General features: G+C 72.3%; 210 protein-coding genes, 3 tRNA genes, 1 other RNA gene and 3 pseudogenes (2 of these 217 cut by a window edge). 83 read left to right on the forward strand and 134 right to left on the reverse strand.

The genetic code is table 11. The features are described from left to right. Both lpdA and sucB read left to right on the forward strand, forming a co-directional pair. On the forward strand, positions 1-1291 hold the 3' portion of the coding sequence (lpdA, locus tag B5M43_RS00830) for a dihydrolipoyl dehydrogenase (RefSeq protein ID WP_134746606.1). The gene continues 83 nt to the left of window position 1, outside the view; the window shows 1291 of its 1374 coding nt (coding positions 84-1374); its start codon lies off the left edge, out of view; the stop codon is at positions 1289-1291. A 112-nt stretch (positions 1292-1403) separates the two neighbouring features. Beyond that, a complete protein-coding gene (gene sucB, locus B5M43_RS00835) occupies positions 1404-3164 on the forward strand; it encodes a 2-oxoglutarate dehydrogenase, E2 component, dihydrolipoamide succinyltransferase (RefSeq protein WP_230667480.1) in 1761 nt (586 codons plus the stop codon). A 70-nt stretch (positions 3165-3234) separates the two neighbouring features. On the opposite strand, the gene B5M43_RS00840 is transcribed toward sucB, so the two are convergent. Next, complete coding sequence (locus B5M43_RS00840) at positions 3235-4590, reverse strand: hypothetical protein (protein WP_134744926.1); 1356 nt, start codon at positions 4588-4590, stop codon at positions 3235-3237. A 142-nt stretch (positions 4591-4732) separates the two neighbouring features. Between B5M43_RS00840 and B5M43_RS00845 the strand changes: the two genes are divergently transcribed. Then, positions 4733-5440, forward strand: a complete 708-nt coding sequence (locus B5M43_RS00845; protein WP_055989279.1) for a DUF4191 family protein — start codon at positions 4733-4735, stop codon at positions 5438-5440. A 60-nt stretch (positions 5441-5500) separates the two neighbouring features. On the opposite strand, the gene B5M43_RS00850 is transcribed toward B5M43_RS00845, so the two are convergent. Beyond that, entirely contained in the window at positions 5501-5902 is a 402-nt protein-coding gene (locus B5M43_RS00850) for an RDD family protein (protein ID WP_134744927.1), read from the reverse strand. 159 nt (positions 5903-6061) lie between these two features. Between B5M43_RS00850 and glnA (B5M43_RS00855) the strand changes: the two genes are divergently transcribed. Both glnA (B5M43_RS00855) and B5M43_RS00860 read left to right on the forward strand, forming a co-directional pair. Then, entirely contained in the window at positions 6062-7486 is a 1425-nt protein-coding gene (gene glnA, locus B5M43_RS00855; RefSeq protein ID WP_134744928.1) for a type I glutamate--ammonia ligase, read from the forward strand. 361 nt (positions 7487-7847) lie between these two features. Beyond that, a pseudogene (locus B5M43_RS00860) lies at positions 7848-9518 on the forward strand (IS3 family transposase); the annotation flags it as partial. Between the two features lie 29 nt (positions 9519-9547). On the opposite strand, the pseudogene B5M43_RS00865 reads toward B5M43_RS00860, so the two are convergent. The 5 genes and pseudogenes from B5M43_RS00865 to B5M43_RS00885 all read right to left on the reverse strand — a co-directional run bounded on the left by B5M43_RS00865 (position 9548) and on the right by B5M43_RS00885 (position 14252). Next, positions 9548-9946, reverse strand: a pseudogene (locus tag B5M43_RS00865) (heme-binding protein). Positions 9947-10060: 114 nt separating this feature from the next. After that, positions 10061-10849 carry an HpcH/HpaI aldolase/citrate lyase family protein gene (locus B5M43_RS00870; RefSeq protein WP_134744930.1) on the reverse strand — a complete coding sequence of 263 codons (789 nt, stop codon included), beginning with the start codon at positions 10847-10849 and terminating at the stop codon, positions 10061-10063. Continuing rightward, positions 10842-12170, reverse strand: coding sequence for an MFS transporter (locus tag B5M43_RS00875; protein WP_134744931.1), 1329 nt, complete (start codon positions 12168-12170; stop codon positions 10842-10844). Before B5M43_RS00875 ends, B5M43_RS00870 begins: the two co-directional genes overlap by 8 nt. A 55-nt stretch (positions 12171-12225) precedes the next feature. After that, positions 12226-13305: a zinc-binding dehydrogenase gene (locus tag B5M43_RS00880; RefSeq protein WP_205829435.1), complete on the reverse strand. Its 1080-nt coding sequence runs from the start codon at positions 13303-13305 to the stop codon at positions 12226-12228. A gap of 170 nt (positions 13306-13475) precedes the next feature. Continuing rightward, complete coding sequence (locus tag B5M43_RS00885) at positions 13476-14252, reverse strand: IclR family transcriptional regulator (protein ID WP_134744932.1); 777 nt, start codon at positions 14250-14252, stop codon at positions 13476-13478. Positions 14253-14335: 83 nt separating this feature from the next. Between B5M43_RS00885 and B5M43_RS00890 the strand changes: the two genes are divergently transcribed. Further along, positions 14336-15793, forward strand: a complete 1458-nt coding sequence (locus tag B5M43_RS00890) for an aldehyde dehydrogenase (NADP(+)) (RefSeq protein ID WP_167626735.1) — start codon at positions 14336-14338, stop codon at positions 15791-15793. A gap of 371 nt (positions 15794-16164) precedes the next feature. Here the strand turns inward: B5M43_RS00890 and B5M43_RS00895 are convergent, their stop codons facing one another. From B5M43_RS00895 to B5M43_RS00970, 16 genes and pseudogenes are all read right to left on the reverse strand, one after another. Then, the gene (locus tag B5M43_RS00895; RefSeq protein WP_134744934.1) at positions 16165-16803 is read right to left on the reverse strand and encodes a hypothetical protein; all 639 of its coding nucleotides are present in this window, start codon (positions 16801-16803) and stop codon (positions 16165-16167) included. 19 nt (positions 16804-16822) lie between these two features. Beyond that, positions 16823-17095, reverse strand: coding sequence for a hypothetical protein (locus B5M43_RS00900; RefSeq protein WP_134744935.1), 273 nt, complete (start codon positions 17093-17095; stop codon positions 16823-16825). A 30-nt stretch (positions 17096-17125) separates the two neighbouring features. Continuing rightward, a complete protein-coding gene (locus tag B5M43_RS00905) occupies positions 17126-17494 on the reverse strand; it encodes a hypothetical protein (protein ID WP_167626736.1) in 369 nt (122 codons plus the stop codon). A 511-nt stretch (positions 17495-18005) separates the two neighbouring features. After that, positions 18006-18446, reverse strand: a pseudogene (locus tag B5M43_RS15425) (hypothetical protein); the annotation flags it as partial. Positions 18447-19053: 607 nt separating this feature from the next. Then, positions 19054-22056, reverse strand: coding sequence for a bifunctional [glutamine synthetase] adenylyltransferase/[glutamine synthetase]-adenylyl-L-tyrosine phosphorylase (locus B5M43_RS00915; RefSeq protein ID WP_134744937.1), 3003 nt, complete (start codon positions 22054-22056; stop codon positions 19054-19056). Between the two features lie 10 nt (positions 22057-22066). Then, on the reverse strand, positions 22067-23404 hold the full coding sequence (gene glnA, locus B5M43_RS00920; RefSeq protein WP_055989292.1) for a type I glutamate--ammonia ligase: 1338 nt from the start codon (positions 23402-23404) through the stop codon (positions 22067-22069). Positions 23405-23501: 97 nt separating this feature from the next. Further along, complete coding sequence (locus B5M43_RS00925; protein WP_055989295.1) at positions 23502-23723, reverse strand: hypothetical protein; 222 nt, start codon at positions 23721-23723, stop codon at positions 23502-23504. 70 nt (positions 23724-23793) lie between these two features. Continuing rightward, entirely contained in the window at positions 23794-25443 is a 1650-nt protein-coding gene (lnt, locus tag B5M43_RS00930; RefSeq protein WP_134744938.1) for an apolipoprotein N-acyltransferase, read from the reverse strand. After that, on the reverse strand, positions 25440-27893 hold the full coding sequence (locus tag B5M43_RS00935) for an RNA helicase (protein WP_134744939.1): 2454 nt from the start codon (positions 27891-27893) through the stop codon (positions 25440-25442). Before B5M43_RS00935 ends, lnt begins: the two co-directional genes overlap by 4 nt. Continuing rightward, the gene (gene tatC / locus B5M43_RS00940) at positions 27890-28711 is read right to left on the reverse strand and encodes a twin-arginine translocase subunit TatC (protein ID WP_374198146.1); all 822 of its coding nucleotides are present in this window, start codon (positions 28709-28711) and stop codon (positions 27890-27892) included. The genes B5M43_RS00935 and tatC overlap by 4 nt, the downstream gene beginning before the upstream one ends. Beyond that, positions 28708-28980 carry a twin-arginine translocase TatA/TatE family subunit gene (gene tatA / locus B5M43_RS00945; RefSeq protein WP_082542995.1) on the reverse strand — a complete coding sequence of 91 codons (273 nt, stop codon included), beginning with the start codon at positions 28978-28980 and terminating at the stop codon, positions 28708-28710. Before tatA ends, tatC begins: the two co-directional genes overlap by 4 nt. A gap of 85 nt (positions 28981-29065) precedes the next feature. Next, on the reverse strand, positions 29066-30028 hold the full coding sequence (locus B5M43_RS00950; protein ID WP_134744940.1) for a YafY family protein: 963 nt from the start codon (positions 30026-30028) through the stop codon (positions 29066-29068). Then, positions 30025-31017, reverse strand: coding sequence for a YafY family protein (locus B5M43_RS00955; RefSeq protein WP_230667485.1), 993 nt, complete (start codon positions 31015-31017; stop codon positions 30025-30027). The genes B5M43_RS00950 and B5M43_RS00955 overlap by 4 nt, the downstream gene beginning before the upstream one ends. Positions 31018-31064: 47 nt before the next feature. Beyond that, positions 31065-32054, reverse strand: a complete 990-nt coding sequence (locus tag B5M43_RS00960) for an FKBP-type peptidyl-prolyl cis-trans isomerase (protein ID WP_134744941.1) — start codon at positions 32052-32054, stop codon at positions 31065-31067. A 10-nt stretch (positions 32055-32064) separates the two neighbouring features. After that, positions 32065-33117, reverse strand: coding sequence for a tRNA (adenine-N1)-methyltransferase (locus B5M43_RS00965; RefSeq protein ID WP_134744942.1), 1053 nt, complete (start codon positions 33115-33117; stop codon positions 32065-32067). Then, positions 33114-33833, reverse strand: a complete 720-nt coding sequence (locus tag B5M43_RS00970; RefSeq protein WP_230667487.1) for an HAD family phosphatase — start codon at positions 33831-33833, stop codon at positions 33114-33116. The genes B5M43_RS00965 and B5M43_RS00970 overlap by 4 nt, the downstream gene beginning before the upstream one ends. A gap of 148 nt (positions 33834-33981) precedes the next feature. On the opposite strand from B5M43_RS00970, the gene B5M43_RS00975 reads away from it, so the two are divergent. Further along, positions 33982-34881 (forward strand): PAC2 family protein, encoded by a 900-nt coding sequence (locus B5M43_RS00975; protein ID WP_230667489.1) that lies wholly within the window; start codon positions 33982-33984, stop codon positions 34879-34881. 208 nt (positions 34882-35089) lie between these two features. Here the strand turns inward: B5M43_RS00975 and B5M43_RS00980 are convergent, their stop codons facing one another. Together B5M43_RS00980 and B5M43_RS00985 are read right to left on the reverse strand one after the other, a co-directional pair. Then, the gene (locus B5M43_RS00980; protein ID WP_134744943.1) at positions 35090-35923 is read right to left on the reverse strand and encodes an undecaprenyl-diphosphate phosphatase; all 834 of its coding nucleotides are present in this window, start codon (positions 35921-35923) and stop codon (positions 35090-35092) included. A gap of 85 nt (positions 35924-36008) precedes the next feature. Beyond that, positions 36009-37349, reverse strand: coding sequence for a M20/M25/M40 family metallo-hydrolase (locus B5M43_RS00985; protein WP_055989320.1), 1341 nt, complete (start codon positions 37347-37349; stop codon positions 36009-36011). A 125-nt stretch (positions 37350-37474) separates the two neighbouring features. Between B5M43_RS00985 and B5M43_RS00990 the strand changes: the two genes are divergently transcribed. Continuing rightward, positions 37475-40186 (forward strand): AMP-binding protein, encoded by a 2712-nt coding sequence (locus B5M43_RS00990; RefSeq protein ID WP_134744944.1) that lies wholly within the window; start codon positions 37475-37477, stop codon positions 40184-40186. On the opposite strand, the gene B5M43_RS00995 is transcribed toward B5M43_RS00990, so the two are convergent. From B5M43_RS00995 to B5M43_RS01025, 7 genes are all read right to left on the reverse strand, one after another. Further along, a complete protein-coding gene (locus B5M43_RS00995; RefSeq protein ID WP_134744945.1) occupies positions 40114-41229 on the reverse strand; it encodes an ABC transporter ATP-binding protein in 1116 nt (371 codons plus the stop codon). The genes B5M43_RS00990 and B5M43_RS00995 overlap by 73 nt on opposite strands. Next, positions 41226-42716, reverse strand: a complete 1491-nt coding sequence (locus B5M43_RS01000) for an iron ABC transporter permease (protein WP_230667491.1) — start codon at positions 42714-42716, stop codon at positions 41226-41228. The genes B5M43_RS00995 and B5M43_RS01000 overlap by 4 nt, the downstream gene beginning before the upstream one ends. Before the next feature lie 62 nt (positions 42717-42778). Continuing rightward, entirely contained in the window at positions 42779-43804 is a 1026-nt protein-coding gene (locus tag B5M43_RS01005; RefSeq protein ID WP_134744946.1) for an iron ABC transporter substrate-binding protein, read from the reverse strand. Between the two features lie 161 nt (positions 43805-43965). Continuing rightward, positions 43966-44050, reverse strand: a tRNA-Leu gene (locus tag B5M43_RS01010). 112 nt (positions 44051-44162) lie between these two features. Further along, the gene (locus tag B5M43_RS01015; protein ID WP_134744947.1) at positions 44163-45281 is read right to left on the reverse strand and encodes a VIT1/CCC1 family protein; all 1119 of its coding nucleotides are present in this window, start codon (positions 45279-45281) and stop codon (positions 44163-44165) included. A gap of 112 nt (positions 45282-45393) precedes the next feature. Continuing rightward, a complete protein-coding gene (locus B5M43_RS01020; protein WP_134744948.1) occupies positions 45394-45852 on the reverse strand; it encodes an SRPBCC family protein in 459 nt (152 codons plus the stop codon). 24 nt (positions 45853-45876) lie between these two features. Continuing rightward, positions 45877-47628: a DEAD/DEAH box helicase gene (locus B5M43_RS01025; RefSeq protein WP_134744949.1), complete on the reverse strand. Its 1752-nt coding sequence runs from the start codon at positions 47626-47628 to the stop codon at positions 45877-45879. 130 nt (positions 47629-47758) lie between these two features. On the opposite strand from B5M43_RS01025, the gene B5M43_RS01030 reads away from it, so the two are divergent. Continuing rightward, the gene (locus tag B5M43_RS01030; RefSeq protein ID WP_134744950.1) at positions 47759-48586 is read left to right on the forward strand and encodes an SGNH/GDSL hydrolase family protein; all 828 of its coding nucleotides are present in this window, start codon (positions 47759-47761) and stop codon (positions 48584-48586) included. 3 nt (positions 48587-48589) lie between these two features. Here B5M43_RS01030 and B5M43_RS01035 read toward each other — a convergent pair whose 3' ends face one another. Then, entirely contained in the window at positions 48590-49411 is an 822-nt protein-coding gene (locus B5M43_RS01035; protein WP_055989338.1) for an RNA methyltransferase, read from the reverse strand. A 105-nt stretch (positions 49412-49516) separates the two neighbouring features. Here B5M43_RS01035 and B5M43_RS01040 point away from each other — a divergent pair, with 105 nt between their 5' ends. From B5M43_RS01040 to B5M43_RS01055, 4 genes are all read left to right on the forward strand, one after another. Further along, the gene (locus tag B5M43_RS01040; RefSeq protein ID WP_134744951.1) at positions 49517-50368 is read left to right on the forward strand and encodes a Sir2 family NAD-dependent protein deacetylase; all 852 of its coding nucleotides are present in this window, start codon (positions 49517-49519) and stop codon (positions 50366-50368) included. A gap of 71 nt (positions 50369-50439) precedes the next feature. Then, positions 50440-51027 (forward strand): histidine phosphatase family protein, encoded by a 588-nt coding sequence (locus B5M43_RS01045; RefSeq protein WP_134744952.1) that lies wholly within the window; start codon positions 50440-50442, stop codon positions 51025-51027. An 8-nt stretch (positions 51028-51035) separates the two neighbouring features. After that, positions 51036-52061 carry a DNA topoisomerase IB gene (locus tag B5M43_RS01050; RefSeq protein WP_134744953.1) on the forward strand — a complete coding sequence of 342 codons (1026 nt, stop codon included), beginning with the start codon at positions 51036-51038 and terminating at the stop codon, positions 52059-52061. A gap of 112 nt (positions 52062-52173) precedes the next feature. Continuing rightward, positions 52174-52647, forward strand: a complete 474-nt coding sequence (locus tag B5M43_RS01055) for an Lrp/AsnC family transcriptional regulator (RefSeq protein WP_055989345.1) — start codon at positions 52174-52176, stop codon at positions 52645-52647. A gap of 6 nt (positions 52648-52653) precedes the next feature. Here B5M43_RS01055 and B5M43_RS01060 read toward each other — a convergent pair whose 3' ends face one another. Continuing rightward, complete coding sequence (locus tag B5M43_RS01060; RefSeq protein WP_055989348.1) at positions 52654-53547, reverse strand: alpha/beta fold hydrolase; 894 nt, start codon at positions 53545-53547, stop codon at positions 52654-52656. Positions 53548-53804: 257 nt separating this feature from the next. On the opposite strand from B5M43_RS01060, the gene B5M43_RS01065 reads away from it, so the two are divergent. Then, positions 53805-54584, forward strand: a complete 780-nt coding sequence (locus tag B5M43_RS01065) for a 3'-5' exonuclease (RefSeq protein ID WP_134745015.1) — start codon at positions 53805-53807, stop codon at positions 54582-54584. Between the two features lie 355 nt (positions 54585-54939). Here B5M43_RS01065 and B5M43_RS01070 read toward each other — a convergent pair whose 3' ends face one another. Beyond that, positions 54940-55191, reverse strand: a complete 252-nt coding sequence (locus B5M43_RS01070; RefSeq protein ID WP_055989351.1) for a type B 50S ribosomal protein L31 — start codon at positions 55189-55191, stop codon at positions 54940-54942. A 92-nt stretch (positions 55192-55283) separates the two neighbouring features. Then, positions 55284-56066, reverse strand: coding sequence for an ABC transporter ATP-binding protein (locus B5M43_RS01075; protein WP_134744954.1), 783 nt, complete (start codon positions 56064-56066; stop codon positions 55284-55286). A gap of 92 nt (positions 56067-56158) precedes the next feature. On the opposite strand from B5M43_RS01075, the gene serB reads away from it, so the two are divergent. From serB to B5M43_RS01095, 4 genes are all read left to right on the forward strand, one after another. Next, entirely contained in the window at positions 56159-56794 is a 636-nt protein-coding gene (gene serB / locus B5M43_RS01080) for a phosphoserine phosphatase SerB (RefSeq protein WP_055989357.1), read from the forward strand. A gap of 70 nt (positions 56795-56864) precedes the next feature. Next, complete coding sequence (locus B5M43_RS01085; protein ID WP_134744955.1) at positions 56865-57563, forward strand: alpha/beta fold hydrolase; 699 nt, start codon at positions 56865-56867, stop codon at positions 57561-57563. Between the two features lie 41 nt (positions 57564-57604). After that, positions 57605-58246 carry a trimeric intracellular cation channel family protein gene (locus B5M43_RS01090; RefSeq protein WP_055989360.1) on the forward strand — a complete coding sequence of 214 codons (642 nt, stop codon included), beginning with the start codon at positions 57605-57607 and terminating at the stop codon, positions 58244-58246. Continuing rightward, a complete protein-coding gene (locus B5M43_RS01095) occupies positions 58236-58673 on the forward strand; it encodes an SRPBCC family protein (RefSeq protein ID WP_134744956.1) in 438 nt (145 codons plus the stop codon). The genes B5M43_RS01090 and B5M43_RS01095 overlap by 11 nt, the downstream gene beginning before the upstream one ends. Here B5M43_RS01095 and B5M43_RS01100 read toward each other — a convergent pair. Continuing rightward, on the reverse strand, positions 58667-59377 hold the full coding sequence (locus tag B5M43_RS01100; protein WP_055989363.1) for a beta-ketoacyl-ACP reductase: 711 nt from the start codon (positions 59375-59377) through the stop codon (positions 58667-58669). The two genes, B5M43_RS01095 and B5M43_RS01100, sit on opposite strands and share 7 nt — an antisense overlap. A 166-nt stretch (positions 59378-59543) precedes the next feature. Here B5M43_RS01100 and B5M43_RS01105 point away from each other — a divergent pair, with 166 nt between their 5' ends. The 3 genes from B5M43_RS01105 to B5M43_RS01115 are packed head-to-tail and all read left to right on the forward strand — an operon-like array spanning position 59544 to position 61074. Further along, positions 59544-59990, forward strand: coding sequence for a DUF3099 domain-containing protein (locus B5M43_RS01105; protein ID WP_230667495.1), 447 nt, complete (start codon positions 59544-59546; stop codon positions 59988-59990). Further along, positions 59987-60223: a hypothetical protein gene (locus B5M43_RS01110; RefSeq protein WP_055989366.1), complete on the forward strand. Its 237-nt coding sequence runs from the start codon at positions 59987-59989 to the stop codon at positions 60221-60223. The genes B5M43_RS01105 and B5M43_RS01110 overlap by 4 nt, the downstream gene beginning before the upstream one ends. Next, a complete protein-coding gene (locus tag B5M43_RS01115; RefSeq protein WP_134744957.1) occupies positions 60220-61074 on the forward strand; it encodes an SURF1 family protein in 855 nt (284 codons plus the stop codon). Before B5M43_RS01110 ends, B5M43_RS01115 begins: the two co-directional genes overlap by 4 nt. 12 nt (positions 61075-61086) lie before the next feature. Here the strand turns inward: B5M43_RS01115 and B5M43_RS01120 are convergent, their stop codons facing one another. The 5 genes from B5M43_RS01120 to B5M43_RS01140 form a co-directional block, all read right to left on the reverse strand. Further along, positions 61087-62685, reverse strand: coding sequence for an ABC-F family ATP-binding cassette domain-containing protein (locus B5M43_RS01120; RefSeq protein ID WP_134744958.1), 1599 nt, complete (start codon positions 62683-62685; stop codon positions 61087-61089). A 109-nt stretch (positions 62686-62794) separates the two neighbouring features. Then, positions 62795-63151 (reverse strand): CHY zinc finger protein, encoded by a 357-nt coding sequence (locus B5M43_RS01125; RefSeq protein WP_134744959.1) that lies wholly within the window; start codon positions 63149-63151, stop codon positions 62795-62797. Then, positions 63148-63741, reverse strand: coding sequence for an energy-coupling factor transporter transmembrane protein EcfT (locus tag B5M43_RS01130; RefSeq protein WP_134744960.1), 594 nt, complete (start codon positions 63739-63741; stop codon positions 63148-63150). Before B5M43_RS01130 ends, B5M43_RS01125 begins: the two co-directional genes overlap by 4 nt. Continuing rightward, the gene (locus B5M43_RS01135) at positions 63738-64448 is read right to left on the reverse strand and encodes an energy-coupling factor ABC transporter ATP-binding protein (RefSeq protein WP_134744961.1); all 711 of its coding nucleotides are present in this window, start codon (positions 64446-64448) and stop codon (positions 63738-63740) included. The genes B5M43_RS01130 and B5M43_RS01135 overlap by 4 nt, the downstream gene beginning before the upstream one ends. Beyond that, entirely contained in the window at positions 64441-65028 is a 588-nt protein-coding gene (locus B5M43_RS01140) for a biotin transporter BioY (protein ID WP_055989383.1), read from the reverse strand. Before B5M43_RS01140 ends, B5M43_RS01135 begins: the two co-directional genes overlap by 8 nt. Before the next feature lie 108 nt (positions 65029-65136). Between B5M43_RS01140 and B5M43_RS01145 the strand changes: the two genes are divergently transcribed. Then, the gene (locus B5M43_RS01145) at positions 65137-65745 is read left to right on the forward strand and encodes a TetR family transcriptional regulator (RefSeq protein WP_134744962.1); all 609 of its coding nucleotides are present in this window, start codon (positions 65137-65139) and stop codon (positions 65743-65745) included. An 86-nt stretch (positions 65746-65831) separates the two neighbouring features. Here the strand turns inward: B5M43_RS01145 and B5M43_RS01150 are convergent, their stop codons facing one another. From B5M43_RS01150 to sufB, 12 genes are all read right to left on the reverse strand, one after another. After that, entirely contained in the window at positions 65832-66860 is a 1029-nt protein-coding gene (locus B5M43_RS01150; RefSeq protein WP_134744963.1) for an ABC transporter substrate-binding protein, read from the reverse strand. Positions 66861-66909: 49 nt separating this feature from the next. Continuing rightward, the gene (locus B5M43_RS01155; RefSeq protein WP_167626738.1) at positions 66910-67749 is read right to left on the reverse strand and encodes an ABC transporter ATP-binding protein; all 840 of its coding nucleotides are present in this window, start codon (positions 67747-67749) and stop codon (positions 66910-66912) included. Beyond that, a complete protein-coding gene (locus B5M43_RS01160) occupies positions 67746-68789 on the reverse strand; it encodes an iron chelate uptake ABC transporter family permease subunit (RefSeq protein WP_134744964.1) in 1044 nt (347 codons plus the stop codon). Before B5M43_RS01160 ends, B5M43_RS01155 begins: the two co-directional genes overlap by 4 nt. Next, positions 68786-69784: an iron ABC transporter permease gene (locus B5M43_RS01165; protein ID WP_134744965.1), complete on the reverse strand. Its 999-nt coding sequence runs from the start codon at positions 69782-69784 to the stop codon at positions 68786-68788. Before B5M43_RS01165 ends, B5M43_RS01160 begins: the two co-directional genes overlap by 4 nt. Continuing rightward, positions 69781-70752 carry a siderophore-interacting protein gene (locus tag B5M43_RS15250; protein WP_055989392.1) on the reverse strand — a complete coding sequence of 324 codons (972 nt, stop codon included), beginning with the start codon at positions 70750-70752 and terminating at the stop codon, positions 69781-69783. Before B5M43_RS15250 ends, B5M43_RS01165 begins: the two co-directional genes overlap by 4 nt. Positions 70753-70787: 35 nt before the next feature. Then, positions 70788-72206, reverse strand: coding sequence for an MFS transporter (locus B5M43_RS01175; RefSeq protein WP_134744966.1), 1419 nt, complete (start codon positions 72204-72206; stop codon positions 70788-70790). Next, complete coding sequence (locus tag B5M43_RS01180; protein WP_055989395.1) at positions 72203-73357, reverse strand: MalY/PatB family protein; 1155 nt, start codon at positions 73355-73357, stop codon at positions 72203-72205. Before B5M43_RS01180 ends, B5M43_RS01175 begins: the two co-directional genes overlap by 4 nt. Before the next feature lie 214 nt (positions 73358-73571). Continuing rightward, positions 73572-73901, reverse strand: coding sequence for a metal-sulfur cluster assembly factor (locus tag B5M43_RS01185; protein WP_055989398.1), 330 nt, complete (start codon positions 73899-73901; stop codon positions 73572-73574). Between the two features lie 8 nt (positions 73902-73909). After that, a complete protein-coding gene (gene sufC / locus B5M43_RS01190) occupies positions 73910-74680 on the reverse strand; it encodes a Fe-S cluster assembly ATPase SufC (protein ID WP_055989401.1) in 771 nt (256 codons plus the stop codon). Positions 74681-74682: 2 nt separating this feature from the next. After that, positions 74683-75009 (reverse strand): non-heme iron oxygenase ferredoxin subunit, encoded by a 327-nt coding sequence (locus B5M43_RS01195; protein WP_055989404.1) that lies wholly within the window; start codon positions 75007-75009, stop codon positions 74683-74685. Then, the gene (gene sufD / locus B5M43_RS01200; protein WP_134744967.1) at positions 75006-76220 is read right to left on the reverse strand and encodes a Fe-S cluster assembly protein SufD; all 1215 of its coding nucleotides are present in this window, start codon (positions 76218-76220) and stop codon (positions 75006-75008) included. The genes B5M43_RS01195 and sufD overlap by 4 nt, the downstream gene beginning before the upstream one ends. Beyond that, on the reverse strand, positions 76221-77639 hold the full coding sequence (gene sufB / locus B5M43_RS01205; RefSeq protein WP_055989409.1) for a Fe-S cluster assembly protein SufB: 1419 nt from the start codon (positions 77637-77639) through the stop codon (positions 76221-76223). A gap of 247 nt (positions 77640-77886) precedes the next feature. On the opposite strand from sufB, the gene B5M43_RS01210 reads away from it, so the two are divergent. The 3 genes from B5M43_RS01210 to B5M43_RS01220 all read left to right on the forward strand — a co-directional run bounded on the left by B5M43_RS01210 (position 77887) and on the right by B5M43_RS01220 (position 79833). Then, a complete protein-coding gene (locus B5M43_RS01210; protein ID WP_134744968.1) occupies positions 77887-78822 on the forward strand; it encodes a heme A synthase in 936 nt (311 codons plus the stop codon). A 70-nt stretch (positions 78823-78892) separates the two neighbouring features. Beyond that, positions 78893-79411, forward strand: coding sequence for a hypothetical protein (locus B5M43_RS01215; protein WP_205829438.1), 519 nt, complete (start codon positions 78893-78895; stop codon positions 79409-79411). Further along, entirely contained in the window at positions 79408-79833 is a 426-nt protein-coding gene (locus B5M43_RS01220; protein ID WP_230667497.1) for a phosphodiester glycosidase family protein, read from the forward strand. Before B5M43_RS01215 ends, B5M43_RS01220 begins: the two co-directional genes overlap by 4 nt. A gap of 57 nt (positions 79834-79890) precedes the next feature. Here the strand turns inward: B5M43_RS01220 and B5M43_RS01225 are convergent, their stop codons facing one another. After that, on the reverse strand, positions 79891-80403 hold the full coding sequence (locus B5M43_RS01225; protein WP_134744969.1) for a YbhB/YbcL family Raf kinase inhibitor-like protein: 513 nt from the start codon (positions 80401-80403) through the stop codon (positions 79891-79893). A 126-nt stretch (positions 80404-80529) separates the two neighbouring features. On the opposite strand from B5M43_RS01225, the gene B5M43_RS01230 reads away from it, so the two are divergent. Further along, positions 80530-80946: a dinucleotide-utilizing enzyme gene (locus B5M43_RS01230; RefSeq protein ID WP_134744970.1), complete on the forward strand. Its 417-nt coding sequence runs from the start codon at positions 80530-80532 to the stop codon at positions 80944-80946. Between the two features lie 3 nt (positions 80947-80949). On the opposite strand, the gene B5M43_RS01235 is transcribed toward B5M43_RS01230, so the two are convergent. After that, on the reverse strand, positions 80950-82404 hold the full coding sequence (locus tag B5M43_RS01235; protein ID WP_134744971.1) for an MFS transporter: 1455 nt from the start codon (positions 82402-82404) through the stop codon (positions 80950-80952). 1 nt (position 82405) lies between these two features. After that, positions 82406-83326, reverse strand: a complete 921-nt coding sequence (locus B5M43_RS01240; protein WP_055989424.1) for a heme o synthase — start codon at positions 83324-83326, stop codon at positions 82406-82408. A 349-nt stretch (positions 83327-83675) separates the two neighbouring features. Here B5M43_RS01240 and tkt point away from each other — a divergent pair, with 349 nt between their 5' ends. The 6 genes from tkt to pgl are packed head-to-tail and all read left to right on the forward strand — an operon-like array spanning position 83676 to position 91743. After that, entirely contained in the window at positions 83676-85772 is a 2097-nt protein-coding gene (tkt, locus tag B5M43_RS01245) for a transketolase (RefSeq protein WP_134744972.1), read from the forward strand. Beyond that, the gene (gene tal / locus B5M43_RS01250; RefSeq protein WP_055989431.1) at positions 85769-86890 is read left to right on the forward strand and encodes a transaldolase; all 1122 of its coding nucleotides are present in this window, start codon (positions 85769-85771) and stop codon (positions 86888-86890) included. The genes tkt and tal overlap by 4 nt, the downstream gene beginning before the upstream one ends. Then, positions 86887-88500 (forward strand): glucose-6-phosphate isomerase, encoded by a 1614-nt coding sequence (locus B5M43_RS01255; protein ID WP_134744973.1) that lies wholly within the window; start codon positions 86887-86889, stop codon positions 88498-88500. Before tal ends, B5M43_RS01255 begins: the two co-directional genes overlap by 4 nt. Next, the gene (gene zwf, locus B5M43_RS01260) at positions 88497-90044 is read left to right on the forward strand and encodes a glucose-6-phosphate dehydrogenase (protein ID WP_134744974.1); all 1548 of its coding nucleotides are present in this window, start codon (positions 88497-88499) and stop codon (positions 90042-90044) included. The genes B5M43_RS01255 and zwf overlap by 4 nt, the downstream gene beginning before the upstream one ends. Next, on the forward strand, positions 90041-90979 hold the full coding sequence (locus tag B5M43_RS01265) for a glucose-6-phosphate dehydrogenase assembly protein OpcA (protein WP_134744975.1): 939 nt from the start codon (positions 90041-90043) through the stop codon (positions 90977-90979). Before zwf ends, B5M43_RS01265 begins: the two co-directional genes overlap by 4 nt. Next, complete coding sequence (gene pgl / locus B5M43_RS01270) at positions 90976-91743, forward strand: 6-phosphogluconolactonase (RefSeq protein WP_055989443.1); 768 nt, start codon at positions 90976-90978, stop codon at positions 91741-91743. Before B5M43_RS01265 ends, pgl begins: the two co-directional genes overlap by 4 nt. A gap of 51 nt (positions 91744-91794) precedes the next feature. Here the strand turns inward: pgl and B5M43_RS01275 are convergent, their stop codons facing one another. From B5M43_RS01275 to B5M43_RS01355, 17 genes are all read right to left on the reverse strand, one after another. Further along, complete coding sequence (locus tag B5M43_RS01275; RefSeq protein WP_055989446.1) at positions 91795-92148, reverse strand: RNA polymerase-binding protein RbpA; 354 nt, start codon at positions 92146-92148, stop codon at positions 91795-91797. Between the two features lies 1 nt (position 92149). After that, positions 92150-92398: a preprotein translocase subunit SecG gene (gene secG, locus B5M43_RS01280; protein WP_055989449.1), complete on the reverse strand. Its 249-nt coding sequence runs from the start codon at positions 92396-92398 to the stop codon at positions 92150-92152. A gap of 107 nt (positions 92399-92505) precedes the next feature. Beyond that, positions 92506-93297, reverse strand: coding sequence for a triose-phosphate isomerase (gene tpiA, locus B5M43_RS01285; protein ID WP_134744976.1), 792 nt, complete (start codon positions 93295-93297; stop codon positions 92506-92508). Further along, positions 93288-94502: a phosphoglycerate kinase gene (pgk, locus tag B5M43_RS01290; RefSeq protein ID WP_134744977.1), complete on the reverse strand. Its 1215-nt coding sequence runs from the start codon at positions 94500-94502 to the stop codon at positions 93288-93290. The genes tpiA and pgk overlap by 10 nt, the downstream gene beginning before the upstream one ends. 78 nt (positions 94503-94580) lie before the next feature. Continuing rightward, positions 94581-95588 carry a type I glyceraldehyde-3-phosphate dehydrogenase gene (gene gap, locus B5M43_RS01295; protein WP_055989458.1) on the reverse strand — a complete coding sequence of 336 codons (1008 nt, stop codon included), beginning with the start codon at positions 95586-95588 and terminating at the stop codon, positions 94581-94583. A 96-nt stretch (positions 95589-95684) separates the two neighbouring features. Continuing rightward, positions 95685-96311 (reverse strand): superoxide dismutase, encoded by a 627-nt coding sequence (locus B5M43_RS01300; RefSeq protein WP_134744978.1) that lies wholly within the window; start codon positions 96309-96311, stop codon positions 95685-95687. A gap of 139 nt (positions 96312-96450) precedes the next feature. Continuing rightward, the gene (gene whiA / locus B5M43_RS01305; RefSeq protein ID WP_134744979.1) at positions 96451-97422 is read right to left on the reverse strand and encodes a DNA-binding protein WhiA; all 972 of its coding nucleotides are present in this window, start codon (positions 97420-97422) and stop codon (positions 96451-96453) included. A gap of 126 nt (positions 97423-97548) precedes the next feature. Next, the gene (rapZ, locus tag B5M43_RS01310) at positions 97549-98445 is read right to left on the reverse strand and encodes an RNase adapter RapZ (protein ID WP_055989466.1); all 897 of its coding nucleotides are present in this window, start codon (positions 98443-98445) and stop codon (positions 97549-97551) included. Between the two features lie 10 nt (positions 98446-98455). Beyond that, a complete protein-coding gene (gene uvrC, locus B5M43_RS01315) occupies positions 98456-100411 on the reverse strand; it encodes an excinuclease ABC subunit UvrC (protein WP_134744980.1) in 1956 nt (651 codons plus the stop codon). A gap of 2 nt (positions 100412-100413) precedes the next feature. Then, positions 100414-103302: an excinuclease ABC subunit UvrA gene (gene uvrA / locus B5M43_RS01320; RefSeq protein ID WP_134744981.1), complete on the reverse strand. Its 2889-nt coding sequence runs from the start codon at positions 103300-103302 to the stop codon at positions 100414-100416. Between the two features lie 67 nt (positions 103303-103369). Then, positions 103370-103816 carry a MarR family winged helix-turn-helix transcriptional regulator gene (locus B5M43_RS01325; protein WP_134744982.1) on the reverse strand — a complete coding sequence of 149 codons (447 nt, stop codon included), beginning with the start codon at positions 103814-103816 and terminating at the stop codon, positions 103370-103372. A 334-nt stretch (positions 103817-104150) separates the two neighbouring features. Next, positions 104151-106232: an excinuclease ABC subunit UvrB gene (gene uvrB / locus B5M43_RS01330; protein ID WP_134744983.1), complete on the reverse strand. Its 2082-nt coding sequence runs from the start codon at positions 106230-106232 to the stop codon at positions 104151-104153. A 63-nt stretch (positions 106233-106295) separates the two neighbouring features. Continuing rightward, entirely contained in the window at positions 106296-108047 is a 1752-nt protein-coding gene (locus tag B5M43_RS01335; RefSeq protein WP_230667499.1) for a biotin carboxylase N-terminal domain-containing protein, read from the reverse strand. Further along, positions 108028-109629: an urea amidolyase family protein gene (locus B5M43_RS01340; protein WP_230667501.1), complete on the reverse strand. Its 1602-nt coding sequence runs from the start codon at positions 109627-109629 to the stop codon at positions 108028-108030. Before B5M43_RS01340 ends, B5M43_RS01335 begins: the two co-directional genes overlap by 20 nt. Then, positions 109626-110411: a putative hydro-lyase gene (locus B5M43_RS01345; protein WP_134744984.1), complete on the reverse strand. Its 786-nt coding sequence runs from the start codon at positions 110409-110411 to the stop codon at positions 109626-109628. The genes B5M43_RS01340 and B5M43_RS01345 overlap by 4 nt, the downstream gene beginning before the upstream one ends. Then, positions 110408-111178: a LamB/YcsF family protein gene (locus B5M43_RS01350; RefSeq protein ID WP_134744985.1), complete on the reverse strand. Its 771-nt coding sequence runs from the start codon at positions 111176-111178 to the stop codon at positions 110408-110410. Before B5M43_RS01350 ends, B5M43_RS01345 begins: the two co-directional genes overlap by 4 nt. Before the next feature lie 3 nt (positions 111179-111181). Next, a complete protein-coding gene (locus tag B5M43_RS01355; protein ID WP_055989493.1) occupies positions 111182-112438 on the reverse strand; it encodes an NRAMP family divalent metal transporter in 1257 nt (418 codons plus the stop codon). A gap of 162 nt (positions 112439-112600) precedes the next feature. Here B5M43_RS01355 and B5M43_RS01360 point away from each other — a divergent pair, with 162 nt between their 5' ends. Beyond that, positions 112601-113242, forward strand: coding sequence for a GntR family transcriptional regulator (locus B5M43_RS01360; protein ID WP_055989496.1), 642 nt, complete (start codon positions 112601-112603; stop codon positions 113240-113242). Here B5M43_RS01360 and coaE read toward each other — a convergent pair. Both coaE and B5M43_RS01370 read right to left on the reverse strand, forming a co-directional pair. Continuing rightward, positions 113239-113841, reverse strand: a complete 603-nt coding sequence (coaE, locus tag B5M43_RS01365; RefSeq protein WP_134744986.1) for a dephospho-CoA kinase — start codon at positions 113839-113841, stop codon at positions 113239-113241. The genes B5M43_RS01360 and coaE overlap by 4 nt on opposite strands. 51 nt (positions 113842-113892) lie before the next feature. Further along, a complete protein-coding gene (locus tag B5M43_RS01370) occupies positions 113893-114324 on the reverse strand; it encodes a DUF1761 domain-containing protein (protein WP_055990541.1) in 432 nt (143 codons plus the stop codon). Between the two features lie 134 nt (positions 114325-114458). Here B5M43_RS01370 and B5M43_RS01375 point away from each other — a divergent pair, with 134 nt between their 5' ends. Next, a complete protein-coding gene (locus tag B5M43_RS01375) occupies positions 114459-114815 on the forward strand; it encodes a VOC family protein (RefSeq protein ID WP_055989502.1) in 357 nt (118 codons plus the stop codon). A 67-nt stretch (positions 114816-114882) separates the two neighbouring features. Here the strand turns inward: B5M43_RS01375 and B5M43_RS01380 are convergent, their stop codons facing one another. The 7 genes from B5M43_RS01380 to rpsA all read right to left on the reverse strand — a co-directional run bounded on the left by B5M43_RS01380 (position 114883) and on the right by rpsA (position 123225). Continuing rightward, entirely contained in the window at positions 114883-115425 is a 543-nt protein-coding gene (locus B5M43_RS01380; RefSeq protein ID WP_055989505.1) for a CoA-binding protein, read from the reverse strand. Next, complete coding sequence (locus B5M43_RS01385; RefSeq protein WP_055989508.1) at positions 115422-116759, reverse strand: O-acetylhomoserine aminocarboxypropyltransferase/cysteine synthase family protein; 1338 nt, start codon at positions 116757-116759, stop codon at positions 115422-115424. The genes B5M43_RS01380 and B5M43_RS01385 overlap by 4 nt, the downstream gene beginning before the upstream one ends. Next, positions 116756-118777, reverse strand: coding sequence for an acetate--CoA ligase (acs, locus tag B5M43_RS01390; RefSeq protein WP_134744987.1), 2022 nt, complete (start codon positions 118775-118777; stop codon positions 116756-116758). Before acs ends, B5M43_RS01385 begins: the two co-directional genes overlap by 4 nt. Continuing rightward, complete coding sequence (locus B5M43_RS01395; protein ID WP_055989514.1) at positions 118777-119601, reverse strand: ABC transporter permease; 825 nt, start codon at positions 119599-119601, stop codon at positions 118777-118779. Before B5M43_RS01395 ends, acs begins: the two co-directional genes overlap by 1 nt. Beyond that, a complete protein-coding gene (locus B5M43_RS01400) occupies positions 119598-120629 on the reverse strand; it encodes an aliphatic sulfonate ABC transporter substrate-binding protein (RefSeq protein ID WP_134744988.1) in 1032 nt (343 codons plus the stop codon). The genes B5M43_RS01395 and B5M43_RS01400 overlap by 4 nt, the downstream gene beginning before the upstream one ends. Next, a complete protein-coding gene (locus tag B5M43_RS01405) occupies positions 120626-121609 on the reverse strand; it encodes an ABC transporter ATP-binding protein (protein ID WP_134744989.1) in 984 nt (327 codons plus the stop codon). Before B5M43_RS01405 ends, B5M43_RS01400 begins: the two co-directional genes overlap by 4 nt. A 167-nt stretch (positions 121610-121776) precedes the next feature. Beyond that, complete coding sequence (rpsA, locus tag B5M43_RS01410) at positions 121777-123225, reverse strand: 30S ribosomal protein S1 (RefSeq protein ID WP_134744990.1); 1449 nt, start codon at positions 123223-123225, stop codon at positions 121777-121779. 331 nt (positions 123226-123556) lie between these two features. Between rpsA and B5M43_RS01415 the strand changes: the two genes are divergently transcribed. Genes B5M43_RS01415 through B5M43_RS01425 form a run of 3 tightly spaced genes read left to right on the forward strand, consistent with a single transcriptional unit; the run spans position 123557 to position 125439 of the window. Beyond that, positions 123557-124735, forward strand: coding sequence for a hypothetical protein (locus B5M43_RS01415; RefSeq protein WP_134744991.1), 1179 nt, complete (start codon positions 123557-123559; stop codon positions 124733-124735). Positions 124736-124765: 30 nt separating this feature from the next. Further along, positions 124766-125041: a type II toxin-antitoxin system Phd/YefM family antitoxin gene (locus B5M43_RS01420; RefSeq protein ID WP_055989526.1), complete on the forward strand. Its 276-nt coding sequence runs from the start codon at positions 124766-124768 to the stop codon at positions 125039-125041. A gap of 2 nt (positions 125042-125043) precedes the next feature. Further along, positions 125044-125439, forward strand: a complete 396-nt coding sequence (locus B5M43_RS01425; protein WP_055989529.1) for a type II toxin-antitoxin system VapC family toxin — start codon at positions 125044-125046, stop codon at positions 125437-125439. A 141-nt stretch (positions 125440-125580) separates the two neighbouring features. On the opposite strand, the gene B5M43_RS01430 is transcribed toward B5M43_RS01425, so the two are convergent. From B5M43_RS01430 to B5M43_RS01445, 4 genes are read right to left on the reverse strand one after another with little or no spacing between them, the layout of a single operon-like run. Next, the gene (locus B5M43_RS01430; protein WP_134744992.1) at positions 125581-127497 is read right to left on the reverse strand and encodes a glycogen debranching N-terminal domain-containing protein; all 1917 of its coding nucleotides are present in this window, start codon (positions 127495-127497) and stop codon (positions 125581-125583) included. Further along, positions 127494-128360, reverse strand: a complete 867-nt coding sequence (locus B5M43_RS01435) for a carbohydrate ABC transporter permease (RefSeq protein ID WP_055989536.1) — start codon at positions 128358-128360, stop codon at positions 127494-127496. Before B5M43_RS01435 ends, B5M43_RS01430 begins: the two co-directional genes overlap by 4 nt. Continuing rightward, positions 128357-129475, reverse strand: a complete 1119-nt coding sequence (locus B5M43_RS01440) for a carbohydrate ABC transporter permease (protein ID WP_055989539.1) — start codon at positions 129473-129475, stop codon at positions 128357-128359. The genes B5M43_RS01435 and B5M43_RS01440 overlap by 4 nt, the downstream gene beginning before the upstream one ends. A 12-nt stretch (positions 129476-129487) precedes the next feature. Beyond that, positions 129488-130735 (reverse strand): ABC transporter substrate-binding protein, encoded by a 1248-nt coding sequence (locus B5M43_RS01445; protein ID WP_055989542.1) that lies wholly within the window; start codon positions 130733-130735, stop codon positions 129488-129490. Positions 130736-130908: 173 nt separating this feature from the next. On the opposite strand from B5M43_RS01445, the gene B5M43_RS01450 reads away from it, so the two are divergent. The 3 genes from B5M43_RS01450 (at position 130909) to B5M43_RS01460 (ending at position 133234) form a co-directional block, all read left to right on the forward strand. Next, on the forward strand, positions 130909-131904 hold the full coding sequence (locus tag B5M43_RS01450) for a LacI family DNA-binding transcriptional regulator (RefSeq protein WP_055989545.1): 996 nt from the start codon (positions 130909-130911) through the stop codon (positions 131902-131904). 83 nt (positions 131905-131987) lie between these two features. Then, a complete protein-coding gene (locus B5M43_RS01455) occupies positions 131988-132971 on the forward strand; it encodes a DUF4190 domain-containing protein (RefSeq protein WP_134744993.1) in 984 nt (327 codons plus the stop codon). A gap of 5 nt (positions 132972-132976) precedes the next feature. Next, positions 132977-133234, forward strand: a complete 258-nt coding sequence (locus tag B5M43_RS01460) for a hypothetical protein (RefSeq protein WP_134744994.1) — start codon at positions 132977-132979, stop codon at positions 133232-133234. Between the two features lie 121 nt (positions 133235-133355). On the opposite strand, the gene ilvC is transcribed toward B5M43_RS01460, so the two are convergent. The 6 genes from ilvC to B5M43_RS01490 all read right to left on the reverse strand — a co-directional run bounded on the left by ilvC (position 133356) and on the right by B5M43_RS01490 (position 140892). After that, a complete protein-coding gene (gene ilvC / locus B5M43_RS01465) occupies positions 133356-134384 on the reverse strand; it encodes a ketol-acid reductoisomerase (protein ID WP_134744995.1) in 1029 nt (342 codons plus the stop codon). A gap of 49 nt (positions 134385-134433) precedes the next feature. Further along, the gene (gene ilvN, locus B5M43_RS01470; protein ID WP_055989557.1) at positions 134434-134943 is read right to left on the reverse strand and encodes an acetolactate synthase small subunit; all 510 of its coding nucleotides are present in this window, start codon (positions 134941-134943) and stop codon (positions 134434-134436) included. A 1-nt stretch (position 134944) separates the two neighbouring features. Beyond that, entirely contained in the window at positions 134945-136753 is a 1809-nt protein-coding gene (locus B5M43_RS01475; RefSeq protein ID WP_134744996.1) for an acetolactate synthase large subunit, read from the reverse strand. 57 nt (positions 136754-136810) lie between these two features. Then, entirely contained in the window at positions 136811-138529 is a 1719-nt protein-coding gene (gene ilvD / locus B5M43_RS01480; protein ID WP_134744997.1) for a dihydroxy-acid dehydratase, read from the reverse strand. 75 nt (positions 138530-138604) lie between these two features. Continuing rightward, the gene (gene otsB, locus B5M43_RS01485) at positions 138605-139402 is read right to left on the reverse strand and encodes a trehalose-phosphatase (RefSeq protein WP_134744998.1); all 798 of its coding nucleotides are present in this window, start codon (positions 139400-139402) and stop codon (positions 138605-138607) included. Further along, positions 139399-140892 (reverse strand): trehalose-6-phosphate synthase, encoded by a 1494-nt coding sequence (locus B5M43_RS01490; protein WP_134744999.1) that lies wholly within the window; start codon positions 140890-140892, stop codon positions 139399-139401. Before B5M43_RS01490 ends, otsB begins: the two co-directional genes overlap by 4 nt. A gap of 168 nt (positions 140893-141060) precedes the next feature. On the opposite strand from B5M43_RS01490, the gene B5M43_RS01495 reads away from it, so the two are divergent. Continuing rightward, positions 141061-141348, forward strand: coding sequence for a hypothetical protein (locus tag B5M43_RS01495; protein WP_230667506.1), 288 nt, complete (start codon positions 141061-141063; stop codon positions 141346-141348). A 6-nt stretch (positions 141349-141354) separates the two neighbouring features. On the opposite strand, the gene B5M43_RS01500 is transcribed toward B5M43_RS01495, so the two are convergent. Beyond that, positions 141355-141801 (reverse strand): GNAT family N-acetyltransferase, encoded by a 447-nt coding sequence (locus tag B5M43_RS01500; RefSeq protein WP_134745000.1) that lies wholly within the window; start codon positions 141799-141801, stop codon positions 141355-141357. A 248-nt stretch (positions 141802-142049) separates the two neighbouring features. On the opposite strand from B5M43_RS01500, the gene B5M43_RS15005 reads away from it, so the two are divergent. From B5M43_RS15005 to B5M43_RS01615, 23 genes are all read left to right on the forward strand, one after another. Continuing rightward, entirely contained in the window at positions 142050-142673 is a 624-nt protein-coding gene (locus B5M43_RS15005) for a GntR family transcriptional regulator (RefSeq protein ID WP_205829440.1), read from the forward strand. A 115-nt stretch (positions 142674-142788) separates the two neighbouring features. Then, a tRNA-Lys gene (locus B5M43_RS01510) sits at positions 142789-142864 on the forward strand. A 145-nt stretch (positions 142865-143009) separates the two neighbouring features. Continuing rightward, a complete protein-coding gene (locus tag B5M43_RS01515; protein WP_134745001.1) occupies positions 143010-144701 on the forward strand; it encodes a GspE/PulE family protein in 1692 nt (563 codons plus the stop codon). A 137-nt stretch (positions 144702-144838) separates the two neighbouring features. Next, entirely contained in the window at positions 144839-146017 is a 1179-nt protein-coding gene (locus B5M43_RS01520) for a type IV pilus twitching motility protein PilT (protein WP_308067687.1), read from the forward strand. Continuing rightward, positions 146014-147285: a type II secretion system F family protein gene (locus tag B5M43_RS01525; RefSeq protein ID WP_134745002.1), complete on the forward strand. Its 1272-nt coding sequence runs from the start codon at positions 146014-146016 to the stop codon at positions 147283-147285. Before B5M43_RS01520 ends, B5M43_RS01525 begins: the two co-directional genes overlap by 4 nt. 86 nt (positions 147286-147371) lie before the next feature. After that, positions 147372-147764 (forward strand): prepilin-type N-terminal cleavage/methylation domain-containing protein, encoded by a 393-nt coding sequence (locus tag B5M43_RS15255; protein WP_134745022.1) that lies wholly within the window; start codon positions 147372-147374, stop codon positions 147762-147764. A gap of 71 nt (positions 147765-147835) precedes the next feature. Continuing rightward, a complete protein-coding gene (locus B5M43_RS01535; RefSeq protein ID WP_134745003.1) occupies positions 147836-148246 on the forward strand; it encodes a hypothetical protein in 411 nt (136 codons plus the stop codon). Positions 148247-148254: 8 nt separating this feature from the next. Continuing rightward, positions 148255-148776: a prepilin-type N-terminal cleavage/methylation domain-containing protein gene (locus B5M43_RS01540; RefSeq protein ID WP_167626739.1), complete on the forward strand. Its 522-nt coding sequence runs from the start codon at positions 148255-148257 to the stop codon at positions 148774-148776. Continuing rightward, positions 148767-150233: a hypothetical protein gene (locus tag B5M43_RS01545; protein WP_230667508.1), complete on the forward strand. Its 1467-nt coding sequence runs from the start codon at positions 148767-148769 to the stop codon at positions 150231-150233. The genes B5M43_RS01540 and B5M43_RS01545 overlap by 10 nt, the downstream gene beginning before the upstream one ends. Then, complete coding sequence (locus B5M43_RS01550) at positions 150230-151057, forward strand: A24 family peptidase (protein WP_230667510.1); 828 nt, start codon at positions 150230-150232, stop codon at positions 151055-151057. Before B5M43_RS01545 ends, B5M43_RS01550 begins: the two co-directional genes overlap by 4 nt. Before the next feature lie 43 nt (positions 151058-151100). Next, positions 151101-152120: a type IV pilus biogenesis protein PilM gene (gene pilM, locus B5M43_RS01555; RefSeq protein ID WP_134745005.1), complete on the forward strand. Its 1020-nt coding sequence runs from the start codon at positions 151101-151103 to the stop codon at positions 152118-152120. Next, entirely contained in the window at positions 152117-153016 is a 900-nt protein-coding gene (locus B5M43_RS01560; protein ID WP_055989599.1) for a hypothetical protein, read from the forward strand. Before pilM ends, B5M43_RS01560 begins: the two co-directional genes overlap by 4 nt. Next, complete coding sequence (locus B5M43_RS01565; protein ID WP_134745770.1) at positions 153013-153711, forward strand: hypothetical protein; 699 nt, start codon at positions 153013-153015, stop codon at positions 153709-153711. Before B5M43_RS01560 ends, B5M43_RS01565 begins: the two co-directional genes overlap by 4 nt. 56 nt (positions 153712-153767) lie before the next feature. Continuing rightward, a complete protein-coding gene (locus B5M43_RS01570) occupies positions 153768-154463 on the forward strand; it encodes an NYN domain-containing protein (RefSeq protein ID WP_167626775.1) in 696 nt (231 codons plus the stop codon). Between the two features lie 78 nt (positions 154464-154541). After that, entirely contained in the window at positions 154542-155864 is a 1323-nt protein-coding gene (locus B5M43_RS01575; RefSeq protein WP_167626774.1) for an HNH endonuclease signature motif containing protein, read from the forward strand. Between the two features lie 56 nt (positions 155865-155920). Beyond that, positions 155921-156748 carry an inositol monophosphatase family protein gene (locus tag B5M43_RS01580; protein WP_167626773.1) on the forward strand — a complete coding sequence of 276 codons (828 nt, stop codon included), beginning with the start codon at positions 155921-155923 and terminating at the stop codon, positions 156746-156748. Continuing rightward, positions 156745-157284 (forward strand): hypothetical protein, encoded by a 540-nt coding sequence (locus B5M43_RS01585; protein ID WP_134745767.1) that lies wholly within the window; start codon positions 156745-156747, stop codon positions 157282-157284. The genes B5M43_RS01580 and B5M43_RS01585 overlap by 4 nt, the downstream gene beginning before the upstream one ends. Positions 157285-157443: 159 nt before the next feature. Beyond that, positions 157444-158406 carry a hypothetical protein gene (locus tag B5M43_RS01590; protein ID WP_134745766.1) on the forward strand — a complete coding sequence of 321 codons (963 nt, stop codon included), beginning with the start codon at positions 157444-157446 and terminating at the stop codon, positions 158404-158406. Next, positions 158396-158812, forward strand: a complete 417-nt coding sequence (locus B5M43_RS01595; RefSeq protein ID WP_134745765.1) for a phage holin family protein — start codon at positions 158396-158398, stop codon at positions 158810-158812. The genes B5M43_RS01590 and B5M43_RS01595 overlap by 11 nt, the downstream gene beginning before the upstream one ends. Continuing rightward, positions 158809-159384 (forward strand): DUF3618 domain-containing protein, encoded by a 576-nt coding sequence (locus B5M43_RS01600; RefSeq protein WP_134745764.1) that lies wholly within the window; start codon positions 158809-158811, stop codon positions 159382-159384. The genes B5M43_RS01595 and B5M43_RS01600 overlap by 4 nt, the downstream gene beginning before the upstream one ends. A 70-nt stretch (positions 159385-159454) precedes the next feature. Further along, positions 159455-160519: a YihY/virulence factor BrkB family protein gene (locus tag B5M43_RS01605; RefSeq protein WP_205829483.1), complete on the forward strand. Its 1065-nt coding sequence runs from the start codon at positions 159455-159457 to the stop codon at positions 160517-160519. A gap of 53 nt (positions 160520-160572) precedes the next feature. Next, positions 160573-160752 carry a hypothetical protein gene (locus tag B5M43_RS01610; RefSeq protein ID WP_055989628.1) on the forward strand — a complete coding sequence of 60 codons (180 nt, stop codon included), beginning with the start codon at positions 160573-160575 and terminating at the stop codon, positions 160750-160752. Between the two features lie 36 nt (positions 160753-160788). Beyond that, positions 160789-161064, forward strand: coding sequence for a hypothetical protein (locus B5M43_RS01615; protein ID WP_134745763.1), 276 nt, complete (start codon positions 160789-160791; stop codon positions 161062-161064). 23 nt (positions 161065-161087) lie between these two features. On the opposite strand, the gene B5M43_RS01620 is transcribed toward B5M43_RS01615, so the two are convergent. From B5M43_RS01620 to B5M43_RS01630, 3 genes are all read right to left on the reverse strand, one after another. Continuing rightward, on the reverse strand, positions 161088-161384 hold the full coding sequence (locus tag B5M43_RS01620; protein WP_134745762.1) for a hypothetical protein: 297 nt from the start codon (positions 161382-161384) through the stop codon (positions 161088-161090). Between the two features lie 121 nt (positions 161385-161505). Beyond that, positions 161506-161875, reverse strand: a transfer-messenger RNA (tmRNA) gene (ssrA, locus tag B5M43_RS01625). 156 nt (positions 161876-162031) lie between these two features. Continuing rightward, a complete protein-coding gene (locus B5M43_RS01630; protein ID WP_134745761.1) occupies positions 162032-163261 on the reverse strand; it encodes a CDP-glycerol glycerophosphotransferase family protein in 1230 nt (409 codons plus the stop codon). A 52-nt stretch (positions 163262-163313) separates the two neighbouring features. Between B5M43_RS01630 and B5M43_RS01635 the strand changes: the two genes are divergently transcribed. Further along, entirely contained in the window at positions 163314-164438 is a 1125-nt protein-coding gene (locus B5M43_RS01635; protein ID WP_055989638.1) for a glycosyltransferase family 2 protein, read from the forward strand. 11 nt (positions 164439-164449) lie between these two features. Here B5M43_RS01635 and B5M43_RS01640 read toward each other — a convergent pair whose 3' ends face one another. The 3 genes from B5M43_RS01640 to B5M43_RS01650 all read right to left on the reverse strand — a co-directional run bounded on the left by B5M43_RS01640 (position 164450) and on the right by B5M43_RS01650 (position 168748). Next, on the reverse strand, positions 164450-165901 hold the full coding sequence (locus B5M43_RS01640) for a CDP-glycerol glycerophosphotransferase family protein (protein WP_134745760.1): 1452 nt from the start codon (positions 165899-165901) through the stop codon (positions 164450-164452). Then, entirely contained in the window at positions 165898-167199 is a 1302-nt protein-coding gene (locus B5M43_RS01645; protein WP_134745759.1) for a CDP-glycerol glycerophosphotransferase family protein, read from the reverse strand. Before B5M43_RS01645 ends, B5M43_RS01640 begins: the two co-directional genes overlap by 4 nt. A 70-nt stretch (positions 167200-167269) precedes the next feature. After that, entirely contained in the window at positions 167270-168748 is a 1479-nt protein-coding gene (locus tag B5M43_RS01650) for a S1C family serine protease (RefSeq protein WP_134745758.1), read from the reverse strand. Between the two features lie 161 nt (positions 168749-168909). Here B5M43_RS01650 and B5M43_RS01655 point away from each other — a divergent pair, with 161 nt between their 5' ends. Beyond that, positions 168910-170127, forward strand: a complete 1218-nt coding sequence (locus B5M43_RS01655; protein ID WP_134745757.1) for an aminotransferase class I/II-fold pyridoxal phosphate-dependent enzyme — start codon at positions 168910-168912, stop codon at positions 170125-170127. Positions 170128-170146: 19 nt separating this feature from the next. Here B5M43_RS01655 and B5M43_RS01660 read toward each other — a convergent pair whose 3' ends face one another. Together B5M43_RS01660 and B5M43_RS01665 are read right to left on the reverse strand one after the other, a co-directional pair. Beyond that, positions 170147-170950 carry a carbon-nitrogen hydrolase family protein gene (locus tag B5M43_RS01660; RefSeq protein ID WP_374198144.1) on the reverse strand — a complete coding sequence of 268 codons (804 nt, stop codon included), beginning with the start codon at positions 170948-170950 and terminating at the stop codon, positions 170147-170149. Further along, positions 170947-171444, reverse strand: coding sequence for a DUF6328 family protein (locus B5M43_RS01665; RefSeq protein ID WP_134745756.1), 498 nt, complete (start codon positions 171442-171444; stop codon positions 170947-170949). Before B5M43_RS01665 ends, B5M43_RS01660 begins: the two co-directional genes overlap by 4 nt. A 177-nt stretch (positions 171445-171621) precedes the next feature. Here B5M43_RS01665 and B5M43_RS01670 point away from each other — a divergent pair, with 177 nt between their 5' ends. Further along, positions 171622-171912, forward strand: a complete 291-nt coding sequence (locus B5M43_RS01670) for a hypothetical protein (RefSeq protein ID WP_134745755.1) — start codon at positions 171622-171624, stop codon at positions 171910-171912. A gap of 105 nt (positions 171913-172017) precedes the next feature. Here B5M43_RS01670 and B5M43_RS01675 read toward each other — a convergent pair. From B5M43_RS01675 to B5M43_RS01685, 3 genes are all read right to left on the reverse strand, one after another. Then, positions 172018-172091: transfer RNA gene (locus B5M43_RS01675), tRNA-Met, on the reverse strand. A 185-nt stretch (positions 172092-172276) separates the two neighbouring features. Next, positions 172277-175180: a UPF0182 family protein gene (locus tag B5M43_RS01680; RefSeq protein WP_134745754.1), complete on the reverse strand. Its 2904-nt coding sequence runs from the start codon at positions 175178-175180 to the stop codon at positions 172277-172279. Positions 175181-175247: 67 nt separating this feature from the next. Continuing rightward, complete coding sequence (locus B5M43_RS01685; protein ID WP_134745773.1) at positions 175248-176291, reverse strand: PDZ domain-containing protein; 1044 nt, start codon at positions 176289-176291, stop codon at positions 175248-175250. 189 nt (positions 176292-176480) lie between these two features. Here B5M43_RS01685 and B5M43_RS01690 point away from each other — a divergent pair, with 189 nt between their 5' ends. Next, the gene (locus B5M43_RS01690; RefSeq protein WP_055989656.1) at positions 176481-177947 is read left to right on the forward strand and encodes a zinc-dependent metalloprotease; all 1467 of its coding nucleotides are present in this window, start codon (positions 176481-176483) and stop codon (positions 177945-177947) included. 790 nt (positions 177948-178737) lie between these two features. Here B5M43_RS01690 and B5M43_RS01695 read toward each other — a convergent pair. Continuing rightward, positions 178738-180516, reverse strand: coding sequence for an ATP-dependent helicase (locus B5M43_RS01695; protein WP_134745753.1), 1779 nt, complete (start codon positions 180514-180516; stop codon positions 178738-178740). After that, positions 180513-181424 (reverse strand): NAD(+) diphosphatase, encoded by a 912-nt coding sequence (gene nudC / locus B5M43_RS01700; RefSeq protein ID WP_230667513.1) that lies wholly within the window; start codon positions 181422-181424, stop codon positions 180513-180515. The genes B5M43_RS01695 and nudC overlap by 4 nt, the downstream gene beginning before the upstream one ends. Positions 181425-181553: 129 nt before the next feature. On the opposite strand from nudC, the gene B5M43_RS01705 reads away from it, so the two are divergent. Further along, on the forward strand, positions 181554-182849 hold the full coding sequence (locus B5M43_RS01705; RefSeq protein WP_134745751.1) for a phosphotransferase: 1296 nt from the start codon (positions 181554-181556) through the stop codon (positions 182847-182849). On the opposite strand, the gene B5M43_RS01710 is transcribed toward B5M43_RS01705, so the two are convergent. Genes B5M43_RS01710 through B5M43_RS01720 form a run of 3 tightly spaced genes read right to left on the reverse strand, consistent with a single transcriptional unit; the run spans position 182774 to position 190333 of the window. Then, positions 182774-186295, reverse strand: a complete 3522-nt coding sequence (locus B5M43_RS01710; protein ID WP_134745750.1) for an ATP-dependent DNA helicase — start codon at positions 186293-186295, stop codon at positions 182774-182776. The genes B5M43_RS01705 and B5M43_RS01710 overlap by 76 nt on opposite strands. Further along, positions 186292-189522: an ATP-dependent DNA helicase gene (locus tag B5M43_RS01715; protein ID WP_134745749.1), complete on the reverse strand. Its 3231-nt coding sequence runs from the start codon at positions 189520-189522 to the stop codon at positions 186292-186294. The genes B5M43_RS01710 and B5M43_RS01715 overlap by 4 nt, the downstream gene beginning before the upstream one ends. Positions 189523-189532: 10 nt before the next feature. Continuing rightward, on the reverse strand, positions 189533-190333 hold the full coding sequence (locus B5M43_RS01720; RefSeq protein WP_055989665.1) for a fructosamine kinase family protein: 801 nt from the start codon (positions 190331-190333) through the stop codon (positions 189533-189535). Between the two features lie 128 nt (positions 190334-190461). On the opposite strand from B5M43_RS01720, the gene B5M43_RS01725 reads away from it, so the two are divergent. The 3 genes from B5M43_RS01725 to B5M43_RS01735 are packed head-to-tail and all read left to right on the forward strand — an operon-like array spanning position 190462 to position 191643. Beyond that, the gene (locus B5M43_RS01725) at positions 190462-190683 is read left to right on the forward strand and encodes a DUF3107 domain-containing protein (protein WP_055989668.1); all 222 of its coding nucleotides are present in this window, start codon (positions 190462-190464) and stop codon (positions 190681-190683) included. Between the two features lie 5 nt (positions 190684-190688). Beyond that, positions 190689-190979 (forward strand): hypothetical protein, encoded by a 291-nt coding sequence (locus tag B5M43_RS01730; RefSeq protein ID WP_134745748.1) that lies wholly within the window; start codon positions 190689-190691, stop codon positions 190977-190979. A gap of 1 nt (position 190980) precedes the next feature. Then, entirely contained in the window at positions 190981-191643 is a 663-nt protein-coding gene (locus tag B5M43_RS01735; protein WP_134745747.1) for a DUF6226 family protein, read from the forward strand. Here the strand turns inward: B5M43_RS01735 and B5M43_RS01740 are convergent. Then, on the reverse strand, positions 191640-192356 hold the full coding sequence (locus B5M43_RS01740; RefSeq protein WP_134745746.1) for a ferritin-like fold-containing protein: 717 nt from the start codon (positions 192354-192356) through the stop codon (positions 191640-191642). The genes B5M43_RS01735 and B5M43_RS01740 overlap by 4 nt on opposite strands. A gap of 208 nt (positions 192357-192564) precedes the next feature. Between B5M43_RS01740 and B5M43_RS01745 the strand changes: the two genes are divergently transcribed. After that, positions 192565-193986 (forward strand): DEAD/DEAH box helicase, encoded by a 1422-nt coding sequence (locus B5M43_RS01745; RefSeq protein WP_134745745.1) that lies wholly within the window; start codon positions 192565-192567, stop codon positions 193984-193986. A 198-nt stretch (positions 193987-194184) separates the two neighbouring features. Here B5M43_RS01745 and B5M43_RS01750 read toward each other — a convergent pair whose 3' ends face one another. Further along, complete coding sequence (locus tag B5M43_RS01750) at positions 194185-195075, reverse strand: PHP domain-containing protein (RefSeq protein WP_230667515.1); 891 nt, start codon at positions 195073-195075, stop codon at positions 194185-194187. A 129-nt stretch (positions 195076-195204) separates the two neighbouring features. Here B5M43_RS01750 and B5M43_RS01755 point away from each other — a divergent pair, with 129 nt between their 5' ends. Beyond that, positions 195205-196233 (forward strand): endonuclease/exonuclease/phosphatase family protein, encoded by a 1029-nt coding sequence (locus B5M43_RS01755; protein WP_134745743.1) that lies wholly within the window; start codon positions 195205-195207, stop codon positions 196231-196233. 3 nt (positions 196234-196236) lie between these two features. Here the strand turns inward: B5M43_RS01755 and B5M43_RS01760 are convergent, their stop codons facing one another. After that, complete coding sequence (locus B5M43_RS01760) at positions 196237-196620, reverse strand: DUF3054 domain-containing protein (protein ID WP_230667517.1); 384 nt, start codon at positions 196618-196620, stop codon at positions 196237-196239. 56 nt (positions 196621-196676) lie between these two features. Between B5M43_RS01760 and B5M43_RS01765 the strand changes: the two genes are divergently transcribed. Continuing rightward, entirely contained in the window at positions 196677-198074 is a 1398-nt protein-coding gene (locus B5M43_RS01765; RefSeq protein ID WP_134745742.1) for an aminopeptidase P family protein, read from the forward strand. Positions 198075-198180: 106 nt separating this feature from the next. On the opposite strand, the gene B5M43_RS01770 is transcribed toward B5M43_RS01765, so the two are convergent. Both B5M43_RS01770 and B5M43_RS01775 read right to left on the reverse strand, forming a co-directional pair. Further along, positions 198181-198837 (reverse strand): alpha/beta family hydrolase, encoded by a 657-nt coding sequence (locus B5M43_RS01770; RefSeq protein ID WP_230667519.1) that lies wholly within the window; start codon positions 198835-198837, stop codon positions 198181-198183. Next, positions 198834-199505 carry a general stress protein gene (locus tag B5M43_RS01775; RefSeq protein WP_055989688.1) on the reverse strand — a complete coding sequence of 224 codons (672 nt, stop codon included), beginning with the start codon at positions 199503-199505 and terminating at the stop codon, positions 198834-198836. The genes B5M43_RS01770 and B5M43_RS01775 overlap by 4 nt, the downstream gene beginning before the upstream one ends. Positions 199506-199590: 85 nt before the next feature. Between B5M43_RS01775 and B5M43_RS01780 the strand changes: the two genes are divergently transcribed. The 4 genes from B5M43_RS01780 to B5M43_RS01795 are packed head-to-tail and all read left to right on the forward strand — an operon-like array spanning position 199591 to position 203111. Beyond that, positions 199591-200079, forward strand: a complete 489-nt coding sequence (locus B5M43_RS01780; RefSeq protein WP_134745741.1) for an ASCH domain-containing protein — start codon at positions 199591-199593, stop codon at positions 200077-200079. Positions 200080-200137: 58 nt separating this feature from the next. After that, the gene (locus B5M43_RS01785) at positions 200138-201430 is read left to right on the forward strand and encodes a magnesium transporter MgtE N-terminal domain-containing protein (RefSeq protein WP_055989691.1); all 1293 of its coding nucleotides are present in this window, start codon (positions 200138-200140) and stop codon (positions 201428-201430) included. Beyond that, the gene (locus B5M43_RS01790; protein ID WP_134745740.1) at positions 201430-201966 is read left to right on the forward strand and encodes a DUF1003 domain-containing protein; all 537 of its coding nucleotides are present in this window, start codon (positions 201430-201432) and stop codon (positions 201964-201966) included. Before B5M43_RS01785 ends, B5M43_RS01790 begins: the two co-directional genes overlap by 1 nt. After that, positions 201963-203111, forward strand: a complete 1149-nt coding sequence (locus tag B5M43_RS01795) for an Mrp/NBP35 family ATP-binding protein (RefSeq protein WP_134745739.1) — start codon at positions 201963-201965, stop codon at positions 203109-203111. Before B5M43_RS01790 ends, B5M43_RS01795 begins: the two co-directional genes overlap by 4 nt. Before the next feature lie 3 nt (positions 203112-203114). On the opposite strand, the gene B5M43_RS01800 is transcribed toward B5M43_RS01795, so the two are convergent. Then, the gene (locus tag B5M43_RS01800; protein WP_055989700.1) at positions 203115-203486 is read right to left on the reverse strand and encodes a hypothetical protein; all 372 of its coding nucleotides are present in this window, start codon (positions 203484-203486) and stop codon (positions 203115-203117) included. A gap of 77 nt (positions 203487-203563) precedes the next feature. Between B5M43_RS01800 and B5M43_RS01805 the strand changes: the two genes are divergently transcribed. Continuing rightward, positions 203564-204193, forward strand: a complete 630-nt coding sequence (locus B5M43_RS01805) for an O-methyltransferase (RefSeq protein WP_134745738.1) — start codon at positions 203564-203566, stop codon at positions 204191-204193. Between the two features lie 63 nt (positions 204194-204256). Here the strand turns inward: B5M43_RS01805 and B5M43_RS01810 are convergent, their stop codons facing one another. From B5M43_RS01810 to dapE, 3 genes are all read right to left on the reverse strand, one after another. Continuing rightward, positions 204257-204427: a DUF3117 domain-containing protein gene (locus tag B5M43_RS01810; RefSeq protein ID WP_134745737.1), complete on the reverse strand. Its 171-nt coding sequence runs from the start codon at positions 204425-204427 to the stop codon at positions 204257-204259. Between the two features lie 120 nt (positions 204428-204547). Beyond that, positions 204548-205759 carry a hypothetical protein gene (locus tag B5M43_RS01815; protein WP_230667521.1) on the reverse strand — a complete coding sequence of 404 codons (1212 nt, stop codon included), beginning with the start codon at positions 205757-205759 and terminating at the stop codon, positions 204548-204550. Beyond that, positions 205741-206817, reverse strand: coding sequence for a succinyl-diaminopimelate desuccinylase (dapE, locus tag B5M43_RS01820; RefSeq protein WP_055989710.1), 1077 nt, complete (start codon positions 206815-206817; stop codon positions 205741-205743). Before dapE ends, B5M43_RS01815 begins: the two co-directional genes overlap by 19 nt. Before the next feature lie 23 nt (positions 206818-206840). Here dapE and dapD point away from each other — a divergent pair, with 23 nt between their 5' ends. Further along, positions 206841-207788, forward strand: a complete 948-nt coding sequence (gene dapD / locus B5M43_RS01825; RefSeq protein WP_055989713.1) for a 2,3,4,5-tetrahydropyridine-2,6-dicarboxylate N-succinyltransferase — start codon at positions 206841-206843, stop codon at positions 207786-207788. A 231-nt stretch (positions 207789-208019) separates the two neighbouring features. Here the strand turns inward: dapD and B5M43_RS01830 are convergent, their stop codons facing one another. The 13 genes from B5M43_RS01830 to B5M43_RS01890 form a co-directional block, all read right to left on the reverse strand. Continuing rightward, positions 208020-209318, reverse strand: coding sequence for a citrate synthase (locus B5M43_RS01830; RefSeq protein ID WP_082543012.1), 1299 nt, complete (start codon positions 209316-209318; stop codon positions 208020-208022). 215 nt (positions 209319-209533) lie between these two features. After that, on the reverse strand, positions 209534-210646 hold the full coding sequence (dapC, locus tag B5M43_RS01835) for a succinyldiaminopimelate transaminase (protein WP_134747304.1): 1113 nt from the start codon (positions 210644-210646) through the stop codon (positions 209534-209536). A 10-nt stretch (positions 210647-210656) separates the two neighbouring features. Further along, entirely contained in the window at positions 210657-210983 is a 327-nt protein-coding gene (fdxA, locus tag B5M43_RS01840; RefSeq protein ID WP_230667523.1) for a ferredoxin, read from the reverse strand. A 9-nt stretch (positions 210984-210992) separates the two neighbouring features. Further along, positions 210993-211448 carry a histidinol dehydrogenase gene (locus B5M43_RS01845; protein ID WP_205829462.1) on the reverse strand — a complete coding sequence of 152 codons (456 nt, stop codon included), beginning with the start codon at positions 211446-211448 and terminating at the stop codon, positions 210993-210995. Positions 211449-211488: 40 nt separating this feature from the next. Next, positions 211489-211803, reverse strand: a complete 315-nt coding sequence (locus B5M43_RS01850) for an AzlD domain-containing protein (protein ID WP_134745359.1) — start codon at positions 211801-211803, stop codon at positions 211489-211491. After that, positions 211800-212534 carry an AzlC family ABC transporter permease gene (locus tag B5M43_RS01855; RefSeq protein WP_230667526.1) on the reverse strand — a complete coding sequence of 245 codons (735 nt, stop codon included), beginning with the start codon at positions 212532-212534 and terminating at the stop codon, positions 211800-211802. The genes B5M43_RS01850 and B5M43_RS01855 overlap by 4 nt, the downstream gene beginning before the upstream one ends. Before the next feature lie 33 nt (positions 212535-212567). Next, complete coding sequence (locus B5M43_RS01860; RefSeq protein WP_134745358.1) at positions 212568-213050, reverse strand: NUDIX domain-containing protein; 483 nt, start codon at positions 213048-213050, stop codon at positions 212568-212570. A gap of 16 nt (positions 213051-213066) precedes the next feature. Next, positions 213067-214971 (reverse strand): translational GTPase TypA, encoded by a 1905-nt coding sequence (gene typA, locus B5M43_RS01865; RefSeq protein WP_055989728.1) that lies wholly within the window; start codon positions 214969-214971, stop codon positions 213067-213069. Positions 214972-215067: 96 nt separating this feature from the next. Then, positions 215068-215643 (reverse strand): PH domain-containing protein, encoded by a 576-nt coding sequence (locus tag B5M43_RS01870; RefSeq protein WP_055989731.1) that lies wholly within the window; start codon positions 215641-215643, stop codon positions 215068-215070. A gap of 2 nt (positions 215644-215645) precedes the next feature. Beyond that, positions 215646-217370 (reverse strand): ABC transporter ATP-binding protein, encoded by a 1725-nt coding sequence (locus B5M43_RS01875; RefSeq protein WP_134745357.1) that lies wholly within the window; start codon positions 217368-217370, stop codon positions 215646-215648. Continuing rightward, positions 217367-218308: an ABC transporter permease gene (locus B5M43_RS01880; RefSeq protein ID WP_055989737.1), complete on the reverse strand. Its 942-nt coding sequence runs from the start codon at positions 218306-218308 to the stop codon at positions 217367-217369. Before B5M43_RS01880 ends, B5M43_RS01875 begins: the two co-directional genes overlap by 4 nt. Further along, the gene (locus B5M43_RS01885; RefSeq protein ID WP_055989741.1) at positions 218298-219227 is read right to left on the reverse strand and encodes an ABC transporter permease; all 930 of its coding nucleotides are present in this window, start codon (positions 219225-219227) and stop codon (positions 218298-218300) included. Before B5M43_RS01885 ends, B5M43_RS01880 begins: the two co-directional genes overlap by 11 nt. 205 nt (positions 219228-219432) lie before the next feature. Further along, positions 219433-221061 (reverse strand): ABC transporter substrate-binding protein, encoded by a 1629-nt coding sequence (locus B5M43_RS01890; RefSeq protein ID WP_134745356.1) that lies wholly within the window; start codon positions 221059-221061, stop codon positions 219433-219435. A 177-nt stretch (positions 221062-221238) separates the two neighbouring features. Here B5M43_RS01890 and B5M43_RS01895 point away from each other — a divergent pair, with 177 nt between their 5' ends. Both B5M43_RS01895 and B5M43_RS01900 read left to right on the forward strand, forming a co-directional pair. Next, positions 221239-222057, forward strand: coding sequence for a CPBP family intramembrane glutamic endopeptidase (locus tag B5M43_RS01895; protein WP_134745355.1), 819 nt, complete (start codon positions 221239-221241; stop codon positions 222055-222057). Between the two features lie 135 nt (positions 222058-222192). After that, positions 222193-222771, forward strand: a complete 579-nt coding sequence (locus B5M43_RS01900; protein ID WP_134745354.1) for a hypothetical protein — start codon at positions 222193-222195, stop codon at positions 222769-222771. Positions 222772-222780: 9 nt separating this feature from the next. Here B5M43_RS01900 and B5M43_RS01905 read toward each other — a convergent pair whose 3' ends face one another. After that, positions 222781-223365, reverse strand: coding sequence for a GNAT family N-acetyltransferase (locus B5M43_RS01905; protein ID WP_055989753.1), 585 nt, complete (start codon positions 223363-223365; stop codon positions 222781-222783). A 107-nt stretch (positions 223366-223472) separates the two neighbouring features. Next, a protein-coding gene (gcvP, locus tag B5M43_RS01910; protein ID WP_230667551.1) for an aminomethyl-transferring glycine dehydrogenase crosses the window boundary here: on the reverse strand, positions 223473-226054 show its 3' portion. 229 nt of this gene lie beyond the right edge of the window; 2582 of the gene's 2811 nt are visible here — the last part of the coding sequence; the start codon falls outside the window, past its right edge — the gene reads right to left on this strand; the stop codon is at positions 223473-223475.

Consider the following 226054-nt stretch of genomic DNA (forward strand, 5'->3'; position numbering starts at 1 on the left):
CAAGCGCGTCGCGCTGATCGAGAAGGACCGTCTCGGCGGCACCTGCCTGCACCGCGGCTGCATCCCCACCAAGGCGCTCCTGCATGCCGCGGAGATCGCCGACTCGGTGCGCGAGGCCTCGGCGTACGGCATCACCGCCTCGCTGGGCGGCGTCGACGCCGCGGGCCTGCGCGCCTACCGCGAGGGCATCGTCGCGAAGAAGTTCAAGGGGCTCGAGGGCCTGGTCTCCCGTCGCGGCATCACGGTCGTGGCCGGCGAGGGCCGGCTCGAGCCCGGCCGCGCCGTCCGCGTCGGCGAGGACGTCTACACGGCCGCGGACATCGTGCTCGCGACCGGCTCCTACAGCCGCACGCTCCCCGGCCTGGAGCCCGGCGGCCGGATCCTGACCAGCGAGACCGCGCTCGCCCTCGACGAGGTGCCGTCGCGCGTCGTGATCCTGGGCGGCGGCGTGATCGGCGTGGAGTTCGCGAGCGTGTGGCGCTCGTTCGGCGCCGAGGTGACGATCGTCGAGGCGCTCGAGCACCTCGTGCCGAACGAGGACGTGGCCCTCAGCAAGGGCCTCGAGCGCGCCTACCGCAAGCGCGGCATCCAGGCGCGGCTCGGGGTGCGGTTCGCGTCCGCGACGCAGGACGCGTCGTCCGTAACGGTGACGCTCGAGGACGGGACGGCTCTGGAGGCCGACTACCTGCTCGTGGCCGTGGGGCGCGGGCCGGCGACCGCCGGTCTGGGCCTCGAGGAGGCCGGCGTCGCGCTGGACCGCGGCTTCGTCGTGGTGGACGAGCGCCTGCGCACGGGCGCGGAGGGCGTCTGGGCCGTCGGCGACATCGTGCCGGGCCTGCAGCTGGCGCACCGCGGCTTCCAGCAGGGCGTCTTCGTGGCCGAGGCGATCGCGGGCCTGGATCCCGTGCCCGTGCCGGAGACGCAGATCCCCAAGGTGACGTACTCGCACCCCGAGGTCGCCTCCGTCGGCCTCACCGAGGCGCAGGCCGTGGACGCGCACGGCGCGGCCGGCGTGACCTCGTACGAGTACAACCTCGCGGGCAACGGCAAGAGCGAGATCATCGGCACGGGCGGCCTCGTCAAGGTCGTGCGCCGCGTCGACGGCCCCGTGCTGGGCGTCCACCTGATCGGCGACCGCGTGGGCGAGCTGATCACCGAGGGCCAGCTCGCCGTCGCGTGGGAGGCCCACCCCGAGGACATCGCCCCGCTGATCCACGCCCATCCGACGCAGAGCGAGGCGCTGGGCGAGGCGTTCCTGGCGCTCGCCGGAAAGCCGCTCCACACCATCTGAGCGGCCCCGCCGCCCGCCGCGATCTGGTCGCCGCGCCCGCCCGCGGCGACCAGATCGCCACACCGACTCACTAAGCTGTTCACGTCATCGAAATCCTGAAGGAGACTCCGACATGAGTACTTCCGTGGTCCTCCCCGAGCTCGGCGAGAGCGTCACCGAGGGAACGGTCACCCGCTGGCTGAAGAAGGTCGGCGACACGATCGCCGTCGACGAGGCCCTGCTGGAGATCTCGACCGACAAGGTCGACACCGAGATCCCGTCCCCCGTCGCCGGCGTGATCGAGGAGATCCTCGTTCAGGAAGACGAGACCGTCGAGGTCGGCGCCGTCCTGGCCAAGATCGGCGACGGCTCGGGTGCCGCGCCCGCCGGCGACGCGCCGGCGCAGGAGGCCCCGGCCGCCGAGGCCGCGCCGGCCGAGGCGCCCGCCGCCGAGCAGGCCGCGCCCGCGGCCGAGCCCGCTCCGGCCCCCGCCGCCGAGGCCGCGCCCGCGGCCCCCGCCGGCGACGCCACCGACATCGTGCTCCCGGAGCTCGGCGAGAGCGTCACCGAGGGCACCGTCACGCGCTGGCTGAAGAAGGTCGGCGACGAGATCGCCGTCGACGAGGCGCTGCTGGAGATCTCGACCGACAAGGTCGACACCGAGATCCCGTCGCCGGTCGCCGGCGTCATCCAGGAGATCCTGGTCCAGGAGGACGAGACGGTCGAGGTCGGCTCCGTGCTGGCCCGCGTCGGCAGCGGCGCGCCCGCCGCCGCCCCGGCCCCCGCCGCCGCGCCCGCGGCTCCGGCCGAGCAGCCGGCCCCCGCTCAGGAGGCCCCGGCTCAGGAGGCCCCCGCTCAGGAGGCGCCCGCCCAGGCGGCCCCGGCGCCCGCCCAGCCCGCGGCGCCGACCGAGCCCGTCGCGGCCCCGGCCCCCAGCGCCGAGGCTCCGAAGGCCGAGCCCGCGGCGCCGACGTTCACCCCGCCCGCCGAGGGCGACGACAAGGTCTACGTCACGCCGCTCGTGCGCCGCCTGGCCGCGCAGAACGGCGTCGACCTCGCGACGGTCAGCGGCACCGGCGTCGGCGGTCGCATCCGCAAGGAGGACGTGCTCAAGGCCGCCGCGGCCGGTGCGGCGCCCGCCGCCGGCGCGCCCGCCGCCACCAAGCTCCCCGTGTCGGAACTGCGCGGCACCACGCAGCCGATGACGCGCCTGCGCAAGGTGCTCGCGTCGCGTGCGGTCGAGTCGATGACCTCGACCGCCCAGCTGACCACCGTGGTCGAGGTGGACGTCACGAAGCTGGCCGCGTTCCGCGACCAGGTGAAGGGCGACTTCCAGGCCAAGACCGGCGCCAAGCTGTCGTTCCTGCCGTTCTTCGCCCTGGCCGCCGCGGAGGCGCTGCAGGCGTACCCGATCATCAACTCGACGCTCGACGGCGAGAACATCGTCTACCCGCCGACCGAGAACCTCTCGATCGCGGTCGACACCGAGAAGGGCCTGTACACGCCGGTCCTGCGCGACGCGGCGTCGAAGAACCTCGCCGAGATCGCGGCCGGCATCGCCGACCTCGCTGAGCGCACGCGCAACAGCAAGCTGAAGCCGGACGACCTCGCGGGCGGCACGTTCACGCTGACGAACACGGGCTCGCGCGGCGCGCTGTTCGACACGCCGGTCGTGTTCCTGCCCCAGTCGGCCATCCTCGGCACGGGCATCGTCTTCAAGCGCCCCGGCGTCGTGAAGGTCGACGGCGTCGAGGCGATCGGCATCCGCTCGTACGTCTACCTCGCGCTGTCGTACGACCACCGCACGATCGACGGCGCCGACGCGGCCCGTTACCTGTCGGCCGTCAAGGCGCGCCTGGAGGAGGCGGCCTTCGCCGCCGATCTCGGCATCTGACGCAGACGTCCCCGAGGGGCTCGGCCGCATCCGCGGCCGGGCCCCTCGTCGTTCGGGGCGGCGCCCGTCCTCACCCGGCCGCCATGGGGGTCGCCGTGCGGAGCAGCCAGCGCCCGTCGAGCCGGACGAGCTGCAGCAGCAAGGACCCGCGCTCCCCCGCCGGGTCGTCCGCGCGCAGCACGGCGACGTCGCCGTAGTCGTCGAGCAGTGCGAGCTGCGTCGCACCGGCAGCGGTCTCGAGCGCCTCCGGCGGCAGCGGCTCGGCCCCGGCATCGCGGATGCCCGCGCACAGCGGGTCGCCGTGCGCGACGCATTCGGCCAGCTCGTCGAGCAGCCGCTCGGCGGCCGCGGCGGGATCCTCAGGAGCGGGCGCCCCCGCGACAGGCTCCTCCGAGGACGCCGGCGACGCATCCGGCGAGGGCCCCGGCGCCGCCGCCGGCGATCGCTCCGACGCGCCGCGCGCCGCGGCGGGCTCCGGCTCGGCGGGCCAGAGCAGGCCGCCGCCGAGCACGAGCGCCGCGACGACGCCGCCGGCCAGCAGCGGTGCGCGCCGCCCGCCCGCGAGGCGGGAGCGGAGTGCGGCACGGGTGCGGTCGAGCGCATCCCCCACCGCGTCGGCGATCCCGGCGTCGCCGAAGCGCTCGATGAGCCCCGGGATCCCGGATCCCGCGGGGCGGAGCTCGACAGCCGTCCGAGGCGCCGCCACGCGCGGACCGCCCGCCCTCTCCTCGGCGCGCTCGATCGCGCGCGGGGCGCACGCCTCGAACAGGGCGTCCTCGAGCTGCGGCAGCGCCCTCGCGAGCGCCCTGGGCCGCTGCAGAGCGGACCGCCCCTCCTCCAGGAGCCGGACCAGGACCCGGTCCCGCGTGTGCTCGGCCGCCTGGGCGATCACGGCGTCGGCGGCCGAGGCCACCGGCTCGGCGTCGTCGGATCCGGGCGCGAACAGCGGCCGGCCCCCGTCGTCGATCCACCACGTGCCGCGCGGGCCCTCGGACTCGGGCGCCTGGTCGGCCCAGGCCTCCCGCACGCCCCGCAGCAGGCTGACGACCAGGGTCACGAGCTCACCCCCGGCCAGCGGCGCGCCACCCGCCGCGCGCGCCGCGAGCAGCCGCGCCAGGGGCTCCCGGCACCAGGGCAGCTCGAGGTCGTGCCCGTCCCCGCGCCGGACGACGTCGCACGGCGCGAGCAGGTGCTGCGGCGGGTCGGGCCGCACGCAGAAGACGCGGTCCCGCGCCTCGACCGCGTCCGCGAGCACGACCCGTCGATCGCCCGCGGCGGCCAGCACCCCCGCGACGGGCGAGAGGGGCGGCTCGACGCGGCGGATCGGCCGGTACGCGTCGGTCAGCGCGGGCGCCCGCGATCCGACGGGGGTCGTGCCCGAGGACGCGGGCGGCTGCTCGAGAGGCGCGATCGGCGGGCGGGTCATGGCCTCATCCTGCGCCCGCCCCGCATTCCCTTCGCCCCGCCGGCCACGCCGGGAGGCAACGCGCCCGGATCGACGGCCTGTGGACGAGTCGCGCGCCGCCCTCACGGTCGGCGCACCGCATCCCACTGGGTACTCTTGACGTATGGCAGCACGCACCCCCGAGGCCGAGAAGCGGCCCGGATTCTTCCGACAGATCAGGTCCCTGTTCACCTTCACGCGCGAGGTGTACCCCTGGCTCGGGTGGCTGCTGCTCGGCATCCTCGTCGCGGGCGTCCTCGTCGGCGTCCTGATCGGCGTCCTGCTCCAGCCGACGTGGTGGGGCATCCTGCTGTGGGCCATCGCCGGCCTGATGCTCGGCGCGCTCGCGGCCATGACGACCATGACGCGCATCTCCACGCGCGCGATGTACCGCAAGATCGACGGCATGCCCGGCGCGACCGGCCACGTGCTCTCCACGATGCTCGGCCGCAGCTGGCGCTCGAGCGAGATGCCCGTCGGGGTCAACCCCAAGACGCAGGAGGCCGTGTACCGCGCGGTCGGCCGCGGCGGCGTCGTGATCGTCGGCGAGGGCTCGCGCGGCCGCCTCGCGCGCCTGATGCGCGACGAGCGGATGAAGGTCAGCCGCGTCGCCACCGGCGTGCCGGTGCACGAGCTCTACGTCGGCCACGGCGAGGGCGACGTCCCGATCGCGGACCTCGCCAAGACCATCAAGGCGCTCCCCAAGGCCATCGACCGCGCCACCATGGGCGCCGTCGTCCAGCGCATCGAGTCGGTCTCGCAGTCGCTCGCCTCGCTGCCGATCCCCAAGGGCATCGACCCGACCAAGGCCCGCGCGCCCCGACCGCGCTGACGCCTCCGAGCGAAGAGCCCCCGCCGCCGGCGGGGGCTCTTTCCGTCCCGGAGGTCCGGATCAGGCGCGGACGAGCACCGTGCCGGCGGCCCGGTCGTGCAGCCCGCGCTGATCGCCGTCCCAGATCACGGCGGGGATGACGAGGACCAGCAGCAGCGTCCGGACGATCGGGCGCCAGACGCCGGGCCACCCGCTGCCCTGGAGCTGCAGCCGCATGCCGGCGAGGCGGTGGCCGGGGCTGCCGCCGATCGTCGGGATGAACAGGATCTGGACGACCGCGAACACGAGCATCGTCGCGATCGCGTCGTACTGGAAGAAGGCGATCGAGATCACCACCGCGGCGAGCCAGTCGATCGCGAGGCCCGCGAGCCGGCGCGGCACCCGGGCGACCGAGCCCGACCCCTCTCTCGGCAGCCCGAGGCGCTGCCCGGGATAGGTCTCGTCGGCGGTGGAGGACGTCATCCGTCCAGCCTACGTGCCGCGGAACGACGCGGATCACGGGGCCCGCGTAACATGCCGGAAACATGAGGGACACCCTCGGGCAATGCCGGGCCTATAGGTTCAGGCCGTCACCTGTGTTCCAGGCGATCCCACCCGAAGTCCCACCAATCTGGAGCCGCAATGTTCAACGACTCATCCGAGGTGCTGAAGTTCATCAAGGACGAGGATGTCAAGTTCCTCGACATCCGCTTCACCGACCTTCCCGGCGTGCAGCAGCACTTCAACATCCCGGCGTCCACCGTCGATGAGGACTTCTTCACGATCGGCCAGCTGTTCGACGGCTCCTCGATCCGAGGCTTCGCGAACATCAACGAGTCGGACATGCAGCTGATCCCCGACGTGACCACCGCGTACGTCGACCCCTTCCGCGAGGCCAAGACCCTCGTGATGGTGTTCGACATCTACAACCCGCGCAACGGCGAGATCTACTCGAAGGACCCGCGTCAGGTCGCCAAGAAGGCCGAGAAGTACCTCGCCTCGACCGGCATCGCCGACACCGCGTTCTTCGCGCCCGAGGCCGAGTTCTTCATCTTCGACGACGTGCGCTACGAGGTCTCGCAGGGCAAGAGCTTCTACTCGGTGGACTCCGAGGAGGCCGCGTGGAACACCGGCCGCGAGGAGGAGGGTGGCAACCTCGCCAACAAGACCCCCTACAAGGGCGGCTACTTCCCGGTCTCGCCGGTCGACAAGCAGGCGGACATCCGCGATGACATCGTGCTGAAGCTGATCGAGGTCGGCCTCGAGGTCGAGCGCTCGCACCACGAGGTGGGCACCGCCGGCCAGGCCGAGATCAACTACAAGTTCGACACGATGGTCCACGCCGCGGACGACATCCTGAAGTTCAAGTACATCGTCAAGAACACGGCCGAGCAGTGGGGCAAGACCGCCACGTTCATGCCGAAGCCGCTCTTCGGCGACAACGGCTCGGGCATGCACACCCACCAGTCGCTCTGGTCGGACGGCAAGCCGCTGTTCTACGACGAGAAGGGCTACGCGCAGCTCTCGGACATCGCCCGCTGGTACATCGGCGGCATTCTGAAGCACGCCCCCGCCGTCCTCGCGTTCACGAACCCCACGCTGAACTCGTACCACCGCCTGGTCAAGGGCTTCGAGGCGCCGGTCAACCTGGTCTACTCGGCGGGCAACCGCTCGGCGGCCATCCGCATCCCGATCACGGGCTCGAACCCGAAGGCCAAGCGCATCGAGTTCCGTGCGCCGGACTCGTCGGGCAACCCGTACCTCGCGTTCGCGGCGCAGCTGATGGCCGGCATCGACGGCATCAAGAACCGCATCGAGCCGCACGAGCCGGTCGACAAGGACCTGTACGAGCTGCCGGCCGAGGAGGCGAAGAGCATCCCCCAGGTGCCGAACTCGCTTCTCGACTCGCTCGAGGCCCTCAGCAACGACCGCGAGTTCCTCACCGCAGGCGGCGTCTTCACCGACGAGCTGATCGACACGTGGATCGAGTACAAGTACGAGAACGAGATCCTGCCGATGCAGCAGCGTCCGCACCCGTTCGAGTTCGAGCTGTACTACAGCGTCTGATTCCGAGGGGTCTCGGGGACCGCACTCCCGGTTTCCGAGGCCAGCAATTTACTGAGCCCCAGGCGGAAGGTGCCGTCTGGGGCTCAGTCTATCTCTGGTCGTTTACGGACGGCTACGGGGAATAGACGGACAGGTTCTCGGACGGTGCGGATGACGGCTTCCGCTCACGCGCAACGACGGCGAGAGGAGCCTGACCCGCTTTTCCGGACACCAACTTTGAGGCGATGATCGTCTCGGAAGGAGTCCGTGAGATGCCTGCTGCCCACCCGCCGGAGTTCCGGCGTCGAGCCCTGGATCTTCTCGCCCAGGGAAACCCTGTGGAGATCGAGATCCTCAAGCGCGCGAGCGCGTATTTCGCCAGGGAGAGCGTGCTCCCAAAATAGGGTTCCGGCTGGTCCAGGAGCTCGCCGCGGACGGGATCCCCGTCGCGGTGGCCTGCCGGTCCCTGAACGTCTCGAAGTCTGGCTATTACGAATGGGCCGGTCGGGCGCTCTCGGTGCGTGCGGTCGCGGATGCTGAGCTGACGACCACGATTCGTCGGATCCACGCCGACTCACGCCAGACCTATGGTGCCCCGCGGGTGCTCGCCGAGCTGCGGCTCGGACTTGGCATTCGAGTCGGCCGGAAACGCGTCGCCCGGTTGATGCGGCTGGGCGGGCTGGTGGGCGTTTCGCACCGTCGGAAGCGGCGCGGCTGGAAGCCAGACACTGCCACCCATGAGGACCTCGCGAAGCGGCAGTTCCGCGCTGATGCCCCGAACCGGCTCTGGTTCTGTGACATTACACAGCATCGCGCGAACGACGGGTGGGTCTACTGCGCCGCCGTGATCGACGCGTACTCGCGGCGGATCGTTGGGTGGTCGATCTCCGGCCGGATGACCGCGGAGATCGTCGTCGATGCGCTCGAGATGGCCCGCTGGCGACGACGGCCCGAACCGGGAACCGTGGTCCACGCAGACCGAGGAGCGCAATACACTAGCTGGCTCTTCGGGCACCGGCTCCGCCAAGCGGGGCTCCTCGGATCGATGGGTCGAGTCGCGTCATCCGTCGACAACGCGCTCGTCGAGAGCTTCTGGTCAACGATGCTACGCGAGCTCCTCGACCGGTCGACCTGGACCTCGAAAACGCAACTGGCATCGGCGATGTTCGAGTGGTTGATCCGCTTCCGCTACGCGGGCGATCAGGACTTCCTCGACCCCGACATCGTCGCTCACGCTCCCGGCATCGGCGAAGATGGCGTCGCCCGCTACCGCGACGCCATCGCCAGGCAGGATCTCGGCGACTACGGGCGATACCCGCTGCAGCGCCTCGCGGTGCTCGCCCGCGATGAGCAGGAGATCGTCGTCGCGCACGGAGGCGAACCGGGCAATGCCGCGATGGCGTTCCGCATTGTCGAGGACCTCACCGAGGCCGGGCTGCATGAGGCCGCGCTGCGATACCCGCACATTGGGCTCGCGCTGCCGGTGAACTTCCGCACGTCCCGCCTCGCCGACTTCGTCGTGCAGCACGAGCTCGAGGCGGGCAACACCGAGGCCGCGCGAGAGCTGCGGCGACGTCAACTGACGGTGCAGCCCGGTTCGTTCGCCTTCGATGCGCTGCGCTCCATCGCGAAGGACCTGGGAGTGTGGGATGCGGAGCAAGACCCGGCAGAGGCGGTGTTGCGGGCGCGTCATCCGATCGACTTCCTCGGGCACCTCCTGCACGAGGGTCGCGACGACGAAGCGTGGGGCTTTGCGCTCGCCAACCCCGATGCTGCAACCGGCGGGCAGTGCTGGGGTGAGCTGTGCGCACGACGTGCGCGCACGCATCCGGCCGACACGTTGCCGATCTACCGCGAGCTGGTCACCTCGATGCTCGAAGTGGCCGATCGCCGCAACTTCACGCTCGCCGCGCGCCAACTCGTCGCGATGCGCGAGGCTGCACGCAAGGCGCGCCAGGAGCGGGTGTTCGACGAGTTCTTTGCGGCCACTGCTGAGGCGAACCGGCGCCGCCCGACCTGCGTCCAAGCCTTCGGTGACGCGCAGCTCTCGTAGTCCGGACCGACAGGCCCGAGTCGCTGGGGTCAGAGCGCCGCGGCGCCCGCCTCTGCCACGGCCTGGTCCTGCTCGCCCGAGCCGCCGCTGACGCCGATCGCGCCGACGACCTGGCCGTCGCGGGTCAGTGGGATGCCGCCGGCGAAGATGGCGACCTTGCCGCCGTTGGTGTTCTGGATGCCGAAGAACTGCTGCCCTGGCTGCGAGTTGTCGCCCAGGTCCTACGTCGAGATGTCGAAGGCGCGCGAGGTCCACGCCTTGCTGATGGAGATGTCGACGCTGCCGACCCAGGCGCCGCCCTGCCGCACGTGCGCGACCAGGTTGCCTCCCGCATCCACGACCGCGACGTTCATCGGCTGGCCGATCTCGTCGGCCTTGGCCTCGGCGGCGGCGATCACGCGGCGGGCGTCCTCAAGCTTGACGGTCATGCTGGCTCCTCTCGTCGGTGCGCCGTCAGGCGCGCCTCCACACTCGCAGACGAGCGGATGGGACTACCTGTGTGTCGTCGTGCGTCACGACGAGAGAGTGCGCCTTGTGCAGCGTCAGTAAGCGCGAGCTTCGACGAGCTCAACGCCCGCGCCGCGCGCAGACGAGAGCTGCAGCGCCATGTCAGCGCGCAGTGACGAGATGTCGGTTGCAGCGGTGATGAAGGTGAAGCCCTGCTCGGCACGGCGGGCAGCCTGGGCGCCGTCGGCGCAGTGCACGCCGGCGATCTTCCCGCGCTTGGCTGCGGCCGTCGCGATCCGCTCGAGCTCCGCATCCAGGCGAGGCAGGATCGCGTCCTCGAACGGCACGCGAGCACCCAGCGCCAGCGAGAGGTCGTACGGGCCGACGTACACGCCGTCCACCCCGTCGACGTCCAGGATCGACTCCAGGTGGGCCAGACCATCCGCGGTCTCGATCATGACCAGCACCGTGACTGCCGCATCCGTCTCACTCGGGGTGGTGCCGAAGTGCGAGCCCAGCCGCATGGGCCCGTAGGAGCGCACGCCGCCCGAGGTGGGGTAGCGGGCCGCACGGGCTGCCTCGCCGGCTTCAGCCGCCGAGTTCACGAGGGGCACGATCACGCCGTGCGCGCCGGCGTCGAGCACGCGCCCGATCTCGGCCGCGGAGTTCGTCGAGACCCGCGCGAACGGAGTCGCACCGCCCGCCGAGACCGCGAGCAGCGCACGCACCTGCGCGTCGTAGCCGAGCAGACCGTGCTGCCCGTCCACGCAGACGTAGTCGAAGCCGGATCGAGCGATCTGCTCCGTGCCGACGGGTGAATCCAGGGTGACCCAGGCACCCACGCGGGGTGCCCGGGCCAGCCCGGTGAGCGACTGCTCAGACATCGAGCTCCTCGTTGTGGCGCACCTTGACGAACGACACCGCGATGAACGACACGAGCGCGCAGGCCACCACGAACAGCGCGACGGGGATCCAGCTGCCGCCGAAGCCGGCCAGCAGCGCGGTCGCGATCAGCGGGGCGGGGCCGCCGACGAGGGCCGCACCGATCTGGTAGCCGAGCGAGGCACCCGTGTACCGGATCTCGGGGGCGAAGTTCTCAGCCAGCACCGTGCCGATGAGCGAGCCGTAGATCGGCCAGACGATCGCGAACGAGACGATCAGCGCCGTGCCGGCGAGCCACAGGTTGCCGCTCGAGAGCATCGCCAGGTACGGGAAGATGAAGATCGCCACCGCCACCGAGCCGCCGAGGAACACCTTCTTGCGGCCGATCCTGTCGGAGAGGCCACCGAAGAACAGCATGCCGCCGATGCCGATGATCGAGCCGACGAGCACGAAGCCGAGGATGGCGCCGAAGTCGTAGCCGAGGCCGGTGGCGTACGACAGCGAGAAGGTCGCGAAGATGAAGAACGTGCTCGTCTCGACGAACTTCGCGCCGGTCGAGATCAGCACCTCGCGCCAGTAGTGCTTGAGCACCGTCGCGATCGGCAGCTTCTGCTTCGTGCCTTCCGCCTGCACCTTGCGGAACGACGGGGTCTCGTCGATGCGTGCGCGGATCCACAGGCCCACGACGAGCAGTACGCCCGAGAGCAGGAACGGGATTCGCCAGCCGAACGACTCGAACTGCTCCTCGGGGAAGACGGCGCGCGAGGCAATGGTCACGATGTTGCCGAGCGCGAGGCCGGCGAGGGCACCGATCTGCGGCACCGAGCCGTAGAAGCCGCGCTTGTTCTTCGGCGCGTACTCGACGGCCAGCAGCAGGCCGCCGCCCCACTCGCCGCCGAGCGCGAGGCCCTGGACGAGGCGCAGGAGCGTCAGGAGGATCGGCGCCGCGACACCGATGGCGGCGTAGTCAGGCAGCACACCCATGAGCATCGTCGCGACACCCATGAGGGTCAGCGTGATGACCAGGGTCTTCTTGCGGCCGATGCGGTCACCGACGTGGCTGAAGATGACGCCGCCGAGCGGACGCACCACGAACGCGAGTGCGAACGAGGCGAAGGCGAGCATCGAGCTCACCACCGGGTCCTCGCTCGGGAAGAAGTGCAGGTTGAAGATGGCGGTCGCCATCGTGCCGTACAGGAAGTAGTCGTACCACTCGATGGTGGATCCGACAGCGCTGCCCATGAGGGCCCGGCGGCGATCCTTGGCGCTGACGTCGATGGTCGTCGGCGCCGACGAGGGCTTCTCGTCGATGGTGTCGGTCATGCTGTCTCCTTTGAAAGCAGAGCGGATGCGTTGCGTGCAGCCGCGAGGGTTGGTGTCAGGGAACGAGGATGGGGCGCCCCACGGCGCCGGTGCGGAGGTGCTCGATGGCAGCATTGGCCTCCGAGAGCGGGAAGCGCTGGTCGAGCAGCTGGTCGAGCGGGAGTCGCCCGGCCTTGTAGAGGCGCAGCAGCTCCGGCAGCTGCACTGGCGTGTTCGATGAGCCGTAGAGCGCGCCGACGAGCTTGCGGTCGCCCTGCACGAGCAGGTTGATGGGGATGGACAGCTCCTCGCCGACAGCGCCCAGGCCGACGACGATCTCGGTGCCGCCGGGGCGCAGCGCCTCGAACCCGGCGCGGATGGTCGCCGGACGGCCGATGGCCTCCATCACGTAGTGCGCGCCGCCGTCGGTGAGCTCGAGCACGCGAGCGGTGAAGTCCTCGCTCGATGAGTCGATCGTGTGGGTCGCACCGAGCTCGCGGGCCTTCTCGAGGCGCGAGGCGACGATGTCGGAGACGATGATCTGCGCGGCGCCGACGAGCTTGGCCGCGATCACGGCAGAGAGGCCCACGCCGCCGGCGCCGATGATGGCGACCGTCTTTCCCGTGAGGTCGGGCATGCCGTTAAGCACGGTGCCCATGCCGGTGATGACGGCGCAGCCCATGATGGCGGCGATCTCGGAGGGGATCTCGGGGTCGATCGCGATGACCGACTCGTGCGAGACGACCGCGCGCTCGGCGAACACGGAGTCGCCCATCAGGTGGTGGTAGCGCACGCCGTCCTTGCTCAGGCGCGTGCCGCCGCGCAGCAGCTCGTTGGTCTGGCCGTGCACCTTGCCGAGATCGCAGAGCGCCGGGGTGCCCGTGAGGCAGTACTCGCAGGTGCCGCAGCGGGGGCGCCACATGAGCACGACCTTGTCGCCCGGCGAGACGTTGGTCACGCCGTCGCCGATCTCCTCGACGATGCCCGCGCCTTCGTGGCCGAGCACGATGGGCGTGCGGGCGTTCAGGCCGCCGGTCATGTAGTGCACATCGCTGTGGCAGACGCCGGCCGCCTCGATCCGCACGCGCACCTCACCGTGCCCTGGCTGGTCGAGGTCGAGCTCCTCGAGCACGAGAGGGGAACCCGTCTCATGCATGACCATCGCCTTCATCGCAGGCGCCTCCTCGTTGATCGGTCGTGGTGCCATCCGGATCGTGCGGGACGCAGAGCCCGCAGCGCTCGGCTGCGGGCGATGTCGGATGACGAGCGTCAGCGTAAGACCAGCGTCGGCGCGATCGACAACTACGGTTCCGATGAACGGAACGGTCAGAGCGAGCTGAAGGCAGAGTTCGCGCGGATGCGTCGGCTGAGTCCGAGCGCGGTGATGCGCACGGCGGTGGCGTGCTGGAGCACGTCGATGCGGCCGGCGGGCCCGGTGACGGAGATGGCTGCGATCGGGGTGCCGTCGGCTCGCAGCAGCGGGCTCGCCACGCACTCGACGCCGGGGTTCGATTCCTCGATCTCGTGCGAGTAGCCGGTGGCGCGCACCTGCGCGAGCTGCCTGCGGAATGCCGCCTCGTCCTCGACCGTGCCCGGCCCGAGCTTCTCGAACGCGGCAGGGATGGCCTGCTGCACGATCTCCTCGGTCGAGTGCGCGAGCACGGCCTTGCCACCGGCGGTCGCGTAGGCAGGAACTCGGCCGCCGACGCGCGAGCGGATCACCATGTCGGCGTCGCGCCCGCGCAGGATATCGACGTACACCTGGTCGGCGCCCTTCAAGACGCTGAGCTGCACGGTGATGCCGGTCGCCTGTCGCAGGTCGGCCATCGCGGCGAGCGCAAGCTGTCGCAGCTCCTTCGAGCGCTGCGCCAGCTCACCCAGCTCGAACAGGCGGATGCCGACTCGCACGCCGTTGTCCGCACGCTCCAGGAAGTCGACTGCGACCAGCTCGCTCACGATGCGCGAGGTGACCGACTTCGCGAGGCCCGCCTCCCGAGCGATGTCATTCACGCCGAGCACGGGCCGCTCGCCGCTGAAGACGCCCAGCACGGCCGCCACACGCCCGATCATCGATCGCGGAGTGTTCCGCTCATCGGAACTCATGGCGGCAGTCTACCCCCAGGTGTGGAATCAATGGAGGTGCTGCGGCGATGCTGCCGCACGCCCGAACACTGCAGGAGGACCCGATGACTGAGAACGCGACGCCCACCCTCACGACTGACCAGCTGGTCTCCCGTGTCGCTGCCGCATCCGCCGTCTGGGCTGCCACCCCGTATGCGGAGCGTGCGCGGGTGATCCGCGCGATCGCGGATGCGTTGGATGCCGCGGGTGCCGAGCTGATCGCGATCGCGCAGGAGGAGACGGCGCTGGCCGAGGGCCGACTGCAGGGCGAGCTGAAGCGCACGACATTCCAGCTGCGCATCTTCGCGGACGAAATCGAGCGTGGCGCATGCTTCGACGTGCGTATCGACCGGCCGGACGCGGAGTGGCCGATGGGTGCCCCCCGTCCTGACCTGCGCCGCATGCTGATCCCGATCGGCCCGGTGCTGAACTTCGCAGCCAGCAACTTCCCGTTCGCTTTCTCGGTCGCCGGTGGCGACACCGCGGCGGCGCTCGCTGCGGGCAATGCGGTGCTGGTGAAGGCGCACTCGGGCCACCCGCGACTGTCGGATGCGACGGCACGGGTCGTGCAGGAGGCGGCGGTCGCCGCGGGTGCGCCGGAGGGTCTGCTCGAGGTCGTGCACGGCACCGAGAACGGTGTCGAGGCGCTCAAGCATCCGTTGATCAAGGCGGCGTCGTTCACGGGCTCGATCCCGGCTGGCCGCGCACTGTTCGACATCGCGAACGCGCGGCCGGAGCCGATCCCCTTCTATGGCGAGCTCGGCAGCGTCAACCCGGCGTTCGTCGCGCCGGCTGCTGCGGCGGCCCGTCCGGTGGAGATCGCGGAGGGCTACCTGGCTTCGATCACCGGCAGCCAGGGGCAGCTGTGCACGAAGCCGGGCGTGTTGTTCGTGCCTGAGGGCTCGCCCGTGATCGACGCGCTGCTCGACGCGGCGGTGCCGGGCCCTGCACCGCTGCTGAACGACCGCATCGCGAGCGGCTTCGTCGCCACCCTCGAGTCGGTGGCCGAGCATGGCGCGGTGTCGGTGCTGCGCGAGGGCGCGGCCAGCCGCACGGCCGAGCCCGAGGCGACGCTGCTGCAGACGACGGCGGACGCGGTGCTGGCCGACCCGGAGGGCCTGATCACAGAGGTCTTCGGTCCGGTCGGGCTCGTCGTCACGTACGCCGACCCGGCCGAGCTCGCGCCGATCGCGCGGAGCCTCGAGGGCCAGTTGACTGCGACGATCGTCGCCGACGAGGTGGAGGGCGACCTCGAGCTCGCCCGCACCCTGGTGCCTGCGCTGGCCGACAGGGCCGGCCGCGTGCTCTGGAACCAGTGGCCCACGGGAGTCTCGGTCACCTATGCGCAGCAGCACGGCGGCCCGTACCCGGCCACCACGGCCTCAGGCACGACCGCCGTCGGCACCGCGTCGATCACGCGCTTCCTACGCCCGGTCGCGTTCCAGAACTTCCCCGACGCGCTCCTGCCTGAGGCGCTCCGCGACGGCAACCCGCTGGGCCTGCCGCAGTCGATCGACGGTTGACGAGATCGACGCGCGACTGACGCGACGTGTCATACGGCTCGGAAGCGCTCCTGACCGGCCGCTGTGCGATGACGGTGGTGGTAGCTGAAGGTCGCCGCATGTCGCGCCGTCTGCGCTTGGCGGCCCATCGTTGCCGAATCCTGCCAGCCAACCCGGATGGGTCTGCCGCATCGGTAGGCGACATCTGAGTTGGGTTGCCCGGGAGACATATGTCGCGAGACATCACATTGGTGGACCTGAGGGGACTCGAACCCCTGACCCCCTGATGCCGGTTCAATTCTCGTGATGCGCTAAAGGAGCGGCTGGCGCTTCATTGCCGAGGTCGGCGCGCGCCCGTGTCGGGGAAGCCGCGCCCTCCGCGAGGAGCTCCGTCAGCGGTCATGTCCCACATCGCGCCGACGGTCGTCGCGGCGCAGCTCTATGCGTCCACGAACGAGCTCCCTGTAGACGCTCAGATCGCCGAGACGCCCAGGCACTCCATCTGCCGCCGCAACCTCCATCGGGTTCGAGCGGATCACGCCCTCGCCGACCGCAAAGTCGAGAAGCAACTGGATCGCGTCCCGCGAGGAGGCGGCGGCCTCCTCTGATGCGGCCCGCTGAGCAGCCAAGTGATGTTCGATCCAGTCCGCGGTGATCTCGCCGATCGTCAAATCGCCGAACGCCGGCGTGAGCTGCGTTCGAACCAGCCGTTCACACCGCGCGTATGTAGCCTCGCTCACATCAGAGAGCCACGCGAGGTCGCCGAGCCACATATAGGCGAGTTCGTCGAAGGGGTCGTCGGGAGTGAGATAACGCCAGGCATCGAGCTCCGACAGCCGGAGTCGCTCCGCGATTCGGAGTTCCAGCCGTGCGCGGGCGTCCGTCGCGTTGTCTGCGGTGGCTGTGACTCGGTGGAGTTCTCCATCCCACAGCCGTAGTCGCGCGATGGCGCATGTGCGCCCAGTGCCGACGGAGCGTGTGGTGATCGTGCCGTGTGTGCCGAATTCGAGCGGCGGTCGCCCTGTTCGCATGTTGCACCTTCCCTGCCTGTCAGGATCCGAGAACTTCGTCGAGGATGTCGATCGTGATCGGGTCGACTTCGACGGTGCGGACGACGTAGCTCGCGCGCGTGATCTGCTCGTTCGCGTGGCCGAGCAGCCGCGAAGCGAGTCTGATTCCGGCGGGGCGCTCGACGAATGTCGCCGTCGTGCGTCGATACAGGTGTGTCGTGAAGTCGTCCACATCGACACCCCGGGTGGTGAGAGCCGCAGCGTTGTCGTCGACGAACGTGCGCAGCAGCGGCTCGTAGTTGCTCACAATCATGCGTTGTCAGTTCTCCCTCTTCGCGGCCTTTCATGCGTCAATGCCCGCGAACACCTCATCGAGCGCGTCGGCCGCGATTTCGACAATGAGGTCGGGGCGCTTCGCGTAGTGGCCTTCGGTGATCGCCGCGTCACTTTGCCCGAGCAGATCGCGTGCGACCTCGACGCCGGCCGTGTTCGATACCGCCGCGGCGACGGCCTTGCGGAGGCTGCGGAAGGTGAGGTACTCGGCGTCGACCCCGATAGCCAAGAGTTCCGGCTTGAACTCGCGGCGGAACATCCGTAGCAGCTCGCCGACTGCGCTGGGGTCGCGCGGACGGCCGCGCTCGGTGATGAACAGCACGTCGTCGGGATTCCGTTCGGGATCGGGAACGTGGCTGGCGACGAGCTCGCTCAGCACCTTGGCGGCGAACTTCGGAACGCGAACCCAACTTCTGCCGCTCCGCCTTGGGCGAGTCCTGGCGGAACAGGCCGCGGGACTTCGTGCGAACCATCGTCCCCCCGACCCAGACGAGCGCCTCCATCGTGAGGCTTCCATCCGGCTGCTCCACCGCCTCGAACCGCACGTCCTGGAACCGGATCGCAATCGGCTCCGCTGTTCTCTCGGAAGTGCCGAGCGTGATGAGGATGTAGTCGGCGAGCAGCTTGTAGTTGGGCCGGCGGCCCACCGGATACCGCGCCCGGTGTCGCTCCGGCCACACGTCGCGGATGAGGCGGAGGATGTACTTGACCTGCACCGCGTCAAGTTCGAAGTACACCGTGTTCGGCTCATCCGCTCGCCGGGTCGCACGGATGGGGTTCGCCACGACGACCGCTCCGTACCGTGTCTGCTGGATCGACCCGGCAGCCGAGAAATGTCCCTGCTGGATCGCCCAATCGAACATGAGCGACATCACGTTACGAACCTTGTTCGCGGTCGTCACCGACTTCTCCCGTGCGATGTCCATGAGCAGCCCGTCGGCGCGATCAGCGGTGATGTCGGCGATACGGATGGCTCCGGCGCGCGGGGTGACATGCGCTCGGACCACCGATGCGTAGCCATCGACGGTCTGCTCGCGGCGTTGGCGCAGCACTCGCGGGTCGTCGTCGTGATACGCCGTCTTCAGCCACGCCGTCGCCAACTCCGCGACGGTCATGAGCTGCGTGCGTCGTGCCAGGACTCGACCCACGGCAACATCGGCCGCTTCCTGCAATGCGGCCAGCGCCTCGGCTTCGATCGCTCCGCTGCCGCTCGGACGACGCTCGCGCCCGTTGCCGTCGTGGACGCGTCCTCGTGCGATGACCAGACCGCTCCCTTCAACGGTGTAGGTCACCTTTCCGAGTTCGCCGAGCGCGCGCTTCGGCCGCGCCATCAGTCGGCCGCCCTATCCATCGGAGCCACGATCCGCCCTGCGATGAACGCCTCGATATCCTCATCGCGGTAGCGGACGTTGTGCGCCGAGAGTGCGACGAACGGCAATCCGAGACCTCGGCTGCGCGCGCTCCGTCCGCCAGTCAGCGAGCGTCCTGATGGGGATGCCCGTATAGTCGGCAAGCTCCTGGGCAGTCCAGAGGCGGGGGCGGTCGGCGCTCATATTAAACAGGTAGGCGGCACCTCCCGTGGACCCCCAGGAAGACCCGTAGGACGGCCAAGAATCGGCAAGACGGACAGGTTCTCGGACAGCCGCAGCAGCGACCCACCCCATGCTCAGCATCGCACTTCCCTGAGTTACAAGGGAGTACGATCCTGTGGAACACCCTCCGAATCTCAGATCCTAAAGCCGAGCTGTACTACAGCGTCTGATCCGAGCCGCACGAGGCCCCGTCACCTTCCGAGGTGGCGGGGCCTCCGCCGTCGCGCGGACTGCAACGCCGCGCCGACACAGCGGGTGACCGCAGCGGTCTCAGCGCGGCGTCGCGGTGTCAGCGCGGCGTCGCGGTGTCAGCGCGGCGTCGCGGTGTCAGCGCGGCGTCGCGGTGTCAGCCGTAGAAGAGGCGGTCGAAGACGCGGCGCGCGCGGCGCGCCGTGCCGAGCCAGTCCTGCTCCACCTGCGTGGCGCTGTGCGGCGGGTACTCCAGGATCCGGCCGATGCCGTCGAGCAGGCGACGGTCGGTGGGCAGGACGTCGCTGGTCTGACCCGACAGCAGCGTGTTGGCCGACCGCAGGCGCGCCGCGAGCAGCCACGCGGCGCGCAGGCGGGAGGCGTCCTCCTCCCCCACGAGGTCGGCCTCGACGGCGGCCTGGAGGGCGTCCAGGGTCGACGTGGTGCGCAGCCCCGGCACCGCGTGCGCGTGCTGCAGCTGCAGGAGCTGCACGAGCCACTCGACGTCGCTCAGCCCGCCCGGGCCGAGCTTGAGATGCCGGGTCGGGTCGACGCGGTGCGGCAGCCGCTCGGTCTCCACGCGCGCCTTGATCCGCTTGATCTCGCGCAGGGCCTGCTGCTCGGCGCGCTCCGGGTAGCGCACGTCGTCGGCGAGCTCCGTGAACGCCGCGATCAGCTTCACCGACCCCGCGACGCCCCGCGCACGCAGCAGCGCCTGCGCCTCCCAGGACAGGGACCAGCGCCGGTAGTACGCGGCATAGGCGTCCAGCGACCGGACGATCGGGCCCTTGCGTCCCTCGGGGCGCAGGTCGGCGTCGAGGTCGAGCGGCAGGCGGAAGTCCTCCGACACGCGGCGCACCTCGGCGACGATCTTGAGCGCGAGCGCCTCGGCGCGGTGCGGCTCGACGTCCTCGGGACGGTACACGTACAGCACGTCGGCGTCGGATCCGAAGCCGAGCTCGGCGCCGCCGAACCGGCCCATGCCGATGATCGCGAAGTCCAGGCCCGCGTCCTCGGGCGGCACGATCTCGCGGCGGACCGCGCGGAGGGTCGCCTGCAGCGTCACCTCCGTGATCGTGGTGAGCGCATGGCTCAGCTGGTCGATCGTCGTCACGCCGAGCACGGCGCCCATCGCGGTGCGCAGCATCTCGCGGCGGCGCAGGGCCCGCACCGAGCGCATGGCGTCCTCGATCGTCGCGTGGCGGGTCTGGATGGCGCGCGCCTCCTCCTCGAGGGAGGCGCCCGGTCGCGGCAGCAGCTGATCGTCGCTGTCGAGCCACGCGACCGACTCGGGGATCCACTCCATGAGCTCGCCGACGTACCGCGAGGCCGACAGGAGCCGCGTCAGGCGCTCGGCCGCGCCCGACGAGTCGCGCAGCATCCGGAGGAACCACGGCGTGTCCCCCAGTCGCTCGCTGATCCGGCGGAACGCCACCAGCCCGTAGTCCGGATCCGCGCCGTCCGCGAACATCCGGAGCATGACGGGCATGAGGTGCTTCTGGATGGTCGCCTTGCGGCTGAGGCCGCTGGTCACCGCGCCGATGTGGCGCAGCGCGACGGCGGGCTCGCGGAAGCCGATCGCCGCGAGGCGGTCGCGCGCCTGCTCCGTGGTCAGGCTGCCCTCGTCCTCCGGAAGGCGCGCCACGGCCCCCAGCAGGGGCCGGTAGAACAGGCGCACGTGCACCTCGCGCACCTCGCGCTTGACGTCCTCCCACACCGTCTGGATGCCGTCGGCCGAGTCGGCGAGACCGGTGGCCCGCGCGAGCGCACGCAGGCCCTCCTCCGTGCGCGGCATCAGGTGCGTGCGCGTGAGCCCGGCGAGCTGCAGGCGGTGCTCCAGGAGGCGCAGCGTGCGGTAGTCGCGCGCGAACACGGCGGCCTCGGCGCGGCCGATGTAGCCGCCGGCCTCGAGCGCGTCGATCGCGGGAAGCGTGCCCCGGTGGCGCACCGACTCGTCCGTGCGGCCGTGCACGAGCTGCAGCAGCTGCACCGCGAACTCGATGTCGCGGATGCCGCCCGGGCCGAGCTTGACCTGCAACGGCACGTCGGCTGGCGGGATGTGCTCCATGACGCGCTCGCGCATCCGCTGGACGCTGTCGACGAAGTCCTCCCGGCCGGCGCTCGCCCACACCTTCGGCTGGGTGGCGGCGACGTACGCCTCACCCAGCTCGTGATCGCCCGCGAGCGGGCGCGCCTTGAGGAGCGCCTGGAACTCCCAGCTCTTGGCCCACCGGTCGTAATACGCGATGTGCGACTCCAGCGTGCGCACGAGCGCGCCCTGCTTGCCCTCGGGGCGCAGGTTCGGGTCCACCTCCCACAGCGGCGGCTCGGCCTCGATGCCGTCGATCCCCCGCATGGTCTGGATGGCCAGGCGCGTCGCGATGTCGATCGCGCGCCCCTCGGTGAGCTCGGAGCCGTCCGCGGGCTCGCCCACGAAGATGACGTCGACGTCGCTGACGTAGTTCAGCTCCCGGGCGCCCGACTTGCCCATGCCGATGATCACGAGGCGCGTGCGCGCCACGTCGTCACGCGGGAATCCGCCGCCGAAGCCCCCCGCGGCCGCGGACACCTTGGTGCGCGCGATCGCGAGCGACGCCTCGAGCGCCGCGCCCGCGGCATCCGCCAGCGCCGCCGTCACGACGTCGACCACGCTCACGGGCTCCGGATGCATGAGGTCGTACGCCGCGATGCCCGCCAGCTGCGCGCGGTACGCGACGCGCAGGCTCACCCAGGCTGCGTCGTCGCCCGAGGACGCGAAGCCGTCGTCGTCGGCGCCGACCGCCTCGAGGAGCGCGGAGCGCAGCGCCTCGCGGGAGGGCAGCTGCATGCCCGCCGACGGCAGCTCGGCCAGGCGATCGGGCCGGCGCAGGTAGAAGTCCGCGAAGCCCCGTGAGGCGCCGAGGAGCCGCCACGCGACCTCGCGTCCCCGCGGGTGCGCGAGCACGTCGCGCACGCTCTCCGCCCGCCGGCGGGCGATCCGCACCAGCCCCGCGAGTGCCTCATCCGGATCGGCCGCGCGCGCAGCGTCCGTCAGCAGAGCGTCGCGTTCGAGCCCGACGAGCCCGCCCAGCTCGGCGAGCTGCGTCTCGGCCTCGTCGAGGTGCGCGAAGCCGAGGCGCGCGAGATCCGTGAGGAACGACGTGCGGTCGCGGCTGCTCATGCGCGCCGATTCAGATGATGTCGAGGCTGTGACTCAGCTCGAACTGCGTGACCTGCGCGCGGTACTGCTCGAACTCGCGGCGCTTGTTGCTGAGCACGTAGCTGAAGACCTGCTCGCCGAGCGTCTCGGCGACCAGCTCGCTCTCCTCCATGTGCTCGATCGCGTCGTCGAGGCTGGCCGGCAGCGGCTGGTAGCCGAGCGCACGGCGCTCCCCCGGCGTGAGGGCCCACACGTTGTCCTCGGCCTCGGCGGGCAGCTCGTAGCCCTCCTCGATTCCCTTCAGGCCCGCCGCCAGCATGAGGGCGTAGGCCAGGTACGGGTTGGCGGCGGAGTCGACGCCGCGGTGCTCGATGCGCGCCGACTGGCTCTTGCCCGGCTTGTACAGCGGCACGCGCACGAGCGCCGAGCGGTTGTTGTGACCCCAGGTCACGTAGCTCGGCGCCTCGTCGCCGCCCCACAGGCGCTTGTACGAGTTGACGAACTGGTTGGTGACGGCGGCGATCTCGTTCGCGTGGCGCAGCAGGCCCGCGATGAAGCGACGTCCGGTCTGCGAGAGCTGGTACTGCGCGCCCTCCTCGTAGAAGGCGTTGACGTCGCCCTCGAACAGCGACATGTGCGTGTGCATGCCGCTGCCCGGCTGGCCGGCGAGGGGCTTGGGCATGAACGTGGCGTGCACGCCCTGCTCGATCGCCACCTCCTTGACCACGGTGCGGAAGGTCATGATGTTGTCCGCCATGGTCAGGCCGTCGGCGTAGCGCAGATCGATCTCGTTCTGGCCAGGGCCGCCCTCGTGGTGGCTGTACTCCACCGAGATGCCGAGGTCCTCGAGCATCCGCACCGAGCGGCGGCGGAAGTCGTGCGCCGTGCCGCCGGGGACGTTGTCGAAGTAGCCCGCGTGGTCGACCGGCTCCAGGCCGTCGGGGCCGGGCGTGGACGACTTGAACAGGTAGAACTCGATCTCGGGGTGCGTGTAGAACGTGAAGCCCGCGTCCGCGGCCTTGGCGAGCGTGCGCTTGAGCACGTTGCGCGGATCCGCGACCGCCGGCTGCCCATCGGGGGTGGTGAGGTCGCAGAACATGCGGGCGGTCGGATCGACCTCGCCGCGCCACGGCAGCGTCTGGAAGGTCGTGGGATCCGGGTGGGCGAGCAGGTCGGACTCGTACGTGCGGGTCAGTCCCTCGATCGCGGAGCCGTCGAAGCCGATGCCCTCGCTGAAGGCGCCCTCGACCTCGGCCGGCGCGATCGCGACCGACTTCAGCGTGCCGACCACGTCCGTGAACCACAGACGCACGAACTTGACGCCGCGCTCCTCGATCGTGCGCAGCACGAAGTCCCTCTGCTTGTCCATCGTGTCCCCTCTGGAGGCGATATAGACGGGCGTTCCCGCTCGCCCAGCCTAGTGGTCAGAAGGGACCCGGCCCCGCTCGACACGGCCCCGCCGGGGGTCAGGGCGTGCCCGCGCCCCAGCCGCGCTCGCGCTCCTCGTCCTCGGCCCAGGCCTTGGACCGCGTCTGCAGCAGCTGCGGGGCGTTGCGCGCCTCCTCCGCGGTGTCGAACGGGCCCACGCGATCGATCGCGGGCGACTCGGGCCCGTGCTCGACCTCGCCGGTGCGCATGTTGTACCAGTACTTGCTCTCGATCTCGTCGGGCGTCTCCGAGGTGCTCATGCCCCTGATCCTAGGCACGCGCCCCTCCGCGCCGCAGGGGCTTGCGCTCGAGCGCCCGTGCCGTTCCGGATCAGCGGAACATGGCGCGGACGCGGGCGGCGTCGTCGGCGCGGCGCGCGCGGCGGGCCGCGGGGCGGCGGGGCGTGCGGCGGCTCGAGCCGCCACGGCCGCGAAGGGCGTGCAGCACGCCGACGAGCGCGAGGCCGAGGACGCCTCCCCAGAACAGGAGGGCCTGCACCCACGGCCCGACGACGACGCCCGGCGTGAGGCCCTCGCGGAGCTCGACATCGCCGATCAGGATGCCCGACTGGTCGACGGCCAGCGACGACATCGTCGTTCCGTCGGGCGCGACGATCTGGCTCGTGCCGACCGTCGAGAGGTTGACCACCGACCGTCCGGTCTCGATCGCGCGCATCCGGGCGAACGCCAGCTGCTGCAGGTTCTCGTCGGTGCCGCGGAAGTCGGCGTTGTTGGTCTGGAAGACATACAGCTGGGCGCCCCGGTGAGCGCCCTCGCGGATGATGTCGTCGTAGATCACGTCGAAGCAGATCGCGAGGCCGATGATCGCCTCGCCCACGTCGATCGTCGGCGCGTCCGTGCCGGGCGTGTACTCGCGCCCGATCAGCCCGATGAGATCGGGGACGAGGCCCTCGTAGAACGCGCGGTCCGGCACGTACTCGCCGAACGGCACCGGATGCCACTTGGAGTGCGTCTGCAGCCCGCCCGCGACGTCCGCGCCGTCGGCGGTCCACAGCATGGAGGTGTTGTAGATGAGGTCGTCGCGCACCGAGGCCGCGTTCATCAGGATCGGCGCGTCGAAGGCGCGCGCCGCGGCGGACAGCTCGAGCGCCGTGGTCTGGTCCTGCAGCGGGTCGTACTCGACGCCGCCCTCGGGCCACACGACCACGTCGACCTGCTCCCCGCGCAGCGGCTGGGACGCGTCGAGCTGCGCCTGCAGCACCGAGTACGGCTCGCGGTGGTCGAAGTACGCGGTGGGACCGTCCCCCTGCACGGCGCCGACGGTCAGCGCCCCCGCGCCCGCCGTCTGCCATTGCGGCACCACCAGCAGGACGAGCGCCACGGCCGCGGCCGGGGCGAGCGACGACGGCCGCCACGCGCGCGTGCGCACGATCTCGATCACCGCGGCGCTGAACATCACGATGAGGAACGTCAGCCCGGTCACGCCGATCCACGACGTCACCTGCGCGAGCGGGCTCTCGGACTGGCTCATGCCGATCCGGCCCCAGGCGAACCCGCCGTACGGCCAGGACCCGGTCGCGAGCTCGCGCGCGGTCCACAGCGCCGCGACGAGCGCCGGGAGCCCGACCAGCCGGGCCCACCGGCCCGTCGGGAACCAGCGGTAGGCGAGCGCCATCGGGACGGCGCCGAGGCCCGTGAAGATGGTCTGCAGCCCCGCGAGCGCCACCCAGGGCAGCCAGGCCAGCGGCTGGTCGGCCAGGAACCGCGCCGTCCAGTCGATGTGCGGGAACCAGAACGCGGCGCCGAACGCGAGGCCGGCGAGCAGCGCACCGCCCACGCGACGCCCGATCAGGGACGCGAGAGACAGCGCCACCGCCACCGGGGCGAGCGCCCAGATCCCGAGCGAGGGGAAGGACGCGTCGAGCGCGAGGCCGCCCGCAGCCGCGACGACGAGCGCCGCCCAGAGCGGCAGCGCCGCGCGCCCGTCAGGTCGAGGGCGCCCCCGCTTCGATCGGCTCATACGGAGCTGTACGCCACGATGCCGCGGCGCACCGCGTCGAGCGCGCGACGGGCGGTGCGGGCGAGCTCGCCCTCCGCGACGAGGGACAGCTGGTCGAGCAGATCGATGGTCTGCTTGGCCCAGCGCACGAAGTCGCCCGCGGCCATGTCCGCCTCCACGAGCACGCTGTCGAGCAGCGCGCCGCGCGCCCACATGTGCATGGCAGCCGCGAGCCCCGTCGCGACCGGCTCGGATCCGGGCAGCCGGTGATCCTGCTCCAGGTCGTCGAGACGGGCCCACAGGTCCTCGGTCTCGCTGAGCGCGAGGCGGAAGGCCCCGCGCGGGAGCGACCGCGGGTCGGCCCCGCCGTCGTTTCCGCGCGGCTCGTACACCAGGCAGCAGGCGAGCGCGGCGAGGGACGCCGCGTCGAGGTTCTTCCAGATGCCGGTGCGGAGCGACTCGGCGACCAGCAGGTCGCGCTCGCCGTAGATCCGGCGCATCCGGCGGCCGGCCTCGGTGAGCGTCGCCTCGTCGCCGTCCAGGCGCACGTAGTCGAGCGCGGTGAGCACCTCGATGATGCGGTCGAACACGCGGGCGACCGTGCCCGTGCGGTTCTCGATCTGGCGCCGCGTCTTGTCGGTCTGGCGGCGCAGCTTCCAGTACCGCTCCGCCCAGCGGGCGTGCTGCTCGCGGTCCGGGCAGCGGTGGCAGGGGTGGCGCTGCATGCGCCGGCGCAGCCCGCCGATCTCGCGCTGGCGCTGCTCGCGCGTGCCGCGCGAGGCGCCCGCGTCCTTGCGGTTCAGCTTCTCGAGGTCGCTGAGGTCGCGCCGGATGGCCGAGTACTCGGTGAAGTCGCCGTGCTCGCAGGTCATCGCCTTGGCGTACCCGGCGAGCGACTCCTCGGCGTCCTTCACCTGGCGGGCGAGGCCCACCACCGCCCGGTCGGCCTGGAACTGCGCGAACGACGATTCCAGGATCTGCCGCGCGCGGGCCCGACCGAACTGGTCGATCAGGTTCACGGCCATGTTGTACGTCGGCCGGAAGCTCGAGTTCAGCGGGTAGGTGCGGCGCGAGGCGAGCGCGGCTACGGCCTGCGGGTCCATGCCCTCGGTCCACTGCACGACCGCGTGCCCCTCGACGTCGATGCCGCGCCGGCCCGCGCGCCCCGTGAGCTGCGTGTACTCCCCCGACGTGATCGCGACGCGCGCCTCGCCGTTGAACTTCTCGAGCTTCTCGAGCACGACCGTGCGGGCGGGCATGTTGATGCCCAGCGCGAGCGTCTCGGTCGCGAACACGACCTTCACCAGCTTGCGCTGGAACAGCTCCTCGACGACCTCCTTGAACGCGGGAAGGAGCCCGGCGTGGTGCGCCGCGACGCCGCGCTCGAGGTTCTCGACCCACTCCCAGTAGCCGAGCGCCGCGAGATCCTCGTCCGGGAGCGCCCCGGTGCGCGACGCGACGACGGCACGGATCTCCGCGCGCTCCTCGGCGGTCGTGAGGCGCAGGCCCGACCGGCGCACCTGCTGCACCGCGCCCTCGCACCCGGCACGGCTGAAGATGAAGAAGATCGCCGGCAGCAGGTTCGATCGCTCCAGGAGGTGCACGACCTCCGGGCGGTCGATCCGCTCGAGCCGCCGCGGCGGGCCGGGTCGCTTGAAGCCGGGCTTGGGACGCCTTCCGCCCCCGCCCTTGCGCCGGCCGTCGAAGTAGGCGCTGTTGGCGGCGAAGGCCTGACCGCCGCGGATCCGCATCAGCTCCTGGTTGACCTGCGCGGTCGCCACGCCGGCGCGGTCGTCGAACAGCGGCAGGAGGTCGCCGCGCACCAGCACGTGCTGCTCCAGCGGCACGGGCCGGGTCTCCGACACGATCACCTCGGTGTCGCCCCGCACGGTGTCGAGCCAGTCGCCGAACTCCTCCGCGTTGGACACCGTGGCGCTCAGCGAGACGAGGCGCACGTCGGCGGGGAGGTGGATGATGACCTCCTCCCACACCGCCCCGCGGAAGCGGTCGGCGAGATAGTGGACCTCGTCCATCACGACGTACCGCAGGCCGCGCAGCGCCGGGGAGTCCGCGTACAGCATGTTGCGCAGGACCTCGGTCGTCATCACCAGCACGCGCGCGCCGCCGTTGATGTTGGTGTCGCCCGTGAGGAGGCCGACCTCGTCCTCCCCGTAGACGTCCTGCAGTTCGCGGAACTTCTGGTTCGACAGCGCCTTGATGGGCGTCGTGTAGAACGCCTTCTGGTTCGGCGTCTGCATCGCGAGGTGGACCGCGAACTCGCCCACGATGGTCTTGCCCGCGCCGGTGGGCGCCGCGACGAGCACGCTGCGGCCGTCCTCGAGCGCGTGGCACCCGGCGATCTGGAAGTCGTCGAGCGTGAACCGCTGCGCGTCGGCGAACGCCCGGGTCTGCGGGTGGGCGCGGTCCGCGCGCGCCGCCGCGTAGCGCTCGGCCGGGCTCGGCTCGGTCATGACTCCTCCGCGAGCAGCGCCTTCTCACGCCTGCTCTTGCGGCGGTCGAAGAGCAGCGAGACGCCCGCCGCGGCGAAGTAGAGCACGATCAGCGCGGCCGCGAGCAGCAGCATCGAGGCCACGTCGGCCGCCGGGGTCGCGAGCGCAGCGAAGGCCGTCGCGACGACGATCGCGACGCGCCAGCCCTTGAGGATCTCGCGCGCCGTCAGCACACCCGCGAGGTTCAGCGCGACCAGGAACACGGGCGACACGAACGCGATGCCGATGACCGTCACGGTCTTGAACGCGAAGTCGTAGTACGCGGCGGCCTCGTAGAACTGCGAGGCGAACTGCTGGTCGGGCACGAACGACGACATGAGCAGCAGGATGTGCGGCATGATCAGCACGCCTACATAGCAGCCCGCGAAGAACAGCGGGATCGCGGTGGCCATGAAGCCGATCGTGTACCGCACCTCGCGCCGGGTCAGGCCCGGCATCACGTACGCCCAGATCTGCCACAGCCAGATCGGCGCCGAGAACAGCAGGCCGATCGCGAACGCGATGCGCATGCGCATGTCGAACGCGCTGGACACGCCCGTGTACGTCAGGCGCGTGAAGTCGTCGCCGAGCCGCTCGGCGACCTCCTCGATGGGCCCGAGCAGGAACGCGATGATCGGGTCGGTCACGAAGAACGCGACGACCATGCCGACCACGAGCGCGGCCGCGGCGATCATCAGGCGACGGCGCAGCTCGACCAGGTGCTCCGCGAGCGACATCCGCCGGTCGCGGTACGGCTGGTCGTCCCGCGACGCCGCGGGGTCGATGGCCGTCACCGTCAGGACTTGGGCGGAGTGCCCGGGTCCTCCGCGCCCGGCAGGCGGTCGGTCGGCTCGCCGTTGACGGTGTACCCGCCGGCGGGCCGGTCGGTCGCGGCGCCCGTGGCCTGAGGAGTCTCGTCCTCGGCCTTCATCTGCTTCATCTCGCCCTTGAACACACGGGCAGACTGGCCGATGCTCTTCGCGAGCGCGGGGAGGCGGGCGGCACCGAACAGAAGCAGGATCACGGCGAGCAGGATGAGCAGGTGCCAGCCGTTGAGGTTGCCAAGCATGGGGGATCTCCGTCGTTCGGCGGTACGGGAATGCGGGTTCAGTCTAACCGCGCCCGCCGGGGGGGGCGATCTCAGCCGCGCCGCGTCAGTCGGTCTCGCCGTAGAGCGCGAGCGCCTCGGCCGCCCACTCGGCGGCGGCCCGTCGGGCCGAGGCGGGCTCCAGCACCTCGACGCGGCCGGCGCGGCGCGCGGCGAGCCGCTTCAGGCTGCGCGCGTCCGAGACCCGCAACCGGGCGGTCGTGACCCCGTCGGCCTCGGTCGTCTCGGCGCCCGCGAGGTAGTCGCCCACCAGGGGCGCGAGCGACGACGCGAAGCGCACCACGGCGACCTGGTCGTTCTCGCCCGGCTCGAACAGCCCCGGCACCGGCTCGTGCGCGTGCTCGATCGGGATGTCCGTGAGCGTCGGATCGCGCACGCGCTCCAGCAGGAAGTTCCGCATGGCGCGGCGCAGGTGGCACCACCCCTGCAGGTACCACTGGCCGTCGGTCACGATCACCTTGACCGGGTCCACCGTGCGCGTCGTCGGCTCGGCGTCGGGACGACGGTACGTGAAGGACAGCGCGACCTGCTCGCGCAGCGCCTGCGACACGAGCGTGCGGACCTCATCGACGGGCTCGGGCGCGACGATCACCTCGGCGGGCGTCGACGACGCGCCCCGCGCGAGCTTCGCCAGCAGGCCGGACAGGACCTCGCCCGGCGCGACGCCGGGCAGCGAGCTGGCGAGCCGGAGACCGGCGAGCAGCGCGGCGGCCTCGCGGGCCGTCAGCCGCGGGGCGCGCTCGAGCCCGACGGTCTGGGTGATCTCGATGACGTCGTGCTCGTCGAGCAGGTCCCAGTTGATGTCGAACATCTCGTTCGGCATCTGCAGGTAGTCGCCCTCGCCCGGCATGCCGATGACCGTGAGCTTCTCGACCATCGAGCGCATCGCGTCGGGGGTCACGTCGAACTCGCGCGCCGCTTCGGCGAGCGAGACCTCGCCGCGCTCGATCAGGTACGGCACGAGGGTCAGGAACAGCCGGACCTTGTCCGGCGTGAGCAGGCGGGTCACGCGGCCTCCCCCGGCTCGGGCGTGCGGTGGGCGTCGCGCGCGGCGCGCAGCCGCTCGATCACGACGGTCCGCAGCGACTCCGGCTCCACCACGCGGACCTCGGGCCCGTACGAGGCGAGCTCGTCGGCGAAGATGTGCGCGTCGACGTACGGAACGCGGATGCCCTGCTCGGCGGGCTCGCCGCGGCGCGTCAGCCGCAGCGCGGCCTCGGTCCCGGGGGTGATCTCCACCAGCGCCCGGTTGCGGGCGGCCACGTCCCGCAGCCCCTGCATGGCGCGCTCTCCCGCGCCCTCGCGCAGGGCCGGGTCGAACCCCTCGCCCGTCATCGCCACGTCGCCCACGATGCGCGACAGGAGGAACATCCGCTCGCCGTCGGCGTCGACGTCGTGGGCCGACACGTGCCAGCGGCCCTCGTAGTCGACCAGCGCGAGGGGCCGGACCGTGCGGCGGCGCGGCTTCTCCTCCCCCGGCTTGAGGTAGTCGAAGGAGACCACGCGGCAGGCCTCGATCGCGTCCTGCAGCGGCCCGAACGACGGCTCGCGCACGGTCATCCGGGGCGCGAAGCCGATGATCGGCTCGTCGACCTCGATGCCGAGCGCGCGGATCTTGCGCAGCCCGGTGTGGGCGTCCTTGGACAGCGACCCCTCGCTCCACACCGAGCCCGCGAGGGCCAGGATCGCCAGCTCGGCCGGCGTGAACGCGATGTCGGCGGGCAGGTCGTATTCCGCCTTCGGGATGCGATAGCGCGCCTCGCGCAGGTCCTTGGGGTCAGCGTGGTCGCCGAGCGTCTCGATCGGCACGCCGATCGCGCGCAGGTCGTCCTTGTCGCGCTCGAACATCTTGTCCAGAGCGTCGGCGCGTCCCCCGGACCGCTGCCGGTACCCCGACACGGTCTCGAGGACCTGCTGCTTGGTCAGCCCGATCTCCGTGGCCATGAGGGCCACGATCAGATTGAGCTGGCGCTCTTCCGCCGGGATCTGCTGGGCCACGCACCCATCCTAGGACGGGCCGTCGGCGCCGAGCGCGTGCGCCTCGGCTACTGGGGCGGCGTCTGTCCGGCGGGCAGCGTGCCCAGGATGTCGATCGCGAACACGAGCGTCGAGTTCGCCGGGATGGCGCCCTGCTCCTGGTCGCCGTAGCCCTGGTCCGGCGGGATGACCACGAGCACCTGCGAGCCGACGGTCTGGCCCTTGAGCGCCTCGGCGAAGCCGGGCACGACCTGGTCGGCCGACAGGGCCGCGGGGGCGCCGTTCTCCCAGGTGGAGTCGAACACCTCGCGGTCCGCCCACGTCACGCCGGTGTACTGCACGAGCACGGTCTCGTCCTCGCCCAGGACCGGGCCGTCGCCCTTGATGAGCGTCTGCACGACGGTCTCGGAGGGCGGCGGCGCGTCCGGGACGATGATGCCGGGGCGGCCGTCGGGGGCGCGCACGACCGTGGGCAGGCCCAGGCCGTCGTTGTACTGCGGCGTTCCCGACGCGGCGCGCGGCAGCACCTTGCGCACGTCGACGACCGCGATGAGCGAGCCCTCGGCGGGGAGGCCGGCCTGCGCGTATGCGGCGCGGGTCTCCTCGGTGACGCCGTCCTGCGACATCGCGACGGCGATCCGGGATCCCTCGGTCGCGCACAGCAGGGCGTCCTCGAGCCCGGGGAACTGCTCGGTCCAGCCGGTGAGCGGGCCGACCGCCGAGACGTCGCCGCTGTACGCGGTGCCGATGAGCGCCTGCCCGGTCCGGCCGTCGAACAGCGTGATGTCGAGCACGCCGGGCTGCGCGAGGTCGGTGATGACGGGGCCGTCGCCGCGCTCGATATCGGCGTAGGCGTCCTCGTCGGTCGTGAACGGCGTGAACACGTCCAGCGTGGGCGCCGACTCCAGGGCGCCGGACACCTCGATCAGCGACATGGTCTCCGGGTCGCTGTCGGCGACGCGGTCGCACGTGGCTCCGGCGGTGCCGGCGGGCGCGCAGCCCACCAGGGCGACTCCGACGAGGGCGGCGATCGAGAGGACGGCCGAGGTTCTCCGCATGCCGTTCAGTCTATGCGTCCCGCTCGGGTGCCTCCGACGCCGCGGTGGCGCCCCCGGGCGCGTCCTCCTCGGCCGCCCGGCCCGATGCGAGCCGTGCGCCCTGCGCGGCCTTCTGCGCCTCGCGGATGCGCTTGCGGAGGTTCTTGTCGGTGATCTCGCGGTCGCCGACGGCGCCGGGCGTCCAGATCTCGACGTCCTCGTCCGAGAAGCTCTTCTTCGAGGCGCGGCGCTTGACCTCGGGCGGCACGACGCCCGGGGCCAGGCGACGCGCGGAGATCAGGAACGCCGTGTGCGCGACCATCCGGTGGTCGGGGCGCACCGCGAGGCCCTCGACGTGCCAGCCGCGCACCAGGGTCTCGTTCGCCTCGGGGTCGGTGAAGGCGCCCGTGCCGCGGATGTACTCGGCGACGCGCGAGAGCTGGGTGGCGGTCGCGACGTAGCAGATGACCACGCCGCCGGGCGTGAGCGCGTCCGCGACCGCGTCCATGACCTCCCACGGGGCGAGCATGTCGAGCACGACGCGGTCGACCGATCCCGGCTCGACCGCGGCGGGAAGCGCCTCGGCGAGGTCGCCGATCACGACCTGCCAGCTGTCGGGCGTCTCGCCGAAGAAGGTCTCGACGTTCGCCTGCGCGACCTCCGCGAACTCGGCGCGGCGCTCGAACGAGATCAGCCGTCCCTCGGAGCCGACCGCGCGCAGCAGCGACAGCGACAGGGCTCCCGAGCCGACGCCGGCCTCGACCACGACCGCGCCGGGGAAGATGTCGGCCTGCGCGACGATGGCCGCCGCGTCCTTCGGATAGACGATCGCGGCGCCGCGGGGCATGGACATCACGAAGTCGCGCAGCAGCGGACGCAGCGCCAGGTACTCGTGCCCCGAGCTGTTCTCGAACACCGACCCGTCGGGGTGGCCGACGAGCTGCTCGTGCTTCAGCACGCCGTGGTGCGTGTGGAGCTCGCCGCCCTCGCGCAGCGTGATGGTGTGCATGCGGGCCTTGGGACCCGTCAGCTGCACGCGGTCGCCGTAGCGGAACGGACCACTCGGACGCGCCGCGCCGGTCACGCGAGCTCCCCCGCGGTGCGCACCGCGTACGCCGCATGCAGCGCCGCGAGGTCGCCGGAGGTCCGGCCCGCCAGGGTCGGCCACAGCTCCGCGGCGCCCACGCCGTCGAGCGAGACCATGTTGGGCACGCCGAGCGCCACGGCGCCCGAGGCGATCGCCGCGCGCAGGCCGTTGGGCGAGTCCTCGATCGCGACCGTGTCGGCGATGTCGACGCCCAGAGCCTCGGCCGCCTGCAGGTAGGGGTCCGGGTACGGCTTGGGGCGGTGCGCGTCGTCGCCGGCGACGACCACGTCGAAGGCCGGGAAGTCGATCAGGTCGGCGATCGCGAGCGCCATGTGGCGCATCGACATCGTCACGAGGCCCGTGCGGATGCCCGCGGCGCGCAGGTCGCGCAGCAGCTCGAGCGCGCCCGGGCGGAACGGCACGCCGTTCTCCACGCACGAGGCGATCACCCGCGCGCTGAGCGTCGTGATGATCTCGTCCACGCTGAGGCGCACGCCTGCCTGCTGCAGGATCCGCGCGGAGGCGTCCAGGCTCAGGCCCACCAGCTGCAGGGCGTCCTCGTGCGTCCAGGTGCCGCCGTACTCCTCGACGAGCGGCGCCTCGGCCGCGATCCAGTACGGCTCCGTGTCGACGAGCGTGCCGTCCATGTCCCACAGGACGGCGCGGAGCTCCGGGCTGCCCTCGGCGGGCGCGGCGGCGTGAGGCGAAGTCATCCGCCCAGCCTAGTCCGCGGGCGTCGCGCGGATCCTGTCAGACGGCCGCGCGACGGAACACCGCGGCCCTGGCGCCCGCGGGCCGGGACGCGCCTATCCTGGGACGAAGCTCCGCCGGGCGCCAGGCGCGGCGGAAGGGAGGAGCCGAGTGGACCACGAGGCCGAGACGACCGGCGTTCCCGCCACCCTGGGCCGCCGCATCATCGTCGCAGCGTTCGACGGATGGAACGACGCGGGCGAGGCGGCGACGAGCGCCGTGAACCTGCTGCTCGCGGACCGTCCCTACGAGCGCGTCCTGAGCGTGGATCCCGAGCTCTACTTCGACTACCAGTACACGCGCCCGACCGTCGAGACCGACGGCGAGGGCCGCCGGCGGCTGCGCTGGCCCGAGGCCACCCTGCACCGGCCGCTCCCCCGCCCGGGTGACGCCGACGTCGGCGGGACCGAGTTCTGGGTGCTCACGGGCGTCGAGCCGGCGCGCGCCTGGCAGGCGTTCGCGGCCGAGTTCGTCGACGTCGCGCTCCGCGAGGACGTCACGGGCTTCGTCACGCTCGGCTCGATGATGGCGGATGTGCCCCACACCCGCCCGATCTCGATCTTCGCGGGGAGCGACAACGAGACGCTGCGCTCCTCGCTGGGCCTCGAGCGCAGCACCTACGAGGGGCCGGTCGGCGTGCTGAGCGTGCTCGGCGATGCGGCGGAGCGGGCGGGCATCCCGTCGGTGAGCCTCTGGGCGAGCGTGCCGCACTACGTGGCCGGGCACACCCCCTCGCCCAAGGCCACGCTGGCGCTGCTGGACCGGCTCGAGGAGCTGGCCGCCGCCGACGTGCCGCGCGGCACGCTCGCGGCCGAGGCCGCCACATGGGAGGCGACGATCGACGCGGCCGCCGCGGACGACGACGAGATGCGCGAGTACATCCACCAGCTCGAGCAGGCGCGCGACACGGTCGAATCCCCCGAGGCGTCGGGCGACGCGATCGCGCAGGCCTTCGAGAGCTACCTGCGCCGCAGCGACGGCCGCGACGACCGCGGCCGCAACGGACGCTGAGCCGACCCGCTCCCCTCCGGCCGGGCACGCTCGGCCACGTTTCGACTCCTCGCTGACGCTCGTCGCTCAACGACCACCGGGTTGAACCCGTTTCGTCTCCGCTTCGCTCCGCTCAACGACCGGCAGCAACCCCCGGTCGTTGAGCGGAGGCGAGGAACGAGCCGGAGTCGAAACGTGGCCGGATCACCCCGCCCGGCCGAGCCCCGTGCTAGAACGCCGAGATCGTCCCCGTGGCGAGGAGCACCAGCAGGACGCCGCCGAGCAGGATGCGGTAGATCACGAACGGCAGGAAGCTGCCGCGCTTGAGGTAGGCCATCAGGTAGGCGATCACGAGCCAGCCGACCACGCCCGCGACGACGGTGGCGACCGCGGTCTCCGCCAGGCCGTACGGGCCGCTCGCCGGCTCGGTCAGCGCGTGCAGCAGCTCGTAGAGGCCGCTGCCGAACACCGCCGGCACCGCGAGCAGGAACGCGTACTCCGCGGCGGCGGCGCGATCGTAGCCGAGCAGCCGGCCGGCCGTCACGGTCGCGCCCGAGCGCGAGACGCCCGGGATGAGCGCGAGAGCCTGCGCGACGCCCATCGTGAGCCCGGACGGATAGGTGACGTCGTCGAAGTCGCGCTCGCGCCGGGCATAGCGGTCCGCGATTCCGAGCACGATGCCGAAGACGATCAGCACGGTCGCCACGATCCACAGGTTGCGGTTGAACGTGCGGATCTGGTCCTGCAGCAGGAATCCGGCGATCCCGATCGGGAGGGTCCCGATGATGACGATCCAGCCCATCCGCGCGTCCGGGTCGCTGTGCGGCACGCGGCCGGCGAGGGACTGCGCCCATCGCGAGATGATCCTCGCGATCTTGCGCCAGAAGTACACCAGCACGGCCGCCTCGGTGCCGATCTGGGTGATCGCGGTGAACGTCGCACCCGGGTCGGTCGCCGACGGCAGGAACTCGCCGAGGATCCGGATGTGAGCGCTCGACGAGATCGGCAGGAACTCGGTCAGGCCCTGCACGAGGCCGAGGATGATCGCTTCGATGAGTGGCACGGCTACCGAGCCTAGGCGACGGTCCGCGCGATTCCTGTCAGCCCACAGGGGGATCCGGCTGGACCGTCGGGATGATCCGGCGACGTCAGAGCGAGCGGATCAGGTCGGTCAGCACGCGCTGCCCGAACTCGAGCGCGTCGAGGGGCACGCGCTCGTCCACGCCGTGGAACATGCCCGTGAAGTCCAGGTCGTGCGGCAGCTTCAGCGGAGCGAAGCCGTAGCCGGCGATGCCGAGCGTGGACAGCGCCTTGTTGTCCGTGCCGGCGCCCAGGAGGTACGGCAGCACCGGCACACCGGGGTCGTGGCGGCCGAGCGCGGCGACCATCTGGTCGACGAGGTCGCCCTCGAACGGGATCTCCAGGCCGATGTCGCGCAGGAACATCTCGATGCGGATTTCGTCGCCCACGATCCGCTGGATCTCGGCGAGCACGGCGTCCTCGGTGCCTGGCAGCACCCGCACGTCGACGGTGGCCTCGGCGAGATCGGGGATCACGTTGTGCTTGTATCCCGACGTGAGCCCCGTCGGGTTCGTCACGGTCTGGTACGACGAGCGGATGAACGCCTCGGCCGGCCCCGTGAGGGCCGCGAGCTCGTCGGGGTCGCGACTGTCGGTCTCGGCGAGCGTGCCGATGCCGTCGAGCAGCGCCCGGGTCGTGTCGGTCAGCTCGACCGGCCAGCGCGCGGTCCCGAGCCGCGCGACGGCCTCCGCCAGGCGGGTGACGGCGTTGTCCGGGTGCACGCGGCTGCCGTGACCCGCGCGCCCGCGCGCGACCAGCCGGATCCACATCAGCGCCTTCTCCCCCACCTGGAGGAGATAGGCGCGGCGATCGCCCACGCCGATCGAGTACCCGCCCACCTCGCTGATCGCCTCCGTGGCGCCGGCGAACCACTCCGGCCGGTCGCGCACGACCCGCTGGGAACCCTCCACGCCGCCGTTCTCCTCGTCCGAGAAGAACGCGAGCACGATGTCGCGGTCGGGCTGCTCGCCCGCGCGCAGCAGCTCCGCCACGGACGTGAGGATCATGGCGTCCATGTTCTTCATGTCCACGGCGCCGCGGCCCCACAGCATGCCGTCGCGGATCACGCCCTCGAACGGGTCGACCGACCAGTCCTCGGCGACGGCGGGCACCACGTCCAGGTGACCGTGCAGCACCAGGGCGGGCCGCGTCCGGTCGCGCCCGGGGATCCGCGCGCTCACGTTCGTGCGGCGCGGCACCGGCTCGTAGTACTCGGCGCGCAGGCCGAGCGACTCGAGGTACGCGCCCACGAACTCGGCCGCCTCGCGCTCGCCCTTCGCGCGTCCGGCACCCCAGTTGGTGGTGTCGATCCGGATCAGGTCGCGCGCGATCCGCACGACCTCGGACGGCTCGGCCCCCGCCGGGGCGGCCCCCGTCGCCGCGGTCCCGGTGCGCTCGGTGTCGGCCATGCTCCCACCGTATCCCGCCGCCCGGGGCCCGCGGGGCCCGCGCGGGCGGGGCGCGCCCGGTGAGTTAGGATGTCCTAACCTCGCTGCCCCTGCCGAGGCGCCCGCTCCCGAAGGTCTCCGCGCCCATGCCCTCCACCGACGTCCGCCCCGGCCTGTCCCTGCTCTCGGGTCATCCCGACGCCCCCGCGCTCATCGCCGACGGCCGCGCGGTCACGTACGGCGAGCTCGACGGGCTGGTCCGCGCCCGCGTCCGCGCGCTGGGACCCACGCGCCGGCTCGTGATGATCGCCGCCCGCAATGCGGTCGAGCCGATCGTGACCTACCTCGCGGCGCTCGAGGGCGGCCACCCGGTGCTCATGGTGTCGGGCGGCCAGGACGAGACGAGCCTGCGGCACCGGGCCGCGCTCGTGGAGCGCTTCGATCCGGACGTGATCGCCACGGACGGCGTCGACGGCTGGCGGCTCGAGGAGGTCCGCGCGGGCACGCGGCACGAGCTGCATCGGGAGCTCGCGATGCTCGCCAGCACCTCGGGGTCCACCGGGTCTCCCAAGCTTGTGCGCCTGTCGGCGGAGAACCTGGCGAGCAACGCGGCCGCGATCGCGGAGTACCTCCGTCTCGAGCCCCGCGACCGCGCGGCGACCACGCTGCCGCTGCAGTACTGCTACGGGCTGTCGGTGGTCAACAGCCACCTCCTCGCCGGAGGGAGCCTGCTGCTCACGGAGCGCTCGGTGTCGGACCCCGGGTTCTGGGACGACGCGGCCGCCCACGGGATCACCTCGTTCGCGGGTGTGCCGTACACGTTCGAGCTGCTCGAGGCCGGCGGGTTCGCCGACCGGGACCTGCCGCACCTGCGCTATCTGACGCAGGCGGGCGGGCGGCTCGACCCGGCGGCCGTGCGGCGCTTCGCCGCGCTGGGCGCCCGCAAGGGCTTCGAGCTGTTCGTGATGTACGGGCAGACCGAGGCCACGGCCCGCATGGCCTATCTGCCGCCCGAGCTGGCGGAGACGTGCGCGGGCGCGATCGGCCGTCCCATCCCCGGCGGGGCGTTCCGCCTCGACCCGCTCGACGGCGGCGATCCCGTCGCCGAGGGCGACAGCGGCGAGCTGGTGTACCAGGGCCCCAACGTCATGCTCGGCTACGCCGAGACCCCCGCCGACTTCGCGCTGGGGCGGACGGTCCACGAGCTGCGGACGGGCGACCTCGCGCGCCGGCGGCCCGACGGGCTCTACGAGATCACGGGTCGGCTGAACCGGTTCGTCAAGATCTTCGGTCTGCGCATCGACCTCGACCGGCTCGAGCGCCTGCTCGCCGAGGAGGGCATCACGGCACGCGCCGCCGGTGCGGACCAGCGCCTCCTGGTCTTCGCGACGTCCGACCGGGCGGCCGCACGCGCGCGCGATCGCGCCGCGGCCCTGACCGGCGTCCCGGCCCACGCGATCGCCGCGCACGTCGTGGCGGAGTTCCCGCGCACCGCCAACGGCAAGCCCGACAACGCCGCGCTGGTGCGCATCGCCGAGGAGCAGGATCGCGCCGCCCGCGCCGTCGCGGCGGTCGCGGGCGGCGACGGCGCCGTGACGCCGCAGTCCGTGCGCGACCTCCTGGCGCTCCTGCTGGACCGGCCCGACGCCGGCATCGACGACTCGTTCGCGGGCCTCGGCGGCGACTCGCTCAGTTACGTCGAGGTCAGCCTCCGGCTCGAGGCGATGCTGGGCGCCCTGCCGCGCGACTGGCCCACCCGCTCGGCCCGAGGGCTCGCCGAGCTCGCGGCCCCCCGCGCCGCGCAGGACGAGACAGCCCGGCCCGCGGCACGCGCGCGGCGGTCGCGTCTCGCGCACGTCGAGACCCCGGCCGTCCTGCGCGCGCTCGCGATCGTGCTCATCGTCGGCACGCACGCCGATCTCTTCTCCCTCAAGGGCGGCGCGCACCTGCTGCTCGCGGTCGCCGGGTACAACATCGCCCGCTTCGCGCTGACGGACGCGCCGGGCGTGACGCGCGTGCGACGCCTGATCCGCGGCATGAGTCAGCTCGCCGTCCCGGCCGTGCTGTGGATCGGCGCGGTCGCCCTGATGACGGGCTTCTACCTGCCCACCACGGCGCTGCTCGTGAACAACCTGGTGCCGGGCGACGGGCGCTGGAACGAGCAGTGGCAGTTCTGGTTCCTCGAGGCGATGCTGTGGGGCATGGCCGGCCTGGCGCTGCTGCTCGGCGTGCGCGCGATCGACCGGCTGGAGCGGCGGATGCCGTTCGCGTTCCCGCTCGCCCTCCTCGGCGCGGCCCTCGCGGCGCGACTCGCGCTCACGGGCCTGCACGCCGAGCACGTCGAGCGGTACGCGGCCGCGTCGGTCGCGTGGCTCATCGTGCTCGGATGGCTGGTCGCGCGCGCCGACACCACGTCGCGACGGGTGCTCGTGTCGGCGCTGACCGCGGTCACGGTGTTCGGCTTCTTCGGCGATCCGGCGCGCGAGGCCATCGTGGCGGGCGGCATCCTGCTCCTCGTGTGGCTCCCGGCGATCCCGCTCCCGCAGGCGCTGTCGCCCGCGGTCGGCACGCTCGCGGGCTCGTCCCTGTTCGTCTACCTCACCCACTGGCAGGTCTACCCGCCGTTCGAGCAGAGCGCGCCCTGGCTGGGCACGCTGCTGTCCTTCGCGGTCGGGATCGTCGCGTGGCAGGCGTACACGCGCGCGAGCTCGGCGGGGGCCGCGGCGCTGCGCCGGGTCCGCATGCTGCGCCGCACCGGCCGGCGCGTCGCCGCGCCGACGGCCGCTCAGACCGCCGTCGTCGAGCCGGCCGCGGCTTGCACCGAGGCCGCGGCCGAGAGCGCGCCCTCGCCCGCGTAGAGGACCACGCCGCCCTCGACGGCGACCGCGACCCGGCTGCGGGGCGCGTACGCGCACACGGGGCCGGTGATCACGTCGTGCAGCGGCACCCGGTGCGTGAGCTCCTCGCCGTCCGACAGCCGCAGCGTGAGCTCCGCGGCGGCGCCGAGCGAGCGGACGGCCGTGACGGTCGCGTTGGCGGTCGCCGCGTCCGCCGGCCGCACGCTCAGCTGATCCGGGCGGAGCATCGCCCGCACCGCCCGCGCTCCCCCGCTCCGGTCGTGGCGCACGGCGACGCGGCCCAGCGCGCAGTCCACGGTGCCGGGGCCGGCGACCTCCGCCGGCAGGAGCACGGCGTCGCCCAGGAACAGCGCGACGCCCGCGTCCCGCGGCGCGTCGAACACCGCGGCGGGCTCTCCGGCCTGCACCAGCTCGCCGTCCGACAGCACGCCCACCTGCTGCCCGAACGTGAGCGCCTCCTCCTGGTCGTGCGTGACCAGCACCGCCGTCACGCCGCTGCGCTCCAGCACGTCGACGACCGCCTCGCGCGTGTGCGCGCGAAGTCCCGTGTCGAGCGCGCTGAACGGCTCGTCGAGCAGGATGACGTCGGGACGCTGCGCGAGCGCCCGGGCCAGGGCGACGCGCTGCTGCTGCCCGCCCGACAGCTGGTGCGGCATCCGCTCGGCGAAGTCGGGCGCGAGCGAGACGAGCGCCAGGAGCTCGCGCACCCTGGCCACGCGGTCGGCGCCGCGCGGCAGCCCGAACGCGATGTTGCGCGCGACCGAGAGATGCGGGAACAGCGCCCCGTCCTGCGCCACGTAGCCGATCCGGCGCCGGTGCGCGGGCACGACGCGACCGCGTCCGGCCAGGACGCGGTCGCCGAGGGCGATCTCGCCCGCGTCGGGCTCCTCGAAGCCGGCCACGAGACGGAGCAGGGTGCTCTTGCCGCTGCCCGAGGCGCCCACGAGGGCGAGACGGGTGCCGTCCGGCACCGCGAGCGACACGTCGCGCAGCACCGTCGTGGTGCCGAAGGTCTTCGAGACGCGGTCGAGGCGCAGGGTCATCGCAGCTTCCGTCCGGTGGCGTGGGCGAACATGAGCGCCACGGCGGGCGCCGAGAGGAGCACGAGCATCACGGCGTACGGGGCGGCGGCCGGGTAGTCAAGAGAGGATGCCGCCGACCAGAAGCTCGTCGCGACCGTGCGCGTGCCGGTCGGCGCCAGCAGCAGGGTCGCGGTGAGCTCGTTGGCGGCGCCCAGCGCGACCAGGGCGCCTCCCGCTGCGAGCGAGGGCAGCAGCAGCGGCAGCGTCACCCGCAGCCGCGCCGCGGCGGGCCGCACGCCGAGGGCGCGGGCCGCCTCCTCGAGCGATTCGGGCACCTGGGCCAGGCCGGCCCGCAGGGGGACGAGCGCGCGTGGCAGGAAGATCAGCGCATAGGCCGCCATGACCGTGAACGCCGTCTGGTACAGCCCCGGCGCGACCGCCAGCGTCACCGTGACGAGCGCCAGGGCCACGATGATCGCCGGCAGGCTGCTCGCGATGGACGCGGCGCCCTCGAGGACGCGCGAGAGGCGCCCGGGGTGGCGCACCGACATCCAGGCGAAGGGAAGCGCGATCGCGAGAGCGACCGCCGCCCCGCCGAGCGACAGGCCGAGGGTCTGGATCGTGGCGCCGATCACCGGTCCGAGCGCGCCGAGATCGGAGCGGGCGAGCCAGCGCACGACGCTGGCCAGGGGCACCGCGATCGCGGCCGCCGTCAGCGCGATCACCGCGAGCAGGGCGACCGGCGTCATCCGCCCGAGCGGCAGCCGTCGCGCGGGGTGGGACGCCCCGGATCCGACGCGCGCGTAGCGCCGGCGTCCGCGCGCGACCGACTCGGCCGTGAGGACGACCAGGCACAGCACGGCCAGCGCGATCCCCAGCGCCGCGGCGTTCGGGCCGGCGAACGTGGCCTGGTACGCCACCACGATGACCGTCGTGAAGGTGTCGAAGCGCAGGAACGCGAACGCGCCGTACTCGGCCAGCAGGTGCAGCGCGACGACGAGCGCGCCACCGAGCACCGCGAGGCGCAGCTGCGGCAGCACGACGCGCGCGAACACCGCCCAGGATCCGAGCCCCAGCGCGCGGGCGGACTCCTCCAGCGCCGGGTCCAGGCCGCGCAGCGCCGCGAGCACCGGCAGGTACACGAGCGGGAAGTACGCCAGCACGGCCACGAGCACGCCGCCCCACAGGCCGCTGATCGAGGGGATCGCGCTGGCCCAGCCGTAGCTCGCGACGAACGCGGGGATCGCCAGTGGCGCCGCGAGCGCCACGGCGACCAGCCGCCGCAGCGGCAGATCCGTGCGCTCGACCAGCCACGCGCCGCCGACGCCGAGCACCGCGGTCGCGGGCACGCCGATCCCGACGAGCAGCACCGTGTTGACGAGGAGGTCGCCGACCTTGGGGCGGAACAGCAGCGCGGCCAGCTGCTCGCCGCCCATCGCGAACGCGGCCTGCACGACGTACCCGATCGGGACGAGGGCACCGGCCGCCAGCACGATCGAGACGGCCACGAGAGCCGCCGAGGGCCGTCGTGTCCGCGCCCCGGCCGACCGCGGCGCCGCGACGCTCGTGGTCAGAGGAGCCCGGCTTCCGTCATGAGCTCGATGACCTTCGGGCCGTTGAGCGTGGACGGGTCGATCACGGGCGCCTCGAGCGTCTCGAGCGCAGGCAGCCCGTCGCGGGTCGGCGCGCCGGGGACGACGGGGTACTCGAAGCTGTAGCCCTCGCCCAGGATGCGCTGGCCCTCCTCGCCCGTGATGAAGGCGAGGAACTGCTGGGCCTCGTCGGCGTGCGGCGCGTTGGCGAGCACGCCGCCGCCGGACACGCTCACGAACGCGCCCGGATCCTGGTTCCGGAAGTAGTGCAGCTCGGTGTTCCCGCTGTCCTCGGCCGCCTTGTTCTGGTCGCGGAACCAGTAGTAGTGGTAGATCACGCCGAGGGGGATCTCGCCCGCGTTGACGGCCTTCATGGTGACGATGTTGTTGCGGTACTCGGTGACGTTCTCCGCCATCCCCTCGAGCCACGCGCGCGCGCCGTCCTCGCCCTGCGTCTCGAGCACGGCCGAGATGATCGCCTGGAAGTCGGCCTTGGCAGGCGCCGCGCCCCAGCGACCCTGCCACTCCGGCTCGGCGAGGTCCAGCAGCGACGCGGGCAGCTCGTCCTCGGAGATCAGGTCGGGGTTGTACACCGCGACGGTGGAGCGGGCGGCGATGCCCGTCCAGAGACCGGATGCCGGCCGGTAGGCCTCGGGCACGGCGGCGAGGATCTCCTGGTCCAGCGGCGCGAACAGTCCCGCCTCCTCGACGAGCGACATGGCGGGCGAGTTCTCGGTGAGGAACACGTCGGCGCCCGACGCCTCGCCCTCCTGCGCCAGCTGGTTGGCGAGCTCCGAGTCGTCGCCGTTGCGCAGGACGACCTGGATGCCGGTCTCCTCGGTGAACGCGTCGGCCCATTCCTGCGTCAGCTCCTCGTGCTGCGCGTTGTAGACGACGAGCGCCTCGGGATCCACCGCGCCGGCGTCCTGCGCGGCGCAGCCGGGGAGGACGAGGGCGGTGATCGACGCGGGGACGACGAGCGCGCGAAGGAGGCGTGACGACATGGCGGGCCTTCCGGTCCAGGGGTTCGGGGTGAGGTAAGCCTAACAAGTCAGCCGCGCATCCGTTTTCACCCGCCCACCCGCCAGAAACCGGACAGCGCCGTCCGGCTTCGTGCGCATGCGGAAACGACGAAGGGCCCCTCTCGGGACCCTTCGTCGTTCTGTGCGCGAGGGGGGACTTGAACCCCCACGCCCTATACGGGCACTAGCACCTCAAGCTAGCGCGTCTACCTATTCCGCCACCCGCGCAACTGGGTGACCGGCCTTCCGGCCGGTACCGATCGCTTTCGCGACCGAAGAGAAACATTACCACGCCCGGACCACCCGGGCGAATCGGCGCACCCTCGGGCGCGTCCGCGGGTCACGCCACGGACACCCCGAACAGCAGTCCGAGCGCATACGTGACGGCCGCGGCGCCGTAGCCGATCGCGAGCTGCCGGAGTGCCCGCTTCAGCGGCGGGGCTCCCGACAGCAGCCCGACCGTCGAGCCCGTGCCCAGCAGCGCCAGCCCGACCAGAACGAGCGAGACGATCACGGCGGTCGCGTCCGTGAGGCCGAACAGCCACGGCAGCACCGGGATGATCGCCCCGCTCGCGAAGAACAGGAAGCTGGACGCGGCCGCGTGCCAGGCGCCGCCCACGATCTCGTGCGCGTCGTGGCCCGCCGCGCGGACCGGCACGCGGCCGGCGTGCGCCTCGGCGATGGCCTTGCGGGCGCGGGCGACGGCCTCCTCGTGCGACATGCCGCGCGCGCGGTAGACGAGCGCCAGCTCGTTGGAGTCGATGTCGAGGTCGGGCAGGGCGGCGTCGCCGAACGTGCCCGGGTCCGTCGCGTCGAGCAGCTCGCGCTGCGATCGCACCGACACGAACTCCCCGGCGCCCATCGACAGGGCGCCGGCGAGCAGGCCGGCGATGCCGCTGAAGAGCACCACCTGCGGTGCCACTCCCGTGGCGCCGATGCCCAGCACGAGCGCAAGGTTGGACACGAGCCCGTCGTTGGCGCCGAACACCGCGGCGCGGAACGTGCCCGACAGCCGCCGCCGTCCGCGCGCGGCGAGGCCGCGGACGACCTCGTGGTGGATCTTCTCGTCGGCCGCCATCGCGGTGGTCGCGAACCGCTCGCCGTCGTACGGGGAGCGTGCCTCGGCGGCCTGGGCCAGCGCGAGCACGAAGATGTGCCCGAAGCGGCCGGCCATCCACCCGAGCAGTCGAGTGCGCAGGCCCGCGCGCGGCATCCGCGCAGGCTCCCCGCCCAGGAGCCGCAGCCAGTGCCGCTCGTGACGCCCCTCGGCCGCGGCCAGCTCCTCGAGGATCGCGCGCTCCTCCCCCGTCTTGGAGCGCGCGAGCCGCCGGTACACGGCGGCCTCCGCGCGCTCGTCGGCGAGGTAGCGCGCCCAGCGCCGGCGGTCGGCCGGGGTCGCCGCGGCGACCGCGCCGGTGTCGGGGCCGGACGGCGAGGGAGACGGGGCGGGCGCGCGCAACGGACCTCCGATGAGGGATGTGAAGGGGGTTCCCCTCCACGCTAGCCAGCGACGCGCCGCGGTCCCGCCCCGGGAGCGCGATTGACAGGTTTTCGGATCCCCGAAGTGCGGCCTACCGACCGACCGCCACGGCGCGACGGAGCCCGCGCTCCCCCGCCCGCATGACCATGCCGTGCGCGAGCGCGAACACGGGGCGCAGCACGGACCCCGTCACCCGCATCCACCGCCGCCGCACGGCCACGTCCCACGCGAACCGGATCTCGGATCCGCCGCCGCGCGGGCCCACCTCGACCGAGCCGCGCCCGTCCAGGTCGCCGCCACTGGCCGCCTCCAGGCGGCGAGCCGGCACGATGTCGGTGATCCGCAGCGAGAAGCGCAGCCGATAGCCGAACGGCGCGCGCACGACGACGCCGATCACGCCCCCGGGGGCGGGCGCTCCGGGCGACTCCACGCGGAAGCCTGGCCACCACCCGTCCGACTCACCCGCGATCGCCCGCTCGAGCTCGCGCCACACGCGCTGCGGCGCGGCGTCGACCCGCCACGTCGTGCGGAACGAGTACCGGGCGGCCATGCCCCGAGCGTATGCCGCGGGAATTCAGCTGCGCACGCGCTTGCGCAGCACGTCGATGCGCGCCTGCAGCTGCGCCACGGTCGCCTTGGCGACCTCGGGACCGCCGCAGCGGCGGCGCAGCTCGGCGTGGATCACGCCGTGGGGCTCGCCCGTCTGGCGCGCGTACACGCCGACCAGGCTGTTGAGCAGCTGCCGCTGCTCGCGCAGCGTGCGGTGCAGCGGCGCCGGCAGCGTGGACACGGCCTCGCCGCCGGTCTCGGTCTCGCGGGCCTCGCGCGCCTGGCGGTGCCGCGACTGCCGGGCGACGCGCTGCATCAGCAGCTCGTGCACGTGCTCGGGCTCGAGCAGGCCCGGCAGCCCGATGAACTCCTGCTCCTCGTCCGTGCCGGGCACGGCCAGCTGGCCGAACTCCTGGCCGTCGAACACCACGCGGTCGAAGTGGGCGACCGACCCCAGCGCCTCGAAGGACCCCTCCTCCGTGAGCGCGTCGGACGCCTTCTCCTCGCGCTCGGCGGCCTCCAGCAGGTCGTCGTCGAGGCCGTCCTCGTCCTTCTCGCCGCGGTCGAGCACGTGGTCGCGCTGGCGCTCCATCTCGTTCGCGAGCGACATCAGCACCGGCACGTGGGGCAGGAACACGCTCGCGGCCTCGCCGCGGCGCCGTGCGCGCACGAAGCGCCCGATGGCCTGCGCGAAGAACAGCGGCGTCGACGACGACGTGGCGTACACGCCCACGGCGAGCCGCGGCACGTCCACTCCCTCCGACACCATGCGCACGGCGACCATCCACCGGTCGGTGCCCTCGGAGAACCGCTCGATGCGCTGCGACGCCTCGGCGTCGTCCGACAGCACGACCGTGGCGCGCTGCCCCGTGATCGAGTGCAGCAGCTTGGCGTACGCGCGCGCCGCGGTCTGGTCGGTGGCGAGCACCAGGCCGCCGGCATCCGGCACGTGGTGACGGATCTCGGTCAGCCGCTGGTCCGCGGACTTCAGCACGGCCGTCATCCACTCGCCCTGCGGATCCAGCGCGGTGCGCCAGGCCTGCGACGTGACGTCCTTCAGGTTGTCCTGCCCGAGGTGCGCCTCGAGCTCGTCGCCGGCGCGCGTGCGCCACTTCATGTGGCCGGAGTACACGTGGAACAGGACGGGGCGCACGACGCCGTCGGCGAGCGCGCGCCCGTAGCCGTAGGCGTAGTCGGTGACCGAGGTGCGCAGGCCCTGCTCGTCGGGCGCGTACTCGACGAACGGGATGGGCGCGTCGTCGCTGCGGAACGGCGTGCCGCTCAGCAGCAGGCGCCGCTTCGCGGGCCCGTACGCCTCGCGCAGCGCGTCGCCCCAGCTGAGCGCCTCGCCGCCGTGGTGCACCTCGTCGAGGATCACGAGCGTGCGTCCGCCCTCGGTGAGCGCCCGGTGCACGGACGCCTTGACGGCCACCTGCGCGTACGTGACGACCACGCCGTGGTACTGGCGCGAGAACGTGGTGTGGCTGTTGCGGAACGCGGGGTCGAGCCGGATGTGCGCGCGCGCCGCCGCGTCGGCCCACTGGGTCTTCAGGTGCTCCGTCGGGGCCACCACGATGACGCGATCGACCTCCCGGGTGCGCAGCAGCTCGCCCGCGAGCGTGAGGGCGAAGGTCGTCTTTCCGGCGCCCGGCGTGGCCGCCACGAGGAAGTCCCGCTTGTCCGCGGCGAAGTACGCCTCGAGCGCCTCCTGCTGCCAGGCGCGCAGCTTGCCGGCGGTACCCCACGGAGCTCTCTGCGGATAGGACGGTGACAGCATGGGAGACCCACCCTAACGGGCGGCGCGGACACCCGATCCAGCGCTTCCCCAGCGACCCGCGCACTCCGCCCCGATGTCCCACTGGATGACGTAGTCTCGTCAGGCCCCGAGACCGAGTGTGGAGGATCCGATGTCGAGCGAGCCCGAGGTGCGCACGCCCTTCGTCCCGAACGAGGGACCCCATCCGTGGCGCCGGTTCGTCGCCCTGGGCGACTCGTTCACGGAGGGCATCGGCGACCCCGAGCCGGACTCCCCCGGCGGCCACCGCGGCTGGGCCGACCGCGTCGCCGAGGCGCTGTCGCGACAGGTGGACGACTTCGCGTACGCGAACCTCGCCGTCCGCGGCCGCCTCATCCGGCAGATCGTGGACGAGCAGGTGGAGCCCGCGCTGGCCCTCAAGCCCGACCTCGTCACGTTCTGCGCGGGCGGGAACGACGTCATCCGGCCCGGCGGGGACCCCGACGCGATCGCCGCCGTGTTCGAGGACGCGGTCGCGCGGCTGGGAAGCGAGGGCGCGACGGTCGTGGTGTTCACAGGCATCGACACGGACTTCACCCCCGTGTTCCGCCCGTTCCGCGGCCGCGTGGCGATCTACAACGAGAACGTGCGCGCGATCGCCGACCGCCACGACTGCATCGTGGCCGACCAGTGGGCGCTCAAGGAGATCCAGGACCGCCGGTTCTTCGACGACGACCGCCTGCACATGAACGCGCTCGGCCACCACGAGGTCGCGCGCATGGTGCTGCGCGCCCTCAACGTGCCGAACGACCTGCAGCCCATGAAGCCGGACCCCCTGCCCCCGACGACATGGCGCGAGGCGCGCGTGAACGATCTGGTCTGGGCCCGCACGCACCTCGTGCCGTGGGTGCTGCGCCGGCTGCGGCACCAGTCGTCGGGCGACCACATCACCGCCAAGCGCCCCGAGCCGCTGCCCTTCGAGCTGCGGACCGAGGACTGACGCTCAGGCGCGCTGCCCACGCGACACGGCCCACAGCGCGACCGCGGCCGCCGACGCCACGTTGAGCGAGTCGACGCCGCCCGCCATGGGGATGGTCACGACCGAGTCGGCCGCGGCGAGCGCCCTGCGCGACAGCCCGTCGCCCTCGGCGCCCATCAGGAGCGCCACGCGCTCGGGCGGCGCGGCCGCGAAGTCGTCCAGCGACACCGCGTCCTCCGACAGGGCGAGCGCCGCGATGTGGAAGCCCGCGGCGTGCAGCTGCGCCCGTGCGCCCGCGTCGCCGTCCCACTCGGGCAGCCGCGTCCACGGCACCTGGAACACGGTCCCCATGCTGACGCGGACGCTGCGGCGGTAGAGCGGATCCGCGCACCGCGGCGTCACGAGCACCGCGTCGGCCCCGAGCCCCGCCGCGGCGCGGAACGCCGCGCCCACGTTGGTGTGATCCACGATGTCCTCCAGGATCACCGCGAGCCGCGCGCCGGCCAGGACCTCCGCGACGGGAGCCGGCTCGGGCCGGTGCATGGCCGCCAGGACGCCGCGGTGCACGGCGTAGCCGGTGACCCCCTCGGCGACGTCCGCGGGGACGACGTACACGGGCACGTCGTGCCCCTCCAGCAGCGGCTCCAGCTCCCCCAGCCAGCGCTCCTGCGTCAGCACGGACCGCGGCCGGTGCCCCGCCGCCAGGGCGCGCGCCAGCACCTTCGACGACTCCGCCATGTACAGGCCGCCCTCGGGCTCGAGCACGCGCCGCAGCGCGACGTCGGTCAGGTCGCGGTAGTCCGCCAGCCGCGGGTCGGCAGGGTCGGCGACGGGGATGATCCTCATCCCCCCAGCATCCCGCACACGACCGCCGGCCCGTCGCCGTGCGCGGGCGGCGACGGGCGCCGGGCGGCGGTCCGGCCGGTCATTCGCACGCCCTAGACTCGCTCCGTGCCCCTCGTCCCCGACCTCGACGACGCCGCGCGCGCGGGCGTCGGCCGCGCGATCGACGCCCTGGCCGGCCGCCGCGTCGCGGTGCTGACGGGTGCGGGCGTGTCGACGGACTCGGGCATCCCGGACTACCGCGGCAAGGGCGCCCCGCGGCGCACGCCCATGACCGCGCAGACCTTCCTGAGCGACGAGGCGGCGCGGCGGCGCTACTGGGTCGGCTCGCACCTCGGGTGGCGCGCCTTCTCCGCGGCCGAGCCGAATGCCGGCCACGAGGCGCTCGCGGCGCTCGAGCGCGACGGGATCGTCACGGGCGTGGTCACGCAGAACGTCGACGGCCTCCATCTGCGCGCCGGAAGCCACCGCGTGGTCGAGCTGCACGGCACGATGCGCCGGGTGTTCTGCACCCACTGCGGGCAGGTGTTCGACCGGCGGGACATCGCCGAGCGCCTCGAGCGCGACAACCCGTGGATCACCGTCCCCGACAGCGTCCGGCTCGGCCCCGACGGCGATGTCCTGCCGGAGTCCGCGGAGGGCTTCGCGATCCCGGCGTGCAGCGTCTGCGACGGCGTGCTGAAGCCGGACGTGGTCTTCTTCGGCGAGTTCATCCCGGCCGGCAAGTTCCGCGAGGCCGAGCAGCTGCTGCTCGCCAGCGAGGCCTTGCTGATCGCCGGATCGTCGCTCGTGGTGAACTCCGGCATCCGGCTGGTCGAGCGCGCGCGCCGCCGCAGGCTGCCCGTCGTGATCGTGAACCGCGGCGAGACGCGGGCCGACAACCGCGCGACCGTCAAGATCGACGCGGGGACGAGCGCCGTGCTGGCGGAGCTGGCGCGCGCCCTGCCCGCCGCGCGCTGAGCCCCGCACGCGCCTGCCGCTGAGCGGGCGTCCTCGGCATCCGCCAGGGAAGGCGTCCTAAGCTCGTCCGTGTGACCCTCCTCGCGCTCGTCCGACATGGCCAGACCGACTGGAACGCCGAGCGGCGGATCCAGGGACGCACGGACATCCCCCTCAACGACACGGGCCGCGCGCAGGACCTGCTCGCCGCCGAGGCCCTGCGCGACGGCGGATGGCAGCGCATCGCGTCGAGCACCCTGGGACGCGCGACCGAGACCGCCGAGATCATCGCCTCCGCGCTGGGCCTCGAGCCGCCCGCGACCCACCCGGGCCTCATGGAGCGCGACTACGGCGTCGCCGAGGGCACGCTGGTGGCCGACTTCCACGCACGCTACGACGGCGGCGTCCCCGTCCCGGGCGCCGAAACGCACGAGGAGCTGACCGAGCGCGCGCTCGCGGCGCTCGCCGAGGTGGTGGCGCAGGAGCCGGACGCCCCGACGATCGTGGTCGCGCACGGCGGCGTCATCCGCGGGCTGCTGGGGCACGCGTCGAACGGCGCGCTCCCGCGGCCCGGCGAGCGGATCGACAACGCGTCGGTCACGCTGTTCCGGATGACCGACGACGGGCTGGTGCTGGCCGCCGACGAGCGGGAGAGCGTCGGCGCCGAGCGCGGCGCCTAGGCGGGCCCGTGGTCCGCCTGCGGCGCACGTCGCCCGACCAGCCCGGATGGACTCGCCGCGGCGCAGGGCGCGGCTTCGTGTACCTCGACGAGCACGGCGAGCGCCTGCCGGCGGAGGAGATCGAGCGCGTCCGGAGCCTTGCGATCCCGCCCGCGTGGCGCGACGTGTGGATCACGCCGTTCCCGAACGGCCACCTGCAGGCGGTCGGGACGGATGCCGCCGGCCGGCGGCAGTACCTGTACCACCCGCAGTGGCGCACGCGCCGGGACGCGGCCAAGTTCGACCGCGTGCTCGACTTCGGCCGCGCGCTCGCGAAGGCCCGCCCCCGCGTGCACGACGACCTGGCGCGCGACGGCATGCCGCCCGAGCGCGCGTGCGCGCTCGCGGTGCGGCTGCTCGACCTCGGGTGCTTCCGGATCGGCAACGACGTGTACGCCGACGCCAACGGCAGCTTCGGGCTCACCACGCTGCGCCGCGACCATGTGACGCGCCGCGGGGACACGCTCGTGTTCGCCTTCATGGGCAAGTCCGGCGTGGACCACCGCATCGAGATCGCCGACGAGCCCGTCACCCGCGCGGTCGAGACGCTGCGCCGGCGCCGCGACGACAGCGAGACGCTCCTGGCGTGCCGCAACGGCGCCTGGCGGTCGCTCACCTCGGCCATGGTCAACGAGTACGTGCGCGACATCACGGGCATGGACGCCACGGCCAAGGACTTCCGCACGTGGCACGCGACGGTGCTCGCGGCCGCCGAGATCGCGTCCGGCGCGGATGAGCTCGAGCGCTCGGGCCGCGGCGGCGTCACGCGCCGGCGCCGCGTCGTGTCGGACGCCATGCGGGAGGTCGCCGCGTTCCTCGGAAACACGCCCACGCTGGCGCGCACCTCGTACGTGGACCCGCGCGTCGTCTCGGCGTTCGATGAGGGCCGCACGATCGCCGCCGCCGTGCGGCGCTCGCACCCGTCCGACGAGGCCAGGCAGGAGGCGCTCGAGCGGGCCACGCGCCAGCTGATCCGGGAAACCGACGGCAGCTGATCGGACCGACCCGGCGCGCCTGGAACGTGCAAAACAGCACGCGCAATCGATCCGATAACGACTGAGCAGGATGCGCAGGAATCGCGGCAGAATACTGCTACTGTCTCGCACTATGGCCTCCCTCGATCACGTCGACCTCGAGCTGCTCGCCGCCCTCAGCGAGGACCCCCGCGCCACCGTGGTGGCGCTCGCGGAGCGACTGCGGCTGTCCCGCAACACGGTGCAGGCGCGGATGTCGCGCCTCGACAAGGCCGGCGTGTTCCGCTCCTTCGAACGCTCCATCTCGACGGCCGCCCTCGGCTTCCCGCTCGAGGCGTTCCTCGCCATCGGCGTGCGCCAGGTGGAGCTGCCGCGCATCACGAGCGAGCTCGCCTCGGTCCCCGAGGTGGTGCAGGTGCACGGGCTCTCGGGTCAGACAGACCTGCTCGCGCTGGTCGCGTGCCGGGACGCCCGCCACCTGTTCGATGTGGACGCTCGCATCCTCGGCATCGAGGGCGTCGAGCGCACGGAGACGTCGCTGGTGATGAGCGAGGCGGTGCCCTACCGGGTGAGCGGCCTCATGCAGCTCGCGCGCCGCGAGCCGTAGGCCCGCTCAGGCGAGGAAGTCGCGGATCGCGGCGGCGGCCTCGCCGGGCTTCTCGTAGTGGATGAGGTGTCCGACGCCCTGGATCTCGACGAGCCGGGCGTCCGGGAAGCGGGTGGCGAGCACGCGCTCGGCCTCGATGGGCGTGATGTCGTCGCGGTCGGCCGCGATCAGGAGCGTCGGCGCCGCGATGCGCGCGGCGTACTCGCTGACGTCGTGGGAGACGCTCGTCACGAACGCGTCGCGCAGCACGTCCCGATCCGCGAAGAGCGAGAAGTACCGGTCGTGCTGGTCGTGGATGAACGCCCGCAGCGCGCGGTCGCGCGTCTTCGCCATCGCGATCGACATGACGCGCACGATCAGGCGGTTGCGCAGCAGCCAGGTGCCGATCGGGCGGGGCAGCCGGGAGCCGGCCCAGTAATACAGGATCGCCAGGCGGGTCAGGATGCCGCGCGGCCCCTCCAGCGCCGGCGCGCCGATCGGGTTGATCAGCACCAGGCGAGGCGTCGCGAGGCCGCGCGCGACGGCCGCGGCGGCGACGATCGAGCCGAACGAGTGCCCCAGGACGATCGCGCCGGGCGCCACCGCGGCGGCGAACGCGCCGAGCCAGTCCGCGTACGCCTCGAGGTCGTGGCGGCGGCCCGGGATCGGCGGCGTCTCGCCGAAGCCGGGCAGGTCCGGCATCACGACCCGGACGCCCTCGCGGATCGCGTCCTCGAGGGCGGCCACCACGGGCTCCAGGCCGTGGTGCTCGCCCCGGAAGCCGTGCACCGCCAGGATCGTCGTCGCGGCGTCGTCCGGGCCGTACACCCAGTAGGCGGTGCGGCCGCCGAGCACGTCGGCCTCGCGACGGACGACCGGGATCGCGGCGAGCTGGGTGGCGTAGGGCGAGGCGACGGGCACGGATCGAGTCTACGGACGCCGGCCTGCGCGCTTCCCGGGGTGCCTCCGCGGGAATGTCCGCGCCGCGTCCTACGGTGTGGCGTATGACGAGGTCGTGGCCGGATCCGCCCCCGCTGTTCGAGCTGGACTGGCTCGACCACCCCGGAGAGACCCCCACCTGGACCCCGCGCGGCGAGGCCGCCGCCGAGCAGGCCCCGGCGCCCCAGACGGCGAGCACGGCGACGGTCACCGAGACGACCGTCGCGGAGACCACCGTGATGGAGGCGACGGCCGCCGACGGCGCGGTCGCGGTGGTGCGCGAGACCTCCGTCGTCAGCGAGACCGTCGTGGTCGAGCCGGCTCCGCGGCGCTGGACCCGGCGGATCGGCGTGTTCGACCTCGAGACGACCGGCATCGACGTGACCGAGGACCGGATCGTGACCGCCTACGTCGGCCTGCTCGACGAGCGCGGCGCGGTCATCCACGACGAGCACTGGCTGGCGGACCCGGGCATCGAGATCCCGGAGGGTGCGACGGCCGTGCACGGCATCACGACCGAGCAGGCCCGCGCCGAGGGCCGGCCCGCGGCCGAGGTGGTCGCCGAGGTCACGCACGCGCTGCGCACGCTGCTGTCGGCGGGCATCCCCGTGGTGGCGTACAACGCCGCCTACGACTTCTCGCTGCTCAAGTTCGAGGGCGAGCGGCACGGCATCGCCACGATCGACTCCCCCGCGCCGGTGATCGATCCGCTCGTGATCGACAAGACGTGCGACCGCTACCGCAAGGGCAAGCGCACGCTCGACGTCGTCGCCGCCCACTACTCCGTGCCGCTGGAGTCCGCGCACGAGGCCTCGGCCGACGCGATCGCCGCCGGCCGCGTGGCCCTCGCCATCGCCGAGCGCTTCGCCGACACGCTGCCCGAGGACGTGCAGGAGCTCCACACCCGCCAGATCGGCTGGGCGCGCGAGCAGGCCGAGAGCCTCACCGAGTACTTCATCCGCATCGGGCGCCTGGAGCCCACCGAGGTCCTCGACGGCAGCTGGCCCGTCCGCTCGTAGCCTGCCGCCGGTGCTGTCGCCCCGGTTCCGAAAACCGGACCGATGAGGCGGGTGGGGCGGATGAGACCCCACCGGCGCCACAGGCACCGCCCATCCGGTGTTCGGAGCGCCGCACCCCGGCCGCTCACAGGCCCGATGTGACGCACGTCGCCCGGTGGGGCTCCTGAGCCTGCCTGCCGGCGGCCGAGCCTGTCTCCGGCGCCCCGTTTCCGAAAACCGGACCGATGCGACGGATGCGGCGGATGAGACCCCACCCGCACCGCAGGCACCGCCCGTCCGGTCTTCGGAGCGCGCGTCGGCACCCGGGAACGACGAAGGCCCCGCCGGAGCGGGGCCTTCGAGCGCGGAACGCGGCTTACTTGGAGCCGAAGTTCTTGAAGCGCTGGTTGAACTTCTCGACGCGGCCGGCCGAGTCCATGATGCGCTGCTTGCCCGTGTAGAACGGGTGCGACGCCGACGAGATCTCGACATCGATGACCGGGTACTCGACGCCGTCGAGGTCGATGGTCTTGTCGCTGGTCACGGTCGAACGGGTGAGGAAGGTCTCGCCCGAACCGAGGTCGCGGAACACGACCGCCTTGTACTCGGGGTGGATGTCAGTCTTCATGGGGGTCCTTGCCAAGAGAGTTTGAAAAGTCTTCCGGTGCTTGGGCACCAGCGACCCACTCTACCAGAAGAGCCGGCCGAGCGGGGACCGGATCAGGCGCCGCGCGCCGCGTAGCGGCCGCCGTCCTGCGTCATGGCGATCGGCAGCCCGAACGTCTCGCTCAGGTTCTCGGAGGTCAGCGTCTCGGCGATCGGCCCGGCCGCGACGGCCTTGCCGTCGCGCAGCAGCAGGACGTGCGTGAATCCGGCCGGGATCTCCTCGACGTGGTGCGTCACCATCACGAGGGCGGGCGTCACGGGGGACTGCGCGTACGCGCTCAGCAGGCCGATGAGGACCTCGCGCGAGCCGAGGTCGAGGCTCGCGGTGGGCTCGTCGAGCAGCAGCAGCTCGGGGTCGGTCATGATCGCGCGGGCGACCTGCACGCGCTTCTGCTCGCCCTCGCTCAGCGTGCCGAACGTGCGGTCGGCCAGGTGGTCGAGGTGCCACTCGCGCAGCACGCGCAGCGCGCGGCGCTCGTCGATGTTCTCGTACTCCTCGTTCCAGCGGCCGAGCACCGAGTACGCCGCGGTCAGCACCGCGTTGATCACGGTCTCGTCGGCCGGGATGCGGCGCGCCAGCGCCTGCGAGGCGAAGCCGATGCGGGGGCGCAGCTCGAACACGTCGGTGTGCCCCAGGCGCTCGTCGAGGATCTCGACGGTGCCCGACGTGGGGTGGACCATCGTGTCCGCCATCTGGAGCAGCGTGGTCTTGCCGGCGCCGTTCGGGCCCAGGATCACCCACCGCTCGTCGTCGTTCACGGTCCACGTCAGTCCGTCCACGATGTTCCGGCCTTCTCGGCGGACCACGACGTCTTCGAAGGAGAGCACAGCGGGCATGCGGCCAGCCTACCCACTCGCCCGCGGCCTCCCCGCCGGACGCGCGGGGCCGCGCGGCCGATGGGCGCCTCCGCGGCCCGGTACGCTCGGAGATCGTGACCGCGCGCTTCCTGGTCGTGCTCGACGCCGACTCCACCCTCATCCGCAACGAGGTGATCGAGCTGATCGCCGACGAGGCCGGCCGCGGCGCCGAGGTCGCCGCGGCGACCGAGGCCGCCATGCGGGGCGAGGTGGACTTCGCCCAGAGCCTGCGCTCGCGCGTCCGCGAGCTCGCCGGCGTGCCCGTCGCCTCGTTCGCGCACGTGCGCGGCCGCGTCGAGCCCACGCCCGGCGTGACCGACCTGATCGACGCCGTGCACGCGCGCGGCGGCCTCGTGGGCGTGGTGTCGGGCGGCTTCCACGAGATCCTCGACGACGTGGCCCCCGCGCTCGGGGTGGACTTCTGGCGCGCCAATCGCCTCGTGGCGGCCGACGGCGCGCTCACGGGAGAGGTCGACGGCCCGATCGTCGACGCCGCTGCCAAGGCCGAGTGGATGCTCCGCTGGGCCGAGGAGCACGGCGTCCCCCGCGCCCGCACCATCGCGATCGGCGACGGCGCCAACGACCTCCTGATGCTCAGCGCCGCGGGCCTCGGCCTCGCGTTCAACGCCAAGCCCGCCGTGCGCCTGTCGGCCCCGCTCGTGATCGGGCCGGTCGACCTCGCGCAGGTCGTGCCGCTGCTCCCCTGACCGCGATCGTCCCGGGGCGTCATCCGCGCCGCCTGGCCCGATGTCGGCGGCCCGGCGTAGCGTGCGGAGCATGGCAGAGATCATCCTGATCCCCGGGCTCTGGCTCGACGCGTCCTCGTGGGACGACGTCGTGCCCGGGCTGGAGGGCGCCGGTCACCGCGTTCACGCGCTGACCCTGCCGGGCGTCGGCGCCCCGGCATCCGAGTCCGCGGACCTCGGCATCGACGACTGGGTCGACGCCGTGGTCGAGCGCATCGACTCGATCGAGGGACCTGTCGTGGTCGTGGGCCACTCGGGCGGCGGCAACGTCGCGTGGGGCGCCGCCGACCGGCGCCCGGACCGGATCGCCCGCGTGGTGCTCGTCGACACGATGCCCCCGCCCGACGACGCCGGCATCTCGGAGTTCCCCGTGGTCGACGGGGTCGTGCCGTTCCCCGGCTGGGACTTCTTCGACGACGAGGACGTCGACGACCTCGACGCCGCCACGCGGGAGCGCACGGCCGGGCTCACGCGCTCCGTGCCGACGAAGGTGCCGACCGACGGCATCCGGCTCGCGGACGACCGCCGCTTCGACGTCCCCGTCACGGTGCTCTCCGGCAAGCTCGACGAGCAGAGCCTGCGCGCGATGATGTCGGACTGGCCCGCGTGGGGCGCGACGCTCGATCGCATCCGGAGCTTCGAGGTGGTCACGCTCGGCACGGGCCACTGGCCGCAGTTCTCCAAGCCGGGCGCCCTCGCGGAAGCGATCGCCGCCGCTGTCCGCGAGTAGGCCGTCGCGGGGCGCGGCCGCGCCGGTGCTTGGATGGTGGCATGACCCTCGCTCTGGTGCTGGACCTCCTCGGCACCTTCTTCTTCGCGATGTCCGGCTGTCTGCTGGCCGCGCGGAGCCGCTTCGACATCATCGGCTCGCTGTTCCTGGGCTCGCTCGCGGGGCTCGGCGGCGGGGTCATCCGGGATCTCGTCCTCGGGAACGTGCCCAACGCGTTCGCCAACCCCTGGTACCTCGCGCCGCCCCTGCTCGCGGCCCTCGTGGTCTACTTCCTGCACGCGTGGGTCGAGCGCCTGCATCGCCCGCTGCTGATCCTCGACGCGGGCGGGCTCGCGCTGTTCTGCGTCACCGGCACCGTGACGGCGCTGCACGCGGGGATGAACCCGGTCGCCTCGGCGCTGCTCGGCGTGACAACCGCCGTGGGAGGCGGGCTGCTGCGCGACGTCGTGGCGAACCGCGTGCCGCAGCTGTTCAACCGCGACGACCTGTACGCCGTGCCCGCCATGATCGGCTCGGTCCTGGCGACCGTCCTGTGGCTCACCGGGCTGTACGGCATCGTGACCGCCGTCGCGGTGGCGCTGGTGGTGTTCGCCTTCCGTGTCGTGTCGCTGCACTTCGGCTGGCACATCCCCCACGCGGCGCCCGTCGCGCCGCCTTCCCGAGAGGACCCTCATGGCCGTTGACGTGCGCGTCGAGACCGTGATCGCCCGGCCCGTGGCGGAGGTCGCCGCGTACGCGGCGGACCCGTCGCACGCGCCGGAGTGGTACGCGAACATCCGCAGCGTCGAATGGCGCACGGATCCGGTACTCGTCGAGGGCGCCGAGATGGACTTCGTCGCGCGGTTCCTGGGCCGCCGGCTCGCCTACACGTACCGCGTGGCCACCTACCGTCCCGAGCGACTGCTGGTGATGCGCACGGCCGAGGGGCCGTTCCCGATGGAGACCGCCTACACGTGGGAGCCGGCGCCCGGCGGGACGCGGATGACGCTGCGCAACACGGGCGAGCCCGCCGGCTTCGCGCGCATCGCCGCCCCCGTGATGGAGGCGGCGATGCGGCGCGCGACCCGGGCCGACCTGGCCCGGCTGAAGGGGATCCTCGAGGGTCAGTGACCCATGCCGAGACCGCCGTCGACGGGGATGACCGCGCCCGAGATGTACGCGGAGTCGTCGGACGCCAGCCACGTCACGGCGGCGGCGACCTCGGCGGCGCTGCCGTACCGGCCCGCGGGGATGGCCTTGCGGTACTCGGCCTGCGTCTCCTCGGGCAGCTCCGCGGTCATGTCCGTCTCGATGAAGCCCGGCGCCACGACGTTCGCGGTGATGCCGCGCGCGCCGAGTTCGCGCGTCAGCGAGCGGGCGAAGCCGACGAGGGCGCTCTTGGACGACGCGTAGTTGACCTGGCCGGCCGAGCCGTAGAGCCCGACGACGCTGGAGATCAGGATGACGCGGCCGAAGCGCGCCTTGAGCATGCCCTTCGAGGCGCGCTTGACCACGCGGAACGCGCCGCCGAGGTTCGTCGCGATGACGCTGTCGAAGTCGTCCTCGCTCATCCGCATCAGCAGCGTGTCCTTGGTGATGCCGGCGTTGGCCACCACGATCTCGACCGGACCGAGCTGCTGCTCGACCTCGGTGAACGCGGCGTCGATCGCCGCGGCGTCGGTGACGTCGGCGCGCACGGTGAGCGTCCCCTCGGGGCCCTCGCCGCTGCGGGCCGTGACCGCGACGCGGTACCCCTCCTGGACGAAGCGCTCGGCGATCGCGCGGCCGATGCCGCGGTTGCCGCCTGTGACGAGGACGACGCGTTCACTGCTCACGGTGGGTGACTCTCTCTGCTCGGGGTCCCCGACGGATCGGGTCCGGTCGGGCGGTCCGGCGCTGATCCGGGGCCGCACGCCAGCCTATTGTGCGGCGGGTGGCGATGCCGAGGCGACCCGCTCGGGGGCCGCCCGATCGGGCGCGGAAGCGTAGGCTGGAATGATCGTGAAGACCCCCAGGAAAGACGCCTCCGCCGCCCAGTCGGCGACGTCGCTGCCGCTCGCTCCGGCCGACGACGCGGGCGACCGCGTGCGCAACTACCTGATCACGATGGGCATCCGCATCGTGTGCCTGTGCCTCGCGGCGTTCGTCACGCCGCACAGCTGGTACACGTTCGTCTTCGCCGCCGGCGCGATCTTCCTGCCGTACTTCGCGGTGGTCGGCGCGAACGCCGCCAGCGGCCGCCACGTCGCCGACGCCGTGCGCCTCGACGCCCCGGCGATCGACGCCGCGCGGCCCGCGGAGCCGGACGCCGACGCCCCGGCGGCGCCCACCGTCATCACGATCGCCGAGTCCCCCGCGCCGCGCCCCGAGCCCGCTCCACCCGTCGGCGACGAGGCCCGCGACGGCGGAGCCGACGACACCGGGCCGGCGGACCCGGACCGCGCATGATCGGCCTGGATCCCCAGATCCCCACGTGCTCGCGCGCCGGCTGCCCCGAGCCCGCCACGTGGACGATCCGCTGGCGCAATCCGCGGATCCACACCGGGGACCGCCGCAAGACCTGGCTCGCGTGCGACGCCCACGTCGGCTACCTGCGCGACTTCCTGGCCGCGCGCGACTTCCCCCTCGAGGTGGCCGCGGGCGTGGTCCCGGACGGCGCGTCCGCGGAGGACCGCGCATGAGCAAGCCCGAGGTCATGCGGTCGACCGCCGCACGCTGGAGCGTGTACGCGCTGATCGCGGTCGCGTTCGCGGTCGCGTGCGGGTTCCTCTCCCACTGGCAGTTCGAGCGCAACGAGGCCCGCGCCGCGATGCTCGAGCTGGTCGACGCCAACTACGACGCCGCGCCCGTCCCCGTGGAGCAGGTCCTGGACCGGGGATACGCGCCGTCCGACGAGTGGCACCCGGTCACGCTGACGGGCCGGTACCTGACCGAGGATCAGCTCCTCGTCCGCAACCGCGCACAGGGCGGCACGAGCGCGTTCGAGGTGCTGGTGCCGTTCCAGCTGGCCGACGGCCGCATCGTGGCGATCGACCGCGGCTGGGTGCCGCCGGGCGAGGACGCCGTGCCGGATGCCGTCCCGGCGCCGCCCGCGGGCGACGTCACCGTGGTCGCGCGCGTCCGTCCGGGCGAGCCGCTCCCGTCCTCGGGCCGCAGCGCGCCGGAGGGCCAGCTGCCGACGATCCACCTGCCGGCGGTCGCCGATCTGACCGGCCCGGAGACGGAGACCGCCTTCTACGGACTGATGGTGTCGGAGGATCCGGCGCCCGCCGATCGCCCGGCCGAGCTCAAGCCGCCGACCGAGGATCCCGGCCCGCACCTGTCGTACGCGATCCAGTGGATCCTGTTCGCGATCATGGGCTTCGGGTTCATCGCGTACATGATCCGCACCGAGATCCGCGCGCGCCGCGAGGACGCCGAGGACGACGACGAGGACGAGCTGCGGCGCGCGACCCCGACCCGCCGCGCGCGGACGCGCCGCCGCGATCGCGATGCGGACGAGGAGGACGCCCTCCTCGACGCCGGCCGCTGAGCGGCCGCGCCGCTACGCCAGCGTGATCAGGTCGAGGTAGGACCTGTTCCAGATGTCCTCGACGCCGTCCGGCAGCAGCAGGACGCGCTCGGGGTTGAGCGCCTCGACGGCGCCCTCGTCGTGCGAGACCAGCACGACCGCGCCCTCGTAATGCGCCAGCGCGCCGAGGATCTCCTCGCGCGAGGCGGGGTCGAGGTTGTTGGTCGGCTCGTCCAGCAGCAGCACGTTCGCGCTCGACACGACCAGCGTGGCGAGCGACAGGCGGGTCTTCTCGCCGCCCGACAGGACGCCCGCGGGCTTGTGGACGTCGTCGCCCGTGAACAGGAAGGATCCGAGCACCTTGCGCGCCTCGGTCTCGTTGAGGTTGGGCGCGGCCGAGACCATGTTCTCGAGCACCGACCGGTTCACGTCGAGGTTCTCGTGCTCCTGCGCGTAGTAGCCGATCTTGAGGCCGTGGCCGGGCTCGATCTGTCCCGTGTCGCTCTTGTCGACGCCGGCGAGGATGCGCAGCAGGGTCGTCTTTCCCGCGCCGTTGAGGCCGAGCACGACGACCTTGGAGCCGCGGTCGATCGCGAGATCCACGCCCGCGAAGATCTCCAGGGCGCCGTACGACTTCGACAGCGACTTCGCCATGAGGGGCGTCTTGCCGCACGGGGCGGGCTTCGGGAACCGGAGCTTGGCGACGCGATCCTCCTGTCGGACCTCCTCGAGACCCGACAGCAGCTTCTCGGCACGCGCGACCATCTGGTGCGCGGCGGCGGCCTTGGAGGCCTTGGCGCCGAAGCGCGCGGCCTGCTGCTGCAGCGCCGAGGCCTTCTTCTCCGCGTTGACGCGCTCCTTCTTGCGGCGCTCCTCGTCCGCGACGCGCTGGCGCTGGTAGTGCTTCCAGCCCATGTTGTAGATGTCGATGACCTGGCGGTTGGCGTCGAGGTAGAAGACGCGGTTGACGGTCTCCTCCACGAGCTCCACGTCGTGGCTGATGACGATCAGCCCGCCCTTGTAGGACTTCAGGAACTCGCGCAGCCACACGACGCTGTCGGCGTCGAGGTGGTTGGTCGGCTCGTCCAGGATCATCGAGTCGGCGTCCGAGAACAGGATGCGCGCGAGCTCGATGCGGCGCCGCTGACCGCCCGAGAGGGTCTTGAGCGGCTGGTCCAGGATGCGGTCGGGCAGCGACAGGTTGTGCGCGATCGAGGCGGCCTCGGCCTCCGCCGCGTAGCCGCCCAGGGACTCGAAGCGCTCCGTGAAGTGCGCGTAGCGCTTCATGGCCTTCGCGGCGACCTTCTCGTCGTCCGAGGCCATCGCCACCGACGCCTCCTGCATGCCGAGCGCGAGCGATCCGAGCCCGCGGGCATCGAGGATGCGCGTGCGCGCGAGCTGCTCCGGGTCGCCGCTGCGCGGGTCCTGCGGCAGGTAGCCGAGCTCGCCCGAGCGGTCCACCCGGCCGTTGGCGGGGATCAGGTCGCCCGCGAGCACCTTCGTGAGCGTCGTCTTGCCGGCGCCGTTGCGGCCCACGAGGCCGACCTTGTCGCCGGGACCGACGCGGAACGAGACGTCCGACATGAGCATGCGTGCGCCGACGCGGATCTCGAGGTCGTGCACGGCGAGCACAGCGGACGTCCAATCGCAGGTGGGGATGTCTCCGGAACGGAGCGAGGGCCCGGCTGGGCCAGCCTCCCAGTATAGGTTCGCGCCCCTGGGCGTCCGCCCGCGGGCGGCGTCAGACCTGCGGGGTGTCGAAGTAGAGGTGGTGGTGCCGCCGGCACCCGGGGTTGAACGCGCCGCCGCAGTGCGCGCACGCGCATGTCGCGACGTACTCACGGATCGACGACGTTCGTCCGCAGCGGCCGCACAGCAGCGCCTGGGTCTCCCGCTCCCCCGCGCCCCACGGGCGGGCGGCATGATCGGCCGTCTCCTCGTGGCACGCGTGGCACGGGTACCAGCGGCCGCAGCACGGGAACAGGATGGCCAGCACGTCGAGCTCGGTCGCATAGTGCGCGCAGCGGGTCTGCTCGTCGACCGGCAGGCCGTGGACGACGTGCGCGCCGACGCGGACGGACGCCCGCGGCACCGTCATGCGATCCCCCGCGCGGACAGCGCGTCGGCGACGTCGTCCGCGTGCCGGAGCGACATCACCAGCAGCGGGACGACCGCGCGGAATCCGAGGCGCACACCACGGGCGCGCTGGGCCTCCCGGATGCGCCGCAGGAAGTCCGCGATGACCGGCACCAGCGCGATCGTCAGCGACAGCGTGAACGCGACGCGCCACGGGTCCACGCCGAACCGGCGCAGCGGCGCCAGGACGGTCTGCAGCGCCTCGAGCAGGTCCGACGTGCGGGTCGTGATCGTGAGGAGCGCCGCCAGCAGCACGACCGCGGCGATCCGCACGGTGGTGATGTACGCCTCCAGCGGCCCGGAGAACACGAGCTGCATGACCGCGACGAAGGCCACGATCCAGCGGATCGCCCACACCTGCCGCAGCCACTCCAGCGGCCCGAAGCCCGCGAGCGCGAACAGCCCGAACACCGCGGCGAGCGTCACGGTGGCGGTGACGGCCGTGTGCGGCCACACCGACGCGGCGACCGCGAGCACGGCGCCGAGCGCGAGCTTCGCCCCCGCGGGCATCCGGTGCAGAGGGCTGCTCCCCGGCCGGTACAGGGAGATCACGCGAACTCCAGGCGGTACCGGTCGACGATCGCGGCCGGATCGCCGACCTCCGCGAGGCGGCCGTCCGCGAACCGCACGACCACGTCGCACCGAGCCGCCAGGTCGAGGTCGTGCGTCACGACGACCACCTGCGCGTCGATCCCGCCCTCCTCGGGCGGAGACACCAGCAGATCGGCCATCCGGCGCGCGTTGCCGAGGTCCAGCAGCGTGGTCGGCTCGTCCGCCACCACGAGCCGGGGCCCGCGGATGAGCACGGACACCAGGGCGAGCAGCTGCTTCTGGCCGCCCGACAGGCTGTACGCGGCGCGGTCGGCGAGCTCGGCGAGGCCGTGCCGCTCCAGCTGCGCCTGGACGCGCTCCGCGACCTCGGCCTTCCCCAGCCCCGCGCCCCGCAGCGACAGCGCCACGTCCTCGGCGACCGTGGGCATCAGGATCTGCGCATCCGGATTCGTGAAGACGAACCCCACGCGCTCCCGCAGCGCGCGCACGTCGCGCGCGGCATCGATCCCGTGCACCGTCACGGTGCCGCGGCTGGGCGCGACGAGGCCGTCCAGCAGCCGCGCGAACGTGGACTTGCCCGAGCCGTTCGCGCCGATCACGCCGATGCGTCGCTGGTCCAGGCGCACCGACACGTCCTCGAGGATGCGGTGCCCGTCGAGCTCGACGGCCACATCCTCGAGGACGATCGCATCGGATGCGTCAGGCATGCTGTGCGGCGGGCTTCGCCGCGGCTCCCGACTCGAACGCGCGCGGGTACGCGCGGTGCAGCGCCAGGGCGAGCACGGTCGCGAGCACCACCTTGACGAGGTCGCCCGGGATGAAGATGAGGCTGCCGACGGCCGCCTCGTGCAGCGGCATGCCGAGGATCGCGGCCTGCACCGGGATGCCGAGGGCGTACACCACGCCGATGCCGCCGACGAGCGCGCCGAGCGCCGTGCGCCACCACGAGATGCGCGCGGCGGACGACTTCGCGATCAGGCCCGCGACGACGGCGCCGGGCAGCCAGCCGATCAGGTATCCGGCCGAGGGGCCGGCGAAGACGCCGAGACCGCCGCGTCCGCCCGAGAGCACGGGCAGCCCGACGGCGACGAGCACGAGCACGATCCCGACGGCGATCGCGGCGCGCTTCGGGCCGAGCACGACGCCCGCGAGCATCACGCCGAGCGTCTGCAGCGTGATCGGCACGGGGCCGACGGGGATGGCGCCGGCGATGCCCAGCACGACGATGATCGCTGCGAAGACCGCGGCCCGGGCGAGATCGCGCCCTTCGAAACCCTTGACTGCCATGGGGACTCCTTCTCTGCGGCACGCGGCCGCCGGGGGTGGGGACGAGCGGCCGGGGGCGCCGCTTCCTGAACAGTGTTCACCTGAACGCCGTTCAGTATAGTGAGGATCATGGATGCCCGTGACGCACGCCCCGATCGGCACGGCTCCGACCGCAACAGCCGCGACGGCATCGTCGACGTCGCGTTGCAGCTCCTGGAGCAGACGGGCCTGCCGGACCTGTCCATGCGGCGGCTGGCCGGCGCGCTCGGCGTGCAGCCCAGCGCGCTGTACTGGCACTTCGAGAACAAGCAGTCGCTGCTGGCCGCGGTGGCCGACCGGATCGTGGGGTCGGCGGCGCCGGTCCCCCGCGGCGGAGACCGCGATGCCGAGGCGTCGGCGGTCGCCGGCGCCCTGCGCGACGCCCTCCTGGCGCACCGCGACGGGGCCGAGGTGGTGCTCAGCACGCAGGCCCTGGGCCTCGGGTCCGACGCGGCGCTCGACCGCCTGGCACAGGCGCTGAGCGAGACCGACGCGGCCGGCGAGGACGCCCGCAGCGCCGCGACGGTGCTGCTGCAGTTCATCCTCGGGCACGCGTCGCTCGTGCAGCAGCGCATCCAGGCGGCGCGGTTCGGCGCCTATCCCGCTGGCGAAGCGGAGGTCGCCGAGTCCACCGCGGCCGACTTCGCGCGCGGCATCCGCATGCTCCTCGCGGGGCTCGGGGCGCCGCTCCCCCGCTGACGTCCTTCCCCGACCCCGGGCCCGAACGCCGAGGCCGCCGCCGCATCCGGATCCGGATGACGGCGACGGCCCTCACGACGGAGCGACTACTCCGCGAGGCCCTCCTCGATGGCGGCGATGAAGTCGCCCATGCCCCACGTGAGCGACAGCGCGGTGGGCGGCGCGACCGAGGCGATCGCGGACTGGCCGATCACCTTCACGACCTCGCCCTCGGGCACCTGCGGCAGCAGCTGCCCCTGCTCCGACGCCAGGAACTCGTCGACCTCGGCCTCGGTGTCGCCGTAGATCAGCAGGACGTCGGCCTCGAGCTTGTCGAGCTGCTCGTAGCTGAGCGTGTAGTAGAACGTCGCCTCGCCCGTGTCGAGCTCGGTCACCGATTCGGCGCTCACGAAGCCCAGATCCTCGGCGAACTGCACGCGCGGGTCCGCGGGCAGGTACACGTAGAACGTCCCCGCGACGTTCCAGACCTCGGCGATCGAGAGGCCCTCGAACTCGGGGTGCGCGGCCGCCTGCTCGGCGATCGACGCGTCGATGTCGGCCAGCACCTGCTCGGCCTCGTCTGCCTGGCCGAGCGCCTCGCCGACGATGCTGATCACGTCGCGCCACGGCGTCGACCACGCCACCTCGGGGTACGCGACGACGTCCACGCCGGCGTCCGTGAGCTGCGTGTACTCCTCCTCCGTGATCCCGGAGTACGGGGCGAGGACGACGTCGGGCGCGGCCGCGAGCATCTCCTCGATGGGGAGCTGCCCCTCGGCGCCCGAGGTCAGCAGCGCGGGCGTCTCGGCGCCGAGCGCGTCGAGCTCCTCGGCGATCCACGGCAGGACGCCGTTCTCGTCGCCGCCGTACATCTCGGCCGGGATCGCCACGGGCACCTCGCCCAGGGCGAGCACCGCGTCGGCGGCGCCCCAGCCCCACGTCGCGATGCGCTCGGGGGCCTGCTCGATCACGGTCTCGCCGAACGCGTGCTCGATCGTGACGGGGAACGCGCCGTCGCCGCCGGCGGCGGGCGACTCGGAGGGGGCGGCCGCGTCGCCGGCGCAGCCGGTGAGCGCGAGCGCCAGGCCGGCCGCGGACGCGACGGCGGCCAGCGCCTTCGTGCGGGTGAGCTTCATGGTTTCCTTTCGGGACGGGACAGGCCGGGGTCGGGGTCGGTGGGGACGGTCAGGCCCGGTCGGGCGCGGAGTGCGCGCCGCCAGGCACCGGGATGACGAGCGGGGTCGCCGTCAGCGGGTCGGGGATCACGAGCGCCTCCAGCCCGAACGCGTCGGCGACCGTCTCGGCGGTCAGGACGTCGGCGGGCGCGCCGTGGGCGACGATCCGGCCGTCCTTCATGACGACGAGGTCGTCGGCGTAGCGCGCCGCGAGCCCGAGCTCGTGCAGCACGACCACGATGGTCGTGCCGCGGTCGCGGTTGAGACGCACCAGCAGGTCGAGCACCTCGATCTGGTGCGCCAGGTCGAGGAACGTCGTCGGCTCGTCCAGCAGCAGGATGCGCGGGTCCTGGGCGAGGGCCATCGCGATCCAGACCCGCTGGCGCTGACCGCCGGACAGCTCGCCGATCGACCGGTCCGCGAGCTCCGCGATGCCGGTCGCGGCCATCGCCTCGTCCACCGCGGCCGCGTCCTGCGCGGTCCAGCGGCCCATGAGGCCGCGGTGCGGGTGGCGCCCGCGTCCCACGAGCTCGGCGACCGTCAGCCCCTCGGGCGCGATCGGCTGCTGCGGGAGGATGCCGAGCTCTCGCGCGAGGCGGCGGCGCGGCACGGTGCGCACGTCCTCGTCGTCCAGCAGGACGGCGCCCTCCAGCGGCGCCTGGAGCCGGGCGAGGTGCGCGAGCAGAGTGGACTTGCCCGACGCGTTCGCGCCGATGATGACCGTGATGCGCCCGGGCGCGATCCGCAGGTCCAGGTCCTCGATCACCCGGCGGCCGGGGTACCCGGCGGCCAGGCCCCGCGCCGAGAGCCGCGGCGCGTCGGTGCCGGCTGCGATACGGGGTTCGGTCATGCGCGTCGTCCCTTCGACGAGGCCAGCAGCCAGAGGAGGTAGGGCGCGCCGACCGCGCCGGTGACGACGCCCACCGGGACCGAGTGCCCGGGGAACGCGTACTGCCCGACCAGGTCGGCGATCAGCAGGACGGAGCCGCCCGTGAGCGCGGCCGTCGGCAGCGCGAGCGCCCCGCGCCCGACGAGCGAGCGCGCGATCGGGGCGGCGCCGAGGGCCACGAAGCTCACGGGGCCGATGAAGGCCGCGGTCGACGCCGCAAGCAGCACGGCCACCACGACCGTGGCCGTGCGGACGACCACCGGATGCGCTCCGAGGCCGCGCACGAGCGGATCGCCGAGCTCGGTGAGCTGCAGCGGCCGCGCCAGCAGCGCCGCCGCCGCGGCGCCGAGCGCCAGCACGGCGCCGATCACGACCACCGGCTCCCACGTCGTCGCGCCGAGGCTCCCGGTGATCCACTTCAGGACGGTGCCCGCCTGGTCCTCCTGCGCGCGCTTGAGCAGGTAGCCGACGATCGACGCGCTCAGGAACGCGAACCCCACGCCCGCGAGCACCAGGCGGTACCCGCCGTCCGCGAGCGCGCGCGCCGCGAGCAGCAGCACGACGGCGACCGCGGCGGCGCCCGCGAACGCGCTGGCCGCGATGGCGGCGCCGGTCCATCCGGCCACGAGCGTGGCGTAGACGGCCCCGACGCTCGCGCCGCCGCTGATCCCGAGGAGGTCGGGGCTCGCGAGCGGGTTGCGCAGCAGCGTCTGGAACAGGGCGCCCGCCAGGCCGAGCGCGGCGCCGGCGAGCAGCGCGAGCGCGGCGCGCGGCATCCGCACCTGCCACACGATGTACCGCTCGATCTGCGTGCCGCCGCCGAACAGGGCCTGCAGCATGTCGCCGGGCGGCATCACGAAGTCGCCCAGCACGAGCGCCAGGCACAGGGCCGCGAAGGCCAGCGCGGCCAGGGCCGCCGCGACGGTCGTCGCGCGGCGCGCGGTCGTGCGGTGCACCGCCAGGAAGCCCGGAGCGCGCCCGGTCTGCGCGGGGGCGCTCACACCGTCGCCTGCTTCCGCTGCAGCACCAGCGCGAGCAGCGCCGGCACGCCGATGAACGCGACGACGAGGCCGGCCTCGATCTCGGACAGGAGGCGCCCCGCGACATCGGCGAGGATGACGAGCGCGGCGCCGAGCGGCGCGCTCGCGGCGACGATCCAGCGGTAGTCGCTGCCGACGACGCCGCGCACGACGTGCGGCACGACCAGTCCGACGAACATGAGCGGCCCGGCGACCGCGGTCGCCGATCCGCACAGCAGCACGGTCGCGACGAGCGCGATGGCGCGCGTCGAGCGGACGGAGTGACCGAGCCCGCGCGCGGTGTCGTCGCCGAGCGCCAGGAGGTTGAGCCCGCTCGCGACGACGGCCGCCATCGCGACGCCGAGCGCGATGGTCGGCAGCACGAGCGCGAGCGTGTCGAGCCCGCGTCCGGTGAGCGACCCCACCGACCAGAAGCGGAACGTGTTCAGCGCCGTGCTCGACGTGGAGAGGATGAACAGCATCACCGACGTGAGGCCCGCGGTCACGGCGGCGCCGGTCAGGGCGAGCTTGGCGGGACTCGCGCCGTCGGCGCCGGCCGAGCCGATCGCCCACGCCAGCGCGGCCGCGAGCGCCGCTCCGGCGAACGCGAACCAGACGTAGCCGGCCGGGTTCACGACCCCCAGCAGCGTGATGGCGAGCAGCACCGCGACGGACGCGCCGGCGTTCACGCCCAGCAGACCGGGGTCGACCAGCGGGTTGCGGGTGATGCCCTGCATGAGCGCGCCGGCCATGGCCAGCGCGAGCCCCGCGGCGAGGCCGATGAGGGTTCGCGGGAGTCGCTGGGTCACGACCACGACGTGGTCGTTGTCTCCGGGGTCGTAGGCCAGGAGGGCGTCGGCCACCGTCACGGGCGCGATCGCGCGCGTGCCGAAGGCGAGGCCCGCCAGCACGGCGAGGATCAGCAGCACCGCGGCGGCGGCGAGCAGGAGCAGCCCCCGGCGGGAGCGGGCGATCATCCGGTGCGCTCGGCGATGCCGCGACGCCAGTACCCCATGAAGGCGACCCGGCGCCGGTCGACGCCGTGGCCCGACACGAGCAGCCGCCGCAGCTGCTTGATCGTGGCGGCCTCGCCCGCGATCCACGCGTAGAACTCGCCGTCGCACGCCGCGTCCTCCTCGGGGCTGTCCCAGAGGATCTCGCGGTCGACGTCGACGTCGGCGAGCACCTGCGGGCGCGGCGCCGCCGCGCGCTCCAGGATGTCGCGGCTCTCGGCCGCCCATGCCGTGACGGCCTCGATGAGGCCCTCGCCGTGCTCGCGGTCCGGGCGTCCGCCATCCTGCTCGCGCACGATCCACCGCAGGTCGGCGTTCGCCGGCGGCCGGATGACGGCGGTGTCGGCGAGGCTCGGCACCTCGAGGAACACGTCCGCCGCGCGATCCGCGGGCAGGCTCTCCAGGATGCTGCCGACCGCCGGAACGGCCGTCTCGTCGCCCACGATGAGCAGGCGGGACGAGTTCGCGGGCTTGAAGTCGATGCCCACGCGCGAGAGGGGGCTGCGCTGGTCGGGGCCGACGACGACCAGCTGGTCGCCGACCCGCGCGGCCTCGGCCCACGAGCCGGCGGGGCCCGCGTCGTGGTGCACCACGAAGTCGACGGTGAGACGCCGGGCGTCCGGGTCGATCCTGCGCACGGTGTACGTGCGGAACGGATTGCGCTCGTGCTCCGCGAGGCCGCGCCAGCGGTCGTACCAGTCGCGGTGCGCCTGAGGGTCGTCCTCATGCTGTCCCACGTCGCACATCGAGCCGTCCGCGAACGGGAACAGCACCTTGATGCGCTGGTCCAGACCAGCGGTGCCGAAGTGCGCGAGGTCGTCGCCGCCGAACTCGATCCGCGCGAAGTGCGGGCTGAGGCGTTCCACGCGCGTCACCGTCGCCCGGTGCGGGCGATAGGCGGGCCGGACGTCGGTCGAGGCGAGAGTGGTCACGGTCGCCCAGCGTACTTCACTTAGGTAAGCCTTAGCTACTTGAGCTCGTGCGCGTGCCCCATCCGCAGGCCCGGGGCGAGGGCGAGGACGGCCAGCAGGGACGCGATCGCGAACACGACCGGGAAGCCGGCGCCGGTGCCGTGCAGGGCCGTGAACGCCAGTCCCATCACCGCGATGGTCGCGGACGCGCCGACCGAGTCGCTGATCTGCAGGGCGGACGAGTTGAACCCCTGGTCGGCGTTCGTCGAGTACGCGAGGGTCAGCACCGTCAGGCGCGGGTACATCAGCCCCATGCCGAACCCCGCGCACGACCAGAGCAGGATGGGCACGACCGGCGGGAGCGACAGGACGACCGTGATCGCGCAGGCAGCGGTCGCGATCAGCAGCAGCGCCACGCCGATCACGGCGATCCGGGTGTTCCCGATCCGGTCGCCGTGGCGGCCCGACACGTGCGAGCTGAGCGCCCACGCGATCGCCGCGGCGGTCAGCCCGAGGCCCGCCCACGCCGGCGAGAAGCCGAACCGGTCGATCAGCAGGTACGGCACGTAGACCTCGGCGCCGAACAGCGACCCGGCGATCAGGCCGCGCATCAGGATGACGCTCGGCAGCCCGCGTCCGATCCGCAGCGTGCGGCGCGGCAGCAGCGGCAGGATGGCCACGCCGATCACGGCCAGAGCGGCCGCGGCGGTCGCCCATCCCGCGGCGGGCGCGACGGATTCCGCGAGCTCCCCTGTGAGCCCCAGGGCGAGCGCCGCGGCAGCGACGACGACCGCGAACAGCAGCCGTCGCCCCACGCCGGGATCGTGCTCTCCCTCGCCGCCGTGGAGCCCGCGCAGGCGCGGCGCGATCATCGCGATCGCGACGACCGTGAGCGCCGCGAGGCCGGCGAACACCCAGCGCCAGTGCAGGTGCTCGGTGACGAGACCGGCGAGGAACGGGCCGACCAGCGACGGCACCACCCACGCGGCCGAGAACGCCGCCATGACCCGCCCGTGGAGCGCGGGCGCATACACGCGCGCGACCACCACGTACAGCGCCACGACCTGCGCCCCCGAGCCGAGCCCGGTGATGAGCCGCCCGAGCACCAGCAGCTCCATGGTCGGCGCGACGGCGTCGATCGCGAGGCCCGCGGTGAACAGCGCGACCGCCGTGTACAGCGGGAGGACGGGGCCCGACCGGTCCGACCAGGCCCCGGCGGCGACCATGCCGATCACGCCCGTCGCGAGCGTTCCGGAGAACGCGAGCGCGTAGAGCGCGTCGCCGTCGAGCGAGGCGCTCACGACGGGCATCACGGTCGTGAGGGCGAGCGAGGTCAGGGCGGCCAGGAAGATCAGGGACGTCGCGCCCACCGTGACCCACGCGACGGAGGGCTCCCACAGCGAGCGGGCGCGGGCGTCCCCGGGATGCGCGGCGACGGGGATGGGCCCGGTGAGCGTGCGGGGGTCGCCGCTCATGCGCGCAGCCGGCCGATGCGCTCGACGGCGTCGGCGAGGATCTCGGGGCTCGTGCCGAAGTTGATCCGCGCGTGGCCCCGTCCCTCGTCGCCGAACGTCGTGCCGGGATTGAGCGCCACGCGGGCCTCGCGCAGGATGCGGGCGGAAGGCTCGTCGCCCCAGCCCAGGCCTGCGAAGTCGACCCACGCGAGGAAGCCCGCGTCGCCGGGCGCGTACCGCGCCTCCGGCACGTGGTCCGCCAGCAGGTCGACCAGCAGCGCGCGGTTCAGATCGAGGCGCGCGAGGAGCGCGTCGAGCCACGGCTCGCCGCTCTCGTACGCCGCGCGGCCCGCGATCGCGCCGAAGATCGACGTGCGCCATTCGACCTCGTCGGGCAGCGCCCGCACGATGCGGGCGGGCTCGGCCGACGCCGTCACGATCTGCGCGCACTTCAGGCCCGCGAGGTTGAAGGCCTTGCTCGCGCTGGCGAGCGCGAAGCCGACCTCCGCCGCCGCGGGCGCGGCGTCGAGGAACGGCGTGAAGGTCGCGCCGGGCCGCGTCAGCGGCCAGTGGATCTCGTCGCTGACGATCCACGCGCCGCGGCGCTCGGCGATGCGCGCCAGCTCGGCGAGGGTCTCGCGCGAGTGGACGGTGCCGGTGGGATTGTGCGGGTTGCACAGCAGCATCGCCTTGGCGCCCGCGGCGAACGCGGCGTCGATCGCCTCGAGGTCGAGCTCCCAGCCCTCCCCCGCGCGCACGAGCGGCACCCGCACCGCCTCGGTGCGCGACTCCTCGTGCACGGCGAAGAACGGCGGGTAGACGGGCGGGGTCACGACCACGGCGTCGCCCGGCTCGGTGACCGCCCGGAGCAGCTCCGCCGCCCCCATCATGACGTCGCACGTGGTGCGGACCCGGCCGGGGTCGACGTCCCACCCGAGGCGGCGCGCGGCGAATCCGGCGAACGCCTCGGCGATCCCGTTGCCGTGCGCGGAGTATCCGGTGTCGCCGCGCTCCACCGCGGCGTGCAGCGCCTCGGCGACGGCGGGCGCGAGGGGGAAGTCCATCTCGGCGACGAACAGCGGCAGGACGTCCTCGGGGTACAGTGCCCATTTGGCGCTCGTCCGGGTGCGCAGCTGCTCGATCGGAAGGGCGTCCAAGGGGGTGGTGCTCACCCGATCGAGCCTAACCCCGCAGACGCGGAACGGGCCCGGAGCCGAAGCCCCGGGCCCGTTCATCGGGCCTCGCCACCGACCGTCGTGCGAGCGAAGCGAGCGTGCCGCGAAGCGGCCGAACCGCAGCGCGAAGCGCTGCCGAACGGAGCGTCAGCGACGTTCCTCGCTCGCAAGGGTGCCGCTTGCGGCCCCGCAGCGTGCGATCTCTTCTGAACTAGATCGCGAATCCCAGGGCGCGCATCATGTCGCGGCCGTCGTCCGTGATCCGCTCGGGACCCCACGGCGGCATCCAGACCCAGTTGATCCGGAACCGCTCGACCACGTCGTCCAGCGCCTGCGCGGTCTGCTCCTCGAGCACGTCCGTCAGCGGGCAGCCGGCGCTGGTCAGCGTCATGTGGATCACGAGCGCGTCGTTCTCCTCGTCCCAGGCGAGATCGTAGATGAGGCCGAGGTCCACGACGTTGACCCCGAGCTCGGGGTCCATGACGTCCTTGAGGGCCTCGGTGACCTCGTCGTACTTCTCCGGGGTGAGGGTCGCGGTCATGTCTCAGCCTACGCTTCGATGGGCTCGCCGGGCGCGAAGTAGCCCTCGTAGCCCTCGCTCTCGAGGCGCTCGGCCAGCTCGGGGCCGCCCTCCTCGACGATCTCGCCCTTGACCATGACGTGCACGAAGTCGGGCTTGATGTAGCGCAGGATGCGCGTGTAGTGCGTGATGAGCAGGACACCGAGGCCGGTGTTCTCCTTGGCGCGGTTGACGCCCTCCGAGACCACCTTGAGCGCGTCGACGTCCAGACCCGAGTCGGTCTCGTCCAGGATCGCCAGCTGCGGCTTGAGCAGCTCGAGCTGGAGGATCTCGTGGCGCTTCTTCTCGCCGCCCGAGAAGCCCTCGTTGACGTTGCGCTGCGCGAACTTGTCATCCATGCGCAGGTTCTTCATGCCCTGCTTGACGTCCTTCGTCCACGTGCGCAGCGACGGCGCCTCGCCGTCGATCGCGGTCTTGGCGGTGCGCAGGAAGTTCGTCACGGTGACGCCCGGGATCTCGACCGGATACTGCATCGCGAGGAACAGGCCGGCGCGGGCGCGCTCGTCGACGCTCATCTCGAGGACGTCCTCGCCGTCGAGCGTGATGGTGCCGCCGGTCACGGTGTACTTGGGGTGGCCCGCGATGGTTGACGCGAGCGTCGACTTGCCCGAGCCGTTGGGGCCCATGATCGCGTGCGTCTCGCCGGAGCGGACGGTGAGGTTCACGCCGTTGAGGATGGGCGTCGTGCCTTCTTCGGTCTCCACCGTGACGTGGAGGTCGCGGATCTCGAGGACAGCCATGGTCAGATTTCCTTCTTCAGCGTGGGGTCGATGAGCACGTCGTCTCCGTCGATCTCGACGACGAAGACCGGGACGGGCTCGTAAGCGGGGAGGTTGAGGGGCTTGCCGGTGCGCAGCGAGAACGCCGAGCCGTGGGCCCAGCACTCGAGCGTGTCGCCCTCGACGAAGCCCTCCGACAGGGAGATGTCGCCGTGCGTGCAGGTGTCGCCGATCGCGTGCACCTCGCCGGCCGAGTCGAGCACGACCGCGATCGCGACGCCGTCGACCTCGACCTTCAGCGGGGTGTCCTGCTCGAGCTCGCTCAGCGCGCACACGCGCGTGGCGCTCACGCGGCGGCTCCGTCCGGAGTCGCCGCCAGCTCCTTCTCGATGAGCGCCGTCAGCTCCTCCTCCAGGGAGGGGATGCCGATCTTCTGGACGGTCTCGGCGAGGAAGCCCAGGACCACCAGGCGACGCGCCTCCTCCTCGGAGATGCCGCGCGCCTGCAGGTAGAAGAGCTGCTCGTCGTCGAACCGGCCGGTGGCCGATGCGTGGCCGGCGCCCTTGATGTCGCCCGTCTGGATCTCGAGGTTCGGGATCGAGTCGGCGCGCGCGCCGTTGGTCAGCACCAGGTTGCGGTTGGCCTCGTAGGAGTCGGTGCCGGTCGCGTCCGGGCCGATCAGCACGTCGCCGATCCACACGGTGCGGGCGCTCTCGCCCTGGAGCGCGCCCTTGTAGAGCACGTCGCCCGTGGTCTCGACGCCCTTGTGGTGCAGGTACACCTGGCTCTCGAGGTGCTGGCCGGCGTCGCCGTAGGCAAGGCCGTACATCTCGCCGTTGGAGCCGGCGCCCGCGAGCTCCAGGTTCGGGTTCACGCGCACGACGCCGCCGCCGAAGCTGACGACGATGTGGCGCACCGAGGCGTCGCGGTCGACGCGCGCCTGGTGGGAGGCCGCGTGGATCGCGTCGTCGTCCCACTGCTGCACGGTCACGACCGTGACGTTCGAGCCGTCGCGCGCGATGATCTCGACGTTCTGCGCGTACTGCGCGGAGCCGGCGTGCCGCAGCACGACGGTCGCCTTGCTGTGCTCGAGCGCCTCGATGACGATGTGGCCGTCCGCGCGGCGGTCGGCGCCGAGGCCCGTGAACTGCACCACGATCGGCTCTGCCACCTCCTCCTCGCGCGGGATGCGCACGTGGAGGGCCTCGGTCGCGCCCTGCCAGGCGAGCGCCGCCGGCAGGTCCTCGGGGATGAAGAACTCCCCGCGCGGCGCCTGGCCGGCCGCGAGCGGCGCGCCGACGTACTGCGCGCCCGACACGACCTCGGCGGTCACGCCGTCGTTCGCGGCGGCCGCCTCGAACAGGGGCTTGAGGCGCGCCACCGGCGCGTGCTTCCAGTTGACCTCGCGGCCGGTGGGCACGCCGAAGTCCGCGGGCTCGTACGAGCGGAGGCGCTCCGAGCGGGTCTGCACCGGCACGGTCACCCCGGCGACCTGCGCCGCGGGGTCCACGTGGGCGTGCTCCTCCTGCGCCGCAACCGGCGCCGTCGTCGACGTCGTCATCTAGCCGACCGATCCTTCCATGCCCATCTCGATGAGCTTGTTCAGCTCGAGGGCGTACTCCATGGGCAGCTCGCGCGCGATCGGCTCGATGAAGCCGCGCACGATCATCGCCATCGCCTCGTCCTCGGGGAGGCCGCGGCTCATCAGGTAGAACAGCTGCTCCTCGCTGACCTTCGAGACCGTGGCCTCGTGGCCGAGCTGCACGTCGTCCACGCGGATGTCGATCGCGGGGTACGTGTCGGAGCGCGAGATCGTGTCGACCAGCAGCGCGTCGCAGCGGACCGTGTTGGCCGAGTGGTGCGCGTTCGCGTCCACCCGCACCTCGCCGCGGTAGCCGGCGCGGCCGCCGCCGCGGGCGATCGACTTCGAGACGATCGACGACTGCGTGTACGGCGCCATGTGGATCATCTTCGCGCCGGCGTCCTGGTGCTGGCCGGGGCCGGCGAACGCGACCGAGAGCGTCTCGCCCTTGGCGTGCTCGCCCATCAGGAAGATCGACGGGTACTTCATCGTGACCTTCGAGCCGATGTTGCCGTCGATCCACTCCATCGTCGCGCCCTCGTGCGCCACGGCGCGCTTGGTGACGAGGTTGTAGACGTTGTTCGACCAGTTCTGGATCGTCGTGTAGCGCACGCGCGCGTTCTTCTTCACGATGATCTCGACCACGGCCGAGTGCAGCGAGTCGCTCTTGTAGATGGGCGCGGTGCAGCCCTCGATGTAGTGGACGTAGGAGTCCTCGTCCGCGATGATCAGGGTCCGCTCGAACTGGCCCATGTTCTCGGTGTTGATGCGGAAGTACGCCTGCAGCGGGATCTCGACGTGCACGCCCTTGGGCACGTACACGAACGAGCCGCCCGACCACACGGCCGTGTTCAGCGCGGCGAACTTGTTGTCGCCGGCGGGGATGACCGTGCCGAAGTACTCCTCGAAGAACTCGGGGTGCTCGCGCAGCGCGGTGTCGGTGTCCATGAAGATGACGCCCTGAGCCTCCAGGTCCTCGCGGATCTGGTGGTAGACGACCTCGGACTCGTACTGCGCCGCCACACCGGCGACGAGGCGCTGGCGCTCCGCCTCCGGGATGCCGAGCTTCTCGTACGTGTTGCGGATGTCCTCGGGGAGGTCCTCCCACGACTGGGCCTGCTTCTCCGTGGAGCGCACGAAGTACTTGATGTTGTCGAAGTCGATCTCGCTGAGGTCGGCGCCCCACGTCGGCATCGGCTTCTTCTCGAACAGGCTCAGGCCCTTCAGACGGGTCTTGAGCATCCATTCGGGCTCGCTCTTGAGCGCGGAGATGTCGCGCACGACGGCCTCCGTGAGGCCGCGCTTGGCGCTCGCGCCGGCGGCGTCGGGATCGTGCCAGCCGAACTCGTACACCCCCAGACCTTCGAGCTCGGGGCGGTCGATCAGCACATCGGACATGACGTCACACTCTCCTCTTAGGCCGCAGACGGTGTCAGCCGCTCCAGCGGCGCGAGCCGATCGGATCCGCGCGAGCCGCCGTGGTGGGGCCTTCATACGAGACGCGAAGGTGTCGCGCCTAGACTGTGGGCGGTGCGGCGAGACTCTCGCGCGCATCCGCGTCACCACCTTCGATTCTACAGGTTCCGCCCCTCACCGGGCCGCGCCGGCCCCGCTTCACGGGGTACCGCCAGGAGGCCTTCCCGCCATGTCCGCCGCCACCGCAGCCCCCGTCACCGGCCCCGTCCCGGCCTCCCCGCGCACCGCCGCCGTGGCGGATCGCCTGCTGCGCGTGCTGGCGTGGCTGTCGTTCCTGGCGGAGACGACCATCATCGGCACGGGCGGTGCGGTGCGGCTGACCGGCTCGGGACTCGGCTGCTCGGAGTGGCCCCTCTGCACGCCCGACTCGCTCGTCCCGACGGAGGAGCTGGGCATCCACGGCTTCATCGAGTTCGGCAACCGCACCATGACGGGAGTCGTGGGCCTGCTCGCGCTGGCCGTCCTGATCGTCACGCTGCGCCGCGCACGCGCTCGCCGCGACCTCGCGGTGCTGGCCTGGATCGTGCTGGGCGGCGTCGCCGCGCAGGCCGTGGTGGGCGGCGTCACCGTGTGGACCGGGCTGAACCCGTTCATCGTCGGCTTCCACTACATCGCGTCTCTCCTGCTGGTGTGCACGACCGCCGCGTACCTGGTGCGGATGCACGAGGCCCCTGGGCCCCGCGAGCGCGCGGTGCCCGCGTGGTTCGCGATCCTGACGCATGTGACGTCGCTCGCGCTCGCGGCCACGATCCTCTTCGGCGTCCTGACCACGGCGAACGGCCCGCACTCCGGCGACGCGAACGTGATCCGCACGGGCTTCGACGCCACGGTGCTCGCGCACGTGCACTCGTGGCCGGGGTACATCCTGCTCGCGCTGGTCGTCGCGCTCGTGATCGCGGCCGCCGCGCTGCGCCTTCGCCCGCTCCCCTGGCTCGCGGCGCTGCTGGCGGTCATCGCCGTGCAGGTCGTCGTCGGGATCGTCCAGGCGCGCACGGACCTCCCCGCGCTGCTGGTGGGCGTCCACATGGTGCTGGCCGCCCTGTCCGCGGCGGCCTTCACCGTGGTCGTGCTGCGCCTGAAGCGGCCGGTGTCCGCCCCGGCGTGAGCACTCGGTCGGCGTTCATCCGTCGGCCACCTTCTCGTCTAAGGCGGAGGCAGACGCCGAGCTGGCCCGCGTGCGCGCGGCCGGCTTCGCCGGTCGCACCTGGTACGCGGGCTGGGACGGCAGCTCGGACGCCGCCGGTCACTGGCGCATCAACGTCCTCACGATCGATCCGCGGACGTTCCGCGGCGAGATCGGCGGCACGTACGGCCCGACGCTCGAGACGCGCGAGCGCACCACCTGGCTCGCGGCGCATGAGAACGCGACGGCGGCGGTCAACGCCGGCTTCTTCGTGTTCGACCCGGCCGCCGGAGCCGAGGGCGACCCCGCCGGCGCCGGCGTGTACGACGGCGAGCTCGTGTCGGAGACGATCGGCTCGCGGCCGGTGCTCGTCCTGGACGCGCACGCGGAGCGCACCGACATCACCCGCCCCGTCTGGGAGGGCAGCGTGCGGCTGCCGTCGGGCACGGCGACGCTCGACGGCCCCGACCGGGTCCCCGGCCTGATCCGCAACTGCGGCGGCCTCGGCGACGCGGCCACGGACCTGCCCCTGCACGACGTCACGTGCGCGTCGGCGCGGCCGTGCCCGTGACGCTGAAGCTGACGTCGGAGCGCGGCGCCGATCTCACCCAGCCGGGCATGTCCGTGATCAACGGCGGGCCGCTGCTGCTCGCCGACGGCGAGCACCGCATCACGCAGGCCGCCGACGGGATGGTCCACCCCCGCAACCCCTCGTTCCAGTACGGCTGGGTGCTGCAGCGCAACCCGCGCACGTTCGCGGGCGTGGATGCGGCGGGCCGGACCGTGCTCGTGACGGTGGACGGCCGCCAGGTCGGCGAGCTCGGCCTCTCCAGCGCGGAGACGGCCGACGTGGCGAAGGCCCTGGGCCTGGTCGACGCGATCAACCTCGACGGCGGCGGCTCCACGGCCATGGTGATCGAGGACGTGCTGGTCTCGCACCCGTCGGACGCCGCGGGCGAGCGCCCGGTGGGCGACGCGATCTACATCCGCTGATTCCGACGGAGGGCCCGGGCGCTCGGCGCCCGGGCCCTCCGCGTTCCCGTCAAGGGGTCAGTCGCTGGTCGCGGTCGGGACGAGGATCCCGCGCGCGAGCGAGTGGAAGTGACGGTTGAACCCGAGGATCGCGGGGGTCGCATTCTCGGGCAGGTCCAGGTGCTCGACGTCCAGGGCGTCCACGACGAAGAAGTAGCGGTGCACGCCCGTGCCCGGCGGCGGGCCGGCGCCGATGTAGCCCCGGACGCCCTTCTCGTTCGGCAGGACGATCCCGGCGGGCGTCTCACCGGTCGGGAACGACGTGACGTCCGCCGGGATGTCGTACACGGCCCAGTGCCAGAAACCGGAGCCGGTCGGGGCGTCTGGGTCGAAGCACGAGAGGGCGAACGACTTCGTGCCCTCCGGGGCACCCGACCAGCTCAGCTGCGGCGAGGTGTCGGAGCCGCCGCCGGCCGCTCCCCACTGCGCCTTCGGAAGCGGCTGGCCGTCGGCGATGTCGGTGCTGGTCAGCGTCAGCGGGGCGAAGTCGCGCAGGGTGGCCAGCTCGGCATACGGGTCGTAAGAGAACATGGGGCCTCCTTCCGCCGCCAGGCTAACGCGGCGCCCGGCGTCGGCGCACCCGGCCGCCGCGGGGCGCACAGGGGATCCATAGCGGGCGCATGGACGGCGCCTGGGCGGTCGGGTTCGACTGGCCCGATGAACACGAACGCATCCGTCAAGACCCGCACGTCCGCCCCGACCGCGTCCGCGCGGCTGCGCCGCAGCGTCCCGTTCTGGATCCTGCTCGCCGGATCGGCGGGCGCGCTCGCCGCCGGACTCGCGCTGACGCTGCCGCGTATCGACACGATGACCGCCAAGCTGACCGACATGACCGCGACCGGCATCGAGGTCTACGTCGGCCAGGCCTGGATCACCCTGGGCGCCGCGCTCGCCGGCGCGGGCGCGATCGGGCTCGCCCTCGCCCTGGCGCTCGCGGGCGCCGCGGCCCTCGTGCCCGCGCCCGCCCGCACGGACGACGCCGCGGAGGAGTGGACCGACGAGGCGCCGGACCAGGACGCCGCGCCCGAGGGCGCGGGGGCGGACGAGCCGGCGTACGCGGACGCCCGCGCCTGACCGCTACGCGGCGCCGGCGGAGCCGATCCCCCGGCGCCGCGCCAGGTCGGCGATCGCGGTGACGAGGGCGACCGCGAGGAACCCCGCGACCGCCAGCATGCCGGCCGCGTACGCGTCGTGGTACACGACGATCGCGGCCGCGTGGCCGTTCTCGCGGTACACGGTCGCGTAGAACAGCGAGAGGGCGACGGCCGTGCCGATCGCGGTCCCGACCCGCTGACCCAGCTGGCCGACCGAACCCGCGACGCCCGCCTGCGACCGCGGCACCTCCTCGTACATCAGCGCCTGGTTCGGCGCGATGACGAACCCGGCACCCAGCCCGCCGATCACCATGACCGCCGCCATGATCCAGCCGACGTGCGCGGCCGGCGCGAGGAGCGCGGTGACGATCAGCGCCGCGACCGCGAGCAGCATCACCGCGAGCCCGAGCGCCACGAGACGCCGGCCGTGCCGGGCCACGAGTCGCCCGCCGGCCCACGAGGTGACCGCGCTCGAGAGCGCGAAGCCGACCGTCACGGCCGCGGCCGAGAGCGCCGTCATCCGGACCCCGGTCTGCAGGAAGAGCGTCGTGACGAGGAACATCGCCGGCATGCCGCTGAAGTACGCGGCCCCCACGATGGCGCCGTTGCGGAAGGCCGGGGCGCGGAACAGGTTCGCGGGCAGGAGGGGCGTGCGCCCGCGCGCGGCGTATCGCCGCTCCCACAGGATCAGCAGCCCCAGCAGCGCGGCGAAGGCCGCGAGCGCCCACCACCGCTCGGACGGGTCCTGCGGCGACCCCGTCGTCAGCAGGAACGGCAGCATGAGCGCCACCACCACCCCGCCGAACAGCACGATGCCGACGGGGTCCAGGTCGAGGCGCCGCGCCCCGCCGTCCGACCGCGGCAGCAGCCGCAGCGCGAAGATGATCGCCGCGAGGCAGAGCGGCACGTTCATCCAGAAGATGCCGCGCCAGCCGTCCTGCTCGCCGCCCGCCGCGATGAACAGGCCGCCGACGAGCGGCCCGAACGCGGTCGCCAGCCCGATCGTCGCCCCGAACATCCCGAACGCGCGGCCCTGCGCCGCACCGCGGAAGAGCTGCTGGATGAGCCCCATCACCTGCGGCATGTGGATGCCGGCCGCGACGCCCTGCAGCAGGCGCCCCGCGAGAAGAACCTCGGCGTTCGGCGCGAGTCCGCACAGCGCGCTCGCGACCGTGAACAGCGACAGGCCGGCGACGAGCAGGGCGCGTCGCGAGCGCTGGTCGCCGAGCCGGCCCATCGGCACCATCAGCAGCGCGAGCGCGAGCACATAGCCGGACACGACCAGCTGCAGCTCGGTCGGGCCGGCCTCGAGCCCCTGCTCGATCGACGGCAGCGCGACGTTGACCTTCGTCAGATCGAGGATCGTGATGCTCGCGACGCCGGCGCACACCCAGAACGCGGGCCAGGGGCGCGCGTCCGCGTGCTCGGGACCGCTCACGTCAGAACGGCAGCAGCGGGTCGATCGCGACGGCGACGAAGACGAGCGTCAGGTAGGTGATCGAGGCGTGGAAGACGCGCATGGGTCCCGCGACCTCGCCGCGGACCGTGCGGGTGTAGAGGCGGTGCGACTCGTACAGGAACCAGCCGCCGAACACGAGGGCCGACACCGTGTACACGAGGCCCATGCCCGCGACCGGGATCAGCAGCAGCGAGCAGACGACCGTGGCCCACGCGTACAGGATGATCTGCAGCCCGACCTGCGCGCCCGAGCGCGTGGCGCCGAGCATTGGCACGTCGACGTTCTCGTACTGGTCGCTGTACTTCATCGACAGCGGCCAGTAGTGCGGCGGGGTCCACAGGAACACCAGGGCGAACAGGATGAAGGGCGCCCAGTCGAGCGAGTTCGCGACCGCGGCCCATCCGATCAGCACCGGGAAGCAGCCCGCGATGCCGCCCCACACGATGTTCTGCTCGGTGCGGCGCTTGAGGATCATCGTGTAGATCACGACGTAGAAGAAGATCGCGAACGCCGACAGGAACGCCGTGAGCGGGTTCGTGGTGAGCAGGAACCACGCGGTGGACACGATCGCGAGCGTCCACGCGAACACCAGCGCACTGCGCGGCGAGATCTCGCCCGTCACGATGGGCCGGTTCTCGGTGCGCTGCATGTGCGCGTCGATGTCGCGATCGAGGTACATGTTGAACGCCGCGGCGGCGCCGGCGCTCAGCGAGCCGCCGATCACGGTCGCCAGCACGAGCCACAGGTTCGGCAGGCCGTCCGCGGCGAGGAACATGACCGGCACGGTCGAGACCAGCAGCAGCTCCAGCACGCGCGGCTTGGTCAGCGCCACGTAGGCGCGGATCCGGCGCCCCAGGCCGCTCCTCGTCGTGCGGTCGGCACCGACGGTCGTCGTGGCCATGCCTCTCCTCCCCGCGCCGTGCTTCCGTGCCCGTGCGCGCAGAGGCACAGGCCCCCTCAGTCTAGGGCATCCGTACCCCGCGACCCGGCCGCCGCCGCGCTTCCCCGACGCGTCCTCACGACCGCGGATCGCCGCCCGTGAGCGGAGCGACACGTGCGCGTCACGGCCCCGTCTCAGAGCAGGCGATCGACTGTGTCACGCTCCGTCACGGAGCACGTTCCCGGCTCCTGGCCCGGCGCTATGCTGGGGTCACACGCGCGCCCAGCGCCGGTTGCTTCACCCCGTGCACAGCCCACGGTCCTGCCGAGCGGCCCGCTCGGGCGCACCCCCCACCACGAAAGGGCATCCGGTGACGGAACTGCGTTGGGATGAGATCGACAGGCGCGCCGTGGACACGGCCCGCGCACTTGCTGCGGACGCCGTGGAGAAGGTCGGCAACGGCCACCCGGGCACGGCGATGAGCCTCGCCCCCGCCGCCTACCTGCTGTACCAGCGCGTGATGCGCCACGACCCCGCGGACACGCGCTGGGTGGGTCGCGACCGCTTCATCCTCTCGGCCGGCCACTCGTCGCTGACCCAGTACGTGCAGCTGTACCTCGGCGGCTTCGGCCTCGAGCTCGACGACCTCAAGTCGCTGCGCACGTGGGGCTCGAAGACGCCGGGCCACCCGGAGTACGGGCACACCGACGGCGTCGAGATCACGACCGGCCCGCTGGGCCAGGGCCTGGCGTCGGCGGTCGGCTTCGCGTACGCCGCCCGCTACGAGCGCGGTCTGTTCGACCCCGAGGCGCCGGCGGGCGAGAGCCCGTTCGACCACTTCGTGTACGTGATCGCCGGCGACGGCGACCTCCAGGAGGGCGTGACGGCGGAGGCCGGCTCGCTCGCGGGCCACCAGCAGCTCGGCAACCTGATCGCGATCTACGACTCGAACCAGATCTCGATCGAGGACGACACCGACATCGCCTTCACCGAGGACGTCGCCAAGCGGTACGACGCCTACGGCTGGCACGTGCAGACGGTCGACTGGAAGAAGACCGGCGAGTACGTCGAGGACGTCGCCGCGCTCCACGCCGCGATCGAGGCCGCCAAGGCGGAGACGACCAAGCCGTCGCTCATCATCCTCAAGACGATCATCGGCTGGCCCTCGCCCGGCAAGCAGAACACCGGCAAGATCCACGGCTCGGCTCTGGGCGCCGACGAGCTCGCCGCCACCAAGAAGGTGCTGGGCTTCGACCCCGAGCAGCACTTCGTCGTCGCGGACGACGTCATCGCCCACACGCGCTCGCTCGCCGAGCGCGCCGCCGAGCAGCGCGCCGCGTGGCAGGAGTCGTTCGACGCCTGGGCCGCCGCGAACCCCGAGCGCAAGGCGCTGTTCGACCGCCTGCACGCGGGCGAGCTGCCCGAGGGCGTCGCGGACGCGCTGCCCGTGTTCGAGGCGGGCAAGGACGTCTCGACGCGCGCCGCGTCGGGCCAGGTCATCAACGCGCTCGCGGGCGTGCTCCCCGAGCTGTGGGGCGGATCGGCGGACCTCGCCGAGTCGAACCTCACGACGATCAAGGGCGCCAAGTCGTTCGTGCCCGCCGAGCGGTCGACGCACGAGTGGAGCGGCGACCCCTACGGCCGCGTGCTGCACTTCGGCATCCGCGAGCACGCCATGGGCGCGATCGTCAACGGCATCGTGCTGCACGGCCCGACCCGCGCGTTCGGCGGCACGTTCCTGATCTTCAGCGACTACATGCGCCCGGCCGTCCGCCTGGCCGCGCTGATGAACATCCCCAGCATCTTCGTCTGGACGCACGACTCGGTGGCGCTGGGCGAGGACGGCCCGACCCACCAGCCGATCGAGCAGCTCGCGACGCTCCGCGCGATCCCGAACTTCACGGTCGTGCGCCCCGCGGACGCGAACGAGACCGGCGTGGTGTGGCTCGAGATGCTGCGCCGCCGCGGCGGCCCCGCCGGCATCGCGCTGACGCGTCAGAACATCGCGGTGTTCGAGCGCGGCGAGGGCGAGGCCTCGGGCGACGTGTTCGCGTCGGCCCAGGGCGCCGCCAAGGGCGCGTATGTGCTGGCCGAGGCCCCGAACGGCACCCCGGACGTGATCCTGATCGCCACCGGCTCCGAGGTGCAGCTGGCCGTCAAGGCCCGCGAGACCCTGGCCGCCGAGGGCGTGAACGCCCGCGTCGTGTCGGCCCCGTCGCTCGAGTGGTTCGCCGAGCAGGACGAGGCGTACCGCGAGAGCGTGCTGCCCTCGTCGGTCAAGGCGCGCGTGTCGGTCGAGGCCGGCTCCGCGCTCACGTGGCGCGGCATCGTCGGCGACGCCGGCCGCTCGGTCGCGATCGACCACTTCGGCGCCTCCGCCGACTACAAGACCCTGTTCGAGAAGTTCGGCATCACCGCCGAGGCCGTCGTCGAGGCGGCGCGCGAGACCCTCAAGGAGAACGCATGACCTCCCCCACCGCCGCGCTCGCCGCTCAGGGCGTCAGCATCTGGCTCGACGATCTGTCGCGCCAGCGCATCACCTCCGGCAACCTGGCCGAGCTGATCGCCGAGAAGAACGTCACGGGCGTCACGACGAACCCGACGATCTTCCAGGGCGCGATCAGCGCGCACATCGGCTACGAGGAGGCCGTCGCGGCCCAGGCCGCCGCCGGCGCGACCGCCGACGAGGCGATCTTCGCGCTCACCACCACCGACGTGCGCGACGCGTGCGACATCTTCCGCCCCGTCTACGACGCCACGAACGGCGTCGACGGCCGCGTTTCGATCGAGGTCTCCCCCGACCTCGCGCACGACACCGAGGCCACGATCGCCCAGGCCAAGGAGCTGCACGCCGCGGTCGGCCGCGAGAACGTGCTGATCAAGATCCCCGCCACCAAGGCCGGCCTGCCGGCGATCACCGAGGTGATCGGCGCGGGCATCAGCGTCAACGTCACGCTCATCTTCAGCCTCGAGCGCTACGACGCGGTCATCGACGCGTACCTCGCGGGCCTCGAGAAGGCGCGCGAGGCGGGCATCGACCTCTCGGGCATCCACTCGGTCGCGTCGTTCTTCGTCTCGCGCGTGGACACCGAGGTCGACAAGCGCCTCGCGGCGATCGGGACCGACGAGGCCAAGGCGCTCGCGGCCCAGGCCGGCCTCGCCAACGCGCGCCTCGCGTACGAGCTGTACGAGAAGCGCTTCGCCGAGGACCGCGCCAAGGAGCTCCTCGCCGCCGGCGCCAACGTGCAGCGTCCGCTGTGGGCGTCCACCGGCGTCAAGGACCCCGCGCTGCCCGACACGCTGTACGTCACGGGCCTCGTCGCGCCCGGCACGGTCAACACGATGCCCGAGAAGACGCTCGAGGCGACGTTCGACCACGCCGAGGTCACGGGCGACACCGTCACGGGCGCGTACGCCGAGGCGCACGAGCTGTTCGAGAAGCTGGCGGCCGTGGGCGTCGACTTCGCCGACGTGACGCAGGTGCTCGAGGACGAGGGTGTCGCCAAGTTCATCGCCTCGTGGCACGACCTGCAGGCGACCGTCGCCGGCGCGCTGAAGGCCGCGGCGAAGGGGTCGGACGCGTGACGTTCTCCATCCGCGTCTCGGGCGACGCCGAGGCGGCCGTCGCCGCGCACCTGCCGACGCTCATCGGCGACTACGTGGCGTCGAGAATCACCAACCTCGACCCCAGCCTGTGGGGCCCGGAGGCCGAGGACGAGGCGTCCAAGCGCCTCGGGTGGGTGCAGGCCGTCTCGGTCTCCCGCCCGCTCGTCCCCGAGATCGTCGCGTTGCGCGAGGAGCTCGCCGCCAAGGGAGTGGACCGCTTCGTGCTCGCGGGCATGGGCGGCTCGTCGCTCGCGCCCGAGGTCATCACCCAGACGGCGGGCGTCGAACTCACCATCCTGGACTCGACCGCCCCGGGCCAGGTGCTCGCGGCCCTGGACGGCGGCCTCGAGCGCACCGCGCTCGTGGTGTCGTCGAAGTCGGGCTCGACCGTCGAGACCGACTCGCAGCGCCGCGCCTTCGAGGCGGCGTTCCGCGACCTGGGCATCGACCCCGCGGAGCGGATCATCGTGGTCACCGACCCGGGATCGCCGCTGGACGAGTCGGCGCGCGCCGCGGGCTACCGCGTGTTCAACGCCGACCCCACGGTCGGCGGCCGCTACTCGGCGCTGACGGCCTTCGGCCTGGTGCCGTCGGGTCTCGCCGGCGCGGACATCGCCGAGCTGCTGGACGAGGCCGAGGCCTCGCTCCTCGAGGTCGCGATCGACGCCCCGGAGAACCCCGCCCTGGTGCTCGGTGCCGCGATCGCCGGCACCCTGACGCCGGACGGGTCCGCACGCCGCGACAAGCTGGGCCTGATCACGGACGGCACCCACATCGTGGGCCTGCCCGACTGGATCGAGCAGCTCATCGCCGAGTCCACCGGCAAGGAGGGCACGGGCATCCTGCCCGTCGTGCTGCTGCCGGTCTCGCCCGAGCTCGAGAGCAATCCCGCCGACCTGCAGATCGTCCGCCTGGTCGACGACGCCGACGAAGTCGAGCACCGTCACCCGGGCGAGATCCTCGTGAGCGGCACGCTGGGCGCACAGCTCGTGGTGTGGGAGTACGCGACCGCGATCGCCGGCCGCATGCTGGGCATCAACCCGTTCGACCAGCCCGACGTGGAGTCGGCCAAGGTCGCGGCGCGAGGTCTGCTGGACGCACGTCCCGAGCCGGTCGCCCCGGCCTTCGTGGAGGCCGGCGTCGAGGTGCGCGTGAGCGACCCGGCGCTGGCCGAGAGCGGCACCATCCAGGGCGTCCTCGACGCGCTGTGGGCGACGCTCCCCGCCGACGGCTACGTCTCCATCCAGGCGTACGTGAACCGCCTCGAGGTGCCGCAGCTGCAGGGCCTGCGCGAGATGGTCGCGGCCGATTCCGGCCGCCCCACCACGTTCGGCTGGGGCCCGCGCTTCCTGCACTCGACCGGTCAGTACCACAAGGGCGGTCCGGCGCAGGGCGTGTTCCTGCAGATCACCGAGCGCACCGAGACCGACGTCGAGATCCCGGGCCGTCCGTTCACGTTCGGCCAGCTGATCGAGGCGCAGGCCGCGGGCGACGCCACGGTGCTCGCCGAGCACGGCCGTCCGGTCGTCACGCTGACGCTCGCCGACCCGCAGGCCGACGTGCTCGCGCTGTTCGAGGCGGCCCAGTGACGGTCGAGGTCTCCCGTGGCGTGAACCCGCTGCGCGATCCGGGCGACCGTCGCCTCAACCGCATCGCCGGGCCCAGCGCGCTCGTGATCTTCGGCGTGACGGGCGACCTGTCGCGCAAGAAGCTCATGCCGGCCGTGTACGACCTGGCCAACCGCGGCCTGCTGCCCCCGGGCTTCGCGCTCGTCGGGTTCGCGCGCCGCGACTGGGAGGACCAGGACTTCGCGCAGGTCGTCCAGGATGCCGTCAAGCAGTACGCGCGCACCGAATACCGCGAGGAGACCTGGCAGCAGCTCGCGGCGGGCATCCGGTTCGTCCAGGGCGAGTTCGACGACCCCGAGGCGTTCCGGCGCCTGCGGGAGACGGTCGACCGCCTGGACGTCGAGCGCGGCACGATGGGGAACCACGCGTTCTACCTGTCGATCCCGCCGAAGGCGTTCCCCGTCGTCGCGCAGCAGCTGCTCGACTCGGGCCTCGTCGACGACAAGCCGGACGACGACCGCTGGCGCCGCGTCGTGATCGAGAAGCCGTTCGGGCACGACCTGGCGTCGGCCCGGGAGCTGAACGACGCGCTCGAGGCCGCGTTCCCCGCCGACTCGATCTTCCGGATCGATCACTACCTCGGCAAGGAGACGGTCCAGAACATCCTGGCCATGCGCTTCGCCAACGAGCTGTACGAGCCGATCTGGAATCGCAACCACATCGACCACGTGCAGATCACGATGGCCGAGGACATCGGCGTGGGTGGCCGTGCCGGCTACTACGACGGCGTCGGCGCGGCGCGCGACGTGATCCAGAACCACCTGCTGCAGCTGCTCGCGCTCACCGCGATGGAGGAGCCCATCAGCCTCTCCGCCGAGCACCTGCGCGCCGAGAAGGAGAAGGTGCTGGCCGCCGTGCGGCTGCCCGAGGACCTCTCCACGGCGACCGCGCGCGGGCAGTACGCGGGCGGATGGCAGGGCGGCGAGAAGGTCGTCGGCTTCCTCGAGGAGGAGGGCATGAGCCCCGACTCCACGACGGAGACCTACGCGGCCATCAAGCTCGAGATCGCCACGCGCCGCTGGGCGGGCGTGCCGTTCTACGTGCGCACGGGCAAGCGCCTGGGCCGCCGCGTGACCGAGATCGCGGTCGTGTTCAAGCGCGCGCCCGAGCACCTGTTCTCGCGCAGCCAGACGTCCGAGCTGGGTCAGAACGCGCTTGTCATCCGCGTGCAGCCCGACGAGGGCGTCACGATCCGCTTCGGCTCCAAGGTGCCCGGCAACGGCACCCAGGTGCGCGACGTCACGATGGACTTCGGCTACGGCCACGCGTTCACCGAGGCGAGCCCCGAGGCCTACGAGCGCCTCATCCTGGACGTCCTGCTGGGCGACCCGCCGCTGTTCCCGCGGCACGAGGAGGTCGAGCTGTCCTGGCGCATCCTCGACCCCGTCGAGGAGTACTGGGCGTCGCAGGGCGGCCCGCTCGAGCAGTACGACTCCGGCTCGTGGGGCCCGCCCTCGGCGGACGCCCTGCTGGCCCGCGACGGACGCGTCTGGAGGCGCCCATGATCATCGACCTGCCCGACACCACGGTCAGCAAGGTCGCCCGACAGCTGGTCAGCACGCGCGAGGAGGGCGGCGCCGTCGCGCTCGGCCGCGTGCTCACCCTGGTCATCAAGTCGCACCGCGGCTTCGGCGAGGAGGCGATCGAGGCCGCGAACGACGCGTCGCGCGAGCACCCCATGCGCGTGATCGTGCTCGTGACCGACCCCGAGGGCGAGGCGCGCCTGGACGCGCAGATCCGCGTGGGCGGCGACGCCGGCGCGAGCGAGGTCATCGTGCTGCAGGCGTACGGCGACGCGGCGAGCAACGAGCAGACGCTCCTCACGGGCCTGCTCCTGCCCGACGCGCCGGTCGTCGCGTGGTGGCCCGACGAGCCGCCGGCGAGCCCGGGGACGTCGGCCCTCGGCCGCATCGCCCAGCGACGCATCACCGACACGTCGACCGCGCCGTACTCGTCCGACCGCCTCAGCCGCCTGGGGAGCTCCTACACGCCGGGCGACACGGATCTCGCGTGGACCCGCCTGACGCGCTGGCGCGAGCAGCTCGCGGCCGTGCTGGACCAGCCGCCGTACGAGCCGGTCACGGCCGTCTCGGTGCGCGGCGCGTCCACGTCGCCGTCGACCGCGCTGCTCGCGGCCTGGCTCGGCCTGGCGCTCGACCTCCCGGTCGACTGGCAGTACGAGGACCCGGACGTCTGGGACCACGGCATCCACTCCGTGCGCCTGTCGCGCCCGAGCGGAGACATCGTGCTCGAACGCCAGACCGAGTCGACGGCGATGCTCACGCAGCCCGGTCAGCCGGACCACGAGCTGCACCTCCCCCGCCGCTCGCTGCGCGAGTGCATCGCGGAGGAGCTGCGCCGCCTCGACCCGGACGAGCTGTACGGCCGCGTGATCAGCGAGGGCTGGGCGCGCCTGGCCGAGCCGCGGGGGTCCGCATGACCGAGCGCCGCGTGGTCGTGCTGCCCGACAAGGCGCAGCTCGCCGAGGGCGTCGCGAACCGCTTCGTGGGCAAGCTCGCGCAGCTCACGCAGGAAGGCCGCACGGTCCACGTGTCGCTCACGGGCGGCTCGATGGGCTCCGCCGTGCTCGCCGCCACGGCGGAGCACGGCTGGGCGTCGAACATCGACTGGTCCCTCGTGCACTTCTGGTGGAGCGACGAGCGGTTCGTGCCGCGCGGCGACGCCGAGCGCAATGCGGGCCAGGCCCGCGCCGCGCTCCTGGACCGCATCGCCGTGCCGGCGGAGAACATCCACGAGCCCGCGTCGACCGACGACGGAGTCTCGCTGGACGAGGCCGCCGAGGCGTACGCCGCCGAGCTGGCGCGGTTCGGCACGGACGAGCGCCCCTGGCCGGAGTTCGACGTGTGCTTCCTCGGGGTCGGACCCGACGGGCACATCGCGTCCCTGTTCCCCGACCGCGGCGAGGTGCACGTGGCCGACCGGGCCGTCCTGCCCGTGCGCGAGTCCCCCAAGCCGCCGCCGGAGCGGATCACGTTCACGCGTCCCGTGATCAACTCGTCGGTGCGGATCTGGATGGTCGTCGCCGGCGCCGACAAGGCGTCCGCGCTGGGCCTGATGCTCGCGGGCGCCGGATACGCGAGCGTGCCGGCCGCGGGTGCGGAAGGCACGGCGCGCACGGTCGTGTTCGTCGACCAGGACGCGGCCGCGAACGTGCCCGAGGAGCTGATCGACCCGGACTACTGATCCGGAAGACGAGAAAGCCCCCGCCTCACGGCGGGGGCTTTCTCGTGCGTCTCACTGGCCGCGCTTCTCGCGGAGCTTCTGCAGCGCCTCGTCGAGCAGCTGCTCGGCCTCGTCGTCCGTCCGGCGCTCCTTCACGTAGGCGAGGTGCGTCTTGTACGGCTCGTTCTTCGCGACCTCCGGCGGGTTCTCCTTGTCGCGGCCCGCCGGCAGACCCGAGTGCGGGTGGTCGACGATGTCGGGGATCTCCTCCTCGGGCAGGCCGGCGGCGTAGTGGCGCACCGTCTCGTTGCCCAGGGCGTCCCAGTAACTCACCGAGATCCGGTCGGCGTGGTGCCCGTGGTCCTGCTCGCCCATGGGGCCCGAGCCGACGCGGGTGCCGCGGATCGCGTTGCCTCCGACCGCCACGTCAGATCACCTGGAACTTCGTGACGAGGCCGAGGCCGACGATCGAGAAGAACCACACCAGCGCGAGGACGACCGTGATGATGTTCAGGTTGCGCTCAGCGAGGCCGGAGGATCCCATCGCCTGTGACATGCCGCCGCCGAACATGTCGGACAGTCCGCCGCCGCGCCCCTTGTGGAGCAGGATCAGCAGCGTCAGCAGCAGGCTCGTGAGGCCGAGCAGCACCTGCAGGATGAATTCGATGATCTGCACGGAACAGGCCCTTTCGTGGGTGCGGAACTCGTTACCCGCACGAAGGTTCAGTATACGGGCCGCTCGGCGGCACCCCGGGAACGGGGCGCCGCCGAGCGGGCTGGGCGTCAGACGCCGACGTGCTTCTGGAAGCGGACGATCGCGGCGAACTCGTCGACGACGAGGCTCGCGCCGCCCACCAGGGCGCCGTCGACGTCGGGCTGGCGCATGAAGCTCGCGATGTTCGCGGCCTTGACCGAGCCGCCGTACAGGATGCGCGTGCGCGCGGCCGCGTCCTCGCCGAGCTTGGCCTTGACGACCTCGCGCAGCTTGGCGCAGACCTCCTGGGCCTGCTCGGGGGTCGCGGCCTGGCCCGAGCCGATGGCCCAGACCGGCTCGTACGCCACCACGATGTCGGCCTTCGCCGGAACGCCCTCGAGGGCGATCTCGAGCTGACCCACCGGCACGGCGCTCGCGCCGTGCTTCTCGAGGTCCTCGGCGGTCTCGCCGACGCAGATCACCGGGACGAGCTCATGACGGAGCGCGGCCTGCACCTTGGCGGCCACGACCTCGTCGGTCTCCTGGTGGTAGTCGCGGCGCTCCGAGTGGCCGATGATGACCGACCCGACGTCGAGGCGCTTGAGGAACGCTCCCGAGATCTCGCCCGTGTACGCGCCCGAGTCGTGCGTCGACAGGTCCTGCGCGCCGAGGCCGAACGGGATCTTGTCGGCGTCGATCAGCGTCTGCACGCTGCGCAGGTCGGTGTACGGCGGGAAGACCGTGACGTCGACCGCCTCGAACTCGTGCTTGGCGTCCTTCAGCGCCCAGTGCAGCTTCTGCACGAAGGCGACCGCCTGCAGGTGGTCGAGGTTCATCTTCCAGTTGCCCGCGATCAGCGGGGTGCGGGTGCTCACGCCCATCCGAGGACCTCCAGTCCGGGGAGCTTCTTGCCCTCGAGGAACTCGAGGCTGGCGCCGCCGCCGGTCGAGATGTGACCGAAGCGGTCGTCGTCGAAGCCGAGCTGACGGACGGCCGCGGCGGAGTCGCCGCCGCCGACGACGCTCAGGCCGTCGACCTCGGTGAGGGCCTGCGCGACGGCCTTGGTGCCGGCCGCGAACGGCGCGAGCTCGAACACGCCCATGGGGCCGTTCCAGAACACGGTCTTGGAGCCGCGCACGGCCTCCGCGAACGCGGCCGCGCTGTCGGGACCGATGTCGAGGCCGAGACCCGAGGCGCCGAAGGGTGTCTCCTCGATCGCGTCGGCCGCAGTCACCACGTGCTCCGCGTCGGCGCCGAACTTCGACGCCACGACGATGTCGGTCGGGAGCACCAGCTCCACGCCCTTCTCCTCCGCCTGGCGGATGTAGCCGCGGACGGTGTCGAGCTGGTCCTCCTCGAGGAGACTCGAGCCCACCTTGTGGCCCTGGGCCGCGAGGAACGTGAACAGCATGCCGCCGCCGATCAGCAGGCGGTCGACGCGCGGCAGCAGGTGGTCGATCACGCCGAGCTTGTCGGAGACCTTGGAGCCGCCCAGCACGACCGTGTAGGGACGCTCGGGCGTCTCGGTGAGGCGGTCGAGCACGTCGAGCTCGGCCGCGATCAGCAGGCCGGCGGCGCTCGGGAGCAGTTCGGCCAGGTCGTAGACGCTCGCCTGCTTGCGGTGCACGACGCCGAAGCCGTCCGAGACCATCACGTCGCCCAGCTCCGCGAGCTGCTCCGCGAACGCGCGGCGCGCGGCGTCGTCCTTGGCGGTCTCGCCCGCGTTGAAGCGCAGGTTCTCGAGCACGGCGATGTCACCGTCCTCGAGGGCCGCGACCGCCTCGTGCGCCGACTCGCCCACGGTGTCGCGCGCGAAGGCGACGGGCTTGCCGAGCAGTTCGGACAGGCGCTGCGCGACGGGCGCGAGGCTGTACTGCGGGTCGGGGGCGCCGTTGGGGCGGCCCAGGTGGGAGCACACGACGACGCGGGCGCCCGCATTGATCAATGCGTTGAGAGTGGGGAGCGAGGCGCGCACGCGGCCGTCGTCCGTGATCTGGCCGTCCTTGAGAGGAACGTTGAGGTCGCACCGCACGATGACGCGCTTGCCGGCGACCGAACCGAGGGATTCGAGAGTTCGCAGAGACATCGGTCCGACTCTACCGCGCCCGCGGGGACGACGAAGGCCCGCCGGATCACCGACGGGCCCTCGTGCGACGGGTGTGGGTCAGAGACGCTCGCCCACGTACTCCGCGAGGTCGACGAGGCGGTTCGAGTAGCCCCACTCGTTGTCGTACCAGGCCGAGACCTTGGCGAGGTTGCCGGCGACGCTCGTCAGGCCCGAGTCGAAGATCGACGAGAACGGGTTCTGCTGGATGTCGCTCGAGACCAGCGGGTCCTCCGAGTACTGCAGGATGCCGTTGAGGCGACCCTCGGCGGCGGCCGCCTTGTACGCCTCGTTGATCTCCTCCTTCGTCAGGCCCTCCTTGGTGATCAGCGTGAGGTCCACGATCGAGCCGGTGGGAACCGGGACGCGGTAGCTGGTGCCGTCGAGCTTGCCGTTGAGCTCGGGCAGCACGAGGCCGATCGCCTTCGCGGCGCCGGTCGAGGTCGGAACGATGTTGATCGCGGCGGCGCGCGCGCGACGCAGGTCGCTGTGCGGGCCGTCCTGGAGGTTCTGGTCGGCCGTGTACGCGTGCGCGGTCATCATGAAGCCGCGCTCGATGCCGAACGCGTCGTTGAAGACCTTGGCGAGGGGCGCGAGGGCGTTGGTGGTGCACGACGCGTTCGAGATGACGTGGTCGTTCTCGGGGTCGTAGCTCTCCTCGTTCACGCCCATGACGAAGGTGGGCGCCGGGCCGCTGGCAGGGGCCGAGATGAGAACCTTCTTCGCGCCGGCGGCGAGGTGCTTGGCGGCGTCGTCGGGCTTTGTGAAGCGACCGGTCGACTCGATGACGATGTCGGCGCCGATCTCGCCCCACGGCAGCGCCGCGGGGTCGCGCTCGGCGAAGGCCTTGATGACCTTGCCGTCGACCGTGATCGACTGCTCGTCGTAGGTCACGTCCTTGCCGAGCGGGCCGCCGACCGAGTCGTACTTGAGCAGCTGCGCGAGCGCCTTGTTGTCGGTGAGATCGTTGACACCCACGATCTCGAAGTCCGCGCCCTGAGCGAGGGCGGCGCGGACGAAGTTGCGGCCGATGCGGCCGAAGCCGTTGATTCCGATCCTGACGGACACTGAGGTCTCCTGTGGGTCATGCACGCGGGGAGCGCGCGGTGGGGTGGTGACGGTGCCGGTCCCGGCGGGCACGCACCCCGCCGGGACCACCGTCGGTCAGCCGGCGACGAGCAGGCCGGCGGTCTTCTCGCGGGCGGCGTCGAAGCGGGCGGACACATCCTGCCAGTTGGCGATGTTCCAGAACGCCTTGACGTACTCCGCCTTCACGTTGAGGTAGTCGAGGTAGAACGCGTGCTCCCACATGTCGAGCATGAGGAGCGGCGTGAGACCCAGCGGCACGTTGGCCTGCTGGTCGAACAGCTGGAAGATCGAGAGGCGCTGGCCGATGGCGTCCCACGCGAGGACCGACCAGCCCGAGCCCTGGATGCCGTTCGCGACGGCCGCGAAGTGGGCCTGGAACGCGGCGAACGAGCCGAACTGGTCGGCGATCGCGGCGGCCAGCTCGCCCTCGGGCTCCCCGCCGCCGTTGGGCGACAGGTTGTTCCAGAAGATCGTGTGGTTGGTGTGTCCGCCGAGGTGGAAGGCGAGGTCCTTCTCGAGCTTGTTCACGTTGGCGAAGTCACCGCTCTCGCGGGCGGCGGCGAGCTGCTCGAGAGCCGTGTTGGCGCCGGCGACGTAGGCCGCGTGGTGCTTGTCGTGGTGCAGCTCCATGATCTTGCCGCTGATGTGAGGCTCGAGGGCCGCGTAGTCGTAAGGCAGGTCGGGGAGGGTGTAGACAGCCATGCGATGATCCCATCCGCGCCGCGGCAACGGCGCTATCGGTGTACCTCCACGTCGCTCGCGCGACGGGACCGGACGATCCTCATCCTAGTGACGCTCGGAGAGGTCGGCTCGCCCGCGTCCTCGATATGACGTCCGGGGCTCAGCTGCCGGCGGGCACCGCGGACTCGGTGCCGGGGATGCCATCCTGCTCGGCGCGCTTGTCGGCCATCGCGAGCAGGCGGCGGATGCGGCCCGCCACGGCGTCCTTCGTGAGCGGCGGCTCGGCGTGGTGCCCGAGCTCGTCGAGGCTCGCGTCGCGGTGCGCGAGGCGCAGCTCTCCGGCCTGCTTCAGGTGCGGCGGCACCTCGTCGCCGAGGATCTCGAGCGCGCGCTCCACGCGGGCGCAGGCCGCGACGGCGGCCTGGGCCGAGCGGCGCAGGTTCGCGTCGTCGAAGTTCACGAGGCGGTTCACGCCGGCGCGCACCTCGCGGCGCTGGCGCAACTGATCCCACTCGGCCGCCGTCTGCGCGGCGCCCATGGCGATCAGCATGCCGCGGATGCCCTCGGCCTCGCGCACCACGACGCGCGGCACGCCGCGCACCTCGCGGGCCTTGGCGCCGATGCCGATGCGGTGGGCGGCGCCGACGAGCGCCATGCCGGCCTCACCGGTCGGGCACGCGATCTCGAGCGAGGCCGAGCGGCCGGGCTCGGACAGGCTCCCGGAGGCCAGGAACGCGCCGCGCCAGACGGCCGCGAGGTCGTCGCGGGAGCCGGTGGTGAGGCGGTTCGGGAGGCCGCGCACGGGGCGGCGGCGCACGTCGAGCAGGCCGGTCTGACGCGCGAGGGTCTCGCCGCCGTCGACGACCCGCACGGCGAAGAACTCGCCCTCGCGGCTGCCGGAGCCCTGGACGCGGGCCAGCTCGGGGCGCACGCCGTAGATCTCGGCGATGTCGCGCGCGGTGCGGCGCGCGAGATCGGGGGTGTCGACCTCGGCCTCGACCGCGACGCGGCCGGCGATCGAGTGCAGTCCGCCCGCGAAGCGCAGCAGGGCGGTCAGCTCCGCCACTCGCACCGTCGGACGCGGATCGCGCACCGCGACCAGCTCGGCCTTGACATCGGCGGTCAGTGACACCGTTCTCCCCACTTCTCGGACTGCGACGCCATCCCCTGGCGCGATGGATCAGCCTACCTGGCGGGACCCGCCCGCGCCGCGGGGCTGTCTCTCAGCCGGACGCGCTACCGGTGGATCCGCGCGGCCTTACTCGCGCCCCAGATCCCGGTGGCGCACGCGCACCGCCACGCCCGGGACGTCCTTGAGGCGGTCCGCGAGCGCGACCGCCATCGCGACCGAGCGGTGCTTTCCGCCGGTGCAGCCCACGGCGACGGTCGAATGCCGCTTGTTCTCGCGCTGGTAGCCGGCCAGCACCGGCCGCAGCGCGACGGCGTACGCGTCGAGGAACTCGGAGGCGCCCTCCTGCTCGAGGACGTAGCGGGAGACCTCGGCGTCCTCGCCGGTCTGGCCGCGCAGCTCGTCGATCCAGAACGGGTTCGGCAGGAACCGCATGTCGGCGACGAGGTCGGCGTCGGGCGGCACGCCGTACTTGAACCCGAAGCTCTGGACGGTCACCACGTGGGCCGGGGCCTCGGCGTCGGCGAACAGGTCGCTCACCCGGTTGGCGAGCTGGTGCACGTTGAAGGTCGACGTGTCGATGATCACGTCGGCGCTCTCCCGCAGCGGCGCCAGGAGCCCGCGCTCGCGACGGATGCCGTCGACGATCGTCCCGTTGCCCTGCAGCGGATGCGGGCGCCGGACGGCCTCGAACCGGCGCACCAGCACGTCGTCCGCCGCATCCAGGAACACCACGCGCAGGTTGCTGCTGTCGCGGATCGCCTGCGCCTCGGCCGGGAGCTCGGCGAAGAGGTCGCGCCCGCGCACGTCCACGACCGCGGCGACCCGGGGCAGCCGCCCGCCGAGCCGGCCCGCGAGGTCGAGAAGCGGCCGCAGCATCTGCGGCGGGAGGTTGTCGACGACGTACCAGTCGAGGTCCTCGAGCGCGTTCGCCACGGTCGAGCGGCCGGCTCCGGACATGCCGGTGACGATCAGCACCTCTCCCGTGCCGGCGGGGTCCTCGCGCGCCTCGGCGTCGTCGATCATCTCGTCAAGCCTATGCGCTCGGCGCCTCGGCCGGAATCTCGCCGGGCTCCGCGGCCTCGGCCTCAGGGATGTCGGCCGGCTCCCCCTGCAGGTGCCGGTGGATCGTCTGGGCCAGCTTGGGGCCGATGCCCGGCAGCTCCTCGATCTGCGCCACGGTGGCGCCGCGCAGCGCCGCGACGGACCCGAAGTGCCGCAGGAGCGCCTTGATGCGCGCCTCGCCGAGCCCCGGGACCTCGCTCAGGACGCTGCGGATGTCGCGCTTGCGACGCCGCCGCTGGTGCGAGATCGCGAACCGGTGCGCCTCGTCGCGCAGGCGCTGGACGAGGTAGAGCGCCTCGCTCGTGCGCGGCAGGATGACCGGGAAGTCGTCGCCGGGCAGCCAGATCTCCTCGAGGCGCTTGGCGATGCCGCACAGCGCGATCTCATCGTGCCCGGCCTCGCGCAGCGCGCGCGCCGCGGCCTCCACCTGGGGACGACCGCCGTCGACGATCAGCAGCTGCGGCGGGTACGCGAAGCGCCGGCGCCGGCGGGCCTGCGACTCCTCCCCTGCCTCGGCCTCGGCGGTCTCGTCGGGCTCCGGCCGGTCGAGGTGCGCGAGCCGCCGCGTCAGCACCTGGTGGATCGAGTCCGTGTCGTCGGTCGTGTGCGCGATCGAGAACGAGCGGTACTGGTCCTTGCGGGGCAGCCCGTCCTCGAACACCACCATGGAGCCCACGACGTTCGTGCCCTGCAGATGCGAGATGTCGAAGCACTCGATGCGCAGAGGCGCCTCGGACATCCCCAGCGCCTCCTGCAGGTCGGCGAGCGCCTGAGTGCGGGCGGCGTAGTCGCTCGTGCGCCGGGTCTTGTGCCGCAGCAGCGCCTGCTGCGCGTTGAGCGTGGCGTTGCGCAGCAGCTCGGCGCGCGGGCCGCGCTGGGCCACGGCGATCTCGACCGCCCTGCCGCGGCGGCTGCGCAGCCACTCCTCGAGCTCGTGCGCGTCGGGCGGGAGCACGGGCACGAGCACGCGCCGCGGGATGTCGGCGGGCGCCGCGTCGCCGTAGGCGCGCTGCAGGATCTGGTCGACCAGGTCGCCGCCCGAGATGTCGAGCTCCTTGTCGATCGTGGTCGAGGTCACGCCTCGCACCCGGCCGCCCCGGATGACGAAGCGGTGGACCGCGGCGGAGAGCTCGTCCTCCGCGACGCCGAACAGGTCGGCGTCGGCGTGCTCGGGCAGCACGAGGGCGCTCTTGTTGAGCACGGCCTCGATCGACGCGAGCTTGTCGCGCAGGACGGCGGCCTGCTCGTAGTCCATGGCCGCGGCGGCCGCCTTCATCCGCGCCGTGAGGTCGCGCGTGAAGCGCTCGTCGCCGCCGTTCATGAAGGCGATGAAGTCGTCGACGATCGCCCGATGCTCCTCGATCGTGACGCGATGCGAGCACGGACCGCCGCACTTGCCGATCTGACCCGGGAAGCACGGCCTGCCGGTCTGCATCGCGCGCTTGTAGGACGAGTCGCTGCAGGTGCGGATCGGGAAGACCTTGATCATCAGGTCGATCGTGTCGTGCACGGCCCAGACCTTGGGATACGGGCCGAAGTACTTCGCCCCGGGGATGCGGCGGTTGCGCGTGACCATGACGCGGGGCGCCTCGTCACCGAGCGTGATCGCCATGAACGGGTACGACTTGTCGTCCCGGTATCGCACGTTGTACGGCGGATCGAACTCCTTGATCCACTGGTACTCGAGCTGCAGCGAGTCCACGTCGGTCGGCACGACCGTCCACTCGACGGACGAGGCCGTGGTGACCATGCGCCGCGTGCGCTCGTGCAGCGTGTGCAGCGGCGCGAAGTAGTTCGACAGACGCTGGCGCAGGTTCTTGGCCTTGCCGACGTACAGCACCCGCCCGTGCGCGTCACGGAACCGGTAGACCCCCGGGTTGGTGGGGATCTCCCCCGGCTTCGGCTTGTAGGGAAGCTGCCCCGCCATGCCTACCCGGCCTTGCGGTGGCGCTCGCGCATGCCGAGCACCTCCGCGAGGAACGCGCCGGTGTGACTGCCCTCGACCTCGGCGACCTGCTCCGGGGTGCCCGTCGCGATGATCTGCCCACCGCCCGAGCCGCCCTCGGGGCCGAGGTCGATGATCCAGTCGGCCGACTTGATCACGTCGAGGTTGTGCTCGATCACGATGACCGTGTTGCCCTTCTCGACCAGGCTGTCGAGCACCTCGAGCAGGCGGCGCACGTCCTCGAAGTGAAGACCCGTTGTGGGCTCGTCGAGCACGTAGACGCTGCGGCCGTTGCTGCGGCGCTGGAGCTCGGTGGCGAGCTTGACGCGCTGCGCCTCGCCGCCCGACAGGGTCGTCGCCGACTGACCGAGGCGCACGTAGCCGAGCCCGACGTCGACGAGCGTCTTCATGTAGCGGTGGATGGCCTGGATCGGCTCGAAGAACTCGGCCGCCTCGGCGATCGACATCTCGAGCACCTCGGCGATGTTCTTGCCCTTGTAGTGCACCTGCAGCGTGTCGCGGTTGTACCGCTTGCCGTGGCAGACCTCGCAGTCGACGTACACGTCGGGCAGGAAGTTCATCTCGATCTTCAGGGTGCCGTCGCCCGAGCACGCCTCGCAGCGGCCGCCCTTGACGTTGAAGCTGAACCGGCCGGCCTGGTAGCCGCGCACCTTCGCCTCGGGCGTCTCGGCGAACAGGTTGCGGATCCGGTCGAACACGCCCGTGTACGTGGCCGGGTTCGACCGCGGGGTGCGGCCGATCGGCGCCTGGTCGACGTGGACGACCTTGTCGAGGTGCTCGAGGCCCGTGACGCGCGTGTGCTTGCCCGCGACCCGGCGCGCGCCGTTGAGACGCGTGGCGAGGACCTCGTAGAGGATGTCGTTCACGAGCGTCGACTTGCCCGAGCCGCTCACGCCCGTGACGGCCGTCAGCACGCCGAGCGGGAACTCGGCGGTGACGTCGCGCAGGTTGTTCTCGCGGGCCCCCACGACCGTCAGCATGCGCTTGCGGTCGATGCGGCGGCGCTTGGACGGCACGGGGATCTCGCGGCGCCCCGAGAGGTAGTCGCCCGTGATCGAGGTCTTGTCCGCGAGCAGCTGCTTGTAGGGGCCGGAGTGCACGACCTCGCCGCCGCCCTCGCCCGCCCCGGGACCGATGTCGACGATCCAGTCGGCCGCCTCGATGGTCTCCTCGTCGTGCTCCACGACCACGAGAGTGTTGCCGAGGTCGCGCAGCGTGATGAGGGTCTCGATGAGCCGGCGGTTGTCGCGCTGGTGCAGGCCGATGGACGGTTCGTCGAGCACGTACAGCACGCCGGTCAGGCCCGTGCCGATCTGGGTCGCCAGGCGGATGCGCTGCGCCTCGCCGCCCGACAGCGAGCCCGCGCTGCGGCTGAGCGTGAGGTAGTTGAGGCCCACCCGGATCAGGAAGTCGAGGCGCACGCGGATCTCGCGCAGCACCTGCGCGGCGATGTGGGCCTCGCGGTCCGTCAGCGTGAGCAGCTCCATGAACGCGCGCGCGTCGTCGAGGCTGAGGTGCGACACCTCGGCGATCGAGCGGTCGTGCACCTTGACCGCGAGCACCTCGGGCTTGAGGCGGTCCCCATCGCACGCGGGGCACGGCACCTCGCGGAGGTACTCGGCCCAGCGCTGCCGCTGGCTGTCGCTCTCGGCCTGCGACCACTGCCGCTCGATGTACGGGACGACGCCCTCGAAGCCGCTCGCGTAGCGGACCTCGCGTCCCCAGCGGTTCTTGTAGCGGACGTTGACGTTGTAGCCCTCGCCGTACAGCACGGCGTCCTTGACCGACTCGGGCAGCGCGCGCCACGGGGTGTCGAGCGAGAAGTTCAGGTCGTGCGCGAGGCCCACCAGCAGGCGCTCGTAATACTGGAACAGCCCCTTGCCCTGCGTCGTCCACGGGACGATGACGCCCTCGCGGATCGAGAGCTCCTCGTCGCCCAGCATGAGCTCGACGTCGACCGACATCCGGGTGCCGAGGCCCGAGCAGGCGGGGCACGCGCCGAACGGCGCGTTGAACGAGAACGTGCGCGGCTCGATCTCGGTCAGCTGCAGCGCGTGCCCGTTGGGGCACGACAGCTTCTCGGAGAACGACTGCCACGCGTCCTCGCCCTCCTCGTCGACGAAGTTCACCTGCAGCACGCCCCCCGCGAGGCCCAGCGCGGTCTCGACCGAGTCGGTGATGCGTCCGAGCATGTTCTCGCGCGAGACGAGGCGGTCGACCACGACCGAGATGTCGTGCTTGTAGCTCTTCTTGAGCACGGGCGGCTCGGACAGCTGGATCAGGTCGCCGTCGACGATCGCGCGCGAGTAGCCCTTCGCGCCGAGCTCCTTGAAGAGGTCGACGAACTCGCCCTTCTTCTGCGACACGACCGGCGCGACCACCTGGTAGCGGGTGCCCTCGGGAAGCGCGTTCAGCTGATCGGCGATCTGCTGCACCGTCTGTCGCTGGATCCGCTCGCCGCACTCCGGGCAGTGCGGGACGCCGATCCGCGCCCAGAGCAGGCGCATGTAGTCGTAGATCTCGGTGATCGTGCCGACGGTCGAGCGCGGGTTGCGGTTCGTCGACTTCTGATCGATCGAGACCGCCGGGCTGAGGCCCTCGATGAAGTCCACGTCCGGACGGTCGACCTGACCCAGGAACTGGCGCGCGTACGCGCTCAGCGACTCGACGTACCGGCGCTGCCCCTCGGCGAAGATGGTGTCGAACGCGAGACTCGACTTGCCGGACCCGGACAGGCCCGTGAACACGACCATCGAGTCCCGCGGGATCTCGAGGTCGACGTTCTTCAGATTGTGCACGCGGGCACCGCGCACACTGATCTTTCCGGGGCTGGAGACGGGGACGATCGACACCGTTCCAGTCTAGGTGGGGCCTCCGACACGGGATCCGAGAGCCCCGCGCCCACAGGCGAACCCCAGGCTAGGCGACCGGCTCGAAGCGCCCGGTGAAGGGCTTGATCGCGTCGCGGATCTCGGACACCTGGTCGATCGACATGCCGAGGCGGGCGAGCACCTTGCCGGGCACCAGGAGGGCCTGCTCGCGGAGGGCCTGCCCCTTGTCCGTCAGCTCGATGTCGAGGCGGCGCTCGTCGTCCGCGCGGCGCGAGCGGTGGATGAGCCCCTGCGCCTCGAGGCGCTTGACGAGCGGCGAGGCCGTCGCCGGGTCCATCGCGAGCTCGTCGGCCAGCTCGCTGAGCGTGCGCGGCGACTTCTCCCACAGCGCGACCATCACGAGGTACTGCGGGTGCGTGAGCCCCATGGGCTCGAGGACCGGGCGATAGATCGACACGACGTTGCGCGCCGCCGTCACCATCGCGAAGCAGAGCTGGCGCTCCAGCTTGAGCAGGTCGTCGGCGGCGATGTCCATAGTTTCCAGGGTACCCCTCAACCTTTCGTGTGCCCCGGGATCATCCCGCCCGGCTCGGGGCGAGTCGAGTTCCCCGCACCGCGGCCCGGAGCGATTCAGTCTTAGTACACTAACCGTTATGACAGAGAAGACCACATGGCGCCAGAGGGTGCGCGATGCCGGCGGTCTGTATCAGTGGGCGAACGCCACGCTCATCCGGCTGGCGGGTCCGCCCCAGCTCAGCCCGAACGTCCCGCGCGACCGCGGCGGGGATCCGTGCGCTCACTGCGGTCGCCCCCGGCGGGACCATCGCCCGGAGGGCGAGACGCTGCTCTGCCCGGAGGGCTGACGCCGGTCAGGCGTGGCCGGCCTTCTCCATCTGGCGAAGCTCCCGCTTGAGGTCCTGCACCTCGTCGCGCAGGCGGGCCGCGAGCTCGAACTTGAGCTCCTCGGCCGCCGACAGCATCTGCTGGGTCAGGTCGGCGATCGCCTCCTCGAGCTGCTGCGCCCCCTCGGCCGCGATCCCCTCGCGCTTCTTGATCGGCGTCGGGGTCTTGCCCTTGCCGCTCTTCAGGCGTGACGCGTCGCGCTTCGACAGCAGCGCGTCGGTGTCGGCGCCCTCGCGCGCCAGCTGATCCGTGATGTCCGCGATGCGCTTGCGCAGCGGCTGCGGGTCGATCCCGTTCTCGCGGTTGTACGCGATCTGGATCTCGCGGCGCCGTTCGGTCTCCTCGATCGCGTTGCGCATCGAGTCCGTCATGGTGTCGGCGTACATGTGCACCTGACCGGACACGTTGCGCGCGGCGCGGCCGATCGTCTGGATCAGCGACGTGCCCGAGCGCAGGAAGCCCTCCTTGTCGGCGTCCAGGATGGCCACGAGCGAGACCTCGGGAAGGTCGAGGCCCTCTCGCAGCAGGTTGATTCCGACGAGCACGTCGTACACGCCCTGCCGCAGCTCGGTGAGCAGCTCGACGCGGCGCAGGGTGTCGACGTCCGAGTGCAGGTAGCGCACCCGCACGCCGTGCTCGCCGAGGAAGTCCGTGAGCTCCTCGGCCATCTTCTTGGTCAGCGTCGTGACGAGCACGCGCTCGTCGCGGTCCACGCGGATCCGGATCTGCTCGAGCAGGTCGTCGATCTGCCCCTTGGACGGCTTCACGACGATCCCGGGGTCGACGAGGCCGGTCGGACGGATGATCTGCTCCACGACGCCGTCGGCGACGCCCATCTCGTACTTGCCCGGCGTGGCGGACAGGTACACGGTCTGGCCGATCCGGTTCTTGAACTCGTCCCAGCGCAGCGGCCGGTTGTCCATCGCACTGGGCAGGCGGAAGCCGTGCTCGACCAGCGTCCGCTTGCGCGACGCGTCGCCCTCGTACATCGCCCCGATCTGCGGCACGGTGACGTGCGACTCGTCGATCACCAGGAGGAAGTCGTCGGGGAAGAAGTCCAGCAGCGTGTGCGGCGGCTCCCCCGGGCCGCGTCCGTCGAGGTGACGCGAGTAGTTCTCGATGCCCGAGCAGAAGCCGAGCTCCTGCAGCATCTCGAGGTCGAAGGTCGTGCGCATCCGCAGACGCTGGGCCTCGAGAAGCTTCCCCTGCGACTCGAGCTCCTTGAGGCGCTCCTCGAGCTCGTGCTCGATGGTCTTGATGGCGCGCTGGATCGTATCCGTGCCCGCCGCGTAGTGGGTGGCCGGGAAGATCGCGACGGCGTCGAGCCTCTCGATAACGTCACCCGTGAGCGGGTGGAGCTTGTAGAGCGCCTCGATCTCGTCGCCGAACAGCTCGATCCGGATCGCGTGCTCCTCGTAGACGGGGATGATCTCGATCGTGTCGCCGCGCACGCGGAAGTTGCCGCGGGAGAAGTCGACGTCGTTGCGGTTGTACTGCATCGCGATGAACTGCCGGATGAGCGCGTCGCGGTCGTACCGCTCCCCCACCTGCAGCGCGACCAGGGCGCGCAGGTACTCCTCGGGCGAGCCGAGGCCGTAGATGCACGACACGGTGCTGACCACCACGACGTCGCGGCGGCTCAGCAGCGAGTTCGTCGTCGAGTGGCGCAGGCGCTCGACCTCGGCGTTGATCGACGAGTCCTTCTCGATGAAGGTGTCCGTCTGCGGCACGTAGGCCTCGGGCTGGTAGTAGTCGTAGTACGACACGAAGTACTCGACCGCGTTGTTCGGCAGCAGGTCGCGGAACTCGTTCGCCAGCTGCGCCGCGAGCGTCTTGTTGTGCGCCATCACGAGCGTCGGGCGCTGCACCTGCTCGATCAGCCAGGCGGTGGTCGCGGACTTGCCCGTTCCGGTCGCGCCGAGCAGGACCACGTCGGTCTCGCCCGCGTTGATGCGGGCCGCGAGCTCGGCGATCGCCTTCGGCTGGTCGCCGGACGGCACGTACTCGCTGACCACCTCGAACGGGCGCACGCTTCGGGTCGTCTGCATGGATTCCAGCCTAGGAGGGGCCACGGACACGCGGCCCGCGGCGACGGCGCTCGCGGCGGACGCTCAGCCGTCGATCGCGCCGAGGGCCTCCCCAACGAGCACGCCGTCGCCCGCCTGCGCCGCGTGACGCAGCGTGCCCGCGCGGTGGGCGGGCACCCGGGTCTCCATCTTCATCGCGTCGATGACCGCGACGTCCTCCCCAGCGGCGACCGAGGCGCCGTCGTCGGCGAGCCATCGCACCAGCGTGCCGGGCACGGGTGCGACCAGCTCCGCCGGGTCCGCCTCCTCCCCCTCGACCGAGTCCCCGACCCCCGCCGACGCCGACGGCGCGCCGAGGCCGCCGAGCAGCGCCGCGGGCAGGCCGAGCACGACGCGCCGTCCGTCCAGCTCGATCGGGAAGCGAAGCAGCTCGTCCGCCGCGACCGGCTCCGGGCGCGCCTGCGCGTCGAGCCGCGGCATCAGCTCGGACTCGATCCACTGCGTGTGCACGGCGAACCCGGCGGTCGTGAACGCCGGGTCGTCGATCAGCTCCCGCGCGAACGGCGCGACGGTGGCGACGCCCTCGACGCCGAGCTCGCGCAGGGCCCGCCGGGCGCGCACGATCGCCGCGTCCCGATCCGCCGCATGCACGATCAGTTTCGCGATCAGGGAGTCGAATGCGGGCTGGACTGCATCGCCGGCCTCGAGACCGCCGTCCCAGCGCACGCCCGGGCCGCCGGGCACCCTCAGCGCCGACACCCGGCCGGGACTGGGCAGGAACCCGCGGCCGGGGTCCTCCGCGTTGATCCGGAACTCGATCGCATGGCCGACGGGCTCCGGGGTGGAGCGGAACGTCATCCCCTCACCGGCCGCGATGCGCAGCTGCTCCCGCACCAGGTCCACGCCGGTCACGGCCTCCGTGACCGGGTGCTCGACCTGGAGGCGCGTGTTGACCTCGAGGAACGAGATGACGCCGTCCGCGCCCATCAGGAACTCGACCGTGCCCGCCCCGCGGTACGACACCGCCGCGCAGATGTCGCGTGCGGCGTCGTGGATGCGGCGCCTCTGCTCCTCGGTCAGCCCGGGCGCCGGCGCCTCCTCGACGAGCTTCTGGTTGCGACGCTGCAGCGAGCAGTCCCGGTCGCCGACCACGACGACCCCGCCCTCGCCGTCGCCGAGCACCTGCGCCTCGATGTGGCGCGGACGCTCCAGGAACCGCTCGACGAAGCACTCCCCGCGGCCGAAGGCGGCCACCGCCTCGCGCGACGCGGACGCGAACGCCTCGGCGACATCCTCCATCCGGCGGGCGACCTTGAGGCCGCGGCCGCCGCCGCCGAACGCCGCCTTGATGGCGATCGGCAGGCCGTGCTCGGTCGCGAACGCGACGGCCTCCTCCGCCGACGCGAGCGGCCGGTCGGTGCCCGCCACCAGCGGAGCCCCGACGCTCTGGGCGATCCGGCGGGCCGTGATCTTGTCCCCGAGGCTCTCGATGCTCTCGGGCGTGGGGCCGATCCAGATGAGACCCGCCTCCTCGACGGCGCGCGCGAACGCGGCGCTCTCCGAGAGGAAGCCATACCCCGGGTGCACCGCGTCGGCGCCGGCGGCCCGCGCGGCGGCGATCAGCCGGTCGATCGAGAGATAGCTGTCGGCCGGCGTGGTGCCGCCCAGTCCCTGCGCCTCGTCGGCCAGACGCACGTGCAGCGCGTCGGCGTCCTGATCCGCGTACACCGCGACGGATGTCATCCCCGCCTCGGCGAGCGCCCGGATGACCCGCACGGCGATCTCGCCCCGGTTGGCGATCAGCACCTTCTGCACATCAGGCTCCTGTCTGGTCATGTGCGCCGCGCTGAGGTGCGACGGCTCGGAAGCGGATGCGGACGCCGGGCGGCAGCTGGCCGGCCAGGTCCAGGTCGGCGTCGATCACGGCGCCGATGATCGGGTAGCCGCCCGTCAGCGGATGGTCCGGCAGGAACAGCACGGGCTGCCCGTCCGGCGGGACCTGGATCGCGCCGGTCACGGCTCCCTCGCTGGGAAGCTCGCCGGGCACCGCGCGCTCCAGCGGCACGATGCCCGCGAGCCGGATGCCGACGCGGTCCGACCGCGGCGTGACCGTCCACTCCTGCTCGAGGAGCGTGCGCACGCCGGCGGCCGTGAACCAGTCATCGCGTGGCCCGAGCACGACGCGGAGGTCGACGACCTCGCCGGCGACGGGAAGGGGGTCGCGCGGAGCCGGCACCGGCTGCACGGCGGCGGAACCCGCGCGGGGGCCGTGGAGCGGGATGACCATGCCCGCGGCGAGCGGGGCGCCGCCGAGCTCCATGGGCCCCACACCGGCGAGCGTGTCGCTGGACAGGCTGCCCAGGGCCGGCGAGAGGTCGATGCCCCCTCGCACCGCGATCACCGCGCGCAGCCCATCCCGGGCGTGGCCGAGGCGCAGCTCGTCCCCACTCTCGACGGACGCCGGCGCCCCGTGCGGCACGGGCAGCTCGACCCCGTCCGTCCTGGCGATCACGGCATCCGCGCGGGCCCCTGTCACGGCGACGACCCCCGGGCCGCGGAAGCGGAGCACGGCGCCGCCTCCGGCCAGCTCGAAGGCGGCCGCGCCGGGACGATTGCCGACGGCGACGTTCGCGTCGCGAAGGGCCCTGCGGTCGGCGACCCCGGACGCCGAGACCCCGAGCGCAGCGTGCCCGGGACGCCCGAGATCCTGAATCACCAGCTGCAGGCCCGGGCGCACCACCTCGACGGCGTAGGGGCCGTGGTGCGGCGCGGGTGGCGCCGGAGGCGGGAGCTCGACGCGCTCCCGTGACGCACGCTCGAACCGCACCACGGCGCCGGGCTCGAGCAGGGCCGGAGGCTCCCGACGCAGGTCCCACATGACGGCGTCCGTGCGTCCGATGAGCTGCCAGCCGCCGGGGCTCTCTCGCGGATACACACCGGAGAAGTGCCCCGCGAGCCCCACGGACCCGGCCGGGATGCGCGTGCGCGGGGACGAGCGGCGCGGAACGTCGAAGATCGGATCGTCGCCCACCAGGTACCCGAACCCGGGCGCGTACCCGGTGAACGCGACGCGCCAGGTCGCCCCGAGATGCCGCGCCACGACCTCGTCGGCCGGGATCCCCAGATGGCGCGCCACCTCGTCGAGGTCCTCGCCGTCGTACCGGACGGGCAGCGTCACGGTGCCGGCCGCGACCGCCGCGGCCCGCGTGGCGCTCAGGGCCGCGATCCGCGTGCGCAGCTCGGTGCCGGTGATCGCGAGCGGGTCGAAGCGCACGAGCACCGTGCGCGCCGCCGGCACGAGCTCGTGCACACCGGGCAGCCCGGCGGCGAGGAGCGCAGCATGCAGGCTCATGGAGCCCTCGAGGTCATCCTCCTCGACCAGCAGCGCCCGGTCCGAGGCGGAGAGGACCCGCCTCACGCGAGGTACTCCGAGTCCGGCACGTCCGTCACGAACATGTGCCCGGGCGCGTGCGTCAGCGCGAACGGAGGACGCGACGCCATGATCGCCGCCTGCGGCGTCACGCCGCACGCCCAGAACACGGGGACCTCTCCGTCGCGCATCTCGGGCGCGTCGCCGAAGTCCGGTCGTCCGAGATCCGTCACTCCGAGCGCCGCCGGGTCGCCCACGTGCACGGGCGCCCCGTGCACCGCGGGATACCGGCCCGAGATCCTCACCGCGTCGGCCACCCGGTCCGCCGCCACCGGTCGCATGGAGACGACCATCTCGCCCCGCAGCCGCCCGGCCGGAAGGCACTGCCGGGAGGTGCGGTACATCGGCACGTTCCGTCCGAGCTCGCGGTGACGGATCGGGATGCCGGCGTCGGTCAGGCCCGCTTCGAACGTGAAGCTGCAGCCGATCAGGAAGGACACCAGATCCGGGTGCTCCGCCCAGGCGGCGGACGCATCGCTCGTCTCCTCTGCGAGCTCCCCGTCGCGCCACACCCGGTAGGCGGGGAGGTCCGTCCGCAGGTCCGATCCCGGCGCGAGCGTCGACTCGACGGCGCCGGCGTCGAGCACCTCCAGGACGGGACAGGGCTTGGGGTTCCGCTGGGCGAACAGGAGCACGTCGTACGCCCAGTCCGCCGGCACGGCGATGAGGTTGGCCTGGACGAGACCGTGCGCGACGCCGCTCGTCGGGGCGACGAGCCCGCCTCGATAGGCCGCGCGCGCGGCGCGCGCATCGTCCACGGCACGCGTCATCGCGCTCCCTCCGCGAACGGCGCGATCCGGATGCCCCCGCTCTCGAGCAGCGCCCGCGTCGCGGCCGCCATCGCGATGGCGCCCGCGCTGTCGCCGTGCACGCAGATCGAATCCGCGCGCAACCGCACGTCGGTGCCGTCGATCGCTCGGATCACCCCCTCGCGTGCAAGGCGCAGCATGCGCGTCGAGACCTCGTCGGGGTCGTGCAGCACGGAGCCTGCCTCGCTGCGCGAGACCAGGTCCCCGGAGGGCGTGTAGGCGCGGTCCGCGAACGCCTCCGCAGCGGTCGCGAGCCCGGCCCGCTCGGCGACGTCGAGGACGACACCGCCTGCAAGTCCGAGCAGCACGAGCGACGGGTCCACGGCCCGGACCGCGGCGACGACGTCGCGCGCCTGCCTCTCGTCGCGCGCGATCGTGTTGTACAGCGCACCGTGCGGCTTGACGTATCGCACCCTCCCGCCGACCCCCGCCGCGAGGCCGAGGAGCGCGCCCAGCTGGTACTCGACGTGGGCCTGAAGCGTCGCGGAGTCGACGTCCATGGCGTTGCGGCCGAAGCCCTCGTAGTCGCGGTAGCCGGGGTGGGCGCCGATCGTGACGCCGTGCGCGACGGCGGCTGCGAGCGTGTCGCGGATCCCCTCCGGGCTGCCGGCGTGGAACCCGCAGGCCACGTTCGCGCTCGTCACGATGCCGAGCATGGCCCCGTCGTCGGCCACGATCCGGTCGGGCGTGTTCTCGCCGAGGTCGGAGTTGAGGTCGATCGACATCACGGGTCAGCCGCCGATGCCGATGAACGCGAAGATCGGGCCGATCGAGACGGCTCCCATGTACCAGGTCAGCAGGGTGGCGAGCGTGCCCACGACGAGCAGCCAGACCGGGTAGCGGTAGCCGCCCAGGATGTCCCGCTGCCGGAACCAGCCGATGTACATGAAGATCGTCATGCCGATGGGGAGGATGAGCCCGTTGAAGCCGCCCACGAACACCAGGATGGCGGCGGGAGCCGCGCCGATGGCCAGGTAGAAGCCGAGCGAGACCACGATGAAGGCGACGGTCGTGATCTGCAGCGGCCATCCCGATCCGAGCTTCTTCGAGAAGGTCGAGATGAACGTCGCGGACGTGTACGCGGCCCCGATGACCGAGGTGATCGCCGCCGCCCAGAAGATCGCGCCGAAGATGCGGATGCCGGCGTCGCCGAGGACCGCGCCGAACGCCTGGCCCGCGGGGTTCGCCGCCTGGCTCGACAGGTCGAGGGTCACGCCGGAGGCGACGACGCCGAGGATCGCGAGGAAGAGCACATAGCGCATGACGCCCGTGACGAGGATTCCGCTGATCGACGCGCGATGCACGGACGCCACGTGCTCGGGGCCGGTCTTGCCGGACTCCAGGTAGCGGTGCGCTCCCGCGTAGGTGATGTACCCGCCGACCGTTCCGCCGACGATGGTCGTGATGGTGGCGAAGTTCAGCTCGTCCGGGACGAACGTCTGGCGCAGCGCGTCGCCGACGGGCGGCTGGGACACGATCGCGACGATGAGGGTCAGGACGATCATGACGATGCCGAGCACCATCACGACGGCGTCGACCACGCGCCCCGCGCGCTTGTAGAGGAAGATGCCGATCGCGAGGAGCGCCGAGAGCAGCCCTCCGATCTTGGCGTCGATGCCGAGCAGCGCGTTCAGGCCGAGGCCCGCGCCCGCGATGTTGCCGATGTTGAAGGCGAGGCCGCCGATCACGATGAGGGTCGCGAGCACATGCCCCGAGAACGGGATCGCCGAGTTCGCGAGATCGCCGGCGCGCTTTCCCGAGACCGTGATCATCCGCCACACGTTCATCTGCAGCGCGAAGTCGATCAGCACCGAGGCGAGGATCGCGAACGCGAACGCGGCGCCGAGCTGGGCGGTGAACGTGGCGGTCTGGGTGATGAAGCCGGGTCCGATGGCCGAGGTGGCCATCAGGAAGATCGCGCCGAGGATCGGTCCGCGACGCGAGCGGGCGAACGTCTTCGCCCGCTCGGCGGTGGTGGTCTCGCTCATGTCGTGCTCCTCTGGGGAAAGGGCCTGCGGGATGTGGGAAGCGGTCGCGGTGGGGCGCGCGACCTGATGTCGAACAACATCCCACGGATTGTTGAACAATCCAAGTCGTTTTTGTTTCAATCCTGTTGCGGCGCGCTCGCGGGCCCGCCGTAGGATTCCTGCATGCCCGCCCACGACGAGACGCTCGCCGACGTGCTGCGGCAGCGGATCATCGCCGGTGATTTCGCGCCCGGCACGCGGTTGTCGGAGACCTCGCTCTCCGAGTTCTTCGGCGTCTCGCGCAACACGCTGCGCGAGGCGTTCCGCGTCCTGGTCGAGCAGGGCCTGATCGAGCACATCCCCCATCGGGGCGCGTCCGTCGCGTCGCCCACGGTCGCCGACGTGATCGACATCTATCGCGCGCGTCGCACCATAGAACCCGCCGTGCTCGCCGCGGGGTCCCCGCTGCACCCTGCCGTGGACGCGATGCGCGACGCGGTCGAGGCGAGCGAGGCGGCCCTGTCCGCGAAGGACTGGCGGGCGGTCGGCACCTCCAACATGGCGTTCCACGCGGCCATCGTGGCGCTGGCGGACAGCCCGCGCCTCGGACGTCTGTTCCGCGACATCGCCGCGGAGCTCCGCCTGGCGTTCCTCGAGATCGACAGCCCCGAGGCGCTGCACGCCCCCTACGTGCCCCGGAACCGGGCCGTGCTCGAGGCATTCCTGACCGAAGGCGGACCGGCCGCATCCGACGAGCTGCACGCGTACCTCGTCCATTCCGAGCAGACCGTGCTCGGGGCGTTCACGCGGCTCGGACGCCGCTAACCCTCCGCCCGGAGCCGCTCCCACAGCGCGTCGGTCTGCACGAGCGTGTCGTCGAGGGATCCGGACGTGTCGATCACGACATCCGCGAGCTTCAGGCGCTCCTCGTCGGGCACCTGGTTGGCGATGCGCGCACGCGCCTCGTCCTCGCTCATGCCTCGGTGCTCCACCATGCGCGCGACGCGGACGTCGGCCGGCGCGTGGGCGACGACCACGGTGTCCCACTCCCCCGTGCCGCGCGCCTCCGCGAGCAGCGGCACGTCGTAGACCACGACGGCGCGAGGGTCCGCGTCGAACGCCGCGCGGAACCGCCGCTGCGACTCCGCCTTCACCGCGGGGTGGACGATGCCGTTGAGCGCCGCCAGCCGGTCGCGGTCGCCGAAGACGAGCGCACCGAGCGCGGCGCGGTCGAGCGCGCCGTCGGCGGTCAGCACACCGTCGCCGAACTCGGCCGCGATGGCCGCGAGCACCGGCGTCCCCGGCTGCTGCAGCTCCCGCACGAGCGCGTCGGCGTCGATCACCACGGCGCCGTGCTCGGCGAGGCGGCGGGCGATCGTGGACTTGCCGGACGCGATTCCGCCGGTGAGCGCGACGAGGGGCATGCCAGCAGTCTGGCACGCCCCTTGCGCGCTGATCTGCGGTCGCCGCCCGGATCAGACCGTCCCGGCGGGCGGCCAGACGCCGATGATGATCGCCATGACCACGACCGTGACGAGCTCGTGCGCGATGTTCATGAGCGTCAGCTGGCCCGGCCGGCCCTCGAACGCGTCGTGCGTGATGAAGCGCGCGGCGGTGAGGCCCGCCCACAGCAGCACGGCGGTGACGAGCGCGGCCATGAGGTAGCTGCCCTGGTAGAAGTGCCAGGCGATGGTGATCGCCCCGGCGAGCACCCAGGCGGTGATGAAGCTGACGACCACGGTCACGACGATGGGCACGGTCGCGTCCTTGCCGGTGCCCTCCATCGACACCCCGGCCAGCTGCGACCACCGGGTGCCGAAGACCTTCGGCGCGTACCAGACCGAGCCGACGACCATGCTCGAGAGGGTGGCCAGGACGACGGCCCAGTAGTTGATCTCAGGAATCATGCCGCGACTGTACCGCGCGCCCGCCTCGCCGCGCGGGAGGCCGATCGAACGATCGCACTGCGGCCCCTTGCCGGTGTCGGCGGCCGGGCATACCGTGAGCGCGTCGGAGGCCACCCCACGACGAAAGGGCAGTCATGGCACACGGAGACGTCACGCACCTCGAGATCCCGGTCTCGGACCTGGAGAAGGGCAAGGCCTTCTACGCCGACCTGTTCGGCTGGCAGATCGAGGCTCCGCCGGGCTTCGAGGAGTACCCCATGTGGCAGAACCCCAACGGCGTCAGCGGTGGCGCGCTCACGCCGCGCGAGGAGGGCTTCACGCAGCCGCGCTCGATCGTCGAGGTCGACTCGATCGACGACACGCTCGCGAAGGCCGTCGCCGGCGGCGGCGAGATCGTCAAGGAGCGGACGCCGATCACCGAGACCAGCTGGTGGGCGCTGTTCCGCGACCCCGACGGCAACGTGGTCGGGCTGTTCGAGGGATCGATGTGATCACGTGACGACATGACGGGGCCGGGGCCGCACGGACATCCGTGCGGCCCCGGATCGGGTCGGTCGGTCAGCGCGACAGCAGCTGGCGCTTCGAGCTGATCACGCCGGTGTCGAACCCGGCCAGGTGCAGGCCGCCGTGGAAGCGGGCGTGCTCGATCTTGACGCAGCGGTCCATCACGACGGACAGGCCTGCGGCCTCCGCGAGCGCCGCGGCCTCCTCGTTCCAGGAGCCGAGCTGCAGCCACAGGGTCTTGGCGCCCACGTCGATCGCCTCCTGCGCGACGCCCGGCAGATCCTCGTGGCGGCGGAACACGTCGACGAGGTCGGGCACGACCGGCAGGTCGGCGAGCGACTTGTAGGCCGGGCGCCCCAGGATCGACTCGGCGCGCGGGTTCACGAAGTACACGTCGTAGGGCGAGCTTCCCAGCAGGTACGTCGCGACGAAGTAGCTCGCGCGCGCCGGGTTGTCGGACGCGCCGACGATCGCGATCGACTTGGTGGCGCGCAGGATCTCGTAGCGGTCCTGCGCTCCCGGGCCGACCCAGGTGCGGCCCGCCACCGGGGCCGAGGCCCAGGGCAGCTCGCAGGCCACGATGCCGCTTGCGCTCATCGGTTGACTCCCGTCGCCTCGGTGAGGGCCTGATCCAGGTCCCAGATGATGTCCTCGACGTCCTCCAAGCCGACCGAGATGCGGATCAGGTCGGCCGGGACCCCCGCGGCGACCAGCTGCTCGGGCGTGAGCTGCTGGTGCGTGGTGGACGCCGGGTGGATGACCAGGGTACGCGCGTCGCCGATGTTCGCCAGGTGCGAGGCCAGCTTGACCGAGTCGATGAAGCTCTCGCCCGCGGCACGGGCCGCGGCCGCGCGCTCGGCGTCGTCCGCGAACTCGCCGGCCGGCTTGACGCCGAACGCAAAGACCGAGCCAGGGCCGAGCGGGAAGTACTTCTGCGCCCGCTCGTGGTGCGGGTGCCCCTCGAGGCCGGCCCACGTCACGAACGAGACGCGCGGGTCGGTCGACAGCCACTCGGCGACCACGCGCGCGTTCGCGACGTGCGCGTCGATCCGCTGCGGCAGCGTCTCGACGCCCTGCAGCAGGTTGAACGCCGCCTGCGGCGTCAGGGCCGGGCCGATGTCGCGCAGCTGCTCGCTGCGGAGCTTGGTGAGGAAGCCGTACTCGCCGAAGTTGTCCCACCAGCGGATGCCGCCGTACGACGGCACCGGCTCGGTCATCGTCGGGAACTTCCCGTTGCCCCAGTCGAACTTGCCCGACTCGATCACGATGCCGCCGAGCGTCGTGCCGTGACCGCCGAGGAACTTGGTGACCGAGTGGATCACGATGTCAGCGCCGTGCTCGAGCGGGCGCGACAGGTACGGGGTGGCGAGCGTCGCGTCGACCACGAGCGGCACGCCGGCGGCGTGCGCGACCTCGGCGAGGCCCGCGATGTCCGCGATCTCGCCGCCGGGGTTGCCGATCGCCTCGGTGTAGACGACCTTCGTGTTCGGGCGGATCGCGGCGGCGAAGTCGGCCGGGTCGCTCGAGGCGACGAACGTGGTGTCGACGCCGAAGCGGCGCAGCGTCACGTCGAGCTGCGTGATCGTGCCGCCGTACAGCTGCGCCGACGCGACCACGTGGTCGCCCGCGCCGACCAGCGCGGCGAACGTGATGAACTCCGCGCTCATGCCGCTCGACGTGGCGACCGCTCCGATGCCGCCCTCGAGCGACGCCAGGCGCTCCTCGAGCGCCGCGACCGTCGGGTTGCCGATGCGCGAGTAGATGTTGCCGTACTTCTGCAGCGCGAACAGGTTCGCGGCGTCCTGCGCTCCGTCGAAGACGAACGACGTCGTCTGGTAGATCGGCACCGCGCGGGCGCCGGTGGCGGCGTCGGGGGTGCCGCCCGCGTGCAGCGCGCGCGTGCGGAACCCGAAACGGTGCTCCTCGGTCACAGGTTCTCCTTCTGGTGGGGCTTCTGGGCGGTCTCCACCGCGGCGCGCACGCCGTCGACGGCCCAGGGGTTCTGCAGCGACGTCGTGTCGCCCAACTCGTCACCCTGCCACAGCTGGGCGAGCAGGCGGCGCAGGATCTTGCCCGAGCGCGTCTTGGGCAGCTCCGGCACGAACACGATGTGCTTGGGCTTGGCGACGGGCCCGATGTCGCGCGCGACCTGCGCGCGCAGCTCGTCCGCGTCCACGTCCTCGCGCGCCGCGACGAAGGCCGCGACCGCCTGGCCCGTGAGCGGGTCGGCGACGCCGGCGACGCCGGCCTCGCCGACGGCGGGGTGCGCGACCAGCGACGACTCGATCTCGATGGTCGACAGGCGGTGGCCCGACACGTTCACGACGTCGTCGAGGCGGCCGAGGATCCAGACGTTGCCGTCGGCGTCGACCGTCGCGCCGTCGCCCGCGACGTAGTACGCCCCGTGCTCCCCCTTGCCCGCGTAGGGCGCCCAGTACGAGTCGCGGTAGCGCTGCGGGTTCCCCCACACCGTGCGGGCCATCCCGGGCCACGGACGACGCACCACGAGCGTGCCGGCGCGGCCCGGCGCGACGGGCTCCCCCTGCTCGTCGACCACCGCGGCGTCGATGCCCGGCAGCGGCACGGTGGCCGATCCGGGCTTGAGCGTGGTCACTCCCGGCAGGGGCGCGATCATCGCGGCGCCGGTCTCGGACTGCCACCACGTGTCGACCACGGGCACCTCGTCGCGGCCGTGGTTGCGGCGGAACCACACCCACGCCTCGGGGTTGATGGCCTCGCCGACCGTGCCGAGCAGGCGGATGGTCGACAGGTCGTACCCCTCGGGGATGCGCTCGCCCCACCACGTCATGAACGTGCGGATGAGCGTGGGGGCCGTGTAGTACACGGTCACGCCGTAGCGCTGGATGATCTCGAGGTGCCGCTCCTGCGAGGGGGTGTCCGGCGTTCCTTCGTAGATCACCTGGGTGAGGCCGTTGGACAGCGGGCCATACAGCTCGTACGTGTGCGCGGTGACCCAGGCGAGGTCGGCGGTGCACCAGTGCACGTCGTCGGGCTTGGCGTCGAAGTGCGCCCAGTGCGCCCAGCTCGCGTGCGTCAGGTAGCCGCCCGAGGTGTGGACGAGGCCCTTGGGCTTCCCGGTCGTGCCCGACGTGTAGATGATGAACAGCGGGTGCTCGGCGTCGAACGGCTGCGGCTCGTGCACGTCCGACGCGGTCTCGACCACGTCGTGCCACCAGACGTCGCGGCCCTCGGTCCACGGCACGTCCTGACCCGTGCGGCGCACCACGAGCACGTGCTCGAGGTGCGCGATGCCGGCCGCCGCGGCGTCGGCGTTGGACTTGACCTCCACGGCCTTGCCGCGGCGCCACTGGCCGTCGCTGGTGACGAGCAGCTTGGCGCCCGTGTCCTCGATCCGGAACCGCACGGCCTCGGCGGAGAAGCCGCCGAACACGAGCGAGTGGACGGCGCCGATCCGCGCGCATGCGAGCGCGATCACGACGGTCTCGACGAGGACCGGCAGGTACACGACCACGCGGTCGCCGGGCTCGATGCCGAGCGCGAGCAGGCCGTTCGCGGCCTGCGACACGCGGCGCTGCAGGTCGGCGTACGTCACGGTGAGGCGGTCGCCGGGCTCGCCCTCGAAGTGCAGCGCGACCTTGTCGCCCCGCCCTCCGGCGACGTGCCGGTCGACGCAGTTCGCGGCGACGTTCAGCCGTCCGCCCGCGAACCAGCGCGCGGCGGGGACGGTCAGCTCGCCGTCGGCGCCGCGGACCGGCGGCTCCCACTCGTGCGCGGTGTGCCACGGCTCCGCCCAGTCGAGGCGGCGCGCCGCCTCCTCCCAGAATGCGATGGGGTCCGCCGCGGCACGCGCGTACGCCTCGGCGCCCACGTTCGCCTGCGCGGCGAACGCGGCGGGCGCGGGGTATGCGCGCGTCTCCACGAGGCGGCTCTCCTCGGCGGAGGGCGCCAGCTCGGTCGCATCCGTCATCACAGCCACCTCTTCAGCACGGCCCGCTCGAACAGGACGAGCAGGGCGTTGGTCAGGGTGCCCAGCAGGGCGAGCAGCACGATCGCGAGCAGGATGCGGTCGACGCGACCGGTCTGCTGCGAGTCGGTGAGCAGCCAGCCGAGGCCCATCGACGACGCGATGAGCTCAGCCGCCACCAGGAAGAGCCACGCCTGCGCGAGAGCGAGGCGGAGGCCCGACACCAGGGACGGCACGACGGCGGGCAGCTGGATCGTGCGCAGGAGCGACCAGCCGCGCAGCCCGAACGAGCGGCCGGCCTCCACCAGATGCGGGTCGACGCGGCGCAGCGCGGCGGCCACGGTCGTGTAGACGGGGAAGAACGCGCCGATCGCGATCAGCGTGATCTTGGACTCCTCGCCGATCTGCAGCCACAGGATCAGCAGCGGCACCCAGGCGAGCGACGGCACGGCGCGCACCGCGACCAGCGTCGGGCTGAGCAGGATGTCCCCGAGGCGCGACAGGCCCACGATCGCCGCCGCCGCGAGCCCGATGACCGCCCCGGCGAGGAAGCCGATCACGACGCGCTGCGTCGAGATCGCGATGTGGAGCCACAGGCTGCCGTCGCCGATGAGCTGCCCGGCCGCCTGCACGACGGACAGGGGCGCCGGCAGGCGGTAGACGGGCACCGCGCCGGAGGCCGTGGCGATCTGCCATACGGTCACCAGCAGGACCGGCAGCGCGAGCCCTCCGACGACCCGGACGGACGTGCGCGACCACCACGGCCGCGCCGCGACCGGCGCCGCGGGGGCGCCGGTCGCGGCGTGCGTGCCGGAAGGCTGCGTCACTGTCCCGTGGCCTGCTTCGCGAAGGAGTCCTCGATGATCGACTCGAGGGCGGCGTCGACGGCCTCCTGGCCGCCCGCGACGTCGCCCGACTCCACGATCACCGGCGCGATCTTCTCGAGCACCGCGAGCTGGTCGGCGCCGGGAACCCCCGAGACGTCCAGGTTCGAGCGCTCCTCGATCACCGTGGCCGCGACGACGGGGTCGATGCCCGCGGCCTCGGCCAGCAGCGCCGCGGTCTCCTCCGGGTTCTCGAGAGCCCACGCGCGGGCCTCCTCGTACGCGTCGACGATCACCTGGGCGACATCCGCGTGGTTCTCGATGAAGTCCTCGGTCGCGTTGAGGAAGCCGTAGGTGTTGAAGTCGACGTTGCGGTAGATGAGCTGCGCGCCCGACTCGACCTCGGCGGCCGCCATGATCGGGTCCAGCCCCGCCCACGCGTCGACCGAGCCGCCCTCGAGCGCCGCGCGCCCGTCGGCGTGCTGCAGGTTCTGCACCTCGACGTCGTCCAGCGACAGGCCCGCGGTCTCGAGCGCCTGCAGCAGGAAGAAGTACGGGTCGGTGCCCTTCGTGGCCGCGATCGAGGCGCCCTCGAGCTGCTCGACCGACGTGATCTCGCTGTCGGCGCCGACCACGAGGGCCGACCACTCGGGCTGCGAGTAGATGTCGATCACCTTGATCGGCGAGCCGTTGGCACGCGCGAACAGCGCCGCCGATCCGGCGGTGGACGCGACGTCGGCGGAGCCCGAGCGCAGCAGCTCGTTGGCCTTGTTCGAGCCGGCGGACTGCACCCACTCGACCTCGACGCCGTCGCCGAGCGCCGCCTCGATCAGGCCCTGGTCGCGGACCACGAGGCTCAGCGGGTTGTAGGTCGCCCAGTCGACCGTGACCGTGTCGGTCGACCACTCGGCCTCTCCCGACGCGGCCGCGGGAGCCGGCGCGTTCTCGCCCGCGACGCAGCCCGTGGCGACCATCGCCATGGCGCCGACCAGAGCGAGCGTCGGGACGGTGCGGCGGATGAGAGTGCTCATCGGTTCTCCTTGCGGGTGGTGGGGTGATGGTGGGTGTGCACGCCGAGCCCTTCCAGCAGGCCCGTGCGCAGATCCGCGAGCGCGCGATCGGCGCGGTCGCGAGGTCGGGAGCCCGGGACGGTGACGACCCGGGCGATGGAGCGGGGCGCGCCGGGGGCGGCCGCGGTCGCGGGCTCGTGGCGCTCCACGGCGACGGGCACCGCAGCTCCGGCGTCGCCGATGCCGGCGCCGGAGCCCAGGGCGACGACACGCGCGCGCTGGGCTGCGGGCGCCTCGGTCGGGTCGACGGCCGGGGCGTGGAGCGAGCGCAGCAGCAGGACGCGGTCGCCCAGATACAGGGCCTCCTCGACGTCGTGCGTCACGAGCAGGATGGTCGTCGGCTCGGCCGCGTGGATGTCCAGCAGCAGGTCCTGCATCCGCAGCCGCGTGAGCGCGTCGAGCGCGCCGAACGGCTCGTCGAGCAGCAGCACACCGGGGTTCCGCGCCAGCGCACGCGCGAGCGAGGCGCGCTGCGCCATGCCGCCCGAGACCTCGCGCGGGCGCTGGTCGGCGGCGTGCTCGAGCCCGACCAGCTGCAGCAGCTCGCGGACGCGCTCGCGCCCCTCGCGGCGGCCGGCGCGGCTGCTCAGCGTCCCGCGCGGCAGGCCGAGCTCGACGTTCTGCGCGAGCGTGCGCCACGGCAGCAGGCGCGGCTCCTGGAACGCCACGGCCGTGCGCTCATCCGTGTCAGACAGTGCGGTGCCGTCCAGGGTGATGGACCCGGCGGTCGGGGCGTCCAGCCCCGCGATCAGGCGCAGAAGCGTGGATTTGCCGCACCCGGACGGGCCGATCACCGAGAGGATCTCGCCGGGCGCGAGATCGATGTCGATGTCGCGCAGCACCTCGCGCGATCCGCCGGGCGCGGCGAAGGTGCGTCCGACGCCGGTCAGCGTGACGGCGCCGGCGCGCGCAGGGGCGACCGTTGGGGTGGGGAGGGACATCTCCCCCATGCTGACGCCGCGGACGCCGTCGTCCGAATCCGGCGCAATATGACGTCACATTCGGGCGGACCGCGCGACATCCGCCAGAATTCGCCTCCGCGGAAACGGAAGACGGGGTCGGATCCCGAAGGATCCGACCCCGTCCTGCGTGCGTCAGCTGCTGAGGATCAGCGGCCGGCCAGCTTCTCGCGCAGAGCCGCGAGGGCCTCGTCGTCGGCCAGGGTGCCGGCACCGGCCGACTCCGAGCTGAACGACTGGCCGCCGAAGTCCTCGCCGGCCTCGGCCTCGGCCTCGGCGGCCTTGGCCACCTGAGCCTTGTGCTGCTCCCAGCGGGCCTGGGCGGCGGCGTACTCCTGCTCCCACTTCTCGCGGGCCTCGTCGAAGCCCTCGAGCCACTGGTTGGTCTCCGGGTCGAAGCCCTCGGGGTACTTGTACTCGCCGTTCTCGTCGTACTCGGTGACCATGCCGTACAGCGCCGGGTCGAACTCGGTGCCGTTGGGGTCGACCATCTCGTTCGCCTGCTTGAGCGAGAGCGAGATGCGGCGACGGTCGAGGTCGATGTCGATGACGCGGACGAAGACCTCCTCGCCCACCGAGACGACCTGCTCGGCCAGCTCGACGTGCTTCGACGACAGCTCCGAGATGTGCACGAGGCCCTCGATGCCGTCGGCGACGCGGACGAACGCACCGAACGGAACCAGCTTCGTGACCTTGCCCGGCGTGATCTGACCGATCGCGTGCGTGCGGGCGAAGACCTGCCACGGGTCCTCCTGGGTCGCCTTGAGCGACAGCGAGACGCGCTCGCGGTCCAGGTCGACCTCGAGGATCTCGACGGTGACCTCCTGGCCGACCTCGACGACCTCGGAGGCGTGCTCGATGTGCTTCCACGACAGCTCCGAGACGTGCACGAGGCCGTCCACGCCGCCGAGGTCGACGAACGCACCGAAGTTGACGATCGACGAGACGACGCCCTTGCGGACCTGGCCCTTGTGCAGGTTGTTCAGGAACTGCGTGCGCGTGGCCGACTGCGTCTCCTCGAGGAGGGCGCGGCGCGAGAGCACGACGTTGTTGCGGTTCTTGTCGAGCTCGAGGATCTTGGCCTCGATCTCCTGGCCGAGGTACGGCGTGAGGTCGCGGACGCGGCGCAGCTCGATGAGCGACGCGGGCAGGAAGCCGCGCAGGCCGATGTCGACGATGAGACCGCCCTTGACGACCTCGATGACGGTGCCGGTGACGACGCCGTCGTTCTCCTTGATCTTCTCCACGTCGCCCCAGGCGCGCTCGTACTGCGCGCGCTTCTTCGACAGGATCAGACGGCCTTCCTTGTCCTCCTTCTGGAGGACCAGGGCCTCGACGACGTCGCCGACGCTGACGACCTCGTTGGGGTCGACGTCGTGCTTGATGGAGAGCTCGCGCGAGGGGATGACGCCCTCGGTCTTGAAGCTCACGTCCAGCAGCACCTCGTCGCGGTCGATCTTGACGATCGTGCCCTCGATGATGTCGCCGTCGTTGAAGGACTTGAGGGTCTTCTCGACCGCGGCCAGGAAGTCCTCAGCAGAGCCGATGTCGTTGATCGCGACCTGCTTGGTGGCCGGGGCGGTCGTTGCGTTAGTCATGTAGTGGGTTGTCCTTGTTGGATTGTTTGCTCGGGCCGCGGCTCGGTCCCGACCTCCGGTGCCCCGGACGCGCGAGACCACGGTTCGAACCGCGGCAGTTGGATTGTTCTCTTTCATCACGCGGTGGTCCGTCGCGGGAGGACCCGGATGACGCGCACACGCGTGACAGTTCAGGATATCAGAGTCGAGGGTCCGTTCGGGGGCCGGATGCGAGCGGATCGCCCCGCGACAGGACACGCTCGCTCGTCCACAGCCCGAGGTCGCGGGCGATGTCTTCCTCATCACACGAGATCACCCCCGCGCGTCGGCATCGGACGCCTACGTTCGCGTCATGTACATCACGTCGAGCCCTCGATTCTCGATCGTCGAAGTGCGTCGCATCGGCGACGCGGAACCGGAGCGGGTGTTCCGGATGCTCGCCGACGCGCCGATCCGCATTCTCGCGCGCGCCATGCAGCTCACGACCGGCGACGAGAGCGGCTGGGTGCACGAAGCCGAGTCCGACTGGTCGCTGGCCGAGCTCGGCCGACGCGGGTGGGGCGGGGAGGACGACGAGCCGGGCTGCGACGAGCCGCTCGGCCCCGGGTACCGCGTCACCATCACCGGGTCCGAACCGGCCGAGGTCGGGGACTCCACCGTTCTCCTGCTCCGCTGCGGCGCCGAGCACCTGCCCAGGTTCTCGTGGTGGGGTCGAGCGACGCCGATCGATCCGACACTTCTGCAACGCGACCTCGACATCGAGTTCGGGTTCGTGCCACGCCTGGTCGATCCCTGGCGCGCGGACGGCCCGGCACCCGGATCCCCTCTTGCAGACCTGTGCGCCCACCTGCCGCCGATCGACCGCGTGGCATTGGAGTCCCACCTCGAACAGCATGGACTGCTGCACCCCGCTCCCCTCGATGCCCGGGAGACGACGGAGCTGACGTGGGCATTCGCGGCACTCGGCGACGCGATCGGCGGCGGCATCCCACAGGGCGCGGATGGCGGTCTCACGGCCGGATTCACCGAGGAGCTCGCGGGCACCCTGGGCTGGGAGCACACGCACGCGGGCGCGCTGATCGATGCCGCATGGCGGCATCGGCTGATGCGCCGGCTGCGCGGCCGGATCCTCACGACCAACCGGGGTCGGCTGAACAGCGCCAGAAGCAAGGCCGACATCGCCATTGACGCCGTCGGACTCTCCGCTCGCCATCCCTGGTCCGGGTCGCGAGAGACCGGCTCGACGCTCGCACTCCTCGCGATCGCCGACGGGATCGGCGAGCGCCTGGCCGACATCCCTTCCCTGCTCGCCGAAGCCCTCTCTCCTCTCGACGCACCCCGGGGAACGCACCCGCACGCCGAGTTCGTCGGCGACCGCAGTCGCGAGACCCTCGCCCGCGACGATCTCCCCGACGTGCTCGCAGGCCTCGCTCTGCTCAGCGCACGTGGAGCACACGGCGTGATCACCCCACCGATGCGTCGACTCGCGAACCACCTCGCGGTGCAGCCGCGACGGTTCAGCCCCTTCTGAAGCGAGCATGCATGTTCTACAATGAAGCACATGTCGGAGATCGGGATCCGCGAGCTCAAGCAGAACGCCTCCGCCGTGGTCGCGCGGGTCACGGCGGGTGAAACCGTGGTGATCACCGACCGACGTCGCCCCGTGGCCCAGCTCTCGCCTCTGCCGCAATCGCCGCTCGAGCAGCTGCGAACGGCCGGTCAGGCCCGCACCGCGAGACGGTCGCTCGACGAGCTCGGGATGCCACCGGGCGGCATCGACGAGAGCGGGCGGGTGACCGCGGCCCTCCTCGCGCTGCGTGAAGACGAACGGCACTGAGCGTGGCCCACTACCTGGACACGTCCGCACTGGTGAAGCTGGCCGTGCATGAGGCCGAGAGCGCGGCACTGTTCGCCTGGGCGAAGGGTTACGGCGGCGACGCGCTCGTGACGTCGGATATCGCGCGAACGGAGCTCATGCGCGCCCTGCGGCGCTCGGCTCCCGACGCCGCGCAGCGCGGGCGCATCGTGCTGGAGAGCGTCACGCTCATCGGCCTGAGCCCGCAGATCCTCGACGCGGCGGGCCGCCTCGAACCCGTGACGCTGCGCAGTCTCGACGCGATCCATCTCTCCTCAGCGCTCGCGCTGGGCGACGACCTGGAGTCGCTCGTCACCTATGACGAACGACTCGCTGACGCGACGCGCGCATACGGCATCCCTGTCACCGCACCGGCCTGATCCGCACGACGGCCCCGCCTGGATGCCCGCAGCCCAGGTCACATCATCCGTCGCGAGATCACATCCGTCCCGCGAGATCACTCGTGGATGCACGTCACCTCACCGCGCGGATGTGATCTCGGCACCGGATGACCCACGCGCTCAGCCCGCGGCGAGCGCGCTCCACGCCACGACGGCCGCGGCGGCCGACCACGCCTGGGGCCGGCACGCGGCCGGGTACGGCGTGGGCGCGGCGGTCTCGGTCGCGGGGTCGCCGCTGTGCAGCTCGGGAACGCGATAGCCGAACCCGTCAGCCGCGGCGATCAGCCCCTCGACCACCGCGCGGGCCTCGTCGCGCAGGCCCGCGCGCAGCATGCCGTGCGCGGCGATCGCGGTGTCGTGCGCCCACACGCTGCCGCCGTGGTATGACAGCGGCCAGTACCCTCCGGCCTCCGTCGACATGGTGCGGATGCCGTAACCGGACGACATCAACTCCCCCAGCAGCAGCGAGGCCACGTGGCGCTCGTCGTCGGGATCGAGGATGCCGGTGCCGAGCAGATGGCCGATGTTGCTGGTGAGCGTGTCCACCGGGCGCTTGTCGCGGTCGAGCGCGACGGCGGGGTAGCGACCCTCCGGGGTGGAGACCCAGTACGCGTCCGCGAACCGGCCGCGCAGCGTCGCGGCCCACTCGCGCAGGCCCGTCGCGTCCTCGCCGAGCCGCTCGAGCAGCTCGGCGCCACCGCGGACGGCCTCGTACGCATACCCCTGCACCTCGCACAGCGCGATCGGCCCCTGCGCCAGCGCCCCGTCGCGCCACTGGATGGAGTCGCCGGAGTCCTTCCAGCCCTGGTTCGCGAGGCCGCGCCCCGATCGGTCGACGTAGTCCAGGAACCCGTCGCCGTCGCTGTCGCCGTGCTCGGTGATCCACGTCAGGGCGCGCCGCAGCGCCGGGAGCAGCGCGCGGACCTCGTCCTCCGGCATGCCCGCGCGCCACGCGTCCACGAGCAGGCACACCCACAGGGGCGTCGAGTCGACGCTGCCGTAGTACGTGGGCGGCAGTACGACCTGCTCCCCCGGGATCTCCAGCGCGGTGGCGCGCAGCTCGTGCAGGATCTTGCCCGGCTCCTGCGCCGAGTCCGGGTCGTCCTCGCCTCCCTGCAGGCGGGCGAGCACGCGCAGTGTGGATGCCGCGATGCTCGCGTCGACAGGGAGCAGGAGCCGCGCGGCCCAGATCGAGTCCCGGCCGAACAGCGTGAAGAACCACGGCGCGCCCGCGGCATAGAACTCGTCGCCCGGCGCGTCCGGGAGCGCGAGCCGCAGCGCGTCGAGGTCGTCGAGCGCCGTGGCGAGCCACCGGGCCAGGCGCGGCTCGGATCCCGCGACGGATGCGGCGAGCGCCGGCGCGTCCCAGGGCGCCGGGCGCGCAGCGGGCCGCACCACGAGCGTGTCGTCCGACAGCGCGACGACCCAGTCCACCGACACGCTTCCGCGCGGGGGCGCCGAGACCCGCCACTCCAGCTCGACGAGCTCCTCCGCGATCCGCACCTCCCCCCGGTGCGCCACCACGGTGAACCGGTGCGTCCCTGCGGCGACCGCGACCGATCCCTCGGTCGACAGCACCTCGAACTCCGCCGGCTCGGCCTCCCCCGCCTTGACCGCGTGCAGCGACGCGAACTCGGGCCGCAGTCGCACGCGCAGCGTCGCCTCGACGGGGATCGAGCGCCCGTTGCGGATCTCGAGGCGCTCCCGGACGGCGGCCCCCTCCGCCGTCCGGTCGCGGATCAGGCGCACGCGCGGATCCGGCATCGCATCGTCGATCGCCCGCAGCAGCCCGGAGAACACGATGCGCGACGCGCCCGGGCGCGACGTGCCGATCCACTCGATCGGCGACTCGTCGCACGTCAGCGTGAGCGCGCGCACGTGCCGGACGTCGCCGTGGTAGATCCCGTCGATGGGCGCGGCCCCCAGGTCGCCGCCGGGGCCGGACCACACCTGCGTCGGTGCGCGCAGCACGACCTCGGCCGCGTCGAGCAGCGGCTGCAGCGGCGGGGCGGGCGCGTCGGCGTGGTCGGACGTCATTCCTTCACGGCTCCTTCGCTGGCGTTCATGATGCGGCGCTGGAACACGAAGAACAGCACCGCGACGGGGATCGTCATGATGGCCGCCGCCGCGAGCTTCAGCGGGTACTGGCTCCCCTGGCTCAGCTGCCCGCTCGCGAGCGACGCGACGCCCTTGGTGAGGGTCGTCAGCTCGGGCGACTGCGTCGAGACGATGAAGTGGTTCAGCTCGTTCCACGACCCCTGGAACGACAGGATGATGATCGTGATGAGCGCCGGGCGCGCCATGGGCAGCACGACGGACCAGAACGTGCGGAACACGCCAGCGCCGTCGATCCTCGCCTGCTCCTCGACCGCGGTCGGGATGGACTCGAAGAAGTTCTTCATGATGAACACGCCCGCGGCATCCACCAGCAGCGGCAGCACCATGCCCGCGTACGAGTCGTACATGCCGAGCTGGTTGATCACGAGGAACTTCGGGATGAGCAGCACGACGGCGGGCACCGACATCACCGCCACCAGGGCCGCGAACACCACACCGCGCCCGCGGAACCGCAGGCGCGCAAGGGCGTAGCCCGCGAGCGAGTTGAAGAACACCCGTCCGGCGGTGACGAGGATCGTCACGAGCGCCGAGTTCGTGAACCAGACCGGGAAGTCCGAGTGCAGGAACAGCCGCTCGTACGCGGCCCAGGTGAACGTCGCGGGGAACAGCGAGACGGGCGAGGACGCGGCCTCCGCATCCGGCTTGAACGACGTGGCCACCTGCACCAGGAACGGATAGATGTACACGAGCGCGACCGCCGCGAGCACCGCGTACAGCAGGATCTGCCGCGCCATCACCCCGCCGGATCCCGCGCGGCGCACGCGCAGCGCCGACCCGCTCATCGGACGACCCCCACCCGCGCCTGGTCGACGCTCTCGGCCATGAGCATCCGCCGGCGCGAGACCGGGCGGTCGCGCAGCGCCCACCGCTGGATGAGCGTCATCAGCACGATGATCGCGAACAGGATGAACGCGATCGCCGCGCCCTGACCCCACTCCTGCGACAGGAAGGCCGAGTGGTAGCTCAGGTACGCGGGCGTGAGGGTGGTCTTGCCGGGCGCACCCTGCGTGCCGGTGTAGATCTGGTCGAAGACCTGCCAGCACCCGATCAAGCCGAGCGTGAGCACCGTGAACAGCGTGGGCCGCAGCTGCGGCAGCGTGACCTGCCAGAACCGCTGCCAGGCGTTCGCGCCGTCGACCATCGCCGCCTCCGTCACGTCGCCGCCGAGGTTCTGCAGCGCCGCGAGGAACAGCAGCATGAAGGTGCCCGACGTGGTGAACACCGCCATCGCGATGAACGCGCTCATCGCGACGGAGGGCCCGGCGAGCCAGTCCCACCACGTCACGCCGAGCGCCCGGTTCTCGGCCAGGGCGCCGGTCGGCTGCGTGATCCCGAGCGCGCCCAGCGCGATGTGCACGATGCCGCGCGGATCGTTGAACCAGTTCGGGCCCGCCGCCCCGATGTACGACATCACGCGGTTCACGACGCCGTTGGTCGAGAACAGGAACAGCCACAGCACCGTGATGGCGACAGAGCTGGTCACGGACGGGAAGTAGAACGCCGTGCGGAAGAAGCCCTTGCCACGCAGCGCCGCGCCGTTCACCAGGACCGCCAGCAGCAGCGCGAGCGCGGTCTGCACGGGGACCACGAGCAGCACGTACCAGGCGTTGTTGCGCAGGGCGATGCCGAAGTCGCGCTCGGCCAGCCCGCCGCCCGCCGTCACGGCCGCGTAGTTGTCCATCCCCACGAACGACACCGACGGCGACAGCGGGCTGCCTCGCCCCGTCCAGTCGCTCACGCTGACCCACAGGGCCATCAGCACGGGCAGGAAGAGGAAGACGCCGAGGATGATCACCACCGGAAGGGTGAAGATCCAGCCGGCGGCGCCCTCGCCGCGCCGGATCCCGGAGGGACCGGTGCGGCGAGGGCGGGCGGATCGCGCGGTCGAGGCGGTCATGGTCGCCGCCCGTCAGCCGAGCGCGGCTTCGAGGTTCCCCTGCACCGACTGCAGGATGGCCGCCGGGTCTCCGTCGCGCAGACCCTCGAGCTGGGCGTTGAAGTCGGTGATGATGTCGGCCGACCCCTCGATGTTCGGCGGGAACTGCGCGTACTCGGCCCCGTCCAGGAACGGCGCGAGCTCCGGGTTCGCCGACTGCCACTCCTGCGCGGCCGACTGGATGGACGGCATGGGGCCGAAGGCCTCCGAGAACGCGAGCTGCTGCTCCGTGCTGGTCAGGTACTCCACGAGCTCGAGCGCCGCCTCCTGGTTCGGGCTGTCCGCCGCCATGCCCCAGCAGTTGGTGAACTGCAGCGTGCCCTCGCCGCCCGGGCCCGCCGGGAGCGGCGCGACCGTGTAGTTCACGTCGGGGTAGTCGTTGGTCATCGCGCCGCCGATCCAGTTGCCCTCGATGACCATCGCGGCCGCGCCGGTCCCGAACGCCTCGCCACCCCAGCCGGCGCCGATGTCGGCGGCGTACGCGAACGATCCGTCGGTCAGACGGTCCTTGACGTACTGCAGAGCCTCGACGTTGGCGTCGCTGTCGGCGATCGCCTCGCCGCCCTCGATCAGACCTCCCCCGGCCTGCGCCATGAAGACGCCGATGCGCTGGTACTCGGCGCCGAACGCCAGGCCCACGCGGTCCTCGGTCGTGAGCTGCCCGGCGACCGCGGTGAGGTCCTCCCAGGTGGTCGGGATGTCGGCCTCGGTGAGCCCCGCCTCCTCCCACATGTCCTGGTTGATGATCAGCGCCAGCGTCGAGAAGTCCTTCGGAGCGCAGTAGAACTCGCCGTCGTATGTGAAGTTCTCCACGAGCGACGGGTAGAAGTCGTCCTTGTTCTCGAGCTGGTCGCCGTACGGCGCCAGGGAGCCGTTGCTCGCGTACCCGGCCAGAGCGTCGGTCGACAGGTAGAACAGGTCGGGCGGCGATCCGGCGGCGAAGCCCTGCGACAGCTGCTGCGGCAGGTCGTTCGCGACCTGGACGCTCGCCTCGACGCCCGACTCCTCGGACCAGGCGGCCACCGCCTCCTCGACCGCCGCGGTCTCGGCGTCGCCGGACGATCCGATCAGGATGCTGAGCTCGCCCGTGGGCGCCTCGCCGGTCGGCTCGCCGCCGCCCCCGCCCCCGTCGTCGAAGCCGGAGCCGCATCCCGCGAACAGGGCGGTGGTGGCGAGGAGTGCGGTGGCGCCGAGCGCCCGTGTGCTGCTGTGCCGTGCCATGAGACTCTTCTCCTTTGACGAGGCCTGACGGCGGATGATCCGGATTTGATCGTTCAACTCCCGGTGTTGGGGATCACAGTATGAACGTTCCAATGTCTCTGTCAAGAGGGGTGCGCGAAGGCCTAGGATGAGCCACTACCGGCGCATGCCGGGACGATCGCGAGGGAGACGGGATGAGCCGGGCGCCGAGACTTCAGGATGTCGCGCTCGCGGCCGGCGTCTCACGGCAGACCGTGTCGAACGTGATCAACTCCCCCGAGATCGTGCGGGAGGACACCCGCATCCGCGTGATCAAGGCCATCGCGGATCTCGGGTACCGCCCCCACGCGGCCGCCCGCAGCCTGCGCACCCGGCGCAGCTCGACCATCGCGGTGCACCTCGATCCGTACGCCGGCGGGGTTTCGGGCGTCGTGCTCGACCGCTTCGTGCACGCCCTGGCGGACCTGGCCGGGGATCGGGGAATGCGGGTCCTGCTCTACACGGCGCGGACCGAGGCCGAGGAGATCGCCCGCCTCGGCGACCTGCTGGACGGCGGCGAGGCCGACGCGATCATCATCACCGGCACGTATCACGGGGACCCGCGCACGCAGTGGCTGGCACGGCGCGGCACGCGGTTCGTGGCCTTCGGGCGCCCGTGGGGCGACGACGACCACCACGCGTGGGTCGACGTCGACGGGGCGGCCGGCACGCGCAAGGCGGCGCTCTGGGCCGTGGAGCACGCGGGCCCGGATGTGGCGTTCCTGGGCTGGCCCTCGGGATCGGGCACAGGCGACGACCGTGAGAGCGGATGGCGCTCCGTCGTGCCGGAGGGCCGCGGCGTGCGGCTCGTGTCCGAGGAGAGCGTGAGTGCGGCGCGGGCGGTGGTCGGCGAGGCGCTCGCCTCCGGCGCGGCCTTCGACGCGCTGGTGTGCGCGAGCGACGCCCTGGCGATGGGCGCGCATCTGGCCGCCGTCGCCGCCGGCCGTCCGGAGCTGCCGATCATCGGCTTCGACAACACGCCGGCGGCCGAGGCCATGGGGCTGAGCAGCGTGGAGCAGCTCCCCGAGCAGGTGGCGTCGGCCGCCCTGGATCTGCTGCTGGCATCCGGAGACGACCGCCCGGAGGACCGCCACGTGCTCGTGGAGCCGCAGCTCGTCGTGCGCGGATCCGCCGACGACGGGCAGGAGTGACCGGGGCGGACTGCCCGCCCGGAGTGCCCTTCCGCGCGAGCCCCTGCGCGATATCGTTCTCGCAGAACAGCTGAGGAGGCCCCATGTCCCTGCCCCCGAACCACGACGACGGCGCCGCGCCGGAGTCCCCGACGCCTCCGACGCCCCCGTCGCCGGCGGACGACGATGCGCCGCAGTTCCAGGCGCCCACGACCCGGACGTCGGTCCCGGAGTACACGCTTCCGCCCGCGCCCGTGCCCGACCCGGAGTTCACGGTCCCGCCGCCGCCCCCGCCCGGCTCGCCCGAGGCCGCGGCCGGTGCCTACGCCGCCGCGTCCCCCGGCGCGCCGCAGCCCAGCGCGCCGCAGCCCGGCGCGGCGTCCGCCGACCAGGGCTACCCGTCCTCGCCTCCGCTTCCTCCGTACGCCGCGGCCCAGCCGCAGGGTTATCCCGGGGCGCCGTCCGGCGGCTATCCGGGCGCGCAGGCCGACGCGGGCTACCCCGGCGCCCCCTACCCCGGCGCACCCTACGGCGGTGCGCCGTACGGCGGCGTCCCCGTCGCGCCGCCCAGCGCGCCCGGCAAGGGCCTGGCGATCACCGCGCTCGTGCTCGGCATCCTGGGCTTCCTCGGCGCGCTGATCCCGTTCGGGATCTTCGTGGCCGGCCTGCTGCTGCTCGCGGCCGTCGTGATCGGCATCATCGTGCTGGTCCGCAGGATGCCCGGCAAGGGCCTCGGCATCGCAGGGCTCGTGCTCGGCGTGATCGGCCTCATCGCCGGGACCGTGTCGACCATCGCGACCGTGAGCTTCCTGACGACGCAGGTGCCGACGATCATCCAGGAGGAGTGCGAGAACCAGGGCCTCAGCCCCGAGGAGTGCGAGGCCCTCATGCAGGGCGGCGGCACGGACGGCGACCCCTCGGGCGCGCCGGCCGATCCCGGTGCCGACGCCGTGCCGATCGCGATCGGCACCCCGTTCGAGGTGCCCATGGTCGAGGGCACGGCGCAGGTGACGGTCAACTCGGTCACGACGTCGGCGGACGCGCTTCCGGGCACCGACATCACGCCCGTCAACGGGAGTTCCTGCTGATCGACATGACGTGGGAGGTCACGTCGGGTTCGGTGGAGTACGTCGACGGCTATGACTTCGTGGAGCTCCTCGATTCGGAAGGCGAGTGGTACTTCAGCGAGTACGACTTCGAGGGCTACCTCGCGTCCGACGCCCTCGAGACCGGCGGCACCGTGCAGGGCCTGGTCGCGTTCGACGTCGACCCGGCCACGGGCCCGTTCGTCATGGAGATCTACGACGAGAACTACGAGCTCGCCTATCGCGGGCAGCTCCCCGGGGTCTGACGCCCCGCCCGAACGGAGCGACCCCCGCACCTTATGGGTGCGGGGGTCTGTTCCAGCTCAGGTAGAGCGGTCTGGGGCGTCGGCGATCGCCGCGAGCGGCGCCGCTCCGACGCCGTCGGGGTCAGCGCGCGGCCGAGCCCTCGACGTAGTCCTCGTCGGTCTGCTTCCAGGCGAACAGGGCGCGGAGCTCCTTGCCGGTCGCCTCGATGGGGTGACCCTGCTCCTTCTCGCGCAGCGCCAGGAACTCCTGGGCGCCGTTGTCCTGGTCCTCGATGAAGCGCTTGGCGAACGCGCCGGACTGGATGTCCGCGAGGACCTCCTTCATGCGCTCCTTCGTGCCGGCGTCGATGACGCGCGGGCCCGACACGTAGTCGCCGAACTCGGCCGTGTCGGAGATCGACCAGCGCTGCTTGGCGATGCCGCCCTCCCACATCAGGTCGACGATCAGCTTGAGCTCGTGCAGCACCTCGAAGTACGCGATCTGCGGCTGGTAGCCGGCCTCGGTCAGCACCTCGAAGCCCGCCTGCACGAGGTGGCTCATGCCGCCGCACAGCACGGCCTGCTCGCCGAACAGGTCGGTCTCGGTCTCCTCGCTGAAGGTCGTCTTGATGACGCCGGCGCGGGTGCCGCCGATGGCCTTCGCGTACGACAGGGCGACGTCCCAGGCCTGGCCCGACGCGTCGCGCTCGACCGCGATGATGTCCGGGATGCCGCGGCCCGCGACGTACTCGCGGCGCACCGTGTGACCCGGGGCCTTGGGGGCGACCAGGATGACGTCCACTCCCTCGGGCGCGTCGATGTAGCCGAAGCGGATGTTGAAGCCGTGCGCGAACGCGAGGGTCTTGCCGGGCTTGAGGTTCGGGGCGATCGACTCCGAGTAGATCGAGCGCTGGTGCTGGTCCGGCGCGAGGATCATGATCAGGTCGGCCCACTCGGTCGCCTGCGCGACGGTCATCACGCTGAAGCCCTCGTCGTGCGCCTTCTGCACCGACTTCGAGCCCTCCTTGAGGGCGATCGCGACCTCGACGCCCGAGTCGCGCAGGTTCTGCGCGTGCGCGTGTCCCTGCGAGCCGTATCCGACGATCGCGACCTTCTTGCCCTGGATGAGCGACAGGTCGGCGTCGGCGTCGTAGAAGATCTCGGTGCTCACGGTTGTGGTTCTCCTTGGTGGGTTGGGGTTCTGAAGCGTACGGGGAGCGTCAGCCGCGGAGGACGCGCTCGGTGATGGACTTGCTGCCGCGGCCGAGGGCCAGCAGGCCCGACTGGGCGAGCTCGCGGATGCCGAAGGGTTCGATCGCCTTGAGGAACGCGTCGACCTTGCCCTTGTCTCCCGTGATCTCGATGACCAGCGCGTCCGGCGCGTAGTCGACCACGTTCGCGCGGAACAGGTTGACGACCTCGATCACGTTCGACCGCGTCTGGTTGTCGGCGCGCACCTTCACGAGCATGTGCTCGCGCTGCACGCTGGTCGACGCGTCGAGCTCGACGATCTTGATGACGTTGATCAGCTTGTTCAGCTGCTTGGTCACCTGCTCGAGCGGCAGCTCGTCGACGTCCACGACCACGGTGATGCGGGACAGACCCGGCACCTCGGTCACGCCCACGGCGAGCGACTCGATGTTGAAGCCGCGGCGCGCGAACAGCCCGGCGACGCGGGTCAGCAGACCCGGCTTGTCCTCGACGAGGAGGCTCAGCACGTGCGTCGTCATCTCAGTCCTCCTGCTCGCTGAATGCCGGCGCGTGGTCGCGCGCGTACTGGACGTAGCTGTTGCTCACGCCCTGCGGCACCATCGGCCACACCATGGCGTCGGCGCTCACCACGAAGTCGATCACGACCGGGCGGTCGTTCGTCTCGAGCGCGGTCTGGATCGCGGCGTCCACGTCCTCGGCCTTCTCGACGCGGATCGCGAGGCAGCCGTAGGCCTCGGCAAGCTTGACGAAGTCCGGGATCCGGATCGTGTCGTGGCCCGTGTTGAGGTCGGTGTTGGAGTACCGGCCGTCGTAGAACAGGGTCTGCCACTGGCGCACCATGCCGAGCGACGAGTTGTTGATGATCGCGACCTTGATCGGGATCTTGTTGATCGCGCAGGTGGCCAGCTCCTGGTTGGTCATCTGGAAGCAGCCGTCGCCGTCGATCGCCCACACGTGGCGGTCCGGCTGCGCCACCTTGGCGCCCATCGCGGCCGGCACCGAGTAGCCCATGGTGCCCGCGCCGCCCGAGTTGAGCCAGGAGTTTGGCCGCTCGTACTTGATGAACTGGGCGGCCCACATCTGGTGCTGGCCCACGCCCGCCGCGTACACGCCCTCGGGGCCGGTCAGCTCACCGATGCGCTGGATGACGTACTGCGGCGCCAGCAGGCCGTCGGTGGTCGGCGAGTAGCCCAGCGGGTACTGCTCCTGCAGCCCGCGCAGGTACGCCCACCACTCGGCGATGTCGGCCTTCTCCCCCGCGGCGTGCAGTGCGGCGTCGAGGTCGACCAGCACGTCCTTGAGGTCGCCCACGATCGGCACGTCGGCCGTGCGGATCTTGGAGATCTCGGCCGGATCGATGTCGACGTGCACGACCTGCGCCTTGGGCGCGAACAGCGCGGCCTTGCCGGTCACGCGGTCGTCGAACCGGGCGCCCAGCGCCACGATCAGGTCGGCCTCCTGCAGCGCCAGCACGGCCGGCACCGAGCCGTGCATGCCCGGCATGCCGAGGTGCTGCGGGTGCGAGTCGGGGAACGCGCCCCGCGCCATGAGCGTCGTCACGACGGGCGCACCGCTCGCCTCGGCGAGGGTCTTGAGCTCCTCGGCCGCGCGGGCGCGGATCACGCCGCCGCCGACGTACAGCACGGGCTGCTTGGCCTGCGCCATGAGGGCTGCCGCGGCCTGGATCTGCTTGCCGTGGGCCTTGGTGACCGGCCGGTAGCCGGGAAGGTCGATCTTGGGTGGCCACACGAAAGGCGCCTCGGCCTGCTGCGCGTCCTTCGTGATGTCCACGAGCACGGGGCCGGGACGGCCGGTCGAGGCGATCTCGTAGGCGGCGGCGATCGCGCCCGGGATGTCCTCGGCGCGCTTGACCAGGAACGAGTGCTTCGTGATCGGCATGGTGATGCCGACGATGTCGGCCTCCTGGAACGCGTCGGTGCCCATGAGGGTCGAGAAGACCTGGCCGGTGATCGCCACGAGCGGCACGGAGTCCATGTACGCGTCGGCGATCGCCGTCACGAGGTTGGTGGCGCCGGGGCCGGAGGTCGCGATCGCGACGCCGACCTTCCCGCTCGCCGAGGCGTAGCCCTCGGCCGCGTGGCCGGCGCCCTGCTCGTGACGCACCAGGATGTGGCGCAGCTTCTCGGCCGACATCAGCGGGTCGTACACGGGCAGGATGGCGCCGCCGGGCAGGCCGAAGACGTCGGTGACGCCGAGCAGCTCGAGCGAGCGGACGACCGCCTCGGCGCCCGTGATCACGGGCGCGGAGGCCGGCTGCTGACGGGATGCGGGCGGCCGGGGCGTGGCCGGAGCGGTATCGGAGGGCATGGTGATGCTTCCTTGAGTCGGATCGAGTCGAGGGAGGTCCGCGTGTGAGGAGCGGAATCAGCCGGTCGTCGCGCCCTCCGCTGCGGAGCGCACGAGTCGCGAGTACTTCGCCAGAACGCCTCGGGTGTAGCGCGGGGGCAGGGGTTCCCAGCCGGAACGGCGGGATTCGAGCTCCGCCTCGTCGACGAGTAGGTCGAGAGAGCGGGCCGCGATATCGACCCTGATCAGATCACCATCGCGCACCAGGGCGATCGGACCACCGTCCACCGCCTCGGGTGCAACATGGCCGATGCACAGTCCGGTTGTGCCGCCTGAGAATCGACCGTCCGTCAAGAGTAGTACATCCTTGCCGAGCCCAGCGCCCTTGATGGCCGCCGTGATGGCGAGCATCTCGCGCATGCCCGGGCCGCCCTTGGGGCCCTCGTAACGGATGACCACGACGTCGCCCGCGGCGACCTTGCCCTCGGCCAGGGCGTCCATCGCGGCGCGCTCGCGCTCGAACACGCGCGCGGGGCCCTCGAAGACCGCGGCGTCGAAGCCGGCCGTCTTCACGACCGCGCCCTCGGGTGCCAGCGAGCCGTGCAGGATCGTGATGCCGCCCGTCGCGTGGATCGGGTCGTCGAAGCGGTGGATGACCTCGCCGTCGATCGGGTCCGGGTTCAGCTCGCGCAGGTTCTCGGCCACGGTCTTCCCCGTGACGGTCAGCGCGTCGCCGTGGATCAGGCCCTCGTCGAGCATGGCCTTCATGATCACGGGGATGCCGCCGTGGCGGTCCACGTCGTTCATGACGTACTTGCCGAACGGCTTCATGTCCGCGACGTGCGGCACCTTGTCGCCGATGCGGTTGAAGTCGTGCAGGCTCAGGTCGATCTGCGCCTCGCGCGCGATCGCGAGCAGGTGGAGCACGACGTTGGTCGAGCCGCCGAGCGCCATGGCGAGCGCGATCGCGTTCTCGAACGACTCCTTCGTCAGGATGTCCTTGGTCGTGATGCCCTGGCGCAGCAGGTTCACGACGGCCTCGCCGGAGCGGTGCGCGAAGTAGTCGCGGCGGCGGTCGGCCGACGGCGGCGCGGCCGAGCCCGGCAGGCTGAGGCCCAGCGCCTCGGCGACCGACGCCATCGTGTTGGCGGTGTACATGCCGCCGCACGCGCCCTCACCCGGAGCGAACGCGCACTCGATGCGCTTGAGGTCCTCTTCGGTCATCAGGCCCGCGCGGCAGGCTCCGACGCCCTCGAACGAGTCGATGATCGTGATGTCCTTCTCGGTGCCGTCCGAGAGCTTCACCCAGCCGGGCGCGATCGATCCGGCGTAGAGGAAGACGCTCGACAGGCCGAGGCGCGCGCTGGCCATCAGCATGCCGGGGATCGACTTGTCGCAGCCGGCGAGCAGGACCGTGCCGTCGAGGCGCTCCGCCTGGATCACGGTCTCGACGCTGTCGGCGATCACCTCGCGCGAGACGAGCGAGAAGTGCATGCCCTCGTGGCCCATCGAGATGCCGTCCGAGACCGAGATGGTGCCGAACTGCAGCGGGTAGCCGCCGCCCGAGTGCACGCCCTCCTTGGCGCCCTGCGCCAGGCGGTCGAGGCTCAGGTTGCAGGGGGTGATCTCGTTCCAGCTGGACGCGATGCCGATCTGCGGCTTCTCCCAGTCCGCGTCGCCCATGCCGACCGCGCGGAGCATGCCGCGCGACGTGGTGGCCTCGATGCCATCCGTGACGACCCGGCTGCGGGGCTTGATGTCGGGGGTTCCGGAGGGGGATGAAGCGAGGTCGACCATGAACGGAAGTCTATGCCCGCACGAGGGCCGCCCCCGTGCCCGTGCAGACCGCCCGACGAGCTCCGTTTCGACGCGTCAGGATGCTCGCGCGTCGGCCAGAGCGGTGAGCAACTCGGCGAGCTCAAGCGGGTCGGCGACGCGCACGCGCGCGGCCGTCTCGCCATCGCCCACGCGGACGCCGAGGTCGTGCGGCGCGAGGCTGCGCAGCGCGTCCTCGTCGGTCACGTCGTCGCCCGCGAACAGCACGGCCGTCGCGCCGGTCTCGGCGCGAAGACGGGCGATCGCGGAGTCCTTGCCTTCATGCCGCCAGGCGTATTCGATGACGTTCTTGCCGGTGCGGCGCCGCCAATCCGGGGCGCGGTCGGCGACCAGGCCGTCCACGAGCGACCCGGCGCGGCTCGCGTCGGCCGGGGCGGACAGCCGGGTGTGCAGCGCGAAGCCGTAGGCCTTTCGCTCGATCCAGGCGCCCTCGATGTCCTCGACCAGGCGCTCGGTGTCGGCCACGAGCGCGTCCGCGGCGGCGGCCTCCTGCACGACATCCGCCATCGCGACCTCCTCGGGCTCGAGACCCGCGGCGACGGCCGCCGGGCGCCAGAACTCGGCGCCATGGGATCCGGCGAGCCACACCGACGAGTCGTCGGAGTGCGCGCCGATGAGCCGCAGGTCGGTGAGCTGGCGCCCCGACACGAACGCCACGACCGTGTCCGGCAGGTCCGCCAGCCGGGCCACGGCGGCGGCCGTCTCGGGAAGCGCGCGCACCGCCATCGGGTCGTCCCCGAGCGGGGCGAGCGTGCCGTCGAAGTCGAGGGCGACCAGCAGGCGCTCCGTGCGGGCGAGCTCGGCGACCGCGCCGTCCCAGTCCCGCGTGCTCACGCGCGCCCGCCCGCCGCCTTGGCCGCACGCGAAGCGCCGTTCCGGGCGCCGCCCGAGCGGGACTTCAGCCGCCGCGCCTGTCGCACCTTGTCGATGTCGCTCAGGAAGTCGTGCGACCAGTCCTCGACGTCGTGCTCCAGCACGCGGCGACGCAGAGCGCGCATCCGACGCGACTGCTCGCCTGGGGACATCTCCACGGCCCGCATGATCAGGTCCTTCAGGCCGTCGATGTCATGGGGGTTGACCAGGAGCGCGCTCGTGAGCTCGTCGGCTGCGCCGGCGAACTCGCTCAGCACGAGCACTCCCGTGTTGTCGGTGCGGGAGGCGACGTACTCCTTGGCCACCAGGTTCATGCCGTCGCGCAGGGCCGTGACGAGCATCACGTCGGCGGCCAGGTACAGCGCCACCATCTCCTCGCGGGGGAAACCCTGGTGCAGATACCGGATGGCGGTGTGGTGCATCGTGTCGTGGTCGCCGTTGATCCGCCCGACCGTCAGCTCGATCTCGTCGCGCAGGTCGGCGTACGCGTCCACACGCTGGCGCGACGGGCTCGCGACCTGCACGAGCGTCGCCTCGCCCACCTTGAGGCGACCGTCCTCGAGGAGCTCGCCGAACGCCTTCAGACGGTGCCGGATGCCCTTCGTGTAGTCGAGACGGTCGACGCCCAGCAGGATCGTCTTCGGGTCGCCGAGCTGCTCGCGGATCTCGGTGGCGCGGGCCTGCACCGCCGGGTCCTCGGCGAGGTCGATGTACGACTGCGCGTCGATCGAGATCGGGTACGCCTTGGCGATCGCCACGCGCGGGTTCTCGCGGTCGTCGTCGCCCGAGGGGACCACGATCTCGCTCGAGCGCGTCGTGTGGTGCAGCACGCGCCGCACCGACCGCTGGAAGTTGCCGGCGTCGGCCTGCCGCTGGAAGCCGATGACGTCGGCGCCCAGCAGCCCCTCGAGCACCTGGCGGCGCCACGGCAGCTGCGAGTACAGCCCGTATGCGGGGAACGGAATGTGGTGGAAGTAGCCGATCGTGACGTCCGGGCGCAGCTCACGCAGCATCTTCGGCACGAGCTGCAGCTGGTAGTCCTGCACCCACACGACCCCGCCCTGCTCGACGGTCTCGGCGGCGGCCTCCGCGAAGCGGCGGTTGACCCGCACGTACGACTCCCACCACGACCGGCGGTACACCGGCGCGGCGATCACATCGTGGTAGAGGGGCCAGATGGTGCCGTTGGCGAAGCCCTCGTAGTACGACTCGATCTCGCCCGCGCTGAGCGGGACGGGCACCAGCCGGGCGCCCTCGAAGTCGAACGGCTCGAGGTCGAGATCGGGCTGTCCGCCCCAGCCGACCCAGGCCCGGTCGGGCTTGCGCATCACGGGCTCCAGCGCCGTGACGAGCCCACCGGGCGAACGCCGCCAGGTCTCGTCCCCGTCGGGCGAGACCACGCGGTCCACGGGGAGACGATTGGCGACGACGACCAGATCTGCGCGAGTCATGAGGCTCCTCCTGCCGGTCTGGCCACAGTATCAGCGGGCCCGTTCGGACACCGTGCCTGGCCCCGGGGCTTGACGTCCCATGCCGCTGTCGTTATGACCGCATGCCATGCGCCCCGCCGGCCGCGCAAGCCCCTGCGGCGCGCGCGGTGTGGCGCTAGCGTGGGGGCCATGGGGATCCGCAAATACCTGAGTGGCACGGGACTGATCGGCACGCTCACGAGCGGCTACGCGCTGCTGCGCGGCGCGAACGCCCAGAACTTCACGTGGCGGACGGCGCTCGGCTGGCTGAGCTGGGCCATCACGTTCGCCCTGACGATCGGCACGATCCTCGACATCCGCAAGGCCAGCCAGGGTCGTCCGGTCTCCGATGACTCGCCCATCAAGGGCAAGGAGGGCAAGTACTACAAGCAGCAGGTCGCCGACGCCGGCGGCGCGAAGCGCGCGCGTCGGCGCTGAGCGGTCTCAGCCCAGCGGGATCGAGTACTGCATGAAACCCGTGTCGGTCGCGACGCGGTCGTAGAGGGCGCGGGCGGTCGTGTTGGTGTCCCGCGTGAGCCAGTACACCTTGGCGCACCCGCGCTCGCGCGCCCACTCGGTCACGTGGGCGATGAGCGCCCGGCCGTACCCGCCGCCGCGGGCCTCGGGCGAGACGAACAGATCCTCGAGGTAGCAGTACTCCCCCAGCGACCAGGTCGCGGGGTGGGTCAGCCAGTGCACGAGCCCGACGGCGGCCCCGGCGTCGTCGCGCACGAGCGCGCCGCGGATCGACCCGTGGGGATCGACCAGCCGCCGGAACGTGCCGTCCGTGACCTCGGGCGAGAGAGTGGATCCGTAGAAGTCGAGATAGCCCTCCCACAGGCCCTGCCAGGCGGTGCGGTCGGCGTCGGTGAGCTCGGTCACGAGGGGCATGCGGCCAGGCTATCCGGGGGCCGGGCAACGCGGCGGCGGCGGGCCGCGACCGCCTCGGAGCATCCTGCGAACCGGAATCCGCTCTGGACCCTCCCATTCACCAGGGCGTAACGTGTCAGTTCGCCCGGATATCGGTCAGCACGCGTACCCGACGCGACCGCGGGCGAATCACCCGATCCGCACCGGCTCCGCCGCGCCCTCTCCCGTGGGCTTGGTGGGAGCGGTGCCACCAGATGTGAGAGACAGAGATGATCGACACCCTCGAAGTCCCCAGCATGCGCCTCAGCGACATGGTGGCGGAGCGGATCGCGACCGCGATCATCGACGGCACGATGCCGGCGGGATCGCGCGTGCGGGACCAGGAGCTCGCCCAGAAGCTCGGCGTCTCCCGCATGCCCGTGCGCGAGGCGCTGCAGCGCCTGCAGCGCGTCGGCCTGATCGAGACCGCCGCCAGCCGGTACACGCGCGTCACCGCCGTCACCCCCGAGGTCGCGCAGGCGACGCGCCAGTTCGCCGGCCACTACGTCACGTCCCTGATGCGCATGGCCCTCGCCGCGGCGACGCCCGAAGCCCGGGTCACGGCCGCCGCGGAGATCGACGCGATGGTGGCGGAGCTGGACGCGGGAGGATCGCCGGCGGTGGCGTACCGCGAGCTTCAGGCCCTCTTCATGCGCGTGGCGGACAACGCGTTCATGTCCATGGTGTCCTCCGACCTGGGCCTCGCGATCGAGCGCAATCTCGCCACCCTCGACGGGCCGGACGGCACCCAGGTGGCGGCCATGCTCCGCGATCTCCGCGATGCCGTCCTCGACGGCGACGCGGCCGCGGGCGCGCGGGTGCTGCAGAGCGCGTTCGGCGTCGAAGACGAGTGAGCCCCGCCCGGGACACGCCCGGGCCACGCCGTTTCCGGCCCCGATTGGCGCCCTCGGCCGCCGCCTGGTAACGTAGTCCCTCGGTTCGCGAGAGCGGAAAACGCTCCCGGATCATGCACCTCTAGCTCAATCGGCAGAGCAACTGACTCTTAATCAGTGGGTTCAGGGTTCAAGTCCCTGGGGGTGCACCACTCGAGAAGGCCCGGTCCACGCGACCGGGCCTTCTGCGTTGCACGGGCGACGACTCCTGCCCGGGGAGATCGACGGCGATGCCCGGGTACGGCATAGGATGCGATTCCCGACATCCTGGTAGCTCGCGTACCGAAAGGCAGGCCCATGGCCGGTCTCATCCACATCCTCGTCCGCCAGGGCGCTCTCCCCTTCGCGCGGGCCCAGCAGCTCGCGGGCACGGATCGCGAGGAGTTGATGCGGATCCGCGAGCTGCTCGCCGCCGGCGAGCTGTCCGAGGAGGAGTTCGCGCGTGCGCGGGCGACCGAGGCGGATGTGCCGTTCGTGCGCCTCGAGGACGAGCCGGTGGACGCCGACATCCTCGCCAGGATCTCCGTGACGTTCGCGCACGCGCACGAGCTCGTGCCGCTGCGCACGATCGAGCATCGCGGCCTGCCGCACCTGCTGCTGGCCATGGCCAACCCCGACGACGTGATCGCGCTCGACGACGTGCGCGTGGCGTACGGGATGCCGCCGTACATCGTCGTGGCCACGGCGAGCGAGATCCACGCCACGATCGACCGCCATCACCGCGCCGACGCAGAGATGACCGAGCTGACGTCCAGCCTCACGGTGGAGGAGGCGGAGGATCCGGACGACGGGTCCTTCAACGTCAGCGGCGGCGGCTCCGACGAGGACGACGACGCCCCCATCATCCGGTTCGTGAACCTCGTGCTCGGCCAGGGCATCCGCGACCGGGCCAGCGACATCCACATCGAGCCGACCGCGGACCGCGTGCGGGTGCGGTACCGGATCGACGGCGTGCTGCACGAGATGCCGAGCGCCCCCAAGGCGATCCAGTCGGGCGTCATCTCGCGCCTGAAGATCATGAGCGACATCGACATCGCCGAGCGCCGGATCCCGCAGGACGGCCGCATCTCGGTGCAGCACGACGGCCGCAAGGTCGACCTGCGCGTGGCCACGCTGCCGACCGTGTGGGGCGAGAAGATCGTCATGCGCATCCTGGACCAGGCGAGCACCGCACTGAAGCTCGAGACGCTCGGGCTCTCGGAGCGCAACCTGACGGCCTACCGTCGCGCCTACACGAAGCCCTACGGGATGATCCTGGTCACGGGACCGACCGGCTCCGGCAAGTCGACCACGCTGTACTCCACCGTCGCCGAGCTCGCCCGGCCGGAGGTCAACGTCATCACGATCGAGGACCCGGTCGAGTACCGGATGGCCGGCGTCAACCAGGTGCAGATCAACACACAGGCGGGCCTCACCTTCGCGAACGCGCTGCGCGCCATCCTGCGCTCGGATCCCGACGTGATGCTGGTCGGCGAGATCCGCGACGCGGAGACCGCCAACATCGCGATCGAGTCGGCGCTGACCGGCCACCTCGTGCTGTCGACGCTGCACACCAACGACGCCCCCAGCGCCGTCACGCGCCTGGTCGAGATGGGCGTCGAGCCGTTCCTGGTCGGCTCCGCTCTCGACGTCGTGGTGGCGCAGCGCCTGATCCGGCGCCTCTGCGACCGCTGCAAGGAGCCCGACGAGATCGGCGCCGAGGCGCTCGCGGCGGCCGGATTCGCGCGAGGGTCCGACGAGGACGGGCGGCTGTTCCGCCCGGTCGGATGCCCGCACTGCGCCGAGACCGGCTATCACGGCCGAGCGGCCGTCCACGAGGTCATGACCGTGACCGAGGAGATCGAGCGCCTCGCGGTCGCCCATGCGTCGAGCAACGACATCGCGCGCGTCGCCCGCGAGCAGGGGATGCGCACGCTGCGCGAGGACGGCTGGGCCAAGGCCCTGGCCGGTCTCACGTCGGTCGAGGAGATCCTCCGCGTCGTGATCTGACGCCCCGCGCGCACGATGCATCGCGCCATGCCGGGCGGCGACACGCCCGACGTATGGATGTACTGCCCGGGTAGTTTGCGCCCACATTTTTCAAAAATGGGTACTACTCCCCAGGTATCTGTGAGTAGCCTGAGCGCGTGACGGTCCCCCCATCCGTCGCCACGGCGGTCTCACCCGAACACCGCGTGGCGCCGCAACTGACGCTGCTCGACGCCCTGCACAGGGTCGTGGTCGAGGGCGCTTCCGACCTGCACGTCACCGCGGGCGTCCCCCCGATGGTGCGTGTGGACGGAAAGCTGCGCCCGATCGACGGCGCGCCCGTCTGGACCGCCGATGTGGTCGCCCGCGAGATCGCGACCCTGATGTCCCCCGAGCAGCGCGAGCGGTTCGAGCTCGATCAGGAGCTCGACTTCGCGCACGCGCTGTCGGACGAGGCGCGCTTCCGCGTCAACGTGTACCGCCAGCGCGGCGCGATGGGCGCGGTCCTCCGTCTCATCCCCACGCGGATCCGCTCGCTCCGCGAGCTCGGCATGCCGGCCGCGGTCGCGCGGTTCGCGACGCTCCCCCGCGGCCTGGTGCTCGTCACCGGCCCCACCGGATCCGGCAAGTCGACCACGCTGGCAGCGATGATCGACCAGATCAACCGCACGCGGGCCGACCACATCATGACCATCGAGGACCCGATCGAGTTCCTCCACACGCACCAGCGGTCGGTGGTCAACCAGCGCGAGGTCGGCCAGGACACGGAGTCGTTCCAGCGGGCGCTGCGCCAGGTGCTCCGGCAGGACCCCGACGTCATCCTGATCGGCGAGATGCGCGACCTCGAGACGATCCAGGTCGCCCTCACGGCGGCCGAGACCGGACACCTCGTGTTCGGCACGCTGCACACCCAGAGCGCGCCGCAGACGATCGACCGCATCATCGACGTCTTCCCGCCGCACCAGCAGGACCAGGTGCGCACCCAGCTGGCCTCCACGCTGCGCGGCGTCGTCTGCCAGACGCTGATCCCGCACGCGAGCGGATCCGGACGCGTCGCGGCGACCGAGGTGCTCGTGATGACGGCGGCCGTGGCCAACCTCATCCGCGAGCAGCAGATGCACCAGATCCCCGGCGTCCTGCAGGCCGGCTCGACGCACGGCATGCACACGCTGGACCAGAACCTCGCGGCCCTGGTCGACGACGGGCGCATCACGTACGAGGCGGCCGAGGAGCGCGCCCAGGATCTCGAGGGCTTCCGCCAGCTCGCCCGGCACACCAGCGGCGGATCCGACGGCATCGACTACGGCGACGGCTTCACCAGGCGGAGCCTCAGGTGAGCGCTCCGTCCTCAGCCGGCCCGCAGGCCGGCTCCCCGTCGACGCCTACCCAGGCGTGGGACTACGTCGGCGCGGACTCCACGGGCCGCAAGCGCAAGGGCACGATCGACGCTCCGAGCCGCGCCGCGGCGCTCGCCCGGCTGCGCGAGCAGGGCATCACTGCGACGTCGCTGCGCGAGTCGAGCATCCTGACGCGCGAGCTCGACGTCTCGTTCCTCAAGAAGAAGATCAAGCTCGAGGAGATCTCGCTCGCGACCCGCCAGCTCGCCACGATGCTGGATGCCGGCCTCACGCTCGTGCGCGGCCTGACCATCCTGGTCGACCAGGTCGAGAACCCGCGGCTGCGCGACGTGCTGCAGACCGTGCGGCGCGACATCGAGCACGGCAAGCCCCTGTCGGACGCGCTCGGCGCGCGGCCCGAGGTGTTCCAGCCGCTCCTCGTGCACATGGTGCGCTCGGGCGAGGCCGGCGGCTTCCTGGCCGAGGCGCTCACGTCGGCCGCCGACGGCTTCGACGCCGATCTGAAGATCCGCAACACGATCAAGGCCGCGATGACCTACCCCATCATCGTGATGATCGTCGCGGTGCTCGCGGTGATCGCGATGCTCGTGTTCATCGTCCCGGTGTTCAAGAAGATGTTCGAGGGCATGGGCGGCGAGCTTCCGCTGCCGACCCAGGTGCTGGTCACCCTGTCGGAGAACATGCTCTGGATCGGCCCCGCGCTCGTCGTGCTGGTCGTGGCCGCCGTGCTGTGGTTCCGCCGCTACGGGCGCGAACCCGGCGTGCGGCTCGCGATCGACACGGCCCGGCAGAGGATCCCGGTGCTCGGCCCGTTCTTCCGCAAGGCGGCCGTCGCGCGGTTCACCCGGACGCTGTCCACGACGCTGAGTGCGGGCGTGCCGATCCTGCAGGCGCTGGGCATCGTGAAGCAGACCGCCGGAAGCGCCCTCGTCGAGGACGCCGTGGGCCGCATCGCCGACGGGGTCCGCCGCGGCAAGGGCCTGACCGCCCTGATGGCCGACGAGCCCGTGTTCCCCCAGATGGTGACTCAGATGGTCGCGGTCGGCGAGGACACCGGCGCGCTCGACACCATGCTCAAGCGCGTCGCCGAGTTCACGGACCGCGAGGTGCAGCAGACCGCGCAGCGCCTGACCGCCATGATCGAGCCCCTCATGGTCGTGATCGTCGGCTGCATCATCGGCGGAATGATCGTCGCGATGTACCTGCCCATGTTCGGGATCTTCGAGCAGATGCAGCAGTCCGCCTAGTCGTGCCGGCGCCGCCGGACCCCCGTGCACCGCGTCCGCGGCGCACTCCCTTCCTCCCCCAAAGAAAGAGAGTCCTCGTGAAGAACATGATCGACGCGCTCGTGCGTCGCCAGAACGAACTCAAGAAGCAGGATGACCGCGGCTTCTCGCTCATCGAGCTGCTCGTGGTCGTGCTGATCATCGGCGTCCTCGCCGCGATCGCCATCCCGGTGTACATCGGGGTCACCGACAGTGCCAAGAAGTCGGCCGTTGAAGGTGCTGCGGCAACGGCGAAGGCGCACTTTGCTTCGCTCGTGTTCGAGGTCGAGAGCGATGACGATCCGGCCACCACCTTCACGTCGGCCATCACCGAAGCGGCCGCAGCAGCGTCGGGCAACGGCATCACAGTCACCGGGGCCGGCGCGACCGCCGATGCCGTCACGTTCACTGCCGAGGGCGAGACGCTCTCGGACGGAACTCAGGCGACGGCGACGAGGTAGTACGACGAGGCGGTGGCTGGCGGCGATCAAGCGACTTCCTGCCACCGCCTCGCTTTCGCTGAGGGGTCGACATGGCTGAACGTGCGGATGATGGCTTCGGAGCCCTCGAGGCGCTCATCGCGATGTTGCTGCTCGCGGTCATCGCGGTCGCTTTCCTTCCGATGGTCGTGACGGGCCTCCGGTCCGCCGTGACGAACACGACGGCCACCACCGCGACACAGCTGGTCAACGAACAGCTGTCGCCGCTCTCCGCGAAGCCGCACTCGTGCACCGCCATGCAGACGTGGCTCGGCGCCTCGGTCCCCGCGGTCACCGACCCCCGGGGTCAGACCATCTCCATCCAGCGCAGCGGACCCGCGAGCCTGAGCTGCAGCACACCGCCGACGACGGTCACCGTCACGGTGACCGCGACCGGCACCGACCCCTGGTCCGGCGACGCCCGCACATGGGCGACCGCCACCACCATCGTCCTGATCGACTAGAGGACCCCATGACCCGCCCGACACGCGACGACCGCGGCTTCACGCTCGTGGAGCTGCTGGTCTACGTCGTGCTGCTCGCGGGCATCCTGACGCTCGGCGCCGGTCTGGTCATGAGCGTGACCCAGGGCTCACTGCGGGTCACGAGCTCGGCCGACGCCTCCCGCGACGGCCAGACCATCGCCCGCACGATCACCACGTCGGTGCGCAACGCATCGCACGTGAGCGCCGACGGCGACTTCGTCGTCGCCCGCCTCGAGGACGGCGCGGGCGACGCATGCCACGCGTGGTACGCCTATGGCGGCTCCGTCTACGCGCGCATCTCCGACGCGGCGATCGCCCAGCCCGCCGGCGCGCCCGGGTCGACCTGGATGCGCGTCGGCACCGGGCTGGTCTCCACCTCGGGCGTGTTCACCGCGGCTTCGGGCGGCGTCAAGGTGACGTTCCAGGTCGACACCCGCACCTCCCCGACGCTCATCGAGACCGTCGCGGTCCCGCGCCTGCTGGGCACCGGAGGCAACCCATGCGCCTGATCTCCCTCGCCAGGGCGAGCCGCGACGACCGGGGCTCCGCGCTCGCCGCCGTGGTCGGCATCGTGCTGCTCACGGTCGTGGTCGCCCTCACGGTCGCCACCACGACCGTGCAGTCGCTCGAGCGCACCGACGACACGCGCGACACCGTGTCCGCGGAGTTCGCGGCCGAGGCCGGCGTCGCGGTCGCGCAGGCCGCGATCGAGGGCGCCGCGTGCGGCGGCGGCACCTTCGCGAGCTCGTCCGCCGCGCCGTTCCATCGCACGATCGTGCAGCACGTCGTGGGCGGCGTCATGACGAACGGATGCCCGACGGCCGACGAGGAGTACCGGATCGTCGCGACCGGCTACGACAGCGCCGCCTCCTATGCGGCCGACGACGGCAGGAGCGTCGAGGCGAGATACGAGGCCGTGCCGCAGCCCTTCGCGCCGACCGGCCCGGCGATGTACTCGCACGGCGGCATGAGCTTCGGCAACAACGGCGACATCCAGCCCCTCACGGGCGACGACATGAGCATCATGATGCACGACGGCGACCTGGTCTGCGCGAACTCCATCTCGGGCAACACCGACGTCATCGTCAAGAGCGGCAACCTGACGGCCGGCAACGGATGCGAGATCGGCGGCGACACGTGGGTGTTGTCCGGCTCGGCGACCCTGGCCAACGGCGCGAGCATCGCCGGCAAGCTCGTCGCGAGCCACCTGGTCATCGAGAACAACCACTCGGGCACGCTCGGTCCGCTGTACGCCGACGACACCACCGGCAGCGCCCCGGGCCAGCTCGCCGATCACGGTCCCGTGCAGTCGAAGAGCGCCGCCGGCGCCATGCCGAGAGTCCCCGGCTGGGTGGACTTCGAGTTCGAGGCGGCCGACTGGCCCGGCTACACGGTCGTGACGCTCTCGGGCTGCAACCGCACGGCCGCGAAGAGCGCGCTCGACTCCCTGGCCGGCGCGCCGGGCGTGCTGAACGCGCTCCACTGCATCGAGCTGGATCTCACCGGCCTCGGGCAGACGACGGTCCAGACCCTCACGGCGAACGTCGCTATCTTCGCCCCGAGCTTCAAGCTCTCGCAGACCAAGTTCGCCGGGCAGACCGGGAACGAGCGCCTGTGGCTGGTCACTCCCGACTACATCGACAACGGGGTGCCGAGCTGCGGCGAGGCCGACGGAACGGGCATCATCGTGCCCGACGACACGTCGCTCGCGAACTCGTCGGAGTTCACCAACCTCGCGGTCATGCTCTACACGCCGTGCAGCATCTCGTTCGGCAACTCGCTCGTGATCCACGGGCAGGTGTACGCGAACTCCATCCACGTCAAGCAGCACCTGACCTACCGCTACGCCCCGACGGGCCTCCCGGGCACCAACCTCACGGAGGGAACCGACACGCCGCCGATCGAGCTCGCGCTGAGCTCGTACCGGAACACGTCCACGACCGCCAAGAGCCTGGGGGCGCCGTGATCGCCGTCGTCGCCACAGGAGTCGGCCTGTTCGGCCTCGCGATCGGATCCTTCCTGAACGTGGTCGCGCACCGCGTGCCGCTGGGGCAGTCGGTCGTCTCGCCGCGCAGCGCGTGCCCGGCGTGCGGGCACGACATCCGCGCGTACGACAACGTGCCCGTGCTGTCGTGGCTCATCCTGCGCGGGCGGTGCCGCGACTGCGCCGCCCCGATCTCGGCGCGCTACCCGATCGTCGAGGCTGTCACGGCCGCGCTGTTCGTCATCGTCGCCGCCGCCTTCGCGCCCTCGATCGCCGCGGCGACCACCGCGGCCGGGGCGTGGGCCGCGTCGCTCGTCCTCGTCGCGCACCTGGCGCTCGCCGGCTTCGGCGTCGCGCTCGCGGCGATCGACCTCGACACGCAGCGCCTCCCCGACGCGCTGGTGCTGCCCCTGCTCGGCACGGGCGCCGCGCTCTTCACCGCGGCCGCGGCTCTGACGGGCGCGTGGGGCGACCTGCTCCGGGCCGGCATCGGCGCCGCCGCGCTCGGCCTCGTGTACTTCGCGATCTTCCTGATCTCGCCGCGAGCGATGGGCTTCGGCGACGTCAAGCTCGCGCTGCCGCTCGGGATGTTCCTCGCCTGGCACGGGTGGGGCGCGCTCGTCGTGGGCGCGATCGCCGCCTTCGCGCTGGGCGCCGCGGTGGGCGGCGCGCTCATCCTGGCCCGGCGCGTCGACCGGCGCGGCGGCATCCCCTTCGGGCCCTGGATGATCGCGGGCGCCTGGCTCGGCATCCTCGCGGGCGAGGTCCTCGCCCGCGCCTATCTGCAGCTGTTCGGACTCGCGTGATGAAGGGCGGATCCATGTACTCCACTCCGACGGGAGCCCTCGCATGGGCAGGGTGATCGGGCTCGACTTCGACAGCACCTCGGTCCGCGGCGCCGAGCTCTCGGGCGTGGGCACCGCGTCGCCGCGCGTCGAGCGGTTCGGCGAGGTTGGGCTGCCGCCCGGAGCCGTCCACCACGGCGAGGTCGTGGAGCCGAACACCGTCGCGGATGCGCTGCGGCGCCTGTGGGAGAGCGCGCGGTTCAGCACGCGCGCCGTCGCGCTCGGCATCGGCAGCCACCGCGTGATCGCCCGGCCCCTCACGGTCGACGACGGCAAGCCCGAGCAGGTGCGGCTCGCGCTGCCGATGCATGCAGACGGGCTGCTCCCCTTCCCCTCGTCCGAGGCGCTGATCGACTTCTACCCGATCGAGCGCGATCCCGCGCATCCCGGCAAGGTGCGCGGGCTCCTCGTCGCCGCCGCGCGCGACGCGGTCGACGACAACGTCAGCGCCGTGCGGCGCGCCAAGCTCCGGCCCGAAGCCGTCGATCTGGTGCCCTTCGCGCTGGCGCGCACCCTGCTGCGCGGCGACCACGCCGACGGCACGGTCGGCCTCGTCGAGGCGACCGGCTCGACGACCAACGTGCTGATCGCGTCCGACGGCGTGCCGCAGTTCCTCCGGATCATCCCGAGCGGCCTCGACGAGGTCGCGACCCAGCTGGCGGCCCTCCTGGGCCTGGAGGACGCCGAGGCGCAGGCGGCCGTCGTGACCGCCGACCTCGCGAGCGAGCCGTACCTGATCGACGCGCTGCGCGACGCCGCCCAGCCGCTCGTGAACGCGGTCGGGAACACGGTCGACTACTACCTCGGCACGAGCGAGGCCGGCGAGCTGCGCCACATCCTGCTGACCGGTCACGGGATGCACTCGCAGCTGCTCGGCGAGCAGCTCCAGGCCCGCACGCGCAAGCGCGTGCTTCCCGCCGATCCGCTCGACCAGGTGCGCCTGGCGCGCCGCGTCGACCGCGCCGCGATCGCCGCGAGCTCCTCGGCGGTCGCGATCGGGCTGGCGATGGGGGTGGCGTCGTGAGCGCCGACGAGGAGGTCGGCGGTCGCCGGGCCCGCCGCAGCACGTTCGGCGACGGCGCGCCCGCCTCGGACGACGCGTTCGCGGTGCTCCTGGCGGGAGAGCAGACCGACGCGGCGCCCGGCGGCAAGGTGAAGAAGAAGGTCGGGAAGGCCGCCAAGGCTCCGAAGCCCGTGGCGAAGGCCAAGCGCCCCCGCCCCGCGCGGCGCCCCGCGAACGCGCTCGACGTCGGCGGCGTCCCCCGCGTCGATCTGCTGCCGACCGAGCTGCGCAATGCCCGCGCCTGGCGGGTCGCGCGCGGGCGCGCGCTCATCATCGTGCTCCTCGCGGCGATACTCGTGCTCGCGGGCGTCGGCACGGCGCTGTGGCACGCGGCCACGACCGACCTGGCTCGCGACGCCGCGGCGGCGCGGACCGTCGAGCTGACCGACCGGCAGGGCCGCTTCGGTGACGTCAGCGCGCTGCTGTCCCGCATCACGCGGTCCGAGGAGGCGCTCGCGACCGCATCCGCGGACGAGGTGGACTGGCCGCGCCTGCTCGACGATCTCGGTCGCGCGCTGCCGGCGGGCTCCCGGGTCACGACGGTCGCGGTCGACTCGACCACGCCCCTCACGGAGATCGCGCAGCCCGCGGATCCGCTCCGCGGCGCCCGGATCGGCACGCTCACCTTCACGGCCTTCACGCCCACGATCCCCGACACAGCCGCCTGGGTGCGCGCGCTCAACGAGGTCGAGGGATTCGAGAACGCCACGCCGCGGGCGGCGGTCGCCGAGGCGCCCGACGCGCTCGGCACCGGGGTGCTGGGCTACACGATCGAGATCGCGGTCGACCTGACCGACCGCCGGCTCGTGACGCCGCCCGAGGCGGAGGCCCCGGCGGAGGAGGAGGACGCATCGTGAACCGGATCGGCGCGACCTATCTGCTGGCGACCGTGCTCGCGATCGGACTGCTCGGCGTCGGCTTCGTGTGGGGCGTCAAGCCGTCGCTCGACGCCGCCGCGGCGGCCACGACCGAGCGCATCCAGATCGAGTCGCAGAACCAGCTGTTCGAGATGCGCATCGCGCAGCTCTCCGAAGCGCGCGACGGACTCGCCGCGCACGAGGATCGCCTTGCCGAGCTGCAGCGCGCCGTCCCCGCCGACGGCGATTACGACGACTGGCTCGCGGAGCTCGACCGCCTCGCCGCGGCGACCGGGGTCTCCATCACGCAGGTGACCGTGGCCGACTCCCAGCCGCTCGCGACCGAGGCGCCGCCCGCGGCTCCCCCGGCCTCCGACGGCGCGAACCCCGACGGTGCGGCAGCGCCTGCCGCTCAGCCCGAGGCCGCGCCGTCCGCCGGGGCCCCGGCTGCGGGTGCCGCGGACCCGACCGCGGCACCCGCAGCCGAATCCGGAGCGCTGCTCGCCATCCCGGTGCAGATCGGCGTGAACGGCCCCGCCGCCGGCGTGCGCGGATTCATCCGGGAGCTTCAGGGCGCCGAGCGCCTGACGCTCGCCTCGCGGTTCGCGTTCTCGTCGAGCGACGAGCAGCCCGACGTCCTCGCCGGCACCACGGGCGCGCTGATCGACGGCCTCATCTGGGTGCTTCCCGAGTGACGCCGGCGGGTGCGGCGCTCCCGGCTCGGGGGTCGCGCCGCGAGAAGTCCATCGCCGTGCTGTTCGACGCCGAGAACATCGCCCCGGCGTGGGTCGGACCCGTGCTGGGCGAGGTGGCGCGCCACGGCATCGCGTCGATCAAACGCGCGTACGGGGATTGGACCCGCCCCGACCTCCGGCACTCGAAGGAGGCCGCGAGCGAGCATGTGGTTCAGCCCATCCAGCAGTTCCAGAACAGCGTCGGGAAGAACGCGAGTGACAGCGCCCTGATCATCGACGCGATGGACATCCTCTACTCGGGCCGGATCGACGCCTTCGCGATCGCGTCGAGTGACGGCGACTTCACCCGACTGGCGGCGCGCATTCGGGAGGACGGCATCCCGGTGCTCGGATACGGCGAGCGCAAGACGCCGAGCGCGTTCCGCAACGCGTGCGACCAGTTCACCTACTTCGATCTGCTCGAGGGCGCCACCCCGGCACGGGAGCGCGACGGCGCGACGAAGACGTCGTCACCAGGCGGCGATGCGAAGCTCGTCGCGCTGCTGCGCGCGGCGGTCCTGGCCACTGCTGACGAACAGGGCTGGGCGAATCTCTCCCCGGTCGGACAGCACGTCCGCAAGAACGCGCCGGACTTCGATTCCCGCAACTGGGGGTTCGCGCGCCTGAGCGAACTCGTCAAGGCGACGGAGCGCTTCCACATAAAGACGCGCGGCACGACGATCGTGGTGGCCGACAAGGCCCTCGTCCCCTAGGTTTCCGAGCTGATCCACTTCTCCACACCCCCGCGAACATTCGAACGGATGTCCGAGGCGGGTGCGAGAATAGGGGGCATGCCGAGGTTCGAGGATGCCGACGAGGTCAGCTGGGGGTTCACCCCGGCGGAGCGGTCGCGCACGCGTGCCTCGATCGAGGAGCTGAAGCGGATCCGCGCCGAGCGCGCCCGGCTCGACGCGCGCGAGGCCGCGCTCCTCGCCGACGTGACCGGGATCGCGCTGGAGCAGGTCGCACGCGACCCGAACGGGAGCGACCACGCGTTCCCCCTCCGCTCGATGACCGCCGAGCTCGCTCTGGCCCTCAAGGAGTCGCCGCGCGCGATGCAGTCCCGGATGGATCGCGCGCACGAGCTCGTCTCGAAGTTCCCCGCAACGCATGAAGCATTGTCGGACGGGCGGATCACCGAGCGGCACGCTCGCGAGATCGTCGCCGCCGGTGCGGACATCCCGGAGCCCGAGGCGCGCGAGGCCTATGAACGCGAGGTCGTCCCGCTCGCCGCCACGAGGACGCCGCACGGGATCAAGAGCCTCGCCAGGCAGATCGCCGAGCGCCACCACCCGACGACGCTCGCGGAGCGCCACGAGCGCGCGCGGGCCGATCGGCGCACGTGGGTCGAGGACCTGCCCGACGGCCAGGCCATGCTCGGCATCATCGGACCGGCCGTCGCCATCCATGCCGCGCACGACCGCCTCACCTCCTGCGGCGAGGAGGTGAAGCGCGACCGCCGCGCGGTCGTGCGCGATCTCGACGGCGTCGAGCCCGCGCCCGAGGACCCCGCCTACGCCAAGTACACGGACGATCGGCACCTCGGCCAGCTGCGCGCCGACATCGCGCTCGACCTGCTGCTGTGCGGCCTGCCCACGGGCCACGAGCTGGAGCAGGCGATCACCGCGACGGTCGAGGTGGTCATCCCCGTGACGACGCTCGCGGGCCTCGACGACGGGCCCGCCCTCCTCGCCGGCTACGGCCCGATCGACCCCGACACCGCCCGTCGCCTCGCGGGAACCGCCGTCGGGTGGGAGCGGGTGTTCCTGCACCCCGACACCGGCGCCCTGCTCACGGTCGACCATCACCATCCGACCGCCGCGCAGCGTCGATACCTGCTCGCCAGGGACCGGACGTGCCGGGTCCCGGGATGCACCGTCAAGGCGAAGCACGCCGACATCGACCACACCATCCCGTGGTCGCGCGGCGGCCCGACCGCGGTGACGAACATGGCCGCGGTCTGCGAGCAGCACCACATGATGAAGCACTTCTCCCCCTGGCGCTTCGAGCAGCTCTCGCGCGGCCGCATGCGGATGCGCAGCCCGGCGGGATACGACTACGTCCACGCGGCGGAGACGATCTACTACCTGCCGCGCACACCCGCTCCCTTCTGATCCAGGCGCGGCGGCGCCTCAGCGGGCTCGACACCGCCCGCAGGTATCCTGTTCCGGTGACTCCCCCCGCGTCCGGCTCCCCCCTGTCGTTCGGCGATCTCGACGCGGACCTGCAGCTCGCGCTGTGCCTGGCCGACGCGGCCGATGCGCAGACCCTGCCGCGCTTCGACGCGGCCGACCTCGACGTGTCGCGCAAGGCCGACCGCACCCACGTGACCGACGCCGATCTGGCCGCCGAGCGCGCGGTGCGCGAGCTCCTCGCCCAGCAGCGCCCGGACGATGGGGTGTTCGGCGAGGAGTACGGCGCCGACGAGGAGCGCGCCCGCCGCTGGATCATCGACCCGATCGACGGCACGGCGAACTTCCTCCGTGGCGTACCCGTCTGGGGCACCATGATTGGCCTCCAGATCGACGGCGTGGTCCGCCTCGGCGTCGTGAGCTCGCCGGCGCTCGGCCGCCGGTGGTGGGGCGCGATCGGGCTCGGCGCGTGGACCAGCGTCGACGGCGGCGAGCCGCGCGCCATCCGGGTGTCGGACGTCGCCACGCTCGATGACGCGAGCGTCAGCTTCCAGAGCATCGGCCAGTGGGATGACGCCGGCCACCTCGACGCGCTCGTCGCGCTCACTCGGCGCGTCTGGCGCGACCGCGCCTACGGCGACGTGTGGTCGTACATGCTCCTCGCCGAGGGCCGCCTGGAGATGGTCGGCGAGTTCGACGTGAAGGAGTACGACCTCGCGGCCGCGGCCGCCATCGTGACCGCGGCGGGCGGCCGATTCTCCTCGTTCGAGGGCGAGCCGACGATCGCGTCCGGCTCGGCGGTCGCGACCAACGGCGTGCTGCACGACGCGATCCTCGACGTCCTGCACGGCACGGGGACGTCATGACCCCCGGGCGCCGCGCGGCGGCCGTCCTGCTCGCCGTCACGGCGACGCTGGGCCTCGCCTCGTGCGCGCCGGAGCCGGGCGCGGCACCCGCCGATCCCTCGTCGCCCACCGCGGGGGCGAGCGCTCCCCCGGTCGATCCGAACGCGGAGCCCACGTGCGAGACGATCCTGTCGGAGTCCCTCATCGCGGAGTTCAAGGGCTACGGCCTCGAGGCGATCGAGGAGCCGTTCAGCTTCGGCGATCCCGCCACCACGTCGATCGAGGGCGGCGTGATGTGCACGTGGGGCGCACCGGATGTCGCGACCGACCACGGCGTGCAGATCTTCGGATGGGCCCCGCTCGACGCGGCCGGCGCGGAGAAGTGGCAGGCCTTCCTCACCGAGCAGGGCTGGACGCGCAGCGATGAGGGCGGGCTGGCGGTCTACACCGAGCCGTTCGCGCCGGTTCCCGAGGACGCCATGGCGTACGCGTTCGGCGACGGCTTCGTGAAGGTCGCCGCGCCGAAGCAGAACCTCGCCGTCATCACCTGGCCCTGACCTTCTTCCGCCGATTCCGCGCCTGACTGCGCCACTGGATGGCGCTCCGCGCGTTCTCATGCCACGGCCGCGCCTTCGCGTCAAGAGGTAGGTGCCGCCCGCGATTTGCGCGTTACATCGAAGTCCCACGTCCGCAAGCGGTAAGGGAGAGGAAGACCGATGTCGCAGAACTATGGAGCGGTGCCCCCGTCGACCACGACAGGCACAGGATCCACGTCAGGCACGACCGAGACGGCGAAGCAGGAGGCTTCGGAGGTCGCCGGCACGGCCAAGGCCGAGGCCGGGCACGTCCTCGACACCGCCAAGCAGGAGGCGTCGACGGTCGCCCGCGAGGCGAAGACGCAGGCGAAGCAGGTGTACGCCCAGACCAAGCGCGAGCTGAGCGACCAGGCGGCCACGCAGCAGCAGCGGGTGGCCGACGGCCTCCGCTCGATCGGCGACGAGTTGCAGTCGCTCGCGCGCAACTCGGAGAACGGCGGCGTCGCGACCGACCTCGTGCGCCAGGCGTCCACGAAGCTGACCGACGTCTCGTCGTGGCTGTCCGCCCGCGACCCCGGCAGCCTGCTCGACGAGGTGAAGACCTTCGCGCGGCGCAAGCCGGGCCTCTTCATCGGCGGCGCACTGGTCGCCGGCGTGCTGGCGGGTCGCCTCGCACGCGCACTCGGCGAGTCCGCGGCCGACGAGCGCGGCGCCACCGCCGGCACCTCGGGCACGGTCCCGCCGCCCGCGCCGGTGACCGGCACGGGCGTCGGCGCGAGCACGGGCTACGGTGCGGGCGGCTACTCGCCCGGCACGGCTGTCGGCACGGGCGTCCGCGGCGGGGTGGGCGCCGGGGCGGTCGGCACGGGGGCCGGGACCGCTGGCTCGAGCACCGCCGGCACAGGCACCGGAACCGGCGAATGGGCGAGCGGCGAGGGCGACGACCCCGCGACCGCGCACACCGTCGACCCCGCGTTCGGCTCGGGCGTCTCGGACATCCGTCCGACGCCCCAGGGCGGCCAGCCGGTGACGTCCACGGGCGCGGCGGGCGAGTCCACGCCGCTGTACGACGACTCGCACGCTGCGAACCCGGCCGCCGAGCCGGGCTTCGAGGGACTCGGGGAGCCGCACGATGGCCGATGAGACGACGCCCTCGGAGCAGAAGGCCGCGAACACGTCGCTCGGCGACCTGCTGGGCGAGGTGACGCAGGATCTCTCGCTGCTGATGCGGCAGGAGATCGCGCTGGCCAAGGCCGAGCTGAAGGAGTCCACGTCGCGGGCGGCCAAGGGCGGAGGGATGATCGGCGGCGCCGGCTACGCGGCGTCGATGGCGATCTTCTTCCTGTCCGTCGCCCTGTGGTGGGGACTCGGTCAGCTCATCGGGCTCGGCTGGTCCGCCGTGCTCGTCGCGGTCATCTGGGCCGTGATCGCCGCGGCGCTGTTCCTGACGGGCCGCAATCAGATCAAGGAAGTGAAGGGGGCTCCGCGCACCGTGGAGTCGCTCGGGAAGATCCCCGACGCACTGAAGAGGAATGAGGAGAACCGATGACCGATTCGCCTGAGGCGATCCGCGCCGACATCGAGCGCACTCGCCGTGAACTCAGCCGCGACGCCGACGCTCTGGTCGACAAGGTCACGCCCTCGAAGGTCGTGCACCGCCAGACCGACAAGATCAAGGGCGCGTTCGGCTCGCTCCGCACCCGCGTCATGGGCGCCGCCGACGACGCCGGCTCGGCGCTGCACGATCGCGGCTCGTCCGTCGCGGGCGGCGTCTCCGACGTGACCCACCGCGTGGCCGCCAAGGCCGAGGGCAACCCTCTCGCCGTGGGCCTCATGGCGTTCGCCGCCGGGCTCGTGGTGTCCTCGCTCATCCCCGCCTCCGCCAAGGAGAAGGAGCTGGCCGAGGGCGTCAAGGAGCAGGCCCAGCCGCTCGTCGACGAGGCCAAGCAAGTCGCGCAGCAGGTCGGTCAGGACCTGAAGGAGCCCGTGAAGGAGGCCGCCACGGCGGTCAAGGACACCGCCTCGGACGCCGCATCGCACGTGCAGTCCGACGCGCAGGATGCCGCCGTCACCGTGCGCGAGCGCGCAGACGAGGCACGGTCGAACGTCAGCGGCAGCTGACCTCCGACCACCCGCACGACACGGGGGCGGCGGCACGGGCCGCCGTCCCCACCCCTGGAAAGGCACCATCATGAGCCGCACGACGTCCGCGCCGGTCGACGACCAGAAGCACTCCCCCGATCCGGATCATCCGGACAAGCCCGACTCCCTCGGCGAGATCGAGAAGCCGTCATGGAAGTACGCGCTGAAGAAGACGGTGGCGGAGTTCGGAGACGACGAGTGCCGCGACCTCGCCGCCGCCCTCACGTTCTACACCGTGCTGTCGCTGTTCCCCGGCCTGATCGCGGTGTTCTCCCTGCTCGGCGTGGTCGGGCAGGACGGCGAGGCCGCGAACGCCGTGCTCGGCATCGTGCGCGAGGTCGCGCCGGACGCGGCCGAGGGCCTTCGCGGCCCGCTCGAGGAGGTCGCGAGCTCCTCCAGCGCCGGCATCGCGCTGATCGCCGGTGTCGCCGTCGCGATCTGGTCGGCGTCGGCCTACGTCGGCGCGTTCAGCCGCGCCATGAACCGCATCTGGGAGATCGACGAGGGCCGCCCGTTCTGGAAGCGCAAGCCCGCGCAGCTCGCATTCACGCTGCTCACGATCGTGCTGGCCGTGATCGGGATCGGCCTCCTGATCATCTCGGGTCCCGTCGCCCGCACCGTCGGCGAGGCGCTGGGCATCGGCGAGACCGGCCAGCTGATCTGGCAGATCGCGAAGTGGCCGCTGCTCGTGGGCGTCGTGATCTTCTTCGTGGCCGCCCTCTACTACTTCACTCCGAACACCGAGCAGCCGAAGTTCCGCTGGGTGAGCGCGGGCGCGGTCATCGCGATCGTCACGCTCGCGCTGGCGTCGCTGGGCTTCGGCATCTACGTCGCGAACTTCTCGAGCTACGACCGGACCTACGGGTCGCTCGCCGGAGTCGTGATCTTCCTGCTGTGGGTGTGGATCGCGAACATGGCGCTACTGTTCGGCGCCGAGTTCGATGCGGAGCTGGAGCGCACCCGTGAGCTGCAGGCCGGCATCGAGGCGGAGGAGCGCATCCAGCTGCCGCCACGCGACACGACGCAGATCGAGAAGGCCGCCGAGAAGGAGGAGAAGGACCTCGCCGAGGCCCGCCGCATCCGGGAGTCCGCGCGCGAGCCCGATGACGAGTGACGCGTGTATCTGTGGCGCGTCTCGCGCATCCTTCAGTGCGGGAGGTACGGGAGATGTACGACGTGGACACGGACGGCAGCCACTACTGGTTCGAGTACGCCGTGAAGCGCTCCGGCTCACCCGGCAACGCGGTCGGCCCGCTCTCCCGCCACGAGGCGGAGCGCCTGGCCGCCGAGACCGGCGGAGTGCTGCTCCGGCGCCGCATCAGCCAGAGCCTGTGGGCGACCGCCTGACGGGTCGCCGGCGCGGCCCTCGATAAAATCGAGGACGTGCTGATCGGCGTCATCCGTCCCACCGAGACCCGCGAGCTGAGCGCCGAGGGCGCAACGCTGGACGACGTGCACCGGGCCCTCGAGGCGCAGGTGCCGGAGGGATGGCAGCTCACCCACGCGAAGGTGTCGATGCCCAAGGGATCGAGCGCGCTCACCGCCACCGGCCGCATGGCCCGCTGGGGCGAGACGCGCGAGATCCGGGCCGAGGACATGGCCGCGCTCGAGGCGCAGGTGCCGGAGGGCTGGTCGCTGCTGTCCGTGCGGCGCGACTGACGGCTCGAGAGCGGATCGCCCGGCTAGGTCGTCACGAGGCGCTCGCCGAGCTGGATGCCGCTGAGCCCCAGGGCCTCCTCGGCGAGCTCCTCGAGCAGGCCCGGGTCGAGCTGCGGCGACTCGGCGGACTCGAACACGAAGCGGAGCGGGATGCCGGGCCCCACCCAGATCGTGCTGCGACCGCTGCCGTCGCAGTGCGGCCAGGACACGCAGAAGCTCTCGTGGCGACGGAGCTTGGCCAGCATCACCACCTTGAGATGCGCCAGCGTGCGATCGTCCAGGTCGACTGGAGGGAGGTCGCCATACAGGAGGATGCCCACGCGAGATACCGTAATTTCGAGAGCGCTCCCACCGCCAGAGGGACGACGAGTGTTACGCGCCGCGACGCAGAAGGCCCCGCGATCCAGAGGATCGCGGGGCCTTCGAGCGGTGCGACGACGGTCGTGGAGCTGGGGGGAATCGAACCCCCGTCCAGCGCTGAGTCTCTGGGGATTCTCCGGGCGCAGTCTGTGAGAGCGTTCTGCTCGGCCCCGACCTTTGTCACAGACACCTAAGTCGACGGGCCCAGTCGAGAAAGAGTCCCGCGTGACGTCCCGACACCGTCACGCAGCGAGATCCCTAGATGACGCCAGAATCCGTGTCGGGATCACCCACGGTCTGACGGACTATCGGGCTCGCTTAGGCAGCGAGGGCGAAGTCAGTGCGCTTTGCATTGGCACTTATTGTTTTGCAGGGAGCGTTTGCGAGATAACCCTGCATCCTCGGCCCGCTTCTCGCAGATTCGCAAGCACTGTCGAAACCGATCAGCCCCGTGAATTCCTTCTCGCGAAGGAGCCGTTGTCGCACGCTGTGGAATTGCCATCCCGGTCCGGAGACCGGGCGATCTCGGTGACGAGCACCGAGCATCACAGACTACAACGGATCGGAGCGCGACGCCATTCCCGGCGAGTCGGCCGCGCCGCGCGGGTCACCGGCCGGCCCGCGCGCTCCAGTCGTCCCACTTCGCCATGAGCTGCTCGATCGCGGCGTGGAAGCGCGCGGTCGCGGCGCCGGGCGTCGTGTCGCCGAAGTAGTGCGTAACCCAGTGGCGCAGGCGCTCGGCCGCCTCGGGGTCGTGGCGCACGCGCTCGACCTCCTCGACGATTCTCGGCGCGTCCTCGGCGCGGAGCCATTCGCACGCAGACAGGTAGCCGCCCTCGTCCACCTCGGCGGCCGGATCGGCCGGGCGCGTGATGAGCAGCGGCTTCCCGGCCGCGAGGCGGTCGTAGACCATGGCGGAGACGTCGGCGATCGCGACATCCGCGGCGGCCAGCTGCCAGCCGAGATCCGGGCCGTCGTCGTACACGTGATGCGCCTCCGGATCCGCCGCGTTCGCCGCCTCGATCGCCTGGATGATCCGCTGGTTCGCCTCCCCGAACTCGGGATCCACCACGCCGCTGCGCGGGTGAGGGCGATAGATCACCCGATGGCGCCCGGTCGCGAGCAGCGCCTGCACGAGCGCCTCGCCGTGGGTCCGGATCGAGCCGTAGTGCGCGGCCGGACGGTCGCCCTCCCACGTGGGCGCGTAGAGCACGACGGTGCGCTGGTCCGGCGTGTAGGGAAGCTCACCCGAGTAGTGGTCGGCCTGCGGCCGGCCGATCTCGATCGTGCGGCGGTCGAGATCGAAGTCCCACAGCGTGCGGCTCAGGCGCTCGCGCGCGGCCTGCCCGGCGATCAGGGCGTAGTCGTAGGCCTTGTACTGGTTGGTGGTCATGTACATCTTGTCGGACTCGCCGTGGTTGATGAACACGTGCCAGCGCTCGCCGTACCGGAACATCTGGAAGTTGCGCGTGTTCTGGTTCACATACAGGACGATCCGGATGTCCTGCGCGTCGAGGAACCGCTCGATGTCCCGCACGGTCGGCACGAACGCGACGGGGAGCGCGTCATCCTTCAGCAGGGCCGCGGCGCCGGTGGCGCTGCGCGCCATCACGACCACCGGGTGCGTGTGGGCGAGCTCGGCGAGCGGGCGGTACCACTGCCGCATCTGGTACATGTTCACGTCGCCGTCGGCGAAGTACACCGCGATGCGGAAGGTGCCCGGCGTGTGCGGGGGGCGGGCGGCCAGCGCGGCCCTGATGGCGTGCTTCGCGCGGCGTGAGGCGAGGGCCTTCCGAAGGAGTCCGACCGCCGTCTTCACATCCCGCGCCACGCCCATCCGACCAGCCTAACCAGCGGTCTCACGGGCACCTGCGTGGGATGATCGACGAATGCGTAACGATCCCGCCGAGCGGCTCCGCGCGTCTCGGCAGGAGGCGCCGCGACGCGACGCGCCGGCGGTCCCGCCCGGCTCGGGCGTGTCCTTCGTGATGCCCGTGCTGAACGAGCGGCGCTATCTCCGGCGCGCGGTCGAGACGGTGCTGGAGCAGCGGGTCGACGGCCCGGTCGAGGTCGTCCTCGCGCTCGGCCCCTCGAGCGACGGCACCACCGAGCTCGCGCGCGAGCTGGCGGCCGAGGACGGCCGCATCGTGCTCGTCGAGAACCCGGCCGCCGACATTCCGGTGGGGCTCAACGCCGCGATCCGCGCCAGCTCCCACCCGACCATCGTGCGGGTGGACGCCCACTCGGAACTCGCGCCCGGCTACACGGCGCGGGCGCTTGCGACGCTCGAGCGCACGCGCGCCGGGAACGTCGGCGGCGTGATGCGCGCCGACGGGCGCACGCCGTTCCAGCGCGCCGTGGCGCGCGCGTACAACTCGCGGATCGGGCTGGGAGGCGGCGCCTACCACGGCGGGGCTCCGGAGGGCGAGGCCGAGTCGGCCTACCTGGGCGTGATGCGCCGCGCCGTCCTCGAGCAGGTCGGGCTCTTCGACGAGTCGATCCGCCGCGGCGAGGACTGGGAGCTCAACCTGCGCATCCGCTCGGCCGGCTACCGCGTCTGGTTCGATCCGGCGCTGTCCGTCACGTACTGGCCGCGCGAGAGCTGGATCCGGCTGGCGCGGCAGTTCGTGGCGACCGGCACCTGGCGCGGCGAGCTCGTGCGCCGCTACGGTCTGCGCAACTCGCTGCGCTTCTTCGCGCCGCCCGTGCTCGTGCTCGCGGTGCTGCTCTCCGTCGTGGTGGGCGTGCTGCAGATCACGGGAGTCGTCTCGGGCGTCTGGGCGGCGATCGCGTCGCTCGTGCACGTGCCGGTGGCGGCGTACATCCTGCTCGTCCTGGTCGTCGCGGCCGGCCGCGGCGGCGGATCGGGCCTGCGCGACAAGCTCTGGACCCTCGCGGTGCTGCCGACGATGCACCTGGCGTGGGGGGCCGGGTTCCTCGTCGGCCTCACGCGCGGCGCGCACGACACGGTCGACACCTCCCGGCTCGACGGCCGCAACACCCCGCTCCCGTAGCCGGCCGCGGGTCAGCGGTCGAGGAGGCCCTGATCGAGGATGCGGGCCACGACCCGCTCCGACGCCCGGCCGTCGTCGCGCGCATTGAACCGGGCGGTCCAGGCCGCGTATCGGTCCGCGTGCTCGGCCGGGTCCGCGGCGAGCGCGGCGACCAGCTCGTCCTGCGTGCGCACCAGCGGTCCCGGAGCGCGGGCGGCGAGGTCGAAGTAGAAGCCGCGAAGCTCGCCGCGGTAGTGCTCCATGTCGGGCACGAGGAAGTACATGGGCTTGCCCGTGACCCCGAAGTCGAACATGACGGAGGAGTAATCCGTGATCAGCGCGTCGGCCGCGAGCAGCAGCGGCGCGGCATCCGGATACCCGGTCACGTCGATCACGCGCGCGCCCGCGACGTCATGTCCCGGGAGCAGAGTGCGGGAGTGCCCGCGCACGAGGACGACCGCGCCGGTCTCGGCGGCGAGCGCCTCGGGGTCGAGGAAGTCAACGATCTCCTGACGGTCGTCGCGCCAGGTGGGGGCGTACAGCAGCACCCGCTCCCCCGGCGCGATGCCCAGCTCCCTGCGGATCGCCGCGGGGTCGCCGTTCACGAGCGCGTCGTTGCGCGGGTAGCCCTCCACCCAGATGGGACGAGCGAAGAACGCATACGCCTTGCGCAGGATGCGCGCCGCGTAGGGGTTCTGCGCGAGCAGCACGTCCCAGCGCAGCGACTCCTTGACGACGGCGCCCGCGCGCCGGGGGTCGAAGCCCGGCCGGTGCAGGGCGAGCCGCTTGAGGGGCGTTCCGTGCCACGTCTGCAGCACCTTCTGCCCGCGTCGGCGCACGTACCGGCGCCGCAGCCAGTCGTTGACGACGAGCAGCCGTGCGGCGCTGCGGGCGCGCCACCACTCGGGGCTGCCCTCGACGACAGCGACGGCTCCCTCGGGCACGCGCACCGACAGGTCGACGACGCTCCAGTACCGGATGACGCCGGGAGCCACCCGGGCCAGCTCCCGGTCGATCGCGAACGGGTTGCAGCCCGCGCCGCGCCCGTAGAAGCTCTCGAAGAACACGGCGTTCTCGAGCGGCGTCGCGCGGTCGACGTAGCGCCGCTCGAGCGCGCCCTGCGCATCGGGATCGTCGTAGACCGGGTCGACCGGCGGGCCGACGACGAGCGCGGCGCCGCGCAGCTCGGCCCGGAGGCCCGCACGCGACGATCCGCCGAGCACCCGCATCGGCAGCTGCGCGTCGATCTCGACCCCCTCGATGCCCACGCGGTACTCGCCAGTGGGCAGCGGGAGCTCGGGTCCGCCCCAGCGCGACGCGCGCAGCGGGAACCGCACGGTCCAGGTCTTCCCGCCCCCGGTGATCCGGCCGTCGACGTGCGCGCGCGGGCCGGTGAGCGTGGCGGACGCAGGTCGCGCGCCCGCCCCCTGGATCACGAGCTGCGGATCGCCCGGCTCGAAGCGGGCCGTGATCTGCGAGGTCATCGAGTGGCCTTCCGTACTCGGTCGTTCGGGCCGGTGGATCGGCCGGCGGGTCGCGGGACGTCCGGCGCCAGGCCCGCGCGCGCGACGATCGCCGCGTAGACGCGCTCCGCGCTGCGGCCGTCGTGGAACGCGTGGACGCGCTCGCTCAGCGCGCGCGAACGCGCGGTGCGCTCCGCCGCGACGGCGGGATCCCCGAGGAGCGCGTCGAGCTGCGGCAGCAGCTCCGCCCACGTGGTGGCGGCGTCATCGCCCGCCACGTCGCGATACGCGCCGTAGAACCCGCGGCGTCGCGCGTAGGCCGCCACGTCCGGCGCGAGGAACAGCACCGGGAGCGGGACCAGCGCGGCGTCGTACACGAGCGACGAGTAGTCGGTGACGAGCGCGTCGAGGCCCGGGAGCGCCGGTGTGACGTCGTTGAGCAGCTCGGCGCCGAGCGAGCGCACCCGCGACACCCCCGCGGGCGGCGCGTAGTCCCCCGCGCCCAGCCGGTGGGAGCGGACCAGCAGCACCGCGTCGTGGCGCGCGAGCGCCTCGTCGATCGCCTTCCAGTCGGCGGCCCCCGGGACCGCGGGATCCGGCTCGCCGTCGCGCCACGTGGGCGCGTACATCACGAGCCGCTCTCCCGGAAGGTCGGGGACGAGCCTCCGGATCAGCGTCCGCGCGCTCTCGCGCCGTTCCTCGGCCGTGCCTCGCGAGAGGACGTCCGTGCGCGGCTCTCCGGTCACGACGATGCGCTCGGCGGGCAGGCCGAACGCCGACTCCAGCCGCCCGCGCACCAGGTGCGAGGCCGCGGGGAGCAGGTCGATGCGACGGGCCGCCGCGCGGTACATCAGGCCCAGCGCGCGGCTCACCGCCGCCGCGCCGATGCGGATGGGGCTGCGCAGCGTCTCGGGCGCGTCCAGGCCGATCCGCTTGAGCGGGATCCCGTGCCAGAGCTGCGCGACGAAGCCGCTCCCGATCGCATAGGGGTTGACGTCGCCGAAACCGTACGCCACGACGATCACGCCGGCGCGGGCCGTGGCCCAGAACCCCGCGAGCGACGACTTGCGCAGCGTGGGGATGCCCAGCGCCGCCGCGTCGCGCGCCTCCCGCGGGTCGTCGGTCAGCCAGACCGCGTCCCGTCCGTGCTCGGCCGCGACCTGCCAGAGCGCGAGCGCCCCGTCGCCGATCCCCGCGCCGCAGCCGAAGACCCAGCGTTCGGTGCGCGGGGTCACCAGCGTGACCAGCCGCCCGAGCGCATACAGCGGCAGCCGGGCGATCTTCCGCGCGTTTCCCGCACCGAAGGAGAAGGAGGCCACCCCGCGAGCCTATGACATGCCCGTCCGGGCCTGCCGTGGCTCGCGGGGCGGCCGATCACTCGATCGCCGGCTACTCCCCCAGCGATCCGAGGGTGACGTCGATCGTGTGCGACTCCCCTTCCCGCACGTACGTCAGCGTCGCCTGGCTGCCGCCCGCGGCGGCGCGCACCTGCGCGGTGAGGTCCACGGCGGATCCGATGCGCACGCCGTTGAACTCGGTGACGATGTCGCCCGCCCGCAGGCCGGCCTGCTCCGCGGCGCCGCCCGGAGTGACCTCCTCGATCAGCGCGCCCGCCGTGGTCGCGTCCCGCGCGGCGCTCGCCGGCGTGACGCTGGCCCCGAGCAGGCCGTGCGTGGCCTTGCCCTCGGCGATCAGCTCGTCCGTGACCCGCTGCACCACGTTCGACGGGATCGCGAACCCGACCCCGATGGATCCGGACTCGCCGCTCGAGCCGCTCGCCGTGGCGATCGCGACGTTCACGCCGATCAGCCGGCCCTGGGAGTCGACCAGCGCACCGCCCGAGTTGCCCGGGTTGATCGCGGCGTCGGTCTGGATCACCGCGATGGAGATGGACTCGCGCGCCTGGCCGGGGTACTCCTGTCCCGGGATGTCGAAGAACCAGGGGCTCTCCTGCTCCTGCTCCGGCGTCTCCTCGGCCTCGTCGCCCTGCTCGGGCGTCGCCGCCGACGCGATCTCGATGCTGCGGTTCAGCGCGCTGACGATGCCGGTCGTGACGGTGTTCGACAGCCCGAGCGGGGCCCCGACCGCGACGGTCATGTCGCCGACGTTGAGCTTCGCGGAGTCCGCGAACTCGATCGGCGTGAGCCCCTGGGCGTCCGCGAGCTTGATGACCGCGAGATCGTAGGTCGGGTCGGTGCCGACGATCTCGGCCTCGTAGATCCGGCCGTCCGACGCCGTCACCCGGATCTGCGCGTCTCCGGTCGCCCCGCCGAGCGTGACCACGTGCGTGTTCGTGACGACGTAGCCGTCCTCGCTCAGCACCACCCCGGATCCGGATCCGGATTCGGATCCGCCGGCCACCTCGATCGTCACGACGCTGGGCAGCACCTCGGTCGCGACGGCTGTGGCCTCGTTGACGGAGCCCGGATTGTTCACCGTGATGTTCGAGGGGCCCGACGCGGCGCCGGGGGCGCCGTCGGATCCCCACAGCGCGTCGCCCGCGTAGCTGCCGCCGAGACCGGCCGCCCCGCCGACGAGCGCGGCGGCGACCAGCAGGGCGGCGACCCGGCCGGCGCCGGGCTTCGCGCGCTCCTGCCGATCCTGACCGGCGCCCCCGTGGAGGTCCTTCGGCAGCGGCTGGGTGGGCTGGGTGAGCTGGGGGTGCGCGGCCTGGCCGAACGCGTGACCGTGAGGCGCAGGCGCGGAATACCGCGCCGGCGGGACGGTGCCGTAGGCCGGCGAGGGGTGGGGCGCCGGGGGCCGCGGCGGGATGTGCAGTCCGTCCGGGGCGCGGTAGTCGCCCGGCCCGGCCTGCGGGGCACCGCCCGAGGTCGGCTCGGGCGTCTCGTCGGAACGCTGGGTGTCCATGCCTGCTCCTTTGTACAGATGCTTCGGGGATGCGAGCGCTTCAGGTTTCCGAAGCCCTTCCAGGGTCGCGCCGTTTCCTTTGCGAAACCTATGACGGCAGTATGGCGTCTGTGTGACCGCCCGAGGGCGCTGCGCGGCGGGCCCGGCGGTAGCCTGGCGGGATGCGAGACGTAGCCGGCGCCTGGCGGCGCACCGCCGAGGGGGCGGGACTCCTGCGGACCGATCCGAGCGGCGGCGGGGTGGTCGTCGGCAGCACGATCTTCGCCGAGATGACGGCTCTGGCGGGCCGCACCGGGGCGATCAACCTCGGTCAGGGGTTTCCCGACGAGGACGGCCCCGCCGAGGTGCTCGAGGCGGCCAGGGACGCGATCGCGCGCGGCGCCAACCAGTACGCGCCCGGTCCCGGCATCCCCGAGCTCCGCCAGGCCATCGCCGAGCATCAGCAGCGCTTCTACGGGCTCGGCCACGACCCCGATGGCGAGGTCCTGGTCACCACGGGGGCGACCGAGGCGCTCGCATCCGCGCTGCTGGCGCTGATCGACGGCCCCGAGGACGAGGTGGTCGTGTTCGAGCCGTACTACGACTCCTACGCGGCCTGCGTGGCGCTCGCCGGCGCGACCCTCCGCACCGTGCCGCTGCGCTGGCCGGACTTCCAGCCCGACCTCGACGAGCTCGCGGATGCCGTGACCGACCGCACCCGCGTCATCCTGGTGAACAACCCGCACAACCCGACCGGCACGGTCTTCGAGCGGCGCGTGCTCGAGGAGATCGTGCGCCTGGCGCACCTGCACGACGCCGTCGTGGTGTCGGACGAGGTGTACGAGCACCTGACGTTCGACGCCCCGCACCTGCCCGTCGCGGCGCTTCCCGGCGCCGCCGAGCGCACGCTCACCATCTCGTCCGGCGGCAAGACGTTCCGCACCACCGGATGGAAGATCGGCTGGGCGTGCGGGCCCGCCGAGCTGATCACGGCCGTCCAGACCGTGAAGCAGTTCCTGACCTATACGAGCGGGTCGCCGTTCCAGCCGGCGATCGCCGCCGGGCTGCGTCTGCCGGACGCGTTCTTCGCCGGGATCGCGGCCGACATGAAGCGCAAGAGCGAGATCCTCGGCGAAGGCCTGCGGGCCGCGGGCCTGGCGGTGTCCGCGCCGCGCGGCTCGTACTTCACGGTCGCCGACGCGTCGTCCCTCGGCGTCGCGGACGCCGACGCGTTCTGCCGCGGCGAGCTCGCGCAGGCCGGCGTGGTCGCGATCCCGCTCACGGCGTTCGTGACGCCGGAGCGCCGGGCGGAGTACGCCTCGCTCGTGCGCTTCGCGGCGTGCAAGCGCACCGAGGTCCTCGACGAGGCCGCCGCGCGCCTGGCGGCCTACGCCCGCTGAGGGCGACCGCCGCGCCGGCTCAGCGCGGTACCACGCGGTATCGACGCAGGGCGAGCGCGGGGTTCACGCGGCGCACCGTCGCGATCGCGTCGCGGTCGGCCCATCCGACCGTCACGTCGGTCGAGGTGCCCACCGCCGCGATCGTGACGCCCTGCGGGTCGATCACGGCGGAATGACCCACCCCGAGCGTGGGGGGATGATCCGCCGCGGCCACGTACATCGTGTTCTCGATCGCGCGCGCGGTCAGCAGCGTCGTCCAGTGGTGCTCCTTGAGCGGTCCGCGCACCCACTCGGCGGGCACGAGCGCGACGTCCGCGCCCGCATCGGCGAGCGTCCGCGCGACCTCCGGGAAGCGCAGGTCGTAGCAGGTCATCAGGCCGAACGTGAGGCCCGCGACCTGGAACATCTCCGGCTCCGACAGCTCGCCCGCCTCGATCCAGTCCGACTCGCGCTGGCCGAACGCGTCGTACAGGTGCTGCTTGCGGTAGCGGGCGATCACGCCGGAGGCGTCGACGGCGACGACCGTGTTGCGGACGTGGCCCTCGTCGCTCGCGCGCTCCACGAGCCCGGCGACGACGACGATCCCCAGCTCGGCGGCGACCTGCGTGAGCATCTGCACGAAGGGGCCGTCGAGCGCCTCGGCGTGGGCCGCCAGCGTCTCGTCGAACGGATCGGTGAAGAAGCTCGAGTACTCCGGGAACACCACGACGTCCGCGCCCCGGTCGGCGCCGCGCCGCGCGAGCTCGGCCACCGCCTCGCGGTTCGCCGCGACGTCGGCGGTGGGGGCGAACTGGGCGACGCCGATCCCGACGGGCGCGGTCACGATTCGCCCCGCCGATTGCGCCGGGACCGCAGGAAGAACGGCACGATCAGCCACAGCACGACGACGAACACCGCCAGCAGGATGGCGGCGATCCACGACGCCGTGTCGCTCACGACCACGTCGAAGATGAACGCGACCACGCCCACCAGCAGCAGCGAGACGATCACGAGCGCGGACTGCAGGGACGCGTGACCGTAGGCGACGATCGTCCCCTTGGCCCCCTCGCGGAACAGGATGCGATGCAGCGCGACCGGAGCCAGCGCGATCACGGCGCTCAGCGCCGAGAGCACGACCAGCACCAGGTAGAAGATCCGCTGCCCCTCGGCCAGGTCGAGGAACGCCGGCTGGAACGCGAGCGCGAGCAGGAATCCCGTCAGGATCTGGGTGCCGGTCTGCAGCACGCGCAGCTCCTGCAGCACCTCGATCCAGTTACGGTCGTACCGCTCGGCCGGGGTCTCGTTGCGCAGCGCGTCGCGATCGGTGGAGCCGGTCATGCGCCCATCCTCCCGCCGTGCGCCCACGCGGGCAAACCCGCACGCCGCGGCTCGACAAGCTCGCGGCGCGGGTCCTCGCCTGGGGCTGGAAGGGAGTGGGCACATCAGGTCCTCGGTCCGTGGGCGCGAGCGGCGTTCGACGCGCGCACCGCGATCCGGACTGACAGGATGTGCCTCATGAGCAACGACACAGCCACAGAGGAGCCGCCGCACGGCTTCGCTCTCTGGACGATCGCGGTCCTGGCGTGGATCACGTGCCTGGCCCTCGTCATCACGTTCACGGCGATGGATGAATTCCAGTCCGCGCGCGTCGGGGTCGGCGCCTGGGCGGACATCTTCCTGCACGTGGGCATCGCGTCCACCGTGGGCGCGATCGTCCTCGGGGGCGTGCGCGCGAGCCTGCGACACCGTCTGCCCGCCCAGGAGCAGTACGACCGCGCGCAGTCCGAGGCGACTCAGGAGCCCTAGCGCCCGGAATCCTCGTGCTCGACGTCGCGAGATCCGGTTCGCTCGACAACCCACCCCTGCGCATGGCAAAAGACCCGGTCAGAAGACCGGGCCTTTCGCTTTTTGTTGCGGGGGCAGGATTTGAACCTACGACCTCTGGGTTATGAGCCCAGCGAGCTACCGAGCTGCTCCACCCCGCGGCACAAGAGTTAACTTTAGCACGCGATCCCAGAGGTGGCCAATCGGGGCGGTCACCCGTGATTCCCGGGCGCGTCGCCGGGCGTTCATCCGCGCGTCAACCTGCCCCGGGCCAGGAGAAAGCCGCGAGGCGAGGAGAATCCGGGTGGGATCGTCCTCGCCTCGCGGCGTCTTCCTTGTGTCGCGGTCACTCCCCGCTGAGCTCGACGAGCCGCTGCACAGCCTCGTTGAGGCGCTGGTCGGCCTCCGCGTAGGCCACCTGGTCGTCGGACGCCAGGGCGGCCTGCTTGTCGGTGAGGGCCTGCTGCGCGTCGGCGAGCGCCTGGGCGTACGCGTCGCCCTCTGCGGGCGGCTCGGTGCCGGGGTCGGCGGGCGGTTCGGCACCGGGGTCGGCCGGCTCCTCGCCCGGTTCGACCGGCGTGACCTCCTCGTCGCCCGTCTCGGCACCCGAGTCGCCGCCGAACAGCGTGTCGAGCGCGTCGGCGAGCGTGTCCTCGAAGGCGAGCTGGTCGCCGAACGCCACGAGCACCTTGCGCAGCAGCGGGTAGGTCGTCCCACCGGTCGACTGCACGTACACGGGCTGCACGTACAGCAGACCGCCGCCGACCGGCACGGTCAGCAGGTTGCCGAGCCGGACGTTCGAGTTGCCGATCTGCAGCACGTTCATCTGCGACGCGATCTCGGCGTCCGAGTCGAACGCGTTCTGCACCTGGCCGGGGCCGGGCACGGTCGTGTCGGCCGAGATCTCGAGCATCCGGAGCTTGCCGTAGTCCTCGCGCTTGACGCCGTCCTCGCTGCCGGCGTCCGAGTCCACCGAGAGGTAGCCCATCAGCACGTTGCGCTGGCCGCCGTCCGGGATGAACGTCGTGAACATCGAGAACGTCGGCTCGTCCTGGCCGGGCATCCGCATCGACAGGTAGTACGGCGGCTGCAGCACCTGGTCGTTCGCGGGGTCCGGCGGCGTCGCCCACGCGTTGTCCCGCTGGTAGAACGCGCCGGCGGTGTCGACGTGGTACGTGCCGAGCATCGCCCGCTGCACCTTGAACAGGTCCGTCGGATAGCGCACGTGGCTCATCAGCTCGCCCGACATCTCGCTGATCGGCTCGACGGTCGAGGGGTAGACCTTCTGCCACGCCTGCAGCACCGGGTCCTCCTCGTCCCACGCGTACAGCGTGACGCTGCCGTCGTAGGCGTCGACCGTGGCCTTGACCGAGTTGCGGATGTAGTTGATGTCGTCCAGACGCAGGTTCGGCGTCGGGTTGGTGGAGTCGCTGATCGCCTGCGACAGGCTCACGCCGGTCGAGTACGGGTACGTCGCGCTGGTGGTGTACGCGTCGACGATCCACACGATGCGACCGTCGACCACGCTCGGGTACGGGTCGCTGTCGATCGTCAGGTACGGCGCCACCTTCTGCACGCGCACCGCCGGGTGGCGGTCGTACAGGATCTGCGACTCCTCGTTCACGTTGTCCGAGAACAGGATCTGCTCGGACTGGAACTTCATGGCGTACAGCAGCTTGTGGAAGAAGCCGCCGATGCTCGGACCGCCGTCGCCCTCGAACGTGGTGCGGGTCTCGCTCGCGCCCTCCTGGCCGCGCGGGTAGTCGAGCTCCAGCGGGTCCGTGCCCTCCGGGGCGCCCACGATCGAGTACTCGGGCGAGTTCTCGCCGAAGTAGATGCGCGGCTCGTAGTCGAGCTCGGACAGGAAGCCCGACGACGGGATGTCGCTCTCGATGAAGACCGGCTCGCCCTCGTTCGTGCGCTCGTTGCCCTTCGCGGCGACGAGACCGTAGCCGTGGGTGTAGACCATGGTCGTGTTCTGCCAGGTCTGCGCGCTGTCGTCGAGCTGCTGCAGGTCGAGCTCGCGGACCGCCACGACGGTGTCCTGGGTCTCGCCCTCGATCTCGTACCGGTCGACGTCGAGCCGCTCGTTGAAGCCGTAGTACGCGCGGTACTGCTGCAGCTGGCGCACCGTGGGGCTGATGATCGCGGGGTCCATCAGGCGCAGCGAGGCGGTGGTGTCGGCGTCGTTGCGCAGCTGGCCCGCGGCGGCCTCGGTCTCGGCGCTGAACTCGGTCTTCTCGATCCCGTCGAGGCCGTAGGCCGCCCGGGTCATGTCGACGTTGCGCTGGTAGTAGTCCATCTCGAGCGCGCGCTGGTTGGGGCGCACCTGGAACGTCTCCACGGCCCACGGGTAGCCGACGCCCACGACGAGCGACGTGACGATGAGCAGCGCCGTCGCGACCAGCGGGTAGCGCCAGCGGCCGATCACGGCGGTCACGAAGAACAGGATGGCCACGAGCGCAGCCACGACGGCGAGGATCGTCTGGCCGGGGATGACCGCGTTGACCTCGGTGTAGGCCGGACCGGTGATGCGGTCGCCCGGCGCCACGAGCGTGGCGTAGCGGTCGAGCCACAGGCTGACGGCCTGGATCAGCAGGTAGACGCCCGCGATCACCGCGAGCTGGATGCGGGCCGGCTTGGAGATGCGCAGCTCGCCCTGGCCCGCGCGGACGGAGCCGTACAGGTACGACACCGCGCCGGTCATGAGGAGGCTGATCAGCGTGACGGCCGAGGCGAAGCCGACGATGGCCTGATAGAAGGGCATCGCGAACATGTAGAAGCCGGTGTCGAGCCCGAACTCGGGGTCGGTCTGCCCCGTCGCGACACCGTTGATCCAGAGCCAGGTGGTCTCCCACTGGGCCGAGGCGGCGAAGCCCGCGAAGAAGCCGAAGAACACCGGGATGCCCCACATCGCCAGGCGGCGGAGCGGCTCGACGACCTCCTGGTAGCGGTCCAGCTGCGAGCTCAGCCGCGCGTAGACGGGGCGCAGGCGGTACGCGAGGAAGATCGCGAGCCACACGGGCGCGGCCATCGCGACGAACCCGATCACGAACATCACCACGCGCGCCAGCCATTGCGTGGTCAGCACGTTCTCGAAGCCCAGCTGGGCGAACCAGAGGAACTCGGCGTAGAGGTTCGAGAAGGCGAAGAACGCGACGACGAGACCGGCGATCACCGCCAGGGAGGTCGTCACTATGCGTCGGAACGGGGACGGCGCGGCCGTCCTGGGCGCGGAGGTCGTGGTCACCTTCTCAGTCTAGGCATGGGTGTCTATGCCCCTGCCGCGAGGATCGGCGCCCCTCGCGATCCGTCCGTCAGCCGCAGGTAGGCAGCTCGGCGGTGTCGCCGGACTCGATCCCCTCGAGGGCCTCGAGGGCGTCGTCGAGGGACTCGACCGAGAAGACGTGCAGCCCGTCGGGCACGTGGTCGACCACCTCGCCGCAGTTCGCGGCCGGGGCCAGGAACCACTCGGCGCCCGCCTCACGCGCGCCGTACAGCTTCTGCCGGATGCCTCCGATCGGGCCCACGGTGCCGTCCGCCGCGATGGTCCCCGTGCCCGCGACCTGCTCGCCGCCGTTCAGCGGGCCGGGAGTGAGCACATCCACGATGCCCAGGGCGAACATCATGCCGGCGCTCGGCCCGCCGACGTTGTCGAGCTGGATCTTGACGTCGAACGGGAAGTCGAAGGTCGTGGTCAGCGTGATGCCGATCAGCCACGCGGTCTCGCCGTCGATCGCGGCCTGCTCCGGCGTGATCCGGACGCTGTCCCGCACGCCGTCGCGCTCGTAGACGATCTCGACCGGGTCGCCGCCGCCCTGCTGGATGAGCTCGCGCAGCGCGGCCGCGTCGGCCACGCGCGTGCCGTCGGCCGACACGATCTCGTCGCCCGGCTCCAGGAGACCCGCCGCGGGCACGTCGTCGCCGGCCAGGGCCGCGACCTCAACCTCGGCGCCCACGTCGTGACCGAGCTCGCTCAGCGCGGCGGCGGTCGCCTCGGCCTGCGAGTCGACCATCAGGGTGGCGTTCTGCTCGTCCCGCTGCTCGGTGCTCACGCCCTCGGGGAACACGGCGTCGATCGGCACGACCGCCCGCGACGGATCGGCCCACGCGAGCGCCAGCTCGAACCAGGAGGGCGTGCGCTCGCGGTTGCCCACGACCTGCACGGTGGTCAGGTCGAGCGTCCCGGACGTCGGGTAGGTCTCGGCGCCCGAGATCTCGATCAGCGGCAGCTGCTCGCCGTCGGCCGACTCGGCGGTGCCGATCGTGTTGTACACGGGACCGGGGCGCTGGATGACGTACGCGGTCGGGAGGAAGGTCAGCACGACCAGCACGACGATGGCCACGACGACCGCCCACATGCCCGCCAGAGTGCGGCGCGGCAGCGCGTGCTCGCGGACCGGCTCCGCACCCTCGTACTGCGTCACAGCTTCCTTTCGCGCCGTCGTTCGCGGGCGGCGTACAGCGCTCGCGGCGAAGCCCGGGCTGGGCGGGGACGGGTGAGACTAGCGTAGTTCTCGATCGGACTGACCGGCTGAAAGGCGGCTGACGTGGCAGATGACGACCGCTCCCCCGAGGAGCAGTTCCAGGAGCTGATGCGGCAGCTGTTCGGCGCGTCCGGCGAGGACTTCGATCCGTCGCAGTTCGCGCGGATGGACCCCGAGCAGCTCGCCCGCCTGACGGGCGGGCAGATCGACCCGGCGACGCTCTCGCAGGTCATGCAGAACCTGCAGAGCGCGTTCCGGCAGTCGGGCGGCGGCATCCCCTGGGAGGTCACCAAGCGCCAGGCGCTGCACCTGTCCAACCAGGACGGCCTGAGCGTCACGCAGGGCCAGCGCAGCGATCTCGACCAGGCCTTCCACCTTGCGGACCTGTGGCTGTCGGAGGCGACCGCGATCTCGGACCTCGGCAGCATGCCGCGCGCGATCACACGCGGCGAGTGGGTCGAGCAGAGCCTGGCCGTCTGGCAGGAGCTCGCCGAGCCCGTGGCGACGAGCGTCGCCGACGCCCTGACGGAGAGCCTGAGCTCGCAGGTCCCCGAGGAGATGCAGGGGCTCGTCGCCAACGCCGGCCAGGTGATGCGCAGCGTCGGCGGCTCGCTGTTCGCGACCCAGCTCGGCCAGGTCGTCGGCAAGCTGTCGCTCGAGGTCGTCAGCGGCGGCGACGTCGGCATCCCCGTGCTCCCCGCCGGGACGGCGGCCATCCTGCCGCAGAACTTCGCGGATCTCGGCCGCGGCCTGGAGATCCCGGACGATCAGCTGGCGCTCTACGTCGCGGCGCGCGAGCTGGCGCACGCGCGCCTGTTCCGTCACGCCAAGTGGCTGCGCCTGCACGTCCTGTCGCAGGTGACGGAGTACGCGCGCGGCGTGCACATCGACACCGAGCGGCTGGAGGAGATGGCGTCGCGGTTCGACCCGTCCGACATGGACGAGCTGCGCGCGGCCCTGGAGAGCGGCGCGCTCCTGCCGCAGCAGACCGAGGCGCAGAAGCGCGCTCTCGACCGCCTCGAGAACATGCTCGCCCTGATCGAGGGATGGGTCGACGTCGTCACCGCCGACGCGACCGCGCGGATCCCGAACCTCGACCGCATCGCCGAGGCGATCCGCCGCCGCAGAGCCGTAGGAGGGCCCGCGGAGGACGCCCTCGGCGCGCTCGTGGGGCTCAAGCTGCGACCGCGCCGCCTGCGCGAGGCCGCCGCGATGTGGCGCGCGGTGACCGAGGCGGTCGGCATCGAGGCCCGCGACGCGCTGTGGGACTCCCCCGACTTCGTCCCCGAGTCCACCGACATCGACGACCCGTCGGCGCTGATCGCGCGGCTCGAGGCGAGCCAGCGCGGCGAGGCGCCCCAGCGGGACGAGATGGACGACGCGCTCGATCGGCTTCTCGCGGAGGCCGAGCACGGCCGCCCGGAGGACGCCGGTCCGGACGACGCAGGGGGCGCGGGATCCGGCGGCGGTGACGACGAGGGTCCGGGGACGCCAGACGGCGGCACGCCGGAGGGCCCCCGCCCCGTGTGAGCCTCGTCCACAGGCCGGCGCCCAGCACGGGCGGAGCCGGTCCTGTGGACAGCGCCGCCGCCCGCCGGCGCGGGCGAGCACGATGGCGGCATGACGATCCTGCGACTCGATCCCGCGCTCCCGGCCCTCTGGCGCGACGAGCGCACGCTGCAGCTGGGCGCGCACGCCGTCGTGACGCTGCCGGATCCCCCGCCCTGGCAGCAGCGCGTGCTGCACGCGATGGAGCGCGGGGTCGCGCCGGCGACGCTCGCCCGGCTCACGGCGGCTCTCGAGGTGCCGCCGGCCGAGCTCGAGGCGTTCCTGGTGCTCGTGGACGCGGCGCTCGCCCGTCCGCAGGAGGTCCCGCGGATCTCCCTCTGGGCCGCCGACGGCGTGGACGCGACCACGTGCACGGACGTCGCCGAGGCGCTCGGCGCGGCGGGCTTCGCGGCCACGTGGCCGCCCACCGGGGCCGCGGTGGACGCCGACGCGGTGGTGCTGCTGGCACAGCATCACGTCCCGCCGCACCTGCCCGCGCGCCTCATGGCCGGGGACGTCGCCCACCTGCCGGTCGTGTTCGACGGGGGAGGTGCGACCGTCGGGCCGCTCGTCGCGCCCGGGCGCACGGCGTGCCTGGCGTGCCTGGCCGCGCACGAGCGCGACCGGGATCCGGCCTGGCCGGCCATCGCGGCGCAGCTCGTCGGGCGCCGGCCCGTGCCCGTGCCGCGGCCCAGGGCGATGGAGGCGGGCTCCCTCGCCGCCCGGCTGCTGCGCGACGCGCCTCGGGCCGACGCCGCGGCGCAGCGCGGCGTCAGGGCGACGACGTCCGTGCGCCAGGACGCCGAGGCGCGCCGGTCGTGGCGGTCGCACCGCCCTCATCCCGAATGCCTCTGCCGGTCGGCGACGCCGGCGGGCGCCGATCATCGCCCGCACGCAGGTGCGGACCGATCTCGGCGAGGAAGCGAGACGGCGACCGCTCGCCCCGTCCCGATCCGCGAGACCACGAGATCGACAGGGTTCGCTCGGCCCGCGTGATGCCGACGTAGGCCAGGCGCCGCTCCTCGTCCACGCCCTCGAGCGACGACGCGTAGGAGATGGGCAGCAGCCCCTCGCTGAATCCCATGATGTGCACGTGCGGCCACTCGAGGCCCTTGGCGGCGTGCAGCGTCGACAGCGTCACGGTGCGCAGGGACGGCTCGTGCTGGTCCTTCGCGCGCGCCATCAGGTCGTCCGCGAACGAGCGCAGCGTCGTCCCCTGCGGGGCGTCCTCGGCCAGCCGCAGGATGGCCGCGCGCGCCTCCCAGGCGTCCCGCACCGCTCCCCCGGCGGCCGGCGGCTCGTCCTGGTGCCCGAGCCCGCGCAGCGCGGTGCGCACCTCGTCGACGAAGCCGTCGCCGTGCGGCGCGACGGCCGCGGCGCGGATCGCGAGCACGGCCTGGCGCACCTCCGGCATGTCGAAGAACCGCGTGCCGCCCAGGACGGTGGTGGCGATGCCGCGCGCGGCCAGCGCCTGCTGGATGAGCGCGGACTGCGCGTGCGACCGGTACAGCACAGCGATCTCGTCGGCCGTCGCGTTCCGCAGCTGGCGCGAGACCACGTCGGCGACGCCCTCGGCCTCGGCCTGGTCGTCGGGGTACGCGGTCACCTCGGGCTTGGGCGACGAGGACTCCCCGCGCGCGGCGACGAGCGTCAGGGCGCCGGGACGCCCGCGCATGAGGGCGTTCGCGACGTCGAGCACGGCGCCGTCCGATCGGTAGTTGCGCTCGAGGCGCACGACCGTGGCATCCGGATAGCGCGTGCCGAACTCCAGCAGGAAACGCGAGTCCGCGCCCGTGAACGAGTAGATGGTCTGGCTCGCGTCGCCGACCACGCAGAGGTCGCGGCGGTCGCCCAGCCACAGCTCGAGGAGCCGGTTCTGCAGCGGCGAGACGTCCTGGTACTCGTCGACCGTGAAGTGCCGGTACTGCTCGCGGACCGCGATCGCGACGCGGGGCTCGGCCTCGAGCATGCCGGCGCACGCGAGCAGCACGTCCTCGAAGTCGAGCTGCCGGCGCTCGTCCTTGAGCTTCTCGTACTGGCCCATGAGGTCCACCAGCTGCTCGTGCCGCAGGGACCCGACCGTGCGACCGAGCCGCGCGTACTGCTCGATCGAGCGCATCGTGACCTTGCGCCACTCGATCTGCGACGCGATGTCGCGCAGCGTCGCCCGGTCGGGCCGCAGCCGCAGCGCGTCCGCCGCGTGCGCGAGGAGCTTCACCTTGTTGTCGACGATGCGCGGCGCCTCGTCCCCGGCGATCTGCGGCCAGAAGAAGTTGAGCTGCGCGAGGGCCGCGGCATGGAAGGTCTTCGCCGACACGCCCTCGATGCCGAGCGCCCGGAGGCGCCCGCGCAGCTCCCCCGCCGCCTTGGTCGTGAACGTCACGGCCATCACGCGCTGGGGCGAGTACGCGCCCGTGTCCACGCCGTGCGCGATCCGGTGCGTGATCACGCGCGTCTTGCCCGCGCCGGCGCCCGCGAGCACGGCGACCGGCCCGCGCAGCATCGACGCCGCCTCCCGCTGGTGCTCGTCGAGGCCGTCCAGCGCGCTCATCGCTCGTCCCCCGGGGCGGTCTCGTCGTACCACGCGCGGATCAGGCGGTGCGCGATCGAGACGCCGCTCGGGAAAGCCGTGGACCCCCGGCCGGCCAGGCCCTCGCCGATCTCGTCGCGTGTGAACCAGCGCACCGCGAGGATCTCCGTGCCGTCCGGACGCGCCGCCTCGACGTCCTCGGCGACCGCCTCGAACCCGAGCATGAGCGAGCGGGGGTACGGCCAGGGCTGCGAGCCGCGGTAGCGCACGTCGCGGAGCCGCACACCCGCCTCCTCGAGCAGCTCGCGGTGGATCGCGGACTCAAGGGATTCGCCGGTCTCGACGAAACCGGCGAAGCACGAGTGCATCCGCCCGCCCCAGGCGGCGTTGGCTCCGAGCAGCAGGCGCGTGCGGCCCGGATCCGTCACCGCCACGATCACTGCGGGATCGGTGCGCGGGAAGTGCTCGCGGCCGCACGACTCGCATCGGCGCGACCACCCGGCCTGCTTGAGCACCGCGCGCCCGCCGCACGCGGGGCAGAAGCGGTGGCCGACGAGCCAGCGTCCGAGGCTCACCGCCACGATGAACGTGTGGGTCTCCCCCGGGTCCAGGGTCGCGCCGATCTCGCGCAGCCCCGCCCAGCCGGCGGGGGCGTCGAACGGCTCCGGCTCGGCCGGATCGAACGCCGCGACGAGCACCGCCGCACCGTCGGCGTCGCGACCGAGGAAGCCCCATTCGGCGCCCGCCGGGACGTCGGCGGGCGCGACAGCGTGCAGGGCGGGGACGTCGCCGGCCGCGCGCGGAGCCGCGTCTCCGCGCACCGCGAGCACGCGCGTGGACGCGTCGCCGCGCAGGCGCTCCAGCAGACCGGGGAGCTCCCGCTCGGGTGCCGCGAGGTCGCTCGCGATCACGGCGGCGGATCGGCTCATCGACATCTCCTCGCGTCGCGCGCACGGGCTGTCCGACGGTGTCTCCGACGGGCGGACGTCCGCGGGCGCCTGGCCCTCGCGGGCGTGGCGCGGTGGGGCGCCGGGACGTTGCGACCTAACCTGGGAGGCATGGCACGCTCTCCTCTCACTCTAGCGGCGGCCGTCACGGCGGCCGTCCCGGACGTGGAGGTCGTCGGCGTCCGGCGCCTCACCGCGGGCGGCGGCGGGCGCTTCGACGCCGCGGTCGCCCGTCTCGCCGACGGCCGCGAGCTCGTGGCGCGCGTCGCCTCCGAGGAGAGCGTCGACCAGGAGATCGCCGCCGAGGTGGTCGCGCTGCGCGCCCTCACCCCCGGCGTGCGCGGCATGCTGCCGTTCCTGGCGCCCGAGTACGTCGGCGCGACCGCGCTGCCGGGCGGACGGGCGATCGTCACGACGTTCGTGCCCGGCTACCTGATCGACGCCGACGAGATCCCGCCCGGCGAGGGCGCCGCCACTTCCGTGGGCCGAGCACTGGCCGCGCTGCACGCCCTGCCGCCGTCCGTCGTCCGCTCGGCCGGGCTGCGTGAGCGCACGGCTGAGCAGTCCCGTGCCGAGGTGCGCCGGCTGATCGACGCGGCCGGCGCGAGCGGCCGGCTGCCGGTGCGGCTGACCGTGCGCTGGCGCGACGCGGTGGACGACGACCGCCTCTGGGCGTTCGAGCCGGCCGTCGTGCTCGGCGGCACGCAGGCCACGTCGTTCCTCTACACCGACGACGAGCGGGGAGCCCCGGCCGTCTCCGGCGTGCTCGACTGGCACGGGCTCTCGATCGACGACCCGGCCGTCGACCTGCGCTGGATCGCCTCGGCCCCGGATGCCGCGCGGGACATCTTCCGTGCCTACGGCGAGGCCGCGCACCGCGCGCCGGATGCCGGGGCGCGGGTCCGCGCGCGCCTGCACGCCGAGCTGGAGTTCGCTCGCTGGCTCGTGCACGGGCTCGAGGCGCACCGCGCGGATGTCGTCGCCGACGCCGCCCGGCTGCTCGAGTCGCTCACGGAGGGCGTGCGCGACGACGTCCTGCTGGCCGAGATCGACGACGACGGGCGCACCGACATCGACGACGCGCTCACCGTGCTGGCGAACGTGCCCGCCACTCCCGCCGCGCCGGCCGTCGACACGTCGATGCAGACCGACGCGTTCGACCCGGACGAGCTGTCGCTCGCGGCCGACGGCTCGTGGAGCGACGACATGCGGGCGCGGGCCGCGTCCGCAGCCAACGAGACGCAGCCGCTCGACCCGTCCGAGTTCGTGGGCGTCACCACGCCGGAGGGCGAGCGCCCGGCTGAGGCCGATCCGGTCTCGCCGGACGAGGATCAGCGCGACGCGGAGGAGGCGCGCCGCTCGGCGCGCGCCGCGTTCCAGCGCTGGACCAGCTCCTCCTCGGAGTAGATCCGGTCGCCGCGGATGACGAGGTCGTCCGCGACGTAGTACAGCGCGACGTCGATGCGGTCGAGCGGCACCCCGTGCCGGCGGTGATACGCGAGGCGGTAGAGCGCGAGCTGGAGCATGCGCTCCTCGCGCTCGGCCGCGGTGCGGGGCGCCTTGCCGGTCTTCCAGTCGACGATCTCGATCCGGCCGTCCCGCTCGTACACCGCGTCGAGCTTGCAGATCACGATGTGCGCGGGCGATCCGCCGGGCTCCGAGGCGAGCGCGAAGTCGATCTCGGTCTCGACCTCGAGCGGCTTCCGGTGCGCCCACTCGCTGCGCAGGAACGTCTCGCGCAGGCGCGCGAGCGCGGCCTCGTCCTCGGCCGAGACCTCGGTCTCGGGCGTCGCGGCGTCCGACCAGATCTCCTCGTCGCTCTCCCACAGGGCGTCGTCGGTCGACGATCCAGCCCCCGCGATGCCCGAACGCTGCTCGACCCACTGGTGGAATAGGGTGCCGATGCGGGTCTGCGTGTACGGCCGCTCGGGCAGCGGACGGTCGATGGACGCCACGGTGCCGGCGAAGTCGGCGACGTAGTCCTTGAACCGCGACGCCGGGATGCGGGTCGGCGCGGCGGGCCGCCGGCCGCGGCTGCGCTCCTCGCGCTCGGCGAGCAGTCGGGCGGCCTGATCCGTGGGCTCGGCCGGGGCCGTGGCGCGCACGAGCTCGGCCGCCGCCATCACGCGGCCGCGCCGGTTCCCGAGGGGGTCGAGCGGCCACTGGCGCGTGAGCGCGGTGCCCTCGTACGGGTTGTCGTCCTTGTCGACCTCCCCGACCTCCTCCAGCCCCAGCTCCTCGATCAGCTCGACGAGGTACGGGCTGGGGCGCCGCGGCGACTTCTGGCCCGCCCAGTGCGCCCCGGTCAGCAGCAGGTCGCTGCGGGCCCGGGTCACGGCCACGTAGGCGAGCCGGCGCTCCTCCTCCTGCTGGTAGTCGCGGTAGGCGTCCTTGAAGCGCACCAGCGCGCCGCCGTGCGGGTAGGCCTTGGTGCGGCCCGCCGCGAGCGAGTCCAGCGCGGCCTTGTGCCGCTTGAGGGGATCCTCCCCCGCCTCGGCCATGGCTCCCGCGGGATCCCAGCCGAACCGCGGCAGCGCGGCCGCGTCGCCGCGGAGCGAGAACGGCGCCACGCCGAACCCGAACCAGCCCGACGTGTCGCTCACGCGGCTCGGGAGCTCGTCCTCGACCATCCGCACGACCGCGACCGCATCCCACTCGAGGCCCTTGGAGCCGTGGATCGTGAGGAGCTGGACCACCCCGGGCTCGGGAGGCTCGGTGCGCGGCATGAGCTCGTCGGTGGACTCGGCCTTGTCGAGCCAGGCCAGCAGGCTGCCGATCGTGCCGCGCTCGTCGGCGGCGAGGAACCCGCGCACCTCGTCGACGAACGCGCGCAGCTGCGTCGACGCGACGCGCGCCGATCCGCGCGTCTCGTTGGCCGCGAGCTCGATGTCCAGGCGCAGCTCTCCCTCGATCAGGCGGATCAGCTCCGGGATGGGCTGCCCCACCGCGCGGCGCAGCCGGTCGAGCATCTCTCCCGCGCTCCGAAGGCGCGCGCGTCCCTCCGGCGTGATCCCCTCGAGCAGGCGGTAGTCGTCGCGCGCCGTGCGGACGAAGTCCAGGGCGTCGACGATCGACACGGCCTCGTCGACCCCGGCCGAGGTGCGCAGCCGGTCCTTCAGCTCGTCCGGCAGCGGGGCGAGAGAGCCGTCGCGCACGGCGAGCGTGGCCGCCAGGTCGTACAGCGCGGCCATGTCGGCGACCCCGATCCGGAAGCGCGGGCCCACGAGCAGGCGGATGAGTGCCGAACCCGCGGTGGGGTCGTGCAGCACCCGCAGCACGGACACGACGTCGGTGACCTCCGGCGTGGAGAGCAGGCCGCCGAGGCCCAGGATGCGGTGCGGGATGCCGCGGTCGCCCAGCGCCTTCGCGAAGGTCTGCATGTGCTTCTTGGACCGGAACAGGATCGCGCCCGTGTGCGGCTTGTCGCTCGTGTGCTCCTCGCGCACCCGCGCGAACCAGTCGGCCACGGCCGCGGCCTCGTCGTCGACGGTGAGCTCGAACCTCGACGACACGCGTCCCTCGCCGGCGCCCGGGCGGGGCTCGAGCTCCGGCACGGTGAACGAGCCGCGGCCCTGCAGCGGGCGCAGCACGCGGTTCGCGGCCGCGAGGATCCGCGCGTCGTTGCGCCAGCTCGTCATCAGGCTGAAGTGCGCGGCGGGCACCTCGCGCGCGAACGCGGAGTCGAACGCGTACAGGTTGTCGGCGCTCGCGCCGCGCCAGCCGTAGATGGACTGGTGCGGGTCGCCGACCGCCATCACGGTGCCGTCCCGGAAGAGCTCGGCCAGGAAGCGCGTCTGGATCACCGAGGTGTCCTGGTACTCGTCGAGCAGCACGACCCGGTACTGCGCCCGCAGGTCCTCGCGCACCTGCGGCGCGGTCTCGACGATCTCGTAGGCGCCGTTCACCTGATCCGCGAAGTCGAGCACGCCGCGGCGCTGCTTCTCGGCGATGCAGTCGCGCACGAGCTGCACCAGGATCGGCGTGGCGAGCAGGTTCGCAGCTGCCTTGTCGACCGCCTCCTTCTCCCGGTACGGCTCGAACGCCGCCGCCTGGTCGAGCGCGACGCGCTGCAGCTCGTCGAGGTCGATGCGGTGGTCGAGCACCTCGGCCGACAGCCGCTGCACGGCGTCCACGACGCCGTTCAGCGCGCGGTCGACCTCTTCGAGGCCGGGGATCTGCGCCCGCAGCACCACCTGCCGCGCGATCAGCCACGACGCGGACTGGCTGAGCATCCCGGCGTCCGGGTCGCGGCCGATGCGGGCTGCGTGCTCGCGCACGATCGAGTCGGCGAACGCGTTGTAGGTCGCCACGCGCGGCCGGATCATGAGGTCGTCGACCGTGCGCGGCGCTGTCGGGTCCCATCCGGTGTCGAAGGATCGGGCCAGCGCGTCGAGCACCTCGCGCCGCACCACCTCGCGCTGGGCGGGCGTCGCGGCGGCCTCGATGCGCGCCAGGGCGCCGCTGCGCACGACGTCCCGCAGGTGCGGCAGCAGCCCGCGCCGCCCGAACTCGTCGATCAGCGCGAGGCGGGCGCCGATCCGCTCGGCGAGCTCGCCGGCCGCCTTGCGGGTGAAGGTCAGCCCGAGGATCTCGTCGCGCCGGACGTGCTCGTTCGCGACGAGCCACACCACGCGGCCCGCCATGGTCTCGGTCTTGCCGCTGCCGGCCCCCGCGACCACGAGCGCCGGGCTGGGCGGCGCCTCGATCACGCGCTGCTGGGCCTCGGTGGGCGTCGGCAGGCCCAGCGCGGCGGCGATGTCGGTCGCGGCGATGCCGTGTCCGCCGCGCCACTCCGGCGCCGCGCCGCCTGCGGCCGGCTCGGGAATCGGATCGAGGTCGGTGCGCAGGGTCATGCGCTCACCGCGTCGATCGTGTGGATGCGGCAGGGTTTCACGAACATCCCCTCGGTGCAGTGCGCGTCGACCTGGGCCGTGAAGCTGCTCGCGGACATCCCGCGCGCCGCCTCGGCCACGCGACGCAGGAACTGCGCGCGGGGCTCGTCGGCCAGCCGGTGCTGGTGCGCGACGCGGTAGTCGCTCTTGGCGAGCGTCTGCGAGACGATCACGAGGCGCGCACCGGCCAGCGAGCCCGCCGGCGCGCCCTCGACGAGCCCCTCCTGCACGGCGACCTGATACGCGGCCAGCTGCGCGTGCTCGACGACGTCGCCATCGCCGGGCTTCTCGTAGCGGCCGCTCTTCAGGTCCACGACGACGACGTGCTCGCCGGCCGCCGGATCGCCGCACTCCATGGCGGTCCAGCCTCGCGAGCGCCCGGGCGCATGCTCCCCCGCGCCCGTCGGGTACGTCTCCACGCGGTCGATCACACCGCTCACCACGGCGCGCTGCGGGCCGTGGATCTCGTCGCCCACGTACACGGCCGGGGGCGCGTCCTCGGCCGGGCGGGTGTCGACCGCGAAGCGGAACGGGGCCTCGGACGCCACATGCGCTCCCCCGTCGGCGCGCACGGCCGTCAGGTAGGCGTGCAGGCGATCGACGTAGAGCTCGGCCCTCGCGCGCTCCTTCGCGGCGATCCACGGGGTCTCGAAATCGAGCTCGCGCCAGCGCTCCGCGAGCACGGCGCGCAGACCCTCGAGGTCTCCGTCGGGGTGCCGCTCGAGCGCGGCGTGCAGGATGCTGCCGATGCCGGCGCTCGGCGGGGTGACCGTGCTGCCGCCGAGGCTGTCGATGACCCAGCCGAGACCGCACTCCTCGAACGCCTCGAGCCGCGACGGCGAGACGCGCGCGGGCCCGGCGTCGAGGTCGCGCAGGGGCGCGTCCGTCGACGGCTCGCGCACGCCGTACCACTCGCGGGGGTCGGCGCCGGGCACTCCCGCGGCGGCGAGCATGGCGAGCTGCCCGGCGGCCTCGGCCCGCGCCTGCTCGTCGCCCGACTCCGTCAGCGCGCGGCGATGCCGTGCGACCAGCCCGCGCAGCGTCAGCGGATGCTCCGCGCGGCCGTCGTCGGGCGGCGGGTCGGGCAGGAAGGAGAACAGCGCGCTCGGGCCCGTGTCGTCATCGTCCACCGCGGTCACGAGCAGGCGCGTGCGCGCGCGGGAGACCGCCCGCACGAACAGCCGCAGCTCGTCGTGCATGGCCGCGCGCCGCCGGTCCAGCACGCCCGCCGGCTCCGCCCCGGCGCGGCCGTCGCGATGCGCGGCGACGGCGTCGGCGAGACGCCACGACTCCAGCAGCCCGCCGCGCAGGCGCACGTTCGGCCAGACGCCCTCCTGCACCCCGGCGATCACGACGGCGTCGAACTCCACGCCGAGAGCGTTCGCGGGGGTCATCAGCGTGACGGCGCCCTCGCGCTCGGGGGCCGCCAGCATGTCCTCCGGGACATCGCTGTCGAGGATCTCGCGGATGAACGGCTGCGGGCCCTCCTCCGGGCTCCGCTCCACCGAGCGCTTCGCCGCCGCGAACAGCGCGACCAGCCCGTCGAGGGCGCGCCCGATCTCGGCCGCGAGCGGGCCCTGCCCCTGCGCCGCCTCGTGCCACGCCCGGTCCAGGCGGCGGCCGTCGCCGGTGCGCGCACGGTCCCACACCAGCCACAGCAGCTCGTGGATGGTCGCCCCGCGCGCTCCTTCCTCGTGGACCAGCCGCAGCGTCTCGGCCAGGCGCCGCCCGGTGCGGGCCTCCGGGGTGTCGATCAGGTCGAACGTCGCCGGGTGCCCCAGCGCCTCGTGCAGCAGCTCGCGCGCCGGGCGGTTGCCGCCGTCGGCGAGCTCGGCGTGGCGCATGTGGGCCCGCAGGCGGCGCAGACCGACGCCGTCCAGCCCGCCGAAGGGCGAGCGGAGGGCCTCCACCAGCCGCTCGGCGTCGCGCTCGGCGTGGGCCTGCAGGCCGAGCCGCACGATCTCCACGATGTCGTGCACGACCGCCTCGCTGCCGAGGGGCCGCTGGACGCCTGCCGCGCGCGTCGGAACCTCGCGCGCCGCGAGCTCGGCTTCGAGCATCGTGAGCTGCCGCGTGTCGTGCGCGATCACGGCCATGCCGGACCACGGCACGCCTCCGAGCAGGTGCCAGTCCCGGAGGGTCCACGCGATCCGGTCGACCTCCTCGTACGGAGACGCGGCCAGGCACGTCGAGACGGCGCCGTCGTCCTCGGCCTCAGGACCCGGCGGGCGGCGGTGCGCGACCACGCCGCTCGTGCCGATGGCCTGCGTGACCGAGCGCGTCAGCCGCGTCAGCGCGGGCGCGGCCCGGTGCGCGCCGTCGAGCACGAACCGCTCCCCCAGCGCCGTCGCGAGCTCCAGGAAGAGCTCCGGCGTCACGCCGCGGAACGCGCCGGATCCGACATCGGGGTCGCCGAACGCGAGCACCGCGACGCCCCGTGCGCGCAGCGCCCGCACGACGGCGACGCCGCCGCGGGTGAGCTCCTGGGCGTCGTCGATCAGCACGATGCGCAGCCGCTCGAGCCCGGCGATCACCGCGCCGGCGCGCAGGGAGGCCGCCGCCTCGGCGTAGAGCTCCGCGACCTCGCGATGGGGCGAGCGCATGCCGTCCAGCACGTTCCGGTAGTCCCTCGCGAAGCCGGCGACGGCCGTCCAGGCCGGCACCCCCATCCCCTCCAGCTCGTCGGGCCCCACGCCGAGCTCGGCGAGCTCGCTGAGGAACGCACGCAGCTCCGAGCGGAAGCCCTTCGAGGCGCGCACCGGCGCGGCGAGGTCGGCCGGCCAGCGGACGACCCCGTCCCGCTCGTCCTCCTCGTCGCCCGCCAGGATGTCGGCCACGATCCGGTCCTGATCGGCGCCCGTGAGCAGCTTCGGCGGTTCCTCGCCGCGGCGCACCGCCTCGGCGCGGACGACCTGGAACGCGAACGAACCGATCGAGCGGGCGAGCGGACCGGGGGTCGCGACGGCGACGCGCACCCCGAGCTCGTCGCGCAGCCGCGTCGCCGATGCGCGCGTCGGCGTGAGCACGACCACCTCGTCGGACGCCGCCCCGCGAGCGAGCAGACGCGCGACGCGCTCGACCAGGACCGCGGTCTTGCCGGTGCCGGGCGCGCCGATCACCGTGCCCGACGCGTCGCCCGGCAGCTCGAGGACGGCGCGCTGCCCGGCGTCCCACTCGCGAGAGGTCATGCCGTCCACGCTAGAGGCGGCCCCGGACATCGGCGCGATCGCGCCCGGCGAGTGCGAGCACGGCCGCGGCCGCACGCGCGAGCTCGACGCCGTAGGCACGTCCGTGGCCGGCGGCGTGCACCGCGAGGGGATGCAGCTGATGCAACGGGACGCGCGCCCGCCAGCCGTCCCGCAGCGGATGCGCCGCGTCGTATCCGGCCAGGATCTCGCTCAGGTGCGGCGCTCCGAACAGCGCCAGCATGGCCAGATCGGTCTCCCGGTGGCCTCCGTGCGCGGCCGGGTCGATCATCACGACGCCCTCCGGCGAGAAGAGCACGTTGCCCGCCCACAGGTCGCCGTGGACCCGGGCGGGCGGCTCGCCGTCGTCGAACGCGCCGGCGGCGACGGCGTCGCACGCCCGGCGCACGAGATCCGCCTCGTCGCACGTGACCGTGCCCGCCGCAACCGCGATGTCGAGGAACGGCAGCACCCGGTCGCGGGCGTAGAACGCGCCCCAGCTGGCCTCGTGCGCGTACGCCTGCGGCCGCCGCCCGATGAACCCGGGCCCGTCCCAGCCCTCGGGCGGCGCCCCGAACGCGGCCGCGCCCGCGTCGTGCGTGCGGGCCAGGGCCGCGCCGAACGCGCGCGCCGCCGCGGGCGTCGGCCGCGCCTCGGCGACGCGCTCGAGCACGATCCGCCCCGGCCCGACCCGGATCACGTCCACGACCCGCGCTCCCCCGTCGGCGCCGCCGAGCCAGCGCAGTCCGGCCGCCTCCGACTCGAAGAAGCCCTCGGGGGCGTGCGGGTCCTCCTTCACGACCGTCGCGCGCATGTCACCAGTCTCGGTCGATTTCGCCCTCAGCGTTCAGCGCCCTGCCGCGTCCGTGCCCTGCCATAGAGTTGACGCACGGCCCGTCCGACACGGATCGGCCGGTCAGGCGCGACGAAAGGCAGTCACCCGTGGACATCCGCATCGGCATCACCAACACCGGCCGCGAGCTGAGCTTCGAGTCGTCGGAGAGCGCCGACAGCATCAAGGCCACGGTGGCCGAGGCGATCACGTCCGGCGCCCCGCTGACGCTCACGGACGTCAAGGGCAACTCCTACATCGTGCCGACCGCGAACCTGGCGTTCGTCGAGGTCGGCAGCGAGGAGACCCGCCGCGTCGGCTTCGTGGCCTGACGCCGGTGTACATCCTCCTGGCCCTGATCGCCGCCGTGGCGATCGGCGTCGGCGTGCACTTCGCGCTGCCGCACCGCGAGCGCCGCGGCGTGGCCCTCGCCCCGTCCATCGCGGGCGCGGCGGCCGCAGTCGCCTACGGCCTGTGCACGTGGACCGGGCTGGGCGAGGCGAACATCTGGACCTGGGTGATCTCACTGGTCGCCGCCGCGGTCGTCGGCGTCGCCGGCACGGCGGCCATCACCCGCTCGCGCGCCGCGCGCGACGAGGCGACCGCCCGCCGCCTCGGCCTCGTCTGACATGACCGGGGCGGGCGGGTACGTCCGCCCGCCGATCGCGCCCGCCGTGTTCGTCGACGACCTCGGCCGTCCCTACGGGGAGCGCTGGGGCATGGTCGCGACGCCCGAGGACAGCTGCTCGGTGGTCAGCCACCCCGAGCGGTCCGCGCCACTGCACGAGGTCGCCGATGCGCTGGTCTACTGGCTGCGCGCGACATTCGACGTCCAGGCCGAGGAGCGCGCGGAGCTCGCGGCCGACCTGATGCATCCGCAGCCTTCGGTCCTGCGCGCCGTCCGGCTGACGCCGGCGCATCCGGATGCCGCATCGCTCACGTTCGTGTGGACGGACTTCCCGGGGGTGATCGTGCACGCGGGCCTGCTGCACGACTTCCCGTATCCGACCTGCGGCTGCGACGCGTGCGACGAGACGTGGCAGACCTGCGCCGACGAGCTCGAATGGCTGGTCGCGGCGGTCACGGCGGGCGGGTACGCCGAGACGCTCACGGACGGCGCGCACGCCGAGCTCTGGCACCGGCTCGCGACGACGGATCGCCGCGGGTCCGGCGGAGGGCCCGCGGGGCTCGACCGGGATGTGCTCGACGCGGCTCGTCCGGCCCTCGAGCGCCTGCCCGGCGGCTGGGCGGCCTGGCCGCGGCGGCCCGGAACCGAGGACGGCGCCCGCTAGGCCGCCAGCCCCAGGGCGTCCATGCGGCGCGCGTGCGCGGCCATGAGCGCCGTGAAGACCGGCTCGACCTTCTTCTCGTCGGCCTCACCGAGGCTCTGCGGGCGCAGTGCGGCGCGCGCGACCAGCAGCGTGTCACCCACGAGGCGACGGGCCCACATCGACAGCAGGGAGCGCATCTCGTCGTCGGCCTCGATCGTCGCCCGGATGAGGTCGACGATCAGCTCGCGGTCGCTGTCGACGTTCAGGATGCGCGCCACCCGGCGCCCCGTGTCGCCGTAGCTGGCGGCCAGCGTCCGGTAGAAGTCGTCGAGCATGCCCGCCGTGATGTGGACCGACAGCATGGTCTCGCGCGGCCGCGCCCCGATGGTCGCGCGCCGGAAGCCGTCCAGCTGCTCGCGGAAGGGCGCCATGATCTCGGTCGGCTCGGCGCCGCGATCGCGGATGACGTCGACGATCGCGCGGTGCTTGACCAGCGCGGCGCCGGCCGCGAGCGACAGCGCCTCCTTCTCCTGGAGATCGGGGGTCGCGCGGATCAGCCGCGTCAGCGTCTCGAAGTAGCCGAGCTGGAGGTACGCGGCCTGCCCCAGGAACGTGTCGACATCCGGCGCGAGCTCCTCGAAGTCGACGCGGGTGGCGTCGCCCATCTCGCCCCGCGGACGCAGCCGCAGGATGCGCGCGGGCGGGCGCCGCTCCCAGAACCTCCAGTTGACCACGGAGCCAGCCTACGGCGTCGAGGCTCCCGGACCCGAGCGATCCGCGCCCACGCGAGCGCGTCGCGCGCTCCGGGGCCGCCGCGCACCCCTCGGGTAGGCTGGTGCGGTCCCCGGCGACGGATCGGGGCCGCCGCGCCTGGAGCAGATCGAGGGCGTGGATCGCACTTCACCCAGGCAGCGCTGGCTGCCGGACAGGCTCGAGCACATCGTGACCACTTTCACCGACCTCGGCGTCGATCAGGACATCGTCGACGCCCTCGCCTCCAAGGGGATCGTCGACGCGTTCCCGATCCAGGAGCAGACCATCCCCCTGGCGATGCCCGGCCAGGACGTCATCGGCCAGGCCAAGACCGGCACCGGCAAGACCTTCGGCTTCGGCATCCCCGTGGTGCAGCGCCTCGGGCCGAACCCGGAACCCGGCGTCAAGGCGCTCATCGTCGTGCCGACCCGCGAGCTCGCAGTGCAGGTGTACGAGGACCTCGACCTGCTCACGTCGAACCGCTCCACCAGCGTCGTCGCCATCTACGGCGGCAAGGCCTACGAGGGCCAGATCGACCAGCTGAAGGCCGGCGCGCAGATCGTCGTCGGCACCCCCGGCCGCCTGATCGACCTCGCGGGCCAGCGCCTGCTCGACCTGTCCAACGCGACCGAGGTCGTGCTGGACGAGGCCGACAAGATGCTCGACCTCGGCTTCCTGGCCGACATCGAGAAGATCTTCCAGAAGGTCGCCCAGGTGCGCCACACGCAGCTGTTCAGCGCCACCATGCCGGGTCCGATCGTCGCGCTCGCGCGCCGGTTCATGTCGAACCCGATCCACATCCGCGCCACGGACCCGGACGAGGGCCTCACGCAGGCGAACATCAAGCACATCGTCTACCGGGCGCACTCGCTCGACAAGGACGAGGTCATCGCCCGCATCCTGCAGGCCGAGGGCCGCGGCAAGACCGTGATCTTCACGCGCACGAAGCGCGCCGCGCAGCGCCTGGTCGACGAGCTGACCGACCGCGGGTTCAACGTGGGCGGCGTCCACGGCGACATGGGTCAGGAGCAGCGCGAGCGCTCCATGGCCGCGTTCAAGGCCGGCAAGAAGGACGTGCTCGTCGCGACGGACGTCGCCGCGCGCGGCATCGACGTGGACGACGTCACGCACGTGATCAACCACACCATCCCGGACGACGACAAGACGTACCTGCACCGCGCCGGCCGCACGGGTCGAGCGGGCCGCACGGGCATCGCGGTCACGTTCGTGGACTGGGACGACCTGCACAAGTGGGCGCTCATCAACCGCGCGCTCGAGTTCGGCCAGCCCGAGCCCACCGAGACGTACTCGTCGAGCCCGCACCTGTACACCGACCTGGACATCCCGGCCGGCACCAAGGGACGCCTGACGACGGCCCCCAAGGCCGAGCGTCCGCAGCGCAACGAGCGCCGCAGCGAGGGCGAGGGCCGGGAGCGCACGCGCCGTCGCCGTCGCCCCGAGGACCAGGCCGCCGAGGCGCCCGCGGAGAAGCCCGAGGGCTCCGGCACCCACGACGGCGCCGGCAAGGAGCACCACGACGGCAAGCCCGCCGCGGCGCGCCGCCGCCGTCGCCGTCGCCGCACCTCGGGCCAGACGGCCCAGGGCGCCTGATCCAGCAACGCCCGGGGGCGGGACCCCGCCCCCGCGTTTCGCGAAGCACCTGTGCCGTCGTGCGAGCGTCAGCGAGCGTGGAGCGAAGCGACCGCGCGCGAAGCGCGCCCTCACGCCTCAATGGAGCGAAGCGACAGTGGTCGAGCGGCGAGCGGCACCCCGAAGGGGTGCCCGAGCCGATCGACGGGCGTGAGAGGACTAGGAATACACCGGGGCGATGCCGGTGGCGCGCTCGATGATGCGGGCCACCATCTCGTCGGTCGTGGTGTTCTCGCCCGGCAGGTTGGGCTTGCCGCGGCCGTGGTAGTCGCTCGAGCCGGTCACGATGAGGTCGCGGTCGGCCGCGATGCGGCGCAGGATGCGCTTGCCCGCCTCGGTGTTCTCGCGGTGGTCGATCTCGAAGCCGGCGAGGCCCGCGTCGATCAGATCGTGGATGACGGGCTCCGGCAGCATCCGGGCGCGACCCGAGGGCGTCGGATGCGCGATGATGACGACTCCCCCGGCCCGCGTGACGAGCTCGACGACGCGGTGCGGCGCGGGCGCGTAGTGGGGCTCGTAGTAGCCCTCGCGCGGGTGCAGGATGCCGTCGAACGCCTCGCCGCGGTCCCGCACCAGACCGCGTGCGACGAGCGCGTCGGCGATGTGCGGACGCCCCACGGTCGCGTCCTCGGTCGTCTGCGCGAGCACGTCGTCCCACGTCAGGTCGTAGTCGCGCGAGATGTTGCGCACGATCCGCTCGGCCCGGCCGATCCGGTCGCCGCGGATCCGATCTGTCTCGGCCCGCAGCGCAGCGTCGTCCGGATCGAACAGGTACGAGAGCATGTGGACGCTGCGCCACTCGTGCTTGGCCGAGAACTCCATGCCGGGCAGCAGCGTCATGCCGAGCGACACGGCCGCCTCGGCCGCCTCCGCCCATCCAGCGGTCGTGTCGTGGTCGGTGAGCGCGACGGTGCGGAGCCCGTGCCGGTGCGCCGACGCCATCACGTCGGCCGGCGGCTCGGTGCCGTCCGACCGCGCGGAGTGCAGGTGCAGGTCGCTCGGGCCGCTGAATCGCTGCGCCGGGATGCCGGTGCCGCCCAGTTCTCCCACGAGCCGATCGTAGCCGCTCGCAGGCGCCCCGGAGCGCGGCGCGTCCGGCCGCTCGGAGCCCTCCCGACATGACCCCCGGACGGTGCCGCATCCGCCGCTTTCCCAGGTCGCCGACCTAGGGTCGAAGGCGTGCTGCGACTGCTCGGGATCCTCGTGACCGTGGTGTTCGCGATCGCGACCGCGGTGCTCACGTGGCCGTCGTTCTTCCATCTGGAGCGGACCGTCCCGGTCGCCCAGATCGTGTCGATGCGCGGGGTCATGGTGGCCGGCTTCGCCGTCCTGACGCTCCTCTTCCTGCTGTTCGCGCTCGCCCGCCCCCTGCGCGGCTTCGCGATGTCGATGGCCCTGGTCGCGGCGATCGGCGCCATCGCGGGCGGCGTCACGCTCGGGATGCGCGGGTACGGCGACGCGCTGCCGGCCGAGACCGCCAGCAGCGTGCGCGTCATGACGTGGAACACGGCGGGAGAGGCCACCGGCGCGTATCAGATCGCCCAGACCGCCGTGGCGATGAACGCCGACATCATCGCGCTGCCCGAGACCGCGCAGAGCGTGGGCGAGAACGTGGCGATCGAGATGCGCGAGCTCGGCCGCCCGATGTGGGTCCACCACGTGCAGTACCACGAGGAGATCGAGCGGGGCCCGCAGTCGTGGGTCACGACCATCCTGATCTCCCCCGACCTGGGCGACTACGCCGTCATCGAGTCGTCGGACGACGGCACCAGCAACACTCAGGTGCTGCCGAGCGCGGTCGTCATGCCGGTGGACGGCACCGGCCCCACGGTCGTCGCCGTGCACGCGATCGCCCCGCGCCCCTCCTACATGGAGCTGTGGCAGCAGGACCTGCAGTGGATCGCGGACCAGTGCCCGGCGGGCGAGGACGTCATCATCGCGGGCGACTTCAACGCGACGGTCGACCACATGACGTCGCTGGCCGCGGACGGGTACGACCTCGGCTACTGCCGCGACGCGGCCGCCCAGACGGGCAACGGCGGCGTGGGAACGTGGCCCACGGACGTCCCGGCGCTGCTGGCGACGCCGATCGACCACGTCATGCACTCCGACTCGTGGCGCGCGACCGGCTCGATCGTGCTGACGAACCTGGACGGCGCGGGGAGCGACCACCGGCCGCTCGTCGTGCAGCTGGAGCCGGCCGGCTGAGGATCAGGCGCGACGCGACCGGCGCACCGCGCGCGCGACGAGGCGCCAGCCCAGCAGCAGCGCCGCGAGGGCGAACGCGGCGACGATCACGAACGGCGCGGCCGTGCCCTGCCCCGTCGCCATCCGCAGCAGCATGCCGCCGACGAGCGTGGCCGCGTACGCGACGGCGCCCGACCGGAGGGATGCCGTGTGCCCGCCGAGCGCGAACCGGTTGACGAGCCATCCGATCACGAGCCCCACGACGAAGGGCCCCGCGGTCGCGGGGAATCCGGCGCCGATCGGCGCCTCGCCGTGCGTGCCGCGGCCCAGCGCGCAGAACGCGAGGACCAGGACGAGGTCGATCGTGTACACGAGCGCGGGGTGCATCGGGCGGGCGGGAGCGGTCACGCTCCCAGGCTAGGCGAGACCGCGCGGACACCGCCCACCGGTGAGAGACTGGGAGCATGTCAGAGACCACCGAGAAGCAGACCGAGAAGCCGGGCGTCACGAACCGCAAGCAGCCGTACCCGCAGGGCTTCCTCGACACGATCTCGGAGGGCTGGGCCGAGCGCCCGGAGCAGCTGCCTCCGCTGCGCGAGCAGGCGCCGTACGCCGCCGCGCGCCGCGCCGCGGTCTCGCGGGCCTTCCCGGGCAGGCGCCTGGTCGTCCCGGCCGGACCGCTCAAGCAGCGCAGCAACGACACGGACTACCCCTTCCGCGTGCACTCGGCGTTCGCGCACCTGACGGGATGGGGCGCGGACTCGGAGCCCGACTCGGTCCTGGTGTTCGAGCCCACCGACGACGGACACGACGTCACCCTGTACTTCCGGGAGCGCGCCGACCGCACGACCGCCGAGTTCTACTCGGACGCCACGATCGGAGAGTTCTGGATCGGCCCGCGCCCCGCGCTCGGCGGCGTCGCCGGCGAGCTCGGCCTGCCGACCGCCCACATCGACGCGTTCGAGTCGAAGGAGGGCGACCTCGTCGTCGACCAGGACGAGGATCTCACGCGCTTCGTGTCCGAGCTGCGCCTGGTCAAGGACGAGTTCGAGATCGCGCAGATGCGCCTCGCCGTGCAGGTGACCGCCGACGGCTTCGACGACATCGTGCGCGAGCTGCCGCGCATCATCGAGCACCCCCGCGGCGAGCGGGTGGTCGAGGGCGTCTTCCACCAGCGCGCCCGCAGCGACGGCAACTGGGAGGGCTACGACACGATCGCCGCGTCGGGCCCGCACGCCTGCTACCTGCACTGGACGCGCAACGACGGCGCCGTCCTGCCGGGAGACCTCATCCTGATCGACGCCGGCGCCGAGGTCGACAGCCTCTACACCGCGGACATCACCCGCACGCTGCCCGTGAGCGGCACGTTCACGCCCATCCAGCGCAAGATCTACGAGACCGTGCGCGAGGCGGCCGACGCGGCGTTCGCCGCGGCCCGGCCGGGCGTGAAGTTCCGGGCGCTGCACGAGGCCGCCATGGAGGTCCTCGCGCGCCGCACGGCCGAGTGGGGCCTGCTGCCGGTGACGGCCGAGGAGGCGCTGGACGCCGACCGCGGCGGCCACCACCGCCGGTACATGGTGCATGGCACCAGCCACCACCTCGGCCTGGACGTGCACGACTGCGCCCAGGCGCGACGCGAGATGTACTACGACGGCGTCCTCGAGCCCGGCATGGTGTTCACGATCGAGCCGGGCCTGTACTTCCAGATCGACGATCTGACGGTCCCCGAGGAGTACCGTGGCATCGGCGTGCGCATCGAGGACGACGTGCTGCTCAACGAGGACGGCCCCGTGAACCTCTCGGCGGCGATCCCGCGCACGGCGGACGAGATCGAGGCCTGGATCAGCCGGTCTCGCAGCTGACCTGAGACAAGGACGACTCCGCGGCACGAGGACGATTCCACCTTGGATGTCCTTGCGTCGCGGATTCTTCCCGGTCTGGCGCCGCGCGACGCGACCGGTCGTGCCGTCAGCGGACGAACGCGGCGACGATCGGCGCGAGCTCCGCGCCGATCACGTCGGCGGCGCGCTTGCGACCCTTGACCGCGAACGAGTGGTCGCCGCCCTCGATCCAGGACACGGTCGCGTCCTGACAGGTCGAGACCACCGCGTCGAACTGCTCGCGCGGCTGGATGAACGGGTCGTTCTCGCCCTCCACGAACAGCTGCGGGACGCCGATCGCCGGCAGGTGCTCGGCCCGCGGCCGGTCGGGGCGCCCGGGCGGATGCAGCGGGTAGCCGAGGTAGATCAGGCCGCGTACCGGGAAGTCGCCCTCCGCGGCCGCCATGGACGCCATCCGGCCGCCGTAGGACTTGCCCGCGGCCCACACGGGCAGGCCGTCGCCGGACGCGTGGTCCACGACCGCGCGCCACGTCGCGATCGCGTCGGCCGGGCGCCCCGGCATGCGGCGCCCCGCCTCGACGTACGGGAAGTTGAACCGGATGACCGTGAGCCCCTCGCCCGCGAGCGCCGCGCCGAGTCCGGCCAGGAACGGATGGCGCATGCCGGCGCCCGCGCCGTGTGCCAGGGCCACGATGCCGCGCGGCGACTCGGCGGCGTCGACGGCCAGGGAGACCGAGGTCTCACCGCCGGGAAGCGCGACGGCGAGCGAGCCCTCCGCGGTCACGCGCCGCCGCGGGTGTCGCCGGGGCCCTCCCCATCGGGGCGCGGCGGGGCGACCGGGTCCGCGCCCGGTTCCGCCGGGGCGGACGGCACGTGCGGCTCCGGATGCGCCGCGGGCGCCGCGGGAGGAGCGGTCGGCTCGACGCGCACGCCGTAGCGCGGGGGCTCGGTCGCGGCGGGCGGGGCCGCCGCCGGCGCGGGCGGCGCGCTGCTCGCGCCCAGCGCCTGGCGGGCCTTCGCCACGCTGCGCGGCAGCACCGTGACCTCGTAGTGGTCGGCCGACACCTGCATGACGCTGGCGAAGTCGCGACGCCGGCGCAGCAGCGCGTACGCGATGAGACGGAACAGCATGCCGAACGCGATGCCGACGAGCAGCAGGCCCGCGAACACGGACATCGGCAGGCCCGGCGTCCAGATCACGACCATCGCCGCGAACAGCAGGCCGAGCAGCACGCCGTTGACCGCACCCGACCAGGCGGCCTGCGCATAGCCGAGCCGGCCCGTGACCTTCTCGACCGAGCGCAACGCCGTGCCGACGATCGCGATGTCGGCGGCGGGCACCTCGGCCGCGATCAGCCGCGACACGGCCTTCTGCGCCGCGTCGTACTCCTTGAAGCTCGCCACGGTCTCGCCGACCTCGAACTGTCGGCCCATCCCGCTCATCATGCTCATGCGCGCCATTCTTCCACGTACCTCATCGCGGCAGGCCGGGGTCGCCGCCCGCCGCGCGCGGGCGCGGCGCCCGTAGGGTGGGAGCGTGCCGATCCCCGATCCGGACCCTGCCGCTCTGGCCGCCTTCTGGGCCGACGCTCGCGCCGCAATCGCGGCATCCGCGCCCGAGGTGCAGCTCCCCGAAGAGCCGCCGTCCGCGTGGGGGTTCGGCGGCACGCCCGAGCACGCCGACGCGCTGCTCGATCTCGTCCTGCGCGGCGTCAAGACCGGCACGGCGAGCGCGGTCTGGGACTTCGAGGCCTCGGGCGAGGAGTTCCCCGCGCCCGGCCAGCTCGACATCATCCTGGACGGAGCCGGACGCCCGCGCGCCGTCATCCAGAACACGGCGCATGCGGTCGTCCCCTTCGACGAGGTGGACGCCGAGCACGCGCACGCGGAGGGCGAGGGCGACCGCTCGCTGGATCACTGGCGAGCGTCGCACGAGCGCTTCTTCACGGAGTTCGCGGAGCACGAGCGCGGCTTCTCCCCATCCATGCCGGTGCTCATCGAGCGCTTCCGCGTCCTGCACCCCTGACGCCCGCCGGCCCGCCGGGCCGGAACGCCGGAGCGGGGCCGCGGGCTACGCTGGGAGCATGAGCACGCAGAGGGTTTTCGCGGCGCGCCTGGCCGGCTGCCCCGTCTTCGACCCCGCGGGCGACCGGCTCGGCAAGGTCCGGGACGTCGTCGTCGTGTACCGAAGTAGCGCGGCCCCGCGCGTGATCGGCCTGGTGTGCGAGATCCCCGGCCGCCGTCAGGTGTTCGTCTCGATCGGGCGCATCACCTCGATCTCGTCCGGCCAGGTCATCACGACCGGCCTGATCAACGTGCGCCGGTTCCAGCCCCGCGCCGACGAGGTGCGCGTGCTCGCCGAGATCGTGGGCCGCCGCGTCCATTTCGTGGACGGCAGCGGATCGGCCGTGATCGAGGACGTCGCGATCGAGCCCAACCGCGTGGGCGAGTGGGCCATCGGCCAGCTGTTCCTGCGCAAGCCCAAGACCAGCGCGTCCCCGTTCGCGAAGGGCCCGACCACGTTCGCGACGTGGAGCGAGGTGCGCGAGCAGCACACGCCGGGCGAGGCGCAGTCCGCCGAGGCCCTGGCCGCCAGCTACGCCGAGCTGCGCCCCGCCGACCTCGCCAACACGCTGCTGGACCTGCCCGAGGAGCGGATGATCGAGGTCGCCGAGGAGCTCTCCGACGAGCGCCTCGCGGACGCGCTCGAGGAGATGCCCGAGGAGGAGCAGGTCCACATCCTCGAGAAGCTGGGCGACGAGCGCGCCGCCGACGTGCTCGACGCCATGGAGCCCGACGACGCGGCCGACCTCCTGGCGGAGCTCGAGCCCGAGCGCAGCGAGGAGCTGCTCCAGCTGATGGAGCCCGAGGAGGCCGAGGACGTGCGCATGCTGCTGCGCTACGGCTCCGACACCGCGGGCGGCCTGATGACGACCGAGCCGATCATCATGTCGGCCGATGCGACGATCGCCGAGGCGCTCGCGACCATCCGCCGGCACGAGCTGCACCCCGCCCTGGCGGCGAGCGTGTTCGTGACGCTGCCGCCGTACGAGACCCCCACGGGACGCTTCCTCGGCGCCGTGCACTTCCAGCGGATGCTCCGCTACCCGCCGCACGAGCGCATCGGCGCCATCCTGGACGACACGCTCGAGCCGGTGCCCGTCACGGCGTCGGCCGCCGAGGTCGCCCGGCGACTCGCGAGCTACGACCTCGTGTCGCTGCCCGTGGTCGATCAGGCGCACCGCCTGGTCGGCGCGATCAGCGTCGACGACATGCTCGACTACCTGCTGCCCGACGACTGGCGCTCGCAGGATGCGGACCATCCGCTCCCGCCCGCGCCCGTGACCGGCACGATCCCGACGGTGGGGCGCACGTGATGGCGCCGCGCGACATCTCGCGGCCCGAGACCGTGCGCGGCCGCACGCCGCGCCTCGCGGCGTCGTCCCCCACGCGCGGTCGCGACCGGTTCGGCCGCGCCACCGAGTGGATCGCCCGCGCGATGGGCACGCCGGCGTTCCTGATCGGCCTGAGCCTCTTCGTCCTGGCATGGATGCTCTGGAACTCGCTCACGCCGCAGGGCTGGCGCTTCGACTCGGCCGATCTGGGCTTCACGGCGCTCACGCTCGCCCTGTCGCTGCAGGCGTCGTACGCGGCGCCGCTCATCCTGCTCGCGCAGAACCGGCAGGACGACCGCGACCGGGTGCAGATCGAGCAGGACCGTCAGCGCGCCGAGCGCAACCTCGCCGACACCGAGTACCTGGCCCGCGAGATCGTCGCGCTGCGCCTGGCCCTCGGCGACATGGACCAGCGCATGGTGTCGCGCGACGAGCTGCGCGACGAGCTGCGGGGCCTGCTCGAGGAGCTGGACGCCCGCGCCGAGCGCGGCGGCCGACCGGCGGGCGAGCAGGCGTGACCGACCTCGCGGCGCGGGTGCGCGACGCGGTCGGCCGGGTCTCGGACCCGGAGCTGCGCCGCCCCCTCGCGGAGCTGGACATGGTGCGCGGCGTGGAGGCCGACGGCGCGGACGTGCGGGTCGGCATCGCCCTCACGATCGTGGGATGCCCCGCCGCCGACCGGATCGAGGCCGACGTGCGCCGCGCGGCCGAGTCGGTCGAGGGCGTCGGCGCCGTCGCGATCGACGTCGGCGTCATGACCCCCGCGGAGCGGCAGGCGCTGACCGCGCGCCTCCGGCCCGCACGCGGCATGCCCTTCGGGCCGGACTCCCTCACGCGCGTGATCGCCGTGACGAGCGGCAAGGGCGGCGTCGGGAAGTCGACCGTGACGGCGAACCTGGCCGTGGCGCTCGCGCAGCGCGGACTGGCGGTCGGCCTCGTCGACGCGGACGTGCACGGGTTCTCGATCCCGCCGCTGCTCGGCCTCGCGAAGGACGGCGTCGTCGCGCAGCCCACGCGCGTCGACCAGCTCATGCTCCCGCCCGTCGCACACGGCGTGAAGGCCATCTCGATCGGGATGTTCCTGCAGACCGGCGACGGGGCCGGCACCGCGGGGACGGGCGCCGTCGCGTGGCGCGGGCCGATGCTGCACCGCACGGTGCAGCAGTTCCTCACCGACGTGTACTTCGGCGACCTCGACGTGCTGCTGCTCGACATGCCGCCGGGCACGGGCGACGTCGCGATCTCGGTCGGCCAGCTGCTCCCCCACGCCGAGGTGCTCGTCGTCACGACGCCCCAGGCGGCGGCATCCGACGTCGCGGTACGCAGCGGGCTCGTCGCGCGGCAGACGGGCCAGCGCGTGATCGGCGTGGTCGAGAACATGGCTGCCATGACGCTGCCCGACGGCACGGTCATGGACCTGTTCGGCGCGGGCGGCGGAGCCGAGGTGGCCGCGGCCCTGTCCGCGGACGGCGAGGACGTGCCCGTTCTGGCGTCCATCCCGCTCAGCCCCGCGCTGCGCGCCTCCGGCGATGCGGGCGATCCGGTCGTCGTCGCCCACCCGGACGACCCGGCCGCGCGCGAGATCGCGCTCCTCGCGGAGCGCGTCGCGGCGCAGCCCCGCCGCCTGGCGGGCCGGCGCCTCCCGGTGAACCCGGCGCGCTGAGGGTCAGGTCGCCTCGGAGTCGAACGGCGGGGGCGTCGTGGCGCTGAAGGTCTGGCGCGTCAGCGGCGTCGTGCGGGGCGGCGCGATCACCGGCGCGGCCGGCTTCGCGGGAGGCTCGTCGTCCTCGAGGAGCGCCTCGCGGATGATCCGGCGCGGGTCGTACTGGCGCGGATCGAGCTTGCGCCAGTCCACGTCGTCGAACTCCGGGCCGATCTCCTCGCGCACCCGCGTGCGGGCTCCGTTCGCGAAGTCCCGCGCGCGCTTGACGGTCTTCGCGAGCATCTCGGCGTAGCGCGGCATGCGCTCGGGTCCGATCAGCAGGGCCGCGATCGCCGCGATGATCATCACCTTCTCGAAGGTGAGCCCGAAGAACATGCCTTCAGCCTACCGGCCGCGCCTGCCCGGCCCTCACGCCCGGCGAGCCTAGGCTGGAGGGGATCGAGGAGGTCTGAATGAGCGAGCAGGATGCGATCGCGCGCTTCGCACGCGACACGATCGTGGAGCCGGATCACATCGCCCGGGCCCGCCAGCACGCCCTCGAGCTCGGCGCCGCCCCGGTGAGCGCGGGTGTGGGCGCGCAGTGCGCCGTGATCGCGGCCGCGACCGGCGCGCGCTCCATCATCGAGATCGGGACCGGAGCGGGCGTCTCGGGCCTGTGGCTGCTGCGCGGCGCGCCCAAGGCCGTCCTCACGACGATCGACTACGAGCCCGAGCACCTCGGCGCCGCACGCCAGGCGTTCACGCACGCGAAGGTGCCGCCCGCGCGCGTGCGCTTCATCACGGGCCGTGCCGCCGACGTCCTGCCGCGCATGAACGAGGCGTCCTACGACATCGTGCTGATCGACGCCGACCCCGAGAACGTCATCGACTACGTCGAGCACGGCCTCCGGCTGGCCCGCCCGGGCGGCACCGTCCTGGTGCCGCGCGTGCTGAACGGCAGGGTCGCCGATCCGGTGCAGCGCGACGCCGTCACGGTGACGTACCGCACGCTCCTCCAGGAGACGCAGAACTCGCCCGCCGTCATCCCCGCCCTCTCCACGATCGGCGAGGGGCTGCTCCAGCTGACCGTCGTCGCCGACTGAGCTCCGGACGACGACGAAGGGCCGGATCCGATCGGATCCGGCCCTTCGTGAAAACGTCGCGCCTCAGGCGTTCACGACGTCGCCGAGAACGCCGTAGAGCTCCTTGGCCTCGTCATCGTTGACCGAGACGACCAGACGGCCACCGCCCTCGAGCGGCACACGCACGATGATGAGGCGTCCCTCCCTCACGGCCTCCATCGGTCCGTCACCGGTTCTGGGCTTCATGGCTGCCATCGTGGCTCCCTTTCGTCGTGGTCTCCCCTGTCAGTTTACCGTGGGAGCGCGACCGGGCGGTTCGCACGCCGACTCGGGACGACGGTATCCCGGTCTGCCTGGCGGCGCGGCTCGGCTCCGTCAGGGCACCTGCCAGTAGGTGCTCCCCGCGCCGTACATGAGGGCGATCCAGACCCACTGCCCGAGCACGCACAGCGCCAGGGCGGACCACCGCCCGGCCGCCGACCGGGGCGCCGCGCCCCACAGCGGAGACAGCGGCAGAAGCAGGCGGAACGTGCTCGACTGCGGGAAGAAGACGGCGAGCAGGTACAGCAGGTAGCTCGCCGCCCACAGGCGCACCTCGACGCCGAGCGCCCGCACGGGCCTTGCGATGAGCGCCGCGGCCGCGCCGGCGACGAGGAGGCCCAGCGCGACGTAGCCGGCCCAGGCCGGCAGGCCCCAGATCCCGAACCAGACCTCCGCGGCGCGGATCCACCCCTCGAACGGCACGAAGCCGTCGATTCCGGGCATCCATCCGCGGCGCCACGCGAGCTCGGTCTGCAGATAGGCGTCGGCCCGCCCGGTCGCCAGGCCCGCGATGACCTGCCACGAGAAGCCGACGACGACTGCGAGCGCGCCGAGGGCCAGGACGTGCGCGACGTCGCGCGTCACCAGCGGGTCCGAGCGCCGCACCCGCCAGCGCCAGATCCCGTACAGGCCCAGCAGCAGCGCGAACGCCAGCACGCCCGGCCGCGTGTACCCCATGAGCGGGATGAGCGCGTAGAGCCACCCCCAGCGCCGCTCCACCAGGCAGACGAGCGCCCACATCAGCAGGGCGAGGAACAGCGACTCGGCGTATCCGACCTGGAACAGCGCCGCCAGGGGGGCGCTCGCGAAGAGCACGACCGCCCACGTGGCCGCCTCGTCGCCGATCCGGCCGCGCAGCAGGCGGTGCAGGCCCAGGCACGCGACCCAGCCCGCGACGAGCGAGACGACGAGCGCCCCCGCGCCCCACGTGCCCAGGCCCACGATGTTCGCGAGGTGCGCGTACACGGGCATGAACGCCCACGCGTTCTCCTCGACGTGCCCGCTGGCGTCGACGGGCAGCTCGGCCGGATAGCCCGAGACGGCCACGAGCCAGTACCACTGTGCGTCCCAGCCCAGGACGTAGTCGGCGAGCGACGGATCCGCGCCGAAGCGCGACGTCGCGGGCGAGGCGGACGCCACGCCGAGCATGAGGGCGGTCGTGACGATCCGCGCGGCGACGTAGATCAGGGCGATGCGGGCCGGCGCGGGCCATCCGGCCCACACCGCCCGCGCACGGTCGAGCGGCGTCAGCGGGCGCTCAGCCACGCGCGCAGCCCCCGCTCGACCTCCTCGATCTGGGAGACCGCGACCCGCTCCTCGTCGTGGTGGGCGAGCAGGGGATCGCCCGGGCCGTAGTTGACGGCCGGCACGCCGAGCTTCGAGAACCGGGCGACGTCCGTCCAGCCGTACTTGGGGCGCGGCTCGCCGCCCACCGCGCGGAGGAACTGCTGCGCGAGCGGCGCGTCGAGCCCCGGGCGCGCGCCGCCCGAGAGGTCGGTGATCTCGACCTCGAACCGGTCGAACACGCTCCGCACGTGCTCGACCGCCTCGTCCTCGCTGCGGCTCGGGGCGAAGCGGAAGTTCACCTCGACCTCGCACAGGTCCGGGATCACGTTGCCCGCGACGCCGCCCGAGATCTTCACCGCGTTCAGGCCCTCGCGGTACTCGAGGCCGTCGACCGCGATCGTCTGCGGGCGGTACGCCGCGAGCGTGTCCAGGATGGGCGCCGCCGCGTGGATCGCGTTCTCGCCGATCCAGGCCCGGGCGCTGTGCGCGCGCCGGCCGTGCGTGCGCACCACGGCGCGGAGCGTGCCGTTGCAGCCGCCCTCGACGAGCCCATTGGTCGGCTCCCCCAGGATGGCGAAGTCGCCCGCGAACAGGTCGGGCCGGTTCGCGGCCAGGCGGGTGAGCCCGCTGCGCTCGGCGGCGACCTCCTCGTGGTCGTACCAGATCCACGTGATGTCGACCACGGGGTCGGTCAGCTCGGCGGCGAGCTTGAGCTGCACCGCGACGCCCGACTTCATGTCGACCGTGCCGCGCCCCCGGATGTACGGCTCGCCGTCGAGCAGGAAGTCGAGCGTGGGCACGTTGTCGTTGATCGGGACCGTGTCGATGTGGCCGGCGATCACCACGCGCTGGCCGCGGCCCCGGTGGGTGCGGGCGACGATCGTGTCCCCGTCGCGGTGGAAGTCGAGGTGCTCGAGCGGCTCGATCGCCTCCTGGATCGCGTCCGCGAGCGCGCGCTCGTCGTCCGACACGCTCGGGATGTCGCAGATGGCGCGCGTGATGTCGGCGGAGGAGGCGGTCAGGTCCAGCGTGGGCATGGCTCTAACTCTAGGCTGGAGGTATGACTGATGAGCGCTGGGTGTCGGGTGTCGGACTCGCGACGGTTGCCGCCGACGGCACCGTCCTGGACACGTGGTTCCCGTCGCCCCGAGCGGGCCGTGCGACCGACCTCGCGGACGAGGTCGACAGCCTGGACCGGCTCGCGGCGCCGGACGACCGCCGCAACGTGTCCGTGGAGGTCGTGACCCTCGAGATCGACCTGGACGTCGCGCCGGCCTCGACGTCGGACGCCTACCTCCGTCTGCACGCCCTGTCGCACCGTCTGGTGCGCCCGAACGAGCTGAACCTCGACGGCATCTTCGCCCACCTGCCGAACGTGGCGTGGACGACCGCCGGCCCGATGCACCCGGACGACGCGAACCGCCTGCGCCCCTACCTGCAGCGCGACGGCGTCCAGATCGTCTCGCTCGACAAGTTCCCGCGCCTGACCGACTACGTCATGCCCGAGGGCGTCCGGATCGCGGACGCCTCGCGCGTGCGCCTGGGCGCCTACCTCTCCCCCGGCACGACCGTCATGCACGAGGGCTTCGTGAACTTCAACGCCGGCACGCTCGGCGCCTCCATGATCGAGGGCCGCGTGTCGCAGGGCGTCGTGGTCGGCGACGGATCCGACATCGGCGGCGGCGCGTCGATCATGGGCACGCTCTCGGGCGGCGGCAAGCACCGCGTGTCGATCGGCGAGCGCTCGCTGCTCGGCGCCAACGCGGGCGTGGGCATCTCGATCGGCGACGACTGCGTCGTCGAGGCGGGCCTGTACCTCACCGCCGGCACCAAGGTGCTGCTGGTGGACGAGCCCCCGACCGCCGACGGCACCCCGCGCGTCGCCAAGGGCGCACAGCTGTCCGGGTCGAGCGGCCTGCTCTACATCCGCAACTCGCTCACGGGCGCGATCGAGGCCCGCCGCCGCACCGGCGTCGGCGTCACCCTCAACCCCGCCCTCCACGCGTGACTTTTTAAGAGCGCCTCGCACGCTGCGGGGCCGCGAGCGGCACGCTCGCTGACGCTCGCACGACGGTCAGTCCGGAGCTGTGCCGTCGTGCGAGCGAAGCGAGCGTGGAGCGAAGCGACGCGCGCGAAGCGCGCCCTCACGCCTCACTGGAGCGTCAGCGACAGTGGTCGAACGGCGAGCGGCACCCCGAAGGGGTGCCCGAGCCGATCGACGGGCGTGAGAGAAAGAAAATCAGGCGCCGGGGTACGCGCGCTCGGGCGAGCCGGTGAAGAGCTGCTGCGGGCGGCCGATCTTGGTCTTGGGGTCCTGGTGCAGCTCGCGCCAGTGGGCGAGCCATCCGGGAAGGCGGCCGATCGCGAACAGGACGGTGAACATCCGCGTCGGGAAGCCCATGGCCTTGTAGATCACGCCCGTGTAGAAGTCGACGTTCGGGTAGAGGCGACGCTCTTTGAAGTAGTCGTCCTCCAGCGCGATGGCCTCGAGCTCCTTGGCCAGGTCGAGCAACGGGTCCTGCACGCCGAGCGCCTCGAGAACCTCGTCGGCCGACTGCTTGACGAGCTTGGCGCGCGGGTCGTAGTTCTTGTAGACCCGGTGCCCGAAGCCCATCAGCTTCACGCCCTCTTCCTTGTTCTTCACCTTCTCGACGAAGCGCTGCACGCCCATGCCGGAGTCGCGGATCTGCGCGAGCATGGTCAGGACGGCCTCGTTGGCGCCGCCGTGCAGCGGGCCCGAGAGGGCGTGGATGCCCGCCGAGATCGACGCGAACTGGTCGGCGCCGGTCGAGCCGACGAGGCGGACGGTCGAGGTCGACGCGTTCTGCTCGTGGTCCTCGTGGAGGATCAGCAGCTGCTCGAGCGCGCGCGACATGACGGGGTTGACCTCGTACTCCTCGCTGCGCACGCCGAAGTTCAGCTTGAGGAAGTTGTCGACGAAGCTCAGGGAGTTGTCGGGGTACAGGAACGCCTGACCGATGCTCTTCTTGTGCGCGTAGGCCGCGATCACGGGCAGCTTCGCGAGCAGGCGGATCATGTTGAGCTCGACGTGCTCGGGGTTGGCCGGGTCCGACTCGTCCTCGTAGTACGTCGACAGCGCCGAGACGCCGGACGAGAGCACGGCCATGGGGTGCGCGGTGTGCGGAAGGGCCGTGAAGAAGCGGTCCTTGAGGTCCTCGTGCAGCAGCGTGTGGTGACGGATCTTGTCGTCGAACTCGGCCAGCTGGTCGGCCGTGGGCAGCTCGCCGTAGATCAGCAGCCAGGCGACCTCGAGGTAGTTCGAGCGGGTCGCGAGGTGCTCGATCGGGTAGCCGCGATAGCGCAGGATGCCCTTGTCGCCGTCGATGAAGGTGATGTCGGACTTGGTGGCCGCCGTGTTCACGAAGCCGTAGTCCAGCGCGGTGTAGCCCGTCTGACGCGTCAGCGTCGACACGTCGATGCTCGGCGCCCCGCACGTCGCCGGCAGCACCGGGAACTCGGCGGTCTTGTCACCGATGGTCAGGGTGGCCTTGTCGGGCTGCTGTCCCGCGTCGCTCACGGCGCCTCCTTGGGATGTCTTTGTCGCGATCGATCTCGCTCACCAGGAAGTCGGCGCACCGCCGTCGTTCGCGCCGGCGCACCGCTGGGGCGGTGCCCCGGGATCCCGGGACAACCTCCTACAGCCTATCGGCCGCGGGAGACGACTGTGACACTCGCCCAATCCCGGGGCGATCCGTTGACGGATCGCACGAAACGGCGGGATCCGGACCCGGCTCAGCCGGCCGCGGCGCGCAGGCGGGAGGCCGCGGCCGCGATCCGCTCGTCGCTCGCGGTGAGCGAGAGGCGCACGTGCTGCGGGTGGAACGGGCCGTAGAACACCCCGGGGCCCGCGAGGATGCCGAGGTCGGCGAGCCGCCCCATCGACTCCCACGCATCCCGGCCCTCGGTCGCCCAGAGGTAGAGCCCCGCCTCGCTGCGGTCGATCCGGAAGCCCGCCGCCTCGAGCGCCGGGCGCAGCACCTCGCGGCGCGCGCGATAGCGCTCCTTCTGCTCCGCGACGTGCGCGTCGTCCGCGAGCGCGACGGCCATCGCGTGCTGCACGGGCGCCGGCGGCATGAGCCCCAGGTGCTTGCGCGCCGTGAGCAGGTCGCCCACGATGCGGGAGCAGCCGGCGAGGAACGCCGCGCGGTAGCCGGCGAGGTTGGACTGCTTGCTGAGCGAGTAGACGCTCAGCACGCCGGCGCGGCTGTCGCCGATGACGCGCGGGTCCAGGATGCTCGGCACCGGCTGCGCGTCCCACGGGGCGTCCCAGCCGAGCTCGGCGTAGCACTCGTCGCCCGCGATGACGGCGCCCAGCTCGCGCGCGCGCTCGACCGCGCGGCGCAGCTCGTCGACGCTCCACACGCGTCCGTCCGGGTTTCCCGGCGAGTTGATCCAGATCAGCTTGGCGCCCTCGGGCCACTCGTCGGGCTCGTCCGACGCCACGGGGGTCGCGCCCACCACGCGCGCGCCGACCTCGTAGGTCGGGTAGGCCGCGCGCGGGTGCACGACGATGTCGCCCTCGCCGAGGCCGAGCAGCAGCGGCAGCAGCGCCACCAGCTCCTTCGAGCCGATGGTGGGCAGGACGTTGCGCGGCTCGAGGCCGGGCACTCCGCGCCGCCGTGCGTACCAGGCGGCGATCGCCTCCCGCAGCTGGGGGGTGCCCACGGTCTGCGGGTAGGCGTGCGCGTCGGTCGCCTCGGCGAGGGCGCGGCGCACCACCTCGGGCGTGGGGTCGACCGGGGATCCGATGGAGAGGTCGCAGATCCCGTCGGCGTGCGCGCGGGCGCGCTCGGCGTACGGGGCGACTGCGTCCCAGGGGTAGTCGGCCAGGTCGCGGACGGTCATGCCGGCCCGCTCAGTGCGCGTCGCCCTGCGGGGGCAGGGCCGCGACGATCGGGTGGTCCTTGGGGATCACGCCGACCTTGGCGGCGCCGCCGGGCGAGCCGATCTCGTCGAAGAACTCCACGTTCGCCTTGTAGTAGTCCTGCCACTCGTCGGGCAGGTCGTCCTCGTAGTAGATCGCCTCCACCGGGCACACCGGCTCGCACGCACCGCAGTCCACGCACTCGTCCGGGTGGATGTAGAGGCTGCGCTCACCCTCGTAGATGCAGTCGACCGGGCACTCGTCGATGCACGCGCGGTCCTTGACGTCCACACACGGAAGGGCGATCACATAAGTCACGGATCGATTCTACGCGTCGTGGGAGCCGGGGCCCTCGACGCGCCCGGGTCCCGCCGTGGCGGCGCCGTCCGTCCGCGGCGCCGACGCCGCCCGGATGCGGGAGAGGTCCGGCCAGGCGCCGACCAGGAGGACCACGCCCGTGAGCGCGTACGACCACACGACACCGAGCGGGAACTCCCCCGCCGCGGGCTGCGGCACGACGACGGATCCGCCCGGGCCGCGGCCCGAGTACACGAGCAGCATCGCGAGCATCCCCAGCCCCGTGATCCACGTGACCCAGCGGTCGGCCACAAGCAGCCGCACGCCGATCAGCAAGGCTCCGCAGCCGATCAGCGCGAGCGCGAAGCCGACGGGGAGCGGCCCGAGGAGGTACGCGTGCGCGATCGTGCCGGCGACGCCGAAGACGGCGCCCGCGACGGCCGCCAGGACGGCCAGCAGGAGGCGGGAGGGCCAGGATGCGCGCATCGTTCCAGGGTATCCGGCCCCGCCGAGGCTCCGCTCGGTGCTAGGCCGCCCAGCCGAGCGCGCGGAGCACCGCGGCGACCACGGCGGCGGCGAGCACGACCACGATGAACGGCGCGCGCCGCCACAGCAGCGCCCCGGCGACGAGGAGCGCCGGCACGCGCGCGTCCAGCGTGACCGCCATGCCCGCCCCGACCGTCTGCACCGCCACGAGCGCGGCGAGAAGCGCGACCGTCAGCAGGTCCGTGATGCGCGCGGGCCGCTCGCGCTCGAGCCACTCGGGCGGCGTGAGATAGCCCGCGAGCTTGAGCGCGACGCACGCGATCGCCGCGACCAGGATGGCGGTCCAGAGGGTCATCGGCGCGCCCCGTCCCGCCGGCCGAGCCAGTCGGTCCAGCCCACCACGACGGCCACGACCGCCGCGATCAGGACGGGCAGCCCGGGCATGAGCCACGGGGTGACCGCCGCCGCGACGACCGCCGCGGCCGCCCCCACCGCGATCGCCTGCCGGGAGCGCAGTCGCGACCACAGCAGGGCGAGGAACGCCGCCGCCGCCGCGGCGTCCAGGCCGTACGCCCTCACGTCGCCGAGCACGTCCCCCAGCAGGGCCCCCGCGAGCGTGGAGAGGTTCCAGAGCAGGTAGATGCCGATGCCCGTGACCCAGAACCCGATGCGCCGCGCCCGCGGCTCGATGTGCGCGAGCGAGACGGCGACCGACTCGTCGATCGTGAACTGCGCCGCCGCGAGGCGCCGCCACCACGACACGGCGCCGTCCGGTCCGACGGCCACGACCGGGTTCATCCGGATCGCGTACGCCACGTTCCGGGCGCCGAGCAGCACGGCCGACGCGATGGCGGCCGGCGCGGCCGCGAGGCCGCCCGAGGCGATCACGCCGATGAACGCGAACTGCGATCCGCCCGTGAACATCAGCAGGCTCAGCACGCACGTCTGCCAGACGTCGAGCCCGGCGGCGACCGACAGCGCGCCGAAGGAGACGCCGTAGGCGCCCGTCGCGACCGACACCGCCACGCCCTGCCGCCACGCGCTGCGCTCCTCGGCGTTCAGTGCGGGACGGACGGTGCTGCTCACTGGAACGAGACTACCCGCGCGCGGCGGGGCGGATCACCGCTCGAACCGGGCCACTTCGCCGCCCGTGGCCGCCTGCAGGATCCGGGCGCGCATGTCGTCGTCCAGGTCGCCGAGATCGTCCACGCGGCGCCAGAGGGCCTCGGAGTTCTCGCCGTCCGCCGGGTGCGGCTCGCCCGTCACGTAGCGGCAGCGGAAGACCAGGTCCAGGTACTGCGCGCGGTCGCCGTTGTCGTAGACCATGGGCGGCGTCGCGCGGACCCAGGAGAGCACCTCGGCCTCGGCGACCACGTCGGCCTCCTCGAGCACCTCGCGCACGGCCGCGACGGCCGGCTCCTCCCCCGGGTCGACGATCCCCGTCACGGGCGTGAGCCGCCCGTTGTCGGCGCGCCGCACGAGCAGCACCTCGTCGACGCCGTCGGCTCCGGGACGCAGCACCACGGCCGTCACGCCCGACAGCCACAGCATGTCGGTGCCGACCTTCTCGCGCAGCGCGAGGATGAACTCGGGCGTGGGCATGCGGGTCAGCCCGTCGTCAGCCCAGCTTCTTGGCGCGCGACGCGGCGCGGCCCCGCTCGGTCGCGTCCAGGACGACCTTGCGGATGCGCACGGCCTCGGGCGTGACCTCGACGCACTCGTCCTCGCGGGCGAACTCGAGCGACTCCTCGAGCGACAGGATGCGCGGGGGCGTCATGGACTCGAAGGTGTCGGCCGTCGACGAGCGCATGTTCGTCAGCTTCTTCTCCTTCGTGATGTTGACGTCCATGTCGTCGGCGCGCGAGTTCTCGCCCACGACCATGCCCTCGTAGACCTCGTCGCCCGGCTTCACGAAGAACGACATCCGCTCCTGCAGCGCGATCATGGCGAACGGCGTGGCGACGCCCGCGCGGTCGGCCACGATCGAGCCGTTCTGACGCGCGACGATCTGGCCCGCCCACTCGTCGTAGCCGTGCGAGATCGCGTTCGCGATGCCCGTGCCGCGCGTGATCGAGAGGAACTCGGTGCGGAAGCCGATCAGGCCGCGCGACGGCACCACGAACTCCATCCGGATCCAGCCGGTGCCGTGGTTGATCATGTTGTCCATGCGGCCCTTGCGCGCGGCCATGAGCTGGGTCACGGCGCCGAGGTGCTCCTCCGGCACGTCGATCGTGAGGTGCTCGTACGGCTCCTCGAGGCGGCCGCCCTCGCCCTTGCGCGTGACGACCTGCGGCTTGCCGACCGTGAGCTCGAAGCCCTCCCGGCGCATGTTCTCGACCAGGATCGCGAGCTGCAGCTCGCCGCGGCCCTGCACCTCCCACGCGTCGGGGCGGCCGATGTCGACCACGCGGATCGACACGTTGCCGATCAGCTCGCGGTCGAGACGGTCCTTCACCATGCGCGCGGTGAGCTTGTGGCCCTTGACCTTGCCCACGAGCGGCGAGGTGTTGGTCCCGATGGTCATCGAGATCGACGGCTCGTCGACCGTGATGAGCGGCAGCGGGCGCACATCGTTGGGGTCGGCGATGGTCTCGCCGATCATGATGTCCTCGAAGCCCGCGATCACGGCGATGTCGCCGGGACCGGCCTTCTCCGCCGGGTAGCGGTCGAGCGCCTTTGTCATGAGCAGCTCGGTGATGCGCGCGTTCTGGGTCGTTCCGTCGTGGCGGACCCACGCGACGGTCTGGCCCTTCTTGAGCTCGCCGTTGAAGACGCGCAGCAGAGCCAGGCGGCCCAGGAACGAGCTGGAGTCGAGGTTGGTGACCCACGCCTGCAGCGGCGCCTCGTCGTCGTACGACGGGGCCGGCACGTGCTCGAGGATCGCCGCGAACAGCGGCTCCAGGTCGTCGTTGTCGGGCAGCGAGCCGTCGGCCGGGCGCGTGCGCGACGCGGCGCCCGCGCGGCCCGAGGCGTACACGACCGGCACGTCGAGCAGCGCGTCGACGTCGAGGTCGGGCACGTCGTCCTGCAGGTCGCCCGCGAGGCCCAGCAGCAGGTCGTGCGCCTCCTCCTCGACCTCCGCGATGCGGGCGTCGGGGCGGTCGGTCTTGTTCACCAGCAGGATGACCGGCAGCTTCGCCTCGAGCGCCTTGCGCAGCACGAAGCGGGTCTGCGGCAGCGGGCCCTCCGACGCGTCGACGAGCAGCACGACGCCGTCGACCATCGACAGGCCGCGCTCGACCTCGCCGCCGAAGTCGGCGTGGCCGGGCGTGTCGATCACGTTGATCGTGACGGGCGAGTCGGTGTGCTTGCCGTTGTAGGTGATCGCCGTGTTCTTGGCGAGGATCGTGATGCCCTTCTCGCGCTCGAGGTCGTTCGAGTCCATCGCGCGCTCCTCGACGTGCGCGTGATCGCCGAACGATCCCGTCTGCCGGAGCATGGCGTCGACCAGCGTGGTCTTGCCGTGGTCGACGTGCGCGACGATCGCGACGTTGCGGAGGTCGGAGCGGAGGGCGCGCGCCATGAAGGGTCCTTAACTGAAGAAGTGAGCGGGTCCGGAGCCGGACGGGGAGATCTTATCGTGCGGGCCTGACGGCCCGCCGAGCGCGCGGCGGCGCGCTCAGCCGGCGGCGAACCAGGCCGCGACGCACCACACCGCGATCGCGACCGCGGATCCGAGGGCCACCAGGTTCCAGGAGCGCGTGATGCGCGCGCCCGGCTGAGGGCCGACGGAGGCCTGCAGTCCGCGCAGCACCTCGAGGGTGTCGGCCTCGGAGGAGGCCCGGGCGGTGCGGGTCGAGGGGCGCCGGCCGGGGCGGGCCGTGATGGCCCACGCCTCGACGACGCCCTTGCGGCGCGCCGCGGCGCCGAGGTCGCCCTGCGCGCGGCCGGCCTCGGTGAGCTCGAACTCGAGCTGCCAGCGCATCCGGACGTCCTCGACGGTCGACCACGGAAGACGCACGGTGCGCAGGATGTTGTGCACCCGCACGTCGTCGTCGGTGACGGCGATGTGCGGGGCGTACAGGAAGACGTAGACGAACCAGACGGGTAGGAGCAGCCACGGCGCGATGAGCAGCGCCTGCGGCACGCTGCCCCGTACGACCACGTCGCCCAGCAGGAGCGCCACGACCGCCGCGACGCCCACGAGCCAGAACAGGCCCGTGGGCGCGCGGAGGACGCGGGCTCGGTCGGTCACGCTCAGTGGCCGGCCAGGTTCACGGAGGCGCCGGGGATCGCGTCCAGCAGGCGCTGCGTGTACGCCTCCTGCGGGTTCGCGAAGATCTCGTCGACGGTCCCCTGCTCGACGACGCGGCCCTTCTCCATGACGCACACCAGGTCGGCCGCGACGCGGACCACCGCGAGGTCGTGCGTGATGAAGAGGTACGTCAGGCCCAGCTCGCCCTGCAGGTCCGCGAGGAGCTTCAGGATCTGGTCCTGCACGAGCACGTCGAGCGCCGAGACGGCCTCGTCGAGCACGACGATCGCGGGCTTGAGCGCGAGCGCCCGCGCGATCGCGATGCGCTGGCGCTGACCGCCCGAGAGCTCGTTCGGGTAGCGCCACGCGAGCTCGCGCGGCAGCGACACCTGCTCGAGCAGCTGGAACACGCGCGCCTGGCGCGACTTCTCGTCGCCCACGCCGTGGATGCGCAGCGGCTCGGCGATCAGGGCGCCGATGCTGCGCAGCGGGTCGAGCGAGCCGTACGGGTCCTGGAACACCGGCTGCATGCGGCTGCGGAGGCGGAAGACGTCCTTCTGCCCCATCTGGGCCGTGTCCTTGCCGTCGATCAGGATCTGACCGCTGGTGGCCGTCTCGAGCTGCAGCACCATCTTGGCGACCGTCGACTTGCCCGATCCGGACTCGCCCACGAGCGCGAGCGTCTTGCCGCGCGGGATCTGGAACGAGACGCCGTCGACCGCGCGGAAGGGCTCGCTGCGGAACCCGCCCTTGCGGATCCGGTAGTCCTTCGTCAGATCGCGCACCTCGACCACCGGGTGGGCGTCGGCGACGTCCTCCAGGTGCTCCACGCCGCGCTCCTCGACCACGGCCTGGATGCGCTGCGACGCCAGGCTCGGCGCCGCGGCCACCAGCCGCTGGGTGTACGGGTGCTGCGGGTTCTCGAGGATGACGCGGCTCGGGCCGGCCTCGACGATCTCGCCCTGGTTCATCACGACGATGCGGTCCGCGCGGTCGGCCGCGAGGCCCAGATCGTGCGTGATGAACAGCACCGAGGTGCCCTTGTCCCGGGTCAGCGACGCGAGGTGATCCAGGATCACGCGCTGCACCGTCACGTCGAGCGCGCTCGTCGGCTCGTCGGCGATCAGCAGCTTCGGGTCGGCCGCGAGGCCGATGCCGATCAGCGCGCGCTGGCGCATGCCGCCCGAGAACTGGTGCGGGAACTGGTGCAGGCGCCGCTCGGCGTCCGCGAGTCCCGCGTTCTGGAGCACCTCGATCGCGCGGGCGCGCACCTCGCGGCGCCCGGAGGCCAGGCCGTTCGCGCGGATGGCCTCCTCGACCTGGAAGCCGATCGACCACACCGGGTTGAGGTTGGACATCGGGTCCTGCGGCACGTAGCCGATCTCGCGCCCGCGGATCGACTCCATCTCGCGGCGGCTCGCGCGCGTGATGTCCACGCCGTCGAGCTCGATCGTCCCGCCGGTCACCTTGCCGGTGCCGGGGAGCAGGTCGATCACCGCGGCGGCGGTCGTCGACTTGCCGGATCCGGACTCGCCGACGATCGCGACGGTCTCGCCCGGATACACGTCGAGGTCGACGCCGTGCAGCACCTCGCGGGTCTTCTTGCCGGTGCCGAACGAGACATTCAGCCCCCGGATCTTCAACAGCGGCTCGGTCACGGCGTTCTCCTTCGTCGCCTCGCGCCGCGCGGCGCGGCTCGTCACGACCTCGTTCTGGATCTCGGTCATCGCTGGGCCCTCGACTTCGGGTCGAGCGCGTCGCGCAGCAGCTCGCCGAGCGTCACGAACGCGAGCACCGTGACGGTGAGCGCGAGCGACGGCCAGAACAGCGCCATGGGCGACGTGCGGATCGACGTCTGCGCCTGGCTGATGTCGGCGCCCCAGGAGACGCCGCCGAGGCCGACGCCGAGGAACGACAGGGTCGCCTCGGCGACGATCGCCGAGCCGAGCCCGATGGTCGCGACCACGATCACCGGCGCGAGCGCGTTGGGCAGCACGTGCACGACCAGGGTCTTGAAGCGCGACAGGCCGAGCGACACCGACGCCATCACGAAGTCGAGCTGCTTCACGCGGAGCACCTCGGCGCGCATGATGCGCGCGGTCGAGGCCCACGAGAAGCCGCCGATCGCGAACGCCAGCACGAGCTCGTTGCGCAGGTCCCGCGGCACCACGGTCATCACGACGATCGCGGCGACGATGTAGGGGATCGTGAAGAAGATGTCGCCGACGCGCGACAGCAGCGAGTCCAGGAAGCCGCCGTAGAACGCGGCCAGCGCGCCCATGATCACGCCGATCAGGGTGCCGATCGCGGTGGCCATCAGGCCGACGGCCATCGACACGCTCGTGCCGTGCACCAGGCGCGACCACACGTCGCAGCCCAGGCGGGTGAAGCCCAGCGGGTGACCCGGCTCGGGGCCGGCGTTGCTCTTGTTCAGGAAGCAGGCCCCGGAACCCTGGGGCGGCACCGACGTGAACAGGGACGGCCACAGCGCGACGACCACGATGATCGCGCACATCACGACCGAGATCCAGAACAGCGGGCGGCGTCGCAGGTCGCGCCACGCGTCGAGCCAGAGGTTGCTCTTCTTCTCGTCGAGGCGCACCGCGTCGACGACGACCTGCTCCGCCTTGACCGGAGCGACGTAGTGGGTGGCGTTACTTGACATAGCGGATCCTCGGGTCGAGCAGACCGTAGAGCAGGTCGACGAGCAGGTTGACGAGCACGTACACCACGACGAACACGGTCACGAAGGACACGACCGTGGGCGTCTCGTGGCGCAGGATCGCCTGGTAGAGCGCGTTGCCGACGCCGGGCACGTTGAAGATGCCCTCGGTCACGGTCGCGCCGACCATCAGGATGCCGAAGTTGGTGGCGGTGTCGGTCACCATCGGGATGAGCGAGTTGCGCAGCACGTGGACGGGGATCACGCGCCCTCGCGTGAGGCCCTTCGAGTACGCGGTGCGCACCCAGTCCTGTCCGAGCGACTCGATCATCGACGACCGGGTGAGCCGCATGCTGGCCGCGTAGACGCTGAACCCGAGCACGAGGGCCGGGAGCCACAGGTCGCCCCAGTTGTTCTGGCCGCCGACCGTGGGCTTGAACCAGCCGAGCTGCACGGCAAGGAAGTACTGCGCCATGAACGCGAGGACGAAGATCGGCACCGCGATGAAGATCAGAGCGACGACCAGCTGGAAGTGGTCGTACACGGTGCCCTTGAGCATGGCCGAGGTCGCGCCGATCACGATCGACAGCACGAAGGCGATCAGGATCGACAGGATGGCCAGGCGCAGCGTCACCGGGAACGTGCGGCCGAGGACCTCGCCGACGCTCTGGCCCGTGAACGTGGTGCCCAGGTCGAAGCGCAGGATGCCGGCCAGGTAGTTGAGGTACTGGACGATGAACGGCTGGTCGAGCAGGTAGCGCTCGCGGATCTGGTCGATCACGGCCTGCGGCGGCTGCTTGTCGCCGAACAGCGCGGCGATCGGGTCGCCGGGCATGCCGAAGACCATGAAGTAGATCAGCAGGGTGGCGCCGATGAACACCGGGATCACCTGGATGATCCGTCTGAGGATGTAGGTGGCCATCCTCCCCCTCCCTTCGGGGAACTCGTCGTGCGCTCTCGGGTGGAACGCGCACGGAAAAAGGGGCCCCGATCCGGGGCGCCCTCAGCGGGGCCCATCCTCTCCCCGGATTCCTGGGAAATCCGTGAGATCGACGAGCGGAACACGGCGCGAGGCGGTGACGCGTACGTCACCGCCTCGCGGGTGAGAGCGGAAGCTCCCGACCGACTTACTCGGCCTTGGTGATCAGGTGATACAGCGGCACCGAGTTCCAGCCGAACTCGACGTTCTCGACGCCCGCGGCCCAGCCGCCGGTGACGTTCGAGTACCACAGCGGGATCGCCGGCAGGTCCGTGAAGAGGACCGTCTGGGCCTCCTGGAACTTGGCCTGAGCCTCCTCCGGGTCGGTCGCGCTGATGCCCTCCTCGAGCAGCTGGTCGAACTCCGGGTTGGAGTACTTGCCGTCGTTGCCGCCCGCGCCCGTGGCGTAGAGCGGGCCGAGGAAGTTGTACAGACCGGGGTAGTCGGCCTGCCATCCGGCGCGGTACGGGCCGACCGTCCCGGCGTCACGCGCGTCGAGCAGCGTGGCGAAGTCCGGGTACGGGTCGCCCTTGGCGGTGATGCCCAGCGTGTTCGAGATCTGGTTCACGACCGCGTCGACCCAGGTCTGGTGACCGCCGTCGGCGTTGTACGCGAGGGTGAACTCGCCCTCGAACGGCGCGATCTCCTCGGCCTGAGCCCACAGCTCCTGGGCCTTCTCGGGGTCGTACTCGAGGACCTCGCTGCCGGGGACCGAGTCGCTCCAGCCGTCGATCACGGGCGACGTGAAGTCGCTCGCCGGCGTGCGGGTGCCGTGGAAGACCACGTCGGTGACCTCTTCGCGGTTGATCGCGTGCGAGATCGCGGCGCGGCGCAGCTGGCCCTCCTCGGTGGTCGACGAGAACTGCTCGATCCACTCGGGGATGACGAACGACTGGAAGATCGCGGCGGGCTGGTTGACCGTGCGGCCCTCGAGGTCGCTCTCGTAGGTCTCGAACGCCGAGTCCGGGATCGCGTCCAGGACGTCGAGGTTGCCGGCCTGCAGGTCGGAGTACGCCGCGTCCTGCGAGGCGTAGAAGACGATGTCCAGGCCGCCGTTCATCGGCTCGCGCGGACCCTCGTAGTCGGGGTTCGCCACGAGGTCGATGCGGACGTCGTGCTGCCACGCGTCCTCGCCGTCCAGCATGTACGGGCCGTTGCCGATCGGGTTCTGGCCGAACGCCTCGATGTCGTCGAACGCGACGTCGGGCAGCGGGTAGAACGCCGAGTAGCCGAGACGCTGGGCGAAGTCCGACGCCGGCTTGTTCAGCGTGATCGTGAACGTGTAGTCGTCGACGACCTCGAGGCCCGTGAGCTCCGAGTCCTCGTCGTACGAGAAGCCCTCGATGTCCTCGAAGAAGTACGCGGCGTAGTGCGCGTTGCTGGCCTGGGCGCCCAGGTTCCACGCCTTGGTGAAGTTGTCGGCAGTGACCTCTTCGCCGTTCGTGAAGGTCGTGCCCTCCTTGAGCTTGACCGTCAGCTGCGTGGGCGAGTCGACGGTGATCTCCTCGGCGACCTCGTTGACGACCGAGCCGTCGGCCTCGTACGTGATCAGACCCGCGTAGATCGAGTCGACGATCTTGCCGCCGCCCGTCTCGCCGGTCATCGTCGGGATGAGCGGGTACTGGGGCTCCGAGCCGTTGGTCGTGATGACGGCCGTGGTCGCAGCCGGGGTCTCGCTGCCGCCGGTCTCGCCGCCGCCGCCGGCGCAGCCGGCGAGCACGAAGCTGCCGCTGCCCAGCAGCGCGAGGCCCGCGAGGGCGATCTTGTTGCGCTTCACAGGGTTCCTCCTGGGGAAGGTTTGGTGTCCCCGCCGGGCATGGTTGACCGGCGGGCGATGCGATGACTCTAAGCCTCACATCGGTCTGTCCCAAAGTTTGAGCAGAACCGTTACATAGCCTTTACCCGGCTCGCCGTCGATTGGGCAATCTGTCGATTTCAGCGAAGTTTCGACCAGATGACCGATCGATCGTCGTGGCAAGGTAGCCGAGTGCAGCCGACCGATCCCTTCCCCGGAATCGCCCCGCCGCAGGCCCGCGCGCGCCTGAAGGCCGAGGTCGCGATCGTGCTCGCGCTCACGGTGGGCCAGTCCGCGCTCTACGCCGTGCTGTCGCTCGTGCGCCGTGTGCTGGATCCCCGCCCCCTGTCCCAGCAGTCGGCCCAGCTCAACACCCCGCTCGACGCCGCGGTGCTGTGGGACATCCTGTACCGGGTGCTCGACGTGGGGTTCGACCTCATGCTCGTGGTGCTCGTGGTGTTCCTGCTGTGGGAGCCGGGTCGCGGCGCCCTCCGGAGGCTCGGTCTCGACTTCACCCGGTTCGGCCTGGACCTGGGTCGCGGCCTGGCGCTGGTGGCCGTGATCGGGATCCCGGGCATCGCGCTGTACGTGGCCGGGCGGCTGGCGGGCGTGACCGTCGCGGTCGAGGCCTCCCCCGGCGGGCTCGACTGGTGGACGGTGCCGCTGCTGCTCCTCTCCGCGCTGCGCGCGGGGCTGATCGAGGAGGTCATCGTCGTCGGCTACCTGGGCGACCGCCTCTCGCGGCTCGGCTGGGGACCCTGGCGGATCATCGTGGCGGCATCGCTCCTGCGCGGCGTCTACCACGCGTACCAGGGCTTCGGCGCGATCGCCGGCAACGTCGCGATGGGGCTGGTCTTCGGCTGGTGCTACCGCCGCTGGGGACGGCTGATGCCGCTGGTCGTGGCGCACACCGCGATCGACGCGATCGCCTTCGTGGGGTACCCGCTCGCGGCCGCGTTCCTGCCGGACCTGTTCTGACGCTCGTCCCCAGGCCACGATCCGGACACGAGGCGTCGAGATCCCCGCGTGTCGCGCGCGCGAAGGGCCCGGGAGCGGGATCCTGGCCTCATGTTCTCGCTCGCACGTCGTTCCGGACACGCGTTCGGACTCCTGGTGGCCGAAGAAGCCCGCCAGAACGGCTGGCTCACCCGGCTCGAGCACGCGGTCGAACGCGACGACGTCGTCGCCGTCCGGCCCGGCGTGTACCTGCCGGCCCGCCGATGGCGGTCCCTGTCGGGGGCCGACCACACGCTCGCCCGGATCTACGCGGTGGCTCTCACGACGCCGGACGCGGTGTTCGCCTTCCACTCGGCCGCGGCGCTGTACCGCCTGCCCCTGCCCGGGGACGAGATCGCCGACGTGCACGTGCTCGGGGGCGAGCCCGCGGAGGGGCTGATCGTGCATCCGGCCGCGTCGCACGACGGCGCCTCGGACATCGCCGAGCGGTTCGGGCTCCGCGCCACCTCGCCCGTGCAGACGGTGCTCGACATGGCCGACGTCCTGGACTACGACGACGCGCTGGCTCTCGTGCGCGTCGCCATCCACCCCGCATCGGGAACGCGGTTCGACGAGCCGCCCCTGTGCACGAGGGCCGAGCTGCTCGACGCGGCGCAGGCAGTCGCCCGGCGCACCGGCGACGAGAGGCCGCTCACGGTGGCGCAGGCCGCGGAGGCCGACCGGCTCGCCGCCTGACGGGCGCGCTCAGCGACCGGCGATCCGGTGCTCGAGTCCCGCGCGCACCGCGGGCCACTCGGTGTCCAGGATCGAGAAGACCACGGTGTCGCGGATCACGCCGTCCTCGGTCATCGAGTGGTTGCGCAGCACGCCGTCCTGCTTGGCACCGAGACGGGCGATCGCCGCGCGAGACTGGTGGTTGTGCCAGTGCGTGCGCAGCTCGACCGCGATGCAGCCGAGCACGTCGAACGCCCGCTCGAGCAGCAGGAGCTTGGCCGCGGGGTTCACGCCGGTCCCGTGGGCCGCACGGCGGAGCCAGGTCGACCCGATCTCCAGGCGCCGGTTCTGCTCGTCCAGGTTGAGGAAGGTCGTCATGCCGACCGCGCGGCCGGCGCGCGCATCCACGATCGCCCACGCGGCGATCCGGCCCTCGCGGTGCAGCGCCAGGCGGCGGTCGATCTCGGCGGCCATCCCCTCGGGCGTCGGGATGCGCGTGTACCAGGCGCGCGCGAGGTCGCCCACCGCGTCAGCGAGGTCGTCCCGATGATCCGCCGCCAGCGGCTCGAGCCGGACGAGGCGGTTCTCCAGCAGCGGGGCGTCGGCGAAGGTCACCGGTTCAACCTACCGAAACCGCACCGCAGCGCTGAGACGGCAATGCCGCGCCGACACAGCGGGTGTCCACTGCTGTCTCGGCGCGGCGTTGCAGTCTCGCGGCGGGATCAGGCGAAGGCCTCGATCGGCGGGCAGGCGCACACCAGGTGGCGGTCGCCGTAGGCCTGGTCGACCCGGCGCACGGGAGGCCAGTACTTGGCGGTCGGGTCGCCGCCGGCGGGGTACACGGCGACCTCGCGCGGGTACGCATGCGACCACTCCGACGCCACGGCGACGGCCGCCGTGTGCGGCGCGTTCACGAGGGGGTTGTCGCCGGCCGGCCACTCCCCCGCGCGCACGCGCTCGGCCTCGGCGTGGATCGCGATCATGGCGTCGACGAAGCGGTCGAGCTCGGCGCGGTCCTCCGACTCGGTCGGCTCCACCATGAGCGTTCCCGCCACGGGGAACGACATGGTCGGGGCGTGGAAGCCGTAGTCGATCAGCCGCTTGGCGACGTCGTCGACCGTGATGCCCGTGCGCTCGCGCAGCGGACGAAGGTCCAGGATGCACTCGTGCGCCACCAGGCCGTCCTCACCCGTGTACAGCACCGGGTAGTGGTCCTTGAGCCGCGCCGCCACGTAGTTCGCCGCGAGCACCGCGGCGCTCGTGGCCTCCGTGAGGCCTTCGCGGCCCATCATCCGGATGTACGACCACGTGATCGGCAGGATGCCGGCGGAGCCGTACGGCGCGGCCGACACCGGTCCGATGCCCTCGCGCGCCGCCGCCCCCTGGGCGAACGGGTGCGAGGGCAGGTACGGCGCGAGGTGCTCCTTGACGGCCACGGGGCCCACACCGGGACCGCCGCCGCCGTGCGGGATCGCGAACGTCTTGTGCAGATTGAGGTGCGACACGTCGCCGCCCAGGTCGCCGAACCGGGCGTGGCCCACGAGCGCGTTGAGGTTGGCGCCGTCGATGTACACCTGTCCGCCCGCGTCGTGCACCGCCGCGGTGATGTCGAGCACGTCGTGCTCGTACACGCCGTGCGTCGACGGGTACGTGATCATGAGCGCAGCCAGCGTGTCGGCGTGCGCGGCGATCTTCTCGCGCAGGTCGGCGAGGTCGACGTCGCCTCCCTCATTCGTGGCGACCACGACCACCTTCATGCCGGCCAGCACGGCCGACGCGGCGTTGGTGCCGTGGGCCGACGACGGGATGAGGCACACGTCGCGCTGCCGGTCCCCGCTCGCGTCGTGGTACCCGCGGATCGCGAGCAGCCCGGCCAGCTCGCCCTGCGAGCCCGCGTTGGGCTGCAGCGAGACGCGGTCGTACCCGGTCACGTCGGCGAGCCAGCCCTCGAGCTGTCCGATCAGCTCGAGGTATCCGGGCACGTCCTCCGCGGGCGCGAACGGATGGATGCGCCCGAACTCGGGCCACGTGATCGCGGCCATGGCGGTCGCGGCGTTGAGCTTCATGGTGCACGAGCCGAGCGGGATCATGCCGCGGTCGAGCGCGTAGTCCTTGTCGGCGAGGCGCTTGAGGTACCGCATCATGGCGGTCTCGCTGCGGTGCGCGTGGAAGACCGGGTGCGTGAGGTACTCGTCCTCGCGCGCGAGCGCATCCGGAAGGCCGCGCAGATCGAGCGCGGCGTCGAACTCCTCGGGCGCCGTCCCGCCGAACGCGGCGATCACGAGCTTCAGGTCGTCGGTGGTCGTAGCCTCGCCGACCGAGACGCCGACGGTGTCGGCGTCGGCCAGGTGCAGCAGCACCCCGCGCTCGCGCGCGTCGGCGACCACCGCCTCGGCGCGCCCGGGCACCCGCACGGTCAGCGTGTCGAAGAACGTGTCGCCCACCGGCTGGGCGCCCGCCGCGGCGAGCGCGTCCCGCAGGAGCGCCGTCTTGGTGGCGATCTCGGTCGCGATCGTGCGCAGGCCGTCGGGGCCGTGGTAGACCGCGTACATCGAGGCCATGACGGCGAGCAGCACCTGAGCCGTGCAGATGTTTGACGTCGCCTTCTCGCGGCGAATGTGCTGCTCGCGCGTCTGCAGGGCCAGGCGGTACGCCGTGTGGCCGTCGGCGTCGACCGAGACGCCGACCAGGCGGCCCGGCAGCTGCCGCTCGAGGCCCTGCCGGATGGCCATGTACCCGGCGTGCGGTCCGCCGAAGCCCAGCGGCACGCCGAAGCGCTGGGTCGAGCCGACCACGATGTCCGCGCCCAGCGAGCCCGGGGACGAGATCAGGGTGAGCGCCATGAGGTCGGCCGCCACGACGACCTGGCCGCCCGCGACGTGCACGGCGTCGATCACACCGGACGGATCCCAGATGCGGCCGGAGGCGCCCGGGTACTGGATGAGCGCGCCGAACGCGCCCTCCGGAAGCGCCGCGCCGCCCGCGAGGTCGAGCTCGACGATCTCCACGCCCAGCACGCCGGCCCGCAGCCGCAGCATCGCCTTCGTCTGCGGCAGGGCGTCGGCGTCGACCGCGAACACGTCGCCGCCGCCCTTGACGGCACGGCGCGCGACGAGCATGCCCTCGACCACGGCCGTGGACTCGTCGAGCATGGACGCGTTCGCGATCGGCAGGCCGGTCAGGTCGCCCACCATGGTCTGGAAGTTGAGGAGCGCCTCCAGGCGGCCCTGCGAGATCTCGGGCTGGTAGGGCGTGTAGGCCGTGTACCAGGACGGGTTCTCGAGCACGTTCCGCTGGATGACCG

It is taken from the genome of Microbacterium sp. MEC084 (genome assembly GCF_004514465.2).
In the GTDB taxonomy this organism is placed as follows: Bacteria; Actinomycetota; Actinomycetes; order Actinomycetales; family Microbacteriaceae; genus Microbacterium.

Bases quoted from the DNA above. Each gene is read 5' to 3' on its own strand.
- sucB (WP_230667480.1), top strand. From the start codon at position 1,404: ATGAGTACTTCCGTGGTCCTCCCCGAGCTCGGCGAGAGCGTCACCGAG.
- B5M43_RS01145 (WP_134744962.1), top strand. From the start codon at position 65,137: ATGGATGCCCGTGACGCACGCCCCGATCGGCACGGCTCCGACCGCAAC.
- uvrC (WP_134744980.1), bottom strand. From the start codon at position 100,411: ATGGCGGGGCAGCTTCCCTACAAGCCGAAGCCGGGGGAGATCCCCACC.
- tal (WP_055989431.1), top strand. From the start codon at position 85,769: ATGACCTCCCCCACCGCCGCGCTCGCCGCTCAGGGCGTCAGCATCTGG.
- B5M43_RS01635 (WP_055989638.1), top strand. From the start codon at position 163,314: ATGCGTAACGATCCCGCCGAGCGGCTCCGCGCGTCTCGGCAGGAGGCG.
- B5M43_RS01630 (WP_134745761.1), bottom strand. From the start codon at position 163,261: ATGGGCGTGGCGCGGGATGTGAAGACGGCGGTCGGACTCCTTCGGAAG.
- pgl (WP_055989443.1), top strand. From the start codon at position 90,976: ATGACCGAGCGCCGCGTGGTCGTGCTGCCCGACAAGGCGCAGCTCGCC.
- B5M43_RS01020 (WP_134744948.1), bottom strand. From the start codon at position 45,852: ATGGCCGCCCGGTACTCGTTCCGCACGACGTGGCGGGTCGACGCCGCG.
- ilvD (WP_134744997.1), bottom strand. From the start codon at position 138,529: ATGGTCGACCTCGCTTCATCCCCCTCCGGAACCCCCGACATCAAGCCC.
- B5M43_RS01705 (WP_134745751.1), top strand. From the start codon at position 181,554: ATGGCACGCTCTCCTCTCACTCTAGCGGCGGCCGTCACGGCGGCCGTC.
- B5M43_RS00880 (WP_205829435.1), bottom strand. From the start codon at position 13,305: ATGCATGAGACGGGTTCCCCTCTCGTGCTCGAGGAGCTCGACCTCGAC.
- B5M43_RS01035 (WP_055989338.1), bottom strand. From the start codon at position 49,411: ATGAGGATCATCCCCGTCGCCGACCCTGCCGACCCGCGGCTGGCGGAC.
- B5M43_RS15255 (WP_134745022.1), top strand. From the start codon at position 147,372: ATGATCGACGCGCTCGTGCGTCGCCAGAACGAACTCAAGAAGCAGGAT.
- B5M43_RS01405 (WP_134744989.1), bottom strand. From the start codon at position 121,609: ATGTCCCTCCCCACCCCAACGGTCGCCCCTGCGCGCGCCGGCGCCGTC.
- B5M43_RS00845 (WP_055989279.1), top strand. From the start codon at position 4,733: ATGGCAGCACGCACCCCCGAGGCCGAGAAGCGGCCCGGATTCTTCCGA.
- B5M43_RS01735 (WP_134745747.1), top strand. From the start codon at position 190,981: ATGACCGGGGCGGGCGGGTACGTCCGCCCGCCGATCGCGCCCGCCGTG.
- B5M43_RS00885 (WP_134744932.1), bottom strand. From the start codon at position 14,252: ATGAGTTCCGATGAGCGGAACACTCCGCGATCGATGATCGGGCGTGTG.
- B5M43_RS01155 (WP_167626738.1), bottom strand. From the start codon at position 67,749: ATGACCGAACCCCGTATCGCAGCCGGCACCGACGCGCCGCGGCTCTCG.
- B5M43_RS01800 (WP_055989700.1), bottom strand. From the start codon at position 203,486: ATGTTCTTCGGGCTCACCTTCGAGAAGGTGATGATCATCGCGGCGATC.
- B5M43_RS01895 (WP_134745355.1), top strand. From the start codon at position 221,239: ATGACCGATCGATCGTCGTGGCAAGGTAGCCGAGTGCAGCCGACCGAT.
- B5M43_RS00995 (WP_134744945.1), bottom strand. From the start codon at position 41,229: ATGACCCTGCGCCTCGACCGCGTCTCGAAGACCTTCGGCACCACGACG.
- pgk (WP_134744977.1), bottom strand. From the start codon at position 94,502: ATGTCTCTGCGAACTCTCGAATCCCTCGGTTCGGTCGCCGGCAAGCGC.
- B5M43_RS01075 (WP_134744954.1), bottom strand. From the start codon at position 56,066: ATGCCCGCTGTGCTCTCCTTCGAAGACGTCGTGGTCCGCCGAGAAGGC.
- B5M43_RS00840 (WP_134744926.1), bottom strand. From the start codon at position 4,590: ATGACCCGCCCGCCGATCGCGCCTCTCGAGCAGCCGCCCGCGTCCTCG.
- B5M43_RS01790 (WP_134745740.1), top strand. From the start codon at position 201,430: ATGGCGCCGCGCGACATCTCGCGGCCCGAGACCGTGCGCGGCCGCACG.
- B5M43_RS01115 (WP_134744957.1), top strand. From the start codon at position 60,220: ATGAGCAAGCCCGAGGTCATGCGGTCGACCGCCGCACGCTGGAGCGTG.
- B5M43_RS01450 (WP_055989545.1), top strand. From the start codon at position 130,909: ATGAGCCGGGCGCCGAGACTTCAGGATGTCGCGCTCGCGGCCGGCGTC.
- B5M43_RS01535 (WP_134745003.1), top strand. From the start codon at position 147,836: ATGGCTGAACGTGCGGATGATGGCTTCGGAGCCCTCGAGGCGCTCATC.
- B5M43_RS01545 (WP_230667508.1), top strand. From the start codon at position 148,767: ATGCGCCTGATCTCCCTCGCCAGGGCGAGCCGCGACGACCGGGGCTCC.
- B5M43_RS00960 (WP_134744941.1), bottom strand. From the start codon at position 32,054: ATGCGGAGAACCTCGGCCGTCCTCTCGATCGCCGCCCTCGTCGGAGTC.
- B5M43_RS01030 (WP_134744950.1), top strand. From the start codon at position 47,759: ATGTCGAGCGAGCCCGAGGTGCGCACGCCCTTCGTCCCGAACGAGGGA.
- B5M43_RS01665 (WP_134745756.1), bottom strand. From the start codon at position 171,444: ATGACCGGCTCCACCGATCGCGACGCGCTGCGCAACGAGACCCCGGCC.
- B5M43_RS00925 (WP_055989295.1), bottom strand. From the start codon at position 23,723: ATGAGCACCTCGGAGACGCCCGACGAGATCGAGAGCAAGTACTGGTAC.
- B5M43_RS01360 (WP_055989496.1), top strand. From the start codon at position 112,601: ATGCCCGCCCACGACGAGACGCTCGCCGACGTGCTGCGGCAGCGGATC.
- B5M43_RS01435 (WP_055989536.1), bottom strand. From the start codon at position 128,360: ATGAGCGGGTCGGCGCTGCGCGTGCGCCGCGCGGGATCCGGCGGGGTG.
- B5M43_RS01175 (WP_134744966.1), bottom strand. From the start codon at position 72,206: ATGAGCGGCGACCCCCGCACGCTCACCGGGCCCATCCCCGTCGCCGCG.
- B5M43_RS01810 (WP_134745737.1), bottom strand. From the start codon at position 204,427: ATGGCAGCCATGAAGCCCAGAACCGGTGACGGACCGATGGAGGCCGTG.
- B5M43_RS15005 (WP_205829440.1), top strand. From the start codon at position 142,050: ATGATCGACACCCTCGAAGTCCCCAGCATGCGCCTCAGCGACATGGTG.
- B5M43_RS01400 (WP_134744988.1), bottom strand. From the start codon at position 120,629: ATGAGCACTCTCATCCGCCGCACCGTCCCGACGCTCGCTCTGGTCGGC.
- B5M43_RS01860 (WP_134745358.1), bottom strand. From the start codon at position 213,050: ATGCCCACGCCCGAGTTCATCCTCGCGCTGCGCGAGAAGGTCGGCACC.
- B5M43_RS01430 (WP_134744992.1), bottom strand. From the start codon at position 127,497: ATGACGTCCGACCACGCCGACGCGCCCGCCCCGCCGCTGCAGCCGCTG.
- B5M43_RS01805 (WP_134745738.1), top strand. From the start codon at position 203,564: ATGAGCGAGCAGGATGCGATCGCGCGCTTCGCACGCGACACGATCGTG.
- B5M43_RS01695 (WP_134745753.1), bottom strand. From the start codon at position 180,516: ATGAGCGCGCTGGACGGCCTCGACGAGCACCAGCGGGAGGCGGCGTCG.
- B5M43_RS01355 (WP_055989493.1), bottom strand. From the start codon at position 112,438: ATGAGCGAGACCACCACCGCCGAGCGGGCGAAGACGTTCGCCCGCTCG.
- pilM (WP_134745005.1), top strand. From the start codon at position 151,101: ATGGGCAGGGTGATCGGGCTCGACTTCGACAGCACCTCGGTCCGCGGC.
- B5M43_RS01225 (WP_134744969.1), bottom strand. From the start codon at position 80,403: ATGTTCTCTTACGACCCGTATGCCGAGCTGGCCACCCTGCGCGACTTC.
- B5M43_RS01165 (WP_134744965.1), bottom strand. From the start codon at position 69,784: ATGATCGCCCGCTCCCGCCGGGGGCTGCTCCTGCTCGCCGCCGCCGCG.
- B5M43_RS01600 (WP_134745764.1), top strand. From the start codon at position 158,809: ATGACCGATTCGCCTGAGGCGATCCGCGCCGACATCGAGCGCACTCGC.
- B5M43_RS00870 (WP_134744930.1), bottom strand. From the start codon at position 10,849: ATGTCTGAGCAGTCGCTCACCGGGCTGGCCCGGGCACCCCGCGTGGGT.
- B5M43_RS01025 (WP_134744949.1), bottom strand. From the start codon at position 47,628: ATGCTGTCACCGTCCTATCCGCAGAGAGCTCCGTGGGGTACCGCCGGC.
- B5M43_RS01325 (WP_134744982.1), bottom strand. From the start codon at position 103,816: ATGGACATCGCCGCCGACGACCTGCTCAAGCTGGAGCGCCAGCTCTGC.
- B5M43_RS01640 (WP_134745760.1), bottom strand. From the start codon at position 165,901: ATGACCTCGCAGATCACGGCCCGCTTCGAGCCGGGCGATCCGCAGCTC.
- rpsA (WP_134744990.1), bottom strand. From the start codon at position 123,225: ATGACTAACGCAACGACCGCCCCGGCCACCAAGCAGGTCGCGATCAAC.
- B5M43_RS01135 (WP_134744961.1), bottom strand. From the start codon at position 64,448: ATGCCTGACGCATCCGATGCGATCGTCCTCGAGGATGTGGCCGTCGAG.
- B5M43_RS01125 (WP_134744959.1), bottom strand. From the start codon at position 63,151: ATGACGGTGCCGCGGGCGTCCGTCCGCGTCGGCGCGCACGTCGTCCAC.
- coaE (WP_134744986.1), bottom strand. From the start codon at position 113,841: ATGCCCCTCGTCGCGCTCACCGGCGGAATCGCGTCCGGCAAGTCCACG.
- B5M43_RS01875 (WP_134745357.1), bottom strand. From the start codon at position 217,370: ATGACCGAGATCCAGAACGAGGTCGTGACGAGCCGCGCCGCGCGGCGC.
- B5M43_RS01575 (WP_167626774.1), top strand. From the start codon at position 154,542: ATGCCGAGGTTCGAGGATGCCGACGAGGTCAGCTGGGGGTTCACCCCG.
- B5M43_RS01670 (WP_134745755.1), top strand. From the start codon at position 171,622: ATGAGCAACGACACAGCCACAGAGGAGCCGCCGCACGGCTTCGCTCTC.
- dapE (WP_055989710.1), bottom strand. From the start codon at position 206,817: ATGCCCACGCTGGACCTGACCGCCTCCTCCGCCGACATCACGCGCGCC.
- B5M43_RS01300 (WP_134744978.1), bottom strand. From the start codon at position 96,311: ATGGCTGTCTACACCCTCCCCGACCTGCCTTACGACTACGCGGCCCTC.
- nudC (WP_230667513.1), bottom strand. From the start codon at position 181,424: ATGAGCCGATCCGCCGCCGTGATCGCGAGCGACCTCGCGGCACCCGAG.
- B5M43_RS01110 (WP_055989366.1), top strand. From the start codon at position 59,987: ATGATCGGCCTGGATCCCCAGATCCCCACGTGCTCGCGCGCCGGCTGC.
- B5M43_RS01150 (WP_134744963.1), bottom strand. From the start codon at position 66,860: ATGAAGCTCACCCGCACGAAGGCGCTGGCCGCCGTCGCGTCCGCGGCC.
- B5M43_RS01655 (WP_134745757.1), top strand. From the start codon at position 168,910: ATGCGAGACGTAGCCGGCGCCTGGCGGCGCACCGCCGAGGGGGCGGGA.
- B5M43_RS01230 (WP_134744970.1), top strand. From the start codon at position 80,530: ATGAACACGAACGCATCCGTCAAGACCCGCACGTCCGCCCCGACCGCG.
- B5M43_RS01210 (WP_134744968.1), top strand. From the start codon at position 77,887: ATGTCCGCCGCCACCGCAGCCCCCGTCACCGGCCCCGTCCCGGCCTCC.
- B5M43_RS01240 (WP_055989424.1), bottom strand. From the start codon at position 83,326: ATGGCCACGACGACCGTCGGTGCCGACCGCACGACGAGGAGCGGCCTG.
- B5M43_RS00890 (WP_167626735.1), top strand. From the start codon at position 14,336: ATGACTGAGAACGCGACGCCCACCCTCACGACTGACCAGCTGGTCTCC.
- B5M43_RS01460 (WP_134744994.1), top strand. From the start codon at position 132,977: ATGACGTGGGAGGTCACGTCGGGTTCGGTGGAGTACGTCGACGGCTAT.
- B5M43_RS01850 (WP_134745359.1), bottom strand. From the start codon at position 211,803: ATGACCCTCTGGACCGCCATCCTGGTCGCGGCGATCGCGTGCGTCGCG.
- B5M43_RS01345 (WP_134744984.1), bottom strand. From the start codon at position 110,411: ATGACGCGTGCCGTGGACGATGCGCGCGCCGCGCGCGCGGCCTATCGA.
- typA (WP_055989728.1), bottom strand. From the start codon at position 214,971: ATGGCGCGCGCCCTCCGCTCCGACCTCCGCAACGTCGCGATCGTCGCG.
- B5M43_RS01500 (WP_134745000.1), bottom strand. From the start codon at position 141,801: ATGCCCCTCGTGACCGAGCTCACCGACGCCGACCGCACCGCCTGGCAG.
- B5M43_RS01585 (WP_134745767.1), top strand. From the start codon at position 156,745: ATGACCCCCGGGCGCCGCGCGGCGGCCGTCCTGCTCGCCGTCACGGCG.
- B5M43_RS01515 (WP_134745001.1), top strand. From the start codon at position 143,010: ATGGCCGGTCTCATCCACATCCTCGTCCGCCAGGGCGCTCTCCCCTTC.
- glnA (WP_134744928.1), top strand. From the start codon at position 6,062: ATGTTCAACGACTCATCCGAGGTGCTGAAGTTCATCAAGGACGAGGAT.
- B5M43_RS01375 (WP_055989502.1), top strand. From the start codon at position 114,459: ATGGCACACGGAGACGTCACGCACCTCGAGATCCCGGTCTCGGACCTG.
- B5M43_RS01775 (WP_055989688.1), bottom strand. From the start codon at position 199,505: ATGAGCATGATGAGCGGGATGGGCCGACAGTTCGAGGTCGGCGAGACC.
- sufC (WP_055989401.1), bottom strand. From the start codon at position 74,680: ATGGCTGTCCTCGAGATCCGCGACCTCCACGTCACGGTGGAGACCGAA.
- sufD (WP_134744967.1), bottom strand. From the start codon at position 76,220: ATGACGACGTCGACGACGGCGCCGGTTGCGGCGCAGGAGGAGCACGCC.
- B5M43_RS01335 (WP_230667499.1), bottom strand. From the start codon at position 108,047: ATGACCAGACAGGAGCCTGATGTGCAGAAGGTGCTGATCGCCAACCGG.
- B5M43_RS01085 (WP_134744955.1), top strand. From the start codon at position 56,865: ATGGCAGAGATCATCCTGATCCCCGGGCTCTGGCTCGACGCGTCCTCG.
- B5M43_RS01005 (WP_134744946.1), bottom strand. From the start codon at position 43,804: ATGTCGTCACGCCTCCTTCGCGCGCTCGTCGTCCCCGCGTCGATCACC.
- B5M43_RS00915 (WP_134744937.1), bottom strand. From the start codon at position 22,056: ATGAGCAGCCGCGACCGCACGTCGTTCCTCACGGATCTCGCGCGCCTC.
- dapD (WP_055989713.1), top strand. From the start codon at position 206,841: ATGACTGATGAGCGCTGGGTGTCGGGTGTCGGACTCGCGACGGTTGCC.
- sufB (WP_055989409.1), bottom strand. From the start codon at position 77,639: ATGTCCGATGTGCTGATCGACCGCCCCGAGCTCGAAGGTCTGGGGGTG.
- B5M43_RS01765 (WP_134745742.1), top strand. From the start codon at position 196,677: ATGTCAGAGACCACCGAGAAGCAGACCGAGAAGCCGGGCGTCACGAAC.
- B5M43_RS01495 (WP_230667506.1), top strand. From the start codon at position 141,061: ATGGGGATCCGCAAATACCTGAGTGGCACGGGACTGATCGGCACGCTC.
- B5M43_RS01415 (WP_134744991.1), top strand. From the start codon at position 123,557: ATGTACATCACGTCGAGCCCTCGATTCTCGATCGTCGAAGTGCGTCGC.
- B5M43_RS01540 (WP_167626739.1), top strand. From the start codon at position 148,255: ATGACCCGCCCGACACGCGACGACCGCGGCTTCACGCTCGTGGAGCTG.
- B5M43_RS01420 (WP_055989526.1), top strand. From the start codon at position 124,766: ATGTCGGAGATCGGGATCCGCGAGCTCAAGCAGAACGCCTCCGCCGTG.
- B5M43_RS00985 (WP_055989320.1), bottom strand. From the start codon at position 37,349: ATGGCCGACACCGAGCGCACCGGGACCGCGGCGACGGGGGCCGCCCCG.
- B5M43_RS01185 (WP_055989398.1), bottom strand. From the start codon at position 73,901: ATGACCGCGACCCTCACCCCGGAGAAGTACGACGAGGTCACCGAGGCC.
- ilvN (WP_055989557.1), bottom strand. From the start codon at position 134,943: ATGACGACGCACGTGCTGAGCCTCCTCGTCGAGGACAAGCCGGGTCTG.
- B5M43_RS01370 (WP_055990541.1), bottom strand. From the start codon at position 114,324: ATGATTCCTGAGATCAACTACTGGGCCGTCGTCCTGGCCACCCTCTCG.
- B5M43_RS01065 (WP_134745015.1), top strand. From the start codon at position 53,805: ATGGAGGCGACGGCCGCCGACGGCGCGGTCGCGGTGGTGCGCGAGACC.
- B5M43_RS01455 (WP_134744993.1), top strand. From the start codon at position 131,988: ATGTCCCTGCCCCCGAACCACGACGACGGCGCCGCGCCGGAGTCCCCG.
- rapZ (WP_055989466.1), bottom strand. From the start codon at position 98,445: ATGATCGACGACGCCGAGGCGCGCGAGGACCCCGCCGGCACGGGAGAG.
- B5M43_RS01595 (WP_134745765.1), top strand. From the start codon at position 158,396: ATGGCCGATGAGACGACGCCCTCGGAGCAGAAGGCCGCGAACACGTCG.
- B5M43_RS01720 (WP_055989665.1), bottom strand. From the start codon at position 190,333: ATGCGCGCGACGGTCGTGAAGGAGGACCCGCACGCCCCCGAGGGCTTC.
- lnt (WP_134744938.1), bottom strand. From the start codon at position 25,443: ATGAGCCGATCGAAGCGGGGGCGCCCTCGACCTGACGGGCGCGCGGCG.
- B5M43_RS01490 (WP_134744999.1), bottom strand. From the start codon at position 140,892: ATGACTCGCGCAGATCTGGTCGTCGTCGCCAATCGTCTCCCCGTGGAC.
- B5M43_RS01380 (WP_055989505.1), bottom strand. From the start codon at position 115,425: ATGAGCGCAAGCGGCATCGTGGCCTGCGAGCTGCCCTGGGCCTCGGCC.
- B5M43_RS00935 (WP_134744939.1), bottom strand. From the start codon at position 27,893: ATGACCGAGCCGAGCCCGGCCGAGCGCTACGCGGCGGCGCGCGCGGAC.
- B5M43_RS01710 (WP_134745750.1), bottom strand. From the start codon at position 186,295: ATGACCCTGCGCACCGACCTCGATCCGATTCCCGAGCCGGCCGCAGGC.
- glnA (WP_055989292.1), bottom strand. From the start codon at position 23,404: ATGGACAAGCAGAGGGACTTCGTGCTGCGCACGATCGAGGAGCGCGGC.
- B5M43_RS00900 (WP_134744935.1), bottom strand. From the start codon at position 17,095: ATGATTGTGAGCAACTACGAGCCGCTGCTGCGCACGTTCGTCGACGAC.
- tpiA (WP_134744976.1), bottom strand. From the start codon at position 93,297: ATGGGCGTGAGCACCCGCACCCCGCTGATCGCGGGCAACTGGAAGATG.
- tatA (WP_082542995.1), bottom strand. From the start codon at position 28,980: ATGCTTGGCAACCTCAACGGCTGGCACCTGCTCATCCTGCTCGCCGTG.
- B5M43_RS01445 (WP_055989542.1), bottom strand. From the start codon at position 130,735: ATGGCACGGCACAGCAGCACACGGGCGCTCGGCGCCACCGCACTCCTC.
- dapC (WP_134747304.1), bottom strand. From the start codon at position 210,646: ATGACCGTCCGCGACCTGGCCGACTACCCCTGGGACGCAGTCGCCCCG.
- B5M43_RS01880 (WP_055989737.1), bottom strand. From the start codon at position 218,308: ATGTCAAGTAACGCCACCCACTACGTCGCTCCGGTCAAGGCGGAGCAG.
- B5M43_RS01440 (WP_055989539.1), bottom strand. From the start codon at position 129,475: ATGACCGCCTCGACCGCGCGATCCGCCCGCCCTCGCCGCACCGGTCCC.
- B5M43_RS01610 (WP_055989628.1), top strand. From the start codon at position 160,573: ATGTACGACGTGGACACGGACGGCAGCCACTACTGGTTCGAGTACGCC.
- B5M43_RS00895 (WP_134744934.1), bottom strand. From the start codon at position 16,803: ATGCGAACAGGGCGACCGCCGCTCGAATTCGGCACACACGGCACGATC.
- acs (WP_134744987.1), bottom strand. From the start codon at position 118,777: ATGACGGATGCGACCGAGCTGGCGCCCTCCGCCGAGGAGAGCCGCCTC.
- B5M43_RS00970 (WP_230667487.1), bottom strand. From the start codon at position 33,833: ATGACTTCGCCTCACGCCGCCGCGCCCGCCGAGGGCAGCCCGGAGCTC.
- B5M43_RS01265 (WP_134744975.1), top strand. From the start codon at position 90,041: ATGATCATCGACCTGCCCGACACCACGGTCAGCAAGGTCGCCCGACAG.
- B5M43_RS01605 (WP_205829483.1), top strand. From the start codon at position 159,455: ATGAGCCGCACGACGTCCGCGCCGGTCGACGACCAGAAGCACTCCCCC.
- B5M43_RS01785 (WP_055989691.1), top strand. From the start codon at position 200,138: ATGAGCACGCAGAGGGTTTTCGCGGCGCGCCTGGCCGGCTGCCCCGTC.
- B5M43_RS01885 (WP_055989741.1), bottom strand. From the start codon at position 219,227: ATGGCCACCTACATCCTCAGACGGATCATCCAGGTGATCCCGGTGTTC.
- B5M43_RS01090 (WP_055989360.1), top strand. From the start codon at position 57,605: ATGACCCTCGCTCTGGTGCTGGACCTCCTCGGCACCTTCTTCTTCGCG.
- B5M43_RS01140 (WP_055989383.1), bottom strand. From the start codon at position 65,028: ATGGCAGTCAAGGGTTTCGAAGGGCGCGATCTCGCCCGGGCCGCGGTC.
- B5M43_RS00990 (WP_134744944.1), top strand. From the start codon at position 37,475: ATGCCCTCCACCGACGTCCGCCCCGGCCTGTCCCTGCTCTCGGGTCAT.
- B5M43_RS01650 (WP_134745758.1), bottom strand. From the start codon at position 168,748: ATGGACACCCAGCGTTCCGACGAGACGCCCGAGCCGACCTCGGGCGGT.
- B5M43_RS01095 (WP_134744956.1), top strand. From the start codon at position 58,236: ATGGCCGTTGACGTGCGCGTCGAGACCGTGATCGCCCGGCCCGTGGCG.
- B5M43_RS00875 (WP_134744931.1), bottom strand. From the start codon at position 12,170: ATGACCGACACCATCGACGAGAAGCCCTCGTCGGCGCCGACGACCATC.
- B5M43_RS01715 (WP_134745749.1), bottom strand. From the start codon at position 189,522: ATGACCTCTCGCGAGTGGGACGCCGGGCAGCGCGCCGTCCTCGAGCTG.
- uvrB (WP_134744983.1), bottom strand. From the start codon at position 106,232: ATGCAGACGACCCGAAGCGTGCGCCCGTTCGAGGTGGTCAGCGAGTAC.
- B5M43_RS01070 (WP_055989351.1), bottom strand. From the start codon at position 55,191: ATGAAGACTGACATCCACCCCGAGTACAAGGCGGTCGTGTTCCGCGAC.
- B5M43_RS01475 (WP_134744996.1), bottom strand. From the start codon at position 136,753: ATGCCCTCCGATACCGCTCCGGCCACGCCCCGGCCGCCCGCATCCCGT.
- B5M43_RS01590 (WP_134745766.1), top strand. From the start codon at position 157,444: ATGTCGCAGAACTATGGAGCGGTGCCCCCGTCGACCACGACAGGCACA.
- B5M43_RS01055 (WP_055989345.1), top strand. From the start codon at position 52,174: ATGGCCTCCCTCGATCACGTCGACCTCGAGCTGCTCGCCGCCCTCAGC.
- B5M43_RS01845 (WP_205829462.1), bottom strand. From the start codon at position 211,448: ATGCGCGCATCCTGGCCCTCCCGCCTCCTGCTGGCCGTCCTGGCGGCC.
- B5M43_RS01685 (WP_134745773.1), bottom strand. From the start codon at position 176,291: ATGTGGGCGGTCGTCGTGGCCATCGTCGTGCTGGTCGTGCTGACCTTC.
- B5M43_RS00850 (WP_134744927.1), bottom strand. From the start codon at position 5,902: ATGACGTCCTCCACCGCCGACGAGACCTATCCCGGGCAGCGCCTCGGG.